General features: G+C 45.4%; 180 protein-coding genes, 2 tRNA genes and 3 rRNA genes (2 of these 185 cut by a window edge). 69 read left to right on the top strand and 116 right to left on the bottom strand.

Annotated elements, in window-relative coordinates; genetic code table 11:
• The 8 genes from ACYIA1_RS15950 to mutS form a co-directional block, all read left to right on the top strand.
• Positions 1-1,259 carry the 3' portion of a tetratricopeptide repeat protein gene (locus tag ACYIA1_RS15950; RefSeq protein WP_480335841.1) on the top strand. 418 nt of this gene lie to the left of the window's left edge, so 1,259 of the gene's 1,677 nt are visible here — the last part of the coding sequence; the start codon falls outside the window, past its left edge; the stop codon is at positions 1,257-1,259.
• Positions 1,260-1,455: 196 nt separating this feature from the next.
• The gene (locus ACYIA1_RS15945) at positions 1,456-1,827 is read left to right on the top strand and encodes a DUF3244 domain-containing protein (RefSeq protein WP_170106017.1); all 372 of its coding nucleotides are present in this window, start codon (positions 1,456-1,458) and stop codon (positions 1,825-1,827) included.
• 12 nt (positions 1,828-1,839) lie between these two features.
• Complete coding sequence (locus ACYIA1_RS15940; RefSeq protein WP_170106016.1) at positions 1,840-3,441, top strand: hypothetical protein; 1,602 nt, start codon at positions 1,840-1,842, stop codon at positions 3,439-3,441.
• 117 nt (positions 3,442-3,558) lie between these two features.
• The gene (locus tag ACYIA1_RS15935; protein WP_170106015.1) at positions 3,559-4,119 is read left to right on the top strand and encodes a DUF5025 domain-containing protein; all 561 of its coding nucleotides are present in this window, start codon (positions 3,559-3,561) and stop codon (positions 4,117-4,119) included.
• A 119-nt stretch (positions 4,120-4,238) separates the two neighbouring features.
• The gene (locus ACYIA1_RS15930) at positions 4,239-5,135 is read left to right on the top strand and encodes an Rpn family recombination-promoting nuclease/putative transposase (RefSeq protein WP_254593603.1); all 897 of its coding nucleotides are present in this window, start codon (positions 4,239-4,241) and stop codon (positions 5,133-5,135) included.
• A 59-nt stretch (positions 5,136-5,194) separates the two neighbouring features.
• Positions 5,195-6,466, top strand: a complete 1,272-nt coding sequence (locus ACYIA1_RS15925) for a DNA cytosine methyltransferase (RefSeq protein WP_374692864.1) — start codon at positions 5,195-5,197, stop codon at positions 6,464-6,466.
• Positions 6,467-6,661: 195 nt separating this feature from the next.
• Complete coding sequence (gene fsa, locus ACYIA1_RS15920; protein ID WP_005860406.1) at positions 6,662-7,318, top strand: fructose-6-phosphate aldolase; 657 nt, start codon at positions 6,662-6,664, stop codon at positions 7,316-7,318.
• Between the two features lie 84 nt (positions 7,319-7,402).
• Positions 7,403-9,988 carry a DNA mismatch repair protein MutS gene (mutS, locus tag ACYIA1_RS15915; RefSeq protein ID WP_154398188.1) on the top strand — a complete coding sequence of 862 codons (2,586 nt, stop codon included), beginning with the start codon at positions 7,403-7,405 and terminating at the stop codon, positions 9,986-9,988.
• 121 nt (positions 9,989-10,109) lie between these two features.
• On the opposite strand, the gene ACYIA1_RS15910 is transcribed toward mutS, so the two are convergent.
• The 7 genes from ACYIA1_RS15910 to ACYIA1_RS15880 form a co-directional block, all read right to left on the bottom strand.
• Positions 10,110-11,276: a 6-bladed beta-propeller gene (locus tag ACYIA1_RS15910; protein WP_048926932.1), complete on the bottom strand. Its 1,167-nt coding sequence runs from the start codon at positions 11,274-11,276 to the stop codon at positions 10,110-10,112.
• Between the two features lie 76 nt (positions 11,277-11,352).
• Positions 11,353-11,829 (bottom strand): DUF4252 domain-containing protein, encoded by a 477-nt coding sequence (locus ACYIA1_RS15905; RefSeq protein WP_081024254.1) that lies wholly within the window; start codon positions 11,827-11,829, stop codon positions 11,353-11,355.
• Positions 11,822-12,214, bottom strand: coding sequence for a hypothetical protein (locus ACYIA1_RS15900; RefSeq protein WP_048926931.1), 393 nt, complete (start codon positions 12,212-12,214; stop codon positions 11,822-11,824). Before ACYIA1_RS15900 ends, ACYIA1_RS15905 begins: the two co-directional genes overlap by 8 nt.
• Positions 12,207-12,719 (bottom strand): RNA polymerase sigma factor, encoded by a 513-nt coding sequence (locus ACYIA1_RS15895; protein ID WP_005863772.1) that lies wholly within the window; start codon positions 12,717-12,719, stop codon positions 12,207-12,209. The genes ACYIA1_RS15900 and ACYIA1_RS15895 overlap by 8 nt, the downstream gene beginning before the upstream one ends.
• A gap of 11 nt (positions 12,720-12,730) precedes the next feature.
• On the bottom strand, positions 12,731-13,186 hold the full coding sequence (locus ACYIA1_RS15890) for a DUF4252 domain-containing protein (RefSeq protein ID WP_048926930.1): 456 nt from the start codon (positions 13,184-13,186) through the stop codon (positions 12,731-12,733).
• A 126-nt stretch (positions 13,187-13,312) separates the two neighbouring features.
• The gene (locus tag ACYIA1_RS15885; RefSeq protein WP_048926929.1) at positions 13,313-14,260 is read right to left on the bottom strand and encodes a fimbrillin family protein; all 948 of its coding nucleotides are present in this window, start codon (positions 14,258-14,260) and stop codon (positions 13,313-13,315) included.
• 502 nt (positions 14,261-14,762) lie between these two features.
• A complete protein-coding gene (locus ACYIA1_RS15880; protein WP_005860423.1) occupies positions 14,763-15,731 on the bottom strand; it encodes a fimbrillin family protein in 969 nt (322 codons plus the stop codon).
• 203 nt (positions 15,732-15,934) lie between these two features.
• On the opposite strand from ACYIA1_RS15880, the gene ACYIA1_RS15875 reads away from it, so the two are divergent.
• Positions 15,935-17,080, top strand: coding sequence for an AraC family transcriptional regulator (locus ACYIA1_RS15875; RefSeq protein ID WP_005860425.1), 1,146 nt, complete (start codon positions 15,935-15,937; stop codon positions 17,078-17,080).
• On the opposite strand, the gene ACYIA1_RS15870 is transcribed toward ACYIA1_RS15875, so the two are convergent.
• The 3 genes from ACYIA1_RS15870 to ACYIA1_RS15860 form a co-directional block, all read right to left on the bottom strand.
• Positions 17,072-17,986, bottom strand: coding sequence for a TolB family protein (locus ACYIA1_RS15870; protein WP_008773214.1), 915 nt, complete (start codon positions 17,984-17,986; stop codon positions 17,072-17,074). The two genes, ACYIA1_RS15875 and ACYIA1_RS15870, sit on opposite strands and share 9 nt — an antisense overlap.
• 95 nt (positions 17,987-18,081) lie before the next feature.
• Positions 18,082-19,185, bottom strand: a complete 1,104-nt coding sequence (gene ychF, locus ACYIA1_RS15865) for a redox-regulated ATPase YchF (RefSeq protein ID WP_005863784.1) — start codon at positions 19,183-19,185, stop codon at positions 18,082-18,084.
• A gap of 103 nt (positions 19,186-19,288) precedes the next feature.
• Complete coding sequence (locus ACYIA1_RS15860; protein WP_048926928.1) at positions 19,289-20,368, bottom strand: acyltransferase family protein; 1,080 nt, start codon at positions 20,366-20,368, stop codon at positions 19,289-19,291.
• Between the two features lie 216 nt (positions 20,369-20,584).
• On the opposite strand from ACYIA1_RS15860, the gene ACYIA1_RS15855 reads away from it, so the two are divergent.
• Positions 20,585-22,762 carry a C10 family peptidase gene (locus ACYIA1_RS15855; protein WP_480335835.1) on the top strand — a complete coding sequence of 726 codons (2,178 nt, stop codon included), beginning with the start codon at positions 20,585-20,587 and terminating at the stop codon, positions 22,760-22,762.
• A 182-nt stretch (positions 22,763-22,944) separates the two neighbouring features.
• Here ACYIA1_RS15855 and polA read toward each other — a convergent pair whose 3' ends face one another.
• Positions 22,945-25,710, bottom strand: a complete 2,766-nt coding sequence (gene polA, locus ACYIA1_RS15850) for a DNA polymerase I (protein ID WP_480335833.1) — start codon at positions 25,708-25,710, stop codon at positions 22,945-22,947.
• Between the two features lie 101 nt (positions 25,711-25,811).
• Between polA and ACYIA1_RS15845 the strand changes: the two genes are divergently transcribed.
• Entirely contained in the window at positions 25,812-26,786 is a 975-nt protein-coding gene (locus ACYIA1_RS15845; RefSeq protein ID WP_122145700.1) for a polyprenyl synthetase family protein, read from the top strand.
• Positions 26,787-26,977: 191 nt separating this feature from the next.
• Here the strand turns inward: ACYIA1_RS15845 and deoC are convergent, their stop codons facing one another.
• Genes deoC through mnmG form a run of 6 tightly spaced genes read right to left on the bottom strand, consistent with a single transcriptional unit; the run spans position 26,978 to position 34,127 of the window.
• Positions 26,978-27,916 (bottom strand): deoxyribose-phosphate aldolase, encoded by a 939-nt coding sequence (deoC, locus tag ACYIA1_RS15840; RefSeq protein WP_005863803.1) that lies wholly within the window; start codon positions 27,914-27,916, stop codon positions 26,978-26,980.
• Positions 27,917-27,920: 4 nt separating this feature from the next.
• Positions 27,921-28,253 carry a nucleotide pyrophosphohydrolase gene (locus ACYIA1_RS15835; protein ID WP_005860438.1) on the bottom strand — a complete coding sequence of 111 codons (333 nt, stop codon included), beginning with the start codon at positions 28,251-28,253 and terminating at the stop codon, positions 27,921-27,923.
• A 2-nt stretch (positions 28,254-28,255) separates the two neighbouring features.
• The gene (dtd, locus tag ACYIA1_RS15830) at positions 28,256-28,708 is read right to left on the bottom strand and encodes a D-aminoacyl-tRNA deacylase (RefSeq protein ID WP_005860440.1); all 453 of its coding nucleotides are present in this window, start codon (positions 28,706-28,708) and stop codon (positions 28,256-28,258) included.
• A gap of 27 nt (positions 28,709-28,735) precedes the next feature.
• On the bottom strand, positions 28,736-30,571 hold the full coding sequence (gene uvrC / locus ACYIA1_RS15825) for an excinuclease ABC subunit UvrC (protein ID WP_146375818.1): 1,836 nt from the start codon (positions 30,569-30,571) through the stop codon (positions 28,736-28,738).
• Positions 30,568-32,205: an adenine deaminase gene (gene ade, locus ACYIA1_RS15820; RefSeq protein WP_480335829.1), complete on the bottom strand. Its 1,638-nt coding sequence runs from the start codon at positions 32,203-32,205 to the stop codon at positions 30,568-30,570. Before ade ends, uvrC begins: the two co-directional genes overlap by 4 nt.
• Before the next feature lie 44 nt (positions 32,206-32,249).
• Positions 32,250-34,127 carry a tRNA uridine-5-carboxymethylaminomethyl(34) synthesis enzyme MnmG gene (gene mnmG / locus ACYIA1_RS15815; RefSeq protein WP_480335827.1) on the bottom strand — a complete coding sequence of 626 codons (1,878 nt, stop codon included), beginning with the start codon at positions 34,125-34,127 and terminating at the stop codon, positions 32,250-32,252.
• Positions 34,128-34,245: 118 nt separating this feature from the next.
• On the opposite strand from mnmG, the gene ACYIA1_RS15810 reads away from it, so the two are divergent.
• Positions 34,246-35,394, top strand: a complete 1,149-nt coding sequence (locus ACYIA1_RS15810) for a metallophosphoesterase (RefSeq protein WP_480335825.1) — start codon at positions 34,246-34,248, stop codon at positions 35,392-35,394.
• 145 nt (positions 35,395-35,539) lie between these two features.
• Positions 35,540-36,178: a porin family protein gene (locus ACYIA1_RS15805; protein ID WP_122370334.1), complete on the top strand. Its 639-nt coding sequence runs from the start codon at positions 35,540-35,542 to the stop codon at positions 36,176-36,178.
• Here ACYIA1_RS15805 and ACYIA1_RS15800 read toward each other — a convergent pair.
• The 3 genes from ACYIA1_RS15800 to ACYIA1_RS15790 all read right to left on the bottom strand — a co-directional run bounded on the left by ACYIA1_RS15800 (position 36,151) and on the right by ACYIA1_RS15790 (position 38,104).
• A complete protein-coding gene (locus ACYIA1_RS15800) occupies positions 36,151-36,324 on the bottom strand; it encodes a hypothetical protein (protein ID WP_005863815.1) in 174 nt (57 codons plus the stop codon). The genes ACYIA1_RS15805 and ACYIA1_RS15800 overlap by 28 nt on opposite strands.
• A gap of 28 nt (positions 36,325-36,352) precedes the next feature.
• On the bottom strand, positions 36,353-36,784 hold the full coding sequence (gene ybeY / locus ACYIA1_RS15795; protein ID WP_005863817.1) for an rRNA maturation RNase YbeY: 432 nt from the start codon (positions 36,782-36,784) through the stop codon (positions 36,353-36,355).
• 90 nt (positions 36,785-36,874) lie between these two features.
• Positions 36,875-38,104 (bottom strand): nucleoside recognition domain-containing protein, encoded by a 1,230-nt coding sequence (locus tag ACYIA1_RS15790; RefSeq protein WP_005863819.1) that lies wholly within the window; start codon positions 38,102-38,104, stop codon positions 36,875-36,877.
• 84 nt (positions 38,105-38,188) lie between these two features.
• Between ACYIA1_RS15790 and ACYIA1_RS15785 the strand changes: the two genes are divergently transcribed.
• From ACYIA1_RS15785 to ACYIA1_RS15765, 5 genes are all read left to right on the top strand, one after another.
• Positions 38,189-39,148 carry a 2-hydroxyacid dehydrogenase family protein gene (locus tag ACYIA1_RS15785; protein WP_044547042.1) on the top strand — a complete coding sequence of 320 codons (960 nt, stop codon included), beginning with the start codon at positions 38,189-38,191 and terminating at the stop codon, positions 39,146-39,148.
• Positions 39,145-39,852 carry a DNA alkylation repair protein gene (locus ACYIA1_RS15780; RefSeq protein ID WP_048926921.1) on the top strand — a complete coding sequence of 236 codons (708 nt, stop codon included), beginning with the start codon at positions 39,145-39,147 and terminating at the stop codon, positions 39,850-39,852. The genes ACYIA1_RS15785 and ACYIA1_RS15780 overlap by 4 nt, the downstream gene beginning before the upstream one ends.
• Position 39,853: 1 nt before the next feature.
• Positions 39,854-40,600 (top strand): TIGR02757 family protein, encoded by a 747-nt coding sequence (locus ACYIA1_RS15775; protein WP_048926920.1) that lies wholly within the window; start codon positions 39,854-39,856, stop codon positions 40,598-40,600.
• A gap of 6 nt (positions 40,601-40,606) precedes the next feature.
• On the top strand, positions 40,607-41,209 hold the full coding sequence (locus tag ACYIA1_RS15770; RefSeq protein ID WP_196009362.1) for an LOG family protein: 603 nt from the start codon (positions 40,607-40,609) through the stop codon (positions 41,207-41,209).
• A 61-nt stretch (positions 41,210-41,270) separates the two neighbouring features.
• On the top strand, positions 41,271-42,101 hold the full coding sequence (locus ACYIA1_RS15765; RefSeq protein ID WP_480335821.1) for an MBL fold metallo-hydrolase: 831 nt from the start codon (positions 41,271-41,273) through the stop codon (positions 42,099-42,101).
• An 8-nt stretch (positions 42,102-42,109) separates the two neighbouring features.
• Here the strand turns inward: ACYIA1_RS15765 and ACYIA1_RS15760 are convergent, their stop codons facing one another.
• The 33 genes from ACYIA1_RS15760 to ACYIA1_RS15600 form a co-directional block, all read right to left on the bottom strand.
• Complete coding sequence (locus ACYIA1_RS15760) at positions 42,110-42,307, bottom strand: hypothetical protein (protein ID WP_226766821.1); 198 nt, start codon at positions 42,305-42,307, stop codon at positions 42,110-42,112.
• A gap of 271 nt (positions 42,308-42,578) precedes the next feature.
• Entirely contained in the window at positions 42,579-43,235 is a 657-nt protein-coding gene (locus ACYIA1_RS15755; protein WP_009016515.1) for a hypothetical protein, read from the bottom strand.
• A gap of 457 nt (positions 43,236-43,692) precedes the next feature.
• A complete protein-coding gene (locus ACYIA1_RS15750; protein WP_288632439.1) occupies positions 43,693-44,883 on the bottom strand; it encodes a cyclically-permuted mutarotase family protein in 1,191 nt (396 codons plus the stop codon).
• 3 nt (positions 44,884-44,886) lie between these two features.
• A complete protein-coding gene (locus ACYIA1_RS15745; RefSeq protein WP_347511737.1) occupies positions 44,887-46,962 on the bottom strand; it encodes a GDSL-type esterase/lipase family protein in 2,076 nt (691 codons plus the stop codon).
• A gap of 21 nt (positions 46,963-46,983) precedes the next feature.
• Positions 46,984-49,002, bottom strand: coding sequence for a family 20 glycosylhydrolase (locus tag ACYIA1_RS15740; protein WP_413639566.1), 2,019 nt, complete (start codon positions 49,000-49,002; stop codon positions 46,984-46,986).
• Positions 49,003-49,013: 11 nt separating this feature from the next.
• Positions 49,014-50,636: a sialidase family protein gene (locus tag ACYIA1_RS15735; protein WP_005863836.1), complete on the bottom strand. Its 1,623-nt coding sequence runs from the start codon at positions 50,634-50,636 to the stop codon at positions 49,014-49,016.
• Positions 50,637-50,773: 137 nt separating this feature from the next.
• Positions 50,774-52,339, bottom strand: coding sequence for a SusD family outer membrane lipoprotein NanU (gene nanU / locus ACYIA1_RS15730; protein ID WP_005863837.1), 1,566 nt, complete (start codon positions 52,337-52,339; stop codon positions 50,774-50,776).
• Between the two features lie 25 nt (positions 52,340-52,364).
• The gene (locus ACYIA1_RS15725) at positions 52,365-55,640 is read right to left on the bottom strand and encodes a SusC/RagA family TonB-linked outer membrane protein (RefSeq protein ID WP_480335817.1); all 3,276 of its coding nucleotides are present in this window, start codon (positions 55,638-55,640) and stop codon (positions 52,365-52,367) included.
• Between the two features lie 47 nt (positions 55,641-55,687).
• On the bottom strand, positions 55,688-56,938 hold the full coding sequence (locus ACYIA1_RS15720) for an MFS transporter (RefSeq protein WP_005860494.1): 1,251 nt from the start codon (positions 56,936-56,938) through the stop codon (positions 55,688-55,690).
• A 103-nt stretch (positions 56,939-57,041) separates the two neighbouring features.
• The gene (locus ACYIA1_RS15715) at positions 57,042-58,244 is read right to left on the bottom strand and encodes an AGE family epimerase/isomerase (protein ID WP_195283909.1); all 1,203 of its coding nucleotides are present in this window, start codon (positions 58,242-58,244) and stop codon (positions 57,042-57,044) included.
• 3 nt (positions 58,245-58,247) lie between these two features.
• Positions 58,248-59,165 (bottom strand): dihydrodipicolinate synthase family protein, encoded by a 918-nt coding sequence (locus ACYIA1_RS15710; RefSeq protein ID WP_008773239.1) that lies wholly within the window; start codon positions 59,163-59,165, stop codon positions 58,248-58,250.
• A gap of 141 nt (positions 59,166-59,306) precedes the next feature.
• Positions 59,307-60,515, bottom strand: coding sequence for an ROK family transcriptional regulator (locus ACYIA1_RS15705; RefSeq protein WP_005860500.1), 1,209 nt, complete (start codon positions 60,513-60,515; stop codon positions 59,307-59,309).
• A gap of 200 nt (positions 60,516-60,715) precedes the next feature.
• Positions 60,716-62,011 (bottom strand): HlyD family secretion protein, encoded by a 1,296-nt coding sequence (locus ACYIA1_RS15700; protein WP_044547477.1) that lies wholly within the window; start codon positions 62,009-62,011, stop codon positions 60,716-60,718.
• Between the two features lie 14 nt (positions 62,012-62,025).
• Complete coding sequence (locus tag ACYIA1_RS15695) at positions 62,026-64,221, bottom strand: peptidase domain-containing ABC transporter (RefSeq protein ID WP_480335813.1); 2,196 nt, start codon at positions 64,219-64,221, stop codon at positions 62,026-62,028.
• A gap of 36 nt (positions 64,222-64,257) precedes the next feature.
• Entirely contained in the window at positions 64,258-65,403 is a 1,146-nt protein-coding gene (locus tag ACYIA1_RS15690; RefSeq protein WP_057317666.1) for a 6-bladed beta-propeller, read from the bottom strand.
• A 1-nt stretch (position 65,404) separates the two neighbouring features.
• Positions 65,405-66,598, bottom strand: coding sequence for a 6-bladed beta-propeller (locus ACYIA1_RS15685; RefSeq protein ID WP_158532672.1), 1,194 nt, complete (start codon positions 66,596-66,598; stop codon positions 65,405-65,407).
• A gap of 545 nt (positions 66,599-67,143) precedes the next feature.
• Positions 67,144-68,571: a Gfo/Idh/MocA family protein gene (locus tag ACYIA1_RS15680; protein WP_008773243.1), complete on the bottom strand. Its 1,428-nt coding sequence runs from the start codon at positions 68,569-68,571 to the stop codon at positions 67,144-67,146.
• Between the two features lie 10 nt (positions 68,572-68,581).
• Complete coding sequence (locus ACYIA1_RS15675; RefSeq protein WP_081033169.1) at positions 68,582-70,654, bottom strand: TIGR04157 family glycosyltransferase; 2,073 nt, start codon at positions 70,652-70,654, stop codon at positions 68,582-68,584.
• Complete coding sequence (locus ACYIA1_RS15670; RefSeq protein WP_008773245.1) at positions 70,654-71,880, bottom strand: TIGR04157 family glycosyltransferase; 1,227 nt, start codon at positions 71,878-71,880, stop codon at positions 70,654-70,656. Before ACYIA1_RS15670 ends, ACYIA1_RS15675 begins: the two co-directional genes overlap by 1 nt.
• A gap of 12 nt (positions 71,881-71,892) precedes the next feature.
• Positions 71,893-72,765, bottom strand: a complete 873-nt coding sequence (locus ACYIA1_RS15665) for a lanthionine synthetase LanC family protein (RefSeq protein ID WP_050758721.1) — start codon at positions 72,763-72,765, stop codon at positions 71,893-71,895.
• A gap of 12 nt (positions 72,766-72,777) precedes the next feature.
• The gene (locus ACYIA1_RS15660; protein WP_211738612.1) at positions 72,778-73,941 is read right to left on the bottom strand and encodes a 6-bladed beta-propeller; all 1,164 of its coding nucleotides are present in this window, start codon (positions 73,939-73,941) and stop codon (positions 72,778-72,780) included.
• A gap of 24 nt (positions 73,942-73,965) precedes the next feature.
• Complete coding sequence (locus ACYIA1_RS15655) at positions 73,966-75,117, bottom strand: TIGR04150 pseudo-rSAM protein (RefSeq protein ID WP_008773248.1); 1,152 nt, start codon at positions 75,115-75,117, stop codon at positions 73,966-73,968.
• Positions 75,118-75,122: 5 nt separating this feature from the next.
• Entirely contained in the window at positions 75,123-76,562 is a 1,440-nt protein-coding gene (locus ACYIA1_RS15650; protein ID WP_480335809.1) for a radical SAM peptide maturase, read from the bottom strand.
• Positions 76,563-76,681: 119 nt separating this feature from the next.
• Entirely contained in the window at positions 76,682-76,861 is a 180-nt protein-coding gene (locus tag ACYIA1_RS15645) for a TIGR04149 family rSAM-modified RiPP (RefSeq protein ID WP_080707583.1), read from the bottom strand.
• A 115-nt stretch (positions 76,862-76,976) separates the two neighbouring features.
• Complete coding sequence (locus tag ACYIA1_RS15640; RefSeq protein WP_008773250.1) at positions 76,977-77,363, bottom strand: LytTR family DNA-binding domain-containing protein; 387 nt, start codon at positions 77,361-77,363, stop codon at positions 76,977-76,979.
• A gap of 1 nt (position 77,364) precedes the next feature.
• Positions 77,365-79,188, bottom strand: coding sequence for a hypothetical protein (locus ACYIA1_RS15635; RefSeq protein WP_121962632.1), 1,824 nt, complete (start codon positions 79,186-79,188; stop codon positions 77,365-77,367).
• A 10-nt stretch (positions 79,189-79,198) separates the two neighbouring features.
• The gene (locus ACYIA1_RS15630; RefSeq protein ID WP_229040560.1) at positions 79,199-79,717 is read right to left on the bottom strand and encodes a glycoside hydrolase family protein; all 519 of its coding nucleotides are present in this window, start codon (positions 79,715-79,717) and stop codon (positions 79,199-79,201) included.
• A gap of 8 nt (positions 79,718-79,725) precedes the next feature.
• Positions 79,726-80,433 carry a glycosyltransferase family 32 protein gene (locus tag ACYIA1_RS15625; protein WP_095231433.1) on the bottom strand — a complete coding sequence of 236 codons (708 nt, stop codon included), beginning with the start codon at positions 80,431-80,433 and terminating at the stop codon, positions 79,726-79,728.
• A gap of 5 nt (positions 80,434-80,438) precedes the next feature.
• Positions 80,439-80,657 (bottom strand): DUF3244 domain-containing protein, encoded by a 219-nt coding sequence (locus ACYIA1_RS15620; protein ID WP_080707584.1) that lies wholly within the window; start codon positions 80,655-80,657, stop codon positions 80,439-80,441.
• Positions 80,658-80,879: 222 nt separating this feature from the next.
• Entirely contained in the window at positions 80,880-81,245 is a 366-nt protein-coding gene (locus tag ACYIA1_RS15615) for a DUF3244 domain-containing protein (protein WP_008773255.1), read from the bottom strand.
• A gap of 104 nt (positions 81,246-81,349) precedes the next feature.
• The gene (locus ACYIA1_RS15610; RefSeq protein WP_211738608.1) at positions 81,350-83,077 is read right to left on the bottom strand and encodes a tetratricopeptide repeat protein; all 1,728 of its coding nucleotides are present in this window, start codon (positions 83,075-83,077) and stop codon (positions 81,350-81,352) included.
• Between the two features lie 361 nt (positions 83,078-83,438).
• Entirely contained in the window at positions 83,439-85,007 is a 1,569-nt protein-coding gene (locus ACYIA1_RS15605) for an ATP-binding protein (RefSeq protein WP_480335805.1), read from the bottom strand.
• 283 nt (positions 85,008-85,290) lie between these two features.
• Entirely contained in the window at positions 85,291-86,466 is a 1,176-nt protein-coding gene (locus tag ACYIA1_RS15600) for a 6-bladed beta-propeller (RefSeq protein ID WP_048926906.1), read from the bottom strand.
• Positions 86,467-86,594: 128 nt separating this feature from the next.
• Between ACYIA1_RS15600 and ruvB the strand changes: the two genes are divergently transcribed.
• Positions 86,595-87,620 carry a Holliday junction branch migration DNA helicase RuvB gene (ruvB, locus tag ACYIA1_RS15595; protein WP_008778665.1) on the top strand — a complete coding sequence of 342 codons (1,026 nt, stop codon included), beginning with the start codon at positions 86,595-86,597 and terminating at the stop codon, positions 87,618-87,620.
• An 11-nt stretch (positions 87,621-87,631) separates the two neighbouring features.
• Positions 87,632-89,128 carry a lipopolysaccharide biosynthesis protein gene (locus ACYIA1_RS15590; RefSeq protein ID WP_008778664.1) on the top strand — a complete coding sequence of 499 codons (1,497 nt, stop codon included), beginning with the start codon at positions 87,632-87,634 and terminating at the stop codon, positions 89,126-89,128.
• On the opposite strand, the gene ACYIA1_RS15585 is transcribed toward ACYIA1_RS15590, so the two are convergent.
• On the bottom strand, positions 89,125-91,212 hold the full coding sequence (locus tag ACYIA1_RS15585) for a sensor histidine kinase (protein WP_480335802.1): 2,088 nt from the start codon (positions 91,210-91,212) through the stop codon (positions 89,125-89,127). The two genes, ACYIA1_RS15590 and ACYIA1_RS15585, sit on opposite strands and share 4 nt — an antisense overlap.
• Positions 91,213-91,344: 132 nt before the next feature.
• Here ACYIA1_RS15585 and ACYIA1_RS15580 point away from each other — a divergent pair, with 132 nt between their 5' ends.
• Complete coding sequence (locus ACYIA1_RS15580) at positions 91,345-92,703, top strand: TIGR00341 family protein (RefSeq protein ID WP_048926904.1); 1,359 nt, start codon at positions 91,345-91,347, stop codon at positions 92,701-92,703.
• Positions 92,704-92,732: 29 nt separating this feature from the next.
• On the top strand, positions 92,733-94,865 hold the full coding sequence (dpp7, locus tag ACYIA1_RS15575) for a dipeptidyl-peptidase Dpp7 (protein WP_349213355.1): 2,133 nt from the start codon (positions 92,733-92,735) through the stop codon (positions 94,863-94,865).
• Between the two features lie 139 nt (positions 94,866-95,004).
• On the opposite strand, the gene ACYIA1_RS15570 is transcribed toward dpp7, so the two are convergent.
• The 9 genes from ACYIA1_RS15570 to ACYIA1_RS15530 form a co-directional block, all read right to left on the bottom strand.
• Positions 95,005-96,174, bottom strand: a complete 1,170-nt coding sequence (locus ACYIA1_RS15570; RefSeq protein ID WP_048926902.1) for a C1 family peptidase — start codon at positions 96,172-96,174, stop codon at positions 95,005-95,007.
• Between the two features lie 73 nt (positions 96,175-96,247).
• Positions 96,248-97,858: a dipeptidase gene (locus ACYIA1_RS15565; protein ID WP_121772798.1), complete on the bottom strand. Its 1,611-nt coding sequence runs from the start codon at positions 97,856-97,858 to the stop codon at positions 96,248-96,250.
• Positions 97,859-97,885: 27 nt separating this feature from the next.
• Positions 97,886-98,926: an alpha/beta hydrolase family protein gene (locus ACYIA1_RS15560; protein WP_048926900.1), complete on the bottom strand. Its 1,041-nt coding sequence runs from the start codon at positions 98,924-98,926 to the stop codon at positions 97,886-97,888.
• Between the two features lie 120 nt (positions 98,927-99,046).
• A complete protein-coding gene (locus ACYIA1_RS15555) occupies positions 99,047-100,819 on the bottom strand; it encodes a DEAD/DEAH box helicase (RefSeq protein ID WP_048926899.1) in 1,773 nt (590 codons plus the stop codon).
• 123 nt (positions 100,820-100,942) lie between these two features.
• Entirely contained in the window at positions 100,943-101,998 is a 1,056-nt protein-coding gene (locus tag ACYIA1_RS15550) for a tyrosine-protein phosphatase (RefSeq protein ID WP_005863891.1), read from the bottom strand.
• A gap of 73 nt (positions 101,999-102,071) precedes the next feature.
• Positions 102,072-103,001 carry a carbohydrate kinase family protein gene (locus ACYIA1_RS15545; protein WP_005860579.1) on the bottom strand — a complete coding sequence of 310 codons (930 nt, stop codon included), beginning with the start codon at positions 102,999-103,001 and terminating at the stop codon, positions 102,072-102,074.
• Between the two features lie 18 nt (positions 103,002-103,019).
• A complete protein-coding gene (locus ACYIA1_RS15540; RefSeq protein ID WP_005860581.1) occupies positions 103,020-103,631 on the bottom strand; it encodes an SIS domain-containing protein in 612 nt (203 codons plus the stop codon).
• 94 nt (positions 103,632-103,725) lie between these two features.
• Entirely contained in the window at positions 103,726-105,372 is a 1,647-nt protein-coding gene (locus ACYIA1_RS15535) for a M20/M25/M40 family metallo-hydrolase (protein ID WP_048926898.1), read from the bottom strand.
• Positions 105,373-105,376: 4 nt separating this feature from the next.
• Positions 105,377-106,945: an ATP-binding protein gene (locus ACYIA1_RS15530; protein ID WP_048926897.1), complete on the bottom strand. Its 1,569-nt coding sequence runs from the start codon at positions 106,943-106,945 to the stop codon at positions 105,377-105,379.
• A gap of 174 nt (positions 106,946-107,119) precedes the next feature.
• On the opposite strand from ACYIA1_RS15530, the gene ACYIA1_RS15525 reads away from it, so the two are divergent.
• Positions 107,120-108,340, top strand: coding sequence for a M16 family metallopeptidase (locus ACYIA1_RS15525; RefSeq protein ID WP_196009774.1), 1,221 nt, complete (start codon positions 107,120-107,122; stop codon positions 108,338-108,340).
• Positions 108,341-108,342: 2 nt separating this feature from the next.
• Here ACYIA1_RS15525 and ACYIA1_RS15520 read toward each other — a convergent pair whose 3' ends face one another.
• Both ACYIA1_RS15520 and ACYIA1_RS15515 read right to left on the bottom strand, forming a co-directional pair.
• Positions 108,343-109,551 carry an acyloxyacyl hydrolase gene (locus tag ACYIA1_RS15520; protein WP_480335797.1) on the bottom strand — a complete coding sequence of 403 codons (1,209 nt, stop codon included), beginning with the start codon at positions 109,549-109,551 and terminating at the stop codon, positions 108,343-108,345.
• A 20-nt stretch (positions 109,552-109,571) separates the two neighbouring features.
• Positions 109,572-110,972, bottom strand: coding sequence for an alanine/glycine:cation symporter family protein (locus tag ACYIA1_RS15515; protein ID WP_480335795.1), 1,401 nt, complete (start codon positions 110,970-110,972; stop codon positions 109,572-109,574).
• Positions 110,973-111,147: 175 nt separating this feature from the next.
• Here ACYIA1_RS15515 and ACYIA1_RS15510 point away from each other — a divergent pair, with 175 nt between their 5' ends.
• Together ACYIA1_RS15510 and ACYIA1_RS15505 are read left to right on the top strand one after the other, a co-directional pair.
• Complete coding sequence (locus ACYIA1_RS15510) at positions 111,148-113,475, top strand: carboxypeptidase-like regulatory domain-containing protein (RefSeq protein WP_480335793.1); 2,328 nt, start codon at positions 111,148-111,150, stop codon at positions 113,473-113,475.
• Positions 113,476-113,514: 39 nt separating this feature from the next.
• Entirely contained in the window at positions 113,515-114,021 is a 507-nt protein-coding gene (locus tag ACYIA1_RS15505) for a flavin reductase family protein (RefSeq protein WP_008778870.1), read from the top strand.
• 2 nt (positions 114,022-114,023) lie between these two features.
• Here ACYIA1_RS15505 and ACYIA1_RS15500 read toward each other — a convergent pair whose 3' ends face one another.
• The 3 genes from ACYIA1_RS15500 to ACYIA1_RS15490 all read right to left on the bottom strand — a co-directional run bounded on the left by ACYIA1_RS15500 (position 114,024) and on the right by ACYIA1_RS15490 (position 116,994).
• Positions 114,024-114,788, bottom strand: a complete 765-nt coding sequence (locus tag ACYIA1_RS15500) for an AAA family ATPase (protein WP_008773277.1) — start codon at positions 114,786-114,788, stop codon at positions 114,024-114,026.
• Between the two features lie 35 nt (positions 114,789-114,823).
• Positions 114,824-115,552: a ComEA family DNA-binding protein gene (locus ACYIA1_RS15495; protein WP_480335790.1), complete on the bottom strand. Its 729-nt coding sequence runs from the start codon at positions 115,550-115,552 to the stop codon at positions 114,824-114,826.
• A 77-nt stretch (positions 115,553-115,629) separates the two neighbouring features.
• Positions 115,630-116,994, bottom strand: coding sequence for a sodium-dependent transporter (locus tag ACYIA1_RS15490; protein WP_122144398.1), 1,365 nt, complete (start codon positions 116,992-116,994; stop codon positions 115,630-115,632).
• A gap of 118 nt (positions 116,995-117,112) precedes the next feature.
• On the opposite strand from ACYIA1_RS15490, the gene ACYIA1_RS15485 reads away from it, so the two are divergent.
• The 7 genes from ACYIA1_RS15485 to ACYIA1_RS15455 all read left to right on the top strand — a co-directional run bounded on the left by ACYIA1_RS15485 (position 117,113) and on the right by ACYIA1_RS15455 (position 131,907).
• On the top strand, positions 117,113-118,072 hold the full coding sequence (locus tag ACYIA1_RS15485) for a tyrosine-type recombinase/integrase (protein WP_048926888.1): 960 nt from the start codon (positions 117,113-117,115) through the stop codon (positions 118,070-118,072).
• Between the two features lie 610 nt (positions 118,073-118,682).
• The gene (locus tag ACYIA1_RS15480; protein ID WP_008778867.1) at positions 118,683-119,273 is read left to right on the top strand and encodes a DUF3575 domain-containing protein; all 591 of its coding nucleotides are present in this window, start codon (positions 118,683-118,685) and stop codon (positions 119,271-119,273) included.
• Positions 119,274-119,292: 19 nt separating this feature from the next.
• Positions 119,293-120,762, top strand: coding sequence for a DUF3868 domain-containing protein (locus ACYIA1_RS15475; protein WP_272057323.1), 1,470 nt, complete (start codon positions 119,293-119,295; stop codon positions 120,760-120,762).
• Positions 120,763-120,825: 63 nt separating this feature from the next.
• Positions 120,826-122,937, top strand: coding sequence for an Mfa1 family fimbria major subunit (locus tag ACYIA1_RS15470; protein WP_480335787.1), 2,112 nt, complete (start codon positions 120,826-120,828; stop codon positions 122,935-122,937).
• Between the two features lie 167 nt (positions 122,938-123,104).
• Positions 123,105-124,214, top strand: coding sequence for a FimB/Mfa2 family fimbrial subunit (locus ACYIA1_RS15465; RefSeq protein WP_480335785.1), 1,110 nt, complete (start codon positions 123,105-123,107; stop codon positions 124,212-124,214).
• Positions 124,215-124,238: 24 nt separating this feature from the next.
• Positions 124,239-125,876, top strand: coding sequence for a hypothetical protein (locus tag ACYIA1_RS15460; RefSeq protein WP_480335783.1), 1,638 nt, complete (start codon positions 124,239-124,241; stop codon positions 125,874-125,876).
• A gap of 37 nt (positions 125,877-125,913) precedes the next feature.
• Positions 125,914-131,907: a hypothetical protein gene (locus ACYIA1_RS15455; RefSeq protein WP_480335782.1), complete on the top strand. Its 5,994-nt coding sequence runs from the start codon at positions 125,914-125,916 to the stop codon at positions 131,905-131,907.
• Here the strand turns inward: ACYIA1_RS15455 and ACYIA1_RS15450 are convergent.
• The 13 genes from ACYIA1_RS15450 to ACYIA1_RS15390 form a co-directional block, all read right to left on the bottom strand.
• The gene (locus ACYIA1_RS15450; protein ID WP_005863932.1) at positions 131,901-132,560 is read right to left on the bottom strand and encodes an ABC transporter ATP-binding protein; all 660 of its coding nucleotides are present in this window, start codon (positions 132,558-132,560) and stop codon (positions 131,901-131,903) included. The genes ACYIA1_RS15455 and ACYIA1_RS15450 overlap by 7 nt on opposite strands.
• The gene (locus tag ACYIA1_RS15445; RefSeq protein ID WP_036611158.1) at positions 132,557-133,273 is read right to left on the bottom strand and encodes a tRNA threonylcarbamoyladenosine dehydratase; all 717 of its coding nucleotides are present in this window, start codon (positions 133,271-133,273) and stop codon (positions 132,557-132,559) included. Before ACYIA1_RS15445 ends, ACYIA1_RS15450 begins: the two co-directional genes overlap by 4 nt.
• A 180-nt stretch (positions 133,274-133,453) precedes the next feature.
• Positions 133,454-135,436 (bottom strand): glycoside hydrolase family 97 protein, encoded by a 1,983-nt coding sequence (locus ACYIA1_RS15440; protein ID WP_211738588.1) that lies wholly within the window; start codon positions 135,434-135,436, stop codon positions 133,454-133,456.
• A 34-nt stretch (positions 135,437-135,470) separates the two neighbouring features.
• Entirely contained in the window at positions 135,471-136,742 is a 1,272-nt protein-coding gene (locus ACYIA1_RS15435) for an MFS transporter (protein WP_480335779.1), read from the bottom strand.
• Positions 136,743-136,753: 11 nt separating this feature from the next.
• Positions 136,754-137,680, bottom strand: coding sequence for an ROK family protein (locus tag ACYIA1_RS15430; RefSeq protein ID WP_005863941.1), 927 nt, complete (start codon positions 137,678-137,680; stop codon positions 136,754-136,756).
• 15 nt (positions 137,681-137,695) lie between these two features.
• Complete coding sequence (locus ACYIA1_RS15425) at positions 137,696-138,418, bottom strand: galactosamine-6-phosphate isomerase (protein ID WP_008773295.1); 723 nt, start codon at positions 138,416-138,418, stop codon at positions 137,696-137,698.
• Positions 138,419-138,424: 6 nt separating this feature from the next.
• Positions 138,425-139,231 carry a 3-keto-disaccharide hydrolase gene (locus tag ACYIA1_RS15420; protein WP_480335776.1) on the bottom strand — a complete coding sequence of 269 codons (807 nt, stop codon included), beginning with the start codon at positions 139,229-139,231 and terminating at the stop codon, positions 138,425-138,427.
• A 98-nt stretch (positions 139,232-139,329) separates the two neighbouring features.
• On the bottom strand, positions 139,330-140,874 hold the full coding sequence (locus ACYIA1_RS15415) for a Gfo/Idh/MocA family protein (protein ID WP_413634070.1): 1,545 nt from the start codon (positions 140,872-140,874) through the stop codon (positions 139,330-139,332).
• Between the two features lie 72 nt (positions 140,875-140,946).
• A complete protein-coding gene (locus ACYIA1_RS15410) occupies positions 140,947-142,515 on the bottom strand; it encodes a RagB/SusD family nutrient uptake outer membrane protein (protein ID WP_005863947.1) in 1,569 nt (522 codons plus the stop codon).
• A 19-nt stretch (positions 142,516-142,534) separates the two neighbouring features.
• Positions 142,535-145,678: a SusC/RagA family TonB-linked outer membrane protein gene (locus tag ACYIA1_RS15405; RefSeq protein WP_146375862.1), complete on the bottom strand. Its 3,144-nt coding sequence runs from the start codon at positions 145,676-145,678 to the stop codon at positions 142,535-142,537.
• A 262-nt stretch (positions 145,679-145,940) separates the two neighbouring features.
• On the bottom strand, positions 145,941-146,915 hold the full coding sequence (locus ACYIA1_RS15400) for a FecR family protein (protein ID WP_005863952.1): 975 nt from the start codon (positions 146,913-146,915) through the stop codon (positions 145,941-145,943).
• 70 nt (positions 146,916-146,985) lie between these two features.
• Positions 146,986-147,456, bottom strand: coding sequence for an N-acetylmuramoyl-L-alanine amidase (locus ACYIA1_RS15395; protein WP_480335773.1), 471 nt, complete (start codon positions 147,454-147,456; stop codon positions 146,986-146,988).
• Positions 147,453-147,887, bottom strand: coding sequence for an HU family DNA-binding protein (locus ACYIA1_RS15390; RefSeq protein ID WP_005863956.1), 435 nt, complete (start codon positions 147,885-147,887; stop codon positions 147,453-147,455). The genes ACYIA1_RS15395 and ACYIA1_RS15390 overlap by 4 nt, the downstream gene beginning before the upstream one ends.
• A 184-nt stretch (positions 147,888-148,071) precedes the next feature.
• Between ACYIA1_RS15390 and ACYIA1_RS15385 the strand changes: the two genes are divergently transcribed.
• The gene (locus ACYIA1_RS15385) at positions 148,072-149,187 is read left to right on the top strand and encodes an AAA family ATPase (protein ID WP_005863959.1); all 1,116 of its coding nucleotides are present in this window, start codon (positions 148,072-148,074) and stop codon (positions 149,185-149,187) included.
• 234 nt (positions 149,188-149,421) lie between these two features.
• Here ACYIA1_RS15385 and ACYIA1_RS15380 read toward each other — a convergent pair whose 3' ends face one another.
• From ACYIA1_RS15380 to ACYIA1_RS15345, 8 genes are all read right to left on the bottom strand, one after another.
• Positions 149,422-150,603 (bottom strand): 6-bladed beta-propeller, encoded by a 1,182-nt coding sequence (locus ACYIA1_RS15380; RefSeq protein WP_480335770.1) that lies wholly within the window; start codon positions 150,601-150,603, stop codon positions 149,422-149,424.
• A gap of 7 nt (positions 150,604-150,610) precedes the next feature.
• Positions 150,611-151,861, bottom strand: a complete 1,251-nt coding sequence (locus ACYIA1_RS15375) for a 6-bladed beta-propeller (protein WP_480335768.1) — start codon at positions 151,859-151,861, stop codon at positions 150,611-150,613.
• A gap of 39 nt (positions 151,862-151,900) precedes the next feature.
• The gene (locus ACYIA1_RS15370) at positions 151,901-153,016 is read right to left on the bottom strand and encodes a 6-bladed beta-propeller (RefSeq protein WP_480335766.1); all 1,116 of its coding nucleotides are present in this window, start codon (positions 153,014-153,016) and stop codon (positions 151,901-151,903) included.
• A gap of 253 nt (positions 153,017-153,269) precedes the next feature.
• A complete protein-coding gene (locus ACYIA1_RS15365; RefSeq protein ID WP_005863967.1) occupies positions 153,270-153,491 on the bottom strand; it encodes a hypothetical protein in 222 nt (73 codons plus the stop codon).
• Between the two features lie 11 nt (positions 153,492-153,502).
• A complete protein-coding gene (locus ACYIA1_RS15360) occupies positions 153,503-153,949 on the bottom strand; it encodes a hypothetical protein (RefSeq protein WP_480335764.1) in 447 nt (148 codons plus the stop codon).
• A 248-nt stretch (positions 153,950-154,197) separates the two neighbouring features.
• Positions 154,198-154,425, bottom strand: a complete 228-nt coding sequence (locus tag ACYIA1_RS15355; protein WP_008773303.1) for a DUF4248 domain-containing protein — start codon at positions 154,423-154,425, stop codon at positions 154,198-154,200.
• On the bottom strand, positions 154,412-155,026 hold the full coding sequence (locus ACYIA1_RS15350) for a DUF6633 family protein (protein WP_480335762.1): 615 nt from the start codon (positions 155,024-155,026) through the stop codon (positions 154,412-154,414). Before ACYIA1_RS15350 ends, ACYIA1_RS15355 begins: the two co-directional genes overlap by 14 nt.
• Entirely contained in the window at positions 154,929-155,540 is a 612-nt protein-coding gene (locus ACYIA1_RS15345) for a DUF4373 domain-containing protein (RefSeq protein ID WP_480335760.1), read from the bottom strand. Before ACYIA1_RS15345 ends, ACYIA1_RS15350 begins: the two co-directional genes overlap by 98 nt.
• A gap of 612 nt (positions 155,541-156,152) precedes the next feature.
• Here ACYIA1_RS15345 and ACYIA1_RS15340 point away from each other — a divergent pair.
• From ACYIA1_RS15340 to rrf, 5 genes are all read left to right on the top strand, one after another.
• Positions 156,153-157,677 (top strand): 16S ribosomal RNA (locus ACYIA1_RS15340).
• Between the two features lie 150 nt (positions 157,678-157,827).
• A tRNA-Ile gene (locus ACYIA1_RS15335) sits at positions 157,828-157,901 on the top strand.
• A gap of 10 nt (positions 157,902-157,911) precedes the next feature.
• Positions 157,912-157,985, top strand: a tRNA-Ala gene (locus ACYIA1_RS15330).
• 105 nt (positions 157,986-158,090) lie between these two features.
• A 23S ribosomal RNA gene (locus tag ACYIA1_RS15325) occupies positions 158,091-160,966 on the top strand.
• A gap of 83 nt (positions 160,967-161,049) precedes the next feature.
• Positions 161,050-161,160 (top strand): 5S ribosomal RNA (rrf, locus tag ACYIA1_RS15320).
• Together the 16S, 23S and 5S rRNA genes with 2 tRNA genes alongside form the textbook arrangement of a ribosomal RNA operon.
• Positions 161,161-161,267: 107 nt before the next feature.
• Here the strand turns inward: rrf and ACYIA1_RS15315 are convergent.
• Positions 161,268-161,807, bottom strand: a complete 540-nt coding sequence (locus ACYIA1_RS15315) for an RNA polymerase sigma-70 factor (RefSeq protein ID WP_259013169.1) — start codon at positions 161,805-161,807, stop codon at positions 161,268-161,270.
• A gap of 257 nt (positions 161,808-162,064) precedes the next feature.
• Here ACYIA1_RS15315 and ACYIA1_RS15310 point away from each other — a divergent pair, with 257 nt between their 5' ends.
• Positions 162,065-164,320, top strand: coding sequence for an inorganic phosphate transporter (locus ACYIA1_RS15310; RefSeq protein ID WP_044545184.1), 2,256 nt, complete (start codon positions 162,065-162,067; stop codon positions 164,318-164,320).
• A gap of 56 nt (positions 164,321-164,376) precedes the next feature.
• Here the strand turns inward: ACYIA1_RS15310 and ACYIA1_RS15305 are convergent, their stop codons facing one another.
• Positions 164,377-165,249, bottom strand: a complete 873-nt coding sequence (locus tag ACYIA1_RS15305) for a hypothetical protein (RefSeq protein ID WP_480335757.1) — start codon at positions 165,247-165,249, stop codon at positions 164,377-164,379.
• A 196-nt stretch (positions 165,250-165,445) separates the two neighbouring features.
• On the opposite strand from ACYIA1_RS15305, the gene ACYIA1_RS15300 reads away from it, so the two are divergent.
• Genes ACYIA1_RS15300 through phnW form a run of 3 tightly spaced genes read left to right on the top strand, consistent with a single transcriptional unit; the run spans position 165,446 to position 168,729 of the window.
• Positions 165,446-166,789, top strand: a complete 1,344-nt coding sequence (locus tag ACYIA1_RS15300; RefSeq protein ID WP_480335755.1) for a DUF5690 family protein — start codon at positions 165,446-165,448, stop codon at positions 166,787-166,789.
• 34 nt (positions 166,790-166,823) lie between these two features.
• Positions 166,824-167,618 (top strand): phosphonoacetaldehyde hydrolase, encoded by a 795-nt coding sequence (gene phnX, locus ACYIA1_RS15295; RefSeq protein ID WP_480335753.1) that lies wholly within the window; start codon positions 166,824-166,826, stop codon positions 167,616-167,618.
• Positions 167,619-167,643: 25 nt separating this feature from the next.
• Positions 167,644-168,729, top strand: coding sequence for a 2-aminoethylphosphonate--pyruvate transaminase (phnW, locus tag ACYIA1_RS15290; protein ID WP_480335752.1), 1,086 nt, complete (start codon positions 167,644-167,646; stop codon positions 168,727-168,729).
• On the opposite strand, the gene ACYIA1_RS15285 is transcribed toward phnW, so the two are convergent.
• The 4 genes from ACYIA1_RS15285 to dapB are packed head-to-tail and all read right to left on the bottom strand — an operon-like array spanning position 168,713 to position 172,354.
• Entirely contained in the window at positions 168,713-169,342 is a 630-nt protein-coding gene (locus tag ACYIA1_RS15285; RefSeq protein ID WP_480335750.1) for a WbqC family protein, read from the bottom strand. The two genes, phnW and ACYIA1_RS15285, sit on opposite strands and share 17 nt — an antisense overlap.
• A 1-nt stretch (position 169,343) precedes the next feature.
• A complete protein-coding gene (gene lepB, locus ACYIA1_RS15280) occupies positions 169,344-170,204 on the bottom strand; it encodes a signal peptidase I (protein ID WP_008774293.1) in 861 nt (286 codons plus the stop codon).
• A 19-nt stretch (positions 170,205-170,223) separates the two neighbouring features.
• Entirely contained in the window at positions 170,224-171,621 is a 1,398-nt protein-coding gene (locus ACYIA1_RS15275; RefSeq protein WP_480335747.1) for a S26 family signal peptidase, read from the bottom strand.
• A gap of 16 nt (positions 171,622-171,637) precedes the next feature.
• Positions 171,638-172,354: a 4-hydroxy-tetrahydrodipicolinate reductase gene (dapB, locus tag ACYIA1_RS15270; RefSeq protein WP_005860661.1), complete on the bottom strand. Its 717-nt coding sequence runs from the start codon at positions 172,352-172,354 to the stop codon at positions 171,638-171,640.
• 76 nt (positions 172,355-172,430) lie between these two features.
• On the opposite strand from dapB, the gene ACYIA1_RS15265 reads away from it, so the two are divergent.
• The gene (locus ACYIA1_RS15265; RefSeq protein WP_480335745.1) at positions 172,431-173,711 is read left to right on the top strand and encodes a DUF2851 family protein; all 1,281 of its coding nucleotides are present in this window, start codon (positions 172,431-172,433) and stop codon (positions 173,709-173,711) included.
• Here ACYIA1_RS15265 and ACYIA1_RS15260 read toward each other — a convergent pair.
• Positions 173,695-174,078 (bottom strand): hypothetical protein, encoded by a 384-nt coding sequence (locus ACYIA1_RS15260; protein WP_048928466.1) that lies wholly within the window; start codon positions 174,076-174,078, stop codon positions 173,695-173,697. The genes ACYIA1_RS15265 and ACYIA1_RS15260 overlap by 17 nt on opposite strands.
• On the bottom strand, positions 174,053-174,304 hold the full coding sequence (locus ACYIA1_RS15255) for a hypothetical protein (RefSeq protein WP_005864002.1): 252 nt from the start codon (positions 174,302-174,304) through the stop codon (positions 174,053-174,055). Before ACYIA1_RS15255 ends, ACYIA1_RS15260 begins: the two co-directional genes overlap by 26 nt.
• Positions 174,305-174,707: 403 nt before the next feature.
• Here ACYIA1_RS15255 and ACYIA1_RS15250 point away from each other — a divergent pair, with 403 nt between their 5' ends.
• Both ACYIA1_RS15250 and ACYIA1_RS15245 read left to right on the top strand, forming a co-directional pair.
• Positions 174,708-176,621: an Ig-like domain-containing protein gene (locus ACYIA1_RS15250; protein WP_057326751.1), complete on the top strand. Its 1,914-nt coding sequence runs from the start codon at positions 174,708-174,710 to the stop codon at positions 176,619-176,621.
• Entirely contained in the window at positions 176,563-177,429 is an 867-nt protein-coding gene (locus ACYIA1_RS15245) for a DUF3108 domain-containing protein (protein WP_057326750.1), read from the top strand. The genes ACYIA1_RS15250 and ACYIA1_RS15245 overlap by 59 nt, the downstream gene beginning before the upstream one ends.
• A 294-nt stretch (positions 177,430-177,723) precedes the next feature.
• Here the strand turns inward: ACYIA1_RS15245 and ACYIA1_RS15240 are convergent, their stop codons facing one another.
• The 3 genes from ACYIA1_RS15240 to ACYIA1_RS15230 all read right to left on the bottom strand — a co-directional run bounded on the left by ACYIA1_RS15240 (position 177,724) and on the right by ACYIA1_RS15230 (position 182,089).
• Positions 177,724-178,131, bottom strand: a complete 408-nt coding sequence (locus ACYIA1_RS15240; protein WP_005864005.1) for a PaaI family thioesterase — start codon at positions 178,129-178,131, stop codon at positions 177,724-177,726.
• Positions 178,132-178,156: 25 nt separating this feature from the next.
• A complete protein-coding gene (cysS, locus tag ACYIA1_RS15235) occupies positions 178,157-179,632 on the bottom strand; it encodes a cysteine--tRNA ligase (RefSeq protein ID WP_122145720.1) in 1,476 nt (491 codons plus the stop codon).
• Between the two features lie 90 nt (positions 179,633-179,722).
• Positions 179,723-182,089, bottom strand: coding sequence for an ABC transporter permease (locus ACYIA1_RS15230; RefSeq protein WP_250789049.1), 2,367 nt, complete (start codon positions 182,087-182,089; stop codon positions 179,723-179,725).
• Positions 182,090-182,284: 195 nt separating this feature from the next.
• Here ACYIA1_RS15230 and ACYIA1_RS15225 point away from each other — a divergent pair, with 195 nt between their 5' ends.
• From ACYIA1_RS15225 to ACYIA1_RS15210, 4 genes are all read left to right on the top strand, one after another.
• On the top strand, positions 182,285-183,652 hold the full coding sequence (locus ACYIA1_RS15225) for a sigma-54-dependent transcriptional regulator (RefSeq protein WP_008778028.1): 1,368 nt from the start codon (positions 182,285-182,287) through the stop codon (positions 183,650-183,652).
• Positions 183,649-184,917, top strand: a complete 1,269-nt coding sequence (locus ACYIA1_RS15220; RefSeq protein ID WP_005864013.1) for a sensor histidine kinase — start codon at positions 183,649-183,651, stop codon at positions 184,915-184,917. The genes ACYIA1_RS15225 and ACYIA1_RS15220 overlap by 4 nt, the downstream gene beginning before the upstream one ends.
• Before the next feature lie 251 nt (positions 184,918-185,168).
• Positions 185,169-187,007 carry a right-handed parallel beta-helix repeat-containing protein gene (locus ACYIA1_RS15215; protein WP_480335741.1) on the top strand — a complete coding sequence of 613 codons (1,839 nt, stop codon included), beginning with the start codon at positions 185,169-185,171 and terminating at the stop codon, positions 187,005-187,007.
• Positions 186,997-187,782 carry a phosphatase PAP2 family protein gene (locus ACYIA1_RS15210; protein ID WP_008781033.1) on the top strand — a complete coding sequence of 262 codons (786 nt, stop codon included), beginning with the start codon at positions 186,997-186,999 and terminating at the stop codon, positions 187,780-187,782. Before ACYIA1_RS15215 ends, ACYIA1_RS15210 begins: the two co-directional genes overlap by 11 nt.
• A gap of 29 nt (positions 187,783-187,811) precedes the next feature.
• Here the strand turns inward: ACYIA1_RS15210 and ACYIA1_RS15205 are convergent, their stop codons facing one another.
• Positions 187,812-189,329, bottom strand: a complete 1,518-nt coding sequence (locus ACYIA1_RS15205) for a GH3 auxin-responsive promoter family protein (protein ID WP_005864020.1) — start codon at positions 189,327-189,329, stop codon at positions 187,812-187,814.
• An 80-nt stretch (positions 189,330-189,409) separates the two neighbouring features.
• Here ACYIA1_RS15205 and ACYIA1_RS15200 point away from each other — a divergent pair, with 80 nt between their 5' ends.
• Positions 189,410-190,423, top strand: a complete 1,014-nt coding sequence (locus tag ACYIA1_RS15200; RefSeq protein ID WP_005864022.1) for an ATP-dependent 6-phosphofructokinase — start codon at positions 189,410-189,412, stop codon at positions 190,421-190,423.
• A 64-nt stretch (positions 190,424-190,487) separates the two neighbouring features.
• Here the strand turns inward: ACYIA1_RS15200 and ACYIA1_RS15195 are convergent, their stop codons facing one another.
• The 4 genes from ACYIA1_RS15195 to ACYIA1_RS15180 form a co-directional block, all read right to left on the bottom strand.
• The gene (locus tag ACYIA1_RS15195; RefSeq protein WP_480335738.1) at positions 190,488-193,082 is read right to left on the bottom strand and encodes a T9SS type A sorting domain-containing protein; all 2,595 of its coding nucleotides are present in this window, start codon (positions 193,080-193,082) and stop codon (positions 190,488-190,490) included.
• A gap of 81 nt (positions 193,083-193,163) precedes the next feature.
• Complete coding sequence (gene rnc, locus ACYIA1_RS15190) at positions 193,164-194,006, bottom strand: ribonuclease III (RefSeq protein WP_480335736.1); 843 nt, start codon at positions 194,004-194,006, stop codon at positions 193,164-193,166.
• 1 nt (position 194,007) lies between these two features.
• Positions 194,008-195,273, bottom strand: a complete 1,266-nt coding sequence (gene fabF / locus ACYIA1_RS15185; RefSeq protein ID WP_005860697.1) for a beta-ketoacyl-ACP synthase II — start codon at positions 195,271-195,273, stop codon at positions 194,008-194,010.
• A 21-nt stretch (positions 195,274-195,294) separates the two neighbouring features.
• Positions 195,295-195,531 carry an acyl carrier protein gene (locus tag ACYIA1_RS15180; protein WP_005639879.1) on the bottom strand — a complete coding sequence of 79 codons (237 nt, stop codon included), beginning with the start codon at positions 195,529-195,531 and terminating at the stop codon, positions 195,295-195,297.
• A 154-nt stretch (positions 195,532-195,685) separates the two neighbouring features.
• On the opposite strand from ACYIA1_RS15180, the gene purN reads away from it, so the two are divergent.
• Positions 195,686-196,246 carry a phosphoribosylglycinamide formyltransferase gene (gene purN / locus ACYIA1_RS15175; protein ID WP_005860699.1) on the top strand — a complete coding sequence of 187 codons (561 nt, stop codon included), beginning with the start codon at positions 195,686-195,688 and terminating at the stop codon, positions 196,244-196,246.
• A gap of 13 nt (positions 196,247-196,259) precedes the next feature.
• Here the strand turns inward: purN and pdxB are convergent, their stop codons facing one another.
• From pdxB to ACYIA1_RS15155, 4 genes are all read right to left on the bottom strand, one after another.
• On the bottom strand, positions 196,260-197,369 hold the full coding sequence (gene pdxB / locus ACYIA1_RS15170; RefSeq protein ID WP_480335733.1) for a 4-phosphoerythronate dehydrogenase PdxB: 1,110 nt from the start codon (positions 197,367-197,369) through the stop codon (positions 196,260-196,262).
• Positions 197,370-197,683: 314 nt separating this feature from the next.
• The gene (locus ACYIA1_RS15165) at positions 197,684-198,883 is read right to left on the bottom strand and encodes an MFS transporter (RefSeq protein ID WP_259012309.1); all 1,200 of its coding nucleotides are present in this window, start codon (positions 198,881-198,883) and stop codon (positions 197,684-197,686) included.
• Between the two features lie 71 nt (positions 198,884-198,954).
• Positions 198,955-201,480 (bottom strand): carboxypeptidase-like regulatory domain-containing protein, encoded by a 2,526-nt coding sequence (locus ACYIA1_RS15160; RefSeq protein WP_480335731.1) that lies wholly within the window; start codon positions 201,478-201,480, stop codon positions 198,955-198,957.
• Positions 201,477-202,355 (bottom strand): GLPGLI family protein, encoded by an 879-nt coding sequence (locus tag ACYIA1_RS15155; protein WP_480335729.1) that lies wholly within the window; start codon positions 202,353-202,355, stop codon positions 201,477-201,479. Before ACYIA1_RS15155 ends, ACYIA1_RS15160 begins: the two co-directional genes overlap by 4 nt.
• Positions 202,356-202,515: 160 nt before the next feature.
• Between ACYIA1_RS15155 and ACYIA1_RS15150 the strand changes: the two genes are divergently transcribed.
• From ACYIA1_RS15150 to ACYIA1_RS15125, 6 genes are all read left to right on the top strand, one after another.
• The gene (locus ACYIA1_RS15150; protein ID WP_480335727.1) at positions 202,516-203,931 is read left to right on the top strand and encodes a sensor histidine kinase; all 1,416 of its coding nucleotides are present in this window, start codon (positions 202,516-202,518) and stop codon (positions 203,929-203,931) included.
• Positions 203,928-204,611, top strand: a complete 684-nt coding sequence (locus ACYIA1_RS15145) for a response regulator transcription factor (RefSeq protein ID WP_196007358.1) — start codon at positions 203,928-203,930, stop codon at positions 204,609-204,611. Before ACYIA1_RS15150 ends, ACYIA1_RS15145 begins: the two co-directional genes overlap by 4 nt.
• Positions 204,612-204,695: 84 nt before the next feature.
• Complete coding sequence (locus tag ACYIA1_RS15140; protein WP_005860709.1) at positions 204,696-205,301, top strand: DUF4254 domain-containing protein; 606 nt, start codon at positions 204,696-204,698, stop codon at positions 205,299-205,301.
• Positions 205,301-206,356: a glycosyltransferase family 9 protein gene (locus ACYIA1_RS15135; RefSeq protein ID WP_005860710.1), complete on the top strand. Its 1,056-nt coding sequence runs from the start codon at positions 205,301-205,303 to the stop codon at positions 206,354-206,356. Before ACYIA1_RS15140 ends, ACYIA1_RS15135 begins: the two co-directional genes overlap by 1 nt.
• On the top strand, positions 206,340-207,074 hold the full coding sequence (locus ACYIA1_RS15130) for a lipopolysaccharide kinase InaA family protein (RefSeq protein ID WP_288655546.1): 735 nt from the start codon (positions 206,340-206,342) through the stop codon (positions 207,072-207,074). The genes ACYIA1_RS15135 and ACYIA1_RS15130 overlap by 17 nt, the downstream gene beginning before the upstream one ends.
• A gap of 6 nt (positions 207,075-207,080) precedes the next feature.
• Positions 207,081-207,944, top strand: a complete 864-nt coding sequence (locus tag ACYIA1_RS15125) for a hypothetical protein (protein ID WP_122369597.1) — start codon at positions 207,081-207,083, stop codon at positions 207,942-207,944.
• Between the two features lie 13 nt (positions 207,945-207,957).
• Here ACYIA1_RS15125 and ACYIA1_RS15120 read toward each other — a convergent pair whose 3' ends face one another.
• The 6 genes from ACYIA1_RS15120 to ACYIA1_RS15095 are packed head-to-tail and all read right to left on the bottom strand — an operon-like array spanning position 207,958 to position 213,568.
• A complete protein-coding gene (locus tag ACYIA1_RS15120) occupies positions 207,958-209,022 on the bottom strand; it encodes a glycosyltransferase (RefSeq protein WP_259012305.1) in 1,065 nt (354 codons plus the stop codon).
• Positions 209,023-209,045: 23 nt separating this feature from the next.
• Complete coding sequence (locus ACYIA1_RS15115; protein ID WP_195205671.1) at positions 209,046-210,179, bottom strand: glycosyltransferase family 4 protein; 1,134 nt, start codon at positions 210,177-210,179, stop codon at positions 209,046-209,048.
• A 56-nt stretch (positions 210,180-210,235) separates the two neighbouring features.
• The gene (locus ACYIA1_RS15110) at positions 210,236-210,871 is read right to left on the bottom strand and encodes a ribonuclease H1 domain-containing protein (protein ID WP_121962200.1); all 636 of its coding nucleotides are present in this window, start codon (positions 210,869-210,871) and stop codon (positions 210,236-210,238) included.
• Positions 210,858-211,655, bottom strand: coding sequence for a polysaccharide deacetylase family protein (locus ACYIA1_RS15105; protein ID WP_005860716.1), 798 nt, complete (start codon positions 211,653-211,655; stop codon positions 210,858-210,860). The genes ACYIA1_RS15110 and ACYIA1_RS15105 overlap by 14 nt, the downstream gene beginning before the upstream one ends.
• Before the next feature lie 9 nt (positions 211,656-211,664).
• Entirely contained in the window at positions 211,665-212,381 is a 717-nt protein-coding gene (locus ACYIA1_RS15100) for a glycosyltransferase family 2 protein (RefSeq protein WP_087345473.1), read from the bottom strand.
• Positions 212,382-212,386: 5 nt separating this feature from the next.
• Positions 212,387-213,568 (bottom strand): glycosyltransferase family 87 protein, encoded by a 1,182-nt coding sequence (locus tag ACYIA1_RS15095; protein ID WP_288655548.1) that lies wholly within the window; start codon positions 213,566-213,568, stop codon positions 212,387-212,389.
• 105 nt (positions 213,569-213,673) lie between these two features.
• Between ACYIA1_RS15095 and ACYIA1_RS15090 the strand changes: the two genes are divergently transcribed.
• From ACYIA1_RS15090 to ACYIA1_RS15055, 8 genes are all read left to right on the top strand, one after another.
• Positions 213,674-215,734 (top strand): hypothetical protein, encoded by a 2,061-nt coding sequence (locus ACYIA1_RS15090; protein WP_480335722.1) that lies wholly within the window; start codon positions 213,674-213,676, stop codon positions 215,732-215,734.
• Between the two features lie 80 nt (positions 215,735-215,814).
• Entirely contained in the window at positions 215,815-216,336 is a 522-nt protein-coding gene (locus ACYIA1_RS15085) for a shikimate kinase (RefSeq protein WP_005860724.1), read from the top strand.
• A gap of 3 nt (positions 216,337-216,339) precedes the next feature.
• A complete protein-coding gene (locus ACYIA1_RS15080) occupies positions 216,340-217,551 on the top strand; it encodes an alanine dehydrogenase (protein WP_480335720.1) in 1,212 nt (403 codons plus the stop codon).
• An 88-nt stretch (positions 217,552-217,639) separates the two neighbouring features.
• Entirely contained in the window at positions 217,640-219,493 is a 1,854-nt protein-coding gene (locus ACYIA1_RS15075; RefSeq protein WP_005860728.1) for a 2-oxoacid:acceptor oxidoreductase subunit alpha, read from the top strand.
• 3 nt (positions 219,494-219,496) lie between these two features.
• Positions 219,497-220,513 carry a 2-oxoacid:ferredoxin oxidoreductase subunit beta gene (locus ACYIA1_RS15070; RefSeq protein ID WP_005864059.1) on the top strand — a complete coding sequence of 339 codons (1,017 nt, stop codon included), beginning with the start codon at positions 219,497-219,499 and terminating at the stop codon, positions 220,511-220,513.
• A 339-nt stretch (positions 220,514-220,852) separates the two neighbouring features.
• On the top strand, positions 220,853-222,460 hold the full coding sequence (pckA, locus tag ACYIA1_RS15065) for a phosphoenolpyruvate carboxykinase (ATP) (RefSeq protein WP_005860732.1): 1,608 nt from the start codon (positions 220,853-220,855) through the stop codon (positions 222,458-222,460).
• A gap of 189 nt (positions 222,461-222,649) precedes the next feature.
• Entirely contained in the window at positions 222,650-223,750 is a 1,101-nt protein-coding gene (locus ACYIA1_RS15060; protein WP_480335717.1) for a redoxin domain-containing protein, read from the top strand.
• A gap of 60 nt (positions 223,751-223,810) precedes the next feature.
• The gene (locus ACYIA1_RS15055) at positions 223,811-225,349 is read left to right on the top strand and encodes a YifB family Mg chelatase-like AAA ATPase (protein WP_480335716.1); all 1,539 of its coding nucleotides are present in this window, start codon (positions 223,811-223,813) and stop codon (positions 225,347-225,349) included.
• A gap of 97 nt (positions 225,350-225,446) precedes the next feature.
• On the opposite strand, the gene ACYIA1_RS15050 is transcribed toward ACYIA1_RS15055, so the two are convergent.
• On the bottom strand, positions 225,447-226,289 hold the full coding sequence (locus ACYIA1_RS15050) for a helix-turn-helix domain-containing protein (protein ID WP_057319906.1): 843 nt from the start codon (positions 226,287-226,289) through the stop codon (positions 225,447-225,449).
• A gap of 266 nt (positions 226,290-226,555) precedes the next feature.
• On the opposite strand from ACYIA1_RS15050, the gene ACYIA1_RS15045 reads away from it, so the two are divergent.
• The 4 genes in view from ACYIA1_RS15045 to ACYIA1_RS15030 are tightly spaced (at most 38 nt apart) and all read left to right on the top strand, a layout consistent with a single transcriptional unit that may run on beyond the window.
• On the top strand, positions 226,556-227,356 hold the full coding sequence (locus ACYIA1_RS15045) for a DUF4493 domain-containing protein (protein ID WP_196008968.1): 801 nt from the start codon (positions 226,556-226,558) through the stop codon (positions 227,354-227,356).
• Between the two features lie 38 nt (positions 227,357-227,394).
• Positions 227,395-228,735 carry a DUF4493 domain-containing protein gene (locus tag ACYIA1_RS15040; RefSeq protein WP_480335713.1) on the top strand — a complete coding sequence of 447 codons (1,341 nt, stop codon included), beginning with the start codon at positions 227,395-227,397 and terminating at the stop codon, positions 228,733-228,735.
• A gap of 8 nt (positions 228,736-228,743) precedes the next feature.
• A complete protein-coding gene (locus ACYIA1_RS15035; protein ID WP_480335711.1) occupies positions 228,744-230,543 on the top strand; it encodes a DUF4493 domain-containing protein in 1,800 nt (599 codons plus the stop codon).
• Between the two features lie 12 nt (positions 230,544-230,555).
• Positions 230,556-230,686, top strand: the 5' portion of a protein-coding gene (locus ACYIA1_RS15030; protein WP_196008971.1) for a hypothetical protein. The gene runs 619 nt beyond the window's last position; 131 of the gene's 750 nt are visible here — the first part of the coding sequence; it begins with the start codon at positions 230,556-230,558; its stop codon lies off the right edge, out of view.

The raw sequence follows: 230,686 nt of genomic DNA, 5'->3' as shown, positions 1-230,686 counted from the left end.
TGTATGAGGTAGATCTTCGTTATATACTAGCCGCTGAGAAGTATAAAGAAAGCGGAAAGTATTTCCATTTAGCTAATAATACTACGAGCTATGTACGTGCGTTCGTGAATGAGGCCCATAGTTACTCAATAGCTGATTCGTCTTATCTAGCCCTAGCTTCATTGAAACAAGCCGAAATGGTTATGGATTCATTAAATGTTGAAGAAGTAAGGTCTTATGTATATAATGGTTTAGGTAATATATATAATGACTTGGGAGATTATGATTTAGCGGAATATTATATTTTACGATGTATAGAACTAGATCTAGAAGACGTAGCTTCAGATTATTTGGTGTTGGTTGATATCGAGGAAAAACGTGGTAACATAGAGAAGGCTGAGCAGTATTTAAGAAAGGCTAGTGAGGTATCTACTGATAATGAGTTGGTTCTGATTACTATAACTTATTATAATTATGTAATGAATAAGAAACAAGATAACTTGAAAAATGCTTTAAACTTTTATGAAAAATATGTAGCAACAGAGGATTCTCTTATAAATGTAAGTAAATCTGTAGATATATATGATGCAGAGCAAAAATATGAACGTTTGAAATTACACAATAAAAATGTAGAATTGGTTTTAGAAAATCAAAAGATCTATCTGTTTATATTGCTTTTATTATTTGCTATTGCTTTACTTGTCATTTTCTATTTAATGACATTGAGACGAAAAAATAGATCACTATTGAAACAACAAGAGGAAATAAATGATTTAAATCAAAATATATATCATTTGTCTATAGAATTGCGTGAGAAAGAAGAGCAATTGAAGTTGCAAGAAAATTCATTACATCTAGCAAAGGAGGAATTAGTATCCTATGAAAGTACAAAAAAAGAAGTAGAGGATTTGAGATATAGATTAATCAATTTAAGAGAAATAAAGATTCAAAATTCTAGTTTAACTCAAAAAATAAAGAGGATGTCTCAAACGGTTTGGTCGAAAGCCTCACAAGCAGTAATCGATGAGAAGATGTGGATTGATATAGAAGTGTTGATGGTAGAGGTATATCCTGATATTGTAAAGGCATTGAGAGACGCAGACCTATCTTTTTCGGAAATGCACCTTTGTTTTCTTACCTTATTCAAATTAGATACGAAAGCCATGTCTACCCTTTTAAATATAATACCAACTTCCGTAGACAAAACACGCTTGCGGGTACGGAAAAAGTTACATTGGGAAGGCAAGCAAGATTTCTATGAGTCGCTTATCCATATTTAACCTGTTTAGCCTGTTATAGACTCTGTTTAGATACAATTTTAGAGTTTTGTCCATATATGTGTTGGTTTACTTATTTGATTATTAAATAATTATCTATTTTTGCTTGTCCATACCTTCTTGAGGTTTTCGTACTCTCTATGTCATATAAACTCTCTATTTTTACAGTCATAAACAATAACGAAAAAAGAGAGTGCATATGAAAAATTTAAAATGGCTGTTATTAGCTCTATTTATTATCTCTACTTGTACAGCTTCATTATTAGCGCAGCGTATATCTATACGTGGGCACGGAGGTTGGCATAAAAAACAGCGGTCTATTAATTTAGATGTACCTATAATAGCTGATATCGATGAAACCTCGAAAGTTTTGTCTTTGGAATTTTTGGAATATATAGGAGAGGTACGAGTATCTGTTGCGGATGCGAATGGAAATATCGTTTATGGGGAAGTTGTGAATACACAAAATACTTCTTTTCATATTATTCCTTTGGATGATGTTGCATCAGGATCATACGAACTTTCCATATCGGATTCAGAAAATTATGCAGAAGGATTTTTTAATTTATAATATAGTATTGTTATGAGAAAAATATTTTTGTTTTTTATGATTTTAATATCATTTGTTTCTTGTTCATCAGAAATATTGAATGATAATTTGAGTGGGAGTGTAAATAAAACTACTCTTTCTATTGAAAATGACACAATAAAAAGTCATGAGTTATTAGAAGATTTTAGTAAAGCGTTATCTAGTGCTCTAAATTCTTCTGTTGAACTAAGGAGACTTATAAAAGATGAAGCTCTAAAAATGTTTGACTATGATTATGATGTTTTGTATTTATCTATAAATACATATAAATTATCTTCTGGAAAAACAGTTGATGAACTTATGGAATTATATATAGATACTAGTAAATTAGAGCTTGTTAAACAAAAATATCCTACTTTGACTATATTTGTACCTGTGTTACCTGATAATAGCTTTTCGGCAGAAAGTTGGAATCCGGAAGATGAAATTCCATATACTGCATTAAGAATTGAAAATAGTAATGATATAATGGGGTATGGTGTAGAAAAAGAGTTTTTAATACTGTCGAATGAGATTCCTAAATATCCTATTCTTGTAATAAAATTAAATGAAAGAGTTATATCTGTAAATAAAGTTCAAAAGAAATTATATATGTCTGATCATAATGTAAATAGTGATACAGATATTATTTTTATAAGTGATGTTTTTGATAATACAAACAACAATAGGATAAATAGTTCTATATTAAATACTCGTAGTAGTGAAAGAGATCGTGCAGGATCAATACCAGATAATATGAAAAAAGTTTATGAAGCTTATGATATTTATAACCCATCAGATACAAACGGTTGGTTAAGAGATTATATATATTTTGATTTGACTCCTCAGAAAAATAAAGGACCTTTTAACTTGGATTTTAAAGAGAGTTTAGTTCATTTTAAGTTGATAGGAGATCCACGAACTGTTATGAATAAAATATGTGATCAAACAAATGATCCTAGAATAGATGGAAATAGTCATGAACATGAAATAGATTATGGTGATAGTCATTATGGTCGACCGGGTACAACAATTGTTACTCCATGGACAGATGGTTTCCTTGAGTTTAAGGTAAAAGTGTATGTGGCAAATCAAGTAGGTATAAGCAATGAACTAACAACTTTTTTTACAGTTGAGCCTAGTGCTTTATTTAAAACAACACCTAAAGATCCTCTAAGCAAAAAGTATGAGGTTAAATCTATAGAGCTAACAGATGGAATAGAGCTTCAATTACCTCTTTTTGAATGGAATATAGAAAATTATGGTACCGTGATGAAGATTTCAATAGAAGAAGTGGATGCTACAGAAACAGTTCAAAGCACAGAGTCTTCAACTGTTACGTTTGCGACTAATTTTGGGTTTGATCCATCATTTGGAGAAAAAGTGAAAATAGGTTTAAAATTTGGTGCAACAAATACTATATCGAAAAATATTTCATATACAGTAACTAAGACATTAGGAAATGATGAATTGGGAGAGGTTATTGTTAATTTTGCAGATAAAATTCTGAAATCTAAAAATAATGTATCTACCAGCAGAAATTGGAAACCGGATTATATCGATAAATATAAAACTGGCTGGTATCAATTAGCTGTGAGTCCATTAAAATATAACTAATATTAATAGTAAAATAAAGTAGTACATATATAATATGTATGGATTAGCCTAGATAATTTTAGTTTATTCTCCTTACTTATACTATATGTGTACTATTTTGTTATAATATTATCTAAAATGAATACAAAAAGTATATATTTATTTTTTTTATTAAGTCTGTTTATTTGTGTATCATGTAATGATAAAGAGCCTTCTATAGTAGATAAGTATCCTTATTACTTTGCTTACTTTGAGGGAGAAGTAAATGGCCAATATATTTCTTTATTAAATCAATCTAGTTATCAGTGTTCAATTGAAAGGGGAAATTTTTGGATACATGATATAGAAAAAGAATTATATGGATTTTATTGGAAAGTACCTTTAAAATTAGTAAATTTTACTTATCCTTATCCTGAACTTCATATCTCATTGATTCCTTTACTTAAGCAAGAATATCATATAAAAAAAGGATATTTATCTACAGAGGAAAAAGAGTCTACTGTCAGAATAATTAGAGAGGGAAGTGAAATAACCTACCATCCTCTGAAAACTCCTTTTTGTTTGCGAGTAGATACTGTTTTTTTTCAAGAGGATAGCGAGATTCCTTATATAGAAGGATATATGGATGGAATTTTATATAACACAGAAAATAGTGTTGATTCTATCGTAATAAGGAATGTATATTTCGGTATTCATTGAATGGCATAGGAATTTATGTTTTTTCGTATTTTTTGTTTGCGATATTGTCTCTTTCGTGATTAAGAACTATCTTTGACAGACCATCCAATAGTGGATACCGAATCAAAATCAAATTGACTATGAAAACAAAAAAGGAACAAGAGTTTATGAAAGAGATGCAAGACAGGTATATCCGTTTCGATTGGGCTATTAAACGTCTGCTTCGTCAGAAAGCTAATTTCGATGTGCTTGAGGGATTTCTCACCGTATTCCTCGAGGAGAAAATCACGATCGTGGAGCTATTGGAAAGTAAGGGAAACCAACTATCAGCCGATGATAAGTTCAACCGTGTGGACATCAAGGCGCTGAACAGCAAGGGAGAGATCATTATCATAGAGATACAGAACACACGCGAGCTTTATTATCTCGAACGTATCCTTTACGGGGTGGCGAAAGCGATCACCGAACATATCCATTTGGGCGACGCTTACTATAAGGTGAAAAAGATCTATTCGATCAGCGTTCTTTATTTCGATATAGGCATAGGTCTGGATTATCTGTATCATGGGCAAAATCAGTTCATCGGCGTGCACTCGAAGGACCAGTTATTCATAAATACCAAGGAGCGGGACGCTATTGTCTCCCGTTTGCCTTCTGAGATCTTCCCTGAATATATACTTATACGTGTGAATGAGTTCAATAAGGTGGCCGTCACGCCCTTGGAGGAATGGATGGATTACTTGAAGGATGGTACGATCCGTCCCGACACCACGGCTCCCGGACTGGGTGAGGCGCGTGAGAAATTGAGATACTATTCCATGACTCCCTCTGAGCGTAATGCCTATGATGAACACTTGAGCGCTATCATGATCCAAAATGACGTGCTTGACTCTGCGAAACTGGAAGGACGCATCGAGGGATTGGCTGAGGGCCGAGAAGAGAATAATAAAGCGAATGCCCTAAAAATGAACGCTTTAGGTATCGAGCCTGAAATAATCCGGCAAGTTACAGGTCTTGCGCCGGGGGAATATGATTGAAATTCTTCGTAAATTTGTGGTTCTTTAAGCATATCTTATAGTAAGGATCGAATATGAAAATGAGTGAAAAGGAGGTTGATACATCAAATGAACTACGGGTCTTGTCCCTGTTCTCTGGATGTGGGGGCATGGATTTAGGATTCGAGGGGGATTTTATATGTCATCGTAAGTCTATATCTCCTCAAAGTACGTGGGTTCAAGAGGTTATCGATAAACATTGGGTCCGTTTACAGAGGAATCGTTTTCGAACGGTCTTTGCGAATGATATATTGAAAGAGGCACAAACCGCTTGGCTTCAATATATGGATCGATTCGGATATGATAAAAACGTTTATAATACAAAGAGTATCGTAGACTTGGTAAAAGAGCATCGAGCGGGGAAAAAAGTCTTCCCTAAAAATATAGATGTCGTCACGGGAGGTTTTCCTTGTCAGGATTTCAGTGTCTCCGGTAAACGTTTGGGATTTGAGTCGAATAAGGATCATACCGGGAAATTGCGTGAGGACGATGAGGCCTCGGAAGAGACGAGAGGTAAACTTTACTATTGGATGAAGCAGGTGATCGATATTACGAGACCCAAGCTGTTTATCGCGGAGAACGTGAAGGGACTGGTGAATCTGGGAGACGTGAAAAGTATTATTCAGAGAGACTTCGCCCATGCGGCTGGGGATGGATATATTGTTTTAGATCCTCAAGTTTTACATGCGGGCAATTATGGGGTTCCGGAGTCTAGGGAGCGTGTGATTTTTATCGGGATACGTAAGTCCGCGTTAAAGGTTAAGGCTTTAAGAGCGCTTCAAGAGGAGAAGGTACCCAAAGCTTACGATCCTTATCCGAGTCCGACACATGCTTGCACCGTGGAAGATAAGAGACTATTGCCGCCGGTAGTTTGTCGGGATGTATTTGTAGGATTGGAGGAACCGGATAGGACAGACGATCTGTCCCAGCGGTATTATTCACAGGCGAAATATATGGGAGCTCATTGTCAAGGTCAAAAGGAGATCGCGTTGGATAATATTGGCCCGACGATTCGTTCCGAGCATCATGGAAATATAGAATACCGTCGTTTATCCCGGGAGCATGGGGGCGTTATTACGGAAGAATTAGACGCCGGTTTACAAGAACGTCGCTTAACTCCTCGAGAATGTGCTTTGATACAGACGTTTCCGCCGGATTATACGTTTGTCTCCCATAAAAAGAACAGTACACGTTTTGAGTTAAGTGCCTCAGGCGCTTATAAAGTGATCGGTAACGCGGTTCCTCCAGTATTAGCGTATCATATAGCGAATCGCATACAGACTTTATGGCCGTTGTATTTTAAAAAGAGATAATTATATCGGAATTCCGTCCAGAACTTATGTTGCCTAACCGATATGAGGTCTGGCTTAATGATATTTGGAAACTTATATCTCCGCAAACGGTTTAACGACTTGTATATGGAATTAGTAGGGGATTGAGACGGTTGATTTAGAACTAATAGCGAATCAAAAGGGTTATACAAATACGTAACATTAAAGTTTAAAGCTATGAAGTTTTTTATTGACACGGCGAATCTGGACCAGATCCGGGAAGCGAATGAATTGGGAGTATTGGATGGCGTGACGACTAATCCGTCCTTAATGGCGAAAGAGGGAATCCGGGGGGTGGAAAATCAACGGAAACACTATTTGGAAATTTGCGAGATCGTGGGCGGGGATGTAAGCGCCGAGGTAATCGCTACCGACTTAGAAGGCATGATAAAAGAAGGGGAGGAGTTGGCCGCTTTACATCCCAATATAGTCGTTAAAGTACCTTGTATCGAAGCGGGGATTAAAGCGATAAAATATTTCACCAGAAAAGGCATCCGTACGAATTGTACGCTGGTTTTCTCTGTCGGTCAGGCGTTATTGGCGGCTAAGGCCGGGGCTACGTATGTATCGCCGTTCGTCGGGCGTTTGGATGATATTGCCAGCGACGGGATAGAGCTGGTACGTAAGATCGTGGAAATGTATGATTATTATGATTATGATACCCAAGTATTGGCGGCTTCTATCCGTAGCACCCAGCATATCATCCAATGCGTGGAGGCGGGGGCGGATGTGGCTACCTGTCCTTTGTCCGCCATTAAAGGCTTATTGAAACACCCGTTAACGGATAGTGGGCTGGCTACTTTTCTAGCGGATTATAAGAAAGTAAACGGATAGAAAAAAAATAGTACCTTTGTGCGGATAAATTGTAAACGCATTTAAAAGATTACTATCGTGGCAAAAGTTGTGGAAACCCCTTTGATGAAGCAGTATTTCGATATAAAAGCGAAACATCCGGACGCTATCCTTTTATTCCGGGTTGGAGACTTTTACGAGATGTATGGCGAGGACGCCGTGATTGGCGCGGAAATACTGGGTATCGTACAGACCAAACGTGCGAATGGCGTGGCGCAGCATGTCGAGATGGCGGGATTTCCACATCATGCCTTGGATTCTTATCTGCCGAAGTTGGTGCGGGCCGGAAAGCGTGTGGCTATTTGCGACCAGCTGGAAGACCCTAAGTTGACGAAGAAACTGGTGAAGCGGGGTATTACGGAATTGGTGACTCCCGGTGTTTCCATCAATGATAATATACTGAATCATAAAGAGAATAATTTCTTGGCCTCTATCCATTTCGCCAAGGAGGTATGTGGTATCTCTTTCTTGGATATCTCTACCGGCGAGTTTATGACGGCGGAGGGTTCTATAGACTATATCGACAAATTACTCAATAACTTTTCCCCGAAGGAAGTCTTGATCGAACGAGGAAACAAGAAACGTTTCGAGGAGGCTTTCGGTCCTCGTTTCTTTATCTTTGAGCTGGATGACTGGATCTTTACGACCTCGGCTGCCGAGGATCGCCTGTTGAAGCATTTCGAGACGAAGAACTTGAAGGGTTTTGGCGTACAACATCTGAAATTAGGTATTATCGCTTCCGGGGCGATTCTGTATTATCTGGACCAGACCCAGCACACGCATATTTCCCATATCACCGCTTTATCTCGTATCGAGGAAGATCGATACGTCCGCTTGGATAAGTTTACGGTACGCAGCTTGGAACTGGTGGGTACGATGAACGATGAGGGAACAAGCTTGTTGGACGTGATCGATAAGACGATCTCGCCGATGGGCTCTCGTATGCTTCGCCGGTGGATACTATTCCCGCTAAAGGATGTAAAACCGATCCAAGAACGCCAAGAGGTCGTGGATTATTTCTTCCGTGAACCGGAGACAAAGGAGTTGCTGGATACGCAGTTGGAGCAGATCGGCGACTTGGAACGTATTATCTCCAAGGTGGCTGTCGGCCGTGTATCTCCTCGTGAGGTGGTTCAGCTAAAGGTCGCGCTTCGTGCGATCGAGCCGATCAAGGAGGCATGTATGGCGAGTGAGGAGCCTAGTTTATGCCGTATCGGGGAGCAATTAAACGCTTGCGCTTTGATCCGCGACCGAATTGAGAAAGAGATTAATAACGATCCCCCTTCTTTGGTCAATAAGGGAGGAATTATAGCGAAGGGTGTCAACGAGGAATTGGATGACTTGCGTGCCATCGCTTATTCCGGCAAGGATTATTTGTTGAAGGTACAGCAGCGTGAGATCGAATTGACGGGTATCCCAAGCTTGAAGATCGCTTTCAACAACGTCTTCGGCTATTATATAGAGGTACGTAATACCCATAAGGATAAAGTCCCGGCGAATTGGATCCGTAAACAGACCTTGGTGAACGCCGAGCGCTATATTACCGAGGAGTTGAAGGAATACGAGGAGAAGATATTAGGGGCGGAAGAAAAGATCCTTGCTCTGGAGACCCGCCTTTTCAATGAGCTGGTATTGGCCTTGACGGAATATATTCCGCCTATCCAGATGAACGCGAACTTGATCGGGCGTATCGATTGCCTTTTATCTTTCGCCAAGGCTGCGGAGGCGAATAAGTATATCCGTCCGGTCGTGAGTGATTCCGACAAGATCGACATAAAGGGAGGTCGCCACCCGGTAATCGAGAAACAACTGCCCTTGGGAGAACCTTATATCGCCAATGATGTCTATCTGGATGACGAGAAACAACAGATCATCATTATCACGGGTCCGAATATGGCCGGTAAGTCCGCCTTATTGCGTCAGACAGCCTTGATTACGCTCATGGCGCAAATCGGTTGCTTTGTTCCGGCCGAGAGCGCCCATATCGGTATCGTGGATAAGATATTTACCCGTGTAGGCGCCTCGGATAATATCTCGGTGGGTGAGTCTACTTTTATGGTCGAGATGAATGAGGCTTCCGATATATTAAATAATATGACTTCCCGGAGCTTGGTGCTTTTCGACGAGTTAGGGCGGGGTACCAGTACCTACGATGGCATATCGATCGCTTGGGCGATCGTGGAATATATTCATGAGCACCCGAATGCGAAGGCGAAAACGCTGTTCGCTACCCATTACCACGAGCTGAACGAGATGGAGCGTGCCTTTAAGCGGATCAAGAACTATAACGTATCGGTCAAGGAAGTAGGGAATAAGGTGATATTCTTGCGTAAGTTGATACCGGGAGGAAGCGAGCATAGCTTTGGTATCCACGTGGCGAAAATGGCCGGTATGCCCAAGAGCATCGTGAAGCGTTCGAATGAAATCTTGAAGCAGTTGGAGTCCGAGAATCGTCAGGAAGGCATCGGGGGTAAGCCTGTAAAAGCGATCGCCTCTGCCGCCGAGGGGTATCAGCTGAGTTTCTTCCAGTTGGATGATCCGGTGTTGAGCCAAGTACGGGATGAGATCAAGAACTTGGACGTGAATAATCTTACCCCCTTGGAAGCTTTAAATAAACTGAGTGAGATTAAGCGGATTATTACTGGGAAATAGCTCTAAGCTAGAACCCTTCTCTAATGATCCGCTTGATCGGCAGAGGTACTACCTATGATTGGTTTTTATGCGTCATCATTTCTATGGCAACGTAACCGCATTGTTCGTGAAACGATGGCATTTACTTTTTAGGTCTCACCAACACTACCACCCGGTTGTCATCCTCTTCCAATGTCGCGGCTACCTCTTTTAGTTTGCCTTTCAGCTTTCCCCTTTTATAGTCCTGGCAAAGATCGGAAGCATTGATGGTAGAACACAATTCGCCTTTTGAATTGATGGGAGGAAATGTCACCATATAGATTTCTTTCTTATAAGAATAATCATCGTTGTATGTGATATAGTTGAAAAATTTCTTTTCTTGCGTATCGTATGCGAAGTACTTTCTCGGGAAACCTTCTCCTGTGTTAAAATCATATATATTCGTTACGCTTTCCATGAAATAATAACGATCGGAAATCAATCTTAAGACGACGAAAACGCCCGGATCCATGGTGTGGATAGGGGGTGTTCGTGCGATAAGCGGGCGCAAACTGTAATCAGGCATTAAGGTGTAGACCGTATCTGCAGAGGCCTCAAATAGAATCCAATTACCCTTAAAAGGAATTATACTGTTATACGGACCTGGTCCAGCTGCTCTTGTTTCTCCTTTATCATAAAGTCTTTCAACGATATGGAATAATTGCTTCTCTTTATATGGAACCGTGATTTCTTTCGTTATACTTCCATCTTGCTTCGACACAAGCAAGAACGGTACCTCAAAATTAAACTTATCATAGCAAATCAAGTTGTCCTTGTCATAATCAAGCATTTCCACGTAAAACGAACTTTTCTCGCTTCTTTGATTCAGACTTCGTTTGAAATTTCCTTCCAAATCATAAACCCTTATCTTTTTCGCATGAAAATCATTTACGAAAATCTCTTCGTTTTCTTCATCTAACGAAACCGATCTCATAGACACGTATTCTTCTCCACCTTGTCCCTTGCGATTTATTTTGCGAATAGCTTTTCCGTTCCGGCCATATACGAAAATATTGCCATCATCGTAAAAGTTTGTCACGATTATGTATTTCTCGCCAACCGCCTGCACGCATGCCCGATTGATAAACTCATCGTTTGTTTCCAGCGGAATATACTCCACATCCATGAAGTCTTGAAGGACCAACTCTTTTTTGGTTGAATAACTATCGTTTACATCCACGGTTATAAGACCATCGGTCGATGAATGGTCGCCTCCACATCCAGCCATAACAAACAGGATGATTATCCCTGTAAAAATGAATCTTTTCATACGCGTATGATTTTTGTTTAACTTATGGTGGTGAAGATACTATAAAAAGCCGATGGTTTTCACGAAATTATCCTAATTATTTGTTGATCTCACTGGTAATTTCCTGCACATCTTGGAGCGTAAAACGCCCTAACAATTGCATGACGCTGAAACCCCCATCGTCCATGTCGGCTATCATGATCAACTCCTGTATCAGTTCTCCTTGTTGCTTGACGTAGAAATTGGCTTTGGTCTTTCCGTCTTTTACTCGCATGAGTTCCTCATGGTCCTTTCCGATCAAGGCTTTGAGCTCCCCTCGCATTCGTTCCCTCAAATCCGCTTTTTGGGTGGTGAGTATTTGCAGGGATTCTATTTTCCCTTTCAGATTGGCAAGGTTGAGTCCGGCGGTTTCCATGACCGGCATCATCTGAAACATCTTCTTGGAGATATATACGGAAGTAACATCGTCCATATCCGCATATTTGTCGAAAAGCTTGTTCTGGGCAAAACAGATATTCACGCAGCAGAGAAGCAGTATTGTATATAGTTGTTTGAGTCTCATTGTATTAATCATTTAAATGTTTATTTACGATCTTGTTTATTTTTGTGATCTCTTGACCGGCTTCATTGACCTGCCCGAGACCTTTGTTTAAATTCCTAGACATGAACGCCAAGGCATTTTGGGCTACGACAGCTGCCTCTTCAGGATCGGTAAAGGTATCGGCCATAGTGGGAGCCGGACGATTTGTCTCCGTGAAGATGAGGAATAGGGCGCCAAGAATAGCGGCGGCGATTCCGCTTATCCAATAGAAGGAACGTCTTCGTGAGACTCGGGGAGATACCTCTTCTTGGGCTAGGAAGTCGATTCGTCGTTCCAGCCTTTCGGAAAGTCCCTCCGGTAAGGCTAAATCCTCTTGGAGTGCCTTGTTTATTAGTTCATCTATCTTTTTATCATCCATGACAACTTGCTTTTTCTAGTTTCTCCCGGATCAATTTGCGTGCCCGGGAAAGTAATGTTCTTATATTAGAGGAGCTAAGCCCTGTAATCTGTTCAATGTCCTCATAGGAACAATCCTCAATACCACGCAGGCGGATTACCTGCCTCTGGTTCTCGGGGAGCTGCTCGATCAGTTCCTGTATATGCCGGATATCCTCCTTTTCTTCCAGTTCCTTTTCCGGCGAGGAGTCGGTCGTTAATAGAACGGTCTCCAATGCCTCTTCGTTGTCTCTTCGGCTTGCTTTAGGCGAGCGCAGGAAATCCAGACAAAGATTCTTGACCAATGTTATGGAAAATGCTTCCGGATTCTGGATGTCTCCCAGCTCATCCCTTTTATTCCATAATTTGCAATAGGCATCTTGAAGTATGTCTTCCGCATCCGCTTTATTGTCTAATAAGGCATAAGCGATTCGATAGAGTTTAGGATGAAATGGAAGGAACCGTTGTTTAAAAACATCAACGTCCATCGGTATCGCCCTTAATGATTTCCAGTTTTGTGCTCATTGATTACCCGGTCTAGATCGGACGGGCTGATCTTTCCTTTGATACGGATTAACGCATTGTCGTTTCCTGTCGTGAATATGACCAGTTCACGGATCATATCCTCTTTTATTTTGACAAGAACTTTCGTGCGACTGTCCCTTTCATTTGCCGTGACCATCGTCTCGTAATCAGGATCTCTCAGGTTCCGTATGGCGGTAGACAGTCGGTCTTTCACCTCTTGGGCACAATTATCAAATTCAAGGATCTCTATACCGTTTACTCCCATTGTCTCGGTGAACAGGCTGGCTAGCTTCATCGTTATGTTTCCGATATTTACGGAAGTAACATCGCTTTCACCCCGGAAAGCATTGAATAATTGATCCATCTTCTGCTGCCCGTATCCTACTTGGCTGATAAGGAGGATGGCCAGTAACGCTAGTAATCTTTTCATTGTAATTGACTTTTTCGTTAATACTATGTTTTTGGATAGCCCTTCGTCCGTGCGCCTTAGAGTGGGGCTTTCACAAAGAAGACGGGATAAGGGATTTGTTTGTTACAAAAATAGGCAAAAAAAGAATTATTTTTTATTCAACTTAGGTATCCAAATGCAGGCAACTAAGTCGTGAAACTTAATCTCCTTACCATCGAAGTAGAATTTGTATGAGTATTTATATCCTTTATTCCAACAGGTGCCTTCCGGAATGATGTATTTGTAAGTCTTCCCATTGATCGTAAAGATCGCCTCAACTTCTTTTTCCCGGATAGGAGAGTAGGTAGGGACTATACGGATATTTTGCTCCTCCGCTTTCGCGTGTCGTAAAGTTACGGATGGATCTATTGTAAGTAAAGTGGCCTTGTGTGCCCCGGGAGTTCCTTTGATATTTCCGGTTACGATATCCATTGTGCCGGTATACTGCAAGGTATTACCTCCCGCACGGTTACCGATCTGTATGGAGGTTAGCTTGAATAGCCCGTTAATGTTCGAATCTTGATATATTTCGAAAGAGAGAAGTGATAACGCGTAATTCATGGAGAGTTTCGCGAGCGGAGATTTACGGTTAACCTCTTTTTGACCTTGCGAGAGCCTCCCATATTTATAAAAGGGGGTTTCCGCCGCGATTGGGGATATTTTGATCGGTATGGAAGTGGGATCTAACGGTATTTGTACTTTATAAGGTGAGTAAGCGTAGATCATGACTGGTCGATTAGATCTGAGGAATACCTGCGGTGTTTGTTTCCATTTTAAAGAACCTTTTGATGAGCCTACAGCCTTTGATTTTACGTTTTTATAAAGAGATGCGCCTTTATATAAACTGTCTTGATTACCATAGGTTATAAATAATCCTATTTCGGACCCTTCGGGCAGAATTTCGGTGAATACTGAAGAACCTGCCGTATAGGACCGGGTGGTCATTTCAAGAACTGACTTTCGTGTGGTTGATTTCTCTTTGGACATCCACTGCTGATTTTCATGACATCCGGTAAAGATGATTAACAAGATCGTAATTAATAATAATTTGTTCATTTTGTCTAATGTTTTAATGGAACCTTTCAAACAATAAACATTTGAGCCAATATAGTTTATTATTCTATTACTATTAATTATCATTCCTGTTATAAAATGATATTTTTATATATTATATAGTAACGATTGTTTTATCCTCTTAATACGCAAAGTAACCTGCTTTATTGTATACTATAATAATCAATATATCCAAGAGATATAAAGATATTATTAAACGGGTCTCGTTCTTGTAATAGTCAAATAGAAGAGTGTTTTTGGCGATAAGTTGAGAGGGAATGATAGCCCTTGAATGTAAAAGGGTATTTGGACGAGACCCGTTGTTTCTCTTATTGAGAGAATATATAGAGTCGGCTGAGTGAAAAACACATCGTACGGGTAGTGACGCCGATGGTCTAATTCGCCGGAATGATAGAGCCAATTGTTATTTTCAGTGTAGTTGCCGGTGGCAAACGGATCAAAGCTTGCCACGGCATTACACCTTAATAACCACAACATAAAAAACTTACATGATATTGCCAATCAATCCTTCGTCGTTACCCGGTAACCAGTCTGTGATAGAGACGTCTCGCAATTGTAACGACCTTCCGTTAAAGCTTAGCTTATATAAATATTTTTTCCCTTTTTCCCATTGGGTGTTAGCGGGTATGTCAAATTTGTAGGTTTCTCCGTTGATCGTGAATAAGGTCTCCACGTCTCCGGTTCCGATCGTGCCGGAAGGTGGAATTACCATGAGCCGCATAGGATCACAATATTTCTCGTTGATGAGGGTAACTGGATTCGTCAAGGATAATACCGTGGATGCGGACGTGCTACGGGCGGTAGAACCGATGATATCGCCTGTCGTGATATCGAGGGTTCCTTCGCTGACTAAAGTTGTTCCACCGGGCTTATTTCCTACTTGAACGGAACTTATAATAAAGGCACCTGTCTTGCCTTTGCTTAGGTTCAGCTGGAAAGATATAAGCGATAGGGCATGATTCATGCTGAGTAATACAAGTGGCGAGGTACTGTTGACTGCTTTTTGTCCGATCGCATGGGTTCCATACATATAATCATCGGTCTCCAATGCGTTCGGGGCCAGTTTAACAGGTATCTGCCGGGCGTTAAAATTTATATCTTCTTGATATGGATAATATGCGTATATCGTAGCTTCATTAGAGTCGAGGATCACTTCCGGACTCTGTTGCCACCGGATTTTTCCATTCACTCTATAAGCTTTTACGCTTACGTTTTTATAAGTGGATATGCCATTGTATAAATCGTCGACTGTACCGGACGTGATTTGTAGTCCGAGCATAGAGCCTTCTTTAAATTCTTGTATAAAATTGGTGGATTTTGTAGTTAGGATACGAGTCGTTATTTGGAGTGGTTTTTCATTCCAGCCGATATTCTCAAGACCTCCGAAGTCTTTGTCGTTGGAGCAACCCCAAAAGCTTAAAATCATACTGGTAAAGAGTACTAAATTTCTCATTATTTTACTTATTTTTGTGTGAAACTTCTGGATGCAAATATCGGGTGGTTAAGGGGAAAGGGAGGTGCATACGGTCTAAAACGTCGGTGAAATCGTATAAAATTAGATCGTTCAAATTGTCTAAGGCGTTCATATTGTTAACTGAGGGGTCAAAAAGAACATTCGGGGGGCGTATTGTTTAATAGATAGGAGGTAGTGTTATTATGTTGGATAAAATTCAGTTTCTACTAAGCTTACAGATATTAGGCTTTTGTGTTTTTGGTGGTATTACCCTGCTACTACGGGCCCGTGAGAATAGGGCAAAACAGATTTTGGGGTGGAGTATGTTATTATGGGCGTTTTTAGCGGCGGTACGAGTATCGGTTAACCTGTATTTAGAGGATTCAAAAGAGATATTTCATCCGGATGTGCTGATTATGGGATGTATTGTGGTAGCTACATTGGCTTGTTACGTGATAGAAGTGTTACGACCTTGCTATATGACCGTTCGCCGTTTCTTTATTTTTACCAGTCCGATATGGGTATTGGGTATTTCTTTTTTGATTTACCGGCTATCCGGTGGAAATATTCATCGTTATAACTCTTTTGGCGAGGTATTCGATACCTTGAATCTGGATGTGGTTATAAGGCTTTTGATTTTATTTTTCACGCTTCTGTATATGATCGTTCCTATTTATCTGATCTTGCGCTATAGTGAGGGATTTAAGGTGTATTTAAGGGAAAATGTATCGGACCCGGAAGATTATGATCTGGACTGGTTGAAAAAGACCATGCTGATCCTTTCTTCTATGTATATTTTTTATTTGGTATTGTTGTTTACGGATCGGGTTAGCCTATATGTAATCGACAAAACGTTTTTATTGGTTTTATGGTACTATTTCTTTTATAAGGCCTTGTTCCTAAAGGTTATCCATTTGGATCACACATTCGAGAGCGGATGGGGATTACCCGATTTGGAGGAGGATACGGATGATGATCAAGGTAGTGAGGAACAGAAAGGCATCATACGCCAAAGGTATGTTGAGGAAGTACAGGCGTGGTTTGAACGTGAAAAGCCCTATCTACGGGAAGATTTGCGCTTAACGGATTTACAGCGGATCTTCCCGATGAGCCGTTCTTATCTATCCCAATTGTTTAATAAAGAACTAGGTTGTTCCTTCTCGGATTACGTAAACCATTTCAGGGTAGAGGAAAGTAAACGTCTATTGGAAGCCGAACCTCTGGCCAGTATACAAGAGATAGCCGAACGTTCGGGCTTCCATTCTATCAGTACGTTCCGTCGTGCGTTTATTAAGCAGACGGGGGTTATTCCTTCCGAATACAGGAGAGACGGGAACGAGTCAATTTAACCGGTAGCTGACGAAAGCGAATCGTTTGCTATCGGGTGCCCAAGAGTTTACGTTTATGGTACCTTGGCCGCCGAATAGTTTGACTAAAGTCTTAGGTTCTCCGCCCTCGGCCGGCATAAGGCGTAACTCTACGTTTTTATTGGCGAGGTGCTGTCCGGGTTCCAGATCTCCTTTTGTATAGGTGATGAAAACGATTTGTTTTCCATCCGGAGAGATGTGGGGAAACCAAGAATTACGGGTCTCATCGAATGTCATTTGGGTTTGTTCGGAACCATCCGCTTTCATGCGCCAGACTTGCATAAGCCCGGTACGTACGGAGTTGAACCAGATATATTGTCCGCAAGGTGAGTATTCGGGGCCATCGTCCAAACCTTCGGCTGTCGTAAGACGTTTTTCTTCTCCGCCTAGGGAAGGAATGACGTAAACATCAAAATTACCGTTTCTTTCAGCGCAATAAGCGAGTTGTTTTCCGTCGGGGCTCCACCCGTGTAGGTAGCTAGGACCGAGTGGGGTAATCAACCGGGGAACACCTCCTTCGAAAGGCAGGGTATAGACACGCGATTTACCATCTTCTTTTGTTCCGTTACTGATCGCTATTTGTTTGCCATCCGCAGAGATCACATGGTCGTTGTTGCAACGGGTCGCATAGTCGCTATTGATTAATTGCGGCTCGCCCGGAGATTCCGGAGAGAGCTTATATAATTTTCCTCCACTATTATATACAAGCCAATTACCATCCGGAGTCCAGTTAGGTGCCTCGATTAAAAAAGGGAATTCCTTGACAACGGAACGTTGCCCGGTCGTAATGTCCATCACTTCCAGCACACTAGTCACATTCTTTTTTTGGGCATGCGTACAAAAAACGGCGATACACATACAAAGTACAGAATTGAGAAAACGTTTCATATACATATAGATTTAAAGGATATAAGAAAACCGGGTAAAATTAGCTTTACGCTATTTTACCCGGTTTCAAAGATATAATTTATTTCGATTACTCTTTATACATTGAAACGGAAATGCATGATATCTCCATCTTGCACAACATATTCCTTACCTTCAACGCTCATCTTTCCGGCCTCTTTAACAGCAGCCTCGGAGCCATAAGCGATATAATCCTCGTACTTGATCACCTCGGCACGGATAAATCCTTTTTCGAAGTCCGTATGGATAACACCGGCGCATTGAGGAGCTTTCCAGCCTTTATGGAACGTCCACGCACGACATTCGTCCGGTCCGGCGGTCAAGAAGGTTTGCAGATTCAATAATTTATAAGCCGATTTAATCAAACGGCTTACGCCAGACTCTTCCAATCCGATCTCTTGTAAGAACATCTGGCGTTCCTCATAGGTATCGAACTCAGCGATCTCGCTCTCGATCTTAGCGGCGACTACTAAAATCTGGGCATCTTCGTCTTTAACCGCCTCACGTACGGCATCTACATATTTATTGCCATTTACGGCGCTAGCCTCATCCACGTTACAAACATACATGACAGGTTTATCCGTCAGCAAGAATAAATCGTGGGCAATGCGCTCCTCGTCTTTCGTATCAAAAGAAACGGTACGTGCGCTTTTTCCTTGTTCTAAAGCCTCTTTGTATTTACAAAGTACCTCGTAAGCGATCTTGGCTTGCTTATCACCTCCGGTTTGCGCTTGTTTTTGCACCTTGGCGATACGGCTGTCTATCGTTTCCAAATCCTTGATCTGAAGCTCATAGTCAATGATCTCCTTATCACGGACCGGGTCTACACGTCCGTCCACGTGCACGATATTATCGTCGTCGAAGCAACGCAATACGTGCAAGATAGCGTCTGTCTCACGGATATTAGCCAAGAACTTATTGCCCAGTCCCTCGCCTTTACTCGCTCCTTTCACCAATCCGGCGATATCCACGATCTCTACGGTGGTGGGGATCACTCGTTGCGGATGTTCGATTTCCGCTAGTTTATTCAGTCGCTCGTCGGGTACGGTGATCACGCCTACATTCGGTTCGATCGTACAGAACGGAAAGTTCGCTGATTGTGCCTTCGCGTTGGATAGGCAATTGAAAAGGGTAGACTTTCCTACGTTCGGAAGTCCCACAATGCCACATTGTAATGCCATATTATTATCGTATTTTTTATTATCAATCTGTTATATAGTCGCTCCAAGCGACTTGTTTTGAGTTCGCAAAGATAATCAATTTTAGGCTGATACGGTTATTTTCTTAGGCTTTCTCTTCATGCTTAACCGGTTGCCTCATCGATTGTTTGTTTAATAATGTTTTAACGAGTTTGTTCATAGGCTTCTCGAAATGGTAGTAAGAAAACAGGCTCAACAGGATTATGACACAAAATAGAAGCGGGATCGAGATGTACCAGTCTATATGAAAGTCGCTTTCTTTTTGCCATTTAGCATAAGAGAGCAGTACAAAAAGATGAATCAAATAGAAACTGTAACTGATTTCTCCGCCAATCACTAAGAGGCGGTTCGATAGGAGTCGTGAGACCATACCTTTTTGCAGGGAAAAACTTATTAGGATAAACGCGATGGGAATCCAGTAGTAGCAGGAGTATCGGTATACTTTGGGGATTTCAGCGGCATACAGATAGAAACTTAAGAATAATGCTATTGACGCGATCTCTATGATACTTCCTTGGCTGGAGGTGATGTTTTTAGTTTTCAAATGGTCGTATAATTGAAATAATAGCATCCCGGCTATAAAATCCGGAAGTCGGGTGATTGGATTAACATACCAATATCCTTTTATACTTTCCAAAGGCGTAAAATACATACCGACAACGCTCAATATCGCGCAAATCAAGAAAGTGCTAAGTAATTTTCTGTAGTCTTTCGTGAATGCTATAAGGAAAGGAAAACAAATATAGAAAAGCTGTTCACAACATAAACTCCACGAAGGGCTGTTGAATGAAAAAAAGTAATTGTCTTTTGGTATATAGGCGTTTGTCAATGTGAGTGAGGCGAGGAAATGCTTGCACCAATCTATAGTTCCCGATGCTATTACATAGTTTCCTAAAGCGACGGCAATCAATAAGGTCAGCGAGTGTAAGGGATAAATACGGGCGATGCGTGCTACCCAAAAAGTGCGTTTGGTTATCTTATTCTCACTAAATTTCTTTTGATAATTGTACGCTATAATAAAACCGCTTAGCATGAAAAAGAAACTAACCCCTACAAATCCCTCCTTGAAAAAATGGATATCGAAGTGATTATCTATTACATAACAGTGCGCCCCAAAAACCATCATGGCGAATATAAATCGCAAAGATGTTAAAGTGTTAATCATAATTTCGTTACATTAAGTCTGTAAATGTAGGAAATCAATATGGAAATTTAGACAAGATTCTCATCATACTATTAGATTTACTGATCCTTTGGCTAATTTGTCATAATTTTCTTGCATGAATTAGCGTAGAGACTTGCCTATGTATAGAAAGAATTTGAAAGCTTTTGATAACTTTGTATGTATTAGTATTTAATATTCATTCAAAACTTTATGTCAATGAAACACGTCTACTTGGCTTTGTTAGCTTGTGCTACGCTATGTGTACAAACACTTTCAGCTGATCCGATAGGTTCGGCCGAAGCGCTCCGGATTGCCCAGCAACAGTATTCAATGGAGAATACCTCGGTGTTGAGGGCCGGTTCTTTTCCTGAGTTTAAGTTGGCCTACGTAGGGACGGAGGAAGGCATCGAGGCTCCTTCTAAATTACGTTCCTCGAGTGTGGAGAATGCCTTACTTTACCTGTATAACGTAGGGGATAACCAAGGTTTTGTAATCGTATCCGGAGAAGATCGTGGAAAGCAGTTATTGGGTATATCCGATAAGGGGTCTTTGCCGGAGAAAGGTCTGTCCGCTACGATGGAGAATTTTATGCGTATGTATATCCATTATGTAAAGGCGTTACGGTCCGGGATGCCTCTAGCGGTGGATAGTGTTGAGGCTTCTTCACGGTTTCCGGAGGCGGTGATCCCTTTGATTAAAACGGAATGGAAGGATGATGCTCCCTACAATGAGATGTGCCCGGTTGTCAATGATGTTCTAACTTTTGCGGGTGGGGAAGGTGTCGCTATGGCGCAGATCATGAATTATTATCAATATCCGAAAAGCGGTATGGGTAACGTAAATTATAAGAATCCGGGAAGTACGTTGCTTGTTTCCGCTGATTTTGGGCATACAACGTATGATTGGGAAAATATGCCTGCTACTCTTGATGAGTCTTCCTCTTGGGATGAGATAGAGGCTGTTTCCACGCTGATTTTTCATTGTGGAGCGGCTGCCTATATGAATTATGAATGGGATATGGGGGCTAATAAAGAAGATGTACGGAAGGCTTTCATTAATAATTTTGGATATGATAAGAATATACAATTGTATGATAGGACCTTCTTTTCCGGAAAAGAATGGACGGATCTGCTGAAAACGGAACTAGCCGCTCAACGTCCGGTTTATTATGAAGGAGGTAGCGGAGAAAATAATCAGGCCTATAAATGGGCATTTGTTTGCGATGGCTATAATCGGAGCGGACTTTTCCATTTAAATACGGGCTGGTTTGGTAGTGGATATTTTGAGTTAGGTGCGATTGACGATAATTTACGTACTTACAATGAACGCCAAGCCATGATCACGGGTATCCGCAAACCGTCTGATGACTCGAAGCCTGTGAAGTTGTTAACGATCAGTTCTTTGGGTACTAAAGATATTGAAAGTATCAAGTTTGGTGAGAAGTTTCCGATTACTTATAACCTATTTAACTTGGGGCAAGATGGGAGCTATGTCCATACATTAGCCTTTTTCGAGGAGAATGAGGCGGTGGAGTTGCCTGTTAGCGAAGCGGCATTTTTAGATACGATCGCGGACTTTCAGCTAGGTAATTATATAACGAAAGATTTCCTTTGTGAGTCCCTAGGTATCCCGGATACTACGGCTACTCTGTATATGTACGTACTGGGAGGAATGGAAGGAGATAGCATCTTACGTCCGATCCGTTCGGTAAATCATCCGTATGATTATATCTTGTTGGATGTGAAGGATAGCGTTATTTCTTTCTCACAGGCACGGAATAGCTTGACCGCTGATCCTGTAAAGGTCGAGTATGATGCGGAAAGTGGGACCGCTACCTTTGAGGTGACTTTCTATAACAAGCAAAAAACGAATTTCCAAGGTACGGCCGGCCTTTACGTGCGAGATCCTAATCTCTCGATAGACGATTACAGTTGGGTGGTGAATAATTGGCTGGAGATTCCGGCAGGGAAGAGCCAGACGGTATCTTATAGTGGCTCGTTTGATTGGGGTATTGGTGATATGCTTGCCGTAATGGCTACTTACCAAGGTGACTTGAGTGAGCTGTGGGAAACCAAGTATACGGATATCCGTGAAAGCTATCGTACGTTCTGCCTAAAGATCGATGGTTCGCTAGTGGTTTCTAATGAGGTTACCGAGTCGTCTGTCTCGGATTTGGAATATGCGTTTGATTCCGCTTCCGGCCTATTATCGGTTCAATCGGATGTGGCGATAGAAAATATGATGCTTTATACTTACGACGGCGCGTCTGTCTGGGGAACTACCATAGATAGCCGGAAACAATATACGACTACCTTGCCGATACTTCCCGGGCATTATATCTTACGTATAAAGACGGCGGATGGAATAATCTCTAAGAAGATTTATAAGCAATAAGAGTTCCTCTTAATCACTAATAAATAGGGTGTCCTAAAAAGCTTCCGGCGATTTAGGACACCCTGTTGTTTTTACTTAGGCTGTTATGGTCTTAAAAAAACACGTACGTGTTTTTGGAAAAAGTCGTACATGTTTTTCGGAAAACACGTACATGTTTTTTTAAGGGGAATTCCGGCATTATTTTAATGCGCCTCCAACCAGTTCTCTCCCTCGCCGCAATCGGCGATTAAGGGGACTTGTAGTTTCATGACGTTTTCCATTTCCTCCAGCACGATTTTCTTTACCTCCTCGGCTTCCTCTTTGTAGACATTGAAGTTTAACTCATCGTGTACTTGGAGGATCATCTTGCTTTTCAATCCCTCTTCCTCAAAGCGTTCGTAAATGCGTACCATCGCTAGTTTGATGATATCGGCGGCGCTCCCTTGGATAGGGGCATTGATCGCGTTTCGCTCGGCATAGCCGCGTACGACGGCGTTGTGTGAGTTGATATCCGGAAGGAAACGCTTGCGCTTGAAAATGGTCTCTACGTATCCTTTTTCCTTGGCTACCTTGATGCTCTCCTCCATGTATTCCTTGATGCGGGGGTAGGTGCTGAAATAACCGTCTATCAGTTCCTTGGACTCAGAACGAGGGATGCCCAGACGCTCGGCGAGCCCGAAGACGGAGATACCGTAGATGATACCGAAGTTGGCGGTTTTCGCCTTCCGGCGCATATCGCTGGTTACTTCTTCTACCGGGATTCCGTAGATCTTGGCGGCTGTGGCGGCGTGGATATCCGCTCCGCTTTGGAAAGCCTCGATCATATGCGGGTCACCGCTCAGGTGGGCCATGATACGAAGCTCGATCTGGGAGTAGTCGGCCGAGAAGAAGAGGCAATCCGTATTGTCCGGGATAAATGCCTTACGGATCTCACGACCCAGATCGTCCCGTACCGGAATGTTTTGCAGGTTCGGATTGGTAGAGCTGAGGCGTCCGGTAGATGTTACCGCTTGGTTGAAAGAGGTATGTATCTTTCCGGTCTGCGGATTGATCAACTCGGGTAGAGCGTCGATATAGGTACTTAATAACTTTTTAAGTCCGCGGTATTCAAGGAGCTTGCCGATGATGGGATGTTTGCTGCGAAGTTTCTCCAATACATCCTCGCTGGTGCTGTAACCGCCGGTTTTGGTCTTCTTCGCTTTCTCGTCCAGCTTCAAGCGGTCGAAAAGGATCTCGCCGACCTGTTTCGTGGAGTTGATGTTGAATTCCGTGCCGGCCAGCTCGTAAACCTCTTGCTCCAGTTTGTTCATGGATGTGGTCAATTCTCCGGAGGATTGCTTGAGCGCTACCGTGTCTAGCGTGACGCCGGTGGCCTCCATTTCCACTAATACATATATTAATGGCATCTCGATCGTGGTGAAGAGGGATTCCAGTCCTTCTTTCTTCAACTCGGGCGCGAAATAATTCTTTAGCTTGAGCGTGATGTCCGCGTCCTCGGCGGCGTATTCGGCGATTTGCTCCGCGGGTACGTTTCGCATCGATAACTGGTTCTTTCCTTTTGGGCCGATCAGTTCCTCGATGTGGACGGTCTGGTACTTGAGGTAGGTCTCCGCTAGGTAATCCATTCCGTGCCGCAATTCCGGATTCAGCAGGTAATGGGCGATCATCGTATCGAACAGAGGACCGGCTACCTTCACGTTGTATTTACGAAGTACCAAAATATCGAATTTGATGTTTTGCCCGATCTTTAATGATTTCGGATTTTGCAGGGCAGGGGAGAAGCGTTCCACTACTTTCGCCGCCTCTACTGAGTTGGCGGGAACAGGGACATACCAAGCCTCGTTTTCTTTCACGGCAAACGACATTCCGACCAATCCGGCTTTCAAGGGATCGATACCGTCGGTTTCCGTGTCAAAGGCGAAAAATTCTTGACCCAATAAAAAGCGGGCTAAATCGGCTTGTTTTTCCTCTGTATCAGTTAAATAATAGTTATGGGGGGTGGACTTTAAGTCCGTGAGAATCGATTTTTTGGGCTCTTCCGTACTCTCGGGCGTAAAAATTGCGAACAAATCGCCTTGAACGGGACCTTTCGGAGCGGCTTTGACCGGCTCAGAACTTAGTTTGTTAATAAATGTTCTAAATTCCAATTCTGTGTAAATCTCAGTCAGCCGCTCTTCGTTTGGCTTTTCACGAATGCAACGGGCGGCATCGAACTTGATAGGGACATCCGTCTTGATCGTCGCCAAGAATTTGGAGAAACGGATTTGCTCGGCGTTCTCCTCTACCTTCTTCTTTTGCGCGCCTTTCAACTTATCAGTGTTCGCTAACAGGTTCTCGATACTTCCGAATTCGGTCAGTAGTTTTTGAGCGGTCTTCTCGCCGACACCCGGACAGCCGGGGATATTATCGGAAGCGTCGCCCATCAGTCCCAGCAAGTCGATCACTTGCTCCGTACTCGTGAGGCCGTACTTGTTTAAGACCTCGGGCACGCCCATGATCTCGTAATCGCCTCCGAATTTCGGACGATACATAAATATATGTTCGGACACCAATTGGCCGTAATCTTTATCCGGCGTCATCATGTACACCTCGAAGCCTTCCTTCTCCGCCTGTTTGGACACGGTGCCGATCACATCGTCCGCCTCGTAGCGGGGTACTTCCAGAATCGGAATATTGTAAGCCTCTATGATTTCTTTAATGATAGGGACGGATTGACGGATCACTTCCGGCGTCTCTTCCCGTTGTGCCTTGTATTGCTCGAAGGCCTCATGGCGGAAGGTCGGTCCCTTCGGGTCAAAGGCCACCGCTATATGAGTCGGGTTCTCACGTTTTAATACATCCTCCAGACTGTTGATAAAACCGAAAATGGCGGAGGTATTCACACCCTTGGAGTTGATACGCGGATTCTTGATGAAGGCGTAATAGGAGCGATAAATTAACGCATACGCATCTATAAGGAATAACTTCATTACTTTTAACACGTTTTAGTGGGACAAAATCTGGGTAAATGTACGAAAAAACTCGCTTACTCGATAGTTTTTGTTACTTTTGCGAATCTTTGCATGGAATTATGGATGAAAGAAGGAAAATAGAAGAACCGGTTTCCGCTGAATTTGAACGTTTCAATAAGGATTTCGAGGCATCTCTACGCAGCGAGACGACCCGGTTACAATCGGCTATCGACGTTATACTGAATTCTACCGGGAAGCATGTGCGTCCGTTATTGGTGCTCCTTACCGCCAAGGTCTGTGGACAGGTTACGGATAACACGATCAATTCCGCTGTTTTGCTGGAGCTTTTGCATACCGCTACATTGATTCACGATGACGTGATCGATGAGACGAAGCAACGTCGTGGCGTTCCCTCATTGAACGCTATCTTCGATAACCGTATTTCCGTGTTGGTAGGTGATTATGTGCTTTCTACCGCTTTGATCCGTTCCATACAAACCGGCGATTTGCGGATTGTCGGGATTATCTCTAATTTAGGCAGAGACTTGTCCGAAGGTGAGATCAAGCAATTGGAGACCGCCGAGGAGAGTATCTTAGACGAGAATTGTTATCTGCAAGTTATCAAGAAGAAGACGGCTACCTTGCTTTCCGCTTGCACGGAGATTGGGGCCATTTCATCGGGCGCCTCTGCGGAGGTGATCGCTCTTTGCCGTGAGTTTGGCGAGTATCTGGGGTATTGCTTCCAGATCAAGGATGATATCTTTGATTATTTCAAGGAGGCGAATATCGGTAAGCCGACGGGAAATGACATTCGTGAGGGTAAGGTTACGCTTCCATTATTATATGCCTTGCGGCAGGGTAGGGAAGAGGAGGCCGCCCGTTATTTGGATATGATTTTACGGAAGGATTTCGCGGCGGAGAATGTCGATTCTTTGATTGAGTTTGCCAAGGCGAACGGTGGAATCGAATATGCCGAGGCCCGCATGAAGGAATATCATGATAAGGCGGTCGATGTTCTTTTGAGATTACCCGAATCCGAGGCCCGGACATCCTTGATCTGTTTGGCGGATTATATTATGACTCGCTCCAAATAGAAATTCCTTTATCTATTAGTTGTAGAGAGATGGCTCTTGTTAGTAAAAAAGTAAGTATGCTTCAATAGCCAATGAAGTTAACTTACTTGACGAAGTAAGTTAACTTCGATGCCAAGGTAAGTTAACTGACTTTGAGAGTGCTTACCGGACACAGGATTCTAAGTCATCTGCGCCCGGTTTATTAGAATGGACTATTTCCCGAGTCGTTTTTCTATATCACCGACCAGACTGCTCGCTCCTATACGGAACAAATCCTTGTTCAGCCATTCGTTGCCCAGTATTTCCTTTACGATCGTATAATATCGAACTGCGTCTTCCGCCGTGCGTACGCCTCCGGAGATCTTGATGCCAACCTTGTTTCCGGTGATGGAATGGTAGGTTTTGATGGCTTTGCACATGGTATAGGCGGCCTCGAAAGTGGCTCCCGGGTATCCTTTACCCGTGGAGGTCTTGATGAAGTCCGCACCGGAATACATGGCTAGGATGGATGCCTTTTGGATGTTCTCCGCTGTGACTAAAGCTCCGGTCTCTAAGATTACCTTTAAATGGGCGTGGCGACAGCTCTCTTTGATCTCTTGTAATTCTTCCGTCAGTTCCTCGAAATTGTCTTCCATGAAATAGCCTAGGTTCATGACAACGTCGATTTCATCGGCTCCTTGCATGACTGCCATGGCCGTTTCGGCGATCTTGACTTCCGTAAATGTCTGTGAGGAAGGAAAACCTCCGGCAACCGACGCGATCTTAATCTCTTGTGCGGTAAGTGCCTGCTTAACCGTTTCCACGAATAGGGGATAGACGCAAATAGCGGCTACGTTCGGGACATCCGGACGAGTTCCCTCGAAATCATTTACCGTGTCTACCATCTTCCAGATACTTTCTTTGGTATCCAGGCTGGTTAATGAGGTCAAGTCGATGCAACCATGAATCGTTTTCAATACTTCCGGTGTAAAGTTTTCTTGGAAATGTTTCTCTAAAAGAGCGTTTACAGCCTCGGTGGTCTGGGTATCCGGCAGGGCCGGCTCAAACTTATTGAAAGCTTCATGATAACGGTCTATCTGTACGGAATTTGATTCGTGTTCATGTTCATGATGATGATCATGTCCACATTCGCAATCGTGATGATGTGCCATATGCTTATAGTTTTTGATTGTTTATATGTCGTTCTTTATCTCGGTCTGTTTTCTTTTGGAGATTCTTCTCGAAAGCGGCGGTAAGATCTACTCCGGTCTGGTTGGCGAGGCAAAGCAGTACCCATAAGACATCTGCCATTTCATCGCCTAAATCCCGGTGTTTGTCACTTTCCTTGAAAGACTGCTCACCGTAGGTACGTGCCATGATCCGGGCTAGCTCGCCCACTTCCTCGGTGAGGATGGTCATATTGGTAAGCTCATTGAAATAACGGACCCCATAGGTCTTGATCCAAGAGTCTACCATTTGCTGGGCTTGTTGTAAGGTTATATCTGCCATACTTATTCTTTATTTTGAGAGTCGATAATAATAGTAACCGGCCCGTCGTTTAAAAGTTCAATTTTCATATCAGCTCCGAATGTTCCGGTTTGTACAGGTTTTCCGAGTTGAAGCCCTACCTCTTCGCAAAAAGCTTTATACATCGGAATGGCGATATCCGGTTTAGACGCTTTTAAGTAGGAGGGGCGGTTCCCTTTTTTCGTAGAGGCGTGTAAGGTAAATTGGCTGACAACCATGATCTCGCCTCCCGCTTCGATAACCGAGCGGTTCATGACCCCGTTTTCATCGTCAAATATGCGTAGGTTGGTGATCTTTTTTGCCAACCATTCAATGTCTTCTTGCGTATCCTTGTCCTCGATACCGACTAATACCAATAGCCCCTTTCCAATTTTGGACTTAAGCTGTCCGTCTATCGTGACGGAAGCGTGCTGCACACGTTGTGTAACTGTTCTCATCTTGTTCGCTTTTTGTTCGCTTTTGTTCTATTTTTGTTCGCTTTCTGTTCGCTTTCCATCCAGTCCCTCTTGTAGTGCCTTGGCTTTCGCCTCGCCAATCACGGATTTCAGTTCCTCGAAGCTTGCTTCCTTGATTCGTTTTACGCTTTTAAAGTGACGTAAAAGTAATACTTTTGTCTTTTCACCGATACCCTTAATGGTGTCTAATTCGGATTTTGTCTGGGTCTTACTTCGTTTATCCTTGTGGAAAGTGATGGCGAAACGGTGTACCTCGTCTTGTATCCGGGTAAGCAGATGGAATAGCGGACTGTCCAAACGCATGCCAACGGTTACGGGTGGGAACCCGAATAATAACTCCGAGGTTCGGTGCTTACCATCTTTCGCTAGTCCGGCGATTGGAATGGACAAGCCTAATTCATCTTCTACCACCGAGCGAACCACTTCCATTTGCCCCTTTCCACCGTCTGTTATAATCAAGTCGGGTAGGGGAGATTGCTCCTCGATCGCTCGCCCGTAACGCCTACGGACGACTTCTTTCATAGAGGCGTAATCATCCGGACCGACTACGGTCTTTATATTGTATTTACGATACTCCTGCTTGGACGGTTTCCCCATCTTGAATACCACGCAAGCCGCTACCGCATCGCTTCCCTGTATGTTTGAATTATCGAAACATTCGATATGAGCGGGCAGTTTTTCCAGATGCAAGGCCTCTTGGATCTCTTTCAAGATACGGGTATTCCGTTGTTCCGGATTCAACTTTTCCGCTTGCTTCAAGCGGTCTACCTTAAACTGCTTGACGTTCATCTCGGATAAATCGAGCAGTTTCTTTTTATCCCCTCTTTGGGGAATGGTGAAAGTGACATTCTCTAGCTGCATGTCCAGCTTGAAGGGTACGATAATCTCCCGGGCGGTGCTTTTAAAACGATTCCGCATCTCGATAATACCGAGGCTTAACAATTCCTCCTTGGTCTCGTCCAATCGTTTTTTATACTCGAATGTATAGGCTTGTACGATCGCCCCGTTTCCGATATGCATAAAGTTCACATAAGCGGAATGGTCATTCTCTATGATCGTGAATACATCTATATTATGTAGCATCGGGGTTACGACCGTAGATTTAGAACGGTAGTTCTCGATGACTTCGTATTTTTCCTTGATCTTTTGCGCTTCCTCGAACTTGAGCTCGGCAGCGAGCGATTGCATCTCCTCATAGAGGTGTTTGCTAATTTGCGAGATGTTGCCTCGCAGAATCTCTTTGATCTCGGAAATATTTTGCTGGTATTCTTCCAATGATTGCAAGCCTTCACAAGGCCCTTTACAACGCTTGATATGGTATTCCAGACAAACCTTATAGCGTCCTTGTGCGATGGATTCGGGAGTGAGGGGATATTTGCAAGTGCGTAAAGGGTAAAGTTCCTTTAGCATCTGTAGCATCACTTTCGCCGTGAACAAAGAGGGATAAGGACCGTAATATTGCGATCCGTCCCGAACGATGTTCCGGGTTTGGAAAACCCGGGGAAAGTACTCGTTCTTTACCACGATGGAAGGGTAGGTTTTGTCGTCCTTCAATAAAACGTTATAGCGGGGACGATACTGTTTGATGAGGTTGTTTTCCAGTAGTAACGCGTCTTCTTCCGTATCGACGACTATATATTTGATATCCCGGATTTGCTTGACTAACACACGGGTCTTATTGCTGTCATGTACCTTGTTGAAATAAGAGGATACCCGTCGTTTTAGGTTCTTCGCCTTGCCGACGTATATAATCGTTCCGTTTTCATCGAAATACTGGTAGCATCCCGGCTTTTCCGGAATGACCGATAGGATCGTCTTGATATGTTCGTTTTTATCGGCTATCATACGAATAGGGAAGTAAATTGGAATGTCTCGCTATTGAACAAACCTTTGTTGCTAAGTTTCAAGGATGGGATCACCAGCAATCCCATAAAAGAAAGCGTCATTTGTAATAAATCCATCGGTGTCTTTAACCGTTTGATCTTTTCCTCGATCTCTTCGTAACGGCGGCTCGTCTCTTCCAATGATTCGTCGCTCATCAATCCCGCTACCGGCAAGGGCAGGAGAGTGACTTCGTCCATACTGCTTACTGCGATTCCACCTTTAGCCTTTATTACCGCATTGATCGCTTGCATAAGCTCGAAATCGGTAACACCTATAGCGATGATGTTATGACTATCGTGGGAAATACTTTGAGCGATGGCACCGAGCTTGAGCCCTGTTCCTTTTATAAAGGCAATAGCGGGAGGAGCCGTTTGATAGCGATTTAGAATGACGAGTTTTAAAATGTCTCGTTCTGTATCTGATTCTACAAATCCATCGAATGTATGTACAGGATATAGTTCTTCTTTCGTGATTAATTCGCGGTCTTCGCAAACAATGACACGCATCTGTTTTCCTTTCGCTTTTACCGTTAGCTTTTCTAATGGGATCGGTTTCGTGTGGAAATTATTGCGGAGTATAGGTTTGTGGAAAGGAAGCGTGCATTTCTCTCCATCGTATACACAGGTTCCTTGTATATAGGTTGCCTGTATGGTTAGATTCTTTAAATTGTTTACTTGGATAAAATCGGCGGAGTCTCCCTCTCGTAAGAAACCTGCGGGAATTTTATAGTGCATGGCCGGATTATAGGAAGCGGCCCGTAATACATCATATAGATCATATCCTAAATCCAGCGATTTTTTTACCATCCTATTTATGTGTCCTTTGTTTAAAAACGAAGGATGTGCGTCATCCGTACAGAACATGATTTGTTCGGGATACTCTTTCAATAGCGGATGAAGTGCGTCAAAGTTTTTCGCTGCGCTTCCTTCCCGAATAAGGACATGCATCCCAAGCTCACATTTTTCACGGCCTTTTTCTAGATAGATGGTTTCATGATCGGTGGAAATGCCAGACTCGATATATGCCTTTAGCTTGGGGCCTGTTGCTAGGGGATAATGTCCGTCGATGGGTTTCCCTGCGTTTTTCGTGGCTTCTATTTTGCGCATAACTTCCGGATCTTTATTTAAGACTCCGGGGTAATTCATCATCTCTGCCAAGAAGTGTAGATCCTCTCGTTCCAACAAACGAGCGGTTTCGTTTGCGTCTATGATCGCACCGGAGGTTTCCATAATCGTAGCCGGTACGCAAGATGGGACACCGAACCATGTGTAGAAAGGAATCCCTTTCGCGTTGTCGAGCATATATTCGACTCCTTCACTACCCATTACATTCGCTATCTCATGAGGGTCCGCCACGGCACCGATACTGCCATGGCGTACGGCTGCGTGAATGAATGCCGCAGGGGTTACCATGCTACTCTCTATATGGACATGCGCGTCAATAAAGCCGGGGAGGAGGTAAGATCCCTCATCTTGTCCGGTAGGGATTACCTTTTTGATGCGCCCGTTTTGAATTGAAATCTCTGCCCCAAAGGTGCGCCTGTTGATTATATCTACCAGATTTCCTCGTATAACCAGTGTTTTAGCTTCATTCATTTGAATATCTCCTTTAATATGTTTCACGTGGAACATTTCGTGTTTTATCTTCCGAGCAGTACCAAAAGGATGTTGATGTCGCTAGGGGAAATACCCGGGATGCGGCTCGCTTGAGCGATCGTGTCGGGGTCTATCCGGGTCAATTTCTGGCGGGCTTCCGTAGATAAAGACTGGATAGAATTGTAATCGAATTTACCCTTGATCCGGATATTCTCTAAGCGGTTTATCTTGTCCGCTATGATTTGCTCTCGCTTGATGTAGCCGCTATACTTAATCAATATCTCGGCGGCCTCGATGATCTCTTCCTTACGAGAGGCCGGGACTTTGTCCAGCTCCGCACGAAGGGCCGGAACTAGATCCGCAAGGTTCTCCAAGGTAGTCTGCGGACGGAGTACGACATCGAATAATTTGCAACCATGGGATAGGGGGGCTGTGCCCAGTTTCTCCAAACCGCTATTTATATATTGAGGCTTTACGGAGTAGGTCTCCGCAAAACGGATGATAGCGTCACGGCTCTCTTTTTTCTCTCGCAGTAAATCGTAGCGGTCTTGTTTGGCCAATCCCATTTGGTAGGATTTCTCGGTGAGTCGCATATCCGCGTCGTCTTGGCGCAGTAAGATGCGGTACTCCGCACGAGAGGTAAACATACGGTAAGGCTCGTCTACGCCTTTTGTTACCAAATCATCGATAAGGACACCGATATAAGCCTCATCCCTTCCGAGGATAAAAGGTTGTCCGCCGTGGCAATTGATGTGGGCGTTGATACCCGCTACCAAACCTTGTCCGCCGGCTTCCTCGTATCCGGTAGTCCCGTTGATCTGTCCGGCGAAGAAAAGATTTCGGATTTGTTTGGTCTCCAAATTGTGTCTTAGCTGAGTCGGGTCGAAGAAATCATACTCGATCGCATATCCGGGACGATAGATTTGCACGTCACGGAAAGCGGGGATCGCTTGGAGCGCACGAAGCTGGATATCCAAGGGTAGGGAAGAGGAGAAGCCATTCAGGTAGTATTCCTGCGTGGTCTCGCCTTCCGGCTCTAGGAATAGTTGATGCTGCGTCTTGTCAGCGAAGGTCACGATTTTCGTTTCGATACTAGGACAATAACGGGGACCGATACTTTTGATCTGTCCATTATAAAGAGGAGAGTCGGGGAGACCTTCCCGTAATATATCATGGCAAGTCTCGTTCGTAAAGGTAGTCCAGCAACTCAATTGTTTTAATTTACGATGACTGGTATCCATGTAAGAGAACTTATGGAAATCGTTTTCCCCCGGTTGTTTCTCCATTTCATCGAAGTGAACGCTCCGGCCATCGATACGGACCGGTGTTCCGGTTTTCATGCGATCTGTTTGGATACCTAAAGAGATAAGTTGCTCGGTAAGTCCGGTCGCCGCAGGCTCGGCGATACGTCCGCCCCGTATCTGGGTTCTTCCGATATGAAGCAGGCCGTTTAGGAAGGTCCCGTTCGTAAGCACCACCGCTCCGGCACGGAATACGACATTCATTCCCGTACGAACGCCGCAGACTTGTCCATGCTCGATAATCAGTTCTTGAACCATATCCTGCCAGATGGATAGATTCGGCATATTCTCCAGTATGCCCCGCCAGCAATCGATAAAACGGGCACGGTCGCTTTGGGCACGCGGGCTCCACATGGCCGGTCCTTTGCTACGGTTTAACATACGGAATTGGATAGCGGTCTGGTCGGTCACGATTCCCATATATCCGCCTAGCGCGTCGATCTCTCGTACGATCTGTCCTTTGGCGATTCCCCCGACTGCCGGGTTACAACTCATCTGGGCGATCTTGTTCATGTCCATCGTGATCAAAAGTGTCTTTGATCCTAGATTCGCCGCGGCGGCGGCGGCTTCACAGCCGGCATGTCCTGCGCCTACTACTATTACGTCGTAATTGAAAGTCATTTTTATTCCCTTTTATTTTACGCGAAGATAGTGAGTGTTCGTGAAAGAATTCGTTTATATTTGTATAATAAATACATACATTGTTTTCAGGTTTAACGAACTAAAGATTTAAGCTGCTATGAATTCTATTCAATGCCGTATCCTTGTTTTCCTTGTTTTCCTGACCTCTTGCTTCAGTCCGGTTTATGGGAAAGATAAGAAACCTCGTCAAGCGATCGAGAAGTTATCGATCGATGGTCCCTATCTATTGAAAGCGGATGATGGTAGTATGCGTGCGATATCTGTAGACGGGAAAGGCCGGTTATTGGATAAGCATTATAAAAGTATACCTACCACCTTTTCATTCGAGGTGTTTTCTGATAACGGGGAGAGATTGTTTCCGGTAACCATACACTCCGTCTCTCGTCCGGAATGGAAAGATGTGCAACCTGAGAAGACGTTTGTTCTTTCAGATCCACATGCGAACTGGTCTTGTTTCGCCTCCTTGTTAAAGGCGGGAAAAGTGATCGATGCGGACTATAATTGGATTTTCGGGGCCAACCAATTGGTGATAATCGGTGACGTCTTTGACCGGGGCGTCGACGTACTCCCTATCTATTGGTTGATCTACAAGTTGGAGAAAGAAGCGGAAGATGCCGGTGGAAAAGTGACTTTCTTAATCGGAAATCATGAGACCATGGTTTTGGGAAATGATTTGCGATACGTGAAGAAGAAATATACTCAATTGGCGGATACTTTAGGAATGACCTATCCGGAGCTTTGGCAGAAAAGCGAGTTGGGACACTGGTTGAAAACTCGTAACTCGATACAAGTGGTCGGAGATAATCTGTTTGTCCATGCCGGGTTGAGCAAGGAATTTTTAGACAGGAATTACGATATCCCTACCGTGAATGAGATCGTGAGCGATGGCCTCTTCTTAACGAAAAAAGAACGTAATGCAGATAAAGGCTCCGATCTTTCTTTTATGTTCGCTACGTATGGACCGATCTGGTATCGGGGTATGGTACGTAGCGCGGATAAGTATCATCCGCTAGACCGGGATGATTTGCGGAAAATATTAGAGAAATATAATGTGAACCGCATCTTTGTAGGTCATACCATTTTCGATGATATCACGACTTTCTATCATTATAAAGTGATTGCCGTGAATGTCGATAATCAAGAAAACAAGGAGAAGGAACGAGGCCGTGGCGTTATGATCGAGAAAGACGGTTCTATGTTTGTCGTATATGATTCCGGAAAACAAGAGCCGTTATTAATCGAGTAATATTTGGTGCTTGAGCTGTCAAGGCTGCTACCATCATGGTGGAGGAAGAAGTGCCTCCCCTAATGTGAAGTAATGAGATAGGGAGTGCAACTTTTATGTATCTTAAATCATCTATAAATATAGATATGTTTTAAATGTAGGAGTTATGAGAAAAGTTGTATTACTGTTTATCTTGTTTGTTTTTTCTTTGTCGCGAGCCGATGCTCAAGAGTTCCATTTTATTCCTAGGATTGGCTTGAATTTGGCAAATACTTATCCCGAAAGTTTTGCGGACATGCGTCCGGGGTTAAATATTGGTGTGGCGGAGGAAATACGTTTTAGTAAACTGTTTGCTTTAGAACCGGGTGTTTATTATTCTATGCAAGGTTACCAAAAAGAAAACGCTAAAGGCGAGACAGCCCGGCTAAAGGCGGATTATTTAAATATTCCTATTTACGCTAAATTTTATTTGTATCGGGGATTCCATCTTTTCGCGGGCCCACAAGTTGGCTTTAATGTAAGGGCGAAAGCTTCGAATTATATTTTCGTCTCGGGTCCTACTCCGGTGCACCAGAGCGAGTACGATTTCTCCGGTGATAAAAAAGAAGAGATCCGGAATTGCGATTTCTCTGTTTCAATGGGGCTTGGCTATACCTTTGATATGGGATTAGTTATCTCCGCCAATTATAATTTAGGATGTACTCATTTCTTTAAGGAGCCGGAATACTCATTAGGTGGAAGCAATCATTTTAGGGGAAAAGATCATAATGGGGTTATTCAATTCAATCTAGGATGGCGTTTCTGATCTCCAGTAAATCGTGAATTAAGAGAGATCGCTTGTTCCTCGTTCAGCCTTGCGGCATGGCTACGTAGGCAATGAACTGCTTTCGGGCATTGCTCGTCCGTGGCGTAGCAATACGTGTAATCGTAAGGTATGTCTTCTGTTTTCATATTTGTGTTTTTGGGATTGATCGATGTTTTATCCCCGACATTCCTCCGGCAAGATCGCTAACGCTCTGTTCTCGTTCTCCTCCATGATCTCCCGCTCGCCGGGACCTTTGTCGTTGATACCGCAAAGGTGCAGGATGCCGTGGATGATGGTACGGTGGAGTTCCTCGTTATAATCCGTGTGGAAAGTCTCCGCATTTGTCCTGACCGTATCGAGGCTGATAAACAGGTCACCCGAGATCTTATTTCCTTCCGTATAATCGAAGGTGATGATATCCGTGTAATAATCGTGTTGGAGATATTGGCGGTTTACCTCCAATATCTTCTCGTCGGAACAGAAGATATAGCTGATATCTCCCGTTTTCTTTCCGTATGTCTCGGCTACTGCCTTGACCCAGCCGCTAACCGCTCTTTTCTTGATTGCCGGAAGCTCGATATCTTCGGCGTAATATGCTATTGCCATAAGGTCTATTTATCGTATTGAAATTTCGTTACAAATGTAATCATTCGATTTTAAATAGATTCATTTCAAATCTATTGATTGCATAGAATGTTAAAAGAACAGATAAGCCATCGCTATCGCCGCTATCGCCCCGGCCAGATCCGCTAACAAGGCGCATTGTACTGTATAGCGGGTATTACGGATACCTACGCTACCGTAGTAAAGAGCAACTACATAGAATGTCGTATCGCAAGAGCCCTGAACGATGGATGACAGGCGACCGACGAAAGAGTCCGCTCCATACGTGTTCATGGCGTCCAGCATCATGCCCCTAGCCCCGCTCCCGCTTAACGGTTTCATCAACATGGTAGGCAGCGCTTCCACGAAATCCGTGTTGAGCCCTATCGAAGCAATGCCGAAACGAACGCCTTGTATGATGAAATCCATCGCTCCGGAAGCCCGGAAGACACCGATACCTACTAGGATAGCTACCAGATAAGGAATAATCGTTATAGCAGTCTGGAAACCTTCTTTCGCCCCTTCTATAAAAGCATCATATACATTGATCTTTTTACGCATGCCGCTGATGATAAATCCGCAGATAATGGTAAAAAGAAGCGTGTTGGCGAATAAAGTCGAATACAAGGAAACTTGCTCCTGTTCCATCGAGTTGAATAACCATACCAGGCCTCCGATAAATAACCCCAGTCCCCCGAAAAACAGGATTAGGTTCCGTTGGAGGATATTGATCTTCTGCCGTACGCAAACCGCTAAAATAGCGACTAGGGTTGATGTGAATGTAGCAAGCATGATCGGCAGGAATACGTCTGATGGATTCGCCGCTCCTAACTGCGCCCGGTACATCATGATGGTGATCGGGATCAAGGTCAGTCCCGAGGCATTGATGCATAAGAACATCACCATGGAGTTGCTGGCGGATTCTTTATTCGGGTTTAATTCCTGTAACTGTTGCATGGCTTTCAATCCCATTGGCGTGGCGGCATTATCCAGTCCCAGTAAATTTGCCGATAGGTTCATGAAGATAGAACCGGTCACGGGATGGTCTCTTGGGATATCCGGGAAAAGCTTGCTGAATACGGGAGCCGCCAATCGTGCGAACGCTTGTATCACCCCCCCCTTCTCTCCGATCTTCATGATACCCAGCCAAAGCGACAAGATCCCCGTTAATCCTAACGAAATCTCGAAACCCGTCTTGGCCGAGGCGAAAGAAGCGTTGATAATCTCGGTAAAAACAGCGGTATCCCCACCTATGACCAATTTACCGATAGCCACTACAAAAGCGATTAAGAAAAAAGCGATCCAAATATAGTTTAGTACCATAATAAATATATATTGGTCACAAATTTAGGAATTAATTGCCAATTGATTTGTATTTTTGCTTTTTGAATAACAAATAGATCCAAGATGAAGATATTAGTGACATACGACATGTTCCGCGAGGGATTTACCGAGTTGGAAAGTAAGTACGAGGTAACCTTTCCCAAAGGAAGAGATTTTACGTATGAGGAGGTTTTCGATATGATACCGGAGTACGATGTGCTCTGCTCCATGTTCGATTTCCCGGTAAACAAAGAGTTGATCGACCATGCGTCGAAATTGCGGCTGATCGCTAACTACGCCGTTGGTTATAATAATATCGATGTGGCCTACGCCCTCGAGAAAGGCTTGACGGTGGCGAATACGCCTGATCCTGTCACGGCCCCTACCGCCAATATCGCTTTAGGCTTGATGCTGGATACCGCCCGGCGTATCACGGAATGTGATCGTAAGCTGCGTACGCTTGGTAAGGACATGAAGGTCGGTGTACTGGAGAACCTCGGTATGCCGGTTACCGGACAGACCTTGGGTATTATCGGTATGGGACGTATCGGCAAGGCTTTAGCGAAACGGGCGAATGCTTTGGGCATGGATGTGATCTACCACAATCGCCGTCAGCTTTGCATCGAGGACGAGACCAAATTGAATGTTACCTACGTCTCCAAGGAAGAGCTTCTGGCGAAAGCCGATTTCGTATCCTTGAACGCCCCTTACACCCCCGATACCTATCATATCCTCGGCGAGGAAGAGTTCAAGCAGATGAAACCTTCCGCTATCTTGATCAACACGGCCCGCGGTCCGTTGGTAGACGAGCATGCCTTGGTAAAAGCCTTGCGGGAAGGTACGATTCATGGTGCCGGTCTGGATGTATTCGAGTTTGGAGACTATCCTCTCCCCGAGTTATTGGAAATGGACAACGTGGTATTAACCCCTCATATCGGCACCCAGACGACGGAAACCCGTATCATCATGGCTCGCACGGTATGCAACAACGTGATCGGGTTCTTGGAAGGCGACCGTCCCGTATCACGGGTACTCCGGCCATGACGGCGGCGTTTATCCTATCCGAGCTACAGTCGGTCGGTACACCCGAGAAGGCGGTTCATTTGAGCCGCTTTTTCAAGACTGGTCCCGGTCAATATGGCGAGGGCGATCAGTTTCTCGGGGTGGTTGTCCCGCAAACCCGTAGCATAGCGAAGGCTAATAAGGCGACTCCTTTCGATGAGCTGCAGCTGTTGCTGGATAGTCCGTGGCATGAGGCACGTCTATGTGCCTTGCTGATTTTGGTCTATCGTTTCCAGGATCGGAAAGTGATGCCGGAAGAGCGGGAAGCCATCTTCCGATTCTATCTGAAGAATATGCGGCGTTGCAATAACTGGGATTTGGTAGACTTAACCTGTCGGGATATCGTCGGCGAGTATTTGGTGGACAAAGATCGTTCCCTCCTCTACCGTTTGGCGGAAAGCGAGAATTTATGGGAACAACGGATCTCGATCGTCTCTACGTGGGCATTTATCCGTCGGAATGATTTTGGGGATACCTTGGAGTTATCCGAACGGTTGATCGGTCATAAACACGATTTGATGCATAAGGCGGTTGGGTGGATGCTGCGTGAGGTCGGCAAAAAGGAGCGGCAGACGCTTACCGATTTCTTGGAACGCAACGCTACTCGTCTTCCTCGTACGGCGCTTCGTTATGCTATCGAGCATTATCCGGAACCCGAGCGGCAATATTTTCTAAAGAAGAAATAACATGGATACAAAGACCATCTCTTTACTTCGTGAATGGGCGAAAACGTACAATACGGAATCGTTTATCAAGGATGATCCGGTGCGATTCCCCCATCGGTTTACGGAGAAACGGGATATTGAGATATCGGCTTTCCTGACGGCGTGGATCTCTTACGGTCGCAGGGCGCATATTCTCCAAAAAGCGGAAGAGCTACACCGGCTGATGGGCGAAAGTCCTTACGAGTTTATCCGTACCGGAGAGACTTCTTTCGCTCCCCTACGGAACCGCCCGGTTTGCGGGCGGGATACCTTTTACCGTTTTTATACCTATCATGATCTGCATCTCCTTTGTTGTCGCCTAAAGGATATATACGATACCTACGACTGTATGGAAGACGCTATGGCCGCCGCCGGTCCTTGCGAAGATCCTATCTTGCGGTTGCGACAACTTTTTGCAGATCTCAATGGCATTCCGGTCTTGCACGGAACTTCCGCTTGTAAGCGTCTGGCGATGTTCTTGCGTTGGATGGTGCGTACGGATGGTATCGTCGATCTCGGTATCTGGAGAACAGCCGTGCATCCCCGCCAATTAATCATCCCGTTGGATACGCATGTGCACCAGATCTCCTTGCGCTTGGGCTTGACAGGCCAAAAAACCGCTACCCTTCGTACGGCCCGTGAGATAACGGACGCATTGGCGAAAGTCTTCCCCGATGATCCTTGTCTGGGGGATTTCGCCTTATTTGGCTACGATATAAATCAAGAATAAAAAGATATGGAAGAAAAGAAGATAAATAACATCTCGTCTGTTTGCGTGTATTGCGCGTCCAGCACGAAGATTCCCTTGGTTTATTTTGACGCCGCCAAGGAATTGGGGCGTCTTTTGGGGGAGCGAAAACTACGGGTAGTCAATGGTGCCGGGAATATCGGTTTGATGTGCGCTGTCTCCGACGCTGCGTTAGCGGCTGGTGGAACGGTAACGGGCGTTATCCCCCATTTTATGGTGGAGCAGGATTGGTATCATAAAGGCTTGACTGAGTTGATTGAGGTCGAGACGATGCACGAGCGTAAACAGCTCATGGCAAATCTCTCGGATGCGGTGATCGCCCTTCCCGGTGGATGCGGTACATTAGAGGAACTTCTGGAGATCATCACTTGGAAACAACTCGGTCTCTACCTCAATCCGATCGTAATCCTCAATATTAATCATTACTATGATCCCTTGTTGGAACTTTTGAGGAACGCCATGAACGAGAATTTCATGCGTCCCCAGCACGCCAAGATGTGGGCGGTAGCCGACACGCCGGAAGAAGCTATCCGTCTCATCCACGCCGAGCCGAAATGGGACGCAAGCCTTCGGAAGATCGCGGCGATTTAATACTATTAGGCGAAAGGAGACGCAGCACGCTACGTCTCTACAATTAAAAATGAATATGATAATGAAAAAACTAGGTTTATTAATGATGTTGTTGCTCCTGTCAAGGATCGCTTTATTCTGCCAGCCACAGACGGCAGGCATCGAGGAGAAAGAAGTGCTTAAGAATGAAGATGTGATTTTCCATCAGATTGATGAGCATACATGGTTTGGAACAGGTCATTTAATGGCGAACGAGAGCCTGTATCTGGTCGAGGGAGAAACGAAAGCGATCTTGATTGATGCCGGAACAAAGATCAAGGATTTGGATAAGCTCGTGGCTTCCATCACGGATAAGCCGGTTACGCTGGTCGCCACGCATGTGCATCCGGACCATACAGGCTCGGCTATCGATTATTTCCCGGAGATTTATATCAATCCGGCTGATACAATATGTATACCGGAATTTATGCCGAATTATAAAGGCAAAGTTTGTTTCCTTGAAGACGGTGAAATCCTAGATTTAGGTGGGCGTATCCTAGAGATAGTCTTTACTCCCGGGCATACTCCCGGCTCAACCACTTTTGTGGATAAGGATGCCGCTTATGGTTTTAGCGGCGATTCGTTCGGCTCCGGTAATCTATTGCTGGGAGTTGACTTCTCTACGCTCATATCTACTTGTAAGAAGATGAGTGCGGTGATCGAGAAATATGATATCAAATACCTCTACCCCGGACATTATTTCGGAATGAACAAGGAAACCCCTCAACGGGTAAAAGACATGATCACGATGAGCGAGGATATCCTGTCCGGAAAAGTGCAAGGCGAACCTAATCCGAGTGGGATGTTGGGGTTAGACCGGGTGTATACGAATTATGGTGTCCGTATAAATTATAAAGAAGAAAGTATGAAATGAGGGGACCTTTAGATTCTGAACCCGATTTCACTGATAATCTTCAATTCAAGCAATTTCTCCAATATTAATCTATCCATATGAGAGTGAGCGGTTTTTCCGTGTGCTAACTTATATACACGGAAGCCGCTGACATTGAATTCTTTCCCTAATTGATCATACAAGCTTTTCTTGTTTGTCTTAAACCAGTAATTAAATAAGTTCTTCATAATCCGACTTTTGTAATTATCTTTCATTGTACGTTGTTAAAGAGCGTATTTTTACCTACCAGAATTGTAAGCGATGAAAACGAATAGCTAAAACGATGGTTTAAGCTAGTCGTTTTAAAGAAGCACTTAGGAATGAAGATGTGCTTTTCCATCAGATTGATGAGCGTACATGATTTGGAACAGGAAATTTAATAGCAAACGAGAGCCCGTATCTAGCCGAGGGAGAAACGAAAACGATCTTGATTGATGCAGGATAAAGAAAAATGTAAACTTAATGTAAATAAAGTATTGGTTTCTGGGAGAAATGAAACAGAGGCGAGTCCATTATGTTTCTTTTAAATTCTTGAATATTTTCCATAGTAGAATCTTCTAGTAATATTAATATAACATTGTTTTCTATATTAATTTCAAAATTACTTGTTTTTAGATTTTCCTTTAATAAGTACTTATTGCGATTAAAGACTGTATTTAATTGGTTTAGTGTATCTCCGAGCATTTTTAGAGAATACGAACATTTCTTTATTTTGAAATCTTTATTACCTATTCTGTTTATAATATCACTTTTTGTATATATGTTGTCTAGTGAATCTACTATATTCACGAATAATAGGTTATTCTTATTTATATAGCTTCCTCCATAATATAGAGGAAAATCAAAATTTCCAGTTTTCCTGTAAAAACTATGATCAAGACGGATTTTCCTTTCTTCTAATATCTTGAATATAGAGTCTTTTCTGAATATAGAATCTTTTTCTATGAGAAATTGTAAGTTCTTATTTTCAATAGTTGTTTCTTTATTTGTGTCTATTATATATGCTAAATTCTTCTTGTCTTGATTATTTGTTTGTTGAATATCATTTTCTTGTTGTTGATGATTACCTGAACAACTTATCAATAGTAAAATGAATATTTCGAAATATATTTTCATATACAAAATTATATTACACAAAGGTATGTAATTAATGGCAATTATGTACCTTTGTGTAATTGAAATCTTCTTTTCCCATCATGGCCAATAATGTGCTGCAATTTGAGGCGTATCCGGATGTGTAGGTTATCGCATACTTATTTTTAAGGTAGGCTTATTGTATATTTCCATATACGCTCTTGTTTCCTGTCGTGTGATTCAGTAAAAACATGTACGTGTTTCCCGAAAAACATGTACGACTTTTTCCAAAAACACGTACGTGTTTTGCGGAAAGTATAATCGTCTTTTTAAGATGTTTATGTTCAATGATTTATATAAGAACATTATTTACGTGCTTATTGTCTAGGATTTACCTTGGGATACGTATGCTCTAAATAGACTCCGGATACTTAAAATCGGGTGGAAAAAGTAAACAGGGATCGTTGGCAAACTTACCAGCGATCCCACTAAATCCCTATTATAATTTCGCTTGATTCACTTGCGGCGTGCGGATACCCGGTTTCAATTCTCCGTTGATGATGGTTAATCGGCCATCTTGGATAACCGCTCCCGCTCCGGCACGGGCCAACTGCTCATATTCGCCCAGATCGCTCCATGCTTTCGTGGATAGGTCGTATTGAAGTAAGGTGGTATTGAATCGGTACCATTCTACCGGATGGTGCATATAGGCCTTGGCTTCGGCTTGCAGGCGGGTAATGGCCGCTGAATCTCGCGCCGCCTCCGCTTTCGCTAAATGGATCGGTCGGGCGATGGCGGCTAAGAAACAATCGTAGTTCACACCTCCCATAAATAAGATTTTATCCGTTTGGAAAGTCACGGCACAGCCTCCTGTTAGGGTACGGTTCGTTCCGTCCTTAAACGGGGGAAGAACGGTCTCTTGTTGCCAGGTAAAAGTTGCCGGGTCGAATACCAATACATCCGTCGGGACGATCGGTTCCTCTTCGTTTAGGATGGGCTGGAAGCCTCCGGCTAGATAGATACGTGTGCCGTTGGGACTTTCTCCGGTCGCTAATACCGGCTGTACACGGGCTGCTCCCGGGAAGTCCGGTAGTTGTTCCCATCCCTTTTCGATATTCGCTAGGTTGAGGCGTAAGAAGGTATGGCAGGGCTGTCCGTTCTCATTTCCCCCTGCTACGTAAATCTCCTGTCCGGTAAATGCGGCCGAGAGATTATCCATTGGAGACGGTAAGGAGGGTAAGGCACAAACCGCTACCTCTCCTTTCGTGGGGTTATAGGAGATGCGGGAGACCTCTACCAAGGAAGAATCACTGTTGTTTCCTCCGATGCAAACGATACCTTCCGGGGTGGAAACCGTAGCGCCGTAGGCGACGGGACGAGGCAGTCGGTCGATCTCTTTCCAGCCTTCGGGAAGAAGGACGAATATCTCGCTATAATATCGCTTGGCTCCTCCCTCGGTGACGGGTTTGTCCGGAAAGTTGCAACCTCCGGCAACGATCAATACGCCGTTATGGATGCCGGCGAACGGGGCGGAAACGCCAAGGGAAGCCGTATCGGCTGCTCCCGGTAGATCCGGTAATTTTGTCCAGTTTATCATGGTGTTCTGTTTTTTAGATACAGGCTGGCCGCATCCCGCTACGCAGAGTAGCAGGAGGAACAGCCAACCGGTGATTTGTTGTTTATTATGCATAGCTTATTCTTTTATAGCCCGGAATGTAGAGGCCGGCATGCCCGCCTCGTTTACAAGATTCGCTCTCGTGAAGGGTTGCCAGCCGTAGCGTACCAGCTTCGGGTGAGTCACTTGATCGTTCCACACCTTTACTTTCCCGTTCTCTACCACGGCTTGCGCCGGATAGTAAAGTCCTTCCTGCTCGGCGATCTCGAATGTACGGATGGGGTCCCCATCGGAAGTTCTCAAGCCCTTTGCGTAATCGAAAGTGATATAGGCGGCGTTATCGGTAAACGTTGCGCTGCGGAACAAAGGGCCGGATGGGATTACGTTATGTCCGTAGGTCTTGTTCAAGGCCCAATGTGCCAGTCGTTCGCCAATCTCTTTTTTTCGGGTAGGGTGAACGTTTAAAGAATCCCCGCGATCGCTACTAACGGCCATACCCGTATTCGATACGGTTTGCGCCAGGCGGCGTTGGCTGTCCCTGAACCAAGTCCAACTCGGGCGGTCTATGCTGGATAGTTGGACATAGTAGAAAGGCAGGTCTGCGTTCCAATTCTGGCGCCAGCTGTTCACCAATAGCGGGAATAATCGTTCGTGTACTTCCATATTATGGGCGTTCGATTCTCCTTGGTACCAAATAATCCCTTTGATGGGATATCGATGAAGGGGTTGGATACCCGCCTCGAACAGATAACAAGGCTCATACGGATGGCGTTGGAGCGGGTTGGACGCTTGCTTGATGTTTAAGGCCGCCCGTTCACGTACCCAATCTTGGATAAAGTCGTTCTTCGTCCAATCCTGTAAGATATCCGGAAACTCGAATTCCAGTGTTTTCCGGTCGATCCATGCCTCCGTAGGCGAGCCGCCAACAGCGTTCAATATCAATCCTACGGGTACTTGTAAGCTATCGGCCAGCATACGCCCGAAGGCAAATCCTATGGCCGAGAAGCGTGCGGTATTCCGCGTGTCGCATACTTCCCATTGGGCGTCGTGGTAATATTGCAGGCGGTTCAATGAATCCAGTACGGAAGCGTCCCATTCCACGGCGTAGGTCTCCCAGCGGGGCTTTAGGTCGAATAAACGGATTTGCGAGTGTTGTTTCACGTAATCCAATTGTTGCTGTTGTTCTTCCTTTACGCTCTCGTTTACCCGGAACGCCATGTTGGATTGTCCGGAGCATAGCCAGACTTCCCCGGCTACTACATCCCGATAGTTCAGCGTGCGGCTGGGGGTAGAAACCGTTAAGGTATAGGATTTCCCGCTTACCCGTAAGGGATCGAGCGTGACAGTCCATTTCCCGTTCGTACCGGCTACGGTCTCCTTCCTTTGTCCGGCGAGGGTAACGGTTACTTTCTCCCCTTGGTTGGCGATGCCAGATATAGGAAGCGGTTGATCCCGTTGCAAGACCATCCGGTCCGAATAGATGGCAGGAAGCTGTAATCCTCCGTAATCGCCGGTTAGCGCCCCATAAACGGTGCGGGCCAAGATACCGGCACCTTCAGCGTTTGGATGCAATGCGTCGGGCAATAGATCCGGACGGTCATATAATCCTTCCTGCAAATCGACCAAGGTCGCGCCGGCTATCCGGGCGATTTCTTCGATAAGCGCTTGCTCCATCCAGTACCAGTCTCTTGTACCGGATTTAAAACGAGGATGGCGGTGAGATATCGGAGTCATACGGCAAACCCATACCTTGCATTTCGGATTGGCTTTCCGGAAAGATTCGATCAAGGAAAGATAATCCCGAACGAAATCGTCCCGGTAATTCGGCCATGCCCGAGGGTCCGTATCGTTCAATCCCAGATGGATGATCACGTAATCCCCGGCAAACCTCAGTGCCTTTTGATACGCCTCTTGTTGGGTATAAGGACGATATCCCTTGTTTAATAAAGTAGCCCCGCTATGCCCGAAGTTCTCCACTTCGTAGGCATCTCCAAGCATCTGTTGCAATTGGGCCGGGTAGCAGTTTGTTTCCCTGTTCTCGATTCCGTAGCCGTAGGTCACGCTATTACCTACGCAAGCCACCTTGATTCTTTGCGCTTGCCCCATGAGAGCGAAAGCGAGGAAGATGGATAAGATTCCTATTATTTTTCTCATTTCATTCAACCGAATTAGACGTTATTTAAGTTGTTTATCCGGAGAGTAAACCAGTCCTTCCACCGCTTTCTCTCCATCCGGGGTGACGCAAACGAACGTAAACATCCATTTCACCAGACGGACCTCGGGGGTATTGAACGTACCGACCGGAAGCTTCATGAACACCTTGTTCCAGCCTTTTTCCAGATGGACCGGGGTTGGTTTACGGCTTACGCAGTTCTCGTTCCCCAGTGGGATCTCATTGGACTTCTCCCGGTGGGTAGCGGTCCATACGGGGGGCGTTATCTCTTGATCATTTACCCAGATACGGCTTTCTTTATAATCCCATTTCCCTTGTGAGGGAGGAAGATCCATCTCCGAGCGCCCGTAATTCTGGAATTCGATCCACGCCCCTACGTCTTGCGTCTTGGGCGAATAGATCCAAGTCCATGCGTAAGCGGTATGATTCGGCTGCGGGTCCTTATAGACACCGGGAACCAGCGGTCCCCAGACATGGCGCAGGTAGATTCCGGCACCGATGGCGTCGTGCGTGCCGTAGCTTTTCCCTTCATAGGTATATTGCGTCTGAAGCGCCTTTTCCGGAGGGAAAGAGCGGGTCAGTTCCCCATCATTCGGGAAAGGGTCGGTGATACGCCATCTCACGTTGGTTTGCTTGACGTAGGCGAACGGGTATCCTTGGAAATGATGTTCTTTATGCCATAACATCCGCCGCTCAAAATCGACAAATGCCTTATGCTCCTCGTTATCGGGATCGATAGGCAGCATCGTTCCGTTCTTATCGAAATATTGATAGCCGCCGCCCAACCAAGAACGTTCGGCGATCGCTAATAGATTCGGATACAAATTATTCTCCCGGATCAATTTGTCCTCCGGCTGTACGACCCGGTCGTGCCATACGGCAAGGATCGTACCCGCCAAATCATGGCTTCCTTGCGGTTCATTGTAAATACGGCTGGTGTACAAGGCGATTAAGTCGGCGAACGTATCAAAATGGTTGATATAATGGAAACGGGAGTCGATCGCGGGAATGCCCGGTCGCGCTTTTCCCCGGTAACTCCACATTTGCTCCATGTCGATCTCACCCGGCTTGTACTTCCATCCCGGGTTCCAAGAGATCACTTGTTTCCCTTTCGCACGGATATAAGCGACCATCTCGGGTACGAACTTCGGATTGGTAAACTTTACCTCGTCCGTACCGATATGTAAGTAAGGAACCTCCTCGAATACCTCGCAAACCTCGTCCATCAATAGTTTTAAGATCGCCATACCCTCCTTGCCCTGCATATCATGACGGAACGCCCGGATGAAAGCGTCGCTATGCCCCGGCATATCGATCTCCGGGATCAATAGTACGTTATGCTCCTTGCAAAAGCGAACCAGCTCCTTTGCCTCCTCGATCGTGTAATATTTTCCGGGCATACGGCTCATATTGCAGCTGTCGTTCAGCATCGGAAAGATCTTGCTCTCCAGACGCCAAGCTTGGTTCTCCGTGAGATGCCAATGAAATACGTTCATCTTGTAGCGGGAAAGTACCTCGATCTCCCGTTTCAGTTCTTCCATGGAGATATAGCTCCGCCCTACGTCTTGCATGAATCCTCGTATGCGGAAAGCAGGCCAGTCGGTGATCTCGCAACCTTGGATGGAATATTGGTTTCCTCGTCGCTCGGTCAGTTGGCGTAAGGTCTGTATCGCCCAATAAGCCCCTTGCTCGGACACTGCCCGGATGGTTATGCCCCGGGAAGAGACGCTTAGTTGATAAGCCTCCTCGGAGTTGAGGGGGATTCCGTCCAATTTGTCAACCAAGGAAACCTCTATCTTGTATCGGCTGTCCGGTTGGACGCTTACCGGCAGCTCCTCCAAGAATTCCATTAGGATGGAACGGAGTTTCCCTTCGGAAGAAACCGCGATTTCCTTCGGATGGAACGAAGCGTTTGTCCGGACGTATTTTTGGGGCAAGGGCAATAAAACAGGATTCCGGGCCTGTAAAGACCCGGAAATGCCTATATATACAATAAGAATAAGATTCAGTATTGATCTCATAGATTGTTTCTCTAAGGAATAAGATCTGTTAGCTTAATGGCTTGGAAGGTCATATGCGCCACGCTTGACTCGTAGAAGATTCCAACCGTTTCCTTATCGATCATGGAGAGACAGGAATATCCCCAGCCCTCGGCCTCGTCTAATAAGACTTGATGCTCCGTAGGCCAAGTAAGTCCGCCGTCCAGACTCGCCTTGATCGTGATATGATTACGCCCTTTTGTCGTATTCGGGTTGGAGAAGAGTAAAAGGTCTTTGCCGGTGATGTTGTCTTTGGCGTTTACCTTGATCAAGCTGGCCATACAAACGGGTTCCTGCAAGGCACTGCGGCTGGAAGGATGCTCTGTCCATGTCTTGCCTAAATCTTTTGTCGTGGCTACGGCACGGCTACCGCCCCGGTTATCGCGCATATTTAGCATCAATACGCCCGGCTCTACCTCGGCAACTTGCGCCTCCGTGGTATTCGTGCGGGCTAAGTTATGCAGGTGCCATGTTTTCCCGCGGTCTTTGCTATACATAATGCCGGCGTTGGGCACACGGGTAGCGTCGATAAACTGGATCGGGAAGACCAAGGTACCGTCTTGCATCGTGATGCCTCGTCCCGGGCCTTGCAATAGGAAATACCAAGACGGGTCTTTTACTTGAGACGTGATGTTGATCGGTTCGCTCCACGTCTTACCATCGTCCTCACTTTTCACGAGCATAAGTTGGGCGGTCTCGTCCGGTGTCATTCCCGGCATGGAGTTCCACCAAGCCCGTTCGTTACCCATACCATGCGTCCATGCGGCTACTACCCAGATCGTATTGGTCTTTTCGTCTACCAAGATCGATGGGTCTCCCACGCCGTTTTGTCCGTGGGGCAGGCCATCCGTTTGTTTGAAAGTCATGGCTACTCGCATCGGTTCCCAAGTTTGTCCCTTATCGGTACTGCGGCTTACTCCGATATCGATTTTCTCTTGCAGGTCCACGCTGCTATTATAGCGAATATCGTAGACTCCGAGTAATGTTCCGTTATTCGTCGTCACTAATCCCGGGATGCGGAAGGCCGCCGATCCGTCATCCCCGGCTTGGCGTACGCCGATACCTACATGGCGTTCGTCCACCTTTCCTTTCCAAGTGATGTCGATCGGTTTGTTGTTGATCTGGGCGTTAGGTATCGTAGTCGCTACTTTTGCCAATAAGGAAGTCTCAGGCTTCATCTGGATACTTACCCAGAAATAGTTGATGCCTTTAAGCATCGGTTGCTTAGAGGTTAGTTTTACCGTGCGCGACAAGGGGGCGGTAACCTCATCTTGCCGTACGGAATAAGATTCAAGAGCCTTACGGGTATTTCCCGGTATATGGCTGGATATGTACGTAACGGGACTGAAATGTTCCCCTTTGCGGGAAGGAGCTTCCACTCCGCTATAAAATAGACGTATCGCTTGGATGTCCGACAGGTTGACATTGTCTCCGATCTGTATCGTGATCTCGTTTAATACATCCCCTTTTTGGGCCGGTATCCGCATCTCGTAAAGTACATTGTCGATCCGGTCTATCAAGATGGGGATTTGTTGCTCTCGCACATAAAGACTGTCTGCCGCAAAAGCCGTTTGTACGATGAAAAGAAGGCAGAAATACAGGAAAGTTTTTTTCATGATGTTTTTTGTTTGTAGGTTGAAATTAATAGATATGTGAATTCCAAAGGTAGCGATATTCATTCATATGAACAAAGCCCCTTTGGAATTCGTGCCAAAAACCTAGTTATATCCAATCGCCTTAAACCTATGTACGATTAGTATCCGGGAGTCTGTTTCAATGCTGGATTGTTTGTTAATGCATCCTCGTTGATCGGCCACAAAAGACGGGACTCTTGTGCGGTCGTGTATTTCAAGACATATTGATTACCGAAACGTCTCAAGTCATACCAACGCTTGCCCTCGAAGAAGAACTCGCGCAGCCGTTCTTTCAATATAGCTTCCATCACGTTCTCATCGCCCCCCTCAAATGGGTTATCGTTATAGAAACTTCCCTTGTCATTCGGATAAGCGACCTCGTTTTTATGTGCGTTGAAATATTCAGAACCGTAAGCACGCTCGCGTACGGCATTGATCTCCGTGGAAGGATCTTCTCCTAAGAGAGCTTTAGCCTCGGCTAGTAGTAACAGGGCATCGGCATAACGGTAAATAGGATAATCATCCAGCCAGTTACGTTCGTTGCTACCCTCCAATGTTGTTCCTTGGAATTTGTATGCGAATGGAGCGATGTACTTTATGCTTCCGTCTTCCTGTTTTTGATAAACAGCTTTCAAGGTTCCTGTCAGACGGGAATCATTTTCGCGGAAAGTCTTCCAGTAATGATCTTTCTTAACTTGGTAACGCATTAAACCGTGGAAATTATAACCCGGAATTTCCATGAATGGGGTTCCTGATTCATCGCAATAGTTTGCCATGTATTCACGTTGCGGAACCATGTTGTTTCGCCAATTATAATCTTTCCACATGGTGAATTCATCTTTGATACTCTTGAAAGCGAAGATGATCTCGCTATTCTCCTTATTCCCATAGGCGAATACATCAGTAAACTTATCCTGTAGCTTTAGGTTGCCGTTTTGTTGAAGATCTTGCAAAGCAGCCTTGGCGGTAGAATAATCTCCTGTACCTCCACCCATTTGGCGACCACTCCATAAATAAACTTCACCTTTTAGTATCAATGTGGCTGATTTAGACCAGTAGCCTTTTCCATATTTGTAAGAATAATCACTACCGAAAGCATTGACGGAAGCGTCAATGTCTTTCTTGATCTGGTCCATGACCTCACTTGCTGGAGACGCCGCTTTTTCCAAATGAGAGATATCCAGTTCGTTACCTAGAGTAGGTTCGGTTACCAAAATTACATCTCCCCATGAACGTAATAGATGGAAATAAATATACGCACGCATACCATATGCTTCACCTAAGAAGTAGTTCTTCTCATTTTCATCTAATAAGGTAGTCTCGTTGGTCTTACGGATCATGAGGTTTAATTGGTTGATTGTCTCATAGAAATCTCCAAAATTGCTGATGCCCGTAAATTCAGCGTTGATCGTATTATACGGATATCGTTCTACGCCTTGAGTGGCTTCACCTCCGAAAGGCTGGTCGCCATAAATATCGGCACGTGGTTCACCCAGTACGAATATATTATAGCTACGTAAGCGAAGCAAGGAATGCAGACCTGTATTGAATGCCTTGAATTGGTCCGATGATTTCCAATAGTTAGCATCGGAAATACTGCTGACTGGCTCCATGTCCAACGAGGTGCATCGATTGAATGTCAACAAGGACACAGCCACCATAAAGGTTATAAATATCTTTTTCATATGATGTTTAATTTTTATGCGTTAATTAGAAAGTTACAGATACACCCATAAGGACAGTCTTAGGAGTCGGATATCTACCATTGTCGATGCCTTGACCATAATAGGTATCTACGGCTGGTTCTGGTGATACTCCGGAATAACCGGTAAAGTAGCACAGATTTTGTCCGGTGACATAAACAGAGGCGTTTGACATAAACGCTTTATTGATCCATCTTTTCGGTAAGTTCCATGTCAATGTGATCTCGCGAAGTGCCAAGTAATCACCCTTTTCATAGAATCGTGAGCTGTTGTTATCTACAGCCGTAAGTCCGTTGTTGGAGCGGGTGATATTCTTTTTGCTCAATTGATCCGCATAGTAGAATTTCGGGATATCCGTATTCGTGTTCTCTTCAGACCAGCTTTGTTTAACCATGTCGATGATGTTAAATGAACCTTGGTATTGTCCGATAGAGCGTGCGGCCAAGTCGTTATACAATGTATGGCCTAATGCGTAGTCGAAACGGGCGTATAAAGAGAAATCCTTGTAAGAAACGGTGGTAGAGAAACCTCCTGTTACGTTCGGGAAGATATTGCCTACCTTCACACGGTCTAGATTGTTGATGACACCGTCACCATTCAAATCGGCCCAACATACGTCACCCGGCTCGATTTGTTGTTTTCCGGTTTTGTCTTTCAGGGCTTCCCATGCCGCTGGACCATATAATTCACCAATGGCGTCATAACGATTATTTGCGTTTGCTTTTACGTCATCCCAATCTTTGAAAATGTGATCTTGCTTGAATGCGAACAAGTCACCCAGCTTTCCTCCTTCTTGTTTTCCGCCAACCCAAACGACTTCGCCTTTTTTCGGATCCCATACTTGGTATCCACCTTGGCGGTTGTTCTCGTTTCCGTTTGCCGGAAGCTTGATGATCTTGTTGGCTACCGTAGATAAGTTAGCTGTTACGTCCCAACTGAAACCTCCTACATTATTTAAGATGTTAGCTTTTACCTCCATCTCAAAACCTTGGTTACGCAGTGTTCCTAAGTTGGTTTTGATACTTTTGAATCCCGTGTAATTAGGCAAATCCAGATCAGTCAACAAATCGGAAGTCGTACGGTTATAATAGTCTAAGATAATGCTTAAGCGGTTATTGAAGAAACCTATATCCAGACCTACTTCGAAAGACTTACTTTGCTCCCAACGTAAACCGCTATTAACCAATTGGTCATTGTAAAAACCAACGGAATTATTGTAGTTTGTTATGATATTTCCGTCTTTGTCTTTTTGTCCGTAACTACCGTATACGTCATAATAGCCTAATCCGTTTACATTACCGTTTACACCATAGCTGACACGTGGTTTCAGGTTCGAGATAATATCCGCTAATTTGGAGTCCTTGAAGAAATCTTCCTCCATGATGTTCCAACCTGCGGAGACACCCGGGAAGAACCCCCAACGGTGGTCGCTCAGTTTGGAGATACCATCATAACGAGCTACAACAGACAACAGATATTTGAGGTTGTAGTTATAGTTTACACGAGCGAAGCCGGAAAGGATACGATAGCCTTGTTTGTAACTGTATGAATACGTACGGTTACTTCCTGCGTTCAAGGTTGGGATATCATCCGAAGGTGAATTTTGAGTCTTGGCGTTTAACGTATATTGATGCCAATTGAAATACTCACCGCCGACCATGGCTTCCAAATTGTGCTTGTCCTTGAAACTATCAGAATATGTCAAGGTCACACTATGTTGCTGTTGATTTTCCTTTACATATTTCGCTTCAGCCTGGCGCGTTAGGTTCGGTGTGCTAGAGTTCTGTTGTTGATAGGCTTTATCAAATTTATCCGTTTGATTATCTACGTGATACAAAGCGCTATTAGCCTTTAATACTAATTTCTCGGGAATGATTTGCAAATCGAAACCTATGTTGTATGTTGAACGACGGATTCCTTTTGTATTCGTTAGCTTGTCCTTGTAGTAAAGAGGATTACCATCACCGGTACCGAAACCGGAAGCGGGAGATCCATCTTCCATATAGGGGTTCCAAGTTGGGCGTTGGCTCATCGTACGATAGAAGAACTCGTATTGACCGATCCATAATCCCGGCGTACGAGACCAAGTGTAAGTCGCCCCGCCGTTTACAGTTAAGATCGGGAATATTTTATAGGAACCGTTTAACGTTCCGGAGAAGCGTTCGTAACTAGTACCTTTGATCAAACCATCTTCTTTGTAATAACCTAAACTAGCAGCGAAAGTACCCTTATCGTTACCGCCTGTAATGTTCAAATAATGATCTTGCGTGAATGAGGGGTCTTTGAAAGCTGCATCTTTCAATTGGCCTGAATAATCCTTAAATAAAAGTTGCTTTGTAGGATCATTGGGATCTGTCATTTGTTGCCAACCTTCGTTTAACAGACCTTTCGTCGTGTCATCTAGATAGCGAATGTCGAATAAATCGTTACCAACTCCATAGCCCATTTGGTTATCGATACCCGAACGTCCGGTTCGCTTGTATCCTAAGCGATTATAATAGATATAGTCCTCTGCGTTCAAGTAATCATATCCTGTACGGGCGAAGTTTGCTCCTCCTTTAAATTTATAGGAAACGGAAGCTACGCCTTCTTTTCCCCGTTTGGTCGTGACAAGGATTACACCGCCATTCGCACGTGCTCCATAAATGGCCGTTGAGGCAGCATCTTTTAATACTTGGATGGACTCGATATCTGAAGGGTTGATATCTGCCAAAGAGTTACGAACGATACCGTCTACCACTACCAAAGCTCCATTGTCTTTTCCGGTCATGGTAGCTCCACCACGAAGTACGATATTGGGGTCTTTACCCGGCTGGCCACTTATGTTTACTACGCGTAAACCGGAAACCGTACCTTGTAAAGATTGTCCGGCATTGGCCATAGCTGCATTTTCCAGTACGGCGTTATCCAATTTAGAGATAGAGGTTGTCAAGGTCGCTCTCTTTTGTGAGCCACCGTAACCGGTTACCACTACTTCGTCTAGCTGTTCGGCGTTTTCTTGTAGGATCACGTCTACTTTGGCCTTTCCGGCTACTGGAACTTCTTGTGTCTTGTACCCAATGAAAGAAAATACTAATGTGGCGTTCTTGTTGGATACGGTGAGAGTGTAATTACCGTCGAAATCGGTAATCGTTCCATTTGTCGTGCCTTTTTCAACGATAGACGCACCGGGGACACCCATGTTGTAGGTATCCAGCACTGTTCCGGAGACTGTCTGCTCTTGTCCGTACATAAATGCCGGAAGTAGGAGCGCAAGCATTAAGAGCAGTAGATTCTTCTTCATAATGAATTACTTTTTTGTTGTTTATTTAGTTTATTGGATGAGATTAATTAGCATTCGTCGGTCATATTAGCGACTTTCGGACGTAAGAAGATCACTTGGATTAAAAGTGCGATGAGTACCAATCCGGCTAGCATGGCGAAGTCATGGCCAAGATTACCAGCGTCGGTAGATTTTCCTAGTATATCCGTGATGGCGGCTCCGGCAAATACACCGGTCATATTCATAATTCCATAGGCTGTAGCCCGATAACGGGGGGAGATGAATTGGCAAAGGATAGGCATATTATTGGCGTCGAATATACCATAACCGATACCGAAGCAAAGACCACCGCCGATAATCATCGGGAAGTTGTGCCCAAATCCTAGTAATAGGAGAGAGGGTATCGTTAATGCCAAACCAATGGCGCCTGTGTATACACGTCCCCGGACATTCCGCTGGATCCATTTATCGGATAAAATACCTCCGGCGATTACCCCTATAAAGGAAGAGATAGCGATCGTGAATGTAGATAACGGACCGGCCTCGGACATATCCAACGAGAGATTTTCAGCGAATAGGGTAGGGAGCCAGTTCTTTGTCGCCCAACCCGGTAAGCTCGGCGTGGCGAAATAAAGAAGAATGATCCAAAAAGCGATGTTCGTGAATAACATCCCTAATCCTTTAAACGCACCGGAAATCGGATTCTCTTTCGGATAATTTTCCAGTTTTACGGCTTGTTCGACATGATCTTTCTTATCGTGTAAGAAGATGATCAAGACCACGCTATAAGCGATGCCGATGATACCAAACCAATGGAAAGTCGTTTCCCACGTATAAGCGCTGGCCACCGTAGCTCCGAATCCTCCCAAGGCTTGGCCTACGTATAGACCTGTCATATGGATACCTACGGCTAATGACCGTGTTTTCTCTTGGTGATAATCTGTGATAAGCGATAATCCGGCAGGAATATACAGGGCCTCACTGACCCCCATCAAGGCACGTAGGTAATAGATCTGATTGAAATCCGTGCAATACCCCATCATCAAAGTCACGAAGGACCAGACAAATAAGCTACCCACGATTAGCCACTTCCTGTTTACCCTGTCTGCCACCATACCGGCTACAGGGCTCATGAATCCGTAGATCCAGAGGAAGACTGCCATCAAACGTCCGAAGTTCGCCGCAGACTCTAGTTCCACGATATCCACCATCATAGCTGATTTCATGGTTGATAGCATCTGGCGATCCATATAGTTCAGTAAGGCGACAACCCATAGTAAACCGACTACGATCCAAGGATATAATTTCTTATTTTTCATTTGATTGAGGAAAATAAAAAGGAAAACAAAGCCTTAGAAACATTAGGAGCCACGGTTGTGACCCCTGATGTCAATTGACCAATTTTCAGTATTTTAGATAAAGTTATTTAGAAAGAATTTCGTCGCAGAGTAAACTACATTTGAGAAGCATTCTAGGAATGTGGAACGGACCTTTGAATAGATTGCCTTTGGCAGATTGAGAGACACTACCATCGAAGTGTAGGTAGCCATACCATTCCCCATATTCTTTGTCGGGGAGATGATTAAATGTGTAATCGTTTATTAGTTTGTGCATTTCGAGATATTTGGCGTCGCCAGTCGCTTGGTAGGCGTAAAGCGTAGCGATAACCGCCTCGCATTGTGGCCACCAAAACTTCATGTCGTGCCAATACTCTTGGGGAGGGAAGTTTTTGCAATCCTTGAAATAGTTGATTCCGCCGTACGTCTTATCCCAGCCCCAGTCCCAAGACCAGTTGAGGATTTGTAAACCCATCTCTTTCAGTTGGGGGTCCCATCCTCGGTATTTGGCCTCTTCCAAGATAAACCATGCGGTCTCGATGGAGTGGCCGGGATTGATGGTACGCCCGGCGATAGAGTCGATAAACTCACCGTTGGGTCCTACTGTCTCCAAGATAGCCTTGAATTCGGGATGCATGAAATCACGGCGTAACTCGGCTATGGAATCATCGATTTGTTGTGTAAGTATGGGATCGTTTATGGCCTCACGGATGCGTGCCGCCGTATCGATCAGTATCATGCAGAAAGAATGGCCTTTCGCCACGAGACCTTCACGAAATTTAGGCTCCAATAATCCCGGGGTATTCTTATAGTGCAATACTTGCTTGAATAAGTTCACGGCCTTCTCGGCATAGCCTTTGTCACCTGATGCCAATGCATAGTGGGCCATGGCGATCGCTGCGAAAGTCTCGGAGAATACGTAACGGCGTTTACGTACAGGGATGCCTGCCGCTGTTACCTCGAAGAACATACGTCCGTCCGTATCAAAACAATGTTTCTCGATGAAATCGATACCGTTTTTACAGGCTCTCAGCCATTCTTCGTTCTTCTCAATGTGATTATAGGCATATGCCAAGATAAAGGCGAATCGTCCTTGGAACCAAACGGATTTAGTAGAGTCCATCAGAGTACCATCCCGGTCTACGCAAGTAAAGTAACCGCCGTTCTCTTTGTCCAGTCCGTATTTCATCCAAAAAGGAAGAATATTGGAAAGAAGCTCATTCCGATAGGTCTTGCCCCAATAAGCTAGATATTCCGATGGATTAGATAAATTGTCAAACGCTGCCATACCTTAGAATTTATTACATCTTTCAAAGAAATTGATAGCCTCTAATTCCGCTTTCATCGCGGCCTCTTCTTCGTCCGTCATATTCCGGAACGGGGTACGGTTCTTGCCGAGATCTAATCCGATCAATTTCATGATGCGTTTTCCTCCGACGATATTACCACGGTAATTGCAGATAACGTTAATAACCTCCTGAGAGAAGTTTTGTCTCTCGCGAGCTGTCTCTAAGTCACCGGCTGCCCAAGCCTCTAGGATACCGGTTAATTCTTTTCCGTTATAGTTTGTGGTACCACCGATACCTCCTTGCGCTCCACCCATCGCAAGGCAAGGAAGAATCGTTTCATCCTGTCCGTGCAACATGTCGAATTTACCATCCTTGTATAAACGACATTGATTGTATTCGTATAAGCTCTCGTATGTATATTTGATACCGGCGAAATTAGGGATACGCCCGTCTACTGCTTTTAAGAAATCCAGCATAGGGAGGAAAGCGTTGTTAAACGCAGGGATATGATAGTAGTAAAACGGTAAGGCAGGAGCGCCGCAAGCGATCTCCTCGCAGTACTTTACCAATTCCTCAATTCGACCGATACGAGGGAAAGGGGTAGCCATAGCGCCAATACCCCAAGCGCCGATCTTTTGAGCATGTTCCGCTAAATTACGGCTAGACTTAACGCATGTGCTACCTACGTGCACGATTACCTTAAAGCCTTCCGGAGCTGCTTCCATCCATTTCTCGGCCAATTTCATGCGTTCTTCCTCTGTCAGCATATAACCTTCTCCGGAAGAACCATTGATGAACACGCCTTTCAGTCCGTTTTTCACAAGAAGTTTCGCATAAGCTTCAATTGGCTCGTAATTAACTTCCCCGTTCTCATGGAACGGAGTGAAGGGAGCATCGATCAGTCCTTTAATTTTATCCATACCTGCGTTATTTTTATGAGTTTTAACCTCTAATTTTAATTATGATGCAAATATAAATAAAATAATTTAATAATACAGTAGTGTTTTATCGAGAAAATGAAATAATTATTTATTTTTTATTTAATTCCTTTGAAATACATATTAAATCATACCTAGAATTTTAGATCGAGATAGCAGGCAGGCTCCTAATATACCCGCTCTTTCACCTAATTTGGATACTTTGATCTGTGTATCACGGGTTACCAAGTTCAAAGAGTACTTCCTGACGGCACTTTTAATAGGTAGGCTTAAATATTCTCCCGTCTGCGACAAGGGGCCGCCCAGTACGACCAGTTCCGGATTGAAAATGTTCATCAATCCGGCTATTCCTTTACCTAGATTAAAACCGATCTCCTCCAGTATCTCAATGGATAGCATATCCTCTTTGTGAATGGCGTCGATCAAGTCAGAGAGCCCGATGTATTCCCCGGCATCGATTTTACTGGCCAATATGGTGTTGCTACCCTCTTTATACCGCTCAAGGAGGGTACGGTATAGGGCAGAACCGGAAGCTCCAGTCTCGAGGCATCCTTTTTTACCGCAATGGCAAAGAATCTCATTCTCGAAGAAGCTGAAGTGCCCAAATTCTCCGGAGAAGCCTGATTTCCCGAAATAAACCTTGCCGTCTATGATGATACCGATACCTAATCCCCAAGATATATTGATGAATAGGATATTTTTTTCTCCTTTTACGACTCCTTGAAGATATTCGCCGTAAGCCATGGAACGGGTGTCATTCTCTATATAGATCTTTATATGTAGTTTTTCCTCAAGGATTTGAGACAAGGGCTTCTCCTCAAAGTAAAAAATGCTATAGCTATATCCGGCGAAAGGATTTACCCGTCCGGATATATTAATGCCAATGCTTAATATCTTTTCCCTTGGGATCGGCAACGAGTTTATAAATTCATTGATACATTCGCAAAGATGGTCTAAAGCGGCTGGTGTGTTTTCGAGTGTATAAGGGATATTCTGCTCAATGCGGATCTTATCTCCCTTAAAATCTAATATGGCTAGATTCAGTTGATCTTTCAGTATATCTACGCCCACAAAATAGCCGGATACGGGATTGAGCCCGTAAATACTAGGTTTACGCCCTCCGCTAGTCTCTTGTTTTCCAAAGTCGAGTATATAACCGTCCTCTTGTAATTCGCTAATTAGCTTAGTGACGGTGGGGATACTGAGATTCATTTCTTTACATACCTCCGCTATAGTAGCGTCTCCATTGGCCATATAATAATGTATGATCTTCTTTTTCAGAAGGCCACTGCGAGTATTGTCATCGGACGAGAGCAAGAACTTAGTTGTCATGGTTATACCTTTATTGAGTGATTAGGGCAAAGGTACAATAAGTTTTTTCAAAAACTAAGCGTAATAAAATAAAATTTTTTCATAAGGAGCTATCTTAATTGTAAGAATTTGTAATAGAAGTTGAATGACATAGTCTGCGGCGAACTCTGTCACTCGTGACATCTGTGATAAACGCATAGGAAAGAAAGGATAATATTACACTAAAATCCTTCTTTCACGATCCGTTTGATCGGGAGGAAGAATCGTTCGATCAGGCGTAATTCTTCCGTTACGATCTCTGCGGAGGCTTGCGTCTCGGGCGAGACGGGCAGGTCGATACCGTAATTGGTTCTCAGACCCTCTGGAAAATCGATATCCGCCGTATAGTACTCGTCGGTGGGGACCAATGAGATATTCGATACCACGCCATTTACCACTCCAAACTCCTGATCCGGGAAATTGGAGAAACGGACGATCGCCCGCTGGCCTCTCCGGACTTTTCCCGAGCGTGCTATCGGTATGCGCACCTTCCCCACCAGCCGGCCCTCGCCTTGCGGCACGACGGTGAAAGCCACCTCTCCGGATGGGATATACTGGTTCTCATTCCAGTACTTAGTGAAAGTTACGACACCCCCTACCGGGGCGATGAGGCAATAACGTAACCTCCACTCGTTCATGCTGTTCAGCAATTGTTCCCGGGCGGTCTGTAATTCCTGCCGTAGCGTAAATTCTTTCTCGCTCCGCTCCAGCGTCAGATCCAGCAAGGATTGCTCTTGCTCCCCGATCTGTATCCGGAGATTCTCGGCCGAGGCTGCCGCCCCTTCCAGCGAATAACGGCTTTGCAGCAGGGAAGCCCGTGCGGTCTCATGCTCGTAGGAGGAAATCACGGACCGGCTATACAATAATGAATCCCGGGCGTATTGCCGCCTTGTCAAGGCGAATTGCTCCGAGAGGGTCTTCCGCTGCCGTTCGGTCTCGTTATAGTAAGCCTTATACAACGCTATCTGTTTGCGGATGGAGGTCATTTTTTGCGGATAATAATCGATCTCCCTGTAATTGATGCAGGCATGGAGCGCCGAGAGTAGTCCCGAGTAAGCCGCTTGCATATCACCCAGCGATAGCTCCTTGTACTTTGATAATGCCTTGTCCAGGCTATCCACGTCGCTTCCGGATCGTTCCAACGCCTTATCCAGATAGATGGCATCGTCCGTGTCGGCGTGATTCTCTATGACCGCCAGCCAATCCCCCTGCCTTACCGGGCGATTATCCCTCACGAGCAGCTCCTGTATCTTTCCCGCTGCCCGTGTCACTACCGCCGTCGCGGGATGTTGCCCCGTCAATGTCATGTCTGCCGTGATCACGTCAGGATATTTGAAGAAACAGCTTCCCACCAGCAATGTCACGACCACGAGGAATAACAGCGTTATCCCCCACCGTACGATCCAGGCCGGCACTTGCCCCATCACCTCCTGTACCTCCTCGCTCCTCAGTTCTATGTCCTTATTTCTCTTCTCCAACTAATTTTCAATTCTCAATTCCCAAGCTCCAACTGATTCTTCACCAACTTATAATAAGTCCCCCGCAAGGCCGTGAGTTCCTGATGCGTCCCTTCCTCCACGATGCGTCCCTTGTCCAGCACCACGATCTTGTCCGCGTCACGTACCGTGCTTAGTCGATGCGCCACGACCACCACCGTCCGTCCTTTGTAGAAGGCGTGCAACTGCTCCATGATCTCCCGCTCGTTGTTTGCGTCCAAGGCGTTCGTGGCCTCGTCCAGGAAGATGAAGTCGGGATTCTTGTACACCGCCCGGGCGATCAGGATCCGTTGCCTCTGCCCTTGGCTTACTCCATTGCCCTCCATGCCGATCTTCGTATTATAGCCCAGCGGGAGCGAATCGATGAAATCCCGGATATTCGCCACCGTCACGGCATGAAGCAGGCGTTCCTTGTCCACCACCTCTTCGCCGGGGGCGATGTTGTTGGCGATCGTATCCGAGAAGATAAAACCATCCTGCATGACCGAACCGGTCTTGCTACGCCATACGTGCGGGTTCAGGTTCCTGAGGGAGGTATCGCCGATCCTCACGTCCCCCTTGTTGGGGTTGTAAAAACCGAGCAGGAGTTTCACGATCGTCGTCTTCCCGCTCCCGCTGGCCCCTACGATGGCGGTCACCCTGTTATGGGGTATCGTCAGGTTGATATCCTCCAGCACGTAATCCCTGTCCGCCCCGTCATAGCTGAAGCTGAGATTTTCCAGCCGTAGCGTCCTGTCATCGGGGAGAACATTCAGCCTTATCCCGCCTACCTGTTCCTCGTCCTCCTTCCCGTGTATCTCGCCGAGCCGCTCCAAACTGATCTTCGCGTCCTGTAAGGACCGTGAGAAATCGATCAATTGCTCGATAGGTGAGGAGAGCTGCCCCACGATGTAGGTCGCCGACATCATCATACCCAGCGTCATATCCCCTTGCACGACGGCCCGTGCCGCGATGAAGGAGATGAGTATGTTCGTGGTCTGGTTGAAAAAGACCGCCCCGAGTTGCTGATATTGTTGTAACGCCAACCCCTTGATCCCTATCTTGAAAAGTTTTACCTGTATCCGTTCCCATTTCCATCGCATCTTGGTCTCGCAATTATTGAGCTTGATCTCCTGCATTCCGGTGATGAGCTGGAATAGGTTGCTTTGCTCCCCGGCCGCCTGCGAGAAACGCTTTACGTCCAGCTCCCTCCTCCATCTCATGAAGGCGAGTACCCACGCCACGTATAACCCGTTACCTACCAAGAAGAGTCCCAGTATCGTCCAGTCGTAATAGGCCAGCACGAACCCGAACACGATGAAGTTGACGAAAGAGAAGAGCGTATTGATGGATGTCCCCGTCATGAAAGCCTCGACGCGGTCATGGTCTCCGATGCGCTGCATGATATCGCCCACCATCTTGGTATCGAAGAAATGCAAGGGCAGGCGCATCAGCTTGGCGAGGAAATCGGAGATCAAGGCGATATTGATCCTCGTGTTTACGTGCAGCAATATCCAGCTCCGTATGAAGTCCACGGATAGCTTGGCGATAAAGATCACCAATTGAGATATAAGGATCAAGGTTATGAAACTTAGGTTGTTGTCCCGTATTCCGGTATCCACCAGGCTCTGCGTGAGGAAAGGCAGGATGAGTTGCAGTACGCTGGCTGTCACCATGCCCAGCACGAGCTGTGCCATCTCCCTTCTGTAGGGCGATATATATCGGAAAAAGAATCCGAGGTTACGTTTCCTGTCTCTCCTCTCGTCCTCCATCCCGTAGAACTCCGGCCCCGGTTCCAGCAAGAGCGCCGTCCCGGTATCCTGTCCGTCCACCTTGGTGCTGACCCAGCACCGCTTGAACTCCTCCCTCGTATAGGTGATAAGTCCCGCCGCCGGGTCCGCTATGTAGAACTTCCCTTTCTTTATCTTGTAGCAAACCACGAAATGCCATTGGTTCCAGTGCAGTATGCAGGGTAGGGGACATTCCTTTTCCAATTCCTCCACCGTGATCCGCACGCCCTGTGTTCGGAACCCGATCGCTTCCGCCGCCTCGCTGATACCCAGCATGGAGACTCCTTCCCGGGTGATGAAGGCTTTCTCCCGTAAGTTCTGGATCGAGTACACACGGCCATAGAACTTGGCGATCATACGGAGGCAGCTAGGACCACAGTCCATAGAATCCAATTGCTGATAATGTGGAAACGATCTTAGCATAAATTAAAACATTAGGATATAGACATGATTTAGTTCTTATTTCTTATACTTGATCAGCATTATGACGGGATTGGAATCCTCATTTAATTTCGCCGCGATTTCGTTTAGCCTGCCTTTGAGCTTCCCTTCTTTATAAGCCTCAATCAATTCAGGCGCATCAAAGGGATACCAGTTCGCAATATCTTGATTAATAGATGAAATCCAATAGATCGGTCTTTGATATAAAAAATCAGTATTATATATTTGATATTTGAATATAGAATCTTCCTGTTTGTCGTATACCAACCTACTCACCGGTATTTTTCTCGTTTTAATATCGAGTTTTTTTTCTACGGTTCTCATAAAATAATAACGGCTTGTCACCCCCTCTACAAAAAGAAATATTTCTGTATCCATGGAATATATAGAGGGTGTCCTCACGATAAAAGGCTTAATATGACCGTTTGGCGAATAGGAATATAGGGTATCGGATGAGAGATTCATAAGTATCCAATTATCGGAAGTGGCGGTTGTAGCAAAAAAAGTAGGAATTACTTTTTGATCATTATCTCCGAATATAACCAGTGTTTTCTGTTCTTTAGAAGGAATTGTAATTTTCTGGATAATACTTCCGTCATACTTTGAGATAATCAAATGATAAGGCTGTTGGTCTGCCACCATTCCATAGCCTTTGTTATCATAAGTGATCAGATTATCCTTGTCATAATTAAAAACCTTAAGGTAGTCACTCTCGGGGTCTAGGAAATTAAAGCTTCTTTTAAAGTCCCCGTTTAAATCATATACTGATATTTTCCCTGTATGTGTAACAAATAGCTCATTGTTTTCCTCATCTAGTGTAATTCCTGCAATCCCCGGATATTCCTCGACACCTTGTCCTAAACGGTTTATTTTCCGTATAGCTTTCCCCGTTTTCCGGTCAAAAATGAATATGTTCCCGTCGTTTGTGTTGTTTTTTACTATTATAAATTTTTCGCCGATATCCATGACATTACCATGTGTGATAAATTCGTCAGTTGTTTCCAGCGCAATATATTCTACATCCATAATATCCTGAAGGATTAGCTCCTTTTCTGGGTAATCTTTGCTAACATTGATCGTGACAAGCTCGTCTGTCGATTGCTTATCTTTTCCACATCCCGCTAAGGCAAAGAGGAGGACTGCTGAAATTAAATTTACTTTCATGCTAGTATTTATTTTTCTTGTGTTTTATCAGCATAATCACCGGATTGGACTCTTCATCCAATTTAGCCGCAATCTCTTTCAGTTTGCCCTTCAGTACTCCTCTCCCGTAAGCCTCGGCAAGTTCGTGGGCTTGCAATGACTGTCCGATTACGAATTCCGGATCTAAAGGTCTCGACGTCATATCCACTTCTCTTTTGCTGGTATAATCACCATTGTATATTTTAGGTATGAATAAAGAATTTTCCAGTCTATCGTACATCAAACCGGAAATTGGAAACCCTCTCCCTGTTTCAAAATTAAATTCCGCTTTCAACAGGCTCATGAAATAATAACGGTCGGTAAAAACGGTTGGTATAAGAAATACTTCAGGAGGATCCATGGAGTGTATGGAGGGGGTTCTTACGATAAGGGGGATTGTCGTATTAGCATCCGGCAAATAGTGGTATATGGTATCGGATGATGTCTCCATAAGTACCCAATTGGTATGATCTGGAACTATTTGATACATGGCGGTTGGAACTGGAGCGGCCCAGTTCTCCCAGTTTTCCCCGTCTCTTGCGACCGGGCTTTTAACTTCATCAAAAGGAATTGATATTTTCCGGGTGATACTTCCATCCTGTTTGGAAAAGATTAAATAATATGGAGGTATGGCGTTTGACGGGTTTTCCAGACTATTATCCGGTACATAAGAGATCAAATTTTCCCGGTCGTAATTAAATGTATTTACATGAGATTCCGTACCTGCGGCTTTGAAACTCCTTTTAAAATTTCCGTCTAGATCATATACTGAGATTTTACTTCCGGTATAGGCTATGACAAATATTTCCTTGTTTGCTTCATCCAGAACAATCTCCGTAATACCTATATATTCCTCGCCACCTTGCCCTTTCCTGTTTATCTTCTTCAAGGCTTTGCCGGTTTTTCTGTCAAAAACAAACAAATTCCCGTCGTTGGCCCAGTTGGTTATTAATATAACTTCTGCACCAATGGCCATTACTTTGCCTTGGGTAACAAACTCATCATTTGTTTCCAATGGGATGTATTCCACATCCATGAAATCCTGTAGTGTCAATTCCTTTTCAGGATAATTCTTTGTAACATCAACTGTGATGAGTTCATTTGTTGATTGTTTATCTTTTCCACATCCCGCTAACGCAAAGAGGAGGATCGCTGAAATTGTGATTATCCATTTCATTATTCTTACGATTTAAGGTTAAACACTTAGGGCGATACGTTCGCTCAATTATGCCTAGTCACAAAAATAGGTTATTTTTTCTCGTGATCCCTTCTTTTTGTTCAAAACTTATAGCGATGAATGGAATTCTATCCGTTATTTACATAATTTCGGCACAGGCTTAGCAATGGATGTTGTTTCTCCTCGCTATCTTGTGGGTCACTTATCAAAAGGTCAAATAGTTCGTTTATTTCCGGGTCGTTGATTCCCAGATCATCCTTTTCGGACTCCAGATACCAGCTGCCCCATGTTGTTATAATACAAATCTACAAGTGTACTTCTGTTGATGCTTACCCTGCATAACCTTCTCGAAATAATCTTTACTTTCCATAATCTTACTTTTTTAAGTGTGGAGGCAAAGGTACTGAATCGGATTAACAATATCTTACGCTCTATCGGTGGCTTACTTTTTCAAACTGTTAAGTTTTAGCGGACAGTAATAATATTGAAACATAATTACAGAAACCTGTGCTTGGATAGATTTTAAATAAACCATTTTATGCAAATTATGACATTTCCGACAGATTCCAACCTGCACGATAAGTATGTTTGATCAATTCGGCAGCAAATTCTTTCGCATGAACCGGATCTGACATTTTTGCATTGAATGAAGGATGCCCCGCTTTGATTGTAAAACCATTTACGATCATCTGTCGGATTTTTTCATCGTCGCTGATATTTGTAAATTGCATGTTCGTCCCGTCCCATTCCAATATTTTATTCAATGATTGCAGACGGACAGCCAATATTCCCATCAAGATCATTTCGTTAAATACTGCTGCTTCTGAAAAATCCGACTTTGTTTTCACCCTGTTCTCCGGACTTTCCTTGCAGGCGCGTACCCAATCCTGTTCATGACCACCATCCATCGCCCGGTCTACACGGCGAATTGTCTTGGGGACATCTGGCACACGCCCAGATAACAACCATGGCTGAAGACCATAAGAACCACAAATCAACGTATCTTTCGTGCCATGGAAAATCGTCAATCCACCGGCTATCCCCATGAGCGGACGTTCCTGTGGAAACCCTTCCGGGCGTTGGGGCATAAATCCACCATCATACCAATGTACCTCGACTTCCGGAAAATCCACTTTCGCCATCCTCTTTCGTGCTGGATACACGAATTTCACATATTCTGACTGCGGGGCACAATCGATGAACAAAGGGGAGGATGCCGCCTCCACAGATACAGGATACCCCAATTTAAGCGCTTTAAAAGCGGGATGCAAAACATGGCAACCCATGTCTCCCAAAGCACCGGTTCCGAAATCCCACCAACCACGCCAGTTCCAAGGATGGTATATCTTGTTAAACGGCCTCATTCGAGCTGGCCCGATAAACAAATCCCAATCCAATGTCGCCGGAATCTTGTGCGCTTTGGTTGGCGTTTCCAATCCTTGCGGCCACATTGGGCGATTGGTCGCCACTTCCACTTTCTTCACTTCACCGATCTCACCGTTCCATATCCATTCACATACCCAATCGACATCCTCGCCGGAAGCTCCCTGGTTTCCCATCTGCGTGGCAATCCTGTATTCGGAAGCCAATCGGGAAAGCAATCTTGACTCATAAATCGAATGTGCCAACGGTTTCTGGACATACACATGTTTGCCCAATGTCATAGCGGTAGCAGCGATAATGGCATGCGTATGATCGGGAGTCGCCACTATAACCGCTTCGATATCCCTATCCATCTCATCAAACATCCGGCGAAAATCTTTATATTTCCCAGCTCTCGGAAAACAGTCCAAGACCGGCTTTGCATATTTCCAGTCCACATCACAAAGAGCAACGATGTTTTCTGTCTCAAAAACATGCTGGATATTGGTGATTCCCATACCGCCAATACCAACGACAGCTATATTCAGTTTGTCCGATGGAGCTGTATGCCCGTGGCTTTTACCTAAAATAGAGTTCGGTGCGATCTGCATGTTATATATTTTACTTATAGTTCTTACGTAAAGATATGGTTGTCTCGGTTGGAAAATTATCCGGAACTGGTTGTGTCACTTGTCCGGTAGCAGCCCACTCGGCACCGCGAAGCAATGTAACCTGAAAGCCGGCACATTGCATGGCTATATTATCGTCAAGCGAATTTCCGGCGTGCCCCAAAGTCGTATGGAAGATACGTGTTTTTCCGTAATCGACCGTAAACATTACTAATTCATCTCGTCCGGATCCTTTCGTTGTAGGATCGGAATATCCCCAAAACAAGACATCTTTGATAATACCCGTCCCACGCATCCGGTCATACAATTCATCTTGTGCATGCAACCATGCAGCAGGAAGGCCTTTTGTCACTGGATGCTCCGGATTGCCACAATGAAGTACAAACTCATGTCGGCAACCATGTGAACCGGCACATCCGGAAGATTTATCATCATACTTCAAGTAACCGTCTTGCCGATAGATATAGGGACCAGCCGTCTCTTCACGTCCACCCCAGCCCCCAAAGCCGATGATCCGATTATATTCTTCCCAATCTTTGAAAGCATTGTTTGCGGCATGGTAAACCACCACGCCACCTCCATTTTTCACAAACTCTAAAAAAGATTTTTCCATTTTTTCTGGCCATCTGTCACCGTTATAATCAAGTATCACCAACTGATAGGAAGAAAAATCAGGGTCGAAATTCGACATGATCTTTCCTGTTTTAGGCGATATGGCGACATTGACCGTAAAAAGTCCGGAGTTCTCAAGAATCTGCTTAATCGCAAGGTGGCTGACTTCCCAATTATGATTGCTCTGGCCGGTTACGATCAAAACTTTAATCTTACCTTCATCACGATTCCAACATGACTCATACATTTTCAACATATTCTTGCGAAATATATCTATAAAATAGTTGTTGAGATACTTTCTACGCCCGTTTTGCCCCATTTGCTTGGTTTCAATCGGATGTTGGAGTAGGTATAACATCTTTTCAGCCAATAGTGAACTATCAATTTCTGTTTTATCTGCATATTCCATCACAGGAATGTGTAAGCCGGTAATATTATTCTCTATCATTTCATATAAACCGGTAGAAGTACTACCTATGATTGGTAATCCATGCATCATCATTTCTATGGCAACGTAACTACATTGTTCGTGAAACGATGGCATAATCCCCATATCAGCTATTGTATATAGTTCGTAAAGTTTCTCTTTGTTTATCAACCCTGTCCAGATGACATTCATATAAATATCATCACATTCGATCAAGTGGACATCGAACTCTCCATTTCCGGCAATGATAAAACGACATTCCGGATGCGTCTTTAATACTATTTTGAATGCCCTTAAAGCATATTTTAATCCTTTTATATAGTCTAATCTTCCGGCAAATAGAAAAATTGGAGCATCGGATATACCATATTTTTTCCTTAACGCTGATTTTTCAACACTGATTTTACTATCGGTAAGCCCATTATATACGACTGTGATTTTATCCGGCTTTATTTTGTAATCATCTTGCAATACAGACATTGTCTTTTTCGAAAGACAAATAATATGATCCACTACGTCAAAAGTTTCCTTTTCTTTTTGGAACTCCTCTTTCAAATATTCTATATCCTCACGGTTCTGAACCGTTTCCTGCGTTTTACATAATTGCCTAAAATGAGTCAAATTGCCTAACAGTTTGAAACACCAATCGAAATAATGTATAGTCAATACAATCTTGCAATCAAACGCCTTTTTTAATTCTTTTGCAAATTTACTGCTATGGTTGGCATTCAAATGAAATATCAGATTGCTTTTATCCTCAATGTATAATTGTAGCAGGTATACAATATTTTTATAATACAAATCATTTAGGAGATCAGTCGCCATTTGTTCTATAGGCTCCGGAAAATACCATCGCTTTATGCCATCGCTTGTCTCCTCCATTTGCATTTGAGGTACGTGCGCCCTTAAATTTACCACGCATACCTTAATCTTGCTATGACGAAGTGCGGTGGTTAGTTCGCGAATATAGGTGCCAATCCCATATACCGCTGCTTCGCTCGATGTGTGAAAAATATATAGGTTCATTATTGAAATAAAGAATTATATGTTTTTACCATATTGATACGGAATATTTCCGAAGCATAATTGTCAAGATACCTTTTCCGTCCGTTTTGTCCCATTAGTTTGGCTTCGATTGGGTGTTGCAACAAGTATATAATCTTTTCCGACAATAACATAACGTCTATTTCCACACTTTCAGATAGTATGGTAAGAGGTATTTTTAACCCACAAGCATTATTAACCACCTCATTTAATCCCGATGTAGTTGTGGCTACCACAGGCAATTCGTGCATCATCATTTCAATAGCCACATAGCCGAATGGTTCGAATAAGGATGGTACAATCCCAATGTCTGCTATTTGATAGATTTCATTCAGGTCTTTTTTATTCAATAATCCGGTAAATGTTATTTTCGTGCAAATATCTTTAGCCTCTTGGAAGCATATATCATAATTACCGCTACCAGCCATTATGAGACGGCAATTCGAATAAATTTTTAAGACGTTTCGAAAGGCTTTGATCAAAAAAAGTATTCCCTTGATTTCATCAAAGCGACCGGCAAAAAGTATTATTTTTTCTTCTGCCGATAAATTCCATTTCTTACGAAGAGCTATGCAGTCTAACCTATCGGACATATCCTGTAAGCCATTTGGAATTACAGATATTTTAGCGATATCAATGCCATAATTCTTACACAAAATATCTTTCATATAGCGTGTCATGCAAATGATGTGGTCTACTGTCGAATAATAGGTTCTTTCCACCTCAAACATCGTTTGCAGCCTTTTCTCCAACGCATCCGGATGCTTTTGTTTCAAAATACGGGATAACCGTTCGGGATTGTCATAAATGGTAAAGCCCCAATCGAAAAAGTGAGAGACTGCTACAAGTTGGCAATCAAACGCATTTTTCAGTTCTTCTGCCAATTTCCCGCTTTCAAAAAAATTCAGATGAAATATCAAGTTATCTTTGTCTTTGATATGTAGTCGAAGCAAATAAACGACATTCCGATAATACAAATCCCATTGTTCTTGGTCGTTTGTCGTTCGTTGATCCGATATGGCTAAAGGGAAGTGCCAATATTGAATTCCATCTATCCATTCTGTTTGTATTTGAGGCTTTTCGGATATTAGATTTACGACACAAATATTTATATCACGGCCTTTCAAGGCGGTAACCAATTCATGGATATAAGTGCCTACGCCAAATACCGCTCCACGCCGGGTTTGATTGAAAATATATAAATTCATATTCAATGCGAGTTACAATAGATTCACCCATGATATATTTGCTCGATCCAATGCGGCCAACCGTATCATGCCCTCACCTGCATATCCATTAAGAAGTCCTGTAGCAACGGGAGCTTTTCCCATTTCCAAATCCGGAATTTGTTTCAAAGTAATATCAACGTTGTCGTGTATCGGTTCGTGCAAATAACGATGATGTAGATAAACGCGCGCAATATTACCAACGACCGACTCCTTTAATCGTGGAATAGCTTGGATTAAATCCGGTGATTGTACTCCCCATATCCTCCGACATTGTTCCAAAAGCCCAGTGTAACGATCAGAACCGGATATTTCTTGCAAATCATATAAAAAGCAATACACATCAATTTGCTCTTCTGCAGATATATCCGGTAAATGTTCTTCGATCAATTTAACAATAGATGTTAGACATTCACGTGCCTGCATTGCGGGCGTAGGGAAATTCAGACGTGTCATCCAATACCGCCCATAGCCAGTTAATCCGTTGTATTGGCTGAAATCCTGCCAGGGATCATATTTCACAGCCCGATACATTCTTCCATCAAAATCCTCACAAATATCATCTTCAATGTCCAGAAAATTATTTCGGATCATATAATCGAATCCGACACCGATACCAGCTATCCCTTTTTTATAATTTGCTGGACTGTTGACATGTAATTGATTCAATATTTGATCAATCAAGTCCATAGCATAATCAGCAAACAACATATTATTTGTATATTGTGCATAATGAAAAAAGAAAATAGCGATTCCCATCTTACCATGTACCAACCCAGGACATTCGGTTAATGTACCGTTAAGCAAGAGCATATCGGTAATTTGTTGCAGATCCTTTTTTATTTGAATAGTATTGTTTTCCGACATTGCGATATTTTTTTACTTTTTAGATTTCACCAACATTACCACCCGATTGTCATCCTCTTCCAATGTCGCGGCCACTTCTTTTAGTTTGCCTTTCAACTTTCCCTTTTGATAGTCCCGGCAAAGATCGAAAGCGTTCAGGGTAGCCCATGATTCACCTTGGGCATTGATAGGGGTCAGCATAACCATATAGAATTCATTTTTAGAAGTATAATCTCCATTGTATATAATATACCTAGAAAACTCCTTTTCTTGGGTATCATACACAAAGTAGGTTTTAGGGAATCCTTCTTCTTTCCTGAAATCATATACGTTTTTTATACCTTCCATGAAATAATAGCGATTGGATATCAACCTCGGAATCAAGAACACTTCCGGATCCATGGTATGGATAGGTGGCGTTCGTGCGATAAACGGACGTAAACTGCAATCGGGCATCAATGTGTAGATCGTATCTGATGAGGGTTCTAATAGCATCCAATTACCATTAAACGGAGTGATTCTGCTGTAAGATCCCGGTCCGGCAGCTCTTGTACTATTTTCCATCCGTAAGACTTGAAAAAAGTACTTCTTCTCTTTAAAGGAAGGTCTTATTTCCTTGGTTATGCTCCCGTCCTGCTTCGATACGAGCAGGAAGGGTATCTCAGCATTGATTTCATCGTAACAAATCAGATTTTCTTTGTCATAATTGAATATTTCCCAATAGAACTGAGAGTCACCTTCTGTTTTCTGCTTCAAACTGCGTTTAAAATTTCCCTCTAAATCATAAACCTTTATTCTTTTCTTATAGTGATCATTTATAAATATTTCATTGTTTTCTTCGTCCAACGTAACACATCTAAAATTTATATATTCTTCCCCTCCTTGTCCTTTACGGTTTATCTTACGGATGGCCTTTCCGCTCCGGTCATATACGAATATATTCCCATCATTATTATAATTTGCCACTATTATGTATTTTTCACCAACCGCTTGTACATATCCCTGATTAATAAACTCATCGTTTGTTTCCAGAGGAATGTATTCCACATCCATGAAGTCTTGCAGGACCAGTTCTTTTTTAGTTGAATAACCTTCATCTACATCCACGGTTATAAACTCATCGGTCGAAGAATGACCGCCTCTGCACCCTGTCATTGCAAACAGGGTGGTTATTCCTATAAAAATGAATGTTTTCATTTGCATATTATTTTGTTTACTCTGTTATTCTTTTACATGACAAAGATTGGAACGTCCAATAGCTATCTCATAATTGGATGGAGACGGGCAAATCCATTGATAAACACAATCCGTGCAGGGGGCTTGATTACGAACACGAAACCACGATTTGCCCTCTTCAACTTCTTTGTGTAAGATTTCTTGGATATTGTTGACATGGATATTTCCCAACGAAGGGTGGTTAAGATTGGCATACACATCCCCATTAGGCAGAATGGTGATTTTTCCAAAGTCATACAAATTCATGGCCTGGCGAGCGAAAAAATCTTTCATGGTCATAGGAGAGGATAAAATATCCTCTTTCGAAAGAAAAACTTCGTTTTCAAAAAAGCGAATATTATTTCCGGTATAATTGGGCTTTAATCTGTATTTATCTATCTGATATTGTTCAATGAGTCGCTCCGACTGCTGAACATCCTCTTCGGATGATACCTCAAACACAAATTCCACCGGCAAAGCTTGACTAAGCAAGACTTTCATTGCGTGATTCCACCGTTCCACATCTATCGGAAAACTAACAGAAATCTGGTATGAAAAATTATGCGCAAAAATCGGTTGAAGAGCAATTATATTTTTGTAGGAACACAAAAGATTTTTCGGTGAAGAACAGTGATCCAGATAAGAAAATAATTCACCATAATTGGGAACCTCCTCCATATTACCAACAATATTAAATGTCAGATTTTTCGGAAGCGTTATCAAGAAATGAATTAACTTTGTTATATTAGTTGTCGCATCTATATGTAAAGATATTTCAAATAGTTTTTCCAGTATATTTTTATACGAAGAAAAATTATTTTTTTTGTATAGTTCCTGTTCCTTTGAATAATTGTAAAAGGGCAATATCTGAACCGGTTTGCCATCCGATAAAGAAACATTTATTACATCTCCCATGAATTTTTCACGAAGTTCATCAACAAAACAACAAATCTCTTCCTGCCGATATCGTTCGTGAGTCAATAAAGCGACACCGCAATTTTTTTCTTGAAGAGTTTCTTGCAATAGCTCTACAATTTTCTCATTCGTTGACTCGATTGTAACTCCATCAAGTGTATTATATAATAAAATATGTTTACTTTTTATATCAACAAACACATAAGGTTCAATAGTAAACCAATAATCGGATACGTTCTTCATAATCTTTATTCTATTACTACATTTTTTACTATTTCAGCATAATCTTGCGGATACTTTTCAAGGAAAGTGAAAATATTTCTCAAACTATTCTCAAAATCCTTCTGATTTTGATGGTATTGACAAACAAACCCCTCTTCATTTGCTTTATCTATATTTTCAATATGAAACAGACAAGAACCACAATACTTATAAGCATAACAGGTTTGGCAAAACTTTTGGATATGTTTATAATAAAAATTGTATTGCTGCGTAATTTCTGGTATATTGAATTCTATATCTTCATCCACTTTTCCCATCGAATACCGATAGTCTATTCTTTCACAAGGCAACAGCTTGTTTCGATTGGTCAATAAAACCTTTTTTGAGAATGGCGTACAAGTACTTGTAGGCAACTGCTTTTCAATACTATACAATAATTCTCTTATATTGGATATGTAATAATTTATCGAAATATATTTCAGATAATTTGTTAACTCTATGTATGACAGCGAATTTTTGTGTGTTAAACGAGCCAACTCAGAATTCACCTTACGGAATTCGGAATCGCTGTCTGCCACACTGTGATACATACTGTTAAATCTATCTTTATTACACGGCCTAATATGCCTTGTGTTTAATTCTGATACTCTTGGTATTTTATTATATCGTGTATAAATAAATTCATAAATTTCCTTTATTGTATTTCTGTCATGTAGAACAGCATTAAACGATATATTTTTTAGAAAATAGTCTGGATAGTCTTTTTGAAGTCGATCCAAATTTTCAATTACTTTTTGAAAGGAATTTTCGTTGTCTTTTTTAAATGTTCGATAGCTATGGCATTTCTCATTACCATCCAAACTGATTAACAAACGGAAATTATTGGCAACTAAAAAATCCATATACTTATGAAGCAACCTAGTGTTAGTTGTCATAGTATATTCAAGATCAAATTGCTTGGTAAGATTCAATTCTTTAGAAAGTTCTACAATTTGTTCGATAAACGTCATATTCAAGAGTGGCTCGCCGCCATAAAAACTAATGGACAATTTATCATTTTTCTTTTTAGGCTTATGGTTAAAAATAAATTTCAATAAATGAATGGCCTTATGAGTATCTATTTTCTTACTGATTCTTTCATCATATCCATCATACAATTCCCCAAACGCACAATACGTACAACTTAGGTTACAAGAATCAGTCACTTCAAATACGACTTGCTTGATATTCTTTATATTGTCTTCAACTATTGATTCTTCCAATACCGCAAATTCGGTTGGTTTTGACTTTGTAAAGAATCCATGCGCTTTCAAATAGGCATATTTTTTTACATAATACGAATTAACATCCGTCAATTTTTCAGATGTTTTCTTTAATTCCGGATGTGCCAACATAGACAATCTGCTCTGATCATCGTATATGTATAGATTTTTATTCTCTGATGTATAAAAAAATGATTGTATCATATTAGACCTAATTAGTTATTGTAAAATGCAACCAATATAATATCTATTGGTTGCATTTTTTATAACCAAAATTCATATTCATGACAGAAAAGAATTCTGGCTTTAGAATAAAAAAACGATTAATAGTGATAAGATGTATTACTACCTCCAAAATTGTTGTAGTAACTCCAGTCAGAACTTCCTCCACAACCACAACCACCACTGGTGCATCCACACCCGCCTTTTAAGGCATTTAGCTTACGTCGATCCAATTCTTCTTGACCGAATTGATTCAACTTGATTTTACCAACTTTTTTCATAATATTTACTATTTAAAATTCACATACCAATGTTAGCCACTTTTTTTTATACCGTCAAACTAACTTAAGCCATTATTACTAAATGCGTATTTTTCGCTACTGAACGTGCACTTTATTAAACCTTATTCGGATTAGCATACAAAAGGAAAGCCTCTCGGACTGCTTTTTTTCTACGTTCGCTAATTTTATACTCCAAACCTCTTTTCAAATGAATCCAATACGAACCATCTTTGAATATAAATTCAGATACATGGTTCATATTGACAATAACTTGCCGATTTATTCTTGTAAAATTATTTTGCAACACGGATTCTATTTGGAGCATACTTACATGAACTAAAACCTCTTCATCTTTAAATATCAGCCAAATGTTGGGTTTATTGTACACAAGTGCAACCAAATCACTATGTAAAGAAGTTTTTAGACCATTCCTATAGGAATAAATGATCATATTGTCTTTCACTTTCAGTATATCCATATTATTTGTTTTTTCTGTTTTCATCTTACCAAAACTCAATTTTTATATTTGAATCCTTTGCAAAGCCTAGTAATAATTCTTTTTGATAAGTTTTGCTTGATGCCAAACAAACAACCTTACTTGGGCTTAAGATTCGTAAAATCGTCTCAAACGTATTTGCGTATGAGAAGAGTCTAGGGAAATTTTGTTCGATACTATCATTCTCAAATACCTTTTGTTCGGAAAATTCAACTTGTACAGCTGTAACTGTCTCTGATAGTTCTGTGTCATCCGGAATCTCATATTCGGATAATAATAGAATAGGAATCTCTTTTCCTTGTAAAAAAGTCGATACATGAGCCAGTTCTTCCTCGTCTGTTAGGTAAACCAAACAACATCTTTTATATGGAGATAAAAGCCTTGTCCAAGGATGGCTGTCTATATTAAAGTTATTTGTGGTATTCCTTTTCTTTTCTATCCACTCAAAATGATTCAAGAAATTAGAGATATTGCGAATAGACTCCTCGATGGATTTTCCAGCGATACGAGAACGTGTATAATCCATTTGTTCTTTCGAAATGAAAGACAATATATATACGAACAATGCGTTTTTTATGGAATGGTTGCCAAGCATGAGTCTTAGGGTATCCCTAGCCTCATATTCTTGAATAGCTTTTCTTATATATTCTTGTATGATTGTATCAAATTCAATTTTGTATTTTTCCAAATCGAGTGGACTCACCTTTCCCTGAAACTTCTCTTGCCTCCAATTTACCAATGTGCGCCAAGGAATTGAATGACGTTGCGCAGAATAGAAATAAGAAAACATGGGTTCAAAGCGTGAACATATGAATAAATTTTTTCTTCTTTTCAGCTTTGAATAATTACATTTCTTGAATTTCTCTAGAGAAATGAACCGATCCTTCGCTTTTTCATACCAATATTGATAAGTTTCAGTGTGCTTTTGAAGACATGGACGTAAATGAAACCATATCAGCCCACCATCAAATAGCTTTTTATTGTGAAACATTACTTCCAGAACTTGATTGTAGCCGGGAGCTTTTGGCAAATAACAAGCTTGGTAGGTCATTTCTTCAGAGACCTCGAAAAAGAAAAGATCTCGCACTCCGTTGAATGGGCATAGAATGTCCCGGTAGGTTGTGTCTATCTTTTCGTCTCCTAAAAAAGTAAGCCATTCTCCGTTTTTTTGTAACACATTGATACCAGAGAGGGATACCAATATTTTATCTTGTTTGATTCTTTTTTTCAAATAGGAGAAATAGAAAGGAGCCATCTTTATCGCTAACCAGTCTTGCCATTTTCTTTTTGGACTTTTGCCCTTTTTAGAATTATGCAGGTAAGATATATATAGCTTATAAGCTAGTTGTTCCAAAGGGTTGATCCGGACTTTTTGCTCGGTGCGGTAGGCATCACAATATTTTTTGAATGATTCGGAAAAAAATAGCTGATCTGAATCTATCTTGATCGCATAGCGATAGGTTACTTTTGAAATCGCGTAATTCGTGTATCCGGAAAGGAGATGAATCGAATCCTTTGGCAGATTCATGATCTCTTGAAATTGTTCATCCGCTAAATCTATAGGATAGATATAGGGGTGGTATTCAAAGATTTTGATTTTATCGGGGTATTTGCTCTGTTTTCTTTTAAGTATATTAGCTGTCTCATCTGTACAATTGTGATATACCGCAATCAGCTCATCTAATCCTTCAATACAGGACTCTATGCAAGCATCTAGGAAATCCGCGCTGTTTTGGCAGCGCAATATACCCGTTACCCCTAAAGGGCGTTCTTTTGTCAATTGTGATAAATCGACAGCGTATTCGGTATAGTCCTGTTGCTTAGAGTTCATCGTAATTAAATTATTGATTCATTTCTAATTGATTTTGAGAAAAACAAGTTTCCCAAATTTTTTTCTGTATATAGCTCTCTCTATAAGGACTATATGGCAAATCTCTTTGTGCATCTTCTCCTATGTACTCTTTTCTAAACATTAAATATGTATGATAATCCTTTAGTGTATCGTCATTCAAAATTTCTGTTTCTTGTATCTTTATATCTATATCCGATAATACATCTTTGATCTCACCGGTAATAAAACGTTCTCTTAATAGATAGGTGATTCCCCATCCAATGCCACATAATCCATCTGACAAATCAAGAGATAAATTATCCGGAAGCTCCATTATAGATTCTAATATCTCGTCCGCGAATTGTTCATATAAAGCATCTCCACTATAACGACTGTATTCATAAAATAGAATAGTCATGCCTAGCTTACCGTTATACAATCCGGGATGCTCTAGAGCCTCTGTTTTCAGTACCCCGTAACGGAGTAGGTCTTTTAGTATGCCTTTGTATTGAATGAATAACTCTTTCATATCGTTCATTAATTGTAAAATGAAAAATTCGTATCCCAGCTACCAAAAAAATAATGAGAACAATATGCTTCCTTTATTTTTTCATGGAATGAGGCGGTCTCTCCCTGATAGATATATGAACCCATGTCATCTTTCGTCACAGGCGTTACTTTTGAATAAGGGAAAAGAGTAACCTTGTATCTTTTCTTCAAGGTATTAAATATCCGTGATATCATCAATGGGCCTGTTGTATGCATCACCTTTTGTGCTGGATAGTCCCGTAACATTGCATCAGTAATTTCTTTTAAAATGTCTATCCATCCTCCGCATCTTGGCTCAGAAACCATAAATGCGTTTCCTATTAGGGTGGGCATACTTGAGTTGAAATTATGCTGTGGAGGCTCCTCTCCGAACCCTATCGCCACATCTTCTAATAATGGCTCGATAGGCTTAAAACATTCCGTATCCAAATCCGTATAGACTCCCCCATATACATATAATATCATATAGCGAATCGTGTCCCAACGTTGTACATTGTATGGAAAACTTCTATACAAGGAAAGATACTCCGGAAAATGTTTTTCTACCAACTCATCCATTTCCTCTCCGTTCCAAAGGTGATATTCCCAATCTGGATTCTGCTCTCGCCAAGTTCTTGCCAAGATTTGTAAGCGGGTGGGCATACATGGTTCTGTGCGCCCCTCCCAGACTTGATGTATGATTTTAGGGATTGCCATATGCTTTATTTAATCTCGAATTTTCCTACTAGCCATCCTAACTTATGGGTCAAGACTACTAGGTCTGTGTTTGTTTCTATTCCGTCCAATGGAATGTTGATAATATCGCCTGTTCCTCCGGAGAGTACATTCTCATACATTATATTACCTGTATTATCCATAATATGGATAGCTAGATCATCTAATGCATCTATGAAATGGACACTCAAGATATTTCCTTCTATAGATTATGTATTAGTTCTTGATTAATGACAAACTTAGTATTTCTGTAAGGTTATACTTAGAGTTCCTAATAACATAATTCAATGCAAGCATCCAGGAAAAACGTATCATTGGGGGCACTGTACAGTGATTATCACGTTTAACGATCTTTTTTGGTTAATAGTGATAGATCAACTATATGATACTGTTTAATCCTGAAGCTTGCATATGATAAAGAATAATACCTAATTATTTTGTATGATGAATTCTCCCATAAGCTGCCCTAGGCGATGTTCTAACACTACATAAAAGCATCCTGTGCCAGCCTGATCTAAAGAGATGGATACACATTCACCTGCTTCGCCGGAGACTACTTCGTTATATAGGATAGCTCCTTGTTCATTTACAACTTGAACAGTCAAATCATCTAGAGCATCGATAAAATGTATGCTCAATAGATTTCCGTCGATGGATACTGTTGGAGGAGCAGGAGTGACAGAGCGATAATAATCGTCATGCCATTTGCCTTTAGTTGGTACATTATCTCCATAAACAGACAGTGGCGAAAAGAGGCCAAATAGCATCAATAAGGTTAATAATTTTGTTTTCATAATATTTTGTTTTTCTTTTTGCAAAAGAAAAGCTTTATTCTCTAATAACAATGAACATGGATGAACAATTGGCATTTTCGTTTTTGTTCATTTTCTAACACTGACTATAGGTCATTGATATATAGATCGAAATCGGAGGCTTTTCCTGTTTTGCCGCTCATCTTCAGATAAAGTCTTTTCCGTAAGACTGATATATTACTATGGTTTAATAACATAGAAAGACGTGAGGGTTTCACATGGATTCTCACTAAATAGCATAACCGTTCCATTTGTATCGGTATTTTAGGGTAAGCTTCTTGAAGTTTTTGTGCAAAAGACGGATAAATAGCGTTTATAAGCTGAAACAGCTCTTCCCAATCCTCGGTAGACGGTTTCCATTCCTCGTTTTCATGAAAGTTTTTATAAACAGATGAATTTTTTAGGTTCTGTAATAATTCAATCTGATGTTCTTTTTGGGCATACAATGCTTGGTTCTTTTGTTCGAAGTCCTGTCGCAGCTTCTTCTTGAGCTCTTGCTGTTCCTGATCTTTCTCTTGTAAAGATCTGTTTAATACCTCTATGATTTGTTTATTATGCTCTATCTGCTCTTTATATTTTAAGACGGTCTTATCGCAAGAGAAAATCTTTTCCCGATCTTTTTCTTGAATTTTCAATAGGTCTTTTTGTCTTTTCTTATATTTAAACAAAAGATAAGTGGTTGGTAGAACTATCAAAAGGCAAATAAGACTGGTTACAACCATCCGTAGGTTTGCATTGGCCGTTTTTACTCGTTCTTCCGCTAGGGCTTTTTGTTTATCCTGTTCATCATAAAGAACTTGTCTGCCTCTAATCGTATTCGTGACTTCTATCTGGTCGAGTGTATCACGCATCATTTCATATCGTTGACTCAACTCCGCATAAAGGATCCATTGTTTTGTCGATAGGGCTATTTGGGATAGATGATAAACAGCCCCCGCTCTCGTGTCCAATCGCACCGCTTTTTCCAAGCATTGTTCTAAATAGATCTTTGCTGAATCTAATTGACCGCATTGATAATAATATTCGCCTAGTGTCAAATAGAACGGATAAATATCATTTCCCAATGCCTGCTTGTTTGCCATGATCTCACGGAGTAGACGTTCCGCTTCCGGGTATGTCTTTGTTTGTACATATAGACTCGATAATTCGGAATAAACAGAGAGCACCTTCCTGCTCACCATCAAATCGAGAGTTTTAGAATAACAGGCGATAGCGCTGTCTTTTTGGTGGATTATCTCATAAATGCGTCCCAGATCTCGAAGTGCATAGACTTGACCGATAGAATCCGATATTGCCTTGAAATGCATGACCGCCTTTTGCTGATAAAGCAAGGCTCGTTCATATACATCTTGTTGGGTATAAAGCATTCCTATACCGTTATTAATCCTCCCCAGTAATGCGTGGTCTTCAATCTGCTCCTCATTCTGTAAGGCATTTAAGAAACACTCTTGCGCTTTCAATGGATGATTTAGGTTTTGATTGATCCGTCCCTTATAGAACCAAGCTTTCGCTTTTCGTTCCAGATCGTCTGTTTCCTCATAATAATCCGTTGCGATCGTGATCAGCGAGTCGGTTTCATACTTAACAAAAGTCTTGTCTTGTGCTTCTGTTAACAGCAAATAATAATGTGCCTTATCTTTTCGGGATAGGTTTTCTTTGTTCTCTATTTGTTCAAGGAGCATTAAGGCGCTATCCGGATGTTGGGGCATAAGGTTCTCTATTTTTCGGAAGTCTATGGTTTGATGGCCCATTCCGTCGCAAGAGATCCATATAATAGGTATTAGAATTAACAGGAAAACAATGTTTTTCTTCATCTGCGTATTATTTGTTGGCGATAAAGATAATACAAAAAGGCGAGGATATTCCGGCTGGAGAGTCCGACTTTTTTGAACGGTTTTTATCTCTGTCGTAAATGTGTTGAATAACAGATTGTTGCACTAGATACAAACCATCCGCTTATGGCTTGTCAAATGAATAGCTTACGGCTTGTCAAGTGAATAACTTACGAGTAGGGGTAGCCGTAAGCTTACGAGTTGGGAAATGATTAGTTATTCACTTGAGAAGCCTTTTTGGGGAGAAGATATACTTCGATGCCACTTGAAGTATATCTTCTCCGGGCATAGGATATATACTGTATCGGCAAAGTAAGTATATCTGGATAAAAACATGACTTTTTCACCCAACCAGCCACTTCTCGATATTGCGGGTCTCGGCAGAGAAGTTCACGCCGATCTTGAAGACCTCCCGATTGTCTCCGGCGAAGGGTAGGGCGTAGCCTTTCTCCTCGATTTGCCGCAGGGCCTCCTCGGCGGTTCCGTTGAGCTTGAACTCCATGATATATACATAGCGATCGGTTTGCAATACGAGGTCGATACGCCCGTTCGAGGTACGGTACTCCACTTGCGTGTATAGGCCGACCAGCTTGAAGACGATGAAGAGGACGTTCCGGTAATGCAGCTCCGTGTCTCGTTCCGGCTTTTGCCCGGCGATCACCTCGTAGGGTGTGTCGGCGAAGAAGCTTTGGAGGCGGTGGAAGAAGGCGTCGTAATTGCCAGACCGTATCTCCCGAACGAACTGTCCGATCTCGAAGGGGGTCTTAGAGGCTTGTATGCTCGTATAGAAAGGAAGTAGGTATTTGACGAAACCTTCTTCCACCTCCTTGTTCGGGAAACCCAGTCGATAAATGCCAAACTCAGGATCATAGCCCTTGATGGTAAGATACCCGCTTTGGTAGATGACGGGTATGGGATTGTTCGAGGCGGAGTCGATGCTGTTGAGCACGTCGGCGTCAGTCTCCGTATTGGCCATCTCGTAGAGGTCGTAATGGGTGTGCTTGAGCAGCTCCACGAGGTAGGAGGGTGTTCCGGTCTCGAACCAGTAGTCTCCGAATTCCATCTTAGCGAAGGTATTCAATAGGCTGAATGGATTGTATATACCCTCGGACTTGGCGGTGAAATGGTATCCGTCATAGCGTTGCTTGAGTTTTAGACAGGTTTCCTCGTAGGTCGTCATTTGGGTATCAGCCAGTTCCTTCACTTCGTCTTCCAGATAGGCATGTATCTCTTTCTCTGTGATGCCGCATATCTCGACGTACCGATTATCCATCGACAGGTCCATGAGGTTGTTGAGGTCGCTGAACACGCTTATCTTGCCGAACTTGGTCACACCTGTGAGCAGGGCGAAGCGGATGGCCCTATCCATGGTCTTCAATACGCCGTAGAAGGGTTTGAGCATGTTCCGGAGCCGGTTTTGCATCTCCTCGTCGTGCAAGTTCTGTAGCAAGGGCTTGTCGTACTCGTCTATCAGGATCACGGCCCTTTGTCCGGTTTTGCGGTAGGCCCGGTCGATGATTCCGGCGAAACGGAGGGGCAGGGTCACTTCCGAGGGACGTGTCCCATATTCGTCTTCGTACCGGGACAGGATGTCGTTTAATATCTTGTATAAGCTATCCGGAGAGTCATATTGGGAGATATTCAGGTCAAAATGGAGGATTGGGTATTCTTTCCAGTCCTTTTCCAGTTTCTCCATGGCCAGTCCTTCGAACAACTCCTTTTTCCCTTGGAAGTAGGCCTCCAGCGTGGACAGCAACAGGCTTTTCCCGAAGCGTCGGGGGCGGCTGAGGAAGTAATACTGTCCGGTAGTAACCAATTGATAGACCAAGGCTGTCTTGTCAATATAGAGATAGCCGTCCTTGCGAATTTTCTCGAAGTTCTGTATGCCGATGGGATAAATTGTCTGGTTCATATCGTCCTATATTTTATGCGACTTATAAGCAAAGTTACATAAAATATAGGAGAGGAACCGTATCTTTAGAAGTAAATTTTCAACAATAATATCTTACTATGAAGTCGATTCATAACTAGCTGATAATAAGATAGATAAATATGCTTGTCGGATTTCCGTAAAAACACGTACATGTTTTCACGGATTCACGTACGTGTTTTTGGAAATTCACGTACGTGTTTTCCGAAAAACATGTACGAATAAAAAACAAGTCTGGAAAAATAGACAATAAGTAAGAAGTTTTTTACTCCTTATACTTAGCCACCATAATCACGGGGTTGGATTCCTCATTCAATCCCGCTGCGATCTCATTCAAGCGGCCTTTCAGCTTACCTTTCCTGTAGGCTTCCACCAACTCATTGGCTTCTAGTTTCTTTATGAAAGCGATCCCATCGTTATTGATGATCTTTAGTATTCCGTGTTCGTACCACATATCAACGGGTGTCTGATCTACGAAATCGTTATTATATACGACACACTCAAAGATAGCGTCCTCTTGTTTATCATATACCAAGTCGGTTCTGGGGAATCCGGTTTCTTTCTCAAAATCCCATTGTTTCTTTGTTGTTTGCATGAAATAATACCGGTCGGTAAGAATACTTGGATAAAGAAATACTTCCGGGGCCATAGAGCGGATAGGTGGAGTCCTTACGATAAAGGGTTTGATAGAGTGATCTTGGGAATAACTATAAATCGTATCTGTAGATGGCTCTATTAAGACCCAACTTCCATTTTGGGAAATTAATTCGGTATTACGAGGTCCTGCGGACCAAATTCCTTTTGATAAAAACGGTGATATCTTATGCTCATAAGGGAGTTCGATTTCCTTGACAATGCTCCCGTCTTGTTTGGACAGGAGCCAAAATGCGCTTTTTCTCAGATTTTTATAATTGCCAATCTCATCGTAGCAGATTAAGTTGTCTTGATCGAAATTGTATATCTTCCCGCTATTGAAATTAAAATCTTTATCGTACTTTAAAGTTCGCTTAAAGTTTCCGGACAGGTCGTATACGATAAACTGGCTCGAATAGTAGTTGTTGATAAACAGCTCACCTTTCTCCTCATCGAGGGCAATAGACCCGATATTCGTGTATTCTTGGCTACCTTGGCCGCTGCGGTTGATTTTTCTCTGGCCTTTTCCGGTCCGGTCGAAGATAAATATATCTCCGTCTTGTCCATTCTTGTTTCTAAGGATTATGAGATTTTTGCCGATGGCTTGCATGCTGGCTGAGGTTATGAATTCCTCATTCGTTTCTAATGGGATGTATTCCACATCCAAAAAGTCTTGAAGAATCAGTTCCTTCTTCGGATAATTTGCCGTGATATCCACGGTTAAAAAGTCGTTAGCCGGTTGCTTGCCACTTTCGCATCCCGTTATCAGGAACAGGATCATCGCAGAGATTGTGAGTATAAGTTTCATGGTAGTATGTTTTTAAAGGTGTCCCTTTAGCAAACATATGCTTTTCTCACTGTCAGAAAAATATTTTATACATCTATTTTCGTGAATGTGTTGTTTAACATTATCTTTGCAAGTCAATGAACGTGAATATGGAAGATGATTTTGATATAAGGGATGCCCGGATGCCGGAAAACGAGCGAGAGTACGAGAACGTGCTTCGGCCGCTTTCGCTCCGTGACTTCAGCGGGCAGGCGAAGGTGGTGGAGAACCTGAAGGTGTTCGTCATGGCTGCCCGCATGCGTAAGGAGGCGCTGGATCATGTGCTTTTGCATGGACCTCCCGGGTTGGGAAAGACGACGTTGTCGAATATTATAGCGAACGAGTTGGGGGTTGGTTTCAAGGTCACGTCGGGGCCGGTGCTGGATAAACCGGGAGATCTGGCCGGGGTATTGACCTCGCTGGAGAAGAACGACGTGCTTTTTATCGATGAGATTCACCGGTTGAGCCCGATCGTGGAGGAATACCTGTATTCCGCTATGGAGGATTACCGGATCGATATTGTGATCGATAAAGGACCAAGCGCTCGCTCGATACAGATCGATTTGGCTCCGTTTACATTGATTGGCGCTACGACCCGTAGCGGCTTGCTGACTAGTCCGCTGCGTGCCCGTTTCGGTATCAATATGCACTTGGAGTATTATGATATGGAGACGCTGACGAAGATCGTGCTCCGTAGTGCTAATATCTTGAATGTAAAATGTGAGTTGAACGCCGCTAGGGAGATCGCTTCCCGTAGCCGGGGTACGCCTCGTATCGCCAACGCTTTATTGCGCCGTGTGCGTGATTTCGCTCAGGTGAAGGGGAACGGGGATATCGATAAGGCGATCGCTTGCTTCTCTTTGGAGGCGTTGAATATAGACCGGTATGGCTTGGATCAGATCGATAATAAGTTGCTAACGACGATCATTGATAAATTCCAGGGAGGCCCGGTCGGATTAACGACGATCGCCACGGCTTTGGGCGAGGACCCCGGAACGCTAGAAGAAGTGTACGAGCCTTTCTTGATCAAAGAGGGCTTTATCAAACGCACGCCCCGTGGCCGTGAGGTCACCGATTTAGCTTATACCCATCTGGGACGTAGCCGGGTGGGGGAACAAGGTTCTTTATTTGATTAGACAGATACGATATGGCAGGAGGAATGAAGCGGCTCGCTAAAGAGACAGCCGTTTATGGATTGAGTAGTATAGTGGGGCGTTTCCTGAATTGGATGTTGGTGCCGATGTACACACGTGTGTTGGCCGGGACAGGGGATTATGGGATCGTGACGAATTTATATGGTTGGACAGCCCTGTTGCTGGTCTTGCTTACTTATGGCATGGAGACGGGTTTTTTCCGCTTCATCAACAAAAAAGAGGAGCAAGAGCCGATGCGGGTGTACGCTTCCGTGCTGTATTGCCTGCTGGGAAGTTCGGCGCTGTTTAGCGTAGCGGTTTTCGCCTTGTTACCATCTATTAGTGCCGGCTTGGGATATGGTGACCATCCGGAGTATATCGGGATGATGGCGGGTATCGTGGCGGTAGACGCTTTTTGTTGCATTCCGTTCGCTTATCTTCGGTATAAGGGAAAAGCATGGCGTTTCGCCGGGATTAAGTTGCTGAGTATTTTCTTGAATATTATCTTGAATATATTCTTCTTGATCACTTGTCCGTGGTTGCATACGCACTATCCGGAGGCGATAAGCTGGTTCTATCGTCCGGATTATGGGGTAGGCTATGTATTCGTGGCGAACGTGTTTACGACACTGATAACCTTATTGCTTTTGATCCCGGATATCTTGCCGGGCATACGGGCGAAAGTAGACGGAACGGTATTGAAACAAATCTTGCGTTATTCCTTCCCGATCCTCATTCTAGGTATTGCCGGTATCTTTAACCAGACGGCAGATAAGATCCTGTTTCCATTCTTGTTTGATGATAAGGAGTACGCGAACGAGCAATTGGGTATATACGGCGCATGCTTCAAGATCGCCGTGGTGATGGTGATGTTCACGCAGGCTTTCCGGTATGCCTATGAGCCGTTTATTTTCGCTAAAAACAAGAGCGATGATAATAAGAAAGCCTACTCGGAAGCGATGAAATATTTCATCATATTCGCCTTGTTTATCTTCCTCGGGGTAATGTTCTATATCGATATCTTGAAGTACTTTGTCGGGCCGGCTTATTATCCCGGATTACGGGTAGTGCCGATCGTGATGCTGGGCGAGTTGTTCTTCGGTATTTATTTCAACCTCTCCTTATGGTATAAGCTGATCGACCAGACACGATGGGGCGCCTATTTCTCCACGATCGGATGTGTGGCCACGGTCTCTATTATCTTGCTGTTCGGTCCCTCGTACGGTTATATGGCTTGTGCGTGGGCATCGTTCTTTTGTAATTTATTGATGATGCTTTTATCCTATTTTGTAGGACAAAAGAAATTCCCGATCGAGTACGACTTGAAATCCGCATTTCTTTATTTCGGAGTGGCGACGGTGTTATACGTGGCAGGCATGGCACTGCCGATACAGTCTGAATGGCTCCGGTTGGGATACCGCACGATCTTATTAGGCGTATTCATCGCATTTATGGTTAAAAGGGATTTACCTTTACGAGAACTCCCGTACGTAGGACGTTTCTTCCGTTAATCGGTAGGTTCGGAGGGCTTGGACGGCGTGGCGATTGGCATCGTGATAACGAAGCGTGAGCCTTTCGTATAAGACGGATCTGTCTTTATCTTACCGTTTAGCCGGTTAACGATCAAGCGACATAGGTAAAGCCCCAGGCCAGAGCCGGGAATGAAATCATTGGTCTTCGTGAAACGCTCGAATATCCATTCCTGTTTGTCTTGAGGGATGCCGCAACCCGTATCTGTTACCGACAGGGTCACTAAATTGGCTCCGCTATCCAGATGGTATGAAAGCGTGATGCTTCCTTTCTCCGTGAATTTATTCGCGTTTGCCAGCAGATGCGAGATGATCAAACTGAAATAAGCACGGTTGGTCAAGATCATATCATTCTCCTTATCGCCTTCCACCACATAGTTGATCTCCGGCTTCTCTTGATATTTCTTTACCTGTTGCATCTCATGTAAACAAAGCTCATGGATACGTGTGGGAACAAGAGGAAGGGAATCATTGCCGCTATCGAGCTGGGCGATCTCAAGGAGATTGTTCAGCATGGAAGTCAAGTGGTAACAGTTTTCATAGATAATACGGCTGAAAGCCTGTTTCTCGTCCATGGAGATATCGTCGTTGGTGATGAGTTCCGAGAAACCGTTGATTGCGTTTAAGGGAGTCCGTATCTCATGCGACATATTCCGGATGAAGGCGGTCTTCATCTCCTCGCTCTCTTGTGCTTTCTGGTTCGCTATCAAGACCTGCTCATTGGATTTTTGTAGTGCTTGATAAAGAGATCTCATTTTGCCTAGCCGGAAAAAGATATAGAATACGGTGCATAAAGCTAGAAGCAATAAGGACATATACAGGTAATTCTCTTTCTTGCTTTCCTGTAATTCCAGTTCCAATGATTTCTTTTCGATCACCAACTCGTTCGCCCCTTTCTCGATCTCCAGATTTTCCATTTTCTTCCTGAGTTCTTGCATACGCAAGGTATCTAGCAATACTGCGTACTCCTTGGATGTCTCATAGGCCTCCTTGTACATCCGGAGGCTGTCGTAGGCGGCAGCTTTGGCGGATACATAAGCGATTACATGTTCCTTGTAAAGCGGTATCTGTTTGGAGAAATTGATCAAAGAGTCGCTGAACTCAATGAATTTCTTATAGTCCTTAATACCTAGGTAATAATTCGATGAGGTGTAGTAGAGCTCATACTCCGGGGCGGCGCTAGCTGATTCCGGATAAGTTTTCAACAGATTCATGAACTCACGGTAATAGGAGGTCGCCAAATCTTTTCCGATAGCCTCGGCGCTAATGGCAAGGTTTGAATAAGCGCTTAATAAATGGCGTTTGTTGATCGCGTAAGGACGTTTCCTCATCTCCGGGATATTAGAGTAGCCCAAGATCGTGTTTAGGTAACGGGTAGCATATTGTCCTCGTTCTTGAGGGTCACTCGCATAAGCGCATAGCATGAAATAGGTGTTAGGCAAGAAATTGTACGCATATCGTAGGGGCAGTTTTTCCGCCTCGGCCAGAACATTATCGAAATATTCTTTCCCTTGCTTGAAGTCCTCCTGAAGCATGTTCTCTTCCATGACGCTGTTGCTGACAGCCATACCAAGTACATAATTACAGGCTATTTTCTCATAGGGAGACAATTTGTCGGGTTCCTCCAGCTTGAATAGGCAATTCATGAGGACTTTCCTTCTCGGTTCACCGGATGTGTAGAATATGACGCGCGTATCTTGGATCATTTTCATGAACGATACGAGGCTGGTTCTGGCTTCTCCTTTTAGCTCCTGCTCGGCTTTGGCGATATAGACATTTGCGCTATCGGTTTGGTCCGTGTTGATATAATGCCGGAGAATCTCGGTCAATGCCGCTTCCTTATAGTAATTGTCATTCGCTTTTAAGGCTTCCTGATAGAGTTGTTTAGCGTTTACTAATATGTCATCGTTTCGTGAGATGTCCATTAAATTGGTAAGGATTTCCAATCTTGAGCGTTCGGAGGTTGCTTTTTGCAAGGCGTTTTTGAGTGAGTCTGGTGTGGTCGTTTGAGATGAAACGACAAAGGACATAAACAATAAGCATAAAAGCATTAGATATCGTTTCATACAAATAGGATCTCTTGTTGTTGTATTGTAAATGCAAATATACGTAATCTCACCATAAAAAAGCTATTAAATAGTTAGAAAAACAAACAATTGAAATATCTTTGCATAAATATGGGACAAGATTAATACCGCATGGAAAAAGGATTGCTACATAAACAGATTATGGATTTTTTTGTCCGTAATTTCGACGTCAGGCAGGAAAAGGAAGATGAGCTGGAGACGATAGAATCCATTAAAAAGGGGATAGAGTTTAAGGGGACGAACTTATGGGTACTTATTTTCGCTACGTTTGTCGCTTCTCTCGGGTTAAATACCAACTCTACGGCAGTGATCATTGGCGCGATGTTGATCTCGCCGCTGATGGGACCGATCATGGGATTCGGCTTGGGATTGGGTATCTCTGATTTCGAGTTGATCAAGCGGTCGTTCCGTAATTTTGCCACGGCTACGGTCTTCAGCGTAATAACGTCTACCTTGTATTTTCTCATATCACCGATCAGTGAGGCCCAAAGCGAGTTGCTTGCCCGTACGCAGCCCACGGTATACGACGTGTTGATCGCTTTCTTTGGCGGTCTGGCGGGAATCGTGGCGAGCTCTACGAAAAGCAAGGGAAACGTGATCCCGGGTGTGGCTATCGCTACGGCGTTGATGCCTCCGCTTTGTACGGCGGGATTCGGTTTGGCGAGTGGTAATTTATATTACTTTTTCGGCGCTTTCTATCTGTATTTTATCAATACGGTATTTATTAGCTTGGCTACTTATGTGGTGGTACGTTTATTGAAGTATCCGAAGAAAGTATTCCTGGATAAACAACGGGAAAAGATCGTGACCCGCTATGTCGGTATTATCGTATTCTTTACGATCGTACCCAGTCTTTTCTTGAGTTATAACTTAATCCGTAGCAGTTATTTTAATGAGAGGGTACGAACGTTTGTCACCGAAGAACTGAGTTTCCCGAATACGCAAATATTGAGTAAGGTGATTACGGATACAAGCGAGAAGAAAGAGGTAAAAGTGGTGTTGATCGGACAAACCGTACCAGACGAGATGATCGCGAACGCAAAAGCCAAAATGCCAAAATACGGATTGAAAAATGTCCATTTGATCGTACAGCAGGGCTTTGGCCAGGAAGCGACGGATATCAACGAGCTGAAGAGCCTGTTGATGCAGGATTTGTATAAGAATAGCGAAGAGGTGCTGCGTGTGCAAACCATCCAGATCGATTCTTTAAAACGGCAGGTTGACAAATACCAGAGTTATGGGCGCCTGACATCCGAGTTGATCCCGGAAATGAAAGTGTTGTTCCCCTTTGTGGTAGAGGCTTCTTGCTCGCATACCTATATCGTGAATACGGAGACGGCGAAACCGGATACGGTCATGCTGGTTTATCTGAAGAGTAAGACGAAGGTGAAAGAGGTTGAGCGTAAAAAGATTACAGAATGGTTGTCGGCCCGTGTCGAGGTAAAAAACATTAAGTTACTAATCGAATAATTTAGACTAATAAGAGAAGAATGAAGTTGATGAAAAGAGTGTGGGCGGCTTTGTTGCTTTTAGCCGCTTCCGGCCAGTTATATGCCGATGAGGGCATGTGGGTGCTGAAGGAATTGAATAAGCAGAATTTGGCGAGAATGGCCGAGTTGGGTTTTACCCCATCCTATGATCAGTTGTATAGTGAGACGGATCCTTGCGTGGCGAACGCCGTGGTAATCTTCGGTGGCGGATGCACGGGTATTACGGTTTCGGACGAGGGCTTGATCTTTACGAACCACCATTGTGGTTTCGGTTCTATCCAGCAATTGAGCAGCGTGGAACATGATTATTTGAAGGATGGTTTTGTATCCCAAAGCAAGCAAGAGGAGTTGCCGGTCCCGGGTTTGTCGGTACGTTATTTGAAAGAGACGGTAGACGTGAGCGATCGTATTAACAGCCAGATCGCCGGTATAGAGGACGAGTTCCAGCGTTTATCCGCCGCCGATTCTATCGGTCGTGTGATTTGTGACTCTGTGGGTAATAGTGAGTTCCAGGCAGCCGACGTGGTTCCTTTCTATAACAATAACAAGTATTTCTTGGTCGTATATGACGTATTTCGTGACGTGCGCATGGTGTTCGCTCCGCCTAGCTCTATCGGTAAGTTCGGTGGGGATACGGACAACTGGATGTGGCCCCGCCATACCGGTGATTTTTCCGTGTTCCGTGTGTACGCCAACGCGGATAATAAACCGGCGGAATACAACGCGGATAATAAGCCTTATACCCCGAGATATGTAGCGGAGGTGTCTATGCAAGGTTATCAAGATAAGGATTATGCCATGACAATCGGTTTTCCGGGAAGCACGGATCGTTATTTGTGTTCTTGGGGCGTGCAACAGCGTATCGAGAATAGTAATAAGCCCCGTATCGAGGTGCGTGGCATCAAGCAGGGCATCTGGAAAGAGGCTATGTCGGCTAGCGACGCCGTACGTATCAAATATGCCTCCAAATATGCGGGAAGCTCCAATTATTGGAAGAACTCGATCGGTATGAATAAAGGATTGGCGAATCTAAACGTGATCGAACGTAAACGTGCGGAGGAGACGGCCTTCGCTGATTGGGTAGCGAAAGATCAGGCCCGGGGCGCTAAATATGGCGAGGTCTTGAATTTGCTGGAAAAAGGATATACCTCGACCAATAAGTATAGGGAGGCGTTGACCTATTTGAATGAGGCGTTTTCCAGTGGAGCGGAGATTATTCGTTTGGCTCGTATGGTGCAATCGGTGGATATAAACGGAGCTACTCCGGAAGAGATTACTGTCTTTTTAGAGGATCGTATCCAACCGTTCTTCAAGGATTACGAGCCGTCTTTGGATCAGAAGGTATTGGCCGCGATGATGAAGATCGCGAAAGAACGTGTATCTTCGGAGTTCTTGCCGGATATTTATACGAGCGTTGATAAGAAGTATAAAGGAAATTATGAGAAATATGCGGCGGATGTATTTAAGAAGACTTCCTTATTGTCGTACGACAAGATCGCCGAGATGTTGAGAAATCCGAAGCAATATGAGAAATTGAGAAAAGATCCGGCGGCGGAACTGAGCTTGTCCGTATTGGTGTCTATCTTCCAGTTACAGCAGTTGATGGGTGATGCGGAGTATGATATCGCTAAGGGAGAACGTTTGTATTTCGCGGGCTTGAAGGAGATGTATCCGGAGAAAGCTTTGTCTTCCGACGCTAATTTCACGATGCGTTTAAGCTATGGTTCTATCGGAGGGTATCGTCCTTATGATGCCGCATGGTACAATTATTACTCAACGGATAAAGGTATCCTAGAGAAAGAGGACCCGACGAGCGATGAGTTCTGGGTACAACCGGAGATACTGGATCTGGTTCGTAGCCGTGATTTCGGACCTTACGCAAATGAAAAAGGGGAATTGCAGCTGTGCTTCCTCTCGAACAATGATATCACTGGTGGTAATTCCGGTAGCCCGGTATTCGATAAAAACGCCCGTTTGATCGGACTTGCTTTCGACGGTAACTGGGAGGCGATGAGTGGTGATATCGCTTTTGAACCGGATTTGCAACGTTGCATCGGCGTAGATATCCGCTATGTCCTTTTCATGATCGATAAATGGGGTAAATGCCCAAGGTTGATTGAGGAGTTGAAGCTGGTTCGATGAGAGAAAAAAGAGATGGGCATCCATGATTTCCGCAGATGCCCATTCTAAGGAGCTAATAATGCCCATTGTAAGGTGCTTTGAATGCCTATTCTAACAACCTTACGATGGGCATTGTAATATCCTATACGATAGGAAAGTTCTAAATGCCTAATTTAGACTTGATTGCCTTTGGTATCGCATCCTTATGTACCATGATATAGATCGTCTTGGCACGGACAAAACTATCGGACATGTTCAAGTAACCTCCGAAAGTATTACGCTCGGTTCCCCAAGAGTTCTTCGTGATATAATATTTCGTACCGTTTTGATCCTTGGCGATGCCGGTAAGGTGCATCAAATGATCGTCGGTCGTGACGAATGTCTCGAAGCCTTCTTGACGGACTTCCGGAGTAACGTTTACTTCCGGGAAAGGTTTCTCGAATTTGTAGACTTCTTCCAGACGTTCCTTCTCGTCCATTTTCTCAAAGCGGGCACGGTCGGTAGTAGAGTAATCATCTACTTTCTTCACCTCCGGGTTGATAGCTACACCGTTCTTGAAAGAGAAACCTTTCTCGCTCACGTCGCCATCCCAACATACCGTGTAACCATTATTTAAAGCATAATCCGCGACTTGCATCATCTCATCCAACGGGAGGTTATACATTTGCGCATGTTCCCAGTTATCGGGAACCTCTACCTCGAATTTCTGGTAATACGGATGATGCGTGAAGCTTGTCAGCTCGATATAATCGTCCATATTCAACCCTAGGGAGGCGGCGAATGTCTTCGGGGTATATTCCTTGCCTTGATAAGTGAATTTCTCCGGAAGCTTGCCTAGGTAGGTATCGAATAGGTTATCGATTAGTTTGTAATATTCCGGGCTGCGTTTCTTCATGTCCACAGCTGTCGTTGCGATCGCCTTGATGTATTTTACCATCTCGGCATGATTGTGCCGGTCGGAATCGTAGTTGATACCCGAGTACACCTCTTCCGGAACGATACCTACTTGGTTGAAAGCGTTCATGAAGGTGTGGGAGAGACTTCCTTGACCGATATTACCTCTACCTTGGCGGACATAATTATCCTGCAACTGGTTCATGTATTTCTGGCGGACGATAAACATCTCGGAGAGATCGTACGTCCCTTTTCCCATACGGAGTAATTCCGACTCCATGAAAGAGGTCGTGGCGAAGCACCAACAGGTTCCCGTGGATGCTTGATTCTTGACTGGCGTGGCGGGTACCTTTACTACATCCGTAAATTGGTAGCCTTGAGCGAATGTGCTCAAGGAACCTAACGCTAAGGCGCATGATAGAATGAATGTTCTCATTGTATATGAATTTAAGTTTATATTATTATTGTAGAGACGGGGTGTGCCTCGTCTCTACTATCGGATGTGGTGATTAGAAGCCTCTTTCGAATTGGGTCCAGAATGAGTCTCCCATTTCTCTCCAGCGTAGCATCGTGGCTCCGGCGAAATCGGCGGTATATCCGGTTAGGTATTCTTTTGCGGCCTCCTCACCTTGTTGGGTAAGAATCTCTTTGTAACGGCTCTCTACGAAAGGAAGTTCTGTCTGCCCTTTCTCCGTAAAATGGGCGATAGATGCTTTCATACGATCTTTAGTCGCTCCCCAACGTACGGTAGCGAGTTTATTGGCACGACGGAAAGCCCATACGGCGGCATCTTCCCGGTAACGGTGCTGTCCGCAAACCTTGAAGCAAGCCGGGAGATCTTTCGTCCCACAGAAGATGGGGATGCGGGGGCTTTGTCCGGGATTATCATAGGCCATCCAAACCACGCCGCCTACCGCATTGGGTAACCAGTCACGTAACTGGATCACGGTAGAGTAGGAGCATTGTGGTACGGCAACCAAACGGTAGCTTTTTACGGCGTCCGGTTTTAACCCATTCAACATGTTCACCATATCCCGAGTCATCCAAGGATTGGCTACCGGACTGATAACCGTATCGGTCTCGTTACTATCTTTTTTCTTTACGGCTACTTTCAAGTTCTGGGTCATATCGTATTCCGTACCCTCGTACGTTTCGGAGAGGAGAGCCATCACATCCGTTACGGATACTTGCCGGTCCGGCTTTACGCTGATGGGAAGTTCTTCTGCGTCATACGATAAACGCAAGGAAGGCGCTAATTTATTCAATATAAAGAATTCACGGATACTGAATGATTTCAGTTCACCGGCATAGTTCCCACCGGCATATGCTTCCCAGAAGCGGAACGGTTTCTTTCCGTCCCAGAAGCCCATGCGCTTGGCTACCTCGAATACGTTGGCGGAAGCCATGCAATTGTCCGTATCTTTCGGATCGACCTTAGAGATACGCGGGATATTCGCCGATACGCCTACATGATCGTCGGGGATACGGATCGCCGCCCATACGCCACCGATCTTATCCGGACCCTCGCCGAAGACCTCGAAATGCCATACCTCTTTCGGATCCGCTATCGTAAGGCACTCGCCCCAGTCGCCATATCCGTATTTCTCGATCAACTCGCCCATCACACGGATGGCATCACGGGCGGTCGTGCAACGTTGTAAGACGATTCGCTGAAGTTCCTCGATCATGAACATACCTTTCTTGTTGACAAGGGCTTTCCGGCCGGTGATTGTTGTTTCCCCGATGCCTAGTTGCTTCTCGTTCAGGCAAGGATAGGCCGTGTTGAGGAATTGATACGTAGACTGCGCTTCGGGCAGTGTTCCTTTCGTTATCATCCCCCGGGTTCCCTCGGCATATTCGGTATGCATACGTCCGGTATAGACCGTGGTTGTCGTATCGTGATCGTACGAGGCGGAAGGTACGATATCCATCCAAGTGCGGTAATTGCTATCGCAGGTGTGGCTAGTCATCACGGAGCCATCCGCCGAGGCTTTTTTACCGACCATGATACTCGTACAACTCTCCGGGTTCAAGATCGGCTCCGGATACTGGATTTGTTGCGCTACCGAAACGGATAGGCTGGCGCAAAGCATAAGAACATAGGTAAAAAGTTTCTTCATCTTTCTTGTGTTATTTAGATGTTTGTATCAATTAAATTTGTAGGCCGCTTTTCGTACGTCTTTTACGGATTTGAATGGCTTATTGGGTTTTAGATGCTTGGCGAGGAACTGGTAGATGCCGAGTCGTATCTCGGAAGCTTGTTTCGTGTCGGTCCGGTCGAAGCTATGGGCACCGGGAGCACGGTCGAATATTTTGTAGTCGAACTTCTTTCCTTCGGCCTTGAGAGCGCGTATCATATGCTCTACTTCCACTACGTTCACGTCATCGTCGCTAGTATTGGTATGGATGAGCAGGGGATCTTGTAGTTTTTCCGCGTGCCAGACCGGTGAGCGGCGTTTGTATTCCGCCATATCCTCCCGGGGAGTCTTCCCGATATGGCCTTCGTCGGAGAAGATTTTCCGATAATCATCGGTGGAATATCCCATGCGCATGATCACGTCGCTTACCGGTACTCCGGCGAAACCGCATTTATATTTACCGGGGTAGGTGAAGAGGTTCATCAGTGTGATCATTCCCCCGTGGCTCCATCCCATGATACCGATACGATTGGCATCTACGATATCGAAATTCTCTACCATATAATTACGACTAACGTAGACATCCTCGTTTTCCAATCCTCCGTAATCGATATTATCGTAAGTAGCCTTGCCATACCCCGTGCTACCCCGGTATTCAGCGGAGACCACGATGTATTCCTGGGCGATCAGTTCCCGGACGATATGGGCGTAATACGTGTTGAAATCCGCATGTACACCACTATGCGGGAGAACGATCAAAGGATATTTCTTGTCGGGATCCACACTTTTAGGGATGAAGATATAAGTCCAGAATTTCAGTTCGTTTCCGGCGCTCATCCCGGTAGGATTCGTTTCTTTCCAGCGGGCGGGGCCGCAAAGGTAGACTTTGTCGATATGGGCGATGTCGCCCACTTTCTCGTACCATAGGAGGTCATCTACCTTCTTTACGACTTGGTCAAAATCATGTTGGTAGTTTTGCGCTATGGCATAGTTTGCTCCGAATATAAAGAAGAGGCAAAAGCAGGAAAGATGTTTAAGCAGTGTCTTCATGTGACTTATCTTTGAATTTGTGATTGACTGTGATTTTCCGGCTGTAAATATACAATAAAAGAAGCGTGATCCGTAATAAACGAACCACGCTTCTTTGATAAATTATGTATAAGTTGTATGTTACTTGCGTTTCTTCCTGCTACGAGGAGTGTCCTCATAGAATTTGCGCTTCGGTTTGTCGTCACTACGGCTGGAACGTCTGCCGCCACGGTCTCCACGGTCACTTTCCCGGCGGCTGTCTCTGCCTCCTCTACCGCTATCCCGTCTGTCTCGGAAGCCATTGCCTCCACGACTGCCTCCACGAGGACTACGTCCACCTTTTCCTCCCTCGCCTTTCGCTTGCGCCGGTTCCACGGAGATACGTCGTCCGTCTACCTCGAAGCCGTTCATCGAGTCCATGACACGGTTGGCTTCTCCCTCTTCTACCTCAAAGAATGAGAAATTATCACGTAAGTCGATACGACCGATACGAACCTTGCCTGGTACGCACTTGTTGACTAACTCGATAAGTTGAGGAGGCGTAAGCTCGTCTGTCTTTCCGAAGTTGATAAAGAAACGGGTGTAACCTTCTTCCGCTTCGCCTCTGCCACCCCGTTTACCTCTCTCTCGGGGAGCGTTCTCGTCTACAACCTCGATATCATCGTTATCTTTATAATAGTCGATCATCCGGTTGAACTCCAAGGATACGACACGTTTGATGATATCTTCCTTATCCAGCCATTCCAATTTACGGTAGATAGAAGGCATCAAACTGGCGATTTCCTCCTCGTTCACTTTCACTTTCTCGATTTGGTCTACCAAGTTGAACAATTGCTTCTCACAGATTTGCTCACCGGTAGGCATCTCGCCCCTGTCGAATTTCTTGTTGATGATCCGTTCGATCTCGCGAATCTTGCCTTTTTCCCTTACGTGGCAGATAGAGATAGCGATACCCGTTTTTCCCGCACGGCCCGTACGTCCGCGGCGGTGGGTATAAGATTCTACCTCATCCGGCAGACCGTAATTGATTACATGGGTTAAGTCATCCACGTCCAAACCACGTGCGGCTACGTCCGTAGCGACCAATAACTGGATATTCTTGATACGGAACTTCTGCATCACGTAGTCACGTTGCGCTTGGCTCAGCTCGCCGTGCAAGGAGTCGGCGTTATAACCGTCTTGAATCAATTTATCGGCGATCTCCTGTGTCTCCTTACGGGTACGGCAGAAGATGATACCGTAGATGTTCGGGTAATAATCGGCTAGACGTTTCAAGGCGAGATATTTATCCTGCGCACGAACCATATAATAAATGTCGCGGATATTCTTGTTTCCCTCGTTCTTCCTGCCAATGACGATCTCTTTCGGATCCTTCATGTATTTCTTGGTGATAGAGGCGATCTCTTTCGGCATGGTAGCGGAGAAGAGCAGCATATTTCGGTTTTCCGGTATAGCCGCCAAGATCTCGTTGATACTGTCGGTGAAACCCATGTTCAACATCTCGTCCGCCTCATCGAGGATGACGTTCTTTACGTTGCTTAAGTCAACCGTCTTGCGGTTCATCAAGTCGATCAAACGTCCCGGGGTAGCCACTACCACGTGTACACCTCTCTTCAGTGTCTTGATCTGGCTCTCTATACTGGAACCTCCGTATACAGGGAGAACCTTCAGGTTATCGATGTATTTAGAATAATCGTTCAAATCATCCGCTATCTGTAGGCAAAGCTCGCGTGTCGGACAAAGGATAAGCGCTTGGGGCTGATATTGAGAGACATTGATCTTTTGCAGGATCGGCAGGCCGTAAGCGGCTGTCTTGCCGGTTCCTGTTTGTGCCAATGCGATTACGTCGTTATCTTCTCCCAGTAAGAAAGGAATCACTTCTTCCTGTACGGGCATGGGCGATTCGTAGCCCATCTCTTGAATTGCCTTTAATATCGGTGCGGCAACTCCTAATTCTTCAAATGTTTTCAAAATGCGATTGTGTATATATGATAATATTCAGTGGCCGCAAAGGTACGTAAATAATTCGGATTCATATCAATAAAGTAATATATCTTTTAGCCTTTCACGTTTCTTATCAGTAAGACGTAATCCTTTCGACAAATATTTCTCGGTGGAACCGTACTCTTTCTTGATTTTATGGAAAGCTAGGTCCATGAGTCCCTCGTTGGCCGTAAGGAATACCGTAATGCTTTCTTGGGCGTCTGTGGAGAGATGTTTCACGATATCAGCTAAATGACTCGTATCGATATATTGATTGGAAGTCAAGTAGTCCTCCATGATGGCATCCCGGGGAATATCCAAGGCGGCGAGTAACATGGCGGTGAGAAACCCGGTACGATCCTTTCCGTAGGAACAACTGATGAGAATGGGGTAATTATCCTCGTTCTGGAACTGTTCCAGTACCTTGGCGAACTGATCGGTATTATCTGTCACGAATTGCAGGTACTCGTCTTCCATATATACCCCGGCGTCTCCTTTCCGCATTCGTCCCTCGATAACACGTTGGGGGGCATCGGCGATCTTGCCGACCGAGATAGGGATTTGCAGGATATTTGCTTTCGTATATTTGATAGGGGCGGTGAGGGTTTCTTGGTTCGTACGGAGGTCGATGATGGTCTTGATCCCTAGATTATCCAATCGGATGGAGTCCCATTCGCTCAAGCTGCTTAACTCGCCGGAGCGAAATACCTTGCCCCATTTCACCGTCTTCCCGTTTGTAGAGGTATAACCGCCTAGATCCCGGAAATTCTGTACGCTATCCATAACCGCCGAGCGTGCCCCGATGATCCGTGCGTATTTATCATTAAAAGAAAGGCGGAAATACTTACGTGATATATTATCGTTCGTGATGTAAGTAGCCACGCCATCCTTGATGTTGGCGTAAATGATCGGGGACTCGTTGGTGAAAAGATCCGGGTTGTCGGACACGGTCATCTTGACAATCCCCTCCATTACCGGATCGGTTTCCCATTTTATCACGTAATTTCCGATGTCATCACGTAGGCAAATCGCTCGTATGTCGGGCGCGTTAGAGGAACAACCCACTAACAGGATCACACTGGCGAATAGAGAGAGAATCTTTCCTAACATTGTCTTCTATTATAATAAGCTTTCCTTACAAAGATAGTAAAACAAGTTTTTCCCGCTTCTTCATTAATGATATTTAAGACTGACTAACATACTTCGCCGCGAACTCCTTGGATATATAATTATCATAGCTTTGGCAAACCTCGGAGGCGAGGTCCATTCCGCAGCGGATGATTTTTCCCCAAGTATCCTGATCCAGAGAGGGAAGGTCGGCATGGCGTACGTCATACTTTAGAAGTCCGTAGATAATACCCGCGTTAAAATTGTCGCCGGCGCCGATGGTACTAAGCGGCTGGATTTGCGGGGAATCGAAATGTCGTGTGAAATTACGGGTGTGGAGATTGACTCCGTTTGCCCCGTGAGTTGTTAAGAAACGATCACAATAAAACTGAATATGCTCTTTGTAAACCTCCTGCGCGTCGCTCTTGCCATAAAGGTTCTGGAAGTCCTCGTCCGAGCCCCGGACGATGTCGGCGAATTCCAGATTTTCCAGTACGGTAGGCATGAGGCGGATCGCCTCATGAGCGTGTGCCTTGCGGAAATTGGGATCGTAATAGATGATCGCTTTCCGTTCTTGGGCGTATTGCAGAAATTCTACCATACGAGTCCGCAAGACCGGGTTCAGGGAATAATAAGAGCCAAACACGAAAATATCGTCTTTCTCGATCTTAGGCAGGGGCACCTCCAGCCGTTGCGCCGGGTAATCCTTGTAGAAGATATAATTAGCGTTCTTATCGTCGTCCAGAAAAGCGAGTGATATAGGACTTTTCCCATCGGGGAAACGGTCTACGAACTCGGTCGTGATGTGGTTATCTTCCATGAAATCCCGAATCATGTCGCCAACCCGGTCGTTGCCCAGCTCGCTGATAAAGGATACGGGGACATTCAATCGACCTAATGATATCAATCCGTTGAAAACGGAACCACCGGGAACGGCCTTCTGTGGCTGGTCGTTCCTAAAAATGATATCGAGGATGGTTTCTCCTATACCAAAGACTTTTCTCATGATCTATATACTGGTTTGTTATTCGTTCTTGCTTAGCTCACGGCTCTTGGAGCCTAAGTAGCCCCCGTGATGGCGCTTGGCGTAATCCTTGTTGGTGAAATGGATACGCTTCATGGTTCCGACCACGAGGATATCGCCTATTACCGTCATGACGGTCGTGGAGGTAGTCGGCGTAAGGCCTAACGGGCAAACTTCCTTGGGAGCGCCGGTCAACAGGCATACGTTCGCCTCGGCGGCTAGAGGACTATCCGGGTTACTGGTGATAACGATAAATTTCATGTCTGGCACCAAACCCCTCGTGAGATCTACCAATTCCACCAGTTCACGTGTCTTTCCTGAATTGGAGATCAATAACATGATATCGTTCTTGCATACGATTCCCAGATCTCCGTGTTGTGCCTCGCTGGGATGTAAGAAAAAAGCAGGTGTACCGGTCGAGCTAAAGGTGGTAGCGATATTCAAGGCGATTTGCCCGGCTTTACCCATTCCACTCATGATCAGTTTTCCACCTAGGTCGTGTACATGTTTCACTATAAGCGATACCGCTTCCTCATATCCGGGCGTAACGGGTATGTTGCGAACCGCTTCCGCTTCCTGCTCCAATAAAGAGGTGATATTTTCGTTTACCATATTGTTGATTGATTGTTTTACGGCATTCCTGCCTGAATAACGATCGCGAAAGTATTTATATTTACTGATATTGGCATCATCTATTTCAGACAATTTATCTTTTTAAGACGTTTGCGAATTCGGACTTCGGCTTCCATTTCGGGTATCCGGTATCTTGCGCCAGTTTATAACCGAGGTCGAAGAATAATTGTACTTCTTGTAACAGACCACTGTAATCATCCGTGTCGGGATGGGTCTGGTCGGTCGGTTTGTGGTAAGTTTCCGCCCAATAATGTGCGATATGCTCTTTGGCCCACTCCTTACCCTGTTTGCGGTTGTCGTTCCAACCTTTGGCGAACATGGCCGGGATGCCTTTTTGTACGAAAGGGAAATGGTCGGAGCGATAGAACATCCCGTTATAAGCGTCGGGGTCGGGCATGATGTAACGGTTGTATTTCTTCGCTAGCTCGGCTAGGGTATCATCCAGCTCGGAGTTGCCGTATCCGGTGATCGTGACATCGTTGTTCTCGCCCCATAGCGGGAAGACATCCAGATTGATTACGGCGGCTATCTTATCGATCGGGAACAACGGGTGCTCCACATAGTATTTCGTACCGAGGAATCCGGTCTCCTCGCAAGTAGGGGAGAGGAAGACGATATTCCGGCGGGGTTTCTCTTTCAAGGCATTGAGACAACGTGCCATCTCGAGCATCCATGCGATGGCTACGGCGTTATCGGTAGCGCCGTTGATGATACTGTCGCCGTTGATCGGTGCTCCATAGCCTAGATGGTCCCAATGGCCTAGATAAATAACACTCTCATCCGTGTTCCCGCTACCGGGAATATAACCGATTACGTTGGGGCTTTGCTGGCGGTCGAAGGTGTTCCTCATCGAGACGGTTACCGTAGATTTCAAGGAGATGGGCTTGAAGTCCGGCGATTTAGATTGCTCGATTAGTTGGTCAATGTCGTAGCCATTATCGGCTAGCAATTGCTTGGCGGCATTGAATTGGATCCAGCCGTTTAGCGGGCAATGATAAGCATCGCTATCGCTGTCCACATACATCTTAGATTGGGCGGAAGCTCGTACGACCGACCAAGGGTAGCCTGCTCCCCGGTCTTCATGGATGATCAAGACTCCTTTTAATCCCTGTCGGGCGCCCTCCTCGAATTTATACATCCAACGGCCGTAATAGGTCATGATATCACCGTTAAAATAATCCGTGTTGTCGCTTCCGAGTCCCGGGTCATTTACGATAACGACCGCTACTTTATCCCGCGGGTTCTCGATTCCCTCGAAATCATTTTTCCCATACTCGGGGGCTACGATCCCATAGCCGGCGAATACCAGTTCCGCGTTGTCTATATCGATCTCCGGCTCGATCCGTGCGGAGAAAGCGGTATAGCCCTCTAGCCAATCCAATGAGATCTTTCCTTCCGGGGTACTCAAGACCATCGGCTTCGGGCATTGCGTACGTGAGGATATGATATTAACCTGTTGGAGATAAGAATCTCCGTTGATGGGTTTCAGGCCGACTTCCTTCATTTGGCGGGCGATATAGTTCACCGCACGGTCGGCCCCTTCCGAGAATGGTTTACGGCCTTGGCAGGAGTCATGCGAGATGGCCTCGGTGTATCGCTTTAGATGTTCCGTGGTCGCAAGGCTTTTCGCCTTCTCTATATCGTTGTCTCCTCCTCCACAGGCGGAAAGAACCAAGGAGGTGATCGTTAGTAAACAGGTTGCTATTTTCATGTTTCTCATAGAATTATAATGTATTTTCAATCAGCCATTCACCTAAGTTGCGAGTGGCTGCGTCGAAAGCGACCCCCACTTTGACTACTTCCCGTTCGTCGGCCGTATAAGGAATCAGATCGCCTCGATCGTCGATTTGCCGGATCGCCTCTTCCGCCGTACCTCTCAGCTTGAACTCGAATACGTAGATGTAGCGAGGAGTTTTTACGATGGCATCGGCACGTCCTTGGGCCGAACGTACCTCGGCCTCGGTGAATTGCCCTAGTAGCTTGAATACGATGTAGAAGACCACTTGGTAATGACGCTCGGTCCGGTCGTTCAACTCGTAAGGGATATCGGCGAAGAAAGCCTTTAGGCGGGTGAGGAAAGCCTCGGCGTTTCCGTTCTCCAGCTCTTGGATGAACTTCCCGATATAAAAAGGAGTCTCGGTTTCTGGTAAATGCGCATAAATGGAGGCGACAAAATTCAAAAATCCATATTTAACTTCCTCATTCGGGTATCCTAACGTATATAACCGGAAACGTTCATCGTAACTTTTAATCGTCAAATATCCACTTTGATAAATCAGGGGAACCGGGTTATTGATGTTCGCCCGATCGTCCGAAAGGGATACCTCGGATACCTCGATCCCGTCCAGCTCCCGTATATCGTAATTCGTTTTCCGTAACATCTCCGCCAAGAATGTCGGGGTACCGGAAGCAAACCAATAGTCGTAAAAGACCTGTTTACTCAACACGTTCAATATGCTAAACGGGTTATAAAGGGCGATACCGCTGCGGAAATCAAAATGGTAGCCGTCGTACCGGCGTGTAATTTTCTCGATGGTACCTTCGTATGAAAGCTTATTCGCTTCGGTCAAGGCATGAAGCTCCGGCTGGAAAGTCGCCTCGATCTCGGGCAATGTCATGCCACAAAGGGCCGCGTATTGCGGGGCTAGGCTGATGTCGTTCAAATGATTCAGGTTGCTAAAAATACCGACTTGCGCGAACTTGGTGACACCGGTTATGAATACGAAGCGCAGCCAAGGATCGGCATCTTTGAGGACCGTATAGAAGGCGGTCAATAATTCCCGGAACTCGTTCTGTAGCTCTTCGTTGTGCAGGTTCCTAAGTAATGGCTTATCGTACTCGTCGATCAGTACGACCACCTTCCTTCCGGTTATCTCCGCCGCCCTTCGTATGATGGTCATGAACCGTCCGGAATAGGTGATACCCTCTCCTCCGGTATCATATATTTTTTCCCATTCCCTCAACTGGCGTTCCAGCATATTCTCCAATGCCTTGCGGCTATCGTACAACTCGGCGTTGAGGCTGAAATGAAGTACCGGATGCTCTTTCCACTCGGTCTCTAGTTTCTCTATGGCTAATCCCCGGAACAATTCTTTCTTCCCCTCGAAATAAGCCTTGAATGTCGATAGCAGCAAGCTTTTCCCGAATCGCCGGGGGCGGCTTAGGAAATAAGGGACACCTTGGTATGCCATTTGATAAATGAACTTGGTCTTGTCAACATACAAATAGTTCTCTGTACGTAGTTTGTCAAAACTCTGTATGCCTATCGGTAATTTTCGGACGATATTTCCCATAGCCTTATCTGTTTAATTTACACAAATGTAGGTATTTTTTCCAAGGAGGCAAATAGATCGAAAAAAACACGTACGTCTTTTTCCGGAAACACGTACATGTTTTTTGAAAAAGACGTACATGTTTTTCCGGAAAGTCTTTCGTACCTTTGCGGGCTGATACAAACAAGAAGGAAAATGGATTATATCGCTCATACATTGCCGAATGGACTTCGCATGGTACATCTCCCGGTTAATTCCCCGGTCTCTTACTGCGGTTTCGCCGTGAACGCCGGTACACGGGATGAGAACGAGGATGAGTTTGGCTTGGCGCATTTCGTTGAACACATGATCTTCAAAGGTACGGAGAAACGGAAAGCGTGGCATATCCTGAACCGTATGGAGAACGTAGGAGGGGAGTTGAATGCCTATACTACGAAGGAAGAGACCTTTGTTTATTCCATTTTTATGGAGGAGGATTTCGGCCGGGCGTTTGAGCTATTGACCGATCTGGTTTTCCATTCCCAATTCCCCAAACAGGAGATCGAGAAGGAGGTAGATGTCATCTTGGATGAGATCAATTCGTATGAGGATAGTCCTTCGGAACTTATATTCGACGAGTTTGAGAACTTGCTTTATAAGGGTCATGCCCTCGGGCATAATATCTTAGGGGATGAGGAATCTCTTCTTCGCTTTGACTCCGAGTCCGGTCGTTCTTTCATGCGTCGTTTCTACGCCCCGGAGAATATGGTGTTCTTCTCGATGGGACGAAAAGACTTCAAGAAGATCTTGAAATCAGCGGAATCCGCTTTAAGCGATATCTCTTTCCCGATGGCTGAACGGATCCGGAAAGCTCCGGACCCCATCGAGGCTTGCGTACGCCAGATCCATAAAGATACCCATCAAGCCCATGTACTGATCGGTGGCCGGGCTTTCAGTATGCACGATAAAAAGCGCATTCCTTTATTTTTGTTGAATAATATTTTGGGTGGTCCGGGCATGAATAACCGCTTGAATGTCTCCTTGCGGGAAAAGCATGGCTTGGTCTATAACGTAGAATCCAATATAACCTCTTATACCGATACCGGACTAGCCAGTATCTATTTCGGGACAGACCCGAAGAACCGTGAGAAAGCGATGCGTTTGGTGCATAAGGAATTAGCCCGTTTACGTGACGTAAAACTGTCCGCCACTCAATTAGCCGCCGCCAAGAAGCAGGTAATCGGTCAACTGGGTGTGTCGGGCGATAACCGGGAGGGCCTTTTCCTTGGCTTAGGAAAAAGCTACCTCCATTACAACCGTTACGATACTCTCCCCGAGGTATTCGCCCAGATCGAGAAAATAACCGCCGGGCAAATCCTTGAGGTGGCTAATGAGGTACTTGTGCCGGAACGGTTGTTTTGCTTGATTTATGAGTGAGGCTAATTATGGAACCTATACCCAACCCCCAACATCAAGTTATTCGGATTATGGAACTTGTGCAGTTGGTATCCGACATGCAGGAATAAATTTTGTGTAACCGATACCTTGAGGGCTAGGATCTGGTATAATCCTTTCAGATCGCCTTTGTTGTAAAATAAATTATGTCCGACTCCTATATTGATCGAGAAGAATGGCATCGTGAACTCGCCACGGGCGGAGAGGCCGATACCGATTTGCTCGTGTAGGGGCGGGCGGTAGAATCGGGGTTCTTCGCCGACTTGGATGATCTCGTCGGAATAAATATTTGCGCTTTCGTCATATTGGCCGTCTAGGGAGATACCTGCTTTTAGGAACCGGTTGAATTTGTACATCGGGTTGAGGTTGAATCCGAGGATACCGAAATGACCGGGAAAGATATGAGCCTCGTCACCAAGCATAACCCCCTTAGCACGGGTCGCGCCGTATAGGATGACATCGTAACTGACACGTTGCCAAAAGCTGGAGAGGTACAACTGATTTTCAGGTAAGGAACGTGCAGTACCTATCTCATGATGGCTTTCCTCGATAGGATTGAGCGTGTAGACGAGTCCGATCCGGCCACCAATCGTATTCAATCCCGCATTCGGAAGATGAGTATTTCCGTTTGAGTAGTGCGTTAAATCCGCCCCGACGAGCAGGTTGCAATAACGGGATAGTTTCGCGTTGAGGAAAAATCCCAGATTGATATAGGCATTGATCTTAGAACCGATGATCTTATTACGGTAATTATTGTTATCATCATACGGATGCCACCCGAATGAGGCTCCGAAATTCCATTCATAATCGAAGGATAGCCGGGAAGAGATCTTGGCGATGCGGGAACTTTGGAAAACATACGCCGCCCAAGGATTACCTACTTCCTGCCGATTGCCAAAGGTATTATAAGAGATGCCTATTCCTTGGTAAGTGTGCGGATAGAGCTGGCCCTCCTTAGAGTTCGGATTCAGTTGGAACCCGTATTTCAAATGGAATGAAGCCGCCTTACGTAAAGTAAGCCCGTTTCCATAGCCATCATCTTTCAGGAATTTGCTAGTCGGGGCGACATACGAGGGACGTACGTCGAATCCAATTTTGTGGATTAGGGATTTATTATCATCTTGAGCTTTTACCGTACAGGTCCATATCATCATGACCGCTATGTAAAAGCTTATCATCTTGCTTTTTATCATACTTCAATACGTTTGTCTGATCACCAACACTGCGCTTTGTCTTTCAACTCGGGTATCTTGTTCTTATCGAATACAGGGCTTTTAATACCCGCTTTCTTTTGGGCTACGTAATCCTGTAATAAGAGGAATGCTTGACGGCTCAACAATGAGATCGCGATCAAATTGCAGATCGTCATCAGTCCCATGGTCACGTCCGCTAGGCTCCAAGCCAAGTCTAAACTAGCCAACGCACCGAACATGACCATTCCACCGACTAATATACGATAAATAAATAAGACATTTCTCTTGGACGTGATAAAACGAATATTCGCTTCTCCGTAATAGTAATTACCGATAATACTACTGAACGCAAATAAAAGGATCGCTAAAGCGACAAACGTACTGCCGATGCTACCCACCTCGTTGCTCAAGGCTTGTTGCGTGAGCTGGACTCCATTGATGGAGCCGTCTAATGGCGCTCCGCTAAACAAGATGATGAACGCCGTGCAGGTACAGATAATCAGCGTGTCGGTAAATACGCCTAATGCTTGGATCAATCCTTGTTTGACTGGATGGGAGACATGCGCCGTAGCCGCTACGTTCGGTGCCGATCCCATACCGGCCTCATTACTGAATAGACCTCGTTTAATCCCTTGCATCAACGCCGCTCCGACACTGCCGCCTATCGCCTGTTCCCAACCAAAAGCGTTTGACAGAATGGTTTCTATAACAGCGGGTAGGCGGGTAATATTAAACAGTACGATTCCCAACGCCAATGCTATATATCCTAATGCCATGACCGGTACGACAATACTGCTTACTCTCGCGATGCGCTGAATACCTCCGAATATGACGATTAACGTAAGTACCGTAAGAATCGCTCCGATCCAAGCATGATCGATGCCAAAAGCGCCTTCCCAAGCTGCGCAGATCGTATTGCTTTGTACGGAATTAAAGGCAAAGCCAAAGGTTATCGAAATCAATACGGCAAATAATACCCCCATCCATCGTAACCCCAAACCATGTAGCATATAGTAAGCGGGACCGCCAATGAACGAGTCTTTCCCTTTTTCTTTATATAATTGAGCTAACGTAGACTCCACGAATGCGCTGGAAGAACCAAGCAAAGCGATCAGCCACATCCAGAATACGGATCCGGGTCCGCCGATCGCTACGGCTGTCGCTACACCGGCTAGGTTTCCGGTCCCTACACGGCTGGCTAAAGATACGGCGAAGGCTTGGAAAGAGGAGATATGCTTTTCCCCTTTTTCTCCTTTCCCGGCAGAATCGCCTAATAATCGGATCATCTCGCCAATCATGCGGAATTGCACGAACCTACTTTTTATCGTAAACCATACGGCGCATCCCAATAACATGATAATAAGGATGTATGACCATAATATATCGTTGACTCCGTTGATCCAATTATTCAATAGCTCCATGATTTATAATCTGTTGTTTGGTTACAAAGATACGTATCTACGAAGCAAATTCATCGAAATATTATTTTTTTATCATTTTCTTGTAACGTTTTCCAAACGGCTGTCGTCTTATAGTTAGAAACAAATGATAAGCGGGAAAGGCCACCCTGCTATATTCGGAAAAAATACGATAAAAATGAAACGGATGATGATTTGGATCATACTGCTAGGCGGTATGGTACAGGGAGCTTTTGCTCAGAACTTGGAGATAAAGGGAATGGTGCGGGACGCTCGCAACAAAGAAATCTTGGAATTTGCGAATGTAGTATTGCAAACAATGGACTCTTCTTTTGTGGCGGGTACGACTACGGATATGAAGGGGCATTTTTTATTAAATAAGATTAAAAAAGGGAGTTATATTCTATCTGTCTCTAGTCTAGGCTTTAAGACGGAGTATATTTCCTTGGAAGGCTTGTCCAAGAATACTTCTTTGGGAGAAATATCCTTAAATGATGATGCGGTATCCTTAGACGGGGTGACGGTTAGCGCCTCTGCCCAGACGAGCCATGCCGATAAAAAAGTGGTCTTCCCATCGGATCGCCAGATGAAGGCTTCGGGAAACGGTATGGATTTGTTGCAGCAGATGATGCTACCGAGAGTGCAGGTGGATTTGTTGAACAGTGAGATCAAGGCCACGGGAAATGGGGTAGTCCAAGTGCGTATCAATGGCGTGAAGGTGGAACAGGATGAGATCAAGGCCTTGAATCCCTCGGACATCATTCGTATAGAATATCATGATAACCCGGGCTTGCGTTATGGCAATGCCGATATCGTGCTGGATTATATCGTTCGCCGGCCGGATACGGGAGGTAGTTTCGGTCTGGACATGGCGCAAGGTATCAATTCCATGTGGGGTGAACATAATGCTTGGGGAAAGATCAATCATAAGAACTCGGAATGGGGCGCTTCTTATCGGATCGGTCCTCGTGATTTCTATGGAATGAAACGGAATAACGAGGAAGAGTTCCATTTAGCGAATGGAACGACCTTGAACCGTGTGGAAATAGGCGAACCTTCGCGCGCTCGTTTGTTCATGCATAACCTGAATGTGAACTATAGCTATCAAAAGCCGGATAAGTATATGTTTAACGCCACGTTCCGCTACCGGAATAATCATCAACCGCATTGGGATTATCAAGGAGTCTTGATGAATAAGGCGAATCCGGAGGATAAAGTGGATATGATCGATCTATCGGGATCAGCCTATCAAGCTCCTGCGCTGGATTTGTATTACCAACGGGATTTGAAGCATAACCAGACCTTGGTATTTAACGTGGTAGGGACTTATAACCAAACGAAATCGACCCGTATCTATCAAGAGAGTAAACATGAACAATTGTTGACTGATGTGAATAATGTGGTGGATGGTGATAAATACTCGATTATCGGCGAGGCTATCTATGAGAAGAAATTAACGAATGGTAATCGGTTGAGCGGCGGTTTACGCCATAACCAATCTTTCTCGGATAACAGTTATATCAATGGGCATAACTATAAGACACATATGGAACAGATGGAGAGTTCCGTATATGCGGAATTCAAGGGAAAGGTGAAAAAACTGGATTACTCATTGGGTGTGACCGTGAATCGATCGTCTTATAGCCAACGGGGTGAGGATGCGGATTATGAACGTTATACGGTGAGTCCCCGGTTGACCTTGTTTTATGCTTTGCCCGGGGAATCTTCCATCCGTTTGAAATCAACGATGGGGAATGTGACTCCTTCTTTGGGTGAGCTGAGCGCTATCGACCAAGTGATCGATTCCTTGCAAATACAGCGGGGTAATCCTAACTTGAAGTCTTATATGAGTTATTATACGGAATTGAATTACGAGTTTCGCAAAGGTCTGTTTTACGTGAATGCCTTGGGCGCTTATGAGTATCAGCCGGACGCTATCATGGACGAGAAATATCTGGAAGGGAATAAGATCATCCAGACTTGGGATAATCAGAAAAACTGGCAACGGGTTGTCGCTTCCGTCAACTTGCGGGTCGGTCCGATCAAGGACATCTTGCAATTTTCAGTCAATGGTGGTATGAACCATTATATGAGTAACGGTAATACCTACACGCATCGATATACGAACTGGTGGTGCGACGCGAATGTTTCCGTTACTTGGAAGAATTGGTCACTCATGTATATGTTGATGACGAATTGGAACTGGTTTAAGGGCGAGACGATGAGTGGGGGTGAGAATATCCAAGGAATCCAGCTCGGTTATAGGCATAAAGACTTGATGGTTGGCTTGCGTGTCTTTAATCCGTTTACGGATAACTATAAGCAGGAGACCGAGAACTGGAACCAATACGCCTCTTTCCACCGTTCGAATTACATCAAGGAAAGTTCCCGTTTGTTTGTGGCGACGATTTCCTATAACTTCTCTTTCGGCCGTAAATTTAGCGCTGGTCAGAAGAAAGTGAATAATGCCGATAATGACTCGGGGGTAATGAGTACCGGTAAATAAGGGAATATTTTATATCTTTGAGGGAAAATAAAATGAGATATGAAAGCGATTAATCCGAATGAGATCAAAGACAACTTTATCGAGTTGATTGGTAAGGAGTGGATGCTGGTAAGCGCCGGTGATAAGGAGAAGTTTAATATGATGACTGCCAGTTGGGGCGGCGTGGGAGTGTTATGGAACCGTCCGGTGGTGTTTGCTTTTATTCGTCCGGAGCGTTATACCCGTGAGTTTATCGACGCTAAAAATGAGTTCACGATTACTTTCCTAGGACCGGAGCACCGGAAAGCCCATAGCATTTGTGGCTCTAAATCCGGCCGGGAGATTGATAAAGTGGCCGCTACGGGGTTGACACCGTTCTTTACGGAGGCTGGTAATCCTGTATTCGAGGAAGCTCGCCTTACGTTGGAATGTAAAGTGGTCTATAAGTCCGAGATCGAGGAGGCTAAGTTTTTAGATCCTAGCGTTTTCCCTCGTTGGTATGATGAGAAGAACGGCAATGCGCATATCGTTTACATTGCCGAGATCGTAAATGCTTGGGAGAAGTAATCTCACCCAAGCAGTTCTTTCATCATTTGCTCCGTATGCGTGAGGAAATATTTAGTGAGCTGGTAATGCTCTGTTTCCTCATACGGGGTGATGTGCGCTCCGGTATCATCGATGGCATAAATGTCCGCGTTCGGATAAGCCATCAAGATCGGGGAGTGCGTGGAGATAATCAGTTGGCAACCGTTATTCACCAGTTCATGGATACGCACCAAAAGGGCCAGCTGCCGTTGTGGAGAGAGTGCGGCTTCCGGCTCGTCTAATATAAATAATGTATTGCGGCTGGCATAATTCAGGAAAGCGCTGAGAAAGCTCTCGCCGTGCGATTGCTCCAATAAACTCCTGCCACCGTAAGCTTTATAGGCGTAGATCTTGCTGTACTTACGTAATTCCAGTTGGGCTTGCCTATCCAATTCGGCCGCATGGTTAAAAAAGGATTCTGCCCGGAAGAAGAAATGCTTTTCCGGTTTTCGGGTCTCGATCAGCTTAATATGCTCGGGTAAGACATTGGCGTAAATCTTGTAGGCCTCGGTTCCGTCATAGAGCATACCCGGTTCTTCCTCATCCCTCTCCTCATATTTACTCATCATCGCTTCCAGCAGGGTGGATTTTCCCGCCCCGTTCTCTCCCACGAGGAAAGTAACCGGCTTGCGGAAAATGAATGATTCCGTAAAACGTACCGCCGGAGCTTTATAGGGATACTTTAGCTCCTCGGGATTGCCGGCTACCAAGTCCGGGTCCAGTAATTTTACTTGCTTCAGATAGATCATACAGAATATGTTTTGTTACAAACATAGTGAAAATATCAATGGAATGAAAGATAATATCGTAATCGTTGTTGTTCGTGCTCCGGAAACTCTTCCAATAGGGATAAATCCTCCCAACCTTGTAATTTCCCTTTTTTCCGGATCATTTTTTCGATGATCCTAGCTTGTTTATAACTGACATATGGGTGACTGGCCAGTTCTTTAGCTGACAGTTGGTTGACAAATAGATGACTAATAACTGACGGGTCCACGGAAAACCACGATTTCATCGCTTCATAGCGTTCCTCGTCAATACCATATACTTCTCCTAATTGTTCCACGGAATAAAAGCCTCCTAGTAAGTCCCTGTATTTAATGATCCGCTTGGCAAAAACGCTACCAATTCCCGGAACCATTTTAAGGGCGGTGGTATCAGCCGAGTTTAATTCGACAATCGTTCCTTGCGGCCATTTTTTTGCTTTGGGATAAGAGGGAAAATGGGGCTTTGATTCCTTTCGGATGCGTTTGGATTTCCATTCGGAAGGGATTTTAGTTTCGTTCGAATGGGATTCTTTTTCTTTCCGAATGGAATTTGAAGGTGTTTTATTCGAATAGATCCGTGAGGAATCTTGTTTGATTCCGGTGTTTACCAATGGAACTGTTTGAAATTGGGAACGGTAGAAATCCGTCCCGATAATTGCGATCCATGCCATCGCTATTAAGGAAAGGAGTAGGGTAAGAGCCTGCCTTTCCCCCTTGGAGAAATAAAGTAAATCACGCCATTTCATAGTCTTATGTTTTGATTTGTGGAACTTCCACCGACAAAGGTAGAAGTTCCGTTTCTATTGACAAGGAATTCTCGGTATTATTTACCGGTAATCCATCTCAAGATCCCTAATTCGTTCAAGAATACGATACCGATGGCGATTGGGGCCACATATTTCATAAAGAATACGTAAGCGCCGAAAAGACGGAACTTAAGAGTCCCCTCATTGGTCAACTCGGCTTTCAATACTTTTTTATCGACACGTGTACCTACGAAAATACAAGTGAGCATACCTCCCAGCGGTAGCATGATCTTGGCGGTCAGGTAATCCAGTGCGTCGAAAAAGGCCAAGCCTCCAATCGTGAATCCTTTCATCACCCCGAATGAGAGAGAACTGAAAATTCCTAAGAAAAATACCCCTAAGGAAACGATTAAAGCCGCTTTCTTGCGTGTCATGTGGAACTCCTCAAGAACGTAGGCCGTAGCTACCTCATGTAAAGAGATCGTGGAAGTCAGTGCCGCCATCGCTAGCAAGATATAAAAAATACAGGACCACAAGCCACTCAGCGGTAATTGTCCAAATACGTTCGGCAACGTGATAAACACGAGTTCCGCACCAGCGGAAGGGGTGATGCCGAAACTGAATACCGCCGGGAATATCATGATACCGGCCAATACGGCGACAAGCGTATTAATGATTGTCACCTGCCAAGCGGTGGCCTGCATATTCGTATCTTTCCCGAAGTAAGAGGAGTAAGTGATCAAGCAGCCCATACCCAAACTCAAAGAGAAGAAAGCCTGTCCTAGTGCGCTCAAGACCACTGAGGAAGTCAATTTGCTAAAGTCTGGCTTGAAAAGGAAAAGCAATCCGGCCTCAGCGTTCGGTAAGGTCACGGAACGTACGCACATGATCAGCAAGATCAAGAATAAAAGCGGCATCATGATCTTAGAGGCCCGTTCGATACCTTTTTCTACACCCGAGACAATCACGAAGTGAGTCAACCCGATAAAAGCGCCCATCCAAAAGATCGGACGGAAGACATTGGAAGCGAAATCCTGAAAATCGGCCGTATAGTCTATATCCGGCTGTCCATACAAACGGCCACTTAGCGTTTGCCAAACATATTCAAGCGTCCAACCGGAGACGACCGAGTAATAACTTAAGATCAAAAATGCGGCCAAGATACCGTTGTACCCAATCCAGCACCATTTTGTACCGGGAGCCATTTTCTTGAAAGAACCCACCGTATTGCTGCGGGAATGCCGGCCGATGAAAAACTCGGTTATCATTACCGGAATGCCCAAGAATATCATGAAAAGTATGTAGACCAGTAGGAAGGCCGCACCTCCGTTCGCTCCCAGCATATACGGGAAGCGCCATACGCTTCCCAATCCGACGGCGCATCCTACGGTAGCTAGTACTACGCCCAATTTACTACCGAATGTGACTCGATTGTTTGCCATATTATTTATTGTTGCTTTTATGCTTTTAATTGTTACCTATTTTCTTATTTTCGGGAGCAAAAGTAATAATTTGAATTAATTTGTTCGTGTAAAGTATAAATAATTTAGTGAAAGGAGTATGAAACGAGGACGTAAGAAAAAGTTAGCAATCTCATTGATGGATTATATGGGAAAACGAAGAGACATGAAACGGCAGTTAAAGAAAGAAGGGACAGCTGAGTTGTATGAGGTGGCCGTAAGGCATTTTTTAAGATTCGTGAAGAACCCGGGGTTCTGTTTGGCCGATTTGAATCGTGCGTTGGTGATAGATTTCATCACGTATCTTCAGGGAAAAGGATTAGCTACTAATACGGTAAATACGTATATCAGTAGTTTGCGGGCGCTTTATAATATGGCTTGCCAAGAGGCGTTGATTCCTGCGTCATATTATCCGTTTGAGAATTTGAAACTCCGGCGTGCGATGACGGCGAGGCGTGCGATTCCCGCATCTTTGTTCCAGCAAATCGCTCAGATCAAGGTGGTGGATGACCCGCAAGTGGAATTATCGATAGATCTTTCCTTATTCAGTTTTATGGCTTGCGGGATGCCTTTTGTGGATATAGCGTACTTGACGAGGCAGAATATCCGGGGGAATGAGTTGGTATATCACCGTCATAAGACAGGACGTATGATCCGGTTGGAGATAACCAGTAGTATGTTGCAATTGATCCGGAAATACGCGGATCGGCAGCGAGCGACCGGATCGTCGTATTTGTTCCCGATTCTTCCGCCCGGGAATCCGGACCATTTGAGGTATAAGCGTAGCTTGGCTCGGCATAATGCCCGGCTGAAACGGATTGGGCAAACTTTACGGTTACCGAATCCGTTTACGTCGTATGTTGTTCGCCATAGCTGGGCATCAGAAGCTTTACGTTGCGATATGCCGATGGCCTTGATCAGCCAGGCGTTGGGGCACTCGTCGGAGAAAACGACTCGTTTTTATCTGGAAGAATTGGATATATCACGTTTGGCTCATGCGAACATGAAGGTGATAGGCTCTGTAAATCGGATTTTAGAGAAAAGGATGGATGGTTTGTGAACTTATTTATGGAATAAGGAGTTTTAGCGTTAAAATAGTAACTTCCTCCCTATTAGTTCACAAAAATACATAATAAATATTTTATTATCACAACTTTTCTGCATTAAAATTGTCAAGTTCTTTTCACCAAATAAGGAATTTAGGGGAAGCTATGTCTTTAAAATGAACCATATTCACCTTTATTGATTCACTCTCTCAACTAAAGAGGAATTTCTATACTCTACAAATTCCTCCTGAATATCAAAAACAAATAATACAATAAGCTCGTTTGGATAGGCCTATACGTAAGCCATTGATTGGTAGCTGTATAGAAACACCATAATATTTATTGGATTTCATGTACGTGTTTTCCAAAAAACATGTACGTCTTTTCAGGAAAACATGTACATGTTTTTCTGAAACGTTCCGTGTGGTCTATTGATATACTATATAAACGACAATAAAATGTTGTTTAACGTTTATTCTCCGCTGACGTTTTTGAAACGCTAAACCTTATTCCATAAATAAGTCCACGGGCCATTCTTGCCGTTAGTTGATTTTAGGAAGTTGGGTCTTGAGGGGCAGAAGGGTGAGAAGATATAAGATTAACAACCATAATGAATAAGAAAGAATGAAGAAGACGATTTTCATGCTATTCTTGTTGGCAGTCCCGTTTCTTTCGAGAGCGCAGGGGGTGCCGGTCGAAGGGAAAGGCTCCATGATTGGGATCAAGAGCAATATTCCTTATTGGGCTACTGCCACGTTTAATTTGGGGGCTGAAGTTTATCTCGCCCGTCATTGGACACTTGAGTTGGAGGCAGGCTTGAATCCGTTCAGCGGCAAGAACGATGATGGGAGTTATGGCCGCTCACTGAAGCATTTGCGTCTGCACCCGGAGTTGAGGTATTGGTTTTGCGAGACGTTTAACGGCCATTTCCTCGGCGTGCATACTCCGTACCTATTATATAATGTAACCGATATCAAATGGCTGGGTACAGAGGGCGAGCGTCACCAGGGATGGGGCGCGGGAGCCGGTATCAGTTATGGATACTCGTGGCTGCTGTCTCGCCATTGGAACTTGGAGGCCACGGTGGGCGTGGGCTATCTGTACTTGAAGTCGGACAAGTATCCCTGCGCAAATTGCGGCCGCAAGCAAGAAGGGATCAAGAAGCATTACTTCGGGCCTACGCAGGCGGCGATCAATCTCATTTACCAATTTTAAATCGATGGAGGACTGAAAAATGAAGAATCTACAAGGATGGATGATACTTGGGATCGCATGTTTGGCCGGTTGTGTGGGTACTACGATTCCCGTACAGGCGCAGCAGACGGCTACCGCCATCGTCGTGAAGGAGCGGTTGGTGGAGCATGTGGGCGATCGCTTGATAATTGATATGAAACTAGCGTTGGACGAGTTGTCGCTATCGGCCAACCGGAGTTTGGTCTGTACGCCGCTGATCGAGCGGGGCGATAGCGTAAGGGCTTTGCCTCCCGTGATTGTGAACGGGCGTAACCGCCAGATCCAGTACGACCGGTCCGGGCGCGACGCGGCGGCGAACGGGGAGTTTGTCTTACGCCGTTACAATGGGAAGGAGCAGACGTTCGATTACCATGCCTCTATTCCTTTCGCCAAGTGGATGGAGCGTTCGGAGGTGTCGCTGGTAGCCGATTTTTGCGGTTGCGGCTGGGAGGCGTTGAGCAATGACAAGTCGCCGCTTTTCCCGATCCGGATCGCGGAGCCTGTGGTATTGCGGCCGCTTTTGGCCTACGTCACGCCGGAGGCGGAGCGTGTGAAAGAGCGTGTGAAGGAAGGAAGCGCCTTCCTCGACTTCCCGGTAAACCGCACGGAGATATATCCCGAGTATCGCGATAATCCCTCAGAGCTGCGCAAGATCCTTGAGACCGTGTCGTCGGTGAAGGAGGATCCTTACGCTACCATCACGGAGGTATATATCAAGGGTTTCGCGTCGCCGGAAGGTACCTATAAGCATGACACTTATTTGGCCGAGCATCGCGCCAAGGCGTTGATCGAATATGTGAAGGGTCTTTACCACTTCGAGCAGGCCCGTTTCACGGTGGATTTCGAGCCGGAGGACTGGGCCGGATTGGAGAAACGGGTGGAGAACTCCTCGCTTGCGGACAAGGAGGAGTTGCTGGCCATCATCCGTGCGGACGAGCCGAAGGATTACGACCGCCGCGAGGCGAAGCTGAAGGCGTTGAACGGGGGGGCCTCGTATCGGGTACTCTTGCGTGATATTTATCCCGCCTTGCGCCATTCGGATTACGCGGTGCGCTACACGATCCGTTCGTTTACGGTAGAGGAGGCCCGTGAGCTGATCTATTCGGACCCTAGGCAGTTGAGTCTAAACGAGATGTTCCGGGTGGCGCAGACGATGGAACCGGGTAGCGACGCTTACCGCGAGGTGTTCGAGATTGCCGTGCGCATGTATCCGGACGATCCGGTATCGAACCTGAACGCCGCCCTTACGGCGATCGACGCGGGTCGCTTGGAATCGGCTCGTCGTTATCTGACGAAGACTTCCGATTCCGCGGAGCGTACCTTGGCGGAGGCGGCCATCGCTATGCTGGAGAACCGGTTGGACGAGGCGGAGGCTCTACTGGGTAAGTTGTCCGACGATCCTTCCGTAGCCTCGCAGGTGGAGGAGAACTTGAGGCAGATCGCCGCGAAGCGGGAGGAACTGGCTGATTGATGGCGAGAGTCGTGATCGTAGGATGATAATAATGAGTGTCAAATATAAAAACGGATGAGAAACATGAAAAAGAATTATTTATTAAGTGCGGCTGCCGCTTTCTTGCTGGCGGTTACGGGTTGCTCCGATGATATCGAAAACGGAGGCAATTCCGGTGGTGAGGGCGATAGCGGCAAAGTCTATATGACAGTGAACGTCTCCACGGTGTCGAAGGGGGCATTGACGAAGGCGGGAGGAACTCCTTCTAATCCTAATAACGATGGTGCCGGCTGGGGCGAGGACGGCAACGGTTTCTTGGAAGAGTTCGATGGCGCTAATGAGGGTAAGGTGTATGATGTTAATATCTTCTTGGTGAAATATGACGGTAATACATTTGACTCTAACCCCTTGGACTTCTTTAATGATGACGTAAATAAAAGTTTAGAGATTGCCGGACAGGGTTGGTATGAATCTAAGACCGGTGTTGATCCGAGTGGAGGTGGCGAGCCTAATCATGACAGTGCCGGAAAAGTGACGATGAAGGTGACGATGAATGAGGAGCTGACAACAGAAGGACATACGTATCAAGTCTTTACAGTAGTTAATGCCGGAAATAGAATAGAGGGTATTACTACTTTGGGTGACTTACGAGACAGAGTAACTTTAAAGGATTTATGGACTGGCACTAATCAGGTTTCGAAAGCGGATCACTTCATTATGTCTACGCACAAGATGAAAGGCGTAGATGGCATAGGGAATTCGCTTGTTCGCATTTCCGTGGAAAATACAGATGAGACGAAACCGGCGACAACAACCGTATTCGTGGAGCGTATGGCCGCACGTATCGACTTGGGATATGCTGCTGTATTAGAGATAGATAAAATACTCGAAAGCTCTCCGGTAAAAAATAAAGGCTCATTCAAATTGACGGGTTACAAGGTCGTGAACCAATGGAAGGGTAACAGCTACGTGTTTAAGCAGGTCTCTCCTAAAGCGACTAAGAACTTTGGCGAAGGGTCAAGTTTAGCGGATGCGATGGCTGGAAATTATACTGAAAGTGGTAATGACTTTAAATATTTGGGTGATGAAGTATGGTCTATGATGACGCTAAATGAGGCGAATGGCTCTTATAATTATGTGCTGGATCCGTCGATCAGCCAAAAGAAGGTACCTATGAATGATGGCGATGATCCTTGGACTCAATTCAAGGACTCTTATATCAACTATTTTAATCCGGAAAACAAAGACTTAAATAGGGTTGAGAATATGTCTAAGATTCCTGAGGCTGAGACTGAACCTTATTATGGAGTGAATGATAGAATATATTACCCCGTCGTGTACACCAAGGAGAACACGTTGGATCGTGAGGCGCAAGTAAATGGTTATTCTACCGGCGTTATTTTCGAGTCTGAGTTTATGCCAGATGGTGATAATTTTAAAGTCAGTTTCTATAATAAAGATGCGGGTTCTATTGAGTCTGTTCCTTTAGATAACAATAAAACATTCCTTTTGGCAGTCCATAAGAACGGTGTGGGTGCGACTGTCCGTTCTGTCTATAAAGATCTTCCGTCTGTTGCCGCTTGCGCATTTAATTTGGAAGAGGGTTCGAATCCTAATTTATTGAAAGGCTTAATGAATGGCTGGGATGGGATGACAACATTACCGGATTTTGCTGATGTACAAAAGGCGATTAATTCCATGTCTGATCAGAACGGATTTGAGATCGCATTTAAGAAATATCTTAGTGACATGATTAAGGGCGAAACAAACTGGAGTGAAGGGCTAAAAATGCGCCTATGCTATACTGAATTTAGAAAGAAACAAAATGAGAATGACGGTGGTCATCTCCCTGATACCTACACTGATCCGAATAATTTCACCCCGGATCAGATCGGTAATTTGTACCAATTCTACAACGTTTCCTTATACAAAGGCGGAAAGAGCTATTACAAGTTCTGGATCCGTCATAACGATAACGGGAACGATGGTATGATGGGCGTGATGGAGTTCTGTATCGTGCGTAACAACGTGTACCAATTGTACGTGACGGGTGTGCGTGGCTTAGGTGACCCGCTGCCTTACACGCCGGGTAAGGATACGCCGGACAAACCGGATGAGACGGATGATGTTACCATCGACGTCACCATCTACGTGAAAGATTGGGTGAAACGCACGAACAAAGACATCATTATTTAACCCTACCCCTCCGGGGGATTCCTACGATGGGCATTGTAAGCTCCTTACGATGCCCATCCAAGCCACCTTACGATGCCCATCATAAGAACCTTATAATGGGCATCATGGTTTACCTCCATCCCCGGTAGTACGGGCGGAGGATTACTGTGTATCTTAATAAAATGATTATGAACCGTTTATTTCATACCTGCAAACAGTTGATTGGCGTAGCTGCCTTGTCCGTGGGGCTATACGCTTGCGATTGGATACACGACGACTCGCTGCCGCTTTGCGAGTTCCGGCTGTATTTCAAGTACGACTATAATATGAAATTCGCCGACGCTTTCCAGCATGAGGTAGACTTCGTTACGCTCTTCTTCTGCGACCAAGAAGGGAACTTCCTCTTCCAGCGGCGGATCGAGAAGAGCGAGCTGGACGAGCGGAACTCCATCGCCCTCGACATGGAGCCGGGTACCTATCAGGTAGTCTCTTGGGCCGGGCTGGACAAGGGCAGTTACGCATGGAACGATCCCGCCGAGGCGTCGCGGGTTGTCGAGAGGGCGCAAGACGTCAAGGTACGTACCTTGCGCGAGGACGATACGACACAACCCAACGAGCTGCACCCGCTTTGGCATAGCCTCGATACCTTCACCGTGACGCGCGACATGCCCGAGGAGAAGGTGATCAGCCTCGCCAAGAATACCAACAAGCTACGTGTCGTGCTGCAAAACGTGATGGGGGAGGACATGGACGTGAATAACTTCTCCTTCCGGATCGTGGCCGACAACGGGTATATGGATTACGACAATTCCCTGCTGCAAGATCCCACCATCCACTACCTGCCTTATTATACGGAGAACGTGGAGCTGGGAGCCGACCCGACTCCCGGCGCTACCGTGGGCGGGCAATACGTGGCCGTGGCCGAGATGAACACCATGCGCCTGATGGCGGGTCGCAACTACCGCCTCATCATCCGTCACCACGGATGGGAGAAGGATGTGCTGAACGTGAACCTCAACGATTACCTCCTTCTCACCAAGATGGAGGGGCACCGTATCTCCCCGCAGGAGTATCTGGACCGGCAGGATGAGTACTCGATCATCTTCTTCCTTACGCCGAAGGTATGCCCCGATTGCCCGGATAAGCCTACGCCTCCGGATCCGCCGGGACCGGACAATCCTGACAACCCGGATAATCCCGATGGGCCTGATCCGGAAGACCCTACGATCGTGGGGTACGCCTGCTTCAAGATACAGGTGAAAGACTGGGTGATCCGTATCAACGATGGTATATTGTAAACTGAGATTTATTAAATAGCGCGAATGATGAGACGTTATACCCTATATAACCAATTGATGGCGGTCGCCGCCGGTCTTTGCTTCTGCTGGCTCTGCGTAGCCTGCGGCGAAGACCGGGGGGGCGATTTCCCCGACGACGACCCGAACAGTTGTGTCGTGACCATCACCCTGCGGACTTCCCGCTCGGCACGACCGCCGCAAACGAAAGCCGGCGAGATGATGACGAAGGCGGATTCTTGGGAAGAGGAAGAGGATCAATACGAGCTAGACATCACGAACTGGCTGGTGGTGGCGTATGATGAGAACGCTGAATTGGCCGGATATACATCTAGCAATGGTACGTGGACGCCGGATATCGCTGATTCTGATTCTCGTACGGAGGTAGAGATGAAGTTGCCTCTCGGCAAATACTCTTTTTATGCGTTCGCCAATTTGCAGTCGCTGGAAGATGGTACATCGTTGTATCAAAAAATTACCGGGGCACATTCCTTGGCGGAACTGTCGGAGGTGAAGATATTGGACTCGGGAACGAGTATCGATACAAGGAATGAGGAGAAAAAGGGTAAATTCGGAGGCGAGGAAGCGTCTCGAAAGCGCATCCCCATGAGCAGCTACGCCCAGGAGTATACGCTGAAACCCGCTCCGGCAGAGAACAAATTCGAGATTCCCTTGATCCGCATGATCGGCAAGGTACAAGTGAAGATAACTAACAACTTAGACAAACCTATAACCGTAAAACAATTGGACATCATGAACCTCCGCAAGGGAAGCCTGCCGATCTGGCTCTTGCCTTGGGGAAATAACAAGTATTTGGAGACTGCCGGAGAAGGTGGTGCGGAGCGACTGGCCCCGAATCTTCCGACTGGAGAGACGGTAGAGGAAACGGATTTATTTAAAGAGGAGATCATCCCTTCCGAAGCGAATCAAGAGGTACCTGCGAAGATCAAGGACGGTGCGGAAGGCCACAACATAAAGACTTATACCCGCTACATCCCCGAAGGCAACGCGGGGGCGAAAGAGATCCTGCTGGGTGTCGATATCGAAGGCCGTCCTCGCACGGAGCATACCACGAGCTTCGGTTTCGTGCGCCGCAACGACCTGCTGATTATCCCGGTCTTGATAACCAACATCACGACAAAATTGGAAGTAGCCGAGCAACGCCTCCCCATCGGAGTCTACCCGACCGCCTTGGTCTATGGTGAGAAGACGGGCGTGCAGATCCTGACACCTGTAGAACACACCCTGCAAGCCGCCGGCGACTTGTCGATCCGTTTCGAGATATCCAACATAGATGGCGTGACAGGAGATTTCTCCATCAAGGGCTATGAGGTAAATGAGGGGGGAAATGTTGCGACAGAGAAGTACAGTTCCGTCAGCTGGGAGAATGCCAGTGCGGATAAACCGCTAATCACGGCCATAAACGTAGACGGAACGAGCTTTGAGACGGATGCGGAATTGGATATTCCCGAAGCCGCGCTTACGGGACAAGGCGGTCTGAAGAAAGCCGGCTCTTTCACGATCCGTACCCAAGAACTGGGCGGAGAAGCGGATGCCACGGTCGTCCTCACACTCGTGATAAAATACGGCGAGAACATGGAGCAAGAGATGCAAATCCCTTACACCATTCAAATAAGAAACTACGAAAAACAACAACAACCATAATATAACAACAACAAACTAAGAAAGGAGGACCTGACGGATGAAACCATCAATCAACCTACGATATAAATCCCTGTTATTAACTTGCTTGCTGATCCTGTCCGCCGGTGCGGTTGCGCCGGCGTGGGGGCAGACGTACACAATCAATTATAAGAATGGTTCACCCCAAACCGATATTACAGAACGTGTGGATACGGTGTATGTGGCGGACGGGGTGCCGAGGGAGTTGTTTATTCCAGAGTTGAGGTATAATACGGATCCCCGTTATTACTGGTATGTCCGTTGGTATATGGTAAATGAACAAGCCGATACATTGGTTATTACAAATAATAATTTAGAGAACATAAAAGTTGAGTTTAATAATTTAAATCCGCCACAGAAAGGAGGCTCTGTTGGGGCTGGTACTAACTGGAATGCTTGTTTGAGAAAAACTTCAGATGGTAAATCTCTTTTTATGTATTTCCCTTTGTATGATGGTAAGGGAACAGGTAATAGTAGTGTGGGAGCTTCTACTGTTAGGTATACGGCTACTAAAGTGGAACCGGGCATTACGGTGGTTTGTGATTTGAGTTTGAATGTGGATTATCTGCCGGGAGGAACCGAAGCTCCAACGGGAACTAACATAACAATAACAGAGCCAAGCTTATCCGTACGCTATAAGTTTGTAGTCCGTCCGGCAAGTGAGATTGCGGATCGCATTAAAATTTCAAGAGCAGATGATCATACGCCCTTTGTCGAACAAAATATAGAGACTTCATATAATAAACAGATAGATAGTCTCTTCGTGAATGTGCAAGTTGGAGCGACTGCTAATAATTACGCATGGTATCAAAACTATAGCTCAGGACCGATCATAGTGGGTAAAAACTTCCGGTATAGCGTTAATGGAAGAGATCATAGCATCGATGGAAGAGTAAAGAATACTTTGTTCCCTTTTGTGCAAGTGATAGATTCCTTACTGGTTACGGAAACCACCACGGTAGATGTTTGGGCTGTTGGTTCTGTAGATATTGATGGTGAAAAGGTTGAATATCGAAGCCCCCTATTGGCACGATATATAATAACTCCGATAGAAGGTTCGGGTTTTATGTTGGAAGATGATGCTATGATGGAAGCACGGATGCGTGGAACATTGGATCCGAAGCGAGATCCAGATAACCATCCGGAGTTGTATGAAAGGATTGGTTATATCAACTTTGACAGGAATGATACGATAGATATAGGCGATTTGAATTCCGTTAATAATATAGCGGAAATAGGTTTTCCAACCAAGGATGATTATAAAGGTAAATGGTTGGAAAATGGAGTTACAGGATATGCGCCTTTTGATTATCAAAATAGTATAAATAAGCAAGTTAATTTGTGGGGTGGGGGATATCGTTTGCAGACCCTGCAAAACCAATATGGATTGTTTCGTACGGCAGAGGTGAAGAATGTATCAACAAAGACTGAGGGATGGGGGAATATGCAATACAAATGGTTTTTTAACGATCAGAACCCCAATCCACAGGCAATCTATGACCGGACTTATTATAATACTGGAAAAAAATCATTAGGATATTTCTTTTATGTGGATGCGGCAAACATGCCGGGGCGTTTGGTGAAAATTAAGCTGGATGGTGAAGTATGTCAGCATACCAGCCTTTTGGTAAACTTTTGGATAAATGATATGACAACGTGCGAGTATAAAGGTACCGATGGCCCTCTTCCTCCTAATATCAATCTTCTTTTTATTGGAGAGAAGAAAGATGGGACGGAAGTTGTCTTACACCGTTTTACATCGGGGGATGTATTGACTAGTTATACCGGTGAATCTTCTATGAAAAATCCAGCTAATGTAAACATCGGTAAATGGCAGCAATTAATGTACACATTTTCGGTATCTCAATCGCTTGCAGGTTATGGAAACTATTATTTGGAAGTACAAAACAACACGATCCATGCTAGCGGTGCGGACTACGCCATCGATGGTCTGCGTATCTACCGCACCAAGCCCAAGATCGACGTGAAACGAGTAGATGTATGTTCCTCTGCCAACCTGACCATTTCTACGGAATATGAGCTTTTGCTTAATAATATGGGGTGGAGCATTGAACCGAATTCGTTAGCTACTATTGAAGATAAAATGAAAGACGGTGTTACGGAAGACTCAAAGCATATATGGAAATACCGCTATGGTTTGATGGGGGGTGATCCAAGGCAAAGGGAAAATAATCTCAATAAAACGATCGGAAACGTTTATATCGGAGCTACCGATAAAAGAGAAACCGGGAAGATAGACAAGCCTGAAGACTGGATTACATTGAATACGGATTTGAAGGACTATGCGAATGAGAACTATAACAATCGAAGCAAAGTGTATCGTATCATCGTTCCGACAGAGAAAGGGTTAAATCATGATGGATTTCAAGGTCTGACAAGTTATGAGACCGCAATGCATCGGCAGATTGTTGTCAACCTACGTATGATCAATGATTTCTTATACGATGCCAAGACCAACGTTTGGAATGCGGATATAGACACACTCGTCACAAAAAAATATGGTGGACCATACGAGGATAAGGCAGCCTATATCAACTATTTGACAGAGGGTTTGGAAACACTTTGTCAAAAACAAAATTGGGACTATATCGTACCGGATCCGCAAAATATTAATATAGATGCGGTCATGAACGGTTATGAGATATATGAACAATTGATACGAGCCGTATGTTCGGTGATGGGTATCTCTCGTCCTCGTGTGCCTTGGTGGGATGCGGAAAATACAAATATCATCCAGTTGGGTGCCATTGATGTGAATAAGACGGAGCTGAAATATAAAGGTGAGAAACCATACGGAAGCGGGACGCAGGTAGAGCCTGCTTCCGGCAAGTATGATGTGGTGATATTTAGTGCGGCCGCAACAGTGACTAGTGATGAAGTGGTGAATTTCCCGAATGCCTATGCGGGATATGGCTTCGACGATCCTTGCCTTCTGACGACTCCTTTCACCGTACTCCCATCCGTTACGATCGTGGCAAATACCAAGACCCAGTTTCCGGAGGGTGCGATCGCTTGTGAGGGACGGATCAGCGTGATTGAAAAGGCTATCGTGTTGGTGGAAGAAGTAGATGAAGACAATAATTCACTTGGGGTAACAGATGAGTTTGAAAAAGTTTTCCCTGATGTGCCATATACATTCGATTGGTTCTTGGGAGATTCGTTGACTTTCGAGGACTTTAACACAAATGTGTTGCCTTTAACGGATATATTGAGCTCTTATAGAAAACAACTTGGTAATACCGACGCTTCTGCGAATGGTTTGATTCAGTATTGCGAAGAGAATTACAAGGAGGTAATCCAACAATTGAAGGAATTGCTTTTAGGTGATGTAGACAACGAGCCACGATTAGTGATTGGTGGTGAGTATGGAAAAGCAGAGTTCCGCTGGACAGAAAAGGTGGTGGCGATTCCTTACTTGCCTGATGATCATGAGGATGAAAAGGGACGTATATGGCTCTTTTGTAATGAGCCTCACGAATTAACAATGGAAGCCGCTCCCGCTCCGACACTACTTGCCGGTTTCCCGGATGTGGAGTACCCGGAAGGAATGGAGTATTATCCCTATGTACCCCTGCGTATCGGCTTGCCGAATATCATGGAGGGAAGCATAACGGATATTCCCATTCAAGGAGAAGGCCTGACAATGGGTATGAAAGAATCTAACCAATTAGGTATGCCGTATGGTGACAAGGATGATGAGGCTACGACTATATTCTTGCGACAAGGGCAGACGTATACTGCGGTAGGTAAGTTGACGAATTTGTCTGCGAAAGCTAAAGGTGGAAGTGATAATGGCGGCGGATTATTCTCGATGACCTTTAATGAGGATGCTTATAAAGACTTCGCCGAAGGCCAAATCTATTCACTCTATATTCCATTCGGTGAATATAAGGACGGAATTTTCGTAAAAGGCTCTTGCGAGGGATATGCTACCTTGCTTGTCAAGATCGTACCGGAGTATCTGACTTGGCAGGGTACAAACACCGGCGAGGCATGGTATAATGACGCTAACTGGCATCAGTCTACGAAAGGGGAATTGTATATAGATCCAAAGGGAACAGACGGTACGGATGCCAACGGTAATGATCTTGTGACTGCCGCCTTCGCCCCGCTTCATTTCACCCGTATCACGATCCCGGGAGGGCAGACGCTGGAATTGGAAGACTTGAAAGAGGATAAGAATTTACTGCAAGGAATTGATACGACATCTAAAACAAAGGCTACCCAATATATCCAATATGATATGGCGGTAAATAAGAATGATAAAGGACTTATCGTAGCTCCGTACTATATAAATAAGGTAAAGGCTATCTATTTCAAACCCGAGGCGCAGTTACGCCGTCAGCAACTCCTGACGTACGACACCGCCCGCGTGGAATTCGAGATGACACCTAATGCGAAATATTGGATGGCATCGCCCCTGCAAAGCGTATTCGCCGGCGATATGTACACCGTGAAGAACACGGGCCGTCAGAACACCAATGCTTTCGCCGATATCACCTACAGCACGGCTGACAACGACCGCCAAGCTCCTGCCTTCTACCAGAAAGCTTGGGACAAGGCGATCACGATGTACGTGCCGAAGAGCGAAGCAGATCAAATAGCTTCTTTTCCGGAGAATGGTTTGGATACAACTCATTACGAGGTAGTCCAATCCAACTGGAGCCGTGAATACAACGATGTGAACGTCCCTTACGCATTAGGAAAGGGATTCTATGCCAGCGTAGAAAAGAAGAATGCGGATGCTTTGAATGGAAATGTCTTGGTACGCCTGCCGAAAGCGGATGACTCTTACGACTATGAACCGTGGAAACCGGAGACGAAAAACGCTACATTGAGAGCCGCCATGACCAAAGCCCCGACTTTAGCGGAACGGATCAATGCCGGCAAGCTGGCGGATAACGAGCCTATCGAGGTGGTATTGACAGATGCGAATGGAACGGAAGAATGGTGGAATACGGATAATGGAACCGTCCGTGCCATCGCCGATGGTGACGGTAAGCACTTCCTGCTGGGTAATCCGTATATGTATCCGTTGGATATCGCTCGTTTCTTGAAAGGGAATGAGGCTATCTTAGCGCAAAAATATTGGACATTGGATACGAAGATTGGAGAGGGGCTTGTTGTCGGTACGCTTGATGTGGCATGGGAAAATGGAGATACTGATACTACTTCCGGAGCCGTTATCGCCCCCATGCAGGCCTTCTTTGTAGAGCTGAAAGATGCGGCCAAAACGAAAGCGGAAGGTACGACAACCGGTGCCGATCTGAAGGTCGTTCGTTTCGATCCCTCCATGATGCAAGGAGAGCCGGAGAAGGTCTCTTCTTCCTTGCGTACCGCTATGGCCAAGAACCCGGTATTGAGGCTGACAGCGGAGCGGGATGCATATCGCAGCACGGCCTTGCTGACGCGGCAGGATGATGCTACGAACAGCTATGAGGCAGATAAGGATGCCGTAATCTTGCTGGATACGGAACTGGAGGAGATCCCGCAGGTGTACACTATCGCCGGGACTCGTGCCGTGGGCGTGAACGTAGCACGACGGATCGACCAAGTGCCCCTTGGCGTATATGCCGGCGAGGGTAAGGGCGAGGTTACACTGACGATAGAGGGTATCGGCGATTGGGCGGAGACGCTTTACCTGTACGATGCCGTGACCCGCAAGAGTACGGAGTTGTCGGACGATACGTATACCTTGCGTTTGGACGGCAGCAGCCATGGACGTTACTTCCTAAGCGCGGGCTCGCCTACCGGTAATGAGGGGGTAGACAATGCGGAATCTATCTCTGTCTATTCCGCCGTATCGGGTAGGGTCGTGGCCAGCGCGAGCGAGGCGTTGAAGCGGATACAAGTGTTTACACCGATGGGTCGTTTGGTACGTACCTTATATCCCGCTCGCCCGACTTATACGTTCGATCTCCCGGCAGGCATCTACATCATCCGTGCGGAGATCGCACACGATCAGAAGACGGTGAAGCTGCGGGTTCAATAAGCAGCTTCTACCACTCCATCTCTAATATGGATTACACGGTCTGTATTTGTAGCCAGTTGTTCGTCATGCGTCACGATGACGAACGTCTGGTTCATCTGGTCTCTTAACTCGAAAAAGAGGGCGTGCAATTCTTCCTTGTTCTTGGTATCGAGACTTCCGGAAGGTTCGTCGGCTAGGATAACCGCCGGATTGTTGATAAGCGCACGGGCTACCGCTACCCGTTGCTTCTCTCCGCCGGATAGCTCGGCAGGCTTGTGTGCCATGCGATCGGAGAGTTTCAGGAAGTCCAGCATCTCTTTCGCTCGCTTCTCGGCCACGGCCGATTTCTCCTTGGCGATCAGTGCCGGGATCATCACGTTCTCCAAGGCCGTGAACTCCGGCAATAATTGATGGAACTGGAAGACGAAGCCGATATTCCGGTTGCGGAAAGCCGCCAATTCCTTATCGCCCAATCGTCTTGTCTCCGTGCCATTGATAACCAGTCGCCCACTATCCGGTGCGTCGAGCGTGCCGATGATTTGCAACAAAGTTGTCTTACCCGCCCCGCTGGGGCCTACGATAGCGACAACCTCGCCCTTGTTTATCGTGAGGTCGATACCTTTTAGCACTTGTAAGGCACCGAAACTTTTCGTTATTCCTTCGGTTTGTATCATATCAAGTTTCTTAGGACGTGCGAGGCAAGGAAACAGCCGAACGTAGCCGGCATATAAGAGACCGTTCCCGTGGTCGTACGTTTACATGTTTCGTTTTCAACTTCGATCACGGCGTCCGGATCGGCGAACTCGGTGGAAAATACGACGGGAATCCCCTTGCTTACGCCTAGAGGACGCAACCGTTTCCGCACCGCTTTCGCAAGGGCGCAATTGATTGTCTTGGAGATATCCGCAATCCGTACCAAGGACGGGTCTACCTTAGCGCCCGCCCCCATGGAGGACACGATGGGTATCTTATGGATATAAGCCTGGTACATGAGGAATACTTTGGGACTTAGGGAATCGATGGCATCTACCACGAAATCGAGAGGGGCCGATAGGAGTACCTCCTCCGTCCGCTCGTCTCGCAGGAATTCATTCAGGACGGTTAGTTGCAACTGGGGATTGATATCGAGCAAACGCTTGGCTACGACCTCGGCTTTCGGCATCCCTAGGGTGGAATGAAGGGCGGGCAATTGGCGGTTGATATTACTCTCGTTTACCGTATCGGCGTCTATGATTGTCATCTTTCCTACTCCGGCCCGGCAAATCTGCTCGGCGGCATAAGCTCCCACACCTCCTAACCCAACTACTAATACATGGCTACGGGATAAGCGCTCCATACGCTCGGCTCCAAACAAAAGTTCCGTCCGTGTATTCCAATTGTAACTCATTTATATACTTTTGAGGACAAAAGTAATCAATTGTTCCGGTTCCTCCAATACTTGCTTTTATCCGAAAGCTTTGTGTCTTGTTACTGCACGGGCGTTGCAGCGTTACTGTATGGGCGTTGCAGTATTACTGCATCAGCCTTGCAGTACCACTGCAACCCGGGTTGCAGTGGGTGGATTGCGTCAGATGGGTTGAATATGAAAGACCGATCCTCCGTCGGAGGCCAGCGGAAGGGTGATTTTATCCCTGTAGGTGATCTCCTTAACCTCTTTTACGAGTTTGTTCGAGTCTATATTCGTATCTTCAGCATCTTTATAGATCGTTATCTTATATTTCTTGTCCTTATCCAAGAACTTGAGGTCTACATCGATACTGCGTGCTTGGCTGTTATTGATCGTACCGACAAACCAATCCTCTCCCTTTTTGCGGGCGATCGTTACGTATTCATTGACGGAAGCGTTCGGAACGACTGTTTGGTCCCAAGTCGTAGGCACGGCTTTTAGGAACTCGAATCCCGGTTGTCCCTCGTAAGCCTCCGGCGTATCGCAAATCATGCCGAGATAGCTCTCTAATACCACGTACATCGCTAACATATGGCAACGGGTACTCATTACATAAGGGTTACGTTCTTGGTTCTTGAACTTATCCCTTGGCAAAGAGCGGAAACCACCTAAATGATAATCTGTCGCTCCCGCTAACAAACGGGTAAAAGGCATATGGATGTCATGATCCGCATCGGTATCCTTGTCCCATTTACAATGCTCATAATTAAGCGTACCCTCGCGGGTGAACTCATTGGGATAGGTACGGTTCAATCCAGACGGCTTGCAAGCTCCGTGGAACTGAACGAATAGATGATGCTTGGCCGCCTTCGCCAAGAACTCTTCTTGGATGCGGATCATCTCTTGATCGTCTCGATCCATGAAATCGATCATCATGCCGGCGATTCCCCATTTCTCGAATTGGGCGAAAGCCTCGTCTATCTTCGCGTACAGAGGTTTCCAGTTGGTCCATAAATGGATACGTACGCCTTGGCTCTTGGCGTAATCGCAAATCTCCTGCATATTGAGGCTCGGAACGACTTTCAAGATGTCCGCTTTCGGGCCCGGAGAACCGAATCCGGCTCCATCCTCGTCATACCAAGCTTGCTCGGCGTTCCCGTAGATCGAGTGATAATCCAATCCGTTACGGGCTACGAAATCAATGTAATATTTATTCGTGGGGAAATTGTTTCCGCCAAGGAAAGTCGTATCCGGAACGACATTTCCGTTCCACCACGTAAAAGTAGTCTTACCCGGCTTAATCCAAGATGTATCCTCTATCTTACAAGGCTCATTGAGATTCGTGAGGATATTGGACGCTATCAAGGAACCGATTTGATCGCTGATCATCAAGACCCGCCAAGGAGATTGATGGGGTAGGGATGCCTCTACCTTGATACGTTCTTGTCCCAGTTTAGGTGATAGTTTCCCGAGAAGAGCCCCGTTTTCTTTCCATAGGTACATACCGGCGTAATCACGAACCGCCGCCTCGGTAATCGCCATATAAACATGGTTCGGGAAAGAGAACAGGGCGGGCATATCCATCAATCGTTTATTATCCATGTCGGTATAATCCGTGACCGTATATTTACCTTCGTGGGAACTTTGGTAGTTGGGGAGGAATAAAGTGGTTACGTTCGGGTTACTTTGTAGGTTGAAGGTGGTTCCCTCGTCATACATGATATACGAATCCCATCCTTTTTGCTTCGGAAACTCATAGCGGAAGGCGATACCGTCATCGAAAGCCCTTACGACCAGATTAATCTTGCGAAAAGGCTGAACGGTTTCCTCTAGCGGGATGATTACCTCTTTGGAAAGGCTATGTATATGTTTCGCCTTACCGACGATCAATTCGTAGGTCTCTTCCTTCGTGCTGAACACGGGTTTGTTGATCTTTACATTTTCCCCGAACGCCCCATTATCGAAAGTCAGCGTCAATGGGGAGTCTTGGATCAAGGTCTGCTTATTAAATGTTACGCTGTATACCGGGCTATTCTTATCCAAAGCCAAGGAAAACTTGATCTTTCCGTTTGGAGAAGACAACCGTACGCTTTTATTTGCGTATAAAGAGTGAGCGCAAAGTATAAAAAATGCCAGAATGAGGTAGATTGATTCTTTTTTCATGGATGATAATTTTATAGGCCAAAGATATACATATTTATTTTGTACGGTTTAACTGCTTCAACAATTCCTTAAGACTGACGGTCTCATTCTTGACCAATGGTTTTGCCCAATAGGAAATACTCAAGATATAGCCCAGCGTGATAAATAGGAAAAACATGGAATAGCGCAACCCGATCAGATCTCCAAGTCCACCAATGATGAACGGAATCAATGCCCCACCGAAAATACCCGTACACAAGATACCGGAAAAAGCCCCATGATGCTTATCCACGGAGTTAAGGGCTAAGGCGAATATCACCGAAAACATGATCGAGATCGAGAAGCCGCAACAAGCGAAAGCGATAATCGCTACTTGCGTAGGACCGAAGAGCGCTATCGCTAAATTAAAGATCGCTATCATCGAGAAGATACGTAACATCAGCTTTGAGTCGATTAACTTAACGATCACCAATCCCAACAAGCAGCCGATGGACATCAATCCCCAGAACCAAGCAACCGTAGTAGCCCCGGCTCCTTCCGGGCTGACCCCATGATACATATTCAAGAAAAGGCTCATCCAATTCGCCAATCCTTGCTCGGTTCCCACATAAGCGATAATCCCTAAGAAATAGAATATAACTTGTTTTTGCCTGAGCAATTCCTTATAATTCTGTACCGTTCCCGCCTTCTCATCTTCCTTTAATTCTACTTTCGGGAATTTGACATAAGAGATAACCACTAACATGATGACAAAAACAATCGTAAAGATAAAATAGAGCGAGCTCCAAGGTAAGCTCTCCGGCGTTATCCCTTTGAGGAAACGGATGAAGAAGTCGTTTGCCGAATCCTCACCGGTTAATTTTCGCATAAGTCCGGCCAAGACGAACGGGCTCATGAAAGAAGCGGCTCCGAATACGATCTGGGCCAATACCTGATTAAAGGCATATTTTTTCTCTCCGCCCGCCTCACGCATCAAAGGCAATATGATCACCTGTAGCATCGCCATGCCCAGACCGATAGCGAAAAGGGAAGTTAATACGATAGGGTAGGTCGGGAACATGACGAAAAGCCCCGCACCCAAAAACGCCAGACTGAAAGCGATCAATAAGGAAATCTTTCCCCCGAAACGCTCGATGATCATTCCTGCCGGGATCGACATGATGCCATATGCCAAGAAAAACGAGAACGGCAAGAATGCGGCCAATGTCAGGCTCAGCCCAAAACTATCGATAATCATCGGTAGCATAGGGCCTAATATATTGGTAACAAAAGAAATGACAAACCAAATACACAAGATGAGGAGTACGATCCAATTATTCTTATTCATGATAGATAGATTCAATGATTAAACACCAATGCCGCCGCCCCGAGGCATCCGGCCTTATTTCCTAATCGGGCAAGCTCGATAGTCGTGAAGTACGAGGTTTCCTTCATCACGTATTTCCCGACCTGCTCCCGTATATTGTCAATGTAGAAATCTCCGGATTCCGAAATGCCTCCGCCGATAATCACCTTTTGCGGAGCGAAAATGTTGATAAGGCTCGCTACGCCTAGGGACAGATTCCGGAAATGATCCTCCATAGCGAGTACGGCCTCTTTCTCCTGAGCTTTATAGCGCTCTACTATATATTTTCCATCGATACGGGAAGGTATCTCTCGTCCGTTCTTCTCCAATAATTGCCGGTATAAGGCGATCAACGCACTTACGGAAGCGTGTGCCTCTAGGCAACCGGACGCTCCGCAAGTACATTGATTCCCATTCAGACCATGAATAATTAAGTGCCCAAGTTCGGTGCCCCGGTTCCGGTAGCCGCCATAAAGCCGGCCGTTCAAGAACAAGGCGCCCCCTATGCCGGTACCCACCGTCAGGAAAACGATATCGGAGAGACCTTTAGCCGCCCCATATATCACCTCGCCCAACCCCATAAGGTTTGCGTCGTTGTCGATGAATACCGGTAGATTAAATTCCGCTAACGCAAGATCCAATTGTTGGTTATCTAGTTCAGGAAGATTATTGGCAAAGAGAACCACCCCATTATCTACTACGGAAGGTACACCTATGCCAATTCCGTAAATCCCCCAATCCCGGGAACGGGCGTAGTCTGTCATTTTCCGTACGATACTTTTTATGGTATCGGATAATGGGCGTGGATTCTCTTTTGATTGTGTGGTTTCCGACGATTCGTAAAGAATGTCGCCATTCTGGTTCACAAGAGTATATTTTATGCTTGTTCCTCCAATGTCTAATGCGATAGCGTATTTCATGATAATTGTAAAAGCTTAATTAGAACTATGCGCCGCTTCCCTGTCGATCAGGCAAATCACGTTCGGGTGCAGCCACAATAAGGAGGCCGGCAACTCCGTCGAGATCTTCTGTTCAAGGAAAGCTTGAGTAATCTCCCTTTTCTTTATCCCGTTGATAAGAAGGATAATCAGGCGTGACTGAAAGATATTCGCCATGCCCAATGTCAGTCCGTATCCCGGTTTCTCCGTATCCCCGGCGATCATGGGATGTTGCAATGATTTCTGGGACAGATGAGCCACATGGCAATTCGTATGTAAGGAAGGAGCCGGCTCGTTCAAGGCGATATGGCCGTTCATCCCTATTCCTAATATACAAATGTCGATAGGGCCTTTTTGATCCAGTATCTGTTGGATCCGCTCACATTCCGCCTCAGGGTTCTCCGGATCGCTTTGGAACGCTATATACCGGTCTTCCGGGATTTGAAGCGGACCTACGAAATAGTTCCGTAGATACGACTCGCACGTACCCGGGTGGTCCATCGGGATTCCTCCCCATTCATCAAGCTTTAGTACCGTGAATTGGGAGAATAATTCCGGTTGGCGACCGGCTTCCTCTACCAGCAACTCATACATCCGGGTAGGAGAGCCCCCAGTGGCGGCACAAAGCGTAAGTGCCTTGTGCTGCCCTAACTCTGAGGTAACAATCTCTTTTGCCTTAAGGCTTAATGCCTCATAAGATTGACAAATCTCTATTCTCATACGATTTTAGAGCTCTTTGATTCGGATATTGCGGAAGCAAACACCATAACCGTGGTCTTGCATACCGATGTAACCCGGTTGTTTTCCGCATTGTAGCATCAAGTCGTAAGCTTCCGGGCATTTCTCCGGACTCGTGCTGAACTTGCTGAACTTACTATGATCCACTAATGTGCGCCATACCGGTGTACCGAACTGGAATTCCAGCACTTTCACGTCGTTCATGTAATGGATCACGCGTTGGTTATAGACAACGATTCTCGTCTTGTTCCAGTTTCCGTACGGTTTTACGGGTTGTGGATCCGGCATAATCATGTCATATACGGCACCGGCCTGACGGTTACCGTCGCAACCTTCCCATGCGTCCGGCATATTCTCGTTGTCGAGTAACTGATATTCTGGGCTGGAGTAATAAATAGGTGTACCCTCAATTTCTTGCGCTGTATAGAAGATACCGCTATTACCGGCCTTGTCGATCTTCCATTCGATCTCGAAAACGAAATTTTTGAACTTCTTGTCGTAGATCAAGTCGCCGAAGCCCGTGTCTGCCTTATTGTCGCTACCTTTATAGGTGATCGATCCGTCTTCAACCACCCAACCTTGGGGTACATCCTGACGGCAATAGCCGCGCCATCCGTTCAAGGTCTTGCCGTCGAACATGGTGATCCACTCGCCTCCCGTAGGGATACCGTCGCTATCGAGGGCTTGGGCTTGGGCGGTTTGCGTTCCGGCATCGTTGGTATTACCGCCGGAGGTACATGACAGGGCCGACGCGAATAAGGCTACGGCCATAATACTGCTATAAATCTTTTTCATCGCTATTATGAATGTTTGTTGTTTGTTAGAAACTTGTTAGATAATTATTAGGAATTTGTTAGGTTCCTGTTAGGTTACCGTTAGATTCCTGTTAGCTTTTATAACTTCAGGTCTTCCCATCCATCGCGGTATTTCCGCTTGATGAATTGGTTCGCCCGCTCGAAATTGGTGATACGCATATTCGCTCCATCCCATAGGAAAGTCTTGTTTCTTCCCGGATAGATGAAGCCTTCACGCTCTCCGTAGATCGAGTCGTTATGTTTCACTTGTTCCCGGATATTATGGCTCCGTAAGATCAAGTTACCCATCAATACGGTCTCAGTCAACGGACCGGCGTATCCTTCGAACGGAGATTCTACGTTTGCCTTATCGTACCCTGCGATACAAGAGTCGATCCATGCCCAATAGTGGCCATTCGTACCCCCTTCGATACGTTTATATTTATGAGGAATGTTCACGTCTTTGTCGAATAAAGGTTTCTTGTTCGCCTTTACCCCCTTCGGCCAGAATCTTGGATCGGAACCACCCCAGCCACAAGAAGCCATACCTTTCGTACCTACGAATACGGTTGCGCCTTCTACGTCCATCATATCCAAGTCTCCCATCGTGCAGGTCATATCGGCATCTGGGTCGATCTCCTCGAAACGTTCCGGCATGATACCGCCGTCCATCCAATACAGACTCAAGTCGCTTCCGTCTTTCTTCTTGAATTTATAACGGATCGAGCTGGCTACCGGGCAACTTTCAGGATAATAGGCTTCTTCGAAGATACCGGAGTAAACATTGGTCGTACTGCAAGAAACCTCGGTCGGATAACCTAATTGAAGCAATTTGAATGGAGGGCCGATGATGTGGCAACCCATATCTCCAAGAGCGCCTGTACCGAAACGCCACCAACCACGCCAGTTGAACGGAACCAAATTATCCACATAGTCTACATACTCCGCTGTTCCTAACCATAAATCCCAATTCAAGCCTTTAGGAACAGGCGGTTTCTGGTTCGGCCAAGGAATACCTTGCGGCCATACGGGGCGGTTGGTCCAGCAATATACTTTCTGGATGTCACCCAACAGATCTGCCTCGAGCCATTCACGAAGGGTACGCATACCGTCGCAAGAGTTACCTTGGTCACCCATCTGGGTCACGACCTTATATTTCTTGGCAGCCTCGGTAAGGATACGTGCCTCGTAAATATCGTGCGCGATCGGTTTTTGCAGATATACGTGCTTACCCATCCGCATAGCGCCGAAAGCTTGGATCGCATGGTTATGATCCGGGGTGGAGATACATACGGCATCGAAGTTCTTGCCTTCCTTCTCGTACATCTCACGGAAGTCGTTAAAATACTTAGCTTTTGGATAGGTCTTGCGAGCGTCGACAGACTGACGGTCATCCACGTCGCACAGACAGGTGATCGCCGCGTTCTTATGCGGCGTATTCATTAAGCTACCCAAATCGGCGGCTCCCATACCGCCGCAGCCTATTTTCGCGATATAAAGCTTATCGCTGGGAGCTACATGTCCTAATCCCGCTACGGTAAAGCTGGGCAGGATCGTAAGGGCGGCAGCGCCTGTGGCTGCCATCCCAAGGAATTCCCTTCTAGAGATTCCAGTCGGACTGGATTGTTTATTTACCTCTTTCATAAATTTGTTCATATTATGATTAATAATTGAATTGGGGTCTAAAGAATTGAGATTAAAAACAGACTGATATGATTAGAATGCCGGATATCCCGGGTTCTGAACCAAATTATTATTCTTCTGCCAAGCCTTGAACGGGATCGGGAAGATCTTACGATATTCCGGAGTCTGTTTCGGCTTCATATATCTCGGTTTCAGATAAGTCCCGAAGCGGATCATATCTTGGCGGCGGACAAATTCGAATGCCAACTCATAACCACGCTCGTTATAAATATCATCTAATGTCACGCTCGTGTAATTATGATCGGAATTACCATAAGCCCTTTCCCGGATAGCGTTTACCAGACGAGTAGCTTCACCGAGATCCCCGCCCATGCGAACCAAGGCTTCCGCTTTCATTAGGTATACATCAGCCAGACGGAAAATAGCGATATCGTTCTCCATATTGGTATTTTGCATGCCTTTCTCATATACCCACTTATTGATACGTGCGCCGTCTTCTTGGTGAACTTCGCCCCACGGAGTTAAGTTACCGTCCGCATCGGTTTTCTCTGTTCCCGGTACCACATTTAAGTCGATCGTATGGATCAAGTCATGTCCTAGGGTCGTTTTCAAAATCTCTCCCGTGCTAGGGTCGATCATCGGGCCGATCAAGAACGAACCTTCGTAACGAGGATCTTCCGTATCAAATGTGCGGACAAAATCCGGCTGGGCGTTGATACCGTTCCACATACCGCCGGTGAAACCTAATACATCGGGATCCAGATAATGCAATGTCCAAAGATGGATGGAGTTGCCCCACTCATCGGATGCCTTGTAGCAGATCGGGAGAATGATCTCTCGTGATACCTCGTTATGAACCTCGAAATTGGTTTTCCAATTCGGTTCGATGATATATTCGAGTTTCATGATCTCGTCGCATTGCTCCACAACACCTTTCCAGTTCGGTTCACCGATCCATTCCTCGGCGTTGAGGTACATCTTCGCCAATACCATGCGGGCAGCACCTTGCGTAAACTTACCGTAGCTGGCATCTGATACATCGGAGCGCAAGTTCGGGATGATCTCGGTTAATTCCTTAACCACATATTTATAAATGTCCGCACGGCTTGTGCTGGAGGGCAAGGAGGTATCCTCAAAATCTGTCACTAGTGGGGCGTTACCGAAGATATCTACGATTACATAATACCAGAAAGCGCGTAATCCTCTTAACTCGGACAAGTATTGAAGCTTAAGCTCATCGCTCATGGCTTCGCTTTTCTCTATAATATTATATACGGAGTTAACCGTAGTTAGGCCTCCCGTACAATAATCCCAGCAATTTTCTACAGAGTAAGAGTTCGGTTTCCAGCTATGCATACATTGTTCCATATACTGTCCACCGTCCCACCAGTCACCACCTACACGTGTCGGTGCCATCAAGATATCGGCTGTCATATCGGCCGCCCCCCAAGGACCGTCGTAGGCTAGCATATTTTTCAAAGATTGATATGCCGGAGCCATGATTGCGTTGATCTGCTTTTCCGTTGTCCCGAATTCGTCGGTAGGAAGTTTGTCGTATACGTTCTCGTCCAAATCCATGCAAGAGACAAGCGCTACCGGAGCGAGTACGGCACATATTATATTTTTGAATAATCTTTTCATGATCGTTACTGTTTATGTATTAGAAATTCAAGTTTAATCCAACAGAGAATGTGCGTGCCTTCGGATAAAATTCACGAGGTTCTACACCCGGGGTTAAACCGTCTCCTGAATCCATAGGGACTTCGGGATCAAGACCTTTATATTTCGTGATAACGAATAGGTTTTGTGCCGTGAAATAAACACGGATACCGTTCAAAGCTTTGATCTTATAACCTAAAGTCAAGTTGTCGAGACGCATAAAAGATCCTTTCTCTAAATAATAGTTGGAGAATCTAGGAGTTTCGCTTAACGTATAGGTCAATGGATCGTCCAGCGCATTCGTGCCCGGCAGGAATCCGGATTGAGCGTATGCCATGCGGGTCGCGTTCAATATATCATTACCGATCGTTCCACGCAAGAAAAATGATAAGTCAAAATTCTTGTAACGGAAAGAGTTGGTGATACCGTAAGTCAATTTCGGCTGTGCGGAACCGATGTAGTCGTAATCCGCCGGATCGGAAATCTCGCCGTCGCCGTCTTTATCTACCAAGATATATCTACCGTTCTCGTCAATACCGTTACAAACCAAACCGTAGAATTGTCCGATAGGGCGTCCTTCTTCCAATACGTGCGTACCACTGGAGCTTCCACCCCGGATGAATACGTCACCTAATAAGATCTTATCCATCGTGAATACATCGTTGGATAAACGAGTTACCTCATTTTCATTGTGAGCCAAGTTCAAGGAAATGTTCCAGTCGAAATCCTTTGTGCGGATAGCGTCTGCGTTCAAACTCAGCTCTATACCCGTATTACGCATATCACCTACGTTTGCCATGATCTTATTATATAAATAAGGAGGGGTTGGTACCGGATAGGTATAAAGCATGTCAGAGGTCTTTTTGTTATACCATTCGATACGACCTCCTAGGCGGCTATCCAATACGGAGAAATCAAGTCCGATGTTCAACATCGCTGTTTGTTCCCATTTTAGGTCCGGATTGGCGTTCTGGCTGATCTTATAAGAAGGCAACCAAGAACCGGTATCATAATATACACCATCTGTGCCGTAAAGCTCGAGGGTTTTGTAGGGGTCCAATCCTGTTTGATTACCAGTGATACCATAACCGACACTTAACTTTAAGTCGTTAAGCCAGTTTACTTTTTGCATAAATGATTCTTGGGTGATATTCCAACCCACGGAAACGGAAGGGAAGGTACCCCATTTGTTATTCGTTCCAAATTTGGAAGAACCATCCCGGCGTACGGTAGCTGTCAACATATATTTCTCATTGAAGCTATAATTGGCTCTTGCGTATAAAGAGATCAGGCGACTTTGCCATTTCTCAGACTCTGCGTCTCCGGGGTTCAGGTTTTGTCCTGCGGCCAAATTGTTAGCGCCTAATAAATCAGTGACGAAACCACGGGTCTGTACGTGAGTCTCCTCATAATTCTCTTCTTCCCAAGAGTAACCGATCAAGGCATTGATCTTATGCTTATTGAACTCAGCTGAATAATTGGCGGTCCATTCCATCAAGTCTTTATCACGTAGTCTGGACCAACGTTCGGCCTTACCGCCATCGTTGTAACCGGCTTGAGACTCGATACTGTTGTATTTGCTCTCATCTTCCGTGTTCCGGCTTTTAGCTAAAAGAACTTTAGCCTCTAAGCCATCGATAATCGTATAACCGACATCAGCGGTTCCATAGAAATTATTGATGCGGTTCTTATGTGTATTCTCTTTCTGGTTACGTACCGGGTTTCCTTGGTCGTATTCACGTGTGTCGAACCAAGATCCATCCTCTAGCTTAACCGGACGTACGGGAATCATATTGTAGGCAAGCAAGAAGTTTGTCGTATTTGTCGGTGCGTTATCCGTAACGGTAGCCACGCCGGTGATGCTTACTTTCAAACGATCCTCCAGCGCACGTTGGGAGAATTGGAAACGGGCGTTGTAACGGTTCATGGAGTTATCGCGTGCGATACCTTCACGTTGCATATAAGAAAGGGAACCTCTATAGTTATGGTGTGAACCACCTCCTGATAAAGACACGGCATGATCCTGTTGGAAACCGATTCTCGTGATCTCGTCGAACCAATCCGTGTTCGCTCCCATGTCAAAATCCTTACCATCCTTACCCGGGGTAGAGGAAGTATAGCTACGCCATTGGTCCGCCGTCAGCAGATTCGGCTTGTTGGCCAAGGTAGATACACCGAACGCTCCATTATAAGCGATGGTCGGTTTGCTGGCGTAACCTTTCTTCGTAGTGATAAGGATAACACCACCCGCTGAACGGGAACCATAGATAGCGGCTGAAGACGCATCTTTCAAGATAGAGATAGATTCGATATCCTGCGGATTAACCGTAGACATGTCCATGCCCGGTACATTATCGATAACAACCAACGGACCTTGGTCCTTTTGCAAGGTTGACATACCTCTTAATTGAATCGTCGAGTTGCCCGTTACGTCGCCGGAACCCGTATTGATCGTTAAACCTGCCACCTTACCTTGTAACAAATCCGCTGCGTTACGAGTCAGACCTTGGTTGAAATCCTCAGCGGTCACATTGGTGATAGAACCGGTAATCTCACGTTTTGTCTGTGTACCGTAACCTACTACGACTACCTCGTCCAGTTTTTGAGTGTCCTCTTTCAGGTTTACATTGATCTCGTTTTTGCCGCCTACCGGTTGCAACTGTGTCATGTAACCGATATAGGAAAACTCAAGGGTCGCGTTTGAGGATACTTCCATCATGTATTTACCGTCCAGATCCGTAATCGTACCGTTGGTCGTGCCTTTCTCGACAACGTTAGCGCCGATAATAGCGTTTCCTTCCGCATCTTTAACGACACCGGTAATACGTTTTTTAGTTTGCTGGGCGACAATGTTTTTATTAAATACATTGATATTCCGTCCTTCGATCGAATATTTCAAACTCGTGTTGCGTAGTGCTTGCGATAAGATATTTTCTATGGACTTATCGGTTGCGTTCACGCTCACTTTTACGTTCTTTACGTCAGAATCCACATAGAAGAATAAGAAATCGCTTTGTTTTTCTATAATAGCGAATAGATCGGTTAGCGGGGCCTGATCTGTCTTCACGGAAATCGTTACAGATTGTGAATAGGAATTAGTCGCTACCGCTTGGAACAGTGTCAAGAAAAGTAAAATAAAGGACATTTTTAGGACCGAGAGCATTTTTTTTAAGTCTTTGGACCTAAAAGACCTATAATACGAAACATTTTCCATATTTTTGTACTGATAAAAGGTTGATAATATGCGTCTGCCACAAAATTTGGTCGTGGAGTAGCAGAAGCAGGAATTAATTCTTTTTAATGGGGCCGGCTGTATTTTTGCAGCCGGTTTTGTTTTTTTGAAAGATATGATCCGTGTTATCTCATAGGCATTGCTTGTTTTTTTAAGATGTGTTGATATTTTTATTTTATTGAATATAGTAAGTTCCATCTCTTTGTGACCATTTGATCGGCAAACTGCGAGATATTACTTGTAAAATCTCCTTTAAAGATTGATCCTCGCTGAATGTTCCGGATACAGTGACATTCGGGTCCAGCAATCTCTTGTTTTCTATATGGATCGGGATCTCGTATCTTTTCTCAAGCTCATTCAGCAAGGTACAAAGCGCTATTGATTTATACTTTAGCAAGCCGTCTTTCCATGCCAGATTTTCTTTTGCGTTGACGGATTGGATATCAATCTTGTTCGTTGAACGGATGAATGTAAGTTGCTGGTCGGGAGCGAGTAAGACTTGTTGTGTCGGGCTTTCGAAACGGATAGACCCTTCCAGCAGGACGGCTGTGATCTGATCCTTCCCTTTATCGGCTTTTACACTAAAGGTCGTTCCTAATACCCGTATGGAGGCATTTCCCATATCGACGATGAAAGGTCTTTCCGGATTTTTCGCCACCTCGAAATAGGCTTCTCCTTCCAAATTAACCTTTCGCTGATCCGTACCGTATGCGTCAGAGTAGGTAAAGCGACTATTCCGGTTCAAAATGATCTTCGTACCATCATCCAATGTAAAATGAGATTTATTTTTATCGGTTATATAGGTATAGAATTGCTGAACCTTCCCTTCCCGGGTATTTAAGTGCGTCGTAGCGAAAAACAGAACAAGAAAGGCGATTGCTGCCGCAATGGGAGTAGCGATGAAACGGATCAGCCTCAATCTCTTTTGCCTGCTTTGATCGTCGATCTTCTTTCTCAAATTATCGAGGGACACATTAGGCATTAAGGAATGGCTGAACGAGACTTCCGCATCCCAATAACTCTTTAGCAACCGAAATTCTTTTTTGTTCTTTTCGTCTGCGTTCAGCCATTCGCTCAGCGAAAGAAAATCTTCCGAGGAGCTGTTGCCACTTAATATCCTTGTGATAATATGATCTATGCTGTTCTCCATTTTAAGTTGTTTCTATACTAATAGTCGCAACCAAATTTGAAAACCCTTAGTGGGAGCATGGATTTTTTACTTATTTTTTTCGTAGCTCATACACGAGTTCTTTGTATTCGGGTATCGCGTTGAATGAGGGGCATTGTTTGATCCATTCATCCGGCGAGATCGTCCCGTCTCCGTTTAAGTCCTCCGAGAGATCCCGGTGCCCACAGATCCATGAGCCGGGAAAGCAGATTAAGAGATGCCGGATCAAACGTAACAACGAGGTCTTTTGAGCCTGTGTGCGGGTATCCCGTGGCTGTCCGGTGATGTCCAGTCCACCCTCGTAGCAAATCCCGATGCTGTGTTTGTTGTGTCCTCTCGCATGAGCCGGAATTTGCTCTAGCGGGCGCAGGTTCACCACTTCTCCCGATTTACGGATGTAGAAGTTGTAACCGGCACGGAGGAATCCCCGTGCCTTGTGGTCACTCTCCAGTTGCTTCGGGCTATAGTCCGTATTCTCACGGGTTGCCGAGCAATGAATCACGATCAGGTCAATTTTTCTCATATCTCGTCCGGGCTTTCGCTATCAGAACCTGCGCTCTTTTTCGTAACCTCCAGAGGCTCGAAATTCACCTCATTGCGGGTAGTCCGCAGGGCCGAGCCCGGGAAAAAGATAATACGTGCCCCCTTTATCTTGGTGGCGTCGAAGTCCTCGGGCGTATTCGTTCCTTCGGAGTTAATAGACATACGGAAGTTTCCAAATTCTCCCAATTGCACCACGTTGCCGGAGGAAAGTTCCAGATCCATCGCCCAGTTTAATGAATCGAGCACCGCTTTCACGTCCGCCGACGAAAGCGTGGAGCGAGAGCAAATCAGTTTACATAATTTGTTGAGGTCCGAAGTCCCCGACGTTTTAGCGATCGCGTAGTTCTTTACTGAGTCTTTCTCTGCGCCGTTCAATACCTTACGCTTTACTACTTTAAATTTCACTGCCATAATTTTGAATTTTAAAAGGTTAATTACTAATGACAATGCAAAGATAGAGCCTCTGAAAAACGGGAATCGGCGAGTGTCGGTGAGTGTCGGGATATGTAAGTAGTAGTCGGTTTACTTGTTATTCTGGTTTTTTATTACGTAATTTGCGTTGCGTGAATTGCGTAATGCAAATAAGATGCTGAATATGAATAATCCTTTTTTAATAGTTGGTTATCAAGGTCCAGAATATTTTTGTGATCGGGAGAAAGAGACAGAAGTGATTTTATCCGCTCTTCATAATGGGAGAAATATCACGTTGGTAAGCCCTCGCCGTATGGGAAAGACCGGTTTGATCAAGAATGTTTTTTATACGCTACAAGAAAAGGAGAAGAATGCCAAGTGCTTCTACTTAGATATTTTCTCTACTCAAAATTTGCGTGAGTTTGTCGCTTTGTTGGGAAGGGAGATCTTAGGTAAGCTGGATAGTCTCTCTCAATCTACGCTGAAGACCTTGCTTTCTTTTTTTAAGAGTTGCCGTCCCGTGATAACAATGGATGAGTTATCGGGCATTCCGTCTGTATCCTTGGATATCGTCCCTTCGAAAGAGGAGGAGACGCTGAAGGAGATTTTCGACTACTTGCGGCAGTCTGGAAGAGAATGTTATCTGGCTATTGACGAGTTCCAGCAAATCATGGAATATCCGGAGAAAGGGGTGGAAGGCCTATTGCGTTCTTATATTCAATTTTTGCCGAATGTTCATTTTATCTTTTCGGGGAGTAAAAAGCACTTGATGGAATATATATTCTTCTCAATCAAGCGCCCCTTCTATCAATCCACCCAAAAATTATTTTTAGACAAGATCAGCAAGGAGGTGTATTTTTCCTTTGCCCATTCTTTCTTCGAGAAGGAAGGGAAGGAGCTTCCGGAAGAAATATTTGATAAGGTGTACACATGGGTAGATGGGCATACTTGGTATGTGCAATATCTTTTGAACCGTCTCTTCGCTTTACCGGAAAAAACACTTTCTCCGGAGCTTCTTGATTCTCTCATGATGGAGATCTTACGGGAAGAAGAATATACCTACCAGACTTATTTCCAATTGTTGACATTTAATCAAATCCAGCTATTGAAAGCGATCGCCAAGGAAGGGATTGTCCGGGAGGTCAATGCTGCCGCCTTCATCAAAAAGTATGATTTGAAGGCGGTGAGTAGCGTGAATACTTCCTTAAGGATCTTAATAGATAAGGAGTTTATATTGAGGCAACCGGATGGGTATATCGTGTATGATAGGTTCATGTCTATTTGGCTCAGCCGGATATGACAACGGATGAAAAATATTTAGTTGACACAGTTTGCTCGTACTACCAAAAATTATTCCATTAATATTATGATGGGATTATCTTCTTTGCCCAAATGCCAATATATTTGTTCTGAAGGAAGTAAGCAGTTCTGACGCCCATCCTTGAAAGTCATATAGATAGCGCCATATCCCGTGTCCGGGTGTTTGTATCCATTTATATATACTATATTTGTAATGTGATCTTTTTATTGGATATCACTTCTTTTTTCTACACAACACGATCAGTTGATTTGTGTCCTCTCCCCAACTTTCGAACTGTTTTTGCAAGGTAGGGGATAGGGTGCGTTTCTTATCCTTTATCCATTGCGCTAGGTCGAACCATTCCATGGTCGTAATGTATAGGTCGTTAGTACTCCAACGAGGCCAGAAATTGGGGCCACCTAAAATATCGTCGGTGATTTTCATCCCGTCCTCATTTTTCACAACAAAACCCTCCCTCTCTTTTTTATCGTAAATCACGAATTTGTAATCATTCTCATTCTCTCCCCGTTGAGTCTGCTTTTGCCTGACTGCGGTGAAAAAGAAGTAACGATCGTCTTCCTCCAATCTTGGTATATTCCAATAATTAATCGCATTTTTGTTATATGCGTCCTCGGAATACCAAGCCTCGTACTCTATGGGCATCTGGTATTTACCCATATCTAGATAGAGATAAGGTCTCCATTTTGTTCCCGATAACAGATATACGGTATCTCTTGACGAGCGGGTTTTCATATAAACATTCTCTTTATATTTCGAGAATTCTCTCAATTCAGAGGAGGAGACAAAAGAAAATCCCTCGTTGAGACTCTCTATCCCATAATTCGGATTGGGCATGACAGTAACGGTATCACCCGCTAAACTCAATGCGCAAGCCATATATTTATCTATATGCATACAAAGATTACAAGTCCATAATACAGAATCCACAAAGACTATATTAAAAAAGTAATCATTAATTTTCTCCTTCCGAAGAAAATTTCCATCGTAATCATAATATAAGATCTGTTGCGTATCCGCATGGATGATCTCTTTTCGAGTAGGATTTATATCTATGCCTAGAATATAGAGATATTCGTCGGGTCCTTGTCCTTGACGGCCTATTTGTTTAACGAATTCACCGGTTCTCGTAAATTTGTAAATTCCTTGCCTTGTGTGAATCAACCAGAAATTATCACCGCAGACAATGTTTAAGATGCGGGAGATTACGATATCATGTGGAGTCTTCAACTCTAAATACTCAATGGTATCGGCTATCTCGGAGATTTTCATCTTTTGCTCTGTCTCTATGCATCGCTCGAAAAGTATGGTTCGCAACTTATCCGGATTCTCTGGGTTTCGATTGCATCCTACCGTTAAAAGTATGCATATCGCTGAGATTGTGATTATGGCTTTCATGTTTCTTTTATTTTGTTTTCAATTTTCCTATAAAGACGATACAATTATCATCATCGGTAATTCGATTATTCAACTCTTTTACTTTTCTCAACACCTCCGGAGATAGTTTTTGATTGGAAATCAAAACTTTTTCCAATTGCTCTTTTAATGCGTAAGGTTCCATGATCGCAGTGAAATAACCTCGATTGAAGGACGGATTGGTAGGCCCATCTATATTCCCTAGCATATTCCATTTCAAATTCACGAAACAACCTTTAAGGCTTTGTTTGTCTACTAGGATTTTCGGGAAACGGGGTAACTCATTATTCCATGAGGTCTGTGTATACCAAGTGACTAGAAAGTGATTGGGCAGCTCCGTGAAATAATGGCAGATCGGCTCATGACCCGTATGCATCGTAAAAACAGGGTGTAGCGTATTCGAGTCTATGTCATAATGATAAAGTGTGTCTTGCGAGGCTATACAATTATGAAGATAGAAGTTGGAAGCGTTGGTATTCAATGACTCCCGTACCTCATAATCGTAAGTGCTTGGGATCAACATGAATTGGTCGGAGACCGGATATTCTTGGATGATATTGCCTTCGAAATCCTGTGTCCAGATCAATGCGGTGGGAGTTCCTTGAAAAGGTATGCACATGACGGTTACTGTTTTTTTCTCGTCATTGATAACAAATCGTCCTTTATGGGTTATATAGGCCAGAGGAATGTGTTTTTGTGGCTGCCCGTCGAGGTCAAACACTAATATCTTAGAGGCACGAATCTCCATTAGATAGATTTTATTATTATTTTCATCTAAATACTGATCATAAATAGATAAGTTATATTCATCCGGCCCTTGTCCTTGGGAGGAGATCTTTCTGATGAAATCCCCATTACGGTTATAGAGCTTACAGGAAGAGCCTGCCCTAAAAGATTTCACTAAAATATAATGGTCACTCACGGCTATATGGGTATCTTGTCCTGCGGCGGTCAGTGCGTCTTCCGAATTTTCTAGGCGAATAACTTGAAAGGAAGATAGCAAGGAGCTTAATGGTAAATTGAATGTATCCTTTACGGAAGAAAAGTCTAAATTAGTCACCGGATCTCCTTGCAGATTAATAACCTGTGCTATGACCGGGCAATTATCCAAGGTCAACTTCTTAGATACATTTTTTTCTTTATTTCCGCAAGAGAAAATAATCGTTAGTAATGTAATCGATACGCAATATATGATTTTATTATTTAAATAATGAATATTACACAAGTTGAATCGTTTCATGATAATAGAATGATATTTAATAATGATAATATATATAAATTATTTAAGTATAGCGATAATCAAAATAGGATTATCACCAGATTTTCTGTCTGCCAATTCTTTTTGATTCAAACTTACCTTCTTGAATTGTTCCATTTGTTTCTCCTTTTTTTCTTCTGTCAATAGAGAAATTAATACGTTTTGGTTGGAGGAAGCCATCCAATAGGGTACAAAATCGGGGCCTTGTTTTAGATCTTCCACAAAACCATACTGCTCATTTTGTAAGTTAGAGCAAGAGCTATCGGATTTATTGACAAGTAGGTTGTGAAAAATATTCTGATATGCATAAGTAATTAATAGAATATTATCGGTCTCCACGATGTTGCGAACGGAGACTTGTTGCGCTAAATTTTGAGGGTTCTTGAGGTCGTTCTTGCTTCGTACCATCGGGCCTGTATATATTGTATATGCAGGTTCCAACTGAAGAGGGGCGTGTACCAGATATACTTGGTCCAACAGCGGATTCTTATAGTAAATATTTCCTTTGTATTGATAGAAGAAGGGCATTTCAAACAGCAGCATGTCCATTTGGTTGTCGGTAATCGTGGTAGGTAAGGACTGAACGATTTTGCCATCGCTATCCGCAAGGAAAAGCTCTTTCACGTCGCTCTTGTTTTCTATTCTGTTGAACCGATTGTTGTAAAAGAGAAAATCGCCTCCTATCTTTTGTATTGTCCAAGGAGATTCCTCGAAAGAGATTTTCCGTTGGAACTTTCCCTCGTATGTATATTGATACAGCGATTTTGTTTGCGGACTTATCACATACACGCAATTGCCGGATTCATCCACATAAAAATAGACAGCCGAGGGATACTCTTCCGGTCCATCACCTTTATTGCCTATTTTATTCAAGAACTTGCCGGACTTATCGAATCGGAAAAGAGACCCGGTCTGCAAATCTCCCACAAAGATCGCGTCTTTTCCATAATGGATTTGTAACTCTTCGCTTAGTAAAGATTCATTGGTCGTTTCTAAAGGAACATATACAACTTCTTTCGCTACTTTGCTAAGATTTACTTTTTGGTAACTAGCTTTATTCCCATAAAGATCTATTCTTTGTTGAGCATTTGATAAAGCTGTAATTAAAAACATGGTAATAATTAGTATAGCTTTCATAAGAGACAAATTTGCAATTTAATATTTTCTATATTTACAAGAAGCGATCACTCTCAATGACAGATGTGGCTCCCCAATAAATACTTGCGTGTTTCCCGTAGTCTATATTTGGATACCAAACTTCACGTTGTAATGAAAATTTGTATTTACAGAGCTCTCACGACAAACATATACTTCTTCCTGTATATAAGCAAATAATATCTCCGGTATTTTCGTAATAGTGTTGTTTAGCATTTCGAAATTCTATTTTTTCTTAATAGTTCCTTTTCTCCTTATATTTATAATCCACCCCGAATAGGGCGCCGGCGAAAGTGGAGACTTCACCGAAGCCGATTAATACGGAATTATGGATCTCTCCCGTGGGGCTACACCAGAATCCCATGAACAGCAGCGAGAGGCCGGCTAGGCATAACATCACGGCTACTGTTAATTGTATATTTATTCTTTTCTGATACTTATTTCTTTTATGGTTCATAGGATGAGTTTTTATTTTGTCGAGGTCGTTTTTTTGAGAATCACGATGAGGGCAAGGCCCGGCGCTAGCCATAGCCACCAAGGAACCGCCTGTCTTTTTCGCTCCTTGCTCTCCTGCGATACGTGCGTGGCGGTACTGGTTTGCGTGGATCGTTGGGCGCTGGACCGGGAAGAGGTATCCGTAGCCGATCGCCGGGATCGCTGCCGCAGGGTGGCGGTAGTCACGGACAGTGGGTATTGCCGTCCGGAACTGTCGGGGATGGAGAGGGTCACTTGGCGCAAGGTTGCCGATAGGTGATTCTGGCTGTCGCTTCCGGCTTTATGAAAGAGATGGTCGATACGGATTGCCGAGAGGGAGTCTTTCTCGTGTTTATACAGCCTTTGCTTGTTATCTCGTGAAACCGAGCAAGACAATGCGGATAGGGTAATTAGCCCGATACATACAAGTTTATTCATCATTTCTTTTTTCCGCAAAGGTAAGAGACTGAAAAAAGGGCAGTCGGTCAGTGTCGGTCAATGTCGGGATTTGTACCCGAAAAAAAGACGTACGTGTTTTCGGAAAAAGTCGTACGTGTTTTTCGAAAAACATGTACGTGTTTTTTTGAGAACATCTACGGCCGTGATTCGCTCGAGAAAAAGAGTTGGATTACGGGAGAAATCACCGTTATGCCGTTAATACTGGAAAATTGATAATTGAGGCTTGGAAATTAAAGGTTCCAATTCTCGGGGTCGCCCATATGATCGACGATGGTCCGCACTTGCAAGGGCGTGTAGAGGCGGAGGCCTTTACGATAGCCGATGGCTTCGAGGGCAGACAGTAGCTCCGGGTCTCGGCGGATGAAACGGGTCAATTGCGTGGAGGCCGAGGAGGGAAGTACGTTCGGGAAATATAAAAGGGCCAACTCTTGATGGCCGTAGATTCTATTCGTGTTCATGGTGTTGCTTTTTTTGTTCTTTTAATTTTAAATACTCTTCATACGTGATACCACTCGAGGATGGGGTGGTCGTGGCGGGAGCTGCCGTGTCCGGTTGCCGGTAGCGGACGCTCTCTTTCCGTCGCTCGTCCATGAATTGCAGGAGCGAGGTGGTGATGGTCAAGGCATCCACCGATCCGTAGAAGCGTCCGTACCGCCCGCATTTCAGCCGGTGGAAGAACAGGAGCATCTCGGAGGCTTTTAAAAATGGATACTCGGTGAGAATCAAGGCCGACAGCTCTTTTTGGCGGCTGACGGGCATTTTTTCTTTTACCCCTGCGAACAGGTTCACGTTCTCCAGTTGGATGCAGATCCATACGATCGCTACCGGCTCGCCGTAGCCGACGGCTATCGTGGCCAGCGTAGGGGCCGTGCCCGTATAGGTCCGCTCCGGGTGACGGGCAGCGGCGATCTGTAGATCGGGGGTGAATATCGATAGGAAACTTTGGGCGTCGCCGTAGCGTTTACGCATGTCGGCTAGCGCTTGTGGCGTTGGCTGCCATTTGGAGTAGCTCGGCTCTGCGGCCTGCCTCTCCGTTATCATTTGAGGTCGAATGTTCATTTCTAGCTTGAATTTTTGTTACCGTGTTTGTTTTATTTTCTTTTCCTTTTCCTTTTGGGGAGGTTTCTGGCGCGAAAACCGGGGTTTCCGTAACAGGAACCGATATTTCTACCGTAGGAATAGGGGTGGTCTCTTCCCGGAGTTCCCATTCGGGGGAGATGCGGGATAGGCTCCGCTTGTTGATTACCCGATAGCGGGATTGGATTCCGAAAGAGGTGAGGATTCCTTGCCGGGCGAATAGATCCCGGTTAAATAATCGGATCTCAACGCAAAATCCGATGATCTCGCGAACTCGCTCTTCCTTCAGGTTAAGCGTAAATCCGATGTCAAAGCAGAAATCGTCCGTGTATCGGACGTAATAGCCCGTGGTTCCATACGCTTCGCACAGGATCGCCATGTAGGTGGAGAAACCTTCGCATCCATAATTTTGAAATAAACGACGTGTTTTTCGGTCGGACAGTATATCGGTATCCAGCGGAAAATAGCTTAATCCCTTTTTGATTGGTCTCGACATAATTTTTTTAATTTTATTGGCATTCCGGTTCGTTCTCCCGTACGAGGGATGAAGAAGTAGGTTTAAGGTTCGGCTAACAAACTCGAAAACGAAATTCGACTCTCTCTTCCATCTCTATTTGGATGCGAACTTAATTATTTTAGATGAATTTGAACGCTAAATAGGGTATCCTATAATATAATGTACCCGATCCCCTCGTTGAGAAAAAACTTGCAAAATAATGCCCGATAAATTTGGATTGTATGTTTTATAGCATTACTTTTGCACCCGCATTCGAGAGAGAACGGCGCTTCAGAAATGATGGAAACGTGGAGGTATCCTTGGGTAGGGGATGAGGTTGGCTGGGCCAAGCGATAATTTCCAACCGCCCGGAGATCGACGAGAGAAAATAAATCGAGAATTTTTCACCGAAAAATTTGGAGATTAAAAAAAAGTCCTTACCTTTGCAGCCGCAATCGAGAAACGATAGCGACAAGAGTTCTTTGAGAGATTTACATAATTCAACAAGTAGTACAAGTATAGGAAAATTAATTTTCCGGATTGATACCGTCAAGAAGTATGACTTTGGACTACAATAACGGATTCCGGAGCGAGGATAATAAAACAATTTAAACAACGAAGAGTTTGATCCTGGCTCAGGATGAACGCTAGCGACAGGCTTAACACATGCAAGTCGAGGGGCAGCGGGGGTAGCGATACCCGCCGGCGACCGGCGCACGGGTGAGTAACGCGTATGCAACTTGCCTATCAGAGGGGGATAACCCGGCGAAAGTCGGACTAATACCGCATAAAGCAGGGGCCCCGCATGGGGATATTTGCTAAAGATTCATCGCTGATAGATAGGCATGCGTTCCATTAGGCAGTTGGCGGGGTAACGGCCCACCAAACCGACGATGGATAGGGGTTCTGAGAGGAAGGTCCCCCACATTGGTACTGAGACACGGACCAAACTCCTACGGGAGGCAGCAGTGAGGAATATTGGTCAATGGGCGCGAGCCTGAACCAGCCAAGTCGCGTGAGGGATGAAGGTTCTATGGATCGTAAACCTCTTTTATAAGGGAATAAAGTGCGGGACGTGTCCTGTTTTGTATGTACCTTATGAATAAGGATCGGCTAACTCCGTGCCAGCAGCCGCGGTAATACGGAGGATCCGAGCGTTATCCGGATTTATTGGGTTTAAAGGGTGCGTAGGCGGCCTTTTAAGTCAGCGGTGAAAGTCTGTGGCTCAACCATAGAATTGCCGTTGAAACTGGGGGGCTTGAGTATGTTTGAGGCAGGCGGAATGCGTGGTGTAGCGGTGAAATGCTTAGATATCACGCAGAACCCCGATTGCGAAGGCAGCCTGCCAAGCCATGACTGACGCTGATGCACGAAAGCGTGGGGATCAAACAGGATTAGATACCCTGGTAGTCCACGCAGTAAACGATGATCACTAGCTGTTTGCGATACACTGTAAGCGGCACAGCGAAAGCGTTAAGTGATCCACCTGGGGAGTACGCCGGCAACGGTGAAACTCAAAGGAATTGACGGGGGCCCGCACAAGCGGAGGAACATGTGGTTTAATTCGATGATACGCGAGGAACCTTACCCGGGTTTGAACGCATTTCGACCGCTCTGGAAACAGAGCCTCTAGCAATAGCGATTTGCGAGGTGCTGCATGGTTGTCGTCAGCTCGTGCCGTGAGGTGTCGGCTTAAGTGCCATAACGAGCGCAACCCTTGCCACTAGTTACTAACAGGTTAGGCTGAGGACTCTGGTGGGACTGCCAGCGTAAGCTGCGAGGAAGGCGGGGATGACGTCAAATCAGCACGGCCCTTACATCCGGGGCGACACACGTGTTACAATGGCGTGGACAAAGGGAAGCCACCTGGCGACAGGGAGCGAATCCCCAAACCACGTCTCAGTTCGGATCGGAGTCTGCAACCCGACTCCGTGAAGCTGGATTCGCTAGTAATCGCGCATCAGCCATGGCGCGGTGAATACGTTCCCGGGCCTTGTACACACCGCCCGTCAAGCCATGGGAGCCGGGGGTACCTGAAGTCCGTAACCGAAAGGATCGGCCTAGGGTAAAACTGGTGACTGGGGCTAAGTCGTAACAAGGTAGCCGTACCGGAAGGTGCGGCTGGAACACCTCCTTTCTGGAGCTTTAGGATTCCGTACCGAGGTCATACGAGGTATCGATCGCCTTGTGCTGCTGTTGAGATTATGTTTATTATATAGATCAATGACCGGAAGGCCGGTCGGAGAGAGAAAGATGACGCTGGGACGTAAGTCTTGGCAAAGTTGACAGTCCTATAGCTCAGTTGGTTAGAGCGCTACACTGATAATGTAGAGGTCGGCAGTTCAACTCTGCCTGGGACTACTCCGAATGAGGGGGATTAGCTCAGCTGGCTAGAGCATCTGCCTTGCACGCAGAGGGTCAACGGTTCGAATCCGTTATTCTCCACGCATCCCGCGAGGGAAAGAGGATCTTTGACATATTGGACATCAAAAAGAAGAAACAAGTAGAGCGAGCTTAAGATATATCAACCCGTACGTATGTACGAGGTGAGAGAAAGTAAGCAAGGGCAGACGGTGGATGCCTTGGCTCTCGGAGGCGACGAAGGACGTGATAAGCTGCGAAAAGCCCGGGGGAGGCGCAAATAGCCCTTGATCCCGGGATATCCGAATGGGGCAACCCGGCAGGCTGAAGGCCTGCCATCCCGTAAGGGAGGCGAACGTGGGGAACTGAAACATCTAAGTACCCATAGGAGGAGAAAATAAACAATGATTCCGTAAGTAGTGGCGAGCGAACACGGAAGAGCCCAAACCCATGTCGTCTAGGCGACACGGGGGTTGTAGGACCACGACGTGGCAAGATAGAGTCAAGTGGAACGCCTTGGAAAAGGCGGTCATAGAGGGTGAAAACCCCGTACACGACTGACGATTGAAGCCTAGTGGCATCCTGAGTAGCGCGGGGCACGAGAAATCTTGCGTGAAACAGCGGGGCCCATCCCGTAAGGCTAAATACTCCCGAGAGACCGATAGCGAACCAGTACCGTGAGGGAAAGGTGAAAAGAACCCCGAGCAGGGGAGTGAAATAGACCCTGAACCCGTCTGCCTACAAGCGGTCGGAGCATAGCAATATGTGACGGCGTGCCTTTTGCATAATGAACCTACGAGTTACCTTCCCCGGCAAGGTTAAGTACCTAAGGTACGGAGCCGAAGCGAAAGCGAGTCTGAAGAGGGCGGCCAGTCGGGGGGGGTAGACGCGAAACCGAGTGATCTACCCTTGGCCAGGTTGAAGGTTGGGTAACACCAACTGGAGGACCGGATGGGTAAGCGTTGAAAAGCTTTCCAATGAGCTGAGGGTAGGGGTGAAAGGCTAATCAAACTCGGAGATAGCTCGTACTCCCCGAAATGCATTTAGGTGCAGCCTCTTTATAGTATATCGTGAGGTAGAGCGACTGATTGGATGCGAGGGCTTCACCGCCTATCAAGTCCAGATAAACTCCGAATGCGCGATATATATTTACAGGGAGTGAGGGCGCGGGTGCTAAGGTCCGTGTCCGAGAGGAGAAGAATCCAGACCACCGGCTAAGGCCCCCAAATGATCGTTGAGTTGAACTAACGAGGTCGGATCGCAGAGACAGCTAGGATGTTGGCTTGGAAGCAGCCATTCATTTAAAGAGTGCGTAACAGCTCACTAGTCGAGCGATCTGGCGTGGATAATAATCGGGCATAAACGATCTGCCGAAGCCGTGGATGTCGTAAGACATGGTAGGGGAGCATTCCATGCGGCGTCGAAGATGAGGGATGACCCTTGTTGGAGCGCATGGAAAAGCAAATGTAGGTATGAGTAACGATAAGGGGGGCGAGAAACCCCCCCGCCGAAAGACCAAGGTTTCCTGATCAACGCTAATCGGATCAGGGTGAGTCGGGACCTAAGGCAAAGCCGAACGGCGACGCCGATGGAAGAATGGGTTAATATTCCCATACTGCCTCATGGAGTGACGTGGAGACGGAGAAGTGACAGTCCTGCCGGCTGACGGAATAGCCGGTTGAAGGGTGTAGATATTGATTCCCGTAGGCAAATCCGCGGGGAGAGTCGAACCTGAGAGTATACGGAGCGCTTGCGCAACGTAATATGGACGTAACCATGCTCCCAAGAAAATCCGCTAAACTTATCCATGCGGCACCCGTACCGTAAACGGACACACGTGGTCGGGTTGAGAATACTGAGGCGCTCGAGTGACTCACGGTTAAGGAACTAGGCAAATTGACCCTGTAACTTCGGGATAAAGGGTCCTCGTCGTAAGGCGAGGCGCAGAGAATAGGTCCAGGCAACTGTTTAACAAAAACACATGGCTGTGCTAAATGGAAACATGACGTATACAGCCTGACACCTGCCCGGTGCTGGAAGGTTAAGAGGAGATGTCATCGCGAGAGAAGCGTTGAATTGAAGCCCCAGTAAACGGCGGCCGTAACTATAACGGTCCTAAGGTAGCGAAATTCCTTGTCGGGTAAGTTCCGACCTGCACGAATGGTGTAATGATCTGGACACTGTCTCAACCGTGAGCTCGGTGAAATTGTAGTATCGGTGAAGATGCCGATTACCCGCGATGGGACGAAAAGACCCCGTGAACCTTTACTATAGCTTTACATTGAATTTGGGCAGACGATGTGTAGGATAGGCCGGAGGCTTTGAAGGGGGTACGCCAGTATCCTTGGAGCCGCCGTTGAAATACGGCCCTTCGGTTGTTTGAGTTCTAACTCCTAGGCAGGAGGACACTGTATGGTGGGTAGTTTGACTGGGGTGGTCGCCTCCAAAAGCGTAACGGAGGCTTCTAAAGGTGCCCTCAGACCGATTGGTAACCGGTCGCAGAGTGTAATGGCATAAGGGCGCTTGACTGGGAGAGATACAACTCGATCAGGTAGGAAACTAGAGCATAGTGATCCGGTGGTTCCGCATGGAAGGGCCATCGCTCAAAGGATAAAAGGTACTCCGGGGATAACAGGCTGATCATTCCCAAGAGCTCATATCGACGGAATGGTTTGGCACCTCGATGTCGGCTCGTCACATCCTGGGGCTGGAGAAGGTCCCAAGGGTTGGGCTGTTCGCCCATTAAAGTGGCACGCGAGCTGGGTTCAGAACGTCGTGAGACAGTTCGGTCTCTATCTATCGTGGGCGCAGGAGATTTGAGGGGCTCTGACACTAGTACGAGAGGACCGTGTCGGACGTACCACTGGTTTACCGGTTGTCCCGCCAGGGGCACCGCCGGGTATCTAAGTACGGATCGGATAAGTGCTGAAAGCATCTAAGTACGAAGCCGGCCTCAAGATTAGATCTCCCTGAAGGGTGGTTATAGACGATGACCTTGATAGGCCACAGGTGTAAGGGCGGCGACGTCCGAGCCGAGTGGTACTAATAGCCCGGGACTTTCCTCACGTGAGGGTTGATATATTTTAAGACGATAAGGCGAAGCTGGTCTCTTCGGGTTGATGTCCGGTCAAAATCTTGATAATGAAATTAAGGTGGCTATAGCACGAGGGATCCACCTCTTCCCATTCCGAACAGAGAAGTTAAGCCTCGTCACGCCGATGGTACTGCGTAACAGTGGAAGAGTAGGTAGCCGCCGTCTTAGGTGAAAGGAGTCAGTCGAAAGATTGGCTCCTTTTTTTGGTATATACACCAGCCGTTGTAGAGATGTGGCACGCTACGTCTTTACAAAGAGGGAACGTGGATAGATTAGTCGTTTATTTCTTTAGCTAGAGATTCCCGTAGTTTCCGGACTGCCGTGGCGATGTGGGCTTCTAATGTCTTTACTGATATTTCTAGGATATTTGCCGCATCCTTATATTTCATCTTATCTTCACGGATCAGTTTAAAAGCCATCTTGCATTTATCCGGGAGTGTATTGATCGCCTCATTTAAATGATCGATGCATTCTTTGGAAATAAGTTCTTCCTCGGGCGTAGTATCAGTATGCGCAAATAAATCGATCGTATTCTCATCGATCTGGACTTTCTCCATATGCTGTGTCCGGTATAGGCTGATGGCTTTGTGGCGGGCTATGCCATAGATATAAGAATCGAAGTTAGAGATCTTCGGTAATGACTTTCTATTATTCCAAAGACTTAGAAATGTATCAGAGACAATTTCCTCAGCTTCTACAGAGGAAGGCACATAAAGGGATGTAAACCGCATTAGCCTCTGAAAATAGGCTAAATAAAGCGATTTAAAAGCAGTTTGAGAATCGGATAGCGCGATTTCACAGACCCATTGCATTATTTCTTTGGAGTGTTTTTCCAAGTAACTAGAATCTTGTTAACTTATTTCCCTTCTAAATATATAGTCGCAAATGTATATAAAAACCCTTAGTGGATCTCTCTCTTAAAAGAGAAATACTTGATGTTAATTTCAACCTAATTTCATATCTGGTTGTTTTTGAATCTAATCCGCAGGTTGTAACATCATTGTAATATGTATGTAACGGATGCGAAATAATTGTTTCAGAACTTTGCGCAAGAATTATAACAATCAGTATGGAAACATTTTATTTGTTCTTGGTCATATTTTTGTTTGTATTGGCCATCGTAGATTTATCGGTCGGTGTTAGTAATGATGCCGTGAATTTCTTGAATTCAGCTATCGGCGCGAGAGCCGCATCCTTTAAAGTTATTATCGCTATCGCTGCTGTGGGAGTCTTTGTCGGAGCGGCGTTATCCAATGGTATGATGGATATCGCCCGGCATGGTATTTATCAACCCCAGCATTTTTATTTCTCGGAGATCATGTGTATCCTTGCGGCCGTTATGCTTACGGATGTGGTGTTACTGGATATTTTTAACTCGTTAGGTATGCCGACCTCGACAACGGTTTCCATGGTGTTTGAGTTGGTGGGTGGAACGGTAGCGATTGCCTTGGTAAAGATCGCTAGTTCTTCAGGCGCTTTGCAATTGGGGGATCTGCTGAATACAGAGAAGGCTTTTACCGTGATTCTGGGTATCTTTCTTTCTGTGGCGATCGCTTTTTTCTTTGGTGTGATCGTGCAGTATCTGTCCCGGATCTTGTTCTCATTTAATTATAAGAAAAGTTCTAAATATTTTATTGGTCTGTTCGGAGGTTTAGCGGCCACTTCCATCATTTACTTTATGCTGATAAAGGGACTGAAGACAAGTTCTTTTATGACGGGTGAGTTCAAGGATATGGTGTATGCCAATACGGGGATGATCGTTTTGGGATGTATGGTATTTTTTACGATCTTGATGCAGGTATTGCATTGGTTGAAGGTGAATGTATTCAAGGTGGTCATTTTGATGGGTACGTTTGCCTTGGCGTTGGCTTTTGCCGGGAATGACTTGGTGAACTTTATCGGAGTCCCCTTGGCTGGCTATTCCTCTTATATGGACTTGATGGCGCAGGGAGGGACCACTACCACGGATACATTTTTGATGACCTCCTTGTTGGGACCGGCCCAGACACCTTGGTATTTCTTGGTGGGTTCCGGGGTCGTGATGGTAATCGCCTTGGCTACCTCCAAAAAGGCTCAGAACGTGGTGAAGACTTCCTTGGATCTGTCTCGTCAATCGGATGGAGAGGAGTCTTTCGGTACATCGCCTGTCGCACGGGTATTGGTACGGAATTGCAGTAATATATCCGCTACGATATTAAGTATCGTGCCCACTCCGGTTAAGAACTGGATTGATAGCCGTTTCAACCAAAGCGAGATGATCATGGATGACAAGGCTAGCTTCGACTTGGTACGTGCCTCGGTGAACGTGGTTTTGTCCGGATTGCTGATCGCTTTGGGAACCTCCTTGAAATTGCCTTTATCTACGACGTATGTGGCTTTCATGGTCGCTATGGGTACTTCGTTGGCAGACCGTGCTTGGGGGCGTGAGAGCGCCGTATATCGCATCACAGGCGTATTGTCCGTGATAGGTGGTTGGTTCATTACGGCAGGGGCTGCTTTTACGATCTGTTTCATCGTCGCTCTTTTGATTTATTGGGGAGGTATTCCAGCTTTGGTCGCTATGATTGGTTTGGCGATCTATTCGTTGGTTCGTAGCCACTTCGCTTATAAGGCTAAATTGCGGAAAGAGGCATTGAAGGAGGAGGTGAATTCTACGGTGTCTAAACTTCGTAAGGCTACGGATACCCGTGAGGCTTTGGCCCTGTTCCGCGAGCATAGCCGTGAGGAATTACAATCCGATCTGGATTTTACGGCGGAAGTATTCGGTAAGGCGGTAAATGGATTCATGAATGAGAACCTCCGTGAGTTGCGCAAGGTCTTGACTGCCGTGGAGGAGAAGAAGATTCACTTGAAGCAAGTGAAACGTGTCGGTACGCTTGGCGTTACCCAATTGGATCACGATATCGCCGTGGAGAAGGGGCTTTATTATTATCAAGGAAATGACTTCGCCAGCGAGATCATATTCAGTATCCGTCGCTTAGCAGAACCGATGAAAGATCATATCGATAATAATTTCAGCCCGTTGAGTCCGGTACAGAAAGATGATTTTGGTAAGGTATCTGAACAAATCATCTCCTTCTTGAGAAATTGCGCTACTATGATCCGTAAAAACGATTATATTGGTTTTGAGGAGCTGATCGCTGAGTCGATTACCTTGATGAACCAACTTACCGCCTTGAAGAAAGGGGAGTTGAAGCGTATCCAAGGGCAGTCCGGCAGCACGAAGGTGAGCATGGTTTATTTGAACATGGTACAAGAAGCCCAGAACGTGGTTTCTTTTACGGCGAACCTCTTGAAGGTGAGCAGGAAGTTCCAGAAGGAATAATCAGTCTCTATTATATTAGGATGGTGGGAGACGGGGCATGCCCCGTCTCTACTGGTTTATAGGGTTAGCATCTTCTTTTCTTTGACTAAATCACTCTCGTCCATCCGCAGGGATGGGACTGTACACATCTTGATAAAATCTCCTGTCTGGCAAGTATAATCATAGTAGACCTGTTGTTCCGGGGTAAAATCTTCTTTATCGATCAGTCCGCTTTTCCGGCTCATGAATTCATCGATCTCCGTGCTTTCTGATTCCTTGATAAGAAGGATTCGGCGGGCAATCGGGTTACGATTATAATCCTGACCGATGTATAATCCTCGTAATTGGCGGGGATTCTTGAAAAATGGTATTTGCAGGTATATCGTTACCATCGTGAATTGGGGCGCTTGGTTCTCGTTCAGCATGCAATGGAAATTCTGAGGATCGGGCATGATCCCGAATCCCCATTGAGCCTCTCCATAAGCGCAGATCCGCCCTACACGGACTTGATTATCCGAGGGGGAGAGTAGGAAGGGTTCCATCTTGAGGCAGTCCGAGGAGGAAGAAAGGCTGTAACTGGTATAGATTCCTTTGAAAGCCTCTATTTTAGAGGCGGAGAGCCGTGTCTCCTCCATCAATTGCTTGGCGAAAGGATTATCTTTTAGGCTATCCGGTTCGGCGAGCTCCATCTGGTCTAGGCGAAGGATCATCTCCTCTATATGGGAAAGCAAACGTTTTTTCGACACGTTATTCACTGGGGCGAGCGCCGAGTCCAGCGCTTCTTCCGGCGGGTAACTCTTGATGCCCTCGAAATAATTCGGCAATACGGTCGTATATAGGGAGGACAATATGCTGGGAGCCATATCGATCCAGTCGGCTATCTCTTTCATCTTAACCCCATTGCTTCGTAGATATTCGATCTTTCGGTAGAATTCTTGAAGATTGTTCATGTGTTTATATTCTTGATTTACCTTACAAAATAAGAGGACATATGTTGCGTTTCCGTTTCATGAATGTTACATAAATATTTCTTTATAATTTATTGATTCCTAGTTGGGTATTAATAATATACATTCATGGGTTCAGTAATATGTCTGTAACATGGCGGCTGTACTTTTGCCTTCGAAAATAAAACGACAGAAGATTATGGACACTGCGATACAGACAAATAAAACATCCCGGAGGCGGGTTTCCGATCTCTTCTTCATCCTATGGGCCGGAGGGGCCGCTTTGCTTTCTTATTCCTTGGTATATATGTTGCGTAAGCCTTATACGGCTGCCGCTTTCGAGGATCTGGAGGTATTCAATATGGACTATAAGGTGGCGGTTACGATCGTGCAGATCTTGGGGTACGTGGTGTCGAAGTTCATGGGAATTAAGTTGATATCGGAGTTGCGGCGGGAAGAGCGCTTGCGGTTCATCTTGATGTCCGTGGTGATGGCGGAACTTTCGTTGGTATTCTTCGGGTTGCTCTCGGCTCCTTATAATATAGCGGCGATGTTCTTGAACGAGCTTTCGCTGGGATGTATGTGGGGGATTATTTTCAGCTTTATAGAAGGACGTAGGATGACGGATGTCCTCGCTAGTTTGTTGGGCGTAAGTATGGTGATCAGTTCCGGTACGGCAAAGTCTGTCGGCTTGTACGTAATGGATACGTGGCAGGTCAGCGAGTTCTGGATGCCGGCTTTGATCGGGGCGGTGGTGTTGCCTTTGCTAGCCTTGTTGGGATATGCGCTAAACCGGCTTCCACAGCCTACGGAGGAGGATATCGCCTTGAAGTCGGAGCGGGAGACCTTGAACGGGCGGCAGCGTTGGGAGCTTTTCAAGAACTTCATGCCTTTCTTGACGATGCTTTTCGTGGCGAATATAGCGATCGTGGTGTTGCGGGATATCAAGGAGGACTTCTTGGTGAATATCATCGATATGTCTGATTACTCGCCTTGGTTGTTCACGCAAATAGATAGCGTGGTGACCTTGACTATCTTGGCGATCTTTGGTTTGATGGTGCTCGTGAAAGATAATTTTAAGGCGCTTTCAGTCCTGTACGGTTTGATTATTACGGGCATGATGGTCATGGTGTTCGTGTCGTTCGGGCAGGAGCGGATGGGATTGAGCCCGGTGACATGGCTTTTCTTGCAGAGCCTTTGCCTGTATATGGCTTACTTAACCTTCCAGACGATTTTCTTCGATCGCTTCATCGCTTGTTTCAAGATACGGGGAAACGTCGGTTTCTTTATTGTCTTAACAGATTTTCTGGGGTACACGGGTACAATACTGGTATTGGTGCTAAAGGAATTCGTGGGTACGAGATTGGACTGGGCGGTATTTTATAACCAACTTGCCGGATATGTAGGGATCTTTTGCTGCGCCACTTTTGTCGCTTCCTTCGTATATTTGCGGCAACGCTATCGCAAGGAGACCGCTTTATGTGGCTGCGAGGAAATAGCAACTCTTGAGCCTACCGAAAACAATGTCCTTACGATCGCTTAAACAGGAAAATTATTAAATACGATACATACAGAATATGAAGAAGATTTCAGGTGTCATTATGGATTGGGCCGGTACGGCCGTGGATTATGGATGCTTCGCTCCGCTGAACGCTTTCCTCAAGGTATTCTCGGAAGAGAAAGGGATTGATATCACTTACCGGCAGGCCCGTGAGCCGATGGGTCTCTTGAAGATTGATCATATCAAGGCGATTTTGAGCATGCCGGAGGTGAACGAGAAGTTCCGTGCCCTGTATAAGAGGGACTGGAACAAGGGGGACGTGGAGGAGATGTACGCTAGTTTCGAGAAACATTTGTTCGCTTCCTTGAAGGATTTCACCACTCCAATACCGGGAGTCTTGGAGACGATGGCGATGCTTCGCGAGCAAGGTATAAAGATCGGCTCTACGACCGGGTACACGGCGAAGATGATGGAGATTGTCCGTCCCGGAGCCGAGGCCAAAGGATATAGGGTAGATAATCTGGTGACACCGAACGAGGTCCCGGCCGGTCGCCCCGCCCCGTATATGATCTATAAGAATATGATAGATTTGGCGATTCCTTCCGTAGATCAAGTGGTGAAGGTAGGAGATACGATCGCTGATATTAAGGAGGGCGTAAACGCCAAGGTATGGAGCGTCGGTATAGTGACCGGTAGCAACGAGATGGGCGTGAGCGAGGAGGAATATAACAGCCGTCCGGCGGAAGAATGGGAATCTCTGAAGAAAGAGGTGCGTGAGCGTATGTTGGCGGCGGGGGCTCATTTCGTCTTGGATACGATCGCCGAGCTGCCTGCTTGCATTGAGAAGATTAACAACAGGGATCAAGCCTGATAACCGAATAAAATAAAACAATCATATGAGAAACTATTTATTATTGACACCGGGTCCGTTGAGTACGTCGCAGACGGTACGTGAGGCCATGCTTCAGGATTGGTGTACGTGGGATAAGGATTATAACGAGGGTATCGTTACCCCGATCCGTAAAGGCTTGCTGGCGATAGCGGGACTGGACGGGGATGCGTACACCAGTGTCCTGCTGCAAGGTAGCGGAACGTATTGTGTGGAGGCTACGATCGGGGCCACCGTGCGTCCGGAGGATAAATTGTTGATCCTCGCTAATGGCGCTTATGGCAAACGTATGGCGCAGATCGCCGATTATTATCATATCAATTACGTACTGGTCTCTTTGCATGAGACGGAACTGGTAACCGGCGAGGTAGCCCGACGTGCCTTGGAGGAGCATCCCGGTATCACGCATCTCTCAATGGTACATAGCGAGACCACGACCGGTTTGTTGAATCCGATTGAGGAGGTAGCCGAGGTGATCAAGGGCCGGGGGATTACCTTTATCGTGGATGCGATGAGCAGCTTTGGCGGTGTCCCTATCGACGTGAAAGGTTTAGGTATCGACTTCTTGGTCAGTAGCGCGAACAAATGTATTCAAGGAGTTCCCGGCTTCGGCTTTATCCTCGCCCAAAAAGATAAATTGATGGTGACGAAGGGGAATGCCCGCTCGCTTTCCTTAGATATCTATGCCCAGTGGGAAGCGATGGAGAAAGGGGGAGGCAAATGGCGTTTCACGTCTCCGACGCACGTGGTTCACGCTTTCTACCAAGCCATGAAGGAATTGAACGAGGAAGGCGGTATCACGGCTCGTTATAAGAGATATCAAGAGAATCACCGAGTATTGGTGGAAGGTATGCGTGGATTGGGCTTTAAGACGTTACTGTCCGATAACGCGCAAGGACCTATTATCACTTCGTTCTTATATCCCTCTGCGGATTTCGATTTCGCCTCGTTCTACGTGCGGCTAAAGGAGAAAGGCTTCGTGATCTATCCGGGTAAGATCTCGGATGCGGATACATTCCGTATCGGTAATATCGGAGATATCTTCCCGAAAGATATGGAAGCCTTGATACAAGCGATTAAAGAGATCCGGTAATCGATGCCCGTAACGTAACGAGTCCTTCCGGCCCCATATTGAACAGCAAATCCGCTATACTCAGATTGGGGAGGAATCCGAATTTCTCCCGGAATACTTGATAATAAGGTTCCGGGCAGAAGGCGGGATCTTCCCCTTCGTGTTTCGGGCGGATCGTTTCCCGGAAATCGTTGGCTACCTCCGGTTCATAATGGTCGGTGTAGACGACTGCGGGTTGCATATCCAACAGGTCACAGACCAGACAGCGCAATTCCTCGTTGAAGTCGAGGAGGAACTCGTATTTCTTCTCGTAGAAAGGAGCGAAGTCTTCGGCATAATACTCGAAAAACGGACTCATATTGTAGGCCGATACCAAAGCGTTCCAGTGTAGGTGCCGCCAGTTTCCATGGTCGGAGATACGGATGTCCTTGGTCTGGCATTTCAAGGTATCCGGCTTGACGATGGGGATGGATAGGGAGAGTGGGCCGTTCGCGGCGGCGATGGAACAGCGGTTACGATAGGTTTGCTTCACGTAATTCTCGGCGGTCTCGATACGGACCTCCGGGTATTGGAGCATCTTACAATATTGTTGTATGGGGCCTAGATAGGCGGTCGCTATATATACAGGTCGCATGTTAATGAACGGGTTTAAAGATTCGTTGTTTGTCGGGGCTGTACCAGCAGAGCCAAGCGTTGCCGACGATATGGTCGGCCGGTATGAAACCGAGATGGCGGGAATCTACCGCCTCGTTGGTATTATCGGACAGTACCCAATAGTAGTCTTGTTGGAAAAAGAAGAAATTAGTCTCCCGCCCGTCCAGATATAACTTTCCGTCACGGAAGGAAGCTTTACCATCCGTCTCCCGCATGATGATCTCCTTGCAGGCGGTGAGCGAGGCGGCGTCCAGCGGGTAAGCCCGGTCTTTCCGGGGGACGATCAACATGTATTCTTGCATTTGTTCCCCGATAAAATGACGGTTTATGGCGTCGGGCAATTCCTCCCTCAATTGATATTCCTCGAAAGCCGTGAGGCTGAGCATACAGCCGAAACTTTCCTGCCTGAAATCCCTAAGTGGGATGTCCAACTTCTCTAACGTCTCCAAGAACGTCTCCTTGGCGCTCAGTGTTATGAAATAGGAACAGAGGGAGCGAGGAGAGCGGGGGATTTTATGCCCGTTTATCGTATATCCGTCCATGCTGACCCGGATCGTATCGCCCGGCATACCGATGCAGCGGCTGATGAATAAGGGAGCATCCGCTGAATCCCGCGAGAGCGGGCTGGTAAAAAGCACGACCTTGCCCCGGACGGGCTTATTCTTCCCCGGTATTTTATTGACTAGGATATAATCCCCTTTATGCAAAGCCTCTTCCATAGAGTCCGTGGAGATGCGATAGGACTCTATGCAGAAAAGGCGTATGAGCATGACGATCCCCGCGGCTAGCGCGAAAGCTGCCAGCCATTTCATGAGAACTATCAGGAATCGTTGGATTGTCATAATACGAAGTTTTCACCTCTTAATCCGGATGCACCCAACGGAACAGGCGGTTCCAACGGATACCACCGTCGAACAGACTGCGATCCTTGTCCAAGGATAGCCAAACCAAGATCGGCTTGCCGACAATGTGATCCTCGGGTACGAAACCCCATGAGCGGCTATCCGCGCTATTATGGCGGTTATCGCCCATCATCCAGTAATAATCGTATTTAAACGTATAGGAAGTCTCGGGCTTGCCGTTGATGTAGACCTTGCCGTCCTTCACTTCCAAGGTGTTGTTCTCGTAATTCTTGATACAACGGCTGTACAACGCCAGATTACGTTCGTCCAACGGGATGGTAGCCCCTTTCTTCGGGATCCAAAGCGGCCCGAAGTTATCACGGGTCCAGCCAGTATTGTATCCGACCGGATAGGTAGGGCCGCCCAACGTCTCCGGCTCGATGATAACCTTCTTCACGGTAGGTAACTTCTCCGCTATCGCCAAGGCCTTTTTCGTGAGTGGCAGGCGATATACCGGGTTGTACTGTCCGTTCGCGTTAGGCGTAAAGCCTAGGTATGACAATAGGTTTTGGTAATAACCGCCGCTGGAGGCCAGCATACGGTCATCCTTGCTTACGTCCATTAGGCGGAATTGCTCCTCTGTGATCGGGGAACCGTCCGTCTCGATGAAGTAGTTGAACTGCATATCTTTCGGGTTCTCGGCGGGTTTACCGTCTATGTACACTTGGTTGTCTATGAGTTGGAGCGTATCACCCGGCATACCGATACAACGCTTCACGTAATTCTCCCGTTTGTCGACCGGGCGGTACATTACCTCGCCGAACATGGCCTTATCCAATAAGATACGTTCCCGTCCGTACTCCTCGACCAAGGAGTAGTAATCCGGGTTTTGCACTTTCACGGCGATCGTGTCGCCCGCGGGGAAGTTGAACACTACGATATCATTACGTTTCACGTGGCCCAAACCTTTCACCCGTTTGTAGCCCCATTCCGGCCAATCCAGATACGATTTGCAGTTTAAGATAGGCAACGTATTTTGTACCAACGGGAAGGAGATCGGAGTGTTCGGAACGCGAGGGCCGTAACTTAATTTGCTGACGAACAGGTAATCTCCTACCAGCAAGGATTTCTCTAGGGAAGAACTCGGTATCTGATAGTTCTGGAAGACGAACAAATTGATGAAATAAACGGCTACCAGCGCGAATACGATATCGTCCACCCATTCCAATACGTTGCGTACCGTCGGGTTCTTAGACCGTTTCCAAGCTCCCCAAGGGATGTAGTGCGTCAAGAATATATCGACTAGGACGATTAATCCCAGCAGTAACCATACGTTTTCCATCCAGATAGCGAACAACGTGTATAATACGGCCGCTATACTAAACTTGATCCATTGTTTTTTCGTGAACTTCTTCATCTTTTAGCTAATACGTTTAGAATTTGAATAAGTCATTCATGCCTAGGAAACCTTTCTTTCCGGCGGTAAACTCTGCCGCTATTACGGCGCCTAGCGCAAATCCGGCACGGCTCTTGGCATCATGCTTGATACTGATCGTATCTACGTCCGACTCATACGTGATCTCGTGGATACCCGGAACCTCACCCTCACGGATGGCGTGGATTGGTAGGTCGGTCGCGCTCTCGGCGTTCTCTAAGGTCCAGCGGTCTTTACGATCGATGTTTTCCAAGATTCCTTCGGCCAACGTGATAGCCGTTCCACTGGGTGCGTCCAGCTTGTGGATATGGTGGACTTCCGTCATCTTAACGTCGTAGGAGGGGAAGTTGTTCATGATTTTCGCCAGATACTTGTTCATGGCGAAGAAGATATTTACGCCGATGCTGAAGTTGGAGGCGTAGAAGAAGGTTTTGCCCTCTTTCTCGCATTTCTCCTTGATCTCGCCGATACGGTCCAGCCATCCGGTAGTACCCGATACGACCGGCACGCCTACCTCGAAACATTTCATATAGTTATTGAAAGCGGTAGCCGGGGTAGTAAACTCAATCGCCGCGTCGGCGCTCTTGAACGCTTCTGAATATATATCCTCAGCGTTATTGATATCTATGATGGAAACAATTTGATGTCCTCTCTGGATGGCGATCTGCTCGATCGTTTTGCCCATTTTCCCGTAACCTATAAGTGCAATTTTCATACTTTAATTCAATTAATGTCGCAAATATACAGAAAATGAATTACATTTGAATCCAAAATCTTAACTCTGAAAGAATATGGAACGTTTATTACACTATGTTTGGAAATACAAACTCTACGCGAGTACTTCATTGACTACCACCGAGGGGCTTCCTATCGCTGTTATCGATCCCGGAATACAAAACACCGACGCCGGTCCCGACTTCTTCAACGCCAAGATAAAGATTGACGGCACGGTATGGGCCGGAAGCGTGGAGATCCACGAAAAAGCTTCCGATTGGTTGCTGCATCATCATGATTCAGATAAGGCATATGACTCCGTTATCTTGCATGTAACGGGTGTGAATGACGCATCCATCTGCCGGATGAACGGTGAGCCTATTCCTCAATTGATATTACCCGTTCCGGAACCTGCCCGGAAAAATATCGATTGGTTATTGGCAAGAGAGGTGCCCGTCCCCTGTCTTGAGCGGATTCAAGATGTGGACTCCGTGCATCTGGCCTCATGGATGGATACCTTGCTCAGTGAGCGGCTGGAACGAAAGACAGAGGATATATACCGTCTGCTGGATCAGTACCAAGAGGATTGGAACGAGGTATTCTATATCCTATTGACCCGTAGTTTCGGCTTTGGCGTGAATAGCGACGCTTTCGAGTGGTTGGCGAAAAGCCTCCCCCTGCGATATATCCAAAAGCAAAGGGCTAGCGAGTCGCAAGTAGAGGCGATGCTTTTCGGACAAGCGGGTATGCTCTCGGAAGAGGGCTCCTGCCATTACTACCGTCTGCTGAGGCGGGAATATGAGTTTCTCCGCCATAAGTTCGGCCTCAAGCCTTTGGATGACTCCTTGTTCAAAAGCCTTCGCATCCGTCCGACCAACTTCCCGCATGTGAAGTTGGCGCAACTGTCCGCTATCTGGCATCGGTACGATACGTTGTTCTCGATGATCCTGTCCGCTTCTTCTCCTAAAGAGATCAAGGATTATTTCCGTATCCAACCCTCGGATTATTGGAAGAATCATTATCACTTCCAATACGCCTCGGTGCAAAAAGATAAAATGATCGGGGAGAATGCCTTGAATATCCTGTTAATAAATACGGTAGTCCCTCTGCTATTCGCTTACGGCGGTCGAAATAAACTTCCTGAGTATTGCCTGCGTGCGACCCGCCTCTTGGAGAGTATCCCGCCGGAACGCAATCATATCGTAACCGCTTTCGCTCGATCCGGTATCGAAGTCCATAACGCTGGTGATACGCAATCACTCATCCAGTTAAAACGAGAATATTGCGAGAAGCGAAAGTGTTTGTATTGCCGGATTGGGTTCAGGTTGCTAAAACGAAGTGTTAATCCTCCTCGGTAAAAGGAGCTCTTATATACTTGCCGTCTTTATGATTATTGGTGATATAACGTATAATATATCGATCACCTTTCCGGTTGAAAAAAACATACCATGTGGTATGTTTACTGCTTTTTCGTTTGAAAAAGGCGTATTGCAAATCTTTCCCGTATCGGTTGAACCTCATTTCAGCTGTATGGGAGAGGTTATAATGTGGCGCATGAGGTAAAGTGTGGATGAAGTCGAGGATATCATCGATAAGTATGTTTGCGTACTCAATGTATGAATAATAATCTTTCTCAAATAAGGTGTCGGCTAAATCCATCAGATAAGTGATTATTTCTTTAGGGATAATAACTTTTGTGTTATTTTCTTTGTGCGTTTTTTTCATAGAAATGTTTTCTTAGTTCTTGTTTTGCGTATTGTCTGAATTCCTCGATGCTCAATCCTTTGTTCCAATCTCGTTCAAATTCATCAAGGTTACTATCCGATAGGTTTACTCCCAATCGTTGCAATATAGGATTGATCATATCCCCATATTTCTTTAAGTCGATGCGAACGTAGCTGTTGTTCCCTGCCGCATCTTTCTCCAATTCGATACCTGATACTTCTGACATAGTTGCTCTATTTATTTGGTTATACTTCCATCTATCGCGAAGATACTGTTTTTAATTAGGTATCTGCCTTATTTCGGGTGTTTTATTTTACAATAAGTTCGATGTGAATTACCGTTTTGTAAGAGATTGATAACCAGACTCGAAAAAACACGTACATGTTTTTTGGAAAAGTCGTACGTGTTTTCCGAAAAACATGTACGTGTTTTCGGGAAAACAAGCTGATGTTTTTTTCCGGATGAGCCGCGATGATATTCTTTAGGAGAGAAAAATGACAATAAGGTGAAGATAATTTATGATAACTCAATTAATTTAGGTGGCCTGTATAGATTAATTAGCGTATATATCCTTATCGTTCACGGGATTTTTCCCTATTTTTGTCCCTCAATTGAAATATGAAGATTGAATGGAAGATAAATACGTAAGAAATAGTTTACGGTTCTTTATAGGGGTACTTCTGCTGGCCGTGCTGTACTCGTGCGCGAATATAGCCTCGCCAAACGGGGGGCCTTATGATGAGGCTCCGCCTAAGTTCGTAAGCAGTACGCCGTTGCCTAACCAGATAAACTATAAGGGAAAGAAGGTGGAGATTATTTTTGATGAGTTGATCCAGATCGATAAGCCTACCGAGAACGTGATCATCACTCCACCCCAAATGGAGCAACCCGTTATCCGGGCGAACGGCCGGAAGGCGGTCATCGAGCTGATGGATACGTTGAAGGAGAATACGACCTATACGATAGACTTTACCAATTCGATCTCCGATAATAATGAGAAGAATGTATTGGAGAATTATTCCTTCGCGTTCTCTACCGGCGAATCCATCGACAGTATGGAGGTGTCCGGAGTCTTGCTGAACGCCGAGAATCTGGAGCCTATGCCGGGTATTACGATCGGCGTGCATACGAATCTGGAGGATTCCGCCTTTACGACGATCCCATTTGTCCGTACTTCCCGTACGAACGACAAGGGAGAGTTTACGATTCGTAATATGGCCCCCGGAACCTATCGGATCTATGCCTTGGAGGATGTGATGCGCTCCTATAAGTACAGTCAGCCCGGGCAGCAGATCGCTTTTTACGATTCTTTGATCGTCCCCGCGTTCGAGTTGACGACCCGTCAGGATACGATTTGGAAAGATAGCTTGACGATCGATACGGTGATGACAGTCGGTTATACCCATTTTATGCCGGACAATATCGAGTTACGCCTGTTTAAGGAGAAAGTAGAGCGTCAATATATGTTGAAGCCGGAGCGTACGGATGAGAAAATACTAACCTTGCGTTTCAATACCTCCTTGGATACTATTCCGGTACCGGTTCCTTTGAATTTCACCCCGGCGGATAGCAATTGGTATTTCTTGCAGACAGCGGAGGAAGGAAAAGCCGTGCATTACTGGTTGACCGATTCTTTGATCTGGAAGCAAGATACGCTGCAAGTGGAGGTGAATTACCTGAAAAGCGATTCCATGAATATACTTCGTCCGCAGACCGATACGGTACAATTTACCGTGCGTCGCCGTCCTGTGGAGAAGAAGAAAAAGAAAAAAGACGATGAGCCGGAACCCATCGAGTTTCTGGGAATGAACGTAAACGCTTCCGGTTCGATCAACCTGTATGATACGGTCGCTGTTACGTTTAGCGAACCGGTAGCGGGGTTAACGAAAGATCATTTTTATCTGGATCAGAAAGTGGATACGCTTTGGGAAGCCGTTGACTTCGATTTCTTTCCGGATACGACGAATTCCTTGAATTTCTTTATCAAGCGCCCGTGGAAGTATGGAGAGGAATACCGTTTGGAAGTAGATTCCGCCACGATATTCAGTGCCTATGGTAAATGGAACGATGTGTATAGCGGGGAATTCAAGATCAAGAAGGAAGATGAGTACGGGCATTTATATATCAATATCGAGGGAGCGGATACCACCGCTTTCGTGGAATTATTGAATAGCAGCGACCAGCCGATCCGTAAGGTGAAGGTAAAAGATGGCGGCGTGCTTTTCATGGACTTGAAACCGGATAAATATTATGCCCGTTTAGTATTAGACGTGAATGATAACGGTGTCTGGGATACCGGTAATTACGCCGATAAACGGCAGCCGGAACTTGTCTTCTATTGCCCGAAGATATTCAATATCATGCAGAACTGGCAAGTGGAGGAGACTTGGAATATCAAGGCTACACCGATGAAACGGCAGAAACCGATCGATATCACGAAGAATAAACCGAAAGAGCTAACGAAAAAGAAAAGAGATTACAAAAATGAGGGAACACAGTCTTCGTCCAATAGGAACAGCGGTGTGGGCGGCTTGCGCTTCTAAACTGTATATATGCGTTTTCTTTTTGTGTGTAGCGAGTCTTACGTCTTTGCGGGCACAAACGTTGCCGTTATCCCATGGGGAACGGGTGGATTACGATCTTTATTTCAAATGGGGGCTGATCATGTCGAAGGCCGGATTGGCTACCCTTTCCGTGAAAGAATCGGAATACCAAGGAGCGCCGTCATGGCATTATAACCTGTTGTTCCGCTCTGCCGGCGTGATCGAGAAAGTCTTCAGGATGCGTGATACGATGGATTGCCATTACTCAAAGGAGCCTCGGCTCTTGTTCAGCTCGAAGCGCACGAACGAGGGAGACTACTATCTGGTGGATAATCTCCAGTTTGAGTATCAAGGAAGCGGTAGGATCGATATCCACTCGCATCGCCATACATTAAAGGAGACGAAGATCGACACGATGCTAATGGCGAAAGGACGTGTATTCGATATGCTGGGAGCTACGATGTATCTCCGTTCGCTGGATTGGCGGACGATGAGTTATGGTGCGGAGTTCCCTTTCATGATCGCTATCGGCCGGGAGCTCGTGAACGCTCGTTTCCGCTATACGGGACAACAGATCGTCGAGCATAAGGAGGCGAAATTCCGTACCCGCCATTTCTATATCGATATCTACGATGAGGCATTTACCCAAGCCAAGGAAGCGGCGGAGGTTTGGATCGGTGATGACGAGAACCATATCCCGGTAAAGATCCGGGCGAAACTGAAGATCGGGGCGGCGGAGGTCTATTATAAAGACTCCTATAACCTGCGTGCCCCACTTACTTGCCGTATCGTGGTGCAGAAGAAATGAAAGCTTTTTAGATAGGCTTGTGTTTCTCGCACCCAGCTCATCACGGAGCTGGGGCGAGAGCTTTTTATATTGATAGGGTAGTTATCGTGATCGTGTAGCATTGATGTAGACAAATATAAAAGATGTTTTATAATAAAGGGGGCTCATAAAGGCAGAGGTTATGACATGTGAATAATTTGTTTATGACATATTGTTTATTTAGATTGATTTATAATGTGTTGCGTATAAGCATAAAAAAGCGAAAGCCTTTGGGAACAAACCCCAAAGGCTTTCGCTTTTTATAGAATTTCTTTTTTAAACCAACGGAGTGAAGGGTAATTCCGTGTCTTTGCGGTAACCTGTACCATTAAAAGTCGCGATTAATTCTCCGGCTTCATTGGTGATACGGACTTCGCAATTCGCCAGTCTCTTATGGCTGAACGCTTCTTTCGCTTCCGCATATAAATATCCCTTACTCTCCGCCTTAAAGAAATTGATGTTTGAGGTAATGGATAATGTCAGGCGTGCGTGGCTATTAGTCGCCGCGGCGAAAGCCAGATCCGCCAACGTGAAGATCGCCCCACCTTGACATACGCCTCCACCATTTAAATGTTCGGGCTTGATGAGCATACGCGCCTTGGCGTAACCGTTGCCCGTTTCTAATAATTCAACGCCCGCAAGCAAGGCGAATTTATCGCCTTGAAGAAATTCATGGATTGTCATAACCTCTTACTATTCGCTTGGTGGATTATTTGCTTAGTTTCCATTCCGCACCATCCTTGGTATCCTTTATCTCGAATCCCATCGCGATTAATTCGTTACGGATCTTGTCGGAGGTGGCCCAGTCTTTATTCGCCTTGGCTTGCTGGCGGATGGATAATAATAAGTCTACGGCCTTGCCAAAAGTCTCATAGCTGTTACCACTGGCGGAAGCCTCGTCTTTCATACCTAGGATGTCGAACAAGAACAAGTGGAATACCTCTTGTAATTCTTTCAGGTCCTCCTCGGTTATGGTAGCCTTACCGTCTTTTATCGAATTGATCGCACGGGCGGCATCGAATAGATGAGAAATCACGATCGGTGAGTTCAAATCGTCATTCATGGCCTCGAAACATTTCTCACGAAGACCTTTCGTGTCTACGGTAGAGGTAGCGGACGGCTGCAACTTCATCAAATGTCCGTATGCCTCCATCAAGCGTGACAAGCCCTTCTCGGCAGCTTGCAAAGCCTCATTGCTGAAATCAACCGTGCTGCGGTAATGCGCTTGCAGGATGAAGAAACGGATGGTCATGGCGGAATACGCTTGTTGCAAGGAGGGATGATCACCCGTGAAGAATTGCTCCAGTGTGATGAAATTACCTAATGATTTACCCATCTTCTGCCCGTTGATGGTGATCATATTGTTGTGCATCCAATAATGAACCATGTCATCCCCTTGGGAAGCCACGGCTTGCGCGATCTCGCATTCATGGTGCGGGAAGATCAAGTCCATGCCACCCCCGTGGATGTCGAAATGCTCCCCGAGGTATTTCTTGCCCATAGCGGTACATTCGCAGTGCCAACCGGGGAAGCCGTCGCTCCACGGAGACGGCCAACGCATGATATGCTCCGGCTGGGCGCATTTCCAAAGGGCGAAGTCGATGGCGTTATGCTTCTCGTCCTGCCCGTCCAACGCACGGGTCGTATTCAACATATCCTCGATATTGCGACCCGAGAGGATGCCGTATTTATGATCTTTATTATATTTCTCAACGTCGAAATAGACGGAGCCTTGGCTTTCGTAAGCGTAGCCGTTATCCAGAATCTTCTTGACTAACTCGATTTGTTCGATAATATGTCCGGAAGCGTGCGGCTCGATGCTGGGAGGAAGTACGTTCAGCGCATCCATCGCTTGATGATAACGATTGAGGTAATATTGAACCACTTCCATCGGCTCCAACTGTTCTAGCCGTGCCTTCTTGGCGATCTTATCCTCCCCATCATCGGCGTCGTGCTCCAGATGCCCTACATCCGTTATATTACGTACATAACGCACTTTATATCCTAGGTGGGTAAGGTAACGGAATAGCAAGTCGAACGTGATCGCCGGACGTGCGTGTCCCAAGTGGGCGTCACCATAAACCGTGGGGCCACATACGTACATACCTACATGCGGCTCGTGCAGGGGTATGAATTGCTCCTTCTTTCTCGTAAGCGTGTTGTAAATATTCAATGGATGTTCCATATTCTATTATATATTTAGGAATCGCGAACTTACATAAAATCCTTGGTATTATCAAGCTGATCGTGAATAGTCTGTAGTTTTCATAGGCATTCATTGACTCTTGATGACTTCCGACGGATTCTCATTGGCTGCCTTACATACCTGTTCACGTATCGTACCTAGAACCATGCTGGTAATGGTGATGAATATTCCCACCAACCACCAGATCTGGATTTGGATGCGATAGGCGTAGCCTTGCAACCAGTAGTTCATGACGAGATAGCTGATCGGGAAAGCGATGATTCCGGCGATGACAATTAATCGCATGTATTCCTTGAAGAACAAGAAAATGATCTCGGAGGCTTTCGAGCCTACTACTTTCCGGATAGCGATCTCTTTACGCCGCCGTTTCGTGGAGGCTGTAGCGACGGCGTAAATGCCGAACAAGGAGATTAGCAAACAGGCGAAAGCGAGGAACGAGAATATTTTCAGCCCGATGATCTCGGATTGGTTCAGTTGATCGTAAAGCGTTCCGATCGGGGTGATCCGGGTATCCGCTAATGTCGGGTCTATCTTGGGCAGTAGCTCCGTGATATGGTGGGCGATGTTTCCTTCCTCGCCGGGTATGACCCGGATATACAGATTATTCACCAGTCCACCCGAAGGAATGAATAGCATCGGATGAATACTTTCCCGGAAAGATAGCGCATGGAAATCGTTGACGACACCGACGATCTCGTATTCTTTGATCACGCTGAAATCTGACCACCACGGCATACGGATGATGCTGCCGACTGGGTCTTGTAAGCCCATGGCACGAACCGCCGACTCGTTGAGCACGACACTAAGTTCGTTGCCTTCTGTCCACCACCGGCCCATTAACATCTTTAGGTCGAAGGTCTCACCAAATCGGTGATCGGTTCCATAGAGGTGGAAGTCCACCTTTGTGTCCAGCGGTTTTCCCTCCCATTCCACATTCGTGAAGATCGCCATGGGATCGACATGATGTTGAGGCTTAAAGTTCGTGTCGGTGAAACTTTTGACCTGCGGCAGGGCACTTAACTCTTGCATCAACGTGGATTCTATTTTCCCGGATACGTCTACGAAGCCGGATAGTTGGATAAGGCCTTTTGGATCGAAACCTAAATCTTTTTGATTTACGAATCGCATTTGCTCCATGACAACCAGCGATGCTACGATGAACAGGATACTGATCATCAATTGTAAGGTCACGGCCATGCGGCGTAACAAAAGGGGTTTGACTGTCTCTTTGGGAACGAGCGAGGTGGTTGCCGTATGGCTGAACTGTCCGAAGAATACTAATCCTGCACATTGGAGGATGAGGAATGTACCTATACCTACCCCTGCGAAAAGAAACAGGAACCGGCCCATCTCCAAATCAATCTCCAGCCATCGGGCGAAAAGCGGCTTGACTTGGACTATGAATATCAAGGCTACCAACAAGGATGCAAGTACGGAACAGCCTAGTTCGACAGACATTTGTTCGATCAATTGTTTTCTCGTTGCGCCGTTGACCGTCCGTAAACGCCATTCCCGCACACGTTGCCGAAAGAGATCCATATAGGAATTCAAGAAATTGAAGAGGGCGGCAAACAATAATAAGGCACCGGATACGACGAACAAGCCGATGAAATTTAAGGTAAAGGGTGCATCTTCATTCAGATGATGCCGGATCTCACGGATGGGGAGTGTTCGCAACTCGATCTCCATGTTCACCCCGATACGTTCAGGTAGCTCTTTTAGTTGATTGGCGAAGGCTTTTGGGTCTGAGCTTGGATGGAGTTTCACGTATAAGTCCATCACGAAGAAGCTCCATTGTGCCTCTGGAGGTAACTGGGAGAAATGCTGTATCATGTTATGGTTGATGATCGCGTCGAACGGTAGATTGGTATGGGGTGATGGGTCTTTCACCACAGCCGTGACGATGTAGGGAGGTAAGGAGGCTCTCATCAAGGTGTGTATCGGTTGCCCGATCGCCTTTTCCGCGTCGCCAAATAGACGGACCGCCGTACGTTCGCTCAAGATCATGTTGTTTACGATTTGTAGCGGATGATTCATTTCTCCACAAACGAAAGATTGCGGGAATACCTCTAGGAACGTGCTGTCTGTATAAAGCATATTCATTTGGATATAAGGAGTCGCTTGGGTTCGGCAGTTTTCGGTTGAAAGCATAAGCGTGGTGGAGGCTTCGATAGCTGGGACTTGCTCTCGTAAGCTATTCTCGATACCTTTCGAGGCTCCTTTGTTCACTTTCCCGGATTGTTTCTCGGCGCTATAGACACGGTAGATGGATTCGGAATCCTTGTAGAAAGAATCGTAAGTGGTCTCATGATCCATCCAATAGAGTATGGGCACGAAACAGACGAGGGCGAAAGCCAGCCCTAGGATACTGATGGAGGCGCTGACTTTATACTTCCAGATGTTTTTGAAGGCAATGACACAGTAATGTATTAACATGGCAATTCCGTTTTTTGATGATATCGCTGATGACTCAATTTCGCTGAATCCGATTCAAATATCATGCCATAAATGTAACGTATTAGAAAATAGAATCATAGAAAAATCTGTATTTCTTCATGTAGTGCGATAGCGTACATTTTTTGTGCGATAATGCACGTACAAGCTGTCTTTATTCCCTTTATCTTTGTCCGTATGGAAGAAAAAGGAAAGATATTGATCATCGACGATAATAAGGATGTGTTGTTCGCATTGAACTTACTGTTGGAGCCGTACATGCAAAAGGTGAAGGTAACGACACAACCGGCACGCATTGAGTATTTCATGCGAACGTTCCAACCGGACGTGGTCTTGCTGGATATGAATTTCCATCGGGATGCCGTGAGCGGGCAGGAGGGTTTTGAGTATTTGGGACAAATCTTGGAGATCGATCCGCAAGCGGTCGTGATCTTCATGACGGCCTATTCGGATATAGAGAAGGCGGTCAAGGCCATTAAGGTAGGAGCTACCGATTTCATCTCCAAGCCGTGGGAAACGGAGAAGTTGCTGGCTACCCTCTCGTCGGGCATTCGATTGAGCCATTCCCGTAAGGAGGTCGGACGTTTGCGGGAGCAGATGAAAGCCATGAAGGCGGACGACACATTGCCGGAATTGATCGGTGAGTCGCCAGCGATGCTGAAGGTAAAGGATACGATCTACAAACTCGTGGAGACTGACGCGAATATATTAATTACCGGCGAGAGCGGTACGGGAAAAGATTTGGTGGCTCGTTTGTTGAGGCATTACTCGCCCCGGCGTGACGATGCTTTCGTGACGATCGATTTGGGAAGCATCCCGGAACAATTATTTGAGAGTGAGTTGTTCGGTTACGAGAAAGGAGCCTTCACGGATGCCCGACGGTCTAAGTCGGGACGGATGGAGATGGCCTCCGGTGGTACGCTCTTTCTGGACGAGATCGGTAACCTGTCCTTGCCGATGCAGTCTAAATTGTTGACGGCTATAGAGAAACGTCATATCACCCGTTTGGGAGCGGTGGAACCGATCTCGATCGATGTTCGTTTGATCTGCGCCACCAACGCCAATCTGCGTCAGCTGGTGGGCGAGGGGAGTTTCCGGCAAGACTTGCTCTATCGGATCAATACCATAGAGATAGCCATACCACCGCTGCGTGAGCGGGGAGAGGATATCTTGATGCTGGCCGATCATTTCCAGAGGCTGTATAGCCGGAAATACAAGAAAACGATCAAAGGGTTGAGCCGGGAGGCGGGGAGTAAGCTGATGAAATACCCTTGGCCCGGTAATGTCCGGGAGTTGCAGCATGTTTTGGAGCGAGCCGTGATCTTGAACGAGGGTACGGTGCTGAGACCGGATGATTTCCCTCTCTATACAGCCTCTTACGAGCGGAAGAAGGAGCTGGACCCTGATTTGAATCTGGAACAAGCCGAGCGGAAAATCATTGAGCGAGCCTTGCGGCAAAGCAACGGTAATATGAGCTATGCCGCCGAGCTATTGGGTATCACCCGTTTTTCCTTGTATCGCAAAATAGAGAAGTTCGGCTTATGAGATCGTATGCGTTCACGGTCATCTCGCACATCCTAGGCATCGTATTGTCTACGGGACTCCTGTTCTATTGCGTGCATGAGGAGATTATTTTTTGTCCTACTTTTTGCGGGATCGCGATCTTGTATTTCTCGATTCATCTTTATTTCATACAGATGCGGCAGGTGAAGTATTGGCGTTATGTGGTGGATTGCTTGCGGCAGCAAGACTTGATCCAGATCGTTCGTTCACCTTATGAGGATAAGGTGATGCGGGAGTTGGCGGACGATTTGTCCGAGGCCCTGCGATCCTTGCGTGGCCGATTGATGGACGAGGAGGTGAGGCGGCAGTATTTTGAGAGTCTGTTGAATAAGGTGGACACTGCCGTACTCGTTACTGACAGGGAAGGGGCTATTGAGTGGAAGAACCGGGCCGCCGACGCGTTGCTGGATACGAGGTGTCGGTTACCCAATGAGTTCTTGGAGGCTATCAAGGCGGGGAAGACGGTGGTGCGTTACGGAAAACCATCCGTTCCGCAAGATTGGGCGATCGATGCCACTCGTATCGACTTGCGAGGTTGCGAGCGTTGGATCGTCAGCTTGAAGAACATCCATTCTACCTTGGAGCGGAATGAGATGGAGGCTTGGCAGAAATTGATCCGTGTCTTGACGCACGAGATCATGAACTCCATCACACCCGTTATCTCGTTGTCCGAGACCTTGAGCAAACGTTGTAAAGCAGATCCGGATGATGTCCGGAATCGTTCGTATATCCAGCATGGGGTGAATGTCATCCATCGCCGGAGTAAAGGGTTGCTGGATTTCGTTGAGAATTACCGGAGATTGACCCGGATCGCCTCTCCGGTAAAGACCCGTATCTTAGTGAAAGATTTCTTTTCGGATTTAAGGCGTTTGTGCCCTGAGCCTTCTATCCGTTTCCGCTTGCCGGACGAGCCTCTGGAATGGTTCGCGGATCGGGCGCAGATGGAGCAGGTCTTCTTGAACTTACTGAAGAATGCTTGTGAGGCTTGTGCGGAAAAGCCAAACCCCGAGATTATCGTGGCGGCTCAGCGGGAGGGAAACGAACTCGTCTTTACCGTGCGAGACAACGGTATCGGTGTCTTACCCGAGGTTATCGACCGGGTTTTTGTACCTTTCTTTACCACCAAGCCCTCCGGCTCGGGTATCGGTTTAAGCATCTGTAAGCAAATAATCACCTTGCATGGCGGCCATATCTCGGTAGAATCCGAGAATGGAAAGGGTAGCTGTTTCTTTTTGTACTTTAATTGATTATCAGCCTATTGCAGTTTTTCTAAATTTCTTATACGGAAAACTTTAGTTTCTTCAAGGAAAAACTTTCGTTTCTATATAGGGAAACAAAAGTTTCTTACTGAGGAAACTTTTGTTTTATTAGGAGAAAACTCAGGCTGCTATTATAGGAGATTCGTGATAGGATTCATGAGACGGAAAGTTATTGTCTGTTTTTAGTGCGCTTACCCTGTAAAATACATACCTTCGCGGATATATTTAATTGATTTTCTATGAAATGGTATCTATGGGGGGCAGTTGTCCTGCTTTATTCCCTGTTTGGAAGCGCTTGTTCTACGGAACGGAGGTATGATTTGTCGGCTTATGGTTTATCCCCGGTCGAGAATGTGGATAATGCGCCCGCTATGGCGAGGGCATTGGAGCAGATACGGGAGAAATGCGAGGAAAACCAGACAATTGTGGTGACCTTGCCTAAGGGCCGCTATGAGTTTTATCCCGATAGCGCGGCGGAGCGTGTCTATTTCATCTCGAATCATGATCAAATGAATCCGAAGAAAGTAGGTTTGCCTTTCGAGGGGATGAAGAATATGGTGTTCGACGGGCAAGGCTCGGAGTTAATCTTCCACGGCAGGATGTTGCCGGTCTCTTTGCTGGATTCGAGGAATTGTGTCTTGAAGAATTTCAGTATAGACTTCAAGCATCCTCAGATTTCACAGGTAAAAGTGGTGGAGAACGATACGCTGAAAGGCGGGATCACCTTCGAGGTGGCTCCATGGGTACGCTATGAGATACGGGATAGCGTGTTTGTAGCGAAGGGAGAAGGCTGGGAGTTGACTCCCGGTTCCGGTATCGCCTTCGAGGGAGATACACGTCATTTGGTGTATAATACAAGCGATATCCCGGTAGGCGTGCGGGGCTTGATCGAGGTTTCTCCAAGGCTGATAAAGTCTCCCCGTTGGAAAGACAGCCGTTTGGTGCCCGGTACGGTGATCGCCATGCGTTCTTGGGAACGTCCGGCTCCCGGTGTCTTCCTGTATCATGACGTGAATACGACTCTGGAGAATATCAAGGTTCATTATGCCGAGGGAATGGGTCTCTTGGCGCAAGTGAGCGAGAATATCACGCTGGATGGTTTCTCCGTTTGCTTGAAAGGGGCGGACGATCCGCGGTATTTCACGACACAGGCGGACGCTACCCATTTCTCGGCCTGCAAGGGAGCGATCCTCTCCAAGAATGGCTTGTACGAAGGGATGATGGACGACGCTATCAATGTGCATGGAACTTACCTGAAAGTGGTGAGACGAGTGAATGACTCGACCTTGGTAGGCCGGTATATGCACCCGCAATCGTATGGTTTCGAATGGGGAAGGGTAGGGGATTCCGTGCAGTTCATCCATTCGAGCACCATGGAATTGATAGGGGCGAGAAACCGGATTACCGCTATCAAGGCAGTTGATCAACCGGATTACCGAGGGGCGAAGGAGTTCGAGATCCGGTTTGAGAATACGGTGAATCCTTCGATCCATGAGGGAAGCGGCTTCGGCATAGAGAATCTGGAGTGGACGCCGACGGTCCTATTCTCGGATAACGTGATCCGGAATAACCGTGCCCGTGGTTCCTTGTTCAGCACGCCTCGGCAAACGGTCGTAGAGAATAATGTTTTCGATCATACCTCGGGGACGGCGATCCTGCTGTGCGGTGATTGCAACGGCTGGTTCGAGACCGGCGCTTGCCGGAACGTGTTGATCCGTAAGAATAAGTTTATCAACTCCTTGACGAATATGTTCCAATTTACGAACGCTATTATCTCTATTTATCCCGAAATCCCGGATTTAGCGTCGCAAAGGAAATATTTCCATAGTGATATCGTGATCGACGCGAACGAGTTTATTACGTTCGATAGGCCATTGGTATACGCCAAGTCCGTGGACGGGTTGGTCTTCACGAATAATATTGTCAAACAAAATAAGGAATACCCAGCCTTCCATTGGAATAACCATCGTTTCTATTTCCAGCGGGTGATCCATTCGAAAATAGAGAACAACTATTTTGATGAAGGGTTTATCCGGGAGAGGGATGTCTTAGAGGAAAATAACGGATATGATATATAGGAAATTAATCGTCTTGGCAAGCCTTTTGATAGGCTTCGTAAACATTGCGTTCGCCGGCGTTGGTGATCTCGATACGTTAAACGTACGTTCTCAAGCCCCTGTCAAGGAGAGAATGCCTGTCGTCGCCTATAAGTTTAACCCGAAAAGCTTGATTCTTCCGGCCTCATTGATAACGGTGGGAGCCGTAGGCACGGCGATCGACGGGATGAATGACTTTCACCTGTTTTCCCGGAAAGATTCCGTGAAGCAAATCCATATCGACAATTACTTGGAGTGGGGAATGCTGGGTTGGGTATTTGTCTGCGACCTTATGGGAACAGAGAAGCATAACTGGGTGGACCAACTTTGCTTGGTCGCTTTAGCGGAAGGGATGAACGGATTGATGGTGCATGGGCTGAAGAACTGGGTAAACGAGCCTCGCCCGGACGGGGCGCCTTATTCGTTTCCTTCCGGACATACCTCGAATGCTTTCTTAGGGGCGCATATGGCTTATAAGGAATTTAAGGATAGCTCACCTATACTCGCTTACTCGGGTTATGCGATAGCGGCGTTCGTGGCGGGTTCCCGCTTATACAATAACAGGCATTGGGTGGCGGATGTAGTAGCCGGCGCAGGTTTCGGGATCTTGTCGGTAGAGTTATCGTATCTGATCTATTTCCCGATTCGTAACGCTATCGCCCGGCGGATCAATCGAAATGTGAAGAACTGCCCGATCGTGGCCGCTCCGGTATTCAGTTCGAATATGGCGGGATTCTATCTGACTTATCAATTTTAATGCGTCTTATGAATAAAGAGCATACCGGCTTATAGAGACTGGTTAATGCGCAAAAGCTCCTCTATATGCGTGCGGTCGTTGCTGAGGCGTGGGATCTTGTGCTGCCCGCCTAATTTGCCTTTCTGCTTGAGCCATTCATAGAAAGCACCGTCGTGGGCGATAACGATTTCCAGCGGTTGAAGGGAGATCTCTTTATACCGCTTCGCCTCATAGTCCGAGTTCAGCTTTTGTAAGTTCTGATCTAATAAAGTGGCGAATTCATCGAGAGATTCCGGTTTCTTGTCAAACTCGATAAACCATTGGTGCCGTCCTTTCGCCTTATCCAGCATAAAAAGTGGGGCGGCGGTATATTCTTTTACTTTCGCCCCGGTTCGTAGGCAAGTCATGGCGATCGCCTTATCGGCGTTATCCACCATTAGCTCCTCGCCGAAGGCGTTGATAAAGTGCTTGGTACGTCCGGAGATAACGAATTTATGAGGGAATAACGAGGTGAAACGTACCGTATCCCCGATCTGATAGCGCCATAATCCTCCCGAGGTCGTGATCACCATCGCATAGTTTTTCCCGGTCTCTACCGATTCCAGCGGTAACACGGTCGGATGGGCGCTACCCACCTCGTTCATCGGGATGAACTCATAGAAAATACCGTAATCCGGCATCATAAGCAAACTGGGGTCTGTCGGATCGTCTTGCAGCCCGAAGAAGCCCTCGGATGCGTTATAGGTCTCCATATAATGCATCTTATTCGATGGAATCAAGGTTTTATATTGCTCCCGGTAAGGCTCGAAACTGATTCCCCCATGGAAGAAGACCTCCAGATTAGGCCATACGTCCGTAAGATATTCCCTACCCGTTTTTTTCAATACGGCCTTGATCAAGACCAACATCCAAGAAGGAACACCGGATAGGCTGTTTACATCCTTATTCCAAGTGTTCTCCACGATCGCCTTGATCTTGCTTTCCCATTCATCCATTAGGATAATGGGTTTCTTGGGGACGCGTATTAAATTGACGAGCGGATTGAGATTTTGAAGTAATACGGCGGATAAGTCGCCTTGATGAGCCTCGGAGTTTAGCGGGGAAGGGCTATGGCTGCCGCCTAATATCAAGCCTTTCTTGGAGAAGAAACGGCTTTCCGGGTTGTTCCGCAGATAAATGGCCACGCAATCGAAGCCTCCTTTATAGTGGCAACCCTTTAATATCTCGGGGGTGACGGGCAGGAATTTACTTTTGTCGTTCGTGGTCCCGCTACTCTTAGCGTACCACCGCACCACCGAAGGCCAGAGAATATTCCTTTCTCCGTTTATCATTCGGGTGACATACGGCTTTATCTCGTCATAAGTCTGTAAGGGAAGACGTTGGCAGAAGTCAGAATAAGAGCGAATGCTTTTATAATCATATTTGAGTCCCCATTCCGTCTTGCGTGCCGTCGAAAGCAGAGCATGCAGCTGTTTGCGCTGGATATGGTCTATATCCTGCCCAAATCGTCCGATCTCCGTTTGTCGATGGCGGAAAAGGAGCGAAATCGTCTGTGTTAAAATATCCATGCTCTTTTTATTTGTTCGAGTGCAAATGTAGGCATTCTCTTTTTATTTATATCTTTGCTAGGTACTAAATTAACGTTACGATGAAAATAGGGATTCTCTCATCGGGTGGCGATTGCCCCGGTATCAACGCTACGATCCGTGGTGTTGGCAAGACCGCTATCATGCATTACGGCATGGAAGTGATAGGTATTCATAGCGGTTTTATAGGTCTTTTGAATAAAGACGTCCAAGTTTTCGATGAACGGAGCTTATCCGGCATATTAAATTTAGGGGGAACCATTTTAGGAACGTCCAGAGAGAAGCCTTTCCGTAAGCTCTTGGCCTCGGGAGATTCGGAAAAGCCGGAGATCATTAAGAAAAATTATGAGGAGCTGGGGCTGGACTGCTTGGTTTGTATCGGAGGAAACGGTACGCAGAAGACGGCCAATCTGTTATCTCAGATCGGATTGAACGTGATAGGCGTTCCCAAGACAATCGATAATGACATATGGGGTACGGATATTACGTTCGGTTTTAATACCGCCGTGAATATCGCCACGGAATCTATAGACCGTCTTCATTCTACGGCTAGTTCACATAAGCGGGTGATGGTCGTGGAGGTGATGGGCCATCATGCCGGATGGATCGCCTTGTATGCCGGGATGGCTGGAGGTGCCGACGTGATCTTACTTCCGGAATTGGGATACGATATCGATAAGGTGAACGAGGCGATCTTGGATCGGGCTCGCAGGGGCAAACCTTATTCCATCGTTGTAGTAGCCGAGGGTATCGAGACTCCGGATAAAAAGCGTCCTTCTGATTATATTACCCGGGCTATCGAGGCGGGAACGGGTATCGAGACCCGGGATACCGTATTGGGATACACCCAACGGGGTGGAAACCCCTCTCCGTTCGACCGTAACCTTGCGACTCGCTTGGGAGGCCATGCCACGGAACTGATCGCTAATGGTGAATTCGGACGTATGGTTTGTATGAAAGGAGATAGGGTAGAATCCATTCCCTTGTTAGAAGTAGCGGGAAAACTAAAATTAGTGACACCGGATCATGATTTGATCGTACAAGGAAAACGGATGGGGGTAACATTCGGGAAATAAAATAAAAAAGGTTGTGCGTTCTCTGACACACAACCTTTTTTACTTTATACTAGTAGGCGGCCGTTTATTTCTTAATACCTTGAACGGTTTGGCTTCCCTTTTCGGTAGTCAAGCGGAAGATATACATTCCAGTGGCAAAATCACCCGTGCTGAGACTGCTTCCCGGTTGCGGGACGCTACGTATCAACTTTCCATCGGCCCTGTAGATCTCAAGCGATTTCAGTTGTTGATAATTCTGGATCTGTACTTCATTCGAGAAGATACGTGGTTGAATATCTACTTCTTCGCCTGTTGGCTTCAGTTCGTTACCTACGCTCGTTTCCGGAATTACCGTAACCGGGGCGCTCTCATCGGTACCATAAAGTGCCGTTACTTGGAGCAGAGGGGTACTTGTTGTCAGATTTTTCACCGTATAATTCCGTTGAGAAACAGGTAATGTCGTCAGTTCTCGGGTATCTTGATATACCTTATAACCGGTCAGCTCCGGAAAAGCCGTGATCAACTCTGCTTCTTGCGCATCAGAGGCGATAGCCAGTTTCCGGAATGATAATCGGCCCGTTCTCATGGGTTGCGGTTTCTCCGAGAAAGTGCTCGTGGAGAATACGGAACTTGAGGGGAGCTCACCTTCTTCCGCGCTTATTACGATCGATAACACAACATTGGCATCTAGCTCATCATCTGAGAATGTTTCCCATTTTTTTCCGTCCAAAGAGTATAAATTCCCTTTTCCGTCGACTGCGGGGCCTTCATCGGAGCATGCCGGGTATGTGTTATTGGCATAGCTTATCACATGAATGGCTACCAGTAAATCCAGCTTCGCGTCGATTACGAATGGTGTTTTAAGTGTGACCGAATTTATTTTACCTGATTTCAGTTGAGTGAAACTCTCTTCATACTCCCGGTTTCCCTGTTTGATATAGACTCCATAAGTGACTCCTTCCTGCGGATAGAAATTAACCTTCCGGATCGTTTTTTTATGCACCGGTTGTAGATCTTTCGTATCCCATTTCTGAGCGAAATAGAATGGATCTCCTCCGAGACCGAACTGTTGATAACGATCTTGTGATCCCCAACCAGCTATTTTTTCGAGGACTGGGGCATTCCATGTCAGTTGAATCTCATCCGTGGAGATCTGTTTGTATTTCAAATCAGTCGGACCTTCATACTCGTTTCCGAGCGTTTTCCCATCCTGCGTCATTCCCTGCAACGAGGTGACGCCCGTTCCGAGTGGATCTAGCCAGACATCCATCCGGGCTGTATCATTATCACTGTATTTATTCCAGTGATAATACAATTTACCGTATAAATTCAATCCTTCGGGCAGTTCGCAACTGGAGCTTCCACCGCTCAGCGTACCTATAATCAAGCCTTTGCTATTAAATAAAGGCGAGCCGGAAGATCCTCCCTCGGTCACCCCGTGTCCGTTTAGCGTGGCATCGAAAGTCGCGTTCCAATGAGCGTTCGTGGCCCCGGTTTTCCCAACATCACTATTACGCCATGTAATCGATTCTGTCGGATAATTTCCATAGGTGGAGATTTTCATATAATCGCCGGAAGGATGATGGATGCCTACGCCCGAGAGTGAAAGCATATTTGAACGATCCCATCCGTTAAAGAATACATTATAATCGTCGGGGATCTCGTCGTTAAGCAACAGCAACAGTCCGTCGGAACCGTTTTCGACAGGGGTGGAGGCTTTCCGTGTACATCCTACCATGGTTTTTATCGGATAAATGGGTGACTCATTATCGCAGCCCACATGTTCTTGGTGGAAATAAAACAACCAGACCGCTAATTCCTCGGGAGTAACCGTCTGTTCGCCCAGTATATCTTGCGAACAATGGAAGGCGGATAATACATAAGGCTTTTTGTCACGGGCCGTATTATTTACCAGAGAAGCCGTACAAATATAGCTTCCTCCTTCTCCCTCTTTATTACGGATGTATTGAATCATTTGTATCACCCCCTTCTTTTGCTCCTGCCAATCGGCTCCCTCCTCGCAATTGATATTCACTTCGCAAGCTTCTGAATAGCCGGCTCCCGGCGCTTCCTGTACTTCTGGCATGATCGCTTCAAGATGATTATACCCGTAACCGACCTCCCGGATGCGTAGTCGAGGTGTCTCGCCGGATGGTGCAGGTACATATTCGAGGATCACTTCATCGCCTGCTACGGCTTGGGTTGCGAACGGTCCGTTTTTAGGATGCGTACGATGCGTATAGGCACCCAATACTTGGGTTTTCGCTGCGTTATACAGGTATAACCGGGCACCTTTGGGTATATAAAAATCGGAGTAATACAGGATCAAGGCGATCGCTCCTTTCGCTTGAAGGTGAAGTTGCCATACTTGGCTACCGTCAGGTAGTGAAATCCAATCGCCGCTATTGGCGATGTCGAAGCTGGTTGGAATCGACTTGGCTACACGCAACGGAGCGCCTTGGCTGACCCTCCACGCATCGACCGCCTTGAGGTCTTCCACACTGAAATTCACTGGAACTTGTTCTGCTAGCTTTTCACTTCGAAGTGAACCTGCGAATTGAAAGCTGGGGGGGAGTCCTCCTTCGCTGATCTGCGCCAACGAACTTGAAATCGAGAAATAACCGATATATAATATGCCGGTTATTAATATTCGGAGAAGTTTACTGTACTGGTTTTTCATACATACAACTTTATATGAGCTTATTCTTATATAACTAAGAACTTGGGTATATCAAACGATATACCCAAGTTCTGCTATTTATCATACAGTTTCTTCCTCTGGGAGGTCAGAAAACTCTTTTTCATCGGTTAGTTCACCCGTCTTCTTTTTCTTTGTGGCAGAGATACGTTGCTGGAGTTCTTTGTCTGTCCGCAATCTTTTGAACGCCATTTTAGAAGCCGCTTGCTGGGATTCTTTTTTGGAGTAACCGATACCTATGCCAATTTGCTCGCCGAGCAATTTAATCGCGCTTTGGAATACAGGATTCCCATCATGATCCGTAAAAGACTCTATTAGATCGAACGAGATCGATATTTTGTTCTTTTGGCTCCATTCAATCAAGTTTGACTTGAAATTTATCTCTTTCCGGACGAGCGTATCTACATCGATATACTTTTCTATCATCACGTCACGGATAAACTTATAACAAACGTCATAACCTTGATCCAGATAAATAGCGCCGATCAAAGCCTCGAGCGCATTACCATACATATGATTGTTATGAGAGTTTATCTTGGTTGAATAGACTACCATTTGATCGAGGCCGAGTTGTACGGCGACCTTATTCATCGTTTCCCGTTGTACGATCTTGGAGCGTGTGTTTGTCAAAAAGCCTTCCCGCTTATTCGGGTAGCGCTTATAGACAATATCGGCGACCGCCGCATCCAAAATGCCATCTCCTAAAAATTCAAGACGCTCATTGTTAAGCCATTTACCATCATCCGTCTCTACCGATGATGATTTATGCAACAAGGCCTGCTCGTAAATCTGGAGATTATCCGGATAAAAACCTAGAATCTTTGATAAAGACAAATAAGGCTCCCTACCTTTATTATGCAGGAGCCTTATTCTTTTATGTAGCTGTTTGTATAGCTTTCTAAACACGTTATTTCACGAATTTTTTAACAATGGCGCAAGCGTTGTGTCCACCGAAACCAAACGTATTCGATAAAGCGGCTTTCACTTCTCTCTTTTGAGCCTTATTGAATGTGAAATTCAGTTTATAATCTATTTCAGGATCATCGTCGCCTTCCGCATGGTTAATGGTCGGCGGGATAATACCATCGTTTATAGCCATAATACACAGGATCGCCTCTACCGCTCCGGCAGCACCAAGCAAGTGACCGGTCATTGACTTTGTAGAACTGATATTCAGTTGATAAGCATGTTCTCCGAACACATCTTTGATCGCCTTAACCTCTGAGATATCGCCTACGGGAGTCGATGTTCCATGAACATTGATGTAATCAATATCTTCCGGAGTCATTCCCGCGTCTTCCAATGCGTTGCGCATAACCAGCTTCGCTCCTAAACCATCCGGATGAGAAGCGGTCAAGTGATAAGCATCGGCAGACATTCCGGTTCCAGCGATCTCGCAATATATTTTAGCGCCACGAGCCAATGCGTGCTCCATTTCTTCCAATACCAAGCAAGCTCCACCTTCACCCATCACGAATCCGTCACGGCTAGCGCTGAACGGGCGAGATGCGGTCTCGGGAGAATCATTACGTGTCGATAACGCATTCATGGAGTTGAATCCACCTACACCCGATTCAGAAACAGCAGCTTCCGCTCCACCGGTGATGATGACGTTAGCCTTGCCTAAACGGATATAATTGAATGCGTCACTGATAGCGTTTGTAGAAGATGCACAAGCTGAGACGGTCGCAAAGTTCGGGCCGTGGAATCCATAAAGCATGGAAATATGTCCAGCCGCGATATCCGAGATCATTTTCGGGATGAAGAACGGGTTAAACTTCGGACCGATCGTATCCTTGATCTTCGCATAACTCAATACTTCCTCGTCGAATGTCTTGATACCACCGATACCTGAAGCGAAAATAACGCCGATACGGTTCTTATCTTCGTTATCCAAGTCCATTGCCGCGTCCTCGATCGCTTGTTTCGCCGCGTCGATTGCGAATAAGCTATAACGATCACACTTGCGGGCTTCCTTACGATCCATAACTTTCAACGGATCGAAGCCTTTAACTTCGCATGCAAATTGTGTCTTGAATTTGGATGCATCAAACTGAGTAATAGGTCCAGCGCCACTTTTTCCATTGATAATACCTTCCCATGTTTCGGGGAGGGTATTACCAAGAGGAGTAATAGCTCCAAGACCTGTTACTACAACTCTTTTTAATTCCATACCTTTAGTTAAAAGGATTGATTACTTCGCGTTAGCCTCGATGTAAGCGATAGCGTCACCTACAGTTGTAATCTTTTCTGCTTGATCGTCAGGAATTGAGATACCGAATTCTTTTTCGAACTCCATAATCAATTCTACAGTGTCAAGAGAGTCTGCTCCTAAATCGTTAGTAAAGCTTGCTTCGTTTGTAACTTCTGTTTCTTCAACACTTAACTTGTCAACGATGATAGCTTTTACTCTTTCAGCAACTTCAGACATAACTTTTTCAATTTAGATTAATAAATACGAATATACTTTTTAAATTTGCAGTGCAAAGAAAAGAATTTTTTATGTTACAAAGCAAATTTAATAAGCTAAAAATGCGGAAAACTGCACATTTTTTCTTTTCTTGTGCATTTAAACATCTAAAAATATGAAAAACATAGCGATTTTTGCTTCCGGATCTGGTACGAATGCCGAGAACATCGCCCGATATTTTGCTAACAGTGAAAACGTTAATGTTGCGGTTGTTTTATCAAATAATCGTAATGTTGGCGTGCATGGGCGGGTAAATAAGTTGGGCGTACCTTCTTTCGTGTTTTCACGGGAGGAATTTATTGCCGGTGTGCCGATCTTGGAAAAGTTGGCGGAATATGATGTCTGCCTTATCGTGTTGGCCGGTTTTATGAATAAGATCTCAGACGTGATTCTTCAGGCTTTTCCCGGTAAGATCGTGAACATCCATCCCGCATTACTCCCTAAATATGGCGGCAAGGGGATGTATGGCATGCATGTGCATGAGGCGGTCGTGAAGGCTGGTGAGCGGGAGTCGGGTATTACTATACATTATATTAATGAGCATTATGATGAGGGCGCTATCATCTTCCAGGCTTCTTGTCCGGTATTACCTTCGGATACGCCGGAGGAGGTAGCCTCGAAAGTGCATGCCCTGGAGTATGCGCATTATCCTCATGTGATCGAAAGTTTACTGTAAGGCTTTTTTGTCATTAGCCTACTTGAAAACCTAGTTTCTGGAGTACGGCGAATTCTTCCGGGTCAGCTTTGATCGCTTGGTAAGCATGGAACTCACGGGGATGATCATACGTTGCCCTAAATCGCTCGAAATGATGAGGATTCCCTCTTAGTGCTTGGTCGATTACTTCTGGGTTGAAACTTCTCAAGATGGCTTCTTCCACCCGGTGCTCCTTGAATTGTCCCAAGTCGATGAACGGGTTGGTTGGGGCAGGCGGAATGACTTCCTTGATCTTTTCGATACGGATACCGAAAAAGCATCCTATATTCTCTAGGCACATTCGTGTCCCGTTCGCCTTCCCGTCGGCGGAGAAACCGGCTATATGAGGAGTGGCGATCGTGGCTTCCGACAGTAATTTCCGGTCGATATCCGGTTCGTTCTCCCAGCAATCGATGATCAGTTCGCTGACCTTGCCGGTTCGTTTGGCCTGCAATAAGGCCTGCGTATCATGTACGGCACCCCGGCAACTGTTGATAAACCATGGTTTTCGTTCCAATCTGTCGAAAAAAGCATGATCGGCGAGATGGCGGGTGGCGAAACGTCCCTCTTTGGTCAACGGCACATGCAAGGTTATGATATCCGCCTCTTTCGCGATCGTGTCCAAGGATACGAATCCATCCTCACCTTCCTGCTCGGCACGGGGCGGGTCATTGCGAAGCACACGCATCCCCATGGCCTCGCATAGCATCTCCACGATACTCCCTACATGGCCTACGCCAACGATACCGATAGTCTTCCCTGCTAGTCTCTCTCCTTTGTGGAGGGCGACGGCTACCAAAGAGGATAATACATATTGCCCCACGGAAGCGGCGTTGCAACCCGGGGCGTTCTTCCACGTGATCCCTGCCTTCTCGCAATAATGGATATCGATATGGTCGTACCCGATCGTGGCTGTCGTGATGAGGCGAACCCGGCTACCTTCCAATAGCTCGCGTGTACATTTATCTATGCTACGTACGATCAAGGCATCCGCGTCTTTTATGTTCGTGGGCGTAAACTCTTTGGAGTCAAGGTAGGATACGTCCGCTATCGGCTCCAAGATCCCTTTTAGGTAAGGAACCGTGTTATCTGCTATTATTTTCATCTTATCAGCTTGATTATCGTTACGCGATATTAAGTAAAAAACAGGGGATATACAAGTGATGATGGCTTCTTGTCGATTTCTATATGTGCTTTTGTTCTCAGCCGAAAGATTCGGGAAAACACGTACGAGTTTCATCCAAAACACGTACGACTTTTTGAAAAAACATGTACGTGTTTTGACGGAAAGATTCTCGTGTTTTTTTGCGCTGATTCTTAGTTTCTTACGTGCGCAGCTCATGAGTAGGCTTATTGTATGGAATTAAAGCTTCTCGGCTTAACTAAAACGGATAGATTAATGGAAGAGCCGTGCAGTACTTATCTTAGCTTGTGCCGATTGAAATGAGGCCCTGCCTTGAACAGGAAGAAAAACGTAGACAATACCGTAAGGCAAGCGCCAGACAAGTAGGCGTAGTTGAAGCCACCCAGCTCTTGTGCGATGCTGCCCCCGGCCATCAACCCGATACCGATACCTACATCCCAACTAGTTAGATATGTAGAAGTGGCTGTACCCCGCTGGTTATTGGGTGCCAGATTCACGAAAAGCGTGTTGAAAGCAGGGAACATGGTTCCGAACGCCACGCCTTGCGAGAGGGCTATACCTATGTAGAGATAAGAGGAAAATACCGGATTCCAATGCATCAACTCCTTGAGTGCCGCGAGAAGAAAGAATGTGGCCGCCGCCAAATACATCCCGAGGGAGATAACAAGCGTGATCCGTCCTTTATCCACTTGCCGTCCGGAGAACAGGCGGGAGACGGCTAGTCCCAGGGCCATAAAGGTGAAATAAAGTCCGGAGTTTACGCTGATCCCGATCTCAGCGGCGTACATCGCTACATAAGTGGTAGTCATACCATAAGGAATGGAGAGTAATAATAGGGAGATACCCGCCCAAGTTCCCTTCACCAAGAAAAAGCGGTCTAGGGAGATCGGTTCTCGTTTGACCGGTTGCTTATAAGGAGTCTTGACCATATAGGCCATGATAAAACCAAGGCTTCCGGATAGCAACGAGCAGGAAAAGATCACGTCGTATGTGAAGTTCCCTTGCATGAACAGACCGATCATCGGCCCAAAACTCATGGCGATGTTATTGGCTAGGCCGTAATAGCCAATACCTTCCCCACGGCGGGAGGAGGGCAAGATATCGATCAGTATCGTATTTCCGGCCACCGTCACCATGCCGAAGGCGAAACCGTGTACGATGCGTAAGGCGATAAAGAGGGTAAGCGCCGTGGCTACCATGTATCCGCCAAATATGGCGGTGAAAATGAAATAAGCCACCAGATATAAGGGACGGCGGGCGAAAGTATCCAGCAAATATCCGGCGAACGGACGGATACAGAGCGCCGCTAGCGTATAGCACGACAAGATAAACCCGATCATAGACTTCCCGATCATGAATTCTTCCTTCAGATAAAAAGGCAAGATCGGCAGGATTAGATAGAAAGCGAAAAAAAGCAGGAAATTCGCCGCTAGTATATAGCAAAAGCTGGGTGTGACGATCTTATCATTATTCATAAAGCCGCTTATTTATCAAGACGCAAAATTAGTTGATTTTTCACAATAGTATCCCCTAAACGACCTAATAATTATAAACGGTAGCGGATCGCTACCAGAAACTCCCGGAGACGGATACGTACCCATGAGGTATAGCTTTCCAACGATGCGTATCGTGTGTATCCGTAGGTACGTTTGTCGAACAGGTTTGTCGCCGTGGCGGTGATTTGCCAACGCCGGGATTTCCATAAGACCGAGAAGTCCGCGAAAACGGCGTTGACGGATTGGTCTTCATTCACGTCATTGTGATAATGATCTACGGAAAGGCTTGCCTCTATGGGTGAGAAAATGTAGGAGAGCTGTACTTGTTGGGTGACGTTCCATAAGGGCGCCAAACGGGTACGTTCTCCTATTTTACTTCCTCCGTACCGGATATCGGTTTGGTAACTGGTCTCCCAATGGCGGTTGGGAGTCCAGATCACTTTGGGTTCTAGGCGCATGAGACGATATTGATAGGGAAGCCTTTGTCCCCCGCTGATTTGCTCGGCCTTGCTGATATTGAGGAGCGCCATGAGTGAGGTCTTTAGCCCTAGATCGTAAAAGCCTTTGGATAGCGTGCTTTTGACGGTATATCCGGAACCGTGGTTGGACAGTGGTAAGGAGACTCGTTGTACCTGTCCGTTCTCTATACGTTGCTCATATATACGATTGTACCACTCCCGGTTGTGTGTCAGGTTTACCGTGGCGAAGAATTCCCGTGCCGTATTCTTGTACTCCCCATAAACGGAATAAAGCTGTTGTCTGTAAACCGGGAGGATTCCGCAATTCCAGACGCTATTCCGGTAATCCGTTTGATAAGGCCGGTCGTATAAGTCGGTCATCTCTCCGTATCTTTCCTTATAGGAGGCGTGTACCGTGAAACGCCATGCGTAATTCAGTTTGTAGATAATGGACAGGGACGGATTAACCGAGATGCGGGAGAAACCGACCCCTGTATATCCGGTCCATCTGAGAGGGGCGCTGAGGGATAGGGTCCATTTATAGGTATTCCATTGGTAATCGGGTGAGAGATAAGTTTGCAGGCTTTTCTCGATATTGCTGATCTCCCCGTTTATGCCCACCGTATATCGCTGGGTGAGGGAACCGCTCTTTTTCAGGAATGAGAAGGAATTATCGGTATAAAAGTCGCGTAAGTTCATCGGATAAGGGTGGTTATCCAAGCGAAGATCGGCCGCGTTGCTGTGGTAACGGAGCAAAGACTGGACTTCCAACGTGTATTTGTCCAAGCTCCACAGGCTCCGTAAATTATTACGCAAGTCGAGGTTCGGGGTTTTGATGCGTTGGTTCAATGCTGTACGATCGGTGGAAGCCATATTTCCGGTTATATGGGAAAGGCTGGATTGCCAATCTCCGGTGGCTGAGAACTGGTTCTTGAGATACCTTTCCTGCGAGTTGTTTTCCACTCCGATATTTAGGTTGGCTTGATCCGAGCGAATGCGGCTATCGCTTTGCTCCGTTAGATGAATCGTATCCTCGGATTGGTAATAAGTCGTCTCACTCCCCCTTTCCTGTGTTTGCCGGTCGTGGATATAACCGGCGTTTATACGGAGTTGGGTGTTCTCGTTCAGTTTATATAGGCGATTTGCGGATAGGCTGTGTATATGGTTGAACAGCCAGCGCTCTTTCTTTAGCGGGGCGGAGAATGAGGGCTGTAGCAGAAATTGGGGAACCTTGGGCTCGGATAAACGGGATTCGGGTGATTCGGTAAGCGTATTTTGCTCGCCCGATACATCCTGCCCGGTATTATTCCCTTTATATAGATAAGCGGATTGGCTGCTGCGGCTGATCTGCAAGGCGTCAGCGGCTCCTTTCCATAAGAACGGGGATGCGCCGAGACCGCCTTCGGCATTGATCAGCCAGCGATCCCGGAATTCCGGTCTCAGCTTGAGGTTCAACGCTACGTCTTCGGTCTTGATCTTTCTCTGTAACACACGGATCGGTTGGTGGTTCTCCATCACTTGTACGTTCTGCACGGCGTCGGCTCGCAGGTTCTCGCTGATTTGCTTGTATTTCCCGTTGGTGAGATCCAGTCCCTCCACATAGAAATTACGGATCTCTTTCCCGTTGTAAGAGATCTTCCCCAGATCATCGATATCGATACCTGGAAGTTTCCGTAATACGTCCTTGATGGATTGATCCTTTGGGGAGAGAAAGCGGGTGACATCATAATTGATCGTATCTTGCCGCCCCCAGACACGTCCCGGACGGATTTCCACCTCCTTTAGGCTGAATACCTGCGGCTCCATCTCAAAACGAAGCGTTTGTCCGGCATGTACGGCTTGTTGTTGGGTTTGGTACCCTAAGAGCGAGACGGAGACGAGAAGTGAGTCCGTCCGCTTCGGTTGGGTGAGGGTAAAGGTCCCTTCATTATTACTTAACGTATAGTTGATAGGAAGGGAGGCGTTGCCTCTGGTTAATTGCACGGTGGCCGCTTCTACCGGCAGTTGGCTTTCCTTGTCGATCACGATCCCTCGGATGACGGATTGGGTGGCCAATCCTGCCGGGCAGAGTAGCGTAAGTAAACAAAAAGTGTGTATATGTAGTATGATCCGTTTCATCTTTCTTCCCTTTCTATAGGGTTATACGGCATGTTCTTGGGTTGGTAAGGTTTTCCGTTATCGTCGGTGACGGTCACTTTTACCTGTGGCGAGGTCAAGGCGATATATCCGATAGGATCGGCGGCATATCGTTCGTAAGCCTTTTGCAGGTTCTTGCGGTTGATCGGCTCGAAATCGTTTCCCCCGAAAAGGATCGGGTTCTTACCCCGGCTCAGTTCGATACCCGTGCAGATGAAAGTGTAATGTCCTTGGCTGTCTTGGGCTTTTAGGATCAGGCCCGGTAATCCGCATAATTTCCAAGGACCCTCGCTTCTCGGTATCTCCGGCGTGTACCAAGCCTCATAATGCCTGCCCTTGAAATGACTGGTCGCTTTCCGGCAAGGATAGGACAGGATGGTCATCGTATCGGGCAGTAAGGTCCATTCCGAGCGTTCCTCCTTTTCCTCGCAGCGAAAGCGACTGGCGGCAAGGGCATCCAAGGTCGTGGTCTTTCCCGCCGGATAGTTCTTGTAGACCTGTGCATTGGTCTTGGAGGAATATTGTTGCAGGTGTTCATTGATGACTTCTTGCGAGGCTCCGGCGGCTTTGTCGGCCTCTAGTACGGAATCGGTGAGGAATTTGGCGTAACTATAGTAAACGGAGCATTTATCCCCGACCTTCAGCATGAGGGTCTCTTCCTCTTTCTTGTCGGGTTGGAGCGTGTCCGGCATGGACGTGGTCTGGTATTGTACCGTGAAACGTGTCTCGTCGATGGGCTTGGCTCTTAGTACGTCGTTTAGGTTGAAGATGTTGATTGTCACTTGGGCGTTCGTCTCGTGTCCCGCCCCTGACAGACCTACGCAAAGCAGGCCGATTGTCGCTATGATTCGTTTCATGATCTGTTGGTTTTAGAAGTTATTTGTCGCAAATGTAAGAGAGGAACGTTTGCCGTAAGGAAGATTTTTATTACTGAAATATTACTCCGCTTATAAAAATGGCTACATGTACGTTGTAATCATGGAGTAGCTATCTATCTTTGCCGGAAAGGAATGAGACATGGGAAAGAGGATTCGATGGATATGGGTAATCTCGTTGTCGGCGGCTTTGGCGGCGATCGGGGTACAAGGCTATTGGCTGTTCAATCAGTTCCGGTACGAGATGTGTACTTATGCGGATGAGATCGCCGGTGAGGTATTTCATGCCGGGCAGGAGGAATTTCGTATACGGAAGGAAGAGGCGGAGATGACGAAAGGTACTTATATCATAGAACGCCAGTCGAAATACCAGTCTGGTGATAGCGTGTTAAACGGGTTGAAAAACTCGTTCGGTTTCCAGCTTTATCCCAAGGATACGACAAAGATCCATAGTTTTCGGCTTCATCTGGACCCGAATATGCCGGAAGATAGCTTATTGGTTGGGGTAGATCGTTCGGTCGTGGAGTTCTTTGTGCCTTTCTCCGCGGAGCGTTTGGACTCCATCTTGTCTGCCGGTCTGCCCGGTCTGGATTATCGGGTACGTCCGTTCGTAGCGGGCGATACCTTGTCCGGGCAGTCGTCGGCCTTATGGTTGCCGTTATCGAAAAACCTGCTTTCAACCTCTATCTCGATATGCTATTTGTTCGCCCCGATCGAGCGAAAGGCGGTGTGGGTGGATGTGGATCTTCCCATGAATCCGTTATTGGGCCGGATGGGATGGCAGCTTTTCCTAAGTATTTTCCTTATCTTGTTATTGCTGGCTTGTTTGGGTTTCCAGATCCGTACGATCTCGGAGCAAATGCGCTTGAACGAGTTGCGTGAGGGATTCGTACATACGATGATCCATGAGCTGAGGCGACCGGTACAAACCTTGAAGGTATTCGTCTCTTTCTTGAATGACCGGGAGATGCGGATGGATGAGGCCACGACGGAACGGGTCCTTCAAGACTCCATGTTCGAGTTGGATAATCTTTCCGCCTATCTGGGAAAATTGAAAGATATGGTTTGTGCGGACGAGCGGGAGACGCTCTTGAGACCTTCCGCTTTTAATCTCCGTGAGTTGGTGGAGAAGGTGGTACGCCTAACCAATATCCCTGCCGGGAAAAAAGTCTCTTTCTCGACGGCCTTTCCCCCGGATATGCCGGATCTGACAGCTGATCTGGTACATGTGGCGAATGTCTTGTCTAACTTGATAGAGAACGCTATCAAATATTCGGGAGAGGAAGTGAATATCGATATCGTAGTGCTTTGGAATCAGCAAAGGGTGGAATTGACCGTTTCGGATAATGGCTTCGGTATCGCTCCGGATGAGCGGCGAAAGGTGTTCGATAAATTTTACCGTTCGTCTCATCTGCCGGATAAGCAAATTCCGGGTATTGGGTTGGGATTGAGCTACGTTCGCCAAATAGTAGAGGCGCATCATGGCTCTGTATCCCTGCGAAGTGAATTAGGTGAAGGCACTCGAATTACTATAAATCTACCGACTACAGCCTTATGAAATCGACATTGAAAATACTTTTCGCTGACGATGACTTTAAGTATTCCCTCGTCTTGAAGCGATTCTTGGAACGGGAGGGGTATGAGGTGACTTATACCGGCAATGGTACCATGGCTTTGGAGCAATTCCCGGTCGTGAAACCGGATCTGGTCTTGCTGGATATCAACATGCCCGGCCTAAACGGTTTCGAGGTAGCGGAAAAGATCCGTGAGCAAGACCGCCATGTCTTGATCTTTTTCCTTTCCGACCGTTCCGATAAGAACGACCGTTTGAAAGGTTTTAGCTTGCGCGGAAATGATTACTTGGCGAAACCCTTCTATCCGGAAGAGCTGATCGCCCGTATCAAGGACCGTTTTGAGATCGGTGTCCATGAAAGCGTGCAGGAGGAGAGCTTCCATTTCGGAAACACGACCTTCAACTACACCACGAACGAGATCCGTACGGGCAATAACAAGGTATTGATCACTTCCCGCCAAGCGGATCTTCTGCGAATCCTGGCTACAAACCTGAATCTGGCGGTGGATCGTGACCTTCTGCTGGAAACCGTCTGGGGAACTAGCTCATACGCCAACTCCCTGGCCTTGAATGTGCAGGTCACCTATCTCCGTAAAGCGCTTCATAACGATCCGTCTACCGGCATCGTATCCTTGCCGAAGAAAGGATATATGCTAAGAGGATAGAATTTATCCGGTAGAATTGGGTTTCTGATCTGTAAGCATTATCTTTGTCCCACAAAGTATTCACAGAAAGAAAATGAATCATATATGAACTTCAGCGAACAATGTTTCCGCATTTTTGAGCAAGCTACGGAGGCTTATCATGTAACTGACAATGTAGATGCTACAGTGCATAATCCCTATGCGGTAAAGAGCATCGAGTTTTATCTTTATCTTAAGAACTGGATCGATGCCGTACAATGGCATTTGGAGGACATTATCCGGAATCCGGAGATCGACCCGGTAGAAGCGCTGGCTATCAAACGCCGCATCGACAAGTCGAATCAAGATCGTACGGATTTGGTAGAGTTGATCGATAGTTTCTTTCTGGATAAATACAAGAACGTGAAAGTCTTGCCGGACGCTACGATCAATACGGAAAGCCCGGCTTGGGCGATCGATCGTCTCTCTATCCTTACGCTAAAGATCTATCATATGCGTGAGGAGGCAAACCGTCCGGACGCTACTGCCGAGCATAAGGCTCGTTGTGAGCAGAAACTGGCGGTGCTGATGGAGCAGAAGAAGGATTTGTCGATGGCTTTGGATCAATTGCTATCCGATATCCGTGACGGTAAGAAGTATATGAAGGTCTACAAGCAAATGAAGATGTACAATGACCCGGCCTTGAATCCTGTGTTGTACGGTAAGAAATAATGGCAAATATATTAGTAATACGACTTTCGGCTATTGGGGATGTGGCGATGACCGTTCCCGTTATCTATTCCGCCGCCAAGGCGAATCCTACGGACTCGTTTACCGTGTTGACGCAAGCGTTCTTGATCCCGGTCTTTATCAACCGCCCGAAGAACGTGAACGTGATCGGCATCAATACGAAGAGCACGGAGAAAACGTTGGCGGGATTGCTTCGTTTTGCCTCTGCCTTGGTAAAATATGATTTCGACGTGGTTTTGGATTTGCATGACGTATTGCGGACCATGATCATCCGTACGCTGTTCCGCTTGAACGGCAGACGGGTGTTTGTCGTGGATAAGGCCCGGAAAGATCGTGCCCGGTTGACCGACGCGAAGCATAAACGATTTAAACAACTTCGCCCGGTGATCGAACGTTATGCGGATGTTTTCCGTAACGCCGGACTTCATTATACGGAATCGTTCACCTCGCTTTATGAGACCTCGACCCCTGATTTATCCGCCTTGGAACCCCTTGTGGGAACGAAGACGGGCAAATGGATCGGTATCGCCCCCTTCGCCAAGCACCGGGGAAAGATTTATCCGACCGGGGAGATGGAGCTGGTCATGGCTGAGCTTTCCGATCGAGAGGATTTTACCATCTTCCTGTTCGGTGGTCGTGGCTACGAGGAGGCGCTCTTGGATCAATGGGCTTTTGAGTATCCCCGGGTAAAAAGCGTGGCGGGCAAGTATTCCTTGGATCAGGAACTGGCCTTGATCAGCCGGTTGGATCTGTTGATTTGCATGGATTCCGCCAATATGCATTTCGCTTCCTTGGTCGGTACACGGGTGCTTTCCGTTTGGGGCGCTACCCATCCCTATGCCGGATTTTACGGATATCATCAGGATCCGGAAGATTGTATCCAGTTGGACTTACCTTGTCGTCCTTGTTCCGTATTCGGCCAAAAGCCCTGCCTGCGGAAGGATTGGGCGTGTATGAAACAGCTCAATCCGGATCTAATCATAAACAAGGTATTAACCTCTTTAAATGAAATGGTTTCGGATGAAGGAGGTCATTAACCCGGCGTACGGGCGATTCGAGGATTTTGTAAGGCGTGTACCTCGTATATTTTCAGAAGAGGGAAAAACGATTTATAAGGCGAGGAATGAGATCAAGGTTTTTGAGGTAGATGGTGTGGAACTGAATGTCAAGCGATATAGAGTCCCCCACTTGATAAACCGTGTTATTTATCGTTTTTTCCGTCAGCCTAAGGCCGTGCGAGCCTATGAGTACGCTCTGCGTTTAGTCGCCAAGGGTTTTGAGACTCCTGCCCCGATCGCTTATATCCTTTTTAGGAAGAAAGGGTTTTTGGAATATAGTTATTTTATCAGTCTGCAATCCAGCTATAAGACATTGTATAAAGTCGGACAGCGTCCGGTAGAGGAGAACGAGGATATTTTCCGTGCGTTAGGTACTTATATGGCAAAGTTGCATGAGGCGGAGGTTTATCATGCCGATTTCTCTCCCGGAAATGTATTGTACGATCGTACGGAGGAAGGGGTTAAGTTCTCCTTGATCGATATAAACCGGATGCACTTCGGGCCTGTCTCGCTAAAACGAGGATGCGCGAATTTCTCCCGCTTGTGGGGACGGGAAGCCGCTTTTCATTTAATGGCGGAGACCTATGCCGAGAGCCGGCATTTTGATGAAGCGGAATGCCTTCGTTGGATATTATATTATCGAAATCGTTTCTGGAAGAAATATGCGTTGAAGCATGAGATTGAATTTGAATTATAGACTTTTATGAAAATACAAATACTCCGGTTCTGCTTAGTTGTTAGTTGTCTTTTGACCTATGTATCTCCGGTTAAGGCGTTAGAATGGTGGGAAAAGGTAGAGTATCTGACTTACTCGCCCCGTTATTTCGGGCCAAATGCCTTTCCGATTCCCGAGTTGGTAGGAGGAAGCCTGTCCAGCCGTTGGGAAGTGGAGCTTCGGGGGGAATATCATAAGACGCGAGGCGATCAGACGAAAGATATCTTTGCCCGTTTGTACATTCCTGTCGTAAAGGGACGTGTAGGGGTGAATGTCAGTTGGGTATTCCAAGAATGGTATGAGATGTCGCCGGAAGTGCGGGATGAGCGTTATGCGGTAGAACTGAAATCCCCGATTGTTTGCCGGGGCGACGTGATCTTTAATTTTTATTTCCAAGCTCTCCGGAGCGAGAAGTGGATGGATATCGTGGTAAGCGCCAACCTGAAAACCGCCAGTGGCGGACGCTTGTGCGACGCTCGTTATACGGATGCGGCCTCTTATTGGTTCGACGCCAATCTGGGACGTACGTTGTGGAAGCGGAAAGATGTAAACGCTTCGATCCGTGTGCAAGCTTTAGCGGGTTTTTATTGTTGGATGACGAACGATGTCGTGAATCGTCAGAACGACGCTTTCTGTTATGGGGCAGGTGTGTTAGGAACCTATCGGGGGTTCTCGTTGGATTGTAATTATGCCGGTTTCCGGGGATATCGGGATAATGGGGATAAGCCGATGATCCTACGGACAAAGCTAAATTATGAGCTTAAGAAAAATATCCTGTCCTTCCAATATAAACATGGAATGAAGGACCATCTTTATGATAGCTATTCATTAGCTTATATCCGTTGTTTCTGAATCTGTAAATAATCTATGCTTTCTTGATCGACCTGAATAACGTGGCGAAGCCATCTGTATAAGCCTTTACGCTGAAATCTTGGATGATATGCTCACGTGAGGCCTTGGCGAACGCTTCCAATCGCTCCGGGTTATCGATAAGCGAGCGGATAGACGCCGCCATTTGTTGAGGAAAAGAAGGCGGCACTAACAATCCGGTGACTCCGTCTATGATTAAGTCTCTTGCTCCCGGTATATCTGTTACGATACAAGGAACGGAACAAGCCATAGCCTCCCGCACGACTCTTGGGGAGGCATCCCGGTGCGAGGGAAGTATAAACAACTGGGACGTGACCAGAAAAGAGATGGCGTCGGAACGCTGTCCCAGAAAATGAATTTGTGCGCTTACCTTCGACTGTTGGGCTAATTGGAAATCATTTTCCCCATATTCTCCCACGATTGTAAGATGTACCCGTGGATCATCCAATAAGATAAACGCATGAATCAAATCGGTTAAGCCTTTGAACGGCCTGTTCTTCGTCGCTCCGATATAGATGCAACGAAAGGCGTCGTCCGGAATATCGTCTGCTTGTTTGGGCGTACGGACTGCCTCCTTGATCCAATCGATATCAAATGGCTTTGTGCTGGTTGTTAGTCTTTTTCGTGCGATGAATCGGGAGAGATATTCCTCAATATCTTTGGTCTCGCATACGACATGCTCTACGGCGGGATTTAATATGCCTAGATAATAGGTCGGATCGAACCGCTTCAATTTAGCCTGCGTGCCTCGGTATGCGATATTTTTCGCCCGTGTGCCTATGGAGGCGAATAAAGCGTTTGATAAACCGGAACTACTTGGTGAGTAGATAAGGTCGATCCGATAAGTCTTGATGATTTCGCGCAGGGCACGAATAACGTTCCAGTTGAACTTCGAGGTAATGACCGGCAGATCCAAGGGTGTACAATTCCCATAGATCTTTTTGTCGGTATACGATTGGGGGGAAGCGATATAGATGTTGAAGTCCTCAAGCTTGGACAATCCTTCCAGCATTTTGTAGGTCGCTATGTCGGCTTCTTTATAGACTAAAAGTATATTCATTGTGTATGGATAAAATGGATTTGCTAAGATCGTGAGATATTCTCGTATACTCGCATGAAATGAGCCGCTAATACGTCGGGCATGAATCGCCGTATATTCTCTCGTCCGCCGGAACGCATGGATTCGGCCAGCTTCGGCTCGTTCAATACGGACTCTATCAAGCCGCGCAGCTCTTGCTCATTTCTCGGATCGGTATATAGAGCGGACGATCCGCCCGCCTCTTCCAGACAAGAACCGGTAGCCGCTATCACCGGAATACCGGCAAGTTGGGCTTCTAAGATCGGGATACCGAATCCTTCGAAAAACGAGGGATAGACAAATAAGGTCGCCATCTGATAGAAAGCGGCTAATTCGTTAAAAGGTATATGGGTCAAGATACGGATGCGACCGGACAGGTTGTTTTCCCGGATATAGGTCTCTACCGTATCCGTATAAGGCGTATGCTTACCGATAGCGATCACGGAGATATCTTCTTTCAGCTCTTTCAGGGCTTTTACCAGAAGCAATAAATTTTTCCGTTCCTCGATGCTCCCTACATATAATATATAAGGCCCGTTTATCTGATATTTCTCGCGTACGGACGATTTCACGTCTTCTTGAACCGCTTGTCCGAATATCGGGTCACAACCTTGGTAAACAACCTCGATCTTGCTTTCCGGAATGTGGAAGAAGTCCCGGATGTCTCGCATCGTCTGTCGGCTGATCGCTATGATCTTGTCCGACCGTAAACAAGCTTGCTTGAATTTGTAGGTATAGATGGAACGATCGATCGGTTTATAAAGCTGCGGGTAACGCAAGAAGATCAAGTCATGTATCGTTACGACCGCTGGGATTCCGTTCTGTTTTAGATTCATAGGAATCTCATTACTCAAGCCATGGAACAGATCTACGTGCTCTTTTCGAAGCGTAGCCGTTAGGCCCGAGGTACGCCATAAAGACGGAAATAGTTTATCGAACCTGCCTTCCGGATAATGGAATGAGACACTTGGACGCTCCTCGATCCGTTTCCGTAACGCTTCTTTGCCTTTGCCCGGCGTATAGAGTTGATAGGTATGCTCCGGGAAAGAAGCGGACAAACTATTCACTACGAACCGGCTATAATTACCCAGTCCGGTAGCGTTATGCGTAATCCGTTTTGCGTCGAAAGCGATCTTCATAGGCTTGAATTCGATATATTGGGCAAATATACGATATAATTTTAATTACCTTTACCTCATTTCCTTCCGAAATCCGCCGGGATCTCCCCCCATACGGATGTTTCCCATTTGAGGATCTGGGTGGTATAGGTATGGGTGTTCAACCATTTCTCGGCCCGCTCGATGAGGTCGAAGATCGGCTCGTTGGCCGGTTTGCGTTCTAACAGGGTTTTGCATTTCTTTTTCTTGACCCAGCTGATGGCGTTGCGGCTATCCGAATAGATCGGCAGGTCGCTTCCCTTTTGCTGTAGCAAGGCGAGGCCGTGTACTAAGGCGAGGAATTCCCCGACATTGTTCGTGCCCTCCTTCAGCGGGCCGATATGGAAGATCTCTTGCCCGGTAGCGGTATAAACGCCTCTGTACTCCATATCCCCGGGATTACCGCTACAGGCGGCGTCTACGGCAAGACTCTCATTGATGGGGTTCCCGATCGGGGCTTCCGGCGCGAGACGGGCAACGGCTTTCGGGGAAGAGACGGTCTTTAGGTAATGGGTATAGCCGGCCTCGAAGGCTTTGGCGGCTTCCTCCCGGTTCTCGAAGGATTTATATTTGGCTCCCTCTTGTCCGTCTACCTGTGCCTTGCATTCCGCCCAGTTATCATAGATTCCCGGGTTCAAACCTTTCCATACGACATAAAACTTATTCTTGGCCATGGCTCTTACTCAAGATTTCTTGTGAGAATTGCGTATAGGTACCGAACGGCGCTCTTTTATCCTTGAAGAAACGGATCAAGGCATCCAGCCTTCTTTCCATGCCGCAACCGGAATGGTTGGTCATGATAAACGGTAACTTTAGCTCTTTCCGATCACTTAAGGAGGTGAACTCCCACGGATGGAAATAGGTTAGGAAATAACCGTCCTCTTTCCACGTCCAAAGCGCCAGCTTACGGTACAAGGAGGCCGGAAGGTTATGGTAAGCCAGCCAAAACAAGGGGAAACGGACGATCGGGGTCACCGAGGCGGGCAGTTGCAATACGCCATCTTTCATGAAATAGGTGCGGGGTTGTCCCAGATGGTTATAACGGCCGGGAATACAAGTCGGGTTCAAGGACGAGTTGTATAAGTAACCGGCCTTATGTATCTCTTCTTCTTCGACGGGCATCATGCGGGCCATACGGAAACCGTTCACCGGTTGTCCGGTCAGTTCCTCCAATGCCTCTTTGGACTTGCGTAGATCGGCGGTCTCGAACGACGAGTGATAAAAACCATGCGAAGCGATCTCATGTCCACCCTTTTGGATGTCCAAGATCAAATCCTTTGCGTGAAGGGCGAAGTTCGCCGTGCAAAAGAAAGTCGCTTTTACCCGGTGACGGGCCAGACATGCCAGTATCTTCCGGGTTCCTTCTACGGAAGTACGCATTTGTTCCTCGAACGGCAATTCCACGCCGTGTTCCAATGGAGCGTCAAACTCCTCGATATCAAAACTAAGTAATATCATGTATGTCAATTAATCTCTATGAAATAAGATGGATAAGAAGTTCAACGCTTCCCGCCGCAGGACCTTGAATCCCATATCGGATACCGCCAGTCCTTCTTTGATGTTCGCGTTGATCGTCCGTAAGTTTATCTCTTTCCGGCGACTTGCCTTATAGATAAATTCCGTATCGAATAGGAAGCTATTGATACGGGTCGTCAGGAATATCGCCTGTCCCGCTTGGCTGAATCCCTTCATGCCCCCTTGCGTATCCTTGATCTTGATCCGCAAGACCCATGTATTGCATATGTGGGACAGTTTGGATAACATTTGCCGGAAAGGAGGTAGATTATCCTGATAACTTTTGCTGCGGGTAGCCACGACTACGTCCGCTCCTCCTAGCAACGCCTCGACCATCCTGCCGAATGAGTCGTTTGTATATGGAAAATCGTAGTCTGTATAAATAATGTAAGGAGAGGTACATCGCTTTACCGCCTCTCGCAAGGCATATCCTTTTCCTCGGTTGGGCTTATAGTCCACGACGCAGACATCCGGTATCAATTGCCGGAGGCGGTCGATCGTCTCCGGCTCGTATCCCCGTCTCGAACCATCACTGACAATAAAAAGGTGGAAACGTACCGGGCTGAATAATCGCTCCACTTCGCGGAAATGGGTGGCTACTTGTTCCTCCCAGCCCGAAGGCGGGTTGTAACAAGGTAATACCAAATCTATGTCTGCTCGTGCGTTCATTCCATTTATACCTTTACCGGATTATAACTCCTCGTACACATCTCAAATGTCAGCTTTAGCCAGATCAGCATACAAGGCAACGCTTTTAACGCATACGGGTATACATAATGCACTCGTATGTATTTCGGGAAAAGATCGGACGGAGACATGCTGGTCAATATAAAGGCGAAGACCATCAAGACAATATCCAATGTCGAACGTTTCCACGGTACAGCCGTATACCAAATAGCGACTCCGATAAACGCTATGATATAGGTACTGGACTCGCTACCCGTGCTGAACAGTACGACAAACATCAACACCGAGGCCAATAACGTTTTCCGGAAAGCCTCATATTTATATTGACTGATGCGTAGATAAGGCAGGCCGAATAATATTAATCCCCCTATTATCAGATAAATGTCCGAGTAACTGACCGATCCCGATATCTTACGAACCATTCCCAAGAAGGAAATGTTCTGCATGAGCGCGAATAAGTTCTCCGAATTTTTTCCGGATAAGTCCTCGAACCAACCGGTATATTGGGACATTATATAATCCGGCCCGGACAATATCATCGGGGCTACGACCATGACGACCGCCCATCCTACGCAAGATAGGCTGAACTTCATCTTATGGCGAGAGAAAAAGAAGAACGCCAATCCCGTGATCCCATACAATTTAGTAAAGGTACCCAACATGATCACGAAAGCGGCCCATACGTCTTTCTCTTTCTCTATCAATACGTAAGCGAGGACAATGATAGCGGCGATACTGATATTGAATTGCGACATGAAAAGCGAGGTAAGCAACTCGTGGGCACAGAACCAATAGATAAAGATACGTTCCCGCTTGATCCCCGGCAGCATCTTGATCGCCCAGAATAAGAAAAGGCTCTGTGCCACCGACCAAGTAAGCAATCCCAACCATAAGGGTGTAATGGCGAACGGAGCCACTACCAAGCTAAATACCGGCCCGTAGTGAAAAATATCGTTGTATTCTTCCGGATAGGCGGCATAGAGCGGCAATTCATTCAACGTATGCCAAAAGGATTGCCTGAAGATCGAGAAGTTGTTATATTTCCCGGGGAAATACTTGGTAATCCATGCGATAACTCCCAGCAATGCCCATAGCCCCATTAAGGTACTATATTTGCTGAAAAATGGCTTATGGATAATTGTATTGAACTTATCTATAAATTTCATCATCGAATCTACATCTGTCTACGGGGCAAAATTACATAAAAACGGTGACTTTTATGCGAGTTAAATAAAAATACTATTTTTGCGCCCAAAACTGGTAAGAGATTATTTATGAATGAAATGTTGAGATACACGATCATTCGTGTCATTCTGTTTGTAATGGGAGGCTTTCTTGTTCTCGGATGTTCGGATGAAGATAATGTGGGTAATAGTGGAGGAACGAGTAAATATGGTTTGATACGGATGGCGGAGGAGGATTATGATTCGTCGAATACTTCTTATATCCTTCAGGATGAGGAACCGGACGAGGTTCTTTTCGATTCGTCAAAGCGAAAATTCAAGGTGAATGAGCCTTTGCAGGTGTCGGTTACCGAGCAGAATGAGCTGATGCTTCGTTTCTATTCACCCAGGGCTATACATAACGTGATCGTATGGGCGACGATTGAAGGCTATGAGGACGAGGTACGGTTTGCGGAGTTTACTACGGTTTTACCTTTTCAGGAGTTTAAAATGAAGTTGCCTTTTCTGGAACAGGCGAAGGTTTATTATACGCGTTCCGGCGAGGAGGTTACCATAGAAGCCTATCCGGATATGGCGGCCGAGAATATAAGTTTGCGGATTGAATGTGGAGATCCGGTATATCAAGGAATGATTAACGTGAAACCAAAGTGGAATATTTGGTTTGGTAAGTATTCTGGTTCAAACTGGGGTAACTTCAGGCCACATCTGGCTCGTGAGGCGGTTGCCCTTTCCTTGAATATGGCGGCGATGTTTTCTTCCTCGCTTTTTGACGAGGAACTGGAGAAGTGGCGTGGTAAGCTGATAAATAACGAGCAAATCGTGGATATAGATGTATTGAAGAAAAAGATCTTGAATCATGGCGGATTGTGTTATGGGCGTGTGGTGAATGTTGTCGGCCTGGGCGGGGGAAATACCTTTGGATTAGGTGAATATGTCTATCTTACCCATTATGCGGATGATGCCAACGGGACTGATGTGCCGTATCATGAGCTGGCGCACTGCTTGGGATATGGGCATAGTGGGAATATGACGTATTATCCGGCGGAAGGAGGCTTCCCTACGATTTGTATGAAGGTTTACTCACAGCTTTCCGTGAGTAAGAAATTGCCGATTTATTCCCGCCGTTTCTTGCATACCCGGAGGAATAAGAACTTGGTAGAGAACAAAAGCGTGTATACCTCCTCGAAATACATTATCGATGATCCGGAATTGGATGCCATAGATGGCGGGCTTGGGCTTGCTCCGATGGAGACGGATAGGGCTGGCGATGAGGGTTCTCCTCTCTCATTTACACTTTCAGTCTTGGATATTCCCGGTGCCACTGTGGAAACTTTTCATCCGAAAGCGGTCCATCTTTATGGGAATACGCTATATGTAGCAAATGACGCTCCGGGACATTATAGTTTGGAGGTCTTTGATGTATCTTCCGGTAATGTGCGTCATGTGAAAAGTATGGTTGAGTGGATGAACGGAGATAAGAAAGAGACCTTTGCGGGGGAGCCAAACGGCGTGACTCGCTCGTATGGGAAAATATATGTCACGAATACGGGAAGCCGTACGGATGTGTTCGATGCGGAAACGTATGAGTTCATTACTTGTATCGGTACGGGTACTTGGGGTGAGGGTGGTTATCAGACCGTTCATGCGTTTGATGTGACGGCTAGTCAAGGGGCTGTCTTTATTCGGGATAAACGGAAACTGGTAGTTGTCTTGGAGCAAGATGTACAGCCCGGTTCCGCTGCTCGGGTACCTATATATAGCCGTAGCGTAAATTTACAAGAGGCAATGGGTACTTATGCGGTAGCGGCACGAAATGATGGCTTTTTGTATGTGACGGCCCAGAATAAAAATATGATCTATTTATTCGATCCTGCGGACATTCGGGCAGGGGACACGGGCTTTGCGCCGTATCTGGTGACATTGGGATTTGAAAAGTCTCCCCAGTCGATAGTGTTTGTAGGGGATCGTTTGTTTGTTACGCTTCGTGTCGATGATAAACGGTCGGAACTATGGGAGATCAGCCCTAAGAACGGCAAATTATTGCAGGACTTTACAGATTCGATGGTCTATCCCGAGAAAATAGCCGGTGCTCGTCATACTTTATTGGTAGTGGATCGTGCGACCCAAACCGTAAAAGCCATTGGCCTATGATTTTTTTATTGATTCTTAGGAATAAAGAAGATAGAGTTCCCGGAAAAAGTTTACATTTGCGAAAACTATTATAATAACGTATGAAACGTGTTTTTTTGGTCGGATATATGGGAGCGGGCAAGACAACGGTGGGAAAGGAGCTTGCCAAGCTCGCCGGTCTTTCGTTCATAGATCTTGATTACTATATCGAAGGGCGTTATCATAAGGCCGTTTCGCAGATATTCGCCGAGAGAGGGGAGGAGGCTTTCCGAGAGATAGAACGGAATATGCTTCACGAGGTCGCTGAGTTTGAGGACGTGCTGATCTCCACGGGAGGAGGCGCTCCTTGTTTTTTCGATAACATGGAGTTTATGAACGCTTCTGGCACGACGGTTTACTTGAAGGTGTCAGTCGAGGAGCTGGCGAAGCGTCTGGAGTTGTGCAAACATACCCGTCCGGTGTTGAAAGGACGTTCCGGGGAGGAACTGAGGGCGTTTATCGCCGAGAGTCTGGAGAAAAGGAATCCGTTTTATACGAAGGCGTCCATAACGTTTGATGCCGAGAAGATGTTAACAGAATCTGATGTACATGACATATCGAACGCGTTAATGAAAATCCTATAGCATATGGAAGCGAACGACGGCCGGCAGGCACAGGGGGCCTATATCCCGCAGGAATTATTGAAAGAGATCAGCAAGGTGAATAACCGTTTGCTTATCGGTATTCCTCGTGAACGATGCGAGGCGGAAAAACGTTTGCCGTTGACTCCGGAGGCAGTGGATATGCTGACCGATTGCGGTCACCGGGTGCTGGTGGAAAGTGGCGCCGGATTAGGCATCAACTATTCCGATAATCATTTCTCGGAGGCGGGGGCGGAGATTGTCGATACGTCCGCGGAAGTTTTCCAAGCGGATCTGATCTTGAAGATATTGCCTCCGTTGCCGGTGGAAATCGCGCTTATGAGACCTCGCACGACCGTTTTCTCATTGGTGCAGTTTAATTTATTCGCTCAAGAGGCTTTCGAGTTGATGATGGCGAAACGGATTACCGCTATCTCTTATGAGTTGATGGCGGATGAATATAATCGTTTCCCGGTGCTGAATGTCACTTCCGAGATCGAGGGGGCGGCTTCCATAACGATCGCTTCCGAGCTGTTGAGCAATACCCAAGGAGGTAAAGGGATCTTATTAGGCGGTATCCCGGGCGTATCCCCTACGGAAGTGGTGATCATCGGGGCCGGAAACGCCGGGACCGTGGCCGCGCGTGCCGCATTGGCCTTGGGAGCATCCGTGAAAGTATTCGATGATGATATCAATAAATTGCGTATAATACAACAGGTCTTGGGGCAAGGGCTTTTTACTTCCACGTTCCATCCGAATGTGCTGCATAACGCGTTTCGTAGCGCTGACGTGGTGATCGGGGCGATGCGTTATATTAATACGAGACATCGCTATATTATCGCTACGGACTTGGTGCGTACGATGAAAAAGGGAGCTTTGGTGATCGATCTGAGGGTAAGCCAAGGCGGTTGCTTTGAGACGACATGCTGCTTGTCGAGGGAAGATCCCGCGGTGTTCGAGCAATATGGGGTATTACATTATTGTAAACTGAATATCAGCAACCGGGTGGCTCGTACTACCTCGATGGCTTATAGTAATATATTCGTGCCTTTATTATTGTCGTTGGGCGACGCCGGTTCCGTGCAAGGAATGATCAAATCGGATAAGGGCTTTAGGGCGGGAGTATATATGTATTACGGGAAGACAGTGAATAGTTATGTGTCTAATCATTTTAATCTATCATCTAATAATCTTGATCTATACCTCTCTGCTTTTTGATGCGGAAAAGTTTTGAACTCGCAAAGTTTATGCTTTACTTTGCGGACGATCTAAATACCAATAAGCGATAAAGCTAATAAAGTATATTATGGCAGAACAGACAAAAGTTAAGACGCTGGAGAAGGTTGTAATTCGTTTCTCGGGAGACTCGGGAGATGGTATGCAGTTAACCGGTACAATCTTTTCAAACCTGTCCGCGGTTTTCGGGAACGAGATTTCTACATTCCCAGACTATCCGGCAGAAGTACGTGCTCCACAAGGAACACTAAGTGGTGTATCTGGATTCCAAGTGCACTTGGGATCGCGCAAGATCTTCACACCCGGTGATAAGGCCGACGTATTGGTGGCCATGAATCCCGCCGCGCTAAAGGTGAACGTAAAACACCTAAAACCCAATGCGATTGTTTTAATCGACACGGACTCTTTCAAGAAAAGTGATTTGGATAAGGCCTTGTTTACGACCGATGATCCGTTTACTGAGCTGGGATTGACTGGCGTGCAGGTTGTTGCCGCTCCGATCTCTACGATGGTAAAAGACGGATTGGTTGAGTTTGGCTTGGACAATAAATCGGCTCTTCGCTGTAAGAATATGTTCGCCTTAGGACTTGTTTGCTGGTTGTTCGAGCGTCCGCTGGAGGAGGCTATGCACATGTTGCAGAATAAGTTCGCTAAGAAACCGGTTATCGCCCAAGCTAATATCAAGGCTTTGACGGACGGTTATAATTATGGTAATAATATCCATGCCTCGGTTTCTACGTATCGTATCGAGAGTAAGAAAGCCGAGCCCGGATTCTATACGGACGTGAATGGTAATAAGGCTACTTCCTATGGTTTGATAGCCGCTGCCGAGAAAGCTGGTTTGCAGTTGTTCTTGGGTAGTTACCCGATCACTCCGGCTACTGATATTTTACATGAATTATCTAAACGTAAGGATTTAGGCGTTATCACGGTTCAGGCCGAGGATGAGATCGCCGGTATCTGTACTTCTATCGGAGCTAGTTTCGCCGGTTGCTTGGCGGCTACGTCTACTTCCGGACCGGGTCTTGCCTTGAAGAGCGAGGCGATCGGTTTGGCTGTAATCGCTGAGTTGCCTTTGGTGATTATCGATGTTCAGCGTGGCGGTCCTTCTACGGGCTTGCCGACGAAGAGCGAGCAAACGGACTTGATGCAAGCGCTGTATGGCCGTAATGGTGAGAGCCCAGCTGTGGTAATAGCGGCCTCTACGCCGACTGATTGTTTTGATGCCGCATTTTGGGCGGGTAAGTTGGCCGTGGAGCATATGACTCCGGTTATCTTGTTGACCGATGCCTTTATCGCTAACGGTTCTTCCGCTTGGAGAATTCCGGAAATGGATAAATATCCGGAGATTAAGCCGAATTACGTAGCTAATTATCAAGACGAGAAAGTTTGGAAGGCGTATCGCCGTAACAAGGAAAGCTTGGTTCGTTACTGGGCGATTCCGGGAACGGAAGGTTTTGCTCATCGTCTGGGTGGTCTGGAGAAAGACTACGAGACGAGCGCAATCTCTACCGATCCGGCTAACCACCAGAAGATGGTGACGACCCGTCAGGCTAAGATCGATAAGATCGCCGACTATATCCCCGAACTGGAAGTGATCGGAGATGAGGACGCTGATTTATTGATCGTTGGTTGGGGTGGAACCTACGGACACCTTTACGAGACGATGGAGACGATGCAGGAGAATGGCAAGAAGGTGGCTTTCGCTCACTTCAAGTTTATCAACCCGCTGCCTAAGAATACGGCTGAGGTTCTTTCTAAGTATAAGAAAGTGGTGGTGGCTGAGCAAAATAACGGCCAGTTCGCTAACTATTTACGTGGAAAGGTACCCGGATTTAACCCGTATCGCTTCAATCGTGTAAAGGGACAACCTTTTGTCGTTGCGAGATTAGTTGAGGAATTCACTAAAATATTGGAGGCTTAAAAGATGACAACAGAAGAAACTAAATTTCAACCGAAAGATTATAAAAGCGACCAGTACGTACGTTGGTGCCCGGGTTGTGGCGACCATGCGGTACTGAATTGCCTGCATAAGGCTATGGCCGAGGTAGGAGTGGCTCCTCACAATATGGCAGTTATCTCAGGTATCGGCTGTTCTTCCCGCTTACCTTATTATATGAATACGTATGGCTTCCATACGATCCATGGTCGTGGAGCGGCTATCGCTACCGGCGTAAAGACGGCTCGCCCGGACTTGAGCGTATGGTTGATTACGGGTGATGGCGACTGCTTGGCTATCGGCGGTAATCATTTTATCCACGCTGTCCGTCGTAATATCGATTTGAATATCGTTCTTTTCAACAATAAGATCTATGGTTTGACGAAGGGGCAGTATTCCCCGACATCCGACCGTGGTTTCGTATCCAAGAGCTCTCCGTATGGAACGGTGGAAGATCCGTTTGTGCCGGCTGAGTTGGCATTGGGTGCCCGTGGTAATTTCTTCGCCCGCTCGATCGATGTGGATTTGAAGAATACGACCGAGGTATTGACGGCTTCCGCTCGTCATAAAGGCGCTTCCGTTACGGAAGTGTTGGTAAACTGCGTGATCTTTAATGATGGTATCCATAAGGGGATCGTTGATAAGGCATACCGTGCGGATCGTACGATTTTCCTTCGCCATGGCGAGAAAATGGTTTACGGCGCTAACATGGATAAAGGCCTTGTGCTAGACGGCCTAAAACTGAAATCCGTAACGATCGGACAAGATGGTTATACGATGGATGACGTATTGGTACACGACGCCCATGAGAAGGATAACACCTTGCATATGATGCTTGCCATGATGAGCGGTGATATGCCAATTGCGTTAGGCGTAATACGAGATGTGGAGGGACCGACCTATGATGAGGCTGTCCACCAGCAAATCGAGGAGGTACAAGCGAAGAATCCTACACGTAAATTACACGACCTTTTGATGAAAGGTGAGATTTGGGAGGTAAAGTAATATATTTCTGATCGGATATAAGAGAAGGCGCAAGATATTTATCCCGCGCCTTTCTTATGATGACGACTTCGGAAATAGTTGAGACGCTAGCTAAAAGTATATGATTTGTAAACTCCATATTACAAATAGACTAAGGGTTTTGTTAATTGCATGGAAAAGAGTAATTATTACTGAAAAATTTCCTTAATAAGCTGTGTACGATAAAAAAAAATATTACTTTTGTACCGCGGTTAACAAGGTGGAGTCGCAGCAAGCTCCAAAAGGTCGGAAAGCCTCACCGTATCGAACTAGAGTAGAGAGAAAAGTTATATAAAGTCAATCATTTAAATTAAATTCAAGATGGCTAATTTAGATTTAAGCAAGTACGGAATTGTTGATGTGAAAGAAATCGTTCACAATCCGTCTTATGATGTTCTGTTCGCAGAAGAAACTAAACCGAGTTTGGAAGGCTTCGAGAAAGGCCAAGTAACTGAGCTAGGTGCTGTAAACGTGATGACTGGTATTTATACAGGTCGTTCTCCTAAAGATAAATTTTTCGTAAAGAATGAAGCCAGCGAAGATTCTGTATGGTGGACTTCTGATGAATATAAGAATGATAACAAGCCTTGTTCTGAGGCTGCTTGGGCAGACTTGAAGGCTAAAGCTGTAAAAGAATTGTCTGGCAAACGTTTGTTCGTTGTCGATACATTCTGTGGCGCTAACGAGGCTACTCGTTTGAAAGTACGTTTCATCATGGAGGTTGCTTGGCAAGCTCACTTCGTAACTAATATGTTCATCCGTCCGACAGCTGAGGAATTGGCTAACTACGGCGAACCTGATTTCGTTTCTTTCAACGCTGCTAAGGCTAAAGTTGACAACTACAAAGAATTAGGCTTGAACTCTGAGACTGCTACTGTTTTCAACTTGAAGACTAAAGAGCAAGTTATCTTGAATACTTGGTACGGTGGTGAGATGAAGAAGGGTATCTTCTCTATCATGAACTACTTGAACCCGTTGCGTGGGATCGCTTCTATGCACTGCTCCGCTAACACGGATAAAGAGGGCAAGAGCTCAGCTATCTTCTTCGGTTTGTCTGGTACTGGTAAGACTACTTTGTCTACGGACCCGAAACGTTTGTTGATCGGTGACGATGAGCACGGATGGGATAACGAAGGTGTATTCAACTACGAGGGTGGTTGCTACGCTAAGGTTATCAACTTGGATAAAGAGAGCGAGCCGGATATCTACAACGCTATCAAACGTGACGCTCTTCTTGAGAACGTAACAGTTGCCGCTGATGGTAAGATCGATTTCGCTGATAAGTCAGTTACAGAGAACACTCGTGTTTCTTATCCGATCTATCACATCGAGAACATCGTTAAGCCGGTTTCTAAAGGCCCGCACGCAAAACAAGTTATCTTCTTGTCTGCTGACGCATTCGGTGTATTGCCTCCAGTATCTATCTTGACTCCGGAGCAAACTCAATACTACTTCTTGTCTGGATTTACCGCTAAATTAGCAGGTACAGAGCGTGGTATCACGGAACCGACTCCTACATTCTCCGCTTGTTTCGGTGCTGCTTTCTTGTCATTGCACCCGACAAAATACGGCGAAGAGTTGGTTAAGAAGATGGAAATGACTGGCGCTAAGGCTTACTTGGTGAACACAGGTTGGAACGGTAGCGGCAAACGTATCTCTATCAAAGATACAAGAGGTATCATCGACGCTATCCTTGATGGTTCTATCAACGAGGCTCCGACAAAGAAGATCCCGTATTTCGATTTCGAGGTTCCGACTGCATTACCGGGCGTAGATCCGAAGATCTTAGATCCTCGCGATACCTATGCTGATCCTGCTCAATGGGATGAGAAAGCGAAGGATTTGGCTGCTCGTTTCCAGAAGAACTTCGCTAAGTTCACGGGCAACGAAGCTGGTAAGGCATTGGTTGCTGCTGGTCCTCAGTTATAATTGCTTAAAAAACCTTGCTCAAAAAAGGTCAAGGTTTAAAAATATCTTTATAAAAAAGCGTGGAATTACTAATTCTGCGCTTTTTTTATGATAACTACGTTAATTTTATTATAAATGTAAAGTAGTTTTAAAAAATATTCCTACCTTTAGACCGGATTATCTGTTATAAGAAGAGCTTAAAAAGGAGTAATGATAAAAAAACTGGCACTTATTATTGGCTTTATAATTTGTTTGTCATCTTGTGGCAAGGATTATGTCTATCGGATTGAAGGGGAACTTTCTAATCTGGAAGATCAAACCGTATATGCTGTATTTGAGAAGGATAATTATAAAGTGGTTGATACCGTGGCTTGTACGAAACCCGGGCAGTTCCAGATCGATCAAAATGAAGCGGGTTTCCATTGTGTGACTATCTTCTTTGCAGATAAAGAGCATTGGGTTACGGCTTATCTGGAACCGGGAAAAACCGTAAAAATCACGGGCGACGCTAACTCTCCATTGCTATTGCAGGTAAAGGGGGGACGGACAAATGATAAGTTGACCGCTTTTAAGAAAAGAATCGCTCCTTTATTGACGGAATTGACAAATTTATCAAATTCTTTAAATAGCAAGGATTTGAACGATACGATCGAGGAGACGGATATCGCCGCTCGTCTGGCGAATGTTAATATGCAATTGAGCGAGGAAGCGATCCGGTACGTGAAAGAGAACCCGGATGAAGAGGCATCCGTTGTCTTGATTCAATCTTTTTTCTCAGATCCCGATGATACTCGTAAAATTGATGAGTTGTTGGCGTTATTGAATCCAAGGTTGAAAGACTTTTATCTGGTGAAGGAGCTGGAGCAATATAGCGCCCGTGCGAAACGTACGGCTTTGGGTGCGGAAGCCCCAGATTTCTCCGTAAGGAATATTTATGGGAATACGGTAAGTTTGGATTCTTTCCCGCAGAAATATTTATTGCTGACATTTACCGCTCCTTGGTGTGATATGTGCCAGACAGAGGATCTATATCTGGATAAGGTAGCGATGAAATATCCGAAAGATCAGTTGGACATTCTTTTGGTTAGCTTGGACGATAATTCGGATAATGTCCGGGATGTACTGAAGAAGGATAGTATAGCGTGGAACCTGGTAACAGATTCGGCCGGACAAGCGGCTATGTTGATAGATCTGTATAACGTAAGCGTATTGCCACGCTGTTTCTTGATAGATGAGGATCATAAGATCTTGATGAAAACAGAGAATGGAATCGAGATCAAGCAAACACTGGAGAACTTGTTCGAAGACTGAGCGATTGAAAACAGGAGGTTCCGGTTTTAATTTGTAATTAGTAACTCAAAATTCTTAACTATGTTAGTAAAATCTTATGCCGCTGCCGTGCAGGGGATTTCCGCTACGGTCGTTACCGTAGAAGTGAACTGTTCCAAAGGTATCCAATTCTTTTTAGTCGGTCTTCCGGACGTGGCCGTTCGTGAGAGCCATGAACGCATTATCTCGGCTCTTCAAGTATGTGGTTATAAATTCCCCCGCAATCGTATCGTTATTAATATGGCCCCCGCAGATATCCGTAAGGAAGGGTCTTCTTATGATCTGCCTTTGGCGATCGGTATTCTGGCGGCGGCAGAGCAGATAGATTCATCCAACTTATCCAAATTCGTATTGATGGGCGAGCTTTCTATGGATGGGAGCCTCCAACCGATAAAAGGGGCATTGCCTATCGCTATTAAGGCTAGGGAAGAAGGCTTTAAGGGCTTTATCTTACCCAAGCAAAACGCTTGTGAGGCTGCGGTGGTGAACGATCTGGAAGTGTATGGAGCTTCGAATATCAAAGAGGTGCTGGAGTTTATGGAGGGGAAACCTACATTGCGGCCTACGGTTATTGATACCCGTAAGGAGTTTTACGACCGCCAGCAATTGTTTGATTGCGATTTCTCCGATGTCCGGGGACAAGAGAACGTGAAGCGTGCGATGGAGGTGGCCGCAGCCGGCGGATATAATCTGATCATGGTAGGTCCTCCCGGAAGTGGCAAGTCCATGTTGGCGAAACGTCTCCCTACGATCTTGCCTCCCTTTACCTTGCATGAGTCCTTGGAAACAACTAAAATCCATTCCGTAGCCGGTAAGATAGGAGGTGGCACCTCCTTGATGGTACAACGTCCTTTTCGCTCTCCCCATCATACGATCTCTAATGTCGCTATGGTAGGAGGTGGCACTTTCCCGCAGCCGGGAGAGATCAGCTTGGCTCATAATGGTGTCCTTTTTTTGGATGAGTTGCCGGAATTTAACAGGAGTGTCTTGGAAGTCATGCGGCAGCCATTGGAAGATCGAGTGATCAATATCTCCCGTGCCCGTTTCACGGTGGAATATCCGGCCGGCTTTATGCTTGTGGCCTCCATGAATCCTTGTCCCTGCGGCTACTACAACCATCCGGACCGTCCTTGCCTCTGTTCTCCCGGAGCCGTCCAGAAATATATGAACCGCATTTCCGGCCCTTTATTGGACCGTATCGATATCCAGATAGAGATTGTCCCTGTCCCTTTCGAGAAGATTTCCGAGCAACAGCCCTCAGAGCCTAGTATCGCTATCCGTGAGCGGGTCATAAAAGCCCGTGCGATCCAGGAAAGGCGTTTTGCCGCTTATGAGGGTATTTATTGCAACGCCCAGATGAACTCCAAGCTACTCCATCAGTACGCCGTTCCCGACGCTTCCGGCCTCTCCATCCTCAAAACCGCCATGCAACGTCTCTGCCTCTCCGCCCGTGCCTATGACCGTATCCTGAAAGTCTCCCGCACGATAGCGGACTTGGATAATTCGGAACGTATTGAGGTGCGGCATTTGGCGGAAGCGATACAGTATAGGAGCTTGGATCGGGAGAATTGGGGGATGTGAGATTGCACTTAGCTTCATCGGCAAAGTATCTTAACTTCAAGGCCGAAGTAAGTTAAGATACTTTGCCGATGAAGCTAAGATACTTTTTTAGGGTTGTTTAGGAATTGCGGTATTCTTGCGGCCCCATGCCAACATATCGTTTAAAATACTTGCCAAAGAAGGATACATTGCTGAAATTCAACGAATCGGCTATTTGGTAAATAGGAATATCGGTGGATCTTAATTGGTTCTTGGCATCCATGATAACCATTGCCGATATAATTTCCGTACAGGTTCTACCGGTCGTTTCTTTGATTGTCGTACTAAGATGAGCGGCGGTGATACTCAGTTTGTCGGCATAGAAAGAAACGTTACGTTCTTTCATATAATTGTGCATGACTAACTCTGAAAATTCTTTCGTGATCTTTTTACTTTTAATCAAAGTGTTATCATTAGGCGTTATTTTCTTATAAGTCTCCTTTAGGCACAGGAGAAGGAGCTGCAATATGGATTTGATGATATCATCATTTGCCGGCAAATATTCATTTTCTTGGGCTTTTAGCAAGAGCTGATAATAGTGGTGATAAATAGATACATCATTATCCTCCAGTCGGATAACCGGAATTTCCCGGATCTTATAATAATAGTCGGATACGATTTTATACATATTATTGTTTTCAAGAAAATGGGAGGAGAACCCGATGAAGTAAATTCTCAAGTTCCCATTCGCTTTATGTATTTGTAGAATGCTTTGTGGCAAGATTGTGATGAAACTCATGGGCTGGATCTTATATCGAACCAAATTGATCGATGCCTCTATATCTCCATCCAGTAATAATACGAATATCCCAGCCTTTAGCCGGCAAGGTGAATCGGTGTAAAGGTTTAATAATTCTTTCGTAATGTCTGTTCCTGCGACACAGTCGACCGGAATGTCTATTTTAGGTAATTCATTCTGCATAGATAATGAAATTTAGGCGATACAAATATAGCGATATTCTTTGGTACTACCTCCGTATTTATTATGAAAGTACATGTAGTCAATGATTTGTCGTATTGTTGTAAAAAATGGTCACAGGTTGAATTATGTGTTTAAATTATGATAAATGGAACACTCTTTCCTTAAAATAGACCTTGTGGGATTTTTTGAATTGTCGTTATTTTGTATCCAAATTTGGGAATAATCTCTTTTTAAGGTAAACAGATTAATAAGTAAACAATTATTGTATGGGAAATTTGAGGGTGCTACTGTATGGGATGGCTTATCTCCTTTCGGGGTGCATGTTGATGACATCTTGTCAAGTAGAGGATTTAACTTCTTTTTCAAAAGGAAAAGGGACGATCGCTTTGGACTTGTCTGCTACCGCAAGTTTTAATACGGAGACAAAAGCGGTGAATGAGGGCGATTATAAAAATCTGGATAATTATACGGTGCAATTTTTGAAAGTAGGGGAGAGCGATCCCGTCAAAACATTCAAATATGCGGAAATACCTGCTTCCGTTGAATTGGATAACGGTGCTTATACCGTGAAGGCTTTTTATGGGACGAATACAGATGCCGCTTCTCGGACAGGATTCTATGTAGAAGGTTCCAATTCTTTTAATTTAAATGGTGAAACAGATAAATCTATTTCTCTTACTTGTACACCAACCTATGGAAAGGTGAAAGTGGAATTTACGGAAATGGATACTTATTTTAGTGATTATTATGTTACTTATTCGACTTCAGCCTTGGGGAGTAGTTCTACGGCTAAGTGGTCTAAAGCGGATACGGAACCTTGGTATTTGAAACTCAACAATGGCGGAGAAACTGTAACGGCTACAATCTATTTAACACCGAAATCTCAATATCAAACAAAAGCGGCTACTGTTGTCCGGACTTATGATTTGGCACCGAATAAAGCGTGGACATTGCAGGTAGCCCCTAGCTATAACGATAAAACCGGACAATTGGGAGTCTCTATCAAGATTGATGAAGGAACAAATGATATACCTGTAGATATCGTGATCCCTTCTGAATGGGTTTAGTCATTAAGGTCTAATAAAAAAAAGAGAAGAAAAAAATCATGAGATTATTAAATTATATTGCTTTAAGTCTGTTCGCTTTGGTCGGTTTTATCTCTTGCGAGATGAGGGAAGAAATAAAGAGTGGCAAAGAGGGTGTGGATATGGGACTTTTGGAGTTGAGTGTACAAGCTAAATCTCCGGCGGTGACGAAGGCTGCATCTGTTAGTACGGACGATTTCCCGGTTTCTATTGTCGGGAAAAGTGTAGATGGGGAAGAGGTTGAAAGAAATTATGATGCGGTGGCGGATTTACCGGAATCTATTTTATTGCCGGTAGGTACTTATTCCGTAGTTTCTCATACAAAAGGCGTACTGGAAAAGAAATTGGAAGCTCCTTATTATAAGGGAAGTTCCGATATGGAAATTAAGAAGGATATTACGAGTAGCGCGAAGGTGACTTGCAAGATGCAGAATAGTAGGATTCAATTGAATTATAGTTCGGAGTTTTTGGCGAAGTTTACAGAATGGACGATCATGTTGGATGATGGCTCCGAGACTGCGTTGTCAGTTCAGGAAACAAGCGCAAATGCCTCCGCGAGTCCTGCTCCTATTTATTGGTATTTTGGTGAGGGAGGAGCGGAAACCGTAACACTGAATATTCGGGCAAAAACCATAGAGGGGAATACGGTCACGATGGCTCCTTATGTATTCAAAAAAGAGGATGCCAAGGAAAAATATGATGATGTTGATAACCCCAATTTCACGGGTGGAGAAGCGCTTATCATCGATCTGAAACCGGGAAATGAGGAAGACCCTACTACGGGTACGGTTAAGAGTATCTCTGTTACGATCAGTGTTATCTTTGAGAATCATAATGAGGCTGTAGATATTCCCGTAGAGGATAAAGAGGAGACGAAACCGGATCCGGATCCAGACCCTACGCCTGAAGATAAAGCGCCTTCGTTGTCATGTGATGCATTTGAGAACGGTGTAAAATATTCAATGACGAAACAGGATTGGCCAGCAACAACTGATGTGGTTATTTCGGCTTCGGAAGGGATTGCTAGTATGAAAGTTATAATAGAGGGTGGAAATCCTGGTTTTTCCTCTTCAGTCAAGGATTTGAACTTTACGGGAGAAGGACGTGAATTGATCGGTGATGCAGACCTTTCTGAAAGCCTCGGAATGGCTATGCCTGCAGAAGGTGATACAGAATATACTTTTCCTATTGCTGGATTTTATACTATGATGAATATCTATGGTCCAACGATAGATACTGATGCTACGACTGGAATCGGAAATGCTCCAGATGGTAAAGAAAGTCATGTTTTTAAAATAACAATTACGGATAAAAAAGGACAAACTGCGTCTGCGGAGTTACGTGTGACGATTAGTAAATGATAAACCTTATGAGAAGAATATATTTTGTTTCAATATTGCTTTCACTGTTGGTCCTAGTTGCTTGCCAACAAGAAGATTATACAAGTGATAAGGTTGGATATCTTAATGTAAATGTTTCACCGGTTTTTGGCGTAGTTACAAAAGGTTTAGTTCCAGATAATTACAAACCAAAGCAACTTTGTGTGGAAATTAAAAATGAGGCTGGTATAGTCGTGGAAAGTACAGAAGATTATGCGGAATGGGAAGGTAAACAGTTGAAGTTAAAGTCCGGCACTTATATGATTACAGCTTCATCGAATGGGTTTGATGGGAATGCCTCAGGAGTAGATATACCTTATTATAAGGGCTCTACTCAAGTAACAGTTGTGGCAGGAAAGGAAGTCACAGCCTCTATCACTTGCACATTGGCGAATGTTAAGGTCACGGTGAATTTTGAAGATTCCTTTACAAACTCTTTTAAAAGTGCGGTTGTTTTAATAGAATCTAAGGTTCCGGGAATATCAGGTCAGAATCTTATGATGGGTGCGCAAAATAAGTCCATTTATTTTCCTGAAGGAGATTTAAAGGCGACGATCACAGTTATAAATAAAGCGAACCAAACTCATACACTGAGCCAAGATATTACAAAGGTGAAGGCTAGGGATCATTATGTATTGAATTATAGAGTCTCTGATTCGGGCTCTGTCGGGGATATAACTGTAGATGTGGATGATTCTGAAAAAAAATATACATATGAGATTACGGTACCAGTTACCTCATCAACGCAATTAGAAGTGGCTTCGGCGAATGCGTGGAGTAACTTTGCTCTTTTGGAAGGTAAAATATCTTCAATCAAAGAAGGTGTGGAATTAGATCCAACTTGTATGAAGTTTGAATATAAAACAGAGCGTGCCGCAGAGTGGTCGGAATGTAGTGCTACCAAAGAAGGTGATTTATTTAAAGCGACATTGAAAGGATTAACTCCTGCCACTTCTTATTTTTATCGTTTATCTTACGATAAAGCAGGAGACAATTATGCGAGTGATGTGAAAACATTTACAACTGAAACTGTTACGGCTTTACCCAATGGAAACCTAGATAGCTGGTATAAGTCAGGCAAGACATGGTATGCTGCATCTAAAGAATATTTTGATGCAAATGGTTCATTTTGGGATTCTAGTAATCCGGGAACAACAACGGGTGTTGGTGGACTTGTGAATATAAATCCAACAATGGGTAATGCATCTATTGTACATACTCAAGGTGGACAGTCTGCAGAATTGAAAACTCAAACAGCAATGGGAGTTTTGGCTGCGGCAAGTTTATATACAGGCAAGTATGGAGCTACAAAATCTGATTTTTCTGGGGCTACATTAGAATTTGGTAGACCATTCACTTCTAGGCCTACCGCATTCCATGGTTGGTTCCGGTATTCAACAAAGGCAATTGATGTTGTAGGATCGAATCTGCCCTCATCTGCGAATGTGATAAAAGGTCAGACTCAGGATCTCTGCTCTATATATATAGTATTAGCAACTAAATCTTATCAAATAGATAATACGAATCCTAGTACGTTTATTAATTTTGAAAATGATGATGCCATAGTGGCTCATGGGGAGTTACCTATGGCCGATTGTGTGGCAACGAATGGATCTTGGAAGGAATTTAGTATTGATTTAAAATATCATAAGTTGGACGTTAAGCCGACTCATATAATTATAGTCTGTTCCGCAAGTAAATATGGGGATTATTTTACGGGAAGTACTTCGAGCGTTTTATACTTGGATGATTTTGAGTTGATATATGGAGATGAACCTAAAACAAAATAGGGATTTGAATTGATGAAACATAAACTATTAATAGTAACCTTGCTGGTGGTCATGGGTATTGGCTCTGTGATAGCTCAATCTTCCCGTAGAATTCAGAGAATTGACCGGGAGATCCAGAAGACTGTCTTTATCCCGAAAGGGAC

The sequence above is a fragment of the Parabacteroides sp. KHUB-02 genome (assembly GCF_056640955.1).
This window is presented reverse-complemented; position numbering and strand designations above follow the sequence as displayed.

Bases quoted from the DNA above. Each gene is read 5' to 3' on its own strand.
- ACYIA1_RS15945 (WP_170106017.1), top strand. From the start codon at position 1,456: ATGAAAAATTTAAAATGGCTGTTATTAGCTCTATTTATTATCTCTACT.
- ACYIA1_RS15940 (WP_170106016.1), top strand. From the start codon at position 1,840: ATGAGAAAAATATTTTTGTTTTTTATGATTTTAATATCATTTGTTTCT.
- ACYIA1_RS15935 (WP_170106015.1), top strand. From the start codon at position 3,559: ATGAATACAAAAAGTATATATTTATTTTTTTTATTAAGTCTGTTTATT.
- ACYIA1_RS15930 (WP_254593603.1), top strand. From the start codon at position 4,239: ATGAAAACAAAAAAGGAACAAGAGTTTATGAAAGAGATGCAAGACAGG.
- ACYIA1_RS15925 (WP_374692864.1), top strand. From the start codon at position 5,195: ATGAGTGAAAAGGAGGTTGATACATCAAATGAACTACGGGTCTTGTCC.
- fsa (WP_005860406.1), top strand. From the start codon at position 6,662: ATGAAGTTTTTTATTGACACGGCGAATCTGGACCAGATCCGGGAAGCG.
- mutS (WP_154398188.1), top strand. From the start codon at position 7,403: ATGAAGCAGTATTTCGATATAAAAGCGAAACATCCGGACGCTATCCTT.
- ACYIA1_RS15910 (WP_048926932.1), bottom strand. From the start codon at position 11,276: ATGAAAAGATTCATTTTTACAGGGATAATCATCCTGTTTGTTATGGCT.
- ACYIA1_RS15905 (WP_081024254.1), bottom strand. From the start codon at position 11,829: ATGATTAATACAATGAGACTCAAACAACTATATACAATACTGCTTCTC.
- ACYIA1_RS15900 (WP_048926931.1), bottom strand. From the start codon at position 12,214: ATGGATGATAAAAAGATAGATGAACTAATAAACAAGGCACTCCAAGAG.
- ACYIA1_RS15895 (WP_005863772.1), bottom strand. From the start codon at position 12,719: ATGGACGTTGATGTTTTTAAACAACGGTTCCTTCCATTTCATCCTAAA.
- ACYIA1_RS15890 (WP_048926930.1), bottom strand. From the start codon at position 13,186: ATGAAAAGATTACTAGCGTTACTGGCCATCCTCCTTATCAGCCAAGTA.
- ACYIA1_RS15885 (WP_048926929.1), bottom strand. From the start codon at position 14,260: ATGAACAAATTATTATTAATTACGATCTTGTTAATCATCTTTACCGGA.
- ACYIA1_RS15880 (WP_005860423.1), bottom strand. From the start codon at position 15,731: ATGAGAAATTTAGTACTCTTTACCAGTATGATTTTAAGCTTTTGGGGT.
- ACYIA1_RS15875 (WP_005860425.1), top strand. From the start codon at position 15,935: ATGTTGGATAAAATTCAGTTTCTACTAAGCTTACAGATATTAGGCTTT.
- ACYIA1_RS15870 (WP_008773214.1), bottom strand. From the start codon at position 17,986: ATGAAACGTTTTCTCAATTCTGTACTTTGTATGTGTATCGCCGTTTTT.
- ychF (WP_005863784.1), bottom strand. From the start codon at position 19,185: ATGGCATTACAATGTGGCATTGTGGGACTTCCGAACGTAGGAAAGTCT.
- ACYIA1_RS15860 (WP_048926928.1), bottom strand. From the start codon at position 20,368: ATGATTAACACTTTAACATCTTTGCGATTTATATTCGCCATGATGGTT.
- ACYIA1_RS15855 (WP_480335835.1), top strand. From the start codon at position 20,585: ATGAAACACGTCTACTTGGCTTTGTTAGCTTGTGCTACGCTATGTGTA.
- polA (WP_480335833.1), bottom strand. From the start codon at position 25,710: ATGAAGTTATTCCTTATAGATGCGTATGCGTTAATTTATCGCTCCTAT.
- ACYIA1_RS15845 (WP_122145700.1), top strand. From the start codon at position 25,812: ATGGATGAAAGAAGGAAAATAGAAGAACCGGTTTCCGCTGAATTTGAA.
- deoC (WP_005863803.1), bottom strand. From the start codon at position 27,916: ATGGCACATCATCACGATTGCGAATGTGGACATGATCATCATCATGAA.
- ACYIA1_RS15835 (WP_005860438.1), bottom strand. From the start codon at position 28,253: ATGGCAGATATAACCTTACAACAAGCCCAGCAAATGGTAGACTCTTGG.
- dtd (WP_005860440.1), bottom strand. From the start codon at position 28,708: ATGAGAACAGTTACACAACGTGTGCAGCACGCTTCCGTCACGATAGAC.
- uvrC (WP_146375818.1), bottom strand. From the start codon at position 30,571: ATGATAGCCGATAAAAACGAACATATCAAGACGATCCTATCGGTCATT.
- ade (WP_480335829.1), bottom strand. From the start codon at position 32,205: ATGAATGAAGCTAAAACACTGGTTATACGAGGAAATCTGGTAGATATA.
- mnmG (WP_480335827.1), bottom strand. From the start codon at position 34,127: ATGACTTTCAATTACGACGTAATAGTAGTAGGCGCAGGACATGCCGGC.
- ACYIA1_RS15810 (WP_480335825.1), top strand. From the start codon at position 34,246: ATGAATTCTATTCAATGCCGTATCCTTGTTTTCCTTGTTTTCCTGACC.
- ACYIA1_RS15805 (WP_122370334.1), top strand. From the start codon at position 35,540: ATGAGAAAAGTTGTATTACTGTTTATCTTGTTTGTTTTTTCTTTGTCG.
- ACYIA1_RS15800 (WP_005863815.1), bottom strand. From the start codon at position 36,324: ATGAAAACAGAAGACATACCTTACGATTACACGTATTGCTACGCCACG.
- ybeY (WP_005863817.1), bottom strand. From the start codon at position 36,784: ATGGCAATAGCATATTACGCCGAAGATATCGAGCTTCCGGCAATCAAG.
- ACYIA1_RS15790 (WP_005863819.1), bottom strand. From the start codon at position 38,104: ATGGTACTAAACTATATTTGGATCGCTTTTTTCTTAATCGCTTTTGTA.
- ACYIA1_RS15785 (WP_044547042.1), top strand. From the start codon at position 38,189: ATGAAGATATTAGTGACATACGACATGTTCCGCGAGGGATTTACCGAG.
- ACYIA1_RS15780 (WP_048926921.1), top strand. From the start codon at position 39,145: ATGACGGCGGCGTTTATCCTATCCGAGCTACAGTCGGTCGGTACACCC.
- ACYIA1_RS15775 (WP_048926920.1), top strand. From the start codon at position 39,854: ATGGATACAAAGACCATCTCTTTACTTCGTGAATGGGCGAAAACGTAC.
- ACYIA1_RS15770 (WP_196009362.1), top strand. From the start codon at position 40,607: ATGGAAGAAAAGAAGATAAATAACATCTCGTCTGTTTGCGTGTATTGC.
- ACYIA1_RS15765 (WP_480335821.1), top strand. From the start codon at position 41,271: ATGAAAAAACTAGGTTTATTAATGATGTTGTTGCTCCTGTCAAGGATC.
- ACYIA1_RS15760 (WP_226766821.1), bottom strand. From the start codon at position 42,307: ATGAAGAACTTATTTAATTACTGGTTTAAGACAAACAAGAAAAGCTTG.
- ACYIA1_RS15755 (WP_009016515.1), bottom strand. From the start codon at position 43,235: ATGAAAATATATTTCGAAATATTCATTTTACTATTGATAAGTTGTTCA.
- ACYIA1_RS15750 (WP_288632439.1), bottom strand. From the start codon at position 44,883: ATGCATAATAAACAACAAATCACCGGTTGGCTGTTCCTCCTGCTACTC.
- ACYIA1_RS15745 (WP_347511737.1), bottom strand. From the start codon at position 46,962: ATGAGAAAAATAATAGGAATCTTATCCATCTTCCTCGCTTTCGCTCTC.
- ACYIA1_RS15740 (WP_413639566.1), bottom strand. From the start codon at position 49,002: ATGAGATCAATACTGAATCTTATTCTTATTGTATATATAGGCATTTCC.
- ACYIA1_RS15735 (WP_005863836.1), bottom strand. From the start codon at position 50,636: ATGAAAAAAACTTTCCTGTATTTCTGCCTTCTTTTCATCGTACAAACG.
- nanU (WP_005863837.1), bottom strand. From the start codon at position 52,339: ATGAAAAAGATATTTATAACCTTTATGGTGGCTGTGTCCTTGTTGACA.
- ACYIA1_RS15725 (WP_480335817.1), bottom strand. From the start codon at position 55,640: ATGAAGAAGAATCTACTGCTCTTAATGCTTGCGCTCCTACTTCCGGCA.
- ACYIA1_RS15720 (WP_005860494.1), bottom strand. From the start codon at position 56,938: ATGAAAAATAAGAAATTATATCCTTGGATCGTAGTCGGTTTACTATGG.
- ACYIA1_RS15715 (WP_195283909.1), bottom strand. From the start codon at position 58,244: ATGGCAGCGTTTGACAATTTATCTAATCCATCGGAATATCTAGCTTAT.
- ACYIA1_RS15710 (WP_008773239.1), bottom strand. From the start codon at position 59,165: ATGGATAAAATTAAAGGACTGATCGATGCTCCCTTCACTCCGTTCCAT.
- ACYIA1_RS15705 (WP_005860500.1), bottom strand. From the start codon at position 60,515: ATGACAACTAAGTTCTTGCTCTCGTCCGATGACAATACTCGCAGTGGC.
- ACYIA1_RS15695 (WP_480335813.1), bottom strand. From the start codon at position 64,221: ATGCTAAGATCGTTTCCACATTATCAGCAATTGGATTCTATGGACTGT.
- ACYIA1_RS15690 (WP_057317666.1), bottom strand. From the start codon at position 65,403: ATGAAAGTAAATTTAATTTCAGCAGTCCTCCTCTTTGCCTTAGCGGGA.
- ACYIA1_RS15685 (WP_158532672.1), bottom strand. From the start codon at position 66,598: ATGAAATGGATAATCACAATTTCAGCGATCCTCCTCTTTGCGTTAGCG.
- ACYIA1_RS15680 (WP_008773243.1), bottom strand. From the start codon at position 68,571: ATGCAGATCGCACCGAACTCTATTTTAGGTAAAAGCCACGGGCATACA.
- ACYIA1_RS15675 (WP_081033169.1), bottom strand. From the start codon at position 70,654: ATGAACCTATATATTTTTCACACATCGAGCGAAGCAGCGGTATATGGG.
- ACYIA1_RS15670 (WP_008773245.1), bottom strand. From the start codon at position 71,880: ATGAATTTATATATTTTCAATCAAACCCGGCGTGGAGCGGTATTTGGC.
- ACYIA1_RS15665 (WP_050758721.1), bottom strand. From the start codon at position 72,765: ATGTCGGAAAACAATACTATTCAAATAAAAAAGGATCTGCAACAAATT.
- ACYIA1_RS15660 (WP_211738612.1), bottom strand. From the start codon at position 73,941: ATGAAAACATTCATTTTTATAGGAATAACCACCCTGTTTGCAATGACA.
- ACYIA1_RS15655 (WP_008773248.1), bottom strand. From the start codon at position 75,117: ATGAAGAACGTATCCGATTATTGGTTTACTATTGAACCTTATGTGTTT.
- ACYIA1_RS15650 (WP_480335809.1), bottom strand. From the start codon at position 76,562: ATGATACAATCATTTTTTTATACATCAGAGAATAAAAATCTATACATA.
- ACYIA1_RS15645 (WP_080707583.1), bottom strand. From the start codon at position 76,861: ATGAAAAAAGTTGGTAAAATCAAGTTGAATCAATTCGGTCAAGAAGAA.
- ACYIA1_RS15640 (WP_008773250.1), bottom strand. From the start codon at position 77,363: ATGAAAACAGAAAAAACAAATAATATGGATATACTGAAAGTGAAAGAC.
- ACYIA1_RS15635 (WP_121962632.1), bottom strand. From the start codon at position 79,188: ATGAACTCTAAGCAACAGGACTATACCGAATACGCTGTCGATTTATCA.
- ACYIA1_RS15630 (WP_229040560.1), bottom strand. From the start codon at position 79,717: ATGAAAGAGTTATTCATTCAATACAAAGGCATACTAAAAGACCTACTC.
- ACYIA1_RS15625 (WP_095231433.1), bottom strand. From the start codon at position 80,433: ATGGCAATCCCTAAAATCATACATCAAGTCTGGGAGGGGCGCACAGAA.
- ACYIA1_RS15615 (WP_008773255.1), bottom strand. From the start codon at position 81,245: ATGAAAACAAAATTATTAACCTTATTGATGCTATTTGGCCTCTTTTCG.
- ACYIA1_RS15610 (WP_211738608.1), bottom strand. From the start codon at position 83,077: ATGAAGAAAAACATTGTTTTCCTGTTAATTCTAATACCTATTATATGG.
- ACYIA1_RS15605 (WP_480335805.1), bottom strand. From the start codon at position 85,007: ATGAACCAGACAATTTATCCCATCGGCATACAGAACTTCGAGAAAATT.
- ACYIA1_RS15600 (WP_048926906.1), bottom strand. From the start codon at position 86,466: ATGAAACTTATACTCACAATCTCTGCGATGATCCTGTTCCTGATAACG.
- ruvB (WP_008778665.1), top strand. From the start codon at position 86,595: ATGGAAGATGATTTTGATATAAGGGATGCCCGGATGCCGGAAAACGAG.
- ACYIA1_RS15590 (WP_008778664.1), top strand. From the start codon at position 87,632: ATGGCAGGAGGAATGAAGCGGCTCGCTAAAGAGACAGCCGTTTATGGA.
- ACYIA1_RS15585 (WP_480335802.1), bottom strand. From the start codon at position 91,212: ATGAAACGATATCTAATGCTTTTATGCTTATTGTTTATGTCCTTTGTC.
- ACYIA1_RS15580 (WP_048926904.1), top strand. From the start codon at position 91,345: ATGGAAAAAGGATTGCTACATAAACAGATTATGGATTTTTTTGTCCGT.
- dpp7 (WP_349213355.1), top strand. From the start codon at position 92,733: ATGAAAAGAGTGTGGGCGGCTTTGTTGCTTTTAGCCGCTTCCGGCCAG.
- ACYIA1_RS15570 (WP_048926902.1), bottom strand. From the start codon at position 96,174: ATGAGAACATTCATTCTATCATGCGCCTTAGCGTTAGGTTCCTTGAGC.
- ACYIA1_RS15565 (WP_121772798.1), bottom strand. From the start codon at position 97,858: ATGAAGAAACTTTTTACCTATGTTCTTATGCTTTGCGCCAGCCTATCC.
- ACYIA1_RS15560 (WP_048926900.1), bottom strand. From the start codon at position 98,926: ATGAAGACACTGCTTAAACATCTTTCCTGCTTTTGCCTCTTCTTTATA.
- ACYIA1_RS15555 (WP_048926899.1), bottom strand. From the start codon at position 100,819: ATGGGCTACGAATCGCCCATGCCCGTACAGGAAGAAGTGATTCCTTTC.
- ACYIA1_RS15550 (WP_005863891.1), bottom strand. From the start codon at position 101,998: ATGTTAGGAAAGATTCTCTCTCTATTCGCCAGTGTGATCCTGTTAGTG.
- ACYIA1_RS15545 (WP_005860579.1), bottom strand. From the start codon at position 103,001: ATGAGAAAAGTCTTTGGTATAGGAGAAACCATCCTCGATATCATTTTT.
- ACYIA1_RS15540 (WP_005860581.1), bottom strand. From the start codon at position 103,631: ATGGTAAACGAAAATATCACCTCTTTATTGGAGCAGGAAGCGGAAGCG.
- ACYIA1_RS15535 (WP_048926898.1), bottom strand. From the start codon at position 105,372: ATGAGAAACATGAAAATAGCAACCTGTTTACTAACGATCACCTCCTTG.
- ACYIA1_RS15530 (WP_048926897.1), bottom strand. From the start codon at position 106,945: ATGGGAAATATCGTCCGAAAATTACCGATAGGCATACAGAGTTTTGAC.
- ACYIA1_RS15525 (WP_196009774.1), top strand. From the start codon at position 107,120: ATGGATTATATCGCTCATACATTGCCGAATGGACTTCGCATGGTACAT.
- ACYIA1_RS15520 (WP_480335797.1), bottom strand. From the start codon at position 109,551: ATGATAAAAAGCAAGATGATAAGCTTTTACATAGCGGTCATGATGATA.
- ACYIA1_RS15515 (WP_480335795.1), bottom strand. From the start codon at position 110,972: ATGGAGCTATTGAATAATTGGATCAACGGAGTCAACGATATATTATGG.
- ACYIA1_RS15510 (WP_480335793.1), top strand. From the start codon at position 111,148: ATGAAACGGATGATGATTTGGATCATACTGCTAGGCGGTATGGTACAG.
- ACYIA1_RS15505 (WP_008778870.1), top strand. From the start codon at position 113,515: ATGAAAGCGATTAATCCGAATGAGATCAAAGACAACTTTATCGAGTTG.
- ACYIA1_RS15500 (WP_008773277.1), bottom strand. From the start codon at position 114,788: ATGATCTATCTGAAGCAAGTAAAATTACTGGACCCGGACTTGGTAGCC.
- ACYIA1_RS15495 (WP_480335790.1), bottom strand. From the start codon at position 115,552: ATGAAATGGCGTGATTTACTTTATTTCTCCAAGGGGGAAAGGCAGGCT.
- ACYIA1_RS15490 (WP_122144398.1), bottom strand. From the start codon at position 116,994: ATGGCAAACAATCGAGTCACATTCGGTAGTAAATTGGGCGTAGTACTA.
- ACYIA1_RS15485 (WP_048926888.1), top strand. From the start codon at position 117,113: ATGAAACGAGGACGTAAGAAAAAGTTAGCAATCTCATTGATGGATTAT.
- ACYIA1_RS15480 (WP_008778867.1), top strand. From the start codon at position 118,683: ATGAAGAAGACGATTTTCATGCTATTCTTGTTGGCAGTCCCGTTTCTT.
- ACYIA1_RS15475 (WP_272057323.1), top strand. From the start codon at position 119,293: ATGAAGAATCTACAAGGATGGATGATACTTGGGATCGCATGTTTGGCC.
- ACYIA1_RS15470 (WP_480335787.1), top strand. From the start codon at position 120,826: ATGAAAAAGAATTATTTATTAAGTGCGGCTGCCGCTTTCTTGCTGGCG.
- ACYIA1_RS15465 (WP_480335785.1), top strand. From the start codon at position 123,105: ATGAACCGTTTATTTCATACCTGCAAACAGTTGATTGGCGTAGCTGCC.
- ACYIA1_RS15460 (WP_480335783.1), top strand. From the start codon at position 124,239: ATGATGAGACGTTATACCCTATATAACCAATTGATGGCGGTCGCCGCC.
- ACYIA1_RS15455 (WP_480335782.1), top strand. From the start codon at position 125,914: ATGAAACCATCAATCAACCTACGATATAAATCCCTGTTATTAACTTGC.
- ACYIA1_RS15450 (WP_005863932.1), bottom strand. From the start codon at position 132,560: ATGATACAAACCGAAGGAATAACGAAAAGTTTCGGTGCCTTACAAGTG.
- ACYIA1_RS15445 (WP_036611158.1), bottom strand. From the start codon at position 133,273: ATGAGTTACAATTGGAATACACGGACGGAACTTTTGTTTGGAGCCGAG.
- ACYIA1_RS15440 (WP_211738588.1), bottom strand. From the start codon at position 135,436: ATGAAAAAAGAATCAATCTACCTCATTCTGGCATTTTTTATACTTTGC.
- ACYIA1_RS15435 (WP_480335779.1), bottom strand. From the start codon at position 136,742: ATGAATAAGAATAATTGGATCGTACTCCTCATCTTGTGTATTTGGTTT.
- ACYIA1_RS15430 (WP_005863941.1), bottom strand. From the start codon at position 137,680: ATGAAATACGCTATCGCATTAGACATTGGAGGAACAAGCATAAAATAT.
- ACYIA1_RS15425 (WP_008773295.1), bottom strand. From the start codon at position 138,418: ATGAGAATAGAGATTTGTCAATCTTATGAGGCATTAAGCCTTAAGGCA.
- ACYIA1_RS15420 (WP_480335776.1), bottom strand. From the start codon at position 139,231: ATGAAAAAGATTTATAGCAGTATTATGGCCGTAGCCTTATTCGCGTCG.
- ACYIA1_RS15415 (WP_413634070.1), bottom strand. From the start codon at position 140,874: ATGAAAGAGGTAAATAAACAATCCAGTCCGACTGGAATCTCTAGAAGG.
- ACYIA1_RS15410 (WP_005863947.1), bottom strand. From the start codon at position 142,515: ATGAAAAGATTATTCAAAAATATAATATGTGCCGTACTCGCTCCGGTA.
- ACYIA1_RS15405 (WP_146375862.1), bottom strand. From the start codon at position 145,678: ATGTCCTTTATTTTACTTTTCTTGACACTGTTCCAAGCGGTAGCGACT.
- ACYIA1_RS15400 (WP_005863952.1), bottom strand. From the start codon at position 146,915: ATGGAGAACAGCATAGATCATATTATCACAAGGATATTAAGTGGCAAC.
- ACYIA1_RS15395 (WP_480335773.1), bottom strand. From the start codon at position 147,456: ATGAGAAAAATTGACCTGATCGTGATTCATTGCTCGGCAACCCGTGAG.
- ACYIA1_RS15390 (WP_005863956.1), bottom strand. From the start codon at position 147,887: ATGGCAGTGAAATTTAAAGTAGTAAAGCGTAAGGTATTGAACGGCGCA.
- ACYIA1_RS15385 (WP_005863959.1), top strand. From the start codon at position 148,072: ATGAATAATCCTTTTTTAATAGTTGGTTATCAAGGTCCAGAATATTTT.
- ACYIA1_RS15380 (WP_480335770.1), bottom strand. From the start codon at position 150,603: ATGAAAGCCATAATCACAATCTCAGCGATATGCATACTTTTAACGGTA.
- ACYIA1_RS15375 (WP_480335768.1), bottom strand. From the start codon at position 151,861: ATGAAACGATTCAACTTGTGTAATATTCATTATTTAAATAATAAAATC.
- ACYIA1_RS15370 (WP_480335766.1), bottom strand. From the start codon at position 153,016: ATGAAAGCTATACTAATTATTACCATGTTTTTAATTACAGCTTTATCA.
- ACYIA1_RS15365 (WP_005863967.1), bottom strand. From the start codon at position 153,491: ATGAACCATAAAAGAAATAAGTATCAGAAAAGAATAAATATACAATTA.
- ACYIA1_RS15360 (WP_480335764.1), bottom strand. From the start codon at position 153,949: ATGATGAATAAACTTGTATGTATCGGGCTAATTACCCTATCCGCATTG.
- ACYIA1_RS15355 (WP_008773303.1), bottom strand. From the start codon at position 154,425: ATGAACACGAATAGAATCTACGGCCATCAAGAGTTGGCCCTTTTATAT.
- ACYIA1_RS15350 (WP_480335762.1), bottom strand. From the start codon at position 155,026: ATGAACATTCGACCTCAAATGATAACGGAGAGGCAGGCCGCAGAGCCG.
- ACYIA1_RS15345 (WP_480335760.1), bottom strand. From the start codon at position 155,540: ATGTCGAGACCAATCAAAAAGGGATTAAGCTATTTTCCGCTGGATACC.
- ACYIA1_RS15315 (WP_259013169.1), bottom strand. From the start codon at position 161,807: ATGCAATGGGTCTGTGAAATCGCGCTATCCGATTCTCAAACTGCTTTT.
- ACYIA1_RS15310 (WP_044545184.1), top strand. From the start codon at position 162,065: ATGGAAACATTTTATTTGTTCTTGGTCATATTTTTGTTTGTATTGGCC.
- ACYIA1_RS15305 (WP_480335757.1), bottom strand. From the start codon at position 165,249: ATGAACAATCTTCAAGAATTCTACCGAAAGATCGAATATCTACGAAGC.
- ACYIA1_RS15300 (WP_480335755.1), top strand. From the start codon at position 165,446: ATGGACACTGCGATACAGACAAATAAAACATCCCGGAGGCGGGTTTCC.
- phnX (WP_480335753.1), top strand. From the start codon at position 166,824: ATGAAGAAGATTTCAGGTGTCATTATGGATTGGGCCGGTACGGCCGTG.
- phnW (WP_480335752.1), top strand. From the start codon at position 167,644: ATGAGAAACTATTTATTATTGACACCGGGTCCGTTGAGTACGTCGCAG.
- ACYIA1_RS15285 (WP_480335750.1), bottom strand. From the start codon at position 169,342: ATGCGACCTGTATATATAGCGACCGCCTATCTAGGCCCCATACAACAA.
- lepB (WP_008774293.1), bottom strand. From the start codon at position 170,204: ATGACAATCCAACGATTCCTGATAGTTCTCATGAAATGGCTGGCAGCT.
- ACYIA1_RS15275 (WP_480335747.1), bottom strand. From the start codon at position 171,621: ATGAAGAAGTTCACGAAAAAACAATGGATCAAGTTTAGTATAGCGGCC.
- dapB (WP_005860661.1), bottom strand. From the start codon at position 172,354: ATGAAAATTGCACTTATAGGTTACGGGAAAATGGGCAAAACGATCGAG.
- ACYIA1_RS15265 (WP_480335745.1), top strand. From the start codon at position 172,431: ATGGAACGTTTATTACACTATGTTTGGAAATACAAACTCTACGCGAGT.
- ACYIA1_RS15260 (WP_048928466.1), bottom strand. From the start codon at position 174,078: ATGAAAAAAACGCACAAAGAAAATAACACAAAAGTTATTATCCCTAAA.
- ACYIA1_RS15255 (WP_005864002.1), bottom strand. From the start codon at position 174,304: ATGTCAGAAGTATCAGGTATCGAATTGGAGAAAGATGCGGCAGGGAAC.
- ACYIA1_RS15250 (WP_057326751.1), top strand. From the start codon at position 174,708: ATGGAAGATAAATACGTAAGAAATAGTTTACGGTTCTTTATAGGGGTA.
- ACYIA1_RS15245 (WP_057326750.1), top strand. From the start codon at position 176,563: ATGAGGGAACACAGTCTTCGTCCAATAGGAACAGCGGTGTGGGCGGCT.
- ACYIA1_RS15240 (WP_005864005.1), bottom strand. From the start codon at position 178,131: ATGACAATCCATGAATTTCTTCAAGGCGATAAATTCGCCTTGCTTGCG.
- cysS (WP_122145720.1), bottom strand. From the start codon at position 179,632: ATGGAACATCCATTGAATATTTACAACACGCTTACGAGAAAGAAGGAG.
- ACYIA1_RS15230 (WP_250789049.1), bottom strand. From the start codon at position 182,089: ATGTTAATACATTACTGTGTCATTGCCTTCAAAAACATCTGGAAGTAT.
- ACYIA1_RS15225 (WP_008778028.1), top strand. From the start codon at position 182,285: ATGGAAGAAAAAGGAAAGATATTGATCATCGACGATAATAAGGATGTG.
- ACYIA1_RS15220 (WP_005864013.1), top strand. From the start codon at position 183,649: ATGAGATCGTATGCGTTCACGGTCATCTCGCACATCCTAGGCATCGTA.
- ACYIA1_RS15215 (WP_480335741.1), top strand. From the start codon at position 185,169: ATGAAATGGTATCTATGGGGGGCAGTTGTCCTGCTTTATTCCCTGTTT.
- ACYIA1_RS15210 (WP_008781033.1), top strand. From the start codon at position 186,997: ATGATATATAGGAAATTAATCGTCTTGGCAAGCCTTTTGATAGGCTTC.
- ACYIA1_RS15205 (WP_005864020.1), bottom strand. From the start codon at position 189,329: ATGGATATTTTAACACAGACGATTTCGCTCCTTTTCCGCCATCGACAA.
- ACYIA1_RS15200 (WP_005864022.1), top strand. From the start codon at position 189,410: ATGAAAATAGGGATTCTCTCATCGGGTGGCGATTGCCCCGGTATCAAC.
- ACYIA1_RS15195 (WP_480335738.1), bottom strand. From the start codon at position 193,082: ATGAAAAACCAGTACAGTAAACTTCTCCGAATATTAATAACCGGCATA.
- fabF (WP_005860697.1), bottom strand. From the start codon at position 195,273: ATGGAATTAAAAAGAGTTGTAGTAACAGGTCTTGGAGCTATTACTCCT.
- ACYIA1_RS15180 (WP_005639879.1), bottom strand. From the start codon at position 195,531: ATGTCTGAAGTTGCTGAAAGAGTAAAAGCTATCATCGTTGACAAGTTA.
- purN (WP_005860699.1), top strand. From the start codon at position 195,686: ATGAAAAACATAGCGATTTTTGCTTCCGGATCTGGTACGAATGCCGAG.
- pdxB (WP_480335733.1), bottom strand. From the start codon at position 197,369: ATGAAAATAATAGCAGATAACACGGTTCCTTACCTAAAAGGGATCTTG.
- ACYIA1_RS15165 (WP_259012309.1), bottom strand. From the start codon at position 198,883: ATGAATAATGATAAGATCGTCACACCCAGCTTTTGCTATATACTAGCG.
- ACYIA1_RS15160 (WP_480335731.1), bottom strand. From the start codon at position 201,480: ATGAAACGGATCATACTACATATACACACTTTTTGTTTACTTACGCTA.
- ACYIA1_RS15155 (WP_480335729.1), bottom strand. From the start codon at position 202,355: ATGAAACGAATCATAGCGACAATCGGCCTGCTTTGCGTAGGTCTGTCA.
- ACYIA1_RS15150 (WP_480335727.1), top strand. From the start codon at position 202,516: ATGGGAAAGAGGATTCGATGGATATGGGTAATCTCGTTGTCGGCGGCT.
- ACYIA1_RS15145 (WP_196007358.1), top strand. From the start codon at position 203,928: ATGAAATCGACATTGAAAATACTTTTCGCTGACGATGACTTTAAGTAT.
- ACYIA1_RS15140 (WP_005860709.1), top strand. From the start codon at position 204,696: ATGAACTTCAGCGAACAATGTTTCCGCATTTTTGAGCAAGCTACGGAG.
- ACYIA1_RS15135 (WP_005860710.1), top strand. From the start codon at position 205,301: ATGGCAAATATATTAGTAATACGACTTTCGGCTATTGGGGATGTGGCG.
- ACYIA1_RS15130 (WP_288655546.1), top strand. From the start codon at position 206,340: ATGAAGGAGGTCATTAACCCGGCGTACGGGCGATTCGAGGATTTTGTA.
- ACYIA1_RS15125 (WP_122369597.1), top strand. From the start codon at position 207,081: ATGAAAATACAAATACTCCGGTTCTGCTTAGTTGTTAGTTGTCTTTTG.
- ACYIA1_RS15120 (WP_259012305.1), bottom strand. From the start codon at position 209,022: ATGAATATACTTTTAGTCTATAAAGAAGCCGACATAGCGACCTACAAA.
- ACYIA1_RS15115 (WP_195205671.1), bottom strand. From the start codon at position 210,179: ATGAAGATCGCTTTCGACGCAAAACGGATTACGCATAACGCTACCGGA.
- ACYIA1_RS15110 (WP_121962200.1), bottom strand. From the start codon at position 210,871: ATGGCCAAGAATAAGTTTTATGTCGTATGGAAAGGTTTGAACCCGGGA.
- ACYIA1_RS15105 (WP_005860716.1), bottom strand. From the start codon at position 211,655: ATGATATTACTTAGTTTTGATATCGAGGAGTTTGACGCTCCATTGGAA.
- ACYIA1_RS15100 (WP_087345473.1), bottom strand. From the start codon at position 212,381: ATGAACGCACGAGCAGACATAGATTTGGTATTACCTTGTTACAACCCG.
- ACYIA1_RS15095 (WP_288655548.1), bottom strand. From the start codon at position 213,568: ATGATGAAATTTATAGATAAGTTCAATACAATTATCCATAAGCCATTT.
- ACYIA1_RS15090 (WP_480335722.1), top strand. From the start codon at position 213,674: ATGAATGAAATGTTGAGATACACGATCATTCGTGTCATTCTGTTTGTA.
- ACYIA1_RS15085 (WP_005860724.1), top strand. From the start codon at position 215,815: ATGAAACGTGTTTTTTTGGTCGGATATATGGGAGCGGGCAAGACAACG.
- ACYIA1_RS15080 (WP_480335720.1), top strand. From the start codon at position 216,340: ATGGAAGCGAACGACGGCCGGCAGGCACAGGGGGCCTATATCCCGCAG.
- ACYIA1_RS15075 (WP_005860728.1), top strand. From the start codon at position 217,640: ATGGCAGAACAGACAAAAGTTAAGACGCTGGAGAAGGTTGTAATTCGT.
- ACYIA1_RS15070 (WP_005864059.1), top strand. From the start codon at position 219,497: ATGACAACAGAAGAAACTAAATTTCAACCGAAAGATTATAAAAGCGAC.
- pckA (WP_005860732.1), top strand. From the start codon at position 220,853: ATGGCTAATTTAGATTTAAGCAAGTACGGAATTGTTGATGTGAAAGAA.
- ACYIA1_RS15060 (WP_480335717.1), top strand. From the start codon at position 222,650: ATGATAAAAAAACTGGCACTTATTATTGGCTTTATAATTTGTTTGTCA.
- ACYIA1_RS15055 (WP_480335716.1), top strand. From the start codon at position 223,811: ATGTTAGTAAAATCTTATGCCGCTGCCGTGCAGGGGATTTCCGCTACG.
- ACYIA1_RS15050 (WP_057319906.1), bottom strand. From the start codon at position 226,289: ATGCAGAATGAATTACCTAAAATAGACATTCCGGTCGACTGTGTCGCA.
- ACYIA1_RS15045 (WP_196008968.1), top strand. From the start codon at position 226,556: ATGGGAAATTTGAGGGTGCTACTGTATGGGATGGCTTATCTCCTTTCG.
- ACYIA1_RS15040 (WP_480335713.1), top strand. From the start codon at position 227,395: ATGAGATTATTAAATTATATTGCTTTAAGTCTGTTCGCTTTGGTCGGT.
- ACYIA1_RS15035 (WP_480335711.1), top strand. From the start codon at position 228,744: ATGAGAAGAATATATTTTGTTTCAATATTGCTTTCACTGTTGGTCCTA.